Genomic DNA, 215,452 nt, shown 5'->3' on the forward strand with positions numbered 1-215,452 from the left:
ATTGGGGCGGTTACTCCCAGAAGGCGCGGGTCAAGGCTGACTGGCTGGTGCCGCTGCCGGAGGGGCTTGATACGCGGCAGGCGATGGCGGTGGGAACGGCGGGCTTTACCGCGATGCTGGCGGTGATGGCGCTCGAAGACCATGGGATCAAACAGGGGCCGGTTCTGGTGACGGGCGCTGCGGGCGGGGTCGGCTCGGTGGCGACGGCGATCTTGGCCAAGCTGGGCTATGAGGTCGCGGCGGTGACGGGGCGGCCTGAAACAGAGGGCTATCTTAAGGACTTAGGCGCCAGCCGGATCGTGGCGCGCGAAGAGATCAACGAGACGGTCAAACGCCCGCTGGAGGGCGAGACGTGGGGCGGCTGCGTGGACGCTGTGGGCGGCGCGATGCTGGCGCGGGTTCTGGGGCAGATGGAATATGGCGCAAGTGTTGCGGCTGTGGGTCTTGCGGGCGGTGCAGCGCTGCCAGCGACGGTTATTCCCTTCCTGCTGCGCGGCGTGAACCTATTGGGGATCGACTCGGTCATGCAGCCCTATGACAACCGCCTGCGCGCTTGGGAGCGCGTGGCCAAAGACCTGCCGATGGACAAGCTGGAGGCGATGGTCCAGCCCGCGACGCTGAGCGATCTGCCGAAACTGGGGGCCGATATCCTCAACGGGCAGGTCAAGGGCCGTGTGGTTGTTGACGTAAACGCCTGATATTGCAGAACGGGCGGGCGGTGTGGTTAATAGGCCCGCCGCCCGCAGCGCCTAAAGGAGAGCATGATGGCCACCTATGACGACAGCAATATCTTCGCCAAAATCCTGCGGGAAGAGATCCCGAGCTTTAAGGTCTATGAAGACGACGAGACCTTTTGTTTTATGGACATCATGCCGCGGGCCGAGGGGCATTGTCTTGTGATCCCCAAAACCCCTTGCCGCAATATGCTGGACGCAAGCCCGTCGCAGCTCGCCGCCTGTATGGCGACGGTGCAGAAGGTGTCGAACGCCTGTCTGCGGGCCTTTGGCGCGGATGGGATAACGCTGCAGCAGTTCAGTGAAGCGGCGGGCGGGCAGGAGGTCTTTCACCTGCATTTCCACATCCTGCCGCGCAAAGAGGGCGACAAGCTGCGCCCGCCCGGTGTGCAGGGCGACATGGACCGAATCCGTGAACAAGCCGATGCGATCAAAGCGGCCCTTGGCACGGATTGACCCCATCAGGCGCCTCTCGGCAAAGCTGAATTTCTAAGTTTCTACTGAGACTTGGCAGCAAAAGCTTGCCCATTAGACTGAAGCCTCTATCCTGTTGCCCACTGATCACAAGAACGGATGCCATGCAGCCGCGTGGCGATCCGTCATCATAGAGGGAACAGAAAATGAGCGATGCGGGTACGCAGGGCATCCCCGAGCCGGAAGGCAAAGCGGATGTCATTGATACCGATTACGAGATCGGTCAGGACAATATCGAACGGCAGATCGGCCCCTTTGGGCTGGACATTCACAACCCGGTTTTTGTGATTTCCGGGATCGCTGTGATGATCTTCGTCTTCTACACAATTGCGCTGCCAGAGCAGGCTGCCGGGATCTTCTCGGCCATGTTCAACTTCACCACCAAGAACTTTGACTGGTTCTTGATCGGCGCGGCTGATTTGGTGGTGATCTTCTCGCTGCTGCTGATCGTGACGCCTTATGGCAAGGTCCGTCTGGGCGGCAACGAGGCGGTGCCGGATTACACTTACATGGGCTGGTTCGCGATGCTGTTCGCGGCTGGCATGGGCATCGGGCTGATGTTCTATGGCGTGTCTGAGCCACTGACCCATTTCTCGACGTCCTTGGGCGAGACATCGGTAGAAAACGGCCTTCGGACCGATTGGGCACCTTTGGGGGCCGCAACAGGCAACGAGGCGGAATCGCTGCGGCTTGGCATGGCGGCGACGATCTATCACTGGGGTCTGCACCCATGGGCGATCTATGCCGTCGTCGCGCTGGCGCTGGCGCTGTTTACCTATAACAAAGGTCTGCCGCTGACGATCCGTTCGGCGTTCTACCCTGTGTTGGGGGAGCGCGTCTGGGGTTGGCCCGGTCATATCATCGACATCATCGCGGTTTTTGCCACGCTCTTTGGTCTGGCGACATCGCTGGGTCTGGGTGCGACGCAGGCGAACGCGGGCTTGAATGAGCTATTTGGTGTGCCGATGGGGCAGACGTCTGAGATCGTGCTGATTTCGCTGATCACCGCTGTGGCGCTGGTCTCGGTCCTGCGCGGCCTTGATGGCGGCGTGAAGGTGCTGAGTGAGATCAACATGGGGCTGGCGGCATTGCTGGCGCTGTTCACGCTGATCGTAGGGCCGACCGTGTTCCTGCTGACGTTCTTTTGGGACTCGTTGGTGGCCTACGTCGAATATCTGCCCGCGCTGGCCAATCCCTTTGGCCGTGAGGACGTGAACTTTAGCCAAGGCTGGACGGCGTTCTACTGGGCGTGGTGGATCAGCTGGTCACCTTTCGTGGGCATGTTTATCGCCCGCGTGAGCCGGGGCCGGACGGTGCGTGAGTTCATCATCTGCGTGTTGCTGATCCCGTCGATGGTCTGTGTGCTGTGGATGTCGATCTTTGGCGGCACCGCGATCCATCAGGTGCTGAACGATGGCTACACCGGTGCCCAAGATGCCGGTCTGCCATTGCAGCTCTTCAAGATGCTGGATCAACTGCCGCTGGCCTCGATCACCTCCTTCATCGGCATCGTGCTGGTGGTGGTGTTCTTCGTCACCTCGTCGGACTCCGGCAGCCTCGTGATTGACACGATCACCGCAGGCGGCAAGGTCGACGCACCGGTGCCGCAGCGGGTGTTCTGGTGCATCTTTGAAGGAGCCGTGGCGATTGCGCTGTTGATCGGCGGGGGCCTAGCGGCCTTGCAGTCGATGGTGATCTCCACCGGGTTGCTGTTTACGTTACTGCTGCTCTTCATGTGCTACTGCATTTTCCGCGGGCTACAGGACGAGCGTAACATTCGCTAACGGCGGTTAGTTTGACACAGGAACCGGCGGCTCTTCGGGGCCGCCGTTTTCGTTTCATCACTTGACCTTAGCGGCGCGGCGTCGGACCTTCGCGCCTATGAATATTGATTCCGAATGGGTCCGCGCCCAGTTTCCCGCCTTCGCCGAGCCGAGCCTTCAGGGGCAGGCTTTTTTCGAGAACGCCGGTGGTTCTTACACCTGCCAGCAGGTCATCGACCGGTTGGGGCGGTTTTACCGGGAGCGCAAGGTGCAGCCCTATGGCGCCTATGCGGCGAGCCAAGCGGGCGGGGCCGAGATGGACGAGGCGCGCAGCCGGATGGCGGCGATCCTTGGGGTGGAAAGCGATGAGCTAAGCTTTGGCCCGTCGACCACGCAAAACACCTATGTGCTGGCGCAGGCCTTTGGCCAGATGATGCAGCCGGGCGAGGCGATTGTCGTGACCAATCAGGACCATGAGGCAAACTCTGGCCCGTGGCGGCGCTTGGCGGACCGGGGGATTGAGATCCGCGAGTGGCAGGTTGATCCGGAGACGGGGCATTTGGATCCGGCTGACCTTGAGAATTTACTGGACGAACAGGTGCGCCTGGTCTGCTTCCCGCATTGCTCAAACGTGGTGGGCGAGATCAATCCGGTGACCGAGATTACCGCATTGGCCCATGCGGCCGGGGCGTTCGTCTGTGTCGACGGCGTGTCCTACGCGCCGCATGGCTTTGCCGATGTGGGGGCCTTGGGGCCGGATATTTACCTGTTCTCGGCCTATAAGACCTTTGGTCCGCACCAAGGGTTGATGGTGATTCGCCGCGCTTTGGGCGAGCTGTTGCCCAATCAGGCGCATCACTTCAACGGCGATGTCCTCTATAAGCGTTTCACCCCGGCGGGGCCGGACCACGCGCAGGTCGCGGCCAGTGCGGGCATGGCCGATTACATTGATGCTTTCCACGCTCATCACATCGGCGGAGAGGCGGATGGATTGGCGCGGGGCGTGGCGGTGCATGACGCGATGCGGGCGCATGAGACCAAGCTTTTGCAGCCGCTGCTTGACGCCATGGCGGCGCGCAATTCGGTGCGTGTGATCGGGCCGGCGGATGCGACAGAGCGCGCGCCGACGGTGGCGCTGGCGCTGGACCGACCGGGGGCCGAGATGGCGCAGGCCTTGGCCGAGCGCGGCATCATGGCGGCGGGGGGTGACTTCTATGCCGGGCGGGCGCTGGAGGCGATGAAAGTGCCAAAGGACAAGGGCGTGCTACGCCTAAGTTTCACCCATTACACCACGCAAGCGGAGATGGATAAGCTGTTGAACGCACTTGACGATCTGCTCTGAGCCTTGACCCGGGCGCGGGGGCGCTATGTTTCGGGATCAGCACAGGAGCCTGACCCGACCGTGAGCGAGACTTCCCCGATTATCATCTGGCTCCGCCGCGATTTGCGGCTGAGCGACCACCCGGCTTTGACAGCGGCGTGCCAGTCCGGGCGTCCTGTCATTCCGTTGTTTATACATGACGAGCAATCCGAGGCCTTGGGCGCTGCGCCGAAGTTCCGGCTGGGGCTGGCGCTTGAGTGTTTGAGCGAGACGCTGGAGGACAAGGGCAGCCGGTTGATCCTGCGGCGCGAGGGTGATGCGCTAAAAGTGCTGCGCGATGTGATTGAGGAAACCGGGGCAGGGGCCGTTTACTGGAGCCGCCTGTATGATCCGGCGGCGAAGGATCGCGACAGCCGTATCAAGGAAGCCTTGAAGGACGACGGCATCGACGCCTGTAGTTATTCGGGGCATCTGATGTTCGGGCCTTGGACGGTCGAGACCAAGACGGGCGGCTACTACAAAGTGTTCACCCCCTATTGGAAGTCAGTGCGGGGCCGCGATGTGGCCGAGCCGCTCTCGACGCCGAGTAACATTTCTACGCCAAAGTCTTGGCCCAAAAGCGACAGCCTCGACGATTGGGCAATGGATGCCGAGATGCAGCGCGGGCGCGATGTGGTGCGGCCCTTCGCGCGGGTGGGCGCTGCGGCGGCGCAGTCGCGGCTGGGGGCGTTCATGGCCAATATCGTCGAGGACTATGACGACAGTCGTGACCGGCCCGGCGAAGACGGCACCTCGGCCATGTCAGAGCATCTGACCTATGGCGAGATCACCCCCATGCAGTGCTGGCACGCGGGTCAACGTGCGATGCAGGAGGGCAAGCGTGGGGCCGAGACTTTTCTCAAGGAATTGGCGTGGCGCGAGTTTGCCTATCACCTGATGCACCACAGCCCACGGATCGTGGACAAGAACTGGCGCGAGGAATGGGACGCTTTTCCGTGGAACGAGGACGAGCGCCGTGCCGAGGTGCTGGCTTGGAAACAGGGGCGCACCGGGGTGCCTTTTGTCGATGCCGCGATGCGGGAGTTGCAGGTCACCGGACGGATGCACAACCGGGGCCGGATGATCGTGGCGAGCTACCTGACCAAACACCTGATGTGCCATTGGCGGATTGGGCAGAAGTGGTTTGAAGAACATCTGATCGACTGGGACCCGGCCAATAACGCGATGGGTTGGCAATGGGCGGCGGGGTCCGGCCCGGATGCTTCGCCGTTTTTTCGCGTTTTTAACCCTGAAACCCAGCTGGATCGCTTTGACAAGGACGGCGACTACACGCGCCGTTGGATCGCTGAGGGGCGCACCAATCCAAGCGAGGATGCACTGGCCTATTTTGAGGCGATTCCGCAAAGCTGGAAGATGTCACCGGATGACGACTATCCCGATCCGATCGTCGACCTGTCCGAAGGGCGGGAACGCGCGCTCGACGCCTATCGGAATCGTGAATTTTAAATATTTGTTAATTCTTGCGCGGGGGTTAGACTCCTTTTGCACGATAATTAAAGCTGGGCTTGGGCATGTATCTCACCACCACCGACGGGCAGCATCACCTGCCGCGCTATTTCACCCATGTCTTTGCCATGGCCCAGCAGATGCAAAACGGGCGGGTGGATTTTATCCTGCCCGACGGGCGCCGCTTTCGTGCAGACGGCGCCAAGCCCGGACCGGTGGCCGAGGTGCGCATCCACAACCCCGATCTCTTTGCCCGTCTGATCCGCGAGGGCGATTTGGGTTTTTGTGATGCCTATCTGGATGAATGGTGGTCGACACCCGATCTGCAGGCGTTCATGGATCTTGTGCATTCGGGCAATGAGATGGTCTATGACGGCTTTCCGGGGCAGGGGCTGCTACGGCATTATGAGAAATTCCGCTTCTGGCTGCAGCGCAATAACCGCAAGCAGGCCAAACGCAACATCAGCAAACATTATGATCTGGGCAATGAGTTCTACAAACTCTGGCTCGATGAGACGATGACCTATTCCTCGGCGCTTTTTGAGGATGGCGCGCAAATGTCGCTGGAGGCGGCGCAGCGGGCCAAATACAAATCGATGGTCGATCAGATGGGGGTCGAGCCCGGCGACCATGTGCTAGAGATCGGCTGCGGCTGGGGCGGCTTCGCGGAATACGCGGCGCGCGAACGTGGGCTGAAGGTGACGGCACTGACGATCAGCCGGGCGCAGTTCCACTATGCCCGTGAACGGATTGAAAAGGCAGGACTTTCTGACAAAGTGAAGTTCAAGCTACAAGACTATCGTGACGAGGTTGGCAGCTATGACGGTATCGCCAGTATCGAGATGTTCGAAGCCGTGGGTGAACAATATTGGCCGGTTTATTTCGACACGCTGCACAAGCGGCTGAAGCCGGGCCGGGCCGCGACATTGCAGATCATCACCGTCGATGACAGTCGCTGGGAGGTCTATAAACGCGGCGTGGATTTCATCCAGAAATACATCTTTCCGGGCGGCATGTTGCCCAGTCCTTCGGCGTTGCGTGCGCAGGTGGAACGGGCTGGGCTGGTCATCGACCGCTCGGTTGAGTTCGGCAAGAGCTATGACATCACGCTGCGCCGCTGGCATGAGACCTTTAACCGCCGCTGGGGCCGGATCACCGAATTGGGCTTTGACGAACGCTTTCGACGCATGTGGAATTTTTACCTCACTTCCTGCGCAGCGACATTTGACAGTGGAAATTGCGACGTGACGCAGATTACGGTACGGCGACCCGCCTAGACGCCGCGGGCCGACCGCTAGGAGCCGGAAAATGCCGAGTGCCGCACGACTTATGGGAGCCGTCTGTATGGCGGTGCTGGCCTTTGTCCTGTCGGGCATGGTCATGCCCTTGATGCCGGAGAGCACGGATTTCGGCTATTTCGTTCCGCTCAACATCCTGCTGGGTCTGGTTATTGGCTGGACAGTGATGGGGTCGCGCGTGGGCGGTGACACCACGGCGGCGTCGATCAACAACGGGATGGCCGGGGCCTTTGTGCTATTGCTATGGGGCATCGGCCTGCAAGCCTGCTACGAGATGTTCCGTCTGGCCATGCGCAACCGCTATGACGATCCGTTTGAGGCTTTGGTAGCCGTGTTTCAGATCGCAGCGGAATACGGGCTAATGATCGCCACGGTTCCGATTGCCATTGCGATTGTCGTGGGCGCTGTTATCTCGGGGCTGCTCACTGAATTTGCTCATAGGCGTTGGCCCTGATCCATGCGAAAGCTGTTTATCTACGGAAGCTTGCGGCATCTGCCGCTGCTTGAGATTGTGCTCGGACGCGAAGCGTCTCAGATCGAACTGAGCCCTGCCGTGCTGCCCGGCTACCGGGTGTCGGCGGCGGCAGAAGGCCCGTTCCCGACCATCGCGGCAGAGAACGGTGCGCAGGCCGGGGGCCTGTTGATCCGAGGCTTGAGCGACGCCGACATCGCGCGGTTAGATTTTTACGAGGGTGCCTTCGACTATGACCTTGTTCCGCTCACATTGGCGGATGGGCAAGGGGCCGAGGTCTATTTGCCCCAGCCCGGTCGGTGGCAGGCCGATGGGCCTTGGTCGCTCGCCCAGTGGGAGGCCGATTGGGCCGCGCTTTCCTGTCATGCAGCCCGCGAGGTGATGGGCTATATGGGGCGTAAGCCTCGGGCCGAGGTGGATGCCATGTTCCCGATGATCCGCCGGCGGGCACATCAGCGGGTGCTTGCAGCACAGGGGCAGCATGATCCGGAGACATTGAGCGGCAAAATCGAGATTGCCCGCCGCGAACGCGTTTACGCGAATTTCTTTGCGCTGGATGAGTTCAAACTGCGCCATGAGACCTTTGCTGGTGGCATGTCCGAGCCCATGGAACGCGCCGTTTTTGTCAGCGCGGATGCGGCGCTGGTGCTGCCCTATGATCCGATCCGTGACCGCGTGTTGCTGGTGGAGCAGATGCGCATGGGGCCGCTGGCGCGAGGGGATAACACCTGCTGGCAGCTGGAGCCGATCGCGGGCCATATTGATGTGGGCGAGAGCGCGGAGCAGGCTGCCCGGCGCGAGGCGCATGAGGAGGCGGGGATTGCGCTTGGTCGGTTGGAACCGGTCAGCAATGTTTATGCCTCGCCCGGCAATGCGACCGAGTTTTTTCACATCTTCGTGGGGCTGGCCGATCTGCCGGACGCGGTGACAGGCACCGGCGGGCTGGCGTCTGAGCATGAAGATATCCGCTCGCACCTCATGTCCTTTGACGATCTGATGGCGCTGGCAGATGCGCAGGCGCTTGCCAATGCGCCGCTGGTGGCAAGCGCCTATTGGCTGGCGCGCCACCGCGAACGCTTGAGGTCCGAAGTGGCGGAGGCTACACCAGAAGCAACTTGATATTGGGGGCTATTATGCTTGTTGCATCTGATCTGGCCGAGGCCATTGGAAACACGCCGTTGATCCGGCTGCGCCGGGCGAGCGAGGAAACCGGCTGCGAGATACTGGGCAAGGCGGAGTTCATGAACCCTGGCCAGTCGGTCAAGGACCGCGCCGCGCTGTTCATCATCCGCGATGCCATTGCACGCGGCGAGTTGAAGCCGGGCGGCACGATTGTCGAAGGCACCGCTGGTAACACCGGCATTGGCCTCGCGCTGGTTGGCGCCTCGATGGGGTTTAAAACCGTCATTGTTATCCCAGAGACGCAGTCTCAGGAGAAAAAGGATATGCTGCGGCTTGCAGGCGCAGAGCTCGTGCAAGTGCCCGCAGCGCCTTACAAAAACCCCAATAACTTCGTGCGCTATTCCGAACGGCTGGCCAAGGAACTGGCAAAGACCACGCCGGAGGGGGTCATCTGGGCCAACCAGTTTGACAACACCGCCAACCGTCAGGCGCATGTTGAAACCACAGGACCGGAAATCTGGGACCAGACCGGCGGCAAAGTGGATGGGTTCTGTTGTGCCGTAGGCTCTGGCGGAACGCTGGCCGGGGTGGCGATGGCGTTGCAGCCCAAGGGTGTGAAGATCGCGCTGGCGGACCCCGACGGGGCGGCGCTGCACAGCTATTACACCGAAGGCGAGTTAAAATCCGACGGCAGTTCCATCGCTGAAGGCATCGGGCAGGGGCGGATCACCGCGAACCTCGAAGGCTTCACGCCAGACTTCAGCTATAACGTCTCGGACGAAGAAGCCCTGCCGGTGGTTTTTGACCTGCTGGAACATGAGGGGCTCTGCCTTGGCGCGTCCTCGGGCGTTAACGTGGCCGGTGCAATCCGCATGGCGCGCGACATGGGGCCGGGGCATACCATCGTGACGGTGCTCTGCGACTTTGGCACACGCTATCAGTCCAAACTCTTTAACCCCGAGTTCCTGCGCGAAAAGGGCCTGCCCACACCGGATTGGCTCGATGGCGCGCCACAATCCATCCCCGGCGTTTTCGAGGATACATGATCTTAATGATGCGACGTCTATTCGGCCTTGCCGCGCTGTTGGTCTGGCTGACCGGCGCGGTATTTGCCCAAGAACCTCAAACGCTCGATTTTACCGAGTGGGACACAGTGGCCACCACCGCCGAAGAGGCGGTGGATGCGGAAGACACCACCGAAGACATGCTCGAGGTGCTGCGCGCCCGGCTGGTGGACTACCGCGAGAAGTTCGACGCGGCGCGCGGGGCAAACGCCACGCGCATTGCGACCCTGCGCGAGCAGTTGGCGGCCTTGGGCACACCGCCCGAGGGTGAAGGCGCCGAGCCTGAGGCGCCGGAAGTGGCGGCCAATCGGGCTGAGCTGACACAGCAGTTGAACACGCTGCTTGCCCCGGTGCAGCGCGCCGAAGCGGCCTTCTTGCGTGCCGATGCGTTGATTGGCCAGATCGACACGACATTGCGGGACCGCCAGACCGAGCAATTGCTTGAAGTCGTCGGCACACCCCTGAACCCGGCCCACTGGCGCACGGCGTTTGCTGACCTGACAAACGCCGCGTCAGAAATCGCGGCCGAAGCGCCGAGGACGGCCGATGCCGCCCGCAAAAGCCTGCGGGGCTCTTTGCCTGCCGTGCTTTTGCTCACATTGCTCGGCTTGGTGCTGATTTTCAAAGGCCATCACTGGTCGACAATGATCGTCAGTCGCTTACAGCAATTCGGCGCACGCGGTTTCGGCATCTGGCGTTTCGTGGTGTCGCTGCTGCGGATTATTCTACCCACCGTCGGTCTCGTGCTGCTGGCGATGGCGGTGCAGGCGACGGGGCTGCTCGGCCCGCGCGGCAATGGGCTGGTGCGTCTCATCCCGGCGATTGGTGGGGCCATGCTCGGCGTCCGCTGGGTGGCCGAGCGGGTTTTCTCGCGCGATGAGGATGAAGCGCTCATCCTCCTGCCACCGGAGCAGCGCAGGGCGATCCGCTTCTACGTCAGTATCATCACCGTCACCATCATCCTCGGCGCGCTGATCGCTGCGGTCTTTGAGGGCAATGACCCGGAAGAGACCACCGAGGCCGTGCTGCGTCTGCCAGTCATGTTGCTAAGCGCTTTTGCCCTCTATGGGATCGGGCGCATTCTGCGCAGCTATGCAGATCCGCAAACCGACACGCCCGAGAGCGAAGACATGCGGACCTCGACCTTTGGTCGCGTCGTGCGCGGGCTGGGGCTCGGCGCAGTGATTGTTGCTGTGGTGGCCCCGCTGCTGCTGGTCACCGGCTATTACAACGCGGCGGTCTCGCTGCTGCCGCCCTATGTGACCACGCTGGTCTTACTGGGCTTGGTGATGACGCTGCAACGTTTCCTTGCGGATGTGTATGGCGCGGTGACCGGGCAGGGGGTGCAGGCGCGCGAGGCGCTGATGCCGGTGCTTTTTGGTCTGGTGCTGCTGCTTCTGTCACTCCCGCTTATGGCGCTGGCTTGGGGCGCGCGGGTTACGGACCTCACGGAGCTTTGGGCGCTGTTCAGCCGTGGCTTTGCAATCGGTGAGAACCAAATCCGCCCGACTGACTTCCTGTCCTTCGCGATCATTTTTGTGATCGGCTATGGGATCACGCGGGCCGTGCAGGGCGCGATGCGCAACAACGTCCTGCCTAAGACGCGCATGGACATCGGCGGACAGAACGCCATTGTCTCGGGGCTGGGCTATGTCGGTATCTTCCTCGCCGCGCTCTTGGCAATCACCGGGGCGGGGATTGACCTCTCGGCTCTTGCCTATGTGGCTGGTGCTCTGTCCGTTGGGATCGGTTTCGGTCTGCAAAACGTGGTGTCGAACTTTGTGTCGGGCATCATCTTGTTGATCGAACGGCCCATTTCGGAAGGCGACTGGATTGAGGTGGGCGGCCAGATGGGCTATGTGCGCGATATCTCTGTGCGCTCCACCCGGATCGAGACCTTCGACCGTACCGATGTGATCGTGCCCAACGCGGACCTGATCAGTGGCACGGTGACCAACTTCACGCGAGGCAATACCGTGGGCCGTCTGATCGTGCCTGTGGGCGTGGCTTATGGCACCGACACCAAGCGGGTCGAGGGTATCTTGCAGGAGATCGCCGAGGCGCAGCCGATCGTGTTGGCCAATCCGGCGCCTGCGATCCTGTTCCTCAACTTCGGCGCCGATGCGCTGGAGTTCGAAGTGCGCTGCTATCTGCGCGATGTGAACTGGATGATGAAGGTTAAGAACGACATCAACCACGCCATTGCCGAACGCTTCAAGGCCGAAGGGATCGAGATTCCCTTTGCCCAGCGTGACCTTTGGCTGCGCAACCCCGAAGTTCTTAAGACACAACAGTCGGAGCCGCAGGAATGACCCGTGAACTCTACCGCGAAGACGCCTATCAGCGTGATGCCAAAGCCCGCGTGGCGGAGCTTACCCCCGAGGGCGGTATCATTCTCGACAGCAGCCTGTTCTACCCTACGGGCGGCGGGCAGCCGGGCGATAGCGGCTGGCTGAGCTGGGACAATCAACAGCTCAGCATTGCGACCACAGTGCGGGACCGTGATACCGGCGGCATCGTTCTGGTGCCAGCCGAGCCCCGCGCTTTGCCCCCCGTCGGGGCGCATGTGACGCAAGAACTGGATTGGGACCGCCGCCACAAGCATATGCGTGTGCATACGGCGCTGCATCTGCTCTCGGTGGTAATCCCAGAGCCGGTAACAGGCGGCCAGATTTCGGCGACCCACGGCCGGTTGGATTTCAATATGCCTGATGCACCGCAAGACCGGGCGGCGCTGGAGGAGGCGCTGAACCACTATGTTTCGCTCGATGCGAAGGTCAGCGAGGACTGGATCACCGAAGAAGAACTGGATGAGGCGCCAGAACTGGTCAAGACAATGTCCGTGGCCCCGCCGCGGGGCCGGGGGGACATTCGTCTGGTGCGGATTGGCGAGGCCGATGCGCCAATCGATCTGCAGCCCTGCGGCGGCACCCATGTGGCCCGCACCGGGGAAATCGGCGCGTTGCGTTTGGGCAAAATCGAGAAAAAAGGCAGGCTCAACCGTCGGGTCTATGCCCATCTCGACGCTTGAGGAAAATTATCCGGGTCAGGCGGGGATTTCGCTCTTGCAACTCCCGCCCGCCCCAAGCTAAACCCCGCATCAACGGAGCGGTGGCCGAGTGGTCGAAGGCGCACGCCTGGAAAGTGTGTAGGCGGGAGACCGTCTCCAGGGTTCGAATCCCTGTCGCTCCGCCATAGACCCCATTTTATCATATATCGATCTGTATGGGTGGTCCTTGGCCGTCGCAGAGGCCCGGCCATCAGCCGAGCCTCTTCAGTGTTACCGCGCTTTGATTAGCGGCTGTCGTTATGCGGACCAAATCCACCATAGGCGAAACCTTCGCCAAGGCTGCTCGCCGCGCTGCGGGAGGAGAGGTTGGGGGTCGGTCGGCCGTCTTGGTCAAAGGTTTCAAGCCAAAGATCCGCAGGGCGGCTGTCGGGGCGGGTGGCACCGGCGTCCTGTGCATAAATGATGCCGGTCAGCGAGGTATCGAGACGGAGATCGTGGTAGCGATCTGACTGTCCTGCGAAAGCTGTGGTGGCGAACAGGGTGGCGGCTGCAATGGCGATGAGGCGTGTCATGGTGTTTCCTTTCGGGGTTCTATGAAGCGGGGCCGGTCGACCTTGGTAGAGGACTGTAAGCGCCGGGAGGACCGGGGATACCGCGTTGGATAGCTTCATATTACCGAGGGAAAGGGTGCTGAGACAAAGCAACTCGGCTCACCGCTCTGTGTCGGAGTGAGACCGGTTGTGTAGTGACGGTAACAATCCGGATTTTGCCGTAGGAATAGTTGGTTACCGCAGTTCTTTAGCCGCGCAAGCGATGCTCTTCTGAACACCAGAAATCGAAAAGATGGGGGTCGCGCGAAGGTGAACGGGCCGTGTCCGGGGCTGGCTACCCGACCCGTGACCGATTGTTTCAATCGTTGGACGAAAAAAGGCCCGGAACGGATCATCTCCGTTCCGGGCCATCGTATTCGGCAGATCGTCAAATCAGGTCAGCGGTTCGTAAAGTACCACTCGGGTGTCCATCGGAACCTTTTCGTAAAGCTCGGCCATCTGGTCGTTCACCAGACGTGCGCAGCCGTTCGACACCCGTTTGCCCAATGTGCTCGGATCGTCAGTGCCGTGAATGCGCAGGAACGTGTCGCCCTTTTCGGGGGTAAAGAGGTACAAGGCCCGCGAACCGAGCGGGTTATCTAGGCCGCCGGGCATCCCGTCACGGTATTTGCCGTATTTCTCCGGTTCGCGTTCCAACATGCCGGGTGTGGGCGTCCAGCTTGGCCATTCCTTCTTTGCACCGATATAGAACTCGCCCGCCTCATAAAGACCCGGACGGCCGACGCCAACGGTATAGCGCATGGCCATATCGTCCGGCAGCGTCCAGTAGAGCGCGAAGTTGTCGGGATCGACGTGGATCTCATAGGGTGTGGCGCCCTTTGCGATAGGTACCATCTGCGGCATCATGTCTTCAGGCACGTCGTAGCTCGGCATTTCCTTTGGCGGATGCGCAAGCGCAGCTGTTGCCATGCCGCTCGTCAAAGCGGCGCCGCTGGCTGCTACGCCGGTCATGAAATGTCTTCTCTTCATGGTGTTTCCCCATTTTTCAAACTCTGTATTGATGAAGAAACCCCTTGGTGGCGGGTCCGTTCCATTGAGGTCGGGGGATCACAATCTGTTGTAGATTTCACACGCTGCCGTCGGCGCCGAAGAGATCACTCTGCCGCGCGGCTCAACACGCCCTCAACCCAACGATCTGCGGAGCGGCCAAAGCAGTCATGCAAGGAATCCACCGCCGTCACGCTGCCGAGCGCAAGCCGACCAAGCAGACACAGCCCGGAAACAAGATGCCCTTCTTCATTGTATAGACTTCCGTCGGGGGCGGTCGCGGCGGCAAGTCCTGAAGCGACATGGGTAAGGTCACCTGCAGCGATAAGGGCAGGCAGGGGCGGTTCTGATAGAGCCCCGAGGTCCGGTTGCGGTAGGACGGCATCTATCATGACGGCAACCTCAGCTTCTGCCGTTCCAGTTGTGAGAGCCCAGCCGCCGGGGATTGTCGTAATTTGTGGGTCGCTCGCACAATCGAGGTCAACCAGTCCGGCATCCACCAGCGCCAACAACTCACGCGCTGAAGACAGGGGCGGGCCGTATGAGTAGCGTTTGAGCCCTTCATCAAAACCAATCAGTCGTTTTGCTGTCTCGGGCCGCGTCTGCCGTGGGTTAAACGCAGCCCGCCAATCGTCTTGCCATTTGCGCCAGACCTGTCCCACCGCATAACCGATGCTGGGCGGGAGGTGCCCTCGCGCCATGTCGATCCCGTTTGTAAGCGTCTCCAGTGGGGGCGCAGCATCCTGCGTTCCGGGCTCCGACCATTCTTGCTCTAGCCAATTAGCAATCGCGGACTGCGTTATCCCATGCTCCGCGAGGATACGAGCGACTGGCGGGATTAATGCAGCGGAGATCAATTGTTCGGCAGTTTGCGCGTAGGCGTTGGAAGCCAATGCGGCTTTCTCCGAAAAACCTGCGGTCTCTGCATCCGTTGGGGTGAACATAGCGTCCAGAAAGTCGGTTTCCGCCTTTGGATATGGCGGCTGGCCGTTGAGGGAGAAAGGCAGGATACGCGCGGGCTCGGCGCCCGAGGGGCGGTAGCGGGAGCCTTCAAAAACCCCACCCTGCGCGACCGTCAGCCCGCGCAGCACATCGAATGTCGACAGGCCGAGCCCCCGAATGGCGACGCTTTTCCCCCGCCACTGCGTTGCAGCCTCCGCGAAATGCCGCGCCGGGTAGGCTGGGACGAGGTCTGCCTCGGTTGCCGCCGCATGGTTCTGCCACTCTGCGAGTTGGTCGTCTGGATGAACAGATGGCTGTCCGAGGGTTAACAGAACCTCCGCATAGGGGCCGTAAACCTCTCCACCGGCCCGCACCTTCCAGCCTTCCGCTCGGCGCGAGATTTCGGTGGCGGAGGCTGAAATCAACTGAACCGAACTGTCCGATCCTTCAAAACCCCGAGCAAACAGATCGACCCGGCGCGCTTCTAGGTAACGTCCAAGGTCTGCGCGGGTCGGGAAAGTATCGGGGTCTATCTCTCCACGCTGCCATTCCGCAAAGGGCCCCACGTTAGACCACTCCGGCGGGCGAATAGCGATATCACGGTGCGGAATGTTCAAAAGGCAGAACGCAGGTTCGGCAGGGTCGAAGTTCGGGCCTGCACCGGGGCAGGGGGAGGAGTCAAAGACGTCGACCTGAAATGCCAATCGTTCACCAGAACAACGGTCGGCCAAGGCTTCCAGCGCCCCCAGCCCACGTGGGCCGAAGCCGATCACGGCGATCCGCGTCACTGCCTGCGTTGTCATCATCGTCCTGCCTCGTGGTCTCGACGCCACCCTATGCGGGGTGTTTGCGCGCGAAAACCCCATCTGGTGAACAAATCACGCGCTGAACCGTTTGTTTTCAAAGTTCGATTGAAGGGGAAAGCGATGACCGAAAGCAAACCAGTGGTCGTAATTACGGGGGCGGCAGGCAATATCGGCACTGCTCTGCGCAAGGCACTCTCTCGCAGCTACCGCGTCATTGGCCTGGACCGGCCCCATAATGCCGATGGGCAAGACGACATGATCGCCTTTGATCTGACTGATAGCGCGTCGGTGGAACAGGCGATTGAAGAGTTGAAGGACACCACCGGGGGGCGCATTGCCTCGGTCATCCACCTCGCGGCCTATTTTGATTTCAGTGGCGAGGAGCGGCCTCAATACGAAGCGGTGAATGAGGAGGGCACGCGCAACCTGCTGCGCGCTTTGAAAAAGGTCGACGTGGCGCAATTCGTCTATTCCGGCACGATGCTGGTTCATGCCGCCGGGCGCCCCGGGACGCGGATCACCGAAGAAACCCCGCTCGCGCCCTCTTGGGCCTATCCCCAGTCCAAGGCCCGCACCGAAGACATCATCGCAGAAGAGGCCAGCGACATGGCGACTGTCTTTCTGCGTCTGGCAGGGCTTTATGACGATGAGACGGCTGTGCCTACGCTCAGTCACCAGATTGCCCGTATCTATGAACGTGACCTCAAAGGTCATGTCTTTGCCGGGAATACCGATGCCGGTCAGGCCTTTATCCATCTCGACGATATGGTGCGTCTGTTCAAACGCACGGTCGACCGGCGCGCCGATGTTCCCTCTGGCGAAGTGATCCTCGCGGGCGAGCCGGATACGATGAGCTATGGCGCGTTGCAGGACCGTATTGGCACGTTGATACATGGGGAAGAGACATGGGAGACTTTGGTCGTCCCCGGTCCTGTGGCCAAACTCGGCGCGGCACTGGAGACGAAATCGGAGCCTGTTGTCCCTGATGCGCTTGATCAGGGAGAGAAGCCCTTTATCCGGCCCTTTATGATCGACATGGCCTCGGATCACTTTGCCCTCAATATCTCTAAAGCGCGTGACCTGCTGGGCTGGTCTCCGCAAGAGCGTATCAATGACAAGCTGCCGGTCTTGGTCTCTGCGCTCAAACGCGACCCCTTAGGCTGGTATCGCGCGAATGGAATCACGCCACCGCCGTGGCTCGAAGCGGCAGACGACCGGGTGAGCGATCCCGAAGCGCTGCGCGCTGCGCATGAGAAAGAGTATCGCGCCCAGCATCGGGCGCATCTTTGGACGGGCTGGGCGAATGCGGGGCTGGGGCTATGGTTGCTCGCTGCGCCGCCTTTGTTGGGACATTCGGGCACCTGGCTGGGCTGGTCGAACATCGTGGCAGGGGTCTTGCTGACCCTGCTGGGGTTGCTGTCGCTCTCGTGGCGACTTCCCTGGGCGCGCTTTGCCACGGCGGGCTTGGGGTGCTGGATACTCTTTGCCCCGCTGGCCTTTTGGACGGCTAGCGGCGCCGCTTACCTGAACAATACCGCAGTCGGGATGCTGGCCGTGGGTTTTGCCCTCTGCTTTCCCCCCGTACCCGGCGTCTCTCCAGTGGCCACGCAGACGGGGCCGACCATACCCAAAGGCTGGGACTATTCGCCCTCCGACTGGTTCCAACGCTTGCCGGTGATCATGCTCGCAGTCGTGGGGCTGCTGATCTCGCGCTATCTGACGGGGTATCAACTGGAAAGCATCGACCACGTCTGGGAACCCTTCTTTGACGGCAGTACGGCCGAAAAGAATGGCACCGAAGAGATCATTACATCTTCCGTTTCAAAAGCTTGGCCAGTCCCAGATGCCGGGATCGGAGCCTTGACCTATGCGCTGGAGATCCTTGTGGGGGCCATCGGCTCTGCGCGGCGCTGGCGGACCATGCCATGGCTCGTGGTGCTGTTCGGCGTGATGATTGTGCCGCTCGGTGCGGTGTCGATCTTCTTTATCGTGATCCAGCCCATCGTGATCGGCACCTATTCAACGTTGGCGCTGATCGCGGCGGCGGCGATGGTCTGGCAGATTCCCTATTCGCTGGACGAGCTTGTCGCGACCTATCAATTCCTGCGCCGCAGGCACCGCGCGGGGCAGCCTTGGCTGCGGGTTTTCTTTACGGGCGATACGGATGAAGGGCCGGATGAGAAGCGGATCGACGATTTCGAGCGCAGCCCGCGCGAGATTATTGGGGAGATGGTATCAGGCGGGATGACCTTTCCGTGGAACCTGCTGGCTTCGATGGCGGTGGGGCTACTGCTCATGCTCTCACCGCTGCTGATTCCATGGGGAAGCGGTGCGGCTGCGACCAACCATATTGTTGGGGCGCTGGTCATTACCTTTTCCGTCGCAGCACTGGCGCCGGTGGCGCGTTTGGCGCGGTTCTTGAACGCGCTGCTAGGCGTTGTGTTGCTGTTTGCACCCTTCGTCGCCGGGATCGGTTGGGGCACGACTGCGTTTTCAGTGCTCTCGGGCTTCGCGCTGATCGGCCTCAGCATACCGCTGGGGTCCGTCACAAGCAGCTATGGCACGTGGGATCGGTTCATCCGCTGAACGCCGCGCAACAAAAAAGGCACCCGAAGGTGCCTTGATCAAATCATGCCGTCCCGCATGGGCTGAGGCCTTACCGGCCCCAAGCGCGAACGTTTCCGCAATCCATATGGGTGAAGTTGGAGCCCGAGTAGCGACCAACACCGCCGCCGCCACAGGCCATAGCCGCTTTGGCAACCTGCGTGACCGAACGCGACGCGAGACGAAGATCTGCGGCCTGACCTTTGAGGTGCAGGGAGTTCTTGGCCACACCGCTGGAGCGCGAGCGCAACATGGCGTTGGTCTTGGGGCTGCGGTAACCCGACAGGAGCATATAGGGCTCGTTCACGTCCAACAGGTTGTGCGACGCGGCCATGATGTCCACCGTTCGCAGGTCCATGTTGATCACCTCATCCGTGCGCCAATCGCGCATGAAGTGGTTGATTTCCTTGAAGGCGTCTTTGATGTATTGGCCTTCAATCCAATAGATCATATCAAGCCGTTCACCGGTGCGGCCCGAATACATCCGAATGCGGCGAATGTCGCCGGCGCCGCGCAGGAAACCTGCTGCGTTCGCGAATGTCGGTGCTGCTGTTACGGTGGTAGCTGCGAATGCGCCCAGGAGGGCGCGTCGGGTCATCCCCGATTGGCGAGTGCCTGTCATATGTCTGTCCCGTCTTCTGCCTGTTTGCCCAAGATGTTACCTGGACCATTCATCTCTTCCCCAGATGCAACATTGTTATTGCATAGCCCCAAAAGCTGACCAAGTGCTGAATCGAAAAGGTTCCATGCATAAGCAAATTTAGGCGATTTTTTGCGCAACCCGCCTAAAATATCCAATGTTTTCAAGGAAAGTTGGTGCCTGAGCTGCACAGATTAAAATTCAATTTGGCCGCGAACGGAAAATTGAATGGACTTGTCCACGCAGATATTGGCAAACGGGACAGGTACTCTAGCTCTCTATTCGACTAACATTAATTCATGGGGAAAGAAATGGCATTCAGCGCGCGACTCTCACGGCACCTGCCCAATCTGATCGCGGGGTTTGCCCTGATGATCGCGGTACTGGTGGAAACCGGCCCGGCATCGGCGCAGGTCACGGCCTTTAAACAAGCGGTGGCCGAGGCTGCGGCGCAGGATGAAGACATCGCCGCTTTTTACCGTGAGAACGACTATAAAGCGCTTTGGACCGGAGCGGACGAAGAGCACCGTGCCCGTCGGTCGGAACTGTTCCGCGCCATCAGCGGGGCCGAAGCGCATGGGCTGCCAGTCTCGCGCTACAATCCGGATGCGGTTCTTGCCATGCTCCGCGATGTGCGCAGCCCGCGCGACCGTGGGACCGCTGAGGTCGAGTTGAGCAAGGTCTTTCTGAAATACGCCCGCGACATCCAGACCGGAATGTTGATCCCCAAGCGCATTATTAGCCAGATCGTGCGTGAGATTCCCTATCGCGACCGCAAGACCTATCTTCAGGACCTGACCAAATCCTCGCCCACCGCCTTCTTCCGCGCTCTGCCACCGCGCAGCCTTGAGTATAATGCGCTGCTGAAAGAGAAGATCGAGATGGAGCAGCTTCTGTCTCAGGGCGGTTGGGGTCCGACCGTGCCGGCGGGCAAGCTTGAGCCGGGTGACCGCGGCAACGACGTGATCGCCCTGCGCAACCGTCTTATCGCGATGGGCTACCTTGAGCGGTCCAATGCCGTTGACTATGACGCCGCGCTGACCGAGGCCGTTCGCCAGTTTCAGGTGGCCCATGGGCTGAACTCCGACGGGGTCGCAGGCCCTGCGACCATGAAGCAGGTAAACATCGGCGTCGAAAAGCGTTTGCAGTCGGTGATTGTGGCGATGGAGCGGGAACGTTGGTTCAACACCGACCGGGGCAAGCGCCATGTGCTCGTTAACATTCCTGATTTCTCGGCCAAGATCATCGACGATGGCAAAGTAACCTTCCAGACCCGCTCCGTCGTAGGGGCCGCACGCGAAGACCGTCCGACGCCAGAGTTCTCGGACGTCATGGAACATATGGTGGTGAACCCAAGCTGGTATGTGCCACGCTCCATCGTGACCAAGGAATATCTGCCGCAGCTCAAGCGAAACCCCTATGCGGTGAACCACATTGAGATCACCGACAGCCGGGGCCGCAAGGTCAACCGCGGCTCGGTGAACTTTAGCCGCTACACGGCGCGCAGTTTCCCGTTTTCGATGCGCCAGCCGCCCAGCCGCTCGAACGCTTTGGGTCTGGTGAAGTTCATGTTCCCAAACAAATACAACATCTACCTGCATGACACGCCGGCCAAGAGCCTGTTTGACCGCGACGTGCGCGCCTTCAGCCACGGTTGTGTGCGTCTGTCCGAACCCTTTGAGTTCGCCTATGCGCTGCTCGCGCCTCAGTCGGCCGACCCGGAAGGCGAGTTTCAAGCCGTGCTGCGCAGCGGGCGTGAGACCAAGGTCGTCTTGAAAGAGCCGGTGCCGGTGCATCTGATCTACCGCACAGCTGTTACCAATGCCCGGGGCCACACCGAATACCGTGACGACGTTTACGGCCGGGATGCGCGCATCTGGAACGCGCTGTCCAAGGCGGGGGTGGCTTTGCGCGGCGTTCAGGGGTAACCCTCAGGGCGCAACAAGCAAGAGGCCGGGATGACCCATAGTGTTCAGCAGATCGCCAAGGCCGTCGGCGCCGAGGCCGAGGGTGACACCGATATCGAAGTAAGCGGTGTCGCCGAACCTGCCAGCGCCAAACGCGGCGAAATGGCCCTCGCGATGGACCCGCGCTATGCCGAGAGCATTGCCGAAGGCTCCGCCGAGGTGGCCATGCTCTGGCAGGGTGCAGACTGGCGCGCTTTGGGGCTCAAGGCTGCGATCCTGCCGAACCGTCCGCGCTATGCGCTGTCCGGCCTGACACGCATGCTGGACAAGGGGCAGGGCTTTGCCCCCGGCATTCACCCCACAGCCGTCATCGATCCGGACGCGGTCTTGGCTGATGACGTTTCTGTCGGGCCATTGGCGGTGATCTCAGCCGGGGCACGGATCGGGGCGGGCTGCGTCATTGGGCCGCTGTGTTTCGTCGGTGTCGACGCGCAGATCGGTGAGGGCAGCTTTCTCCGCGAACATGTCAGCATCGGCGCGCGGGTCACCATCGGGCCGCGTTTTATCGCTCAGTCGGGTGTCCGTCTGGGCGGCGATGGGTTCTCTTTCGTCACGGCGGAACTGTCTACCGTTGAAAAAGCGCGTGAGACCTTGGGCGACCAAGGCGATGCCGCGCCGCAGCCTTGGACGCGTATTCATTCCCTTGGATCGGTCAGCATCGGCGCAGATGTAGAGATGGGGATGGGCTCGACCATCGACAATGGCACCATCCGGGACACACAGGTGGGCGACGGCACCAAAATCGACAACCTCGTGCACATTGGCCACAACGCCGTGGTAGGCCGCAATTGCCTGCTCTGCGGGCAAGCTGGCGTCGGCGGCTCGACCCGCGTTGGCGACAATGTGGTACTGGGCGGGCAGGTGGGTCTGGCCGACAACATTACCATCGGAGACCGTGTAATTGCAGGAGGCGGAACCATCGTGCTGTCCAATGTCCCAGAGGGCCGCACTATGCTCGGCTACCCCGCTACGCAGATGTCGAAACAAACCGAGATTTACAAAGCGCTGCGTCGCCTGCCTAAGCTGCTGCGCGATGTCGCAGCGCTGCAAAAGACGGTTTCAAAAGCCGAGAAGGGTGACTAAATCTGCCTCAACCATGGGGGCGCAACGCATATGAGCATTCAGGATCAGGTCATCGCAATTTTGGCCGAGCAGGCCATGATCGAGCCGCAGGACGTGACGTTCGACAGCACACTAGAAGATATCGGCATCGATAGCATGGGAGTCGTCGAGAGCATCTTCGCGATTGAGGAAACCTTCGACATCACAGTGCCTTTCAATGCCAATACCCCTGCTGAGAGCGACTTTGACATTTCCACCGTGCGCAGCATCGTGGCCGGGGTCGAGCGGCTGAAGGCCGAGCAAGGCTGACCGCATGAAACGCGTGGTCATCACCGGCGCTGGCACGATAAACGCCCTTGGTCTATCGGTACCCGCGACACTCGCCGCCATGCGCGCAGGTAAATGCGGGATTGGCCCGCTGGAGTTCCGTGACGTCGAACGCCTTTCGATCCGCATCGGCGCGCAGGTGCATGGGTTTGAATCCGAGGCCCGCTATAACCGCCAGCAGATCGCCCTCTATGACCGGTTTACCCAATTCACCCTCGCCGCCGCGCGTGAGGCGATCGAGCAATCCGGCCTGACCTTCTCAGGCGATTTGGCCGATCGCACTGGTGTCGTGCTGGGCACCGCAGGCGGCGGGGTCTCGACATGGGACGACAACTACCGCGCAGTCTATGAAGAGGGCAAAAACAGGGTTCACCCTTTTGTCGTGCCCAAGCTCATGAACAACGCCGCAGCCAGCCACGTGAGCATGGAATGGAAACTGCGCGGCCCGTCCTTTACCGTCTCCACCGCCTGCGCATCCTCGAACCACGCGATGGCACAGGCTTTTGCCATGGTCCGTTCCGGCATGGCGCCCGCGATGATTACTGGCGGCTCGGAATCGATGCTCTGCTTTGGCGGGGTCAAGGCTTGGGAAGGGCTGCGCGTGATGAGCCGCGACGCCTGCCGTCCATTCTCGGCTAACCGCAGCGGTATGGTGCAGGGCGAAGGGGCGGGGATCTTCGTCTTCGAAGACTACGACCACGCCCGCGCACGTGGGGCGGAGATCCTTTGCGAAGTCGCGGGGTTCGCCATGACCTCGGACGCCAGCGACATCGTCATGCCCTCCAAAGCCGGCGCTGCTCGGGCAATGCAGGGCGCGCTAAAGGACGCCGGGATCAACCGCGAAGAGGTCGGCTATATCAACGCCCATGGGACCGGCACCGCTGCGAACGACAAAACCGAATGCGCCGCCGTGGCGGACGTCTTCGGCGCCCATGCGGACCAGCTGATGATCTCGTCGACCAAATCCATGCACGGCCATGTCATCGGCGGCACCGGTGCGGTCGAACTTTTGGCCTGCATCATGGCCCTGCGCGACGGCTTCGTGGCCCCGACGATCGGCTATGAAGAACCAGACCCGGAATGTGCGCTCGACGTCGTGCCGAATGAGGCGCGCGATGCAAGTGTCGACGTGGCGCTGAGCAATGCCTTCGCCTTTGGCGGCATGAACGCGGTTCTGGCATTGCGTAGAGTCTAGCCAACGAAAAATGCCGCCCCCCGAAGGGTGCGGCATGGATCCGGTAGCGCGATAGCAGGTCTTACTGCTCGATCACCGACACTTCGTCATAGCTGGCTGTAAACCCGTCAAGCGACAGCGCGAGGTTGACCTTCTGATCAGGCGCCAGCGCGGGAACGATGGTGATCACCGCTTCCTTACCACGCTTAAAGGCCGCAATATCAGCATCGGTCAGACCCATGCGCACATAACAGCCCACCGGGTTGCAGAAGGCGTAGGGATAGCGACGGGCTTTGCCCCCATCGACCGAGAGGGTCATCTGCGCGGGCAGGGCGGTTTCGAGCGGCACGACAACGGTCGCGCCAGCCTTAGCCTTGCCACCTTCGGGCAGACGGAAGAGCGAGACTTCGGCCACGGGTGCACCTTCGCCATCGGCGAGCAGTTGGTACATCTGGCAGGGGTCGACCTCTTCCTCGGTCTTGATGCAGCGCATCTCCCAAGATCCGATTTCTTTCTTGGTATAGGGTTTGCCCATAGCGGCTTCGCCCTCGGCATCCTCACCAAGGCTCAACTGCTCTTCGATCTCGGAGGCATTGCCGCTGGTGCCAGGCTGCGGCTTGATTTCTTCAGCCTGATCGGTGCTTTCTTCCGCCGCCGTCTCAGGCGTCGCGGTCTGGGCAAAGGCCATCATCGGTGCCGTCAGTGCAAGCGCTGCACAAAGCGGCAGGGCGGTCAAATACTTGCTCATGTCATATCCACGTTTGTTGCGTTAGCGCCCCTTAGCACGACACGCAGGGATTGTCAGTGGCTCTGGCCGCATTTTGGCCGAACTACGCGCGAATTCATGCCGACGCTGTGGGCCAACAAGAATAGGAATGTCAGGGGGTTAGGGGCCGCAAATGCAAAAGGGGACGCTTGGCGCCCCCTTCCGTGTTCACTCTCCCCGTCGGACTGGGCCGACTTATTGATGCCACGTTAGGCAAGGCTGCATGCCCGGTCAACTAGAAATATGAATCGATTGTAAAAACTCTCTTCAGACCTAAACCGGAGAGAAAAAGGGCCGCACCCGAAGGCGCGGCCAGTCTGACAGGGAGGAAGTCGTCCCGCCACCGAAGGACATGTTGGGCAGGACAGGATCACTATGGCGCGCAAAGGTTAAGTTTGTATGCTTAAGTGGAACGGACGAATGACTAAAATTGACAGGAAGGCCTTGGCGTGAGCACAGACATCTTTATCGGCGGCGGCGGGCCGGACTATGGCACAAAGCAATTTTTGGACCTTGGATATGCCAACCGGCATGGGCTGATTGCAGGGGCCACGGGCACCGGCAAGACAGTCACGCTTCAGATCCTCGCCGAAGGTTTTGCAAGCGCAGGCGTCCCGGTGTTTCTGTCAGACGTCAAAGGCGACCTCTCGGGGCTCGCAGTGGCGGGCAGCACCGAAGCCAAATTGCACGGTCCCTTCACCGAACGCGCAACCAAGATCGGCTTTGACGACTACGCCTATCAATCCTTTCCGGTGACATTCTGGGATCTTTTTGGCGAACAGGGCCACCCCGTGCGCACCACCGTGTCCGAGATGGGGCCGCTGCTGATCTCGCAACTTCTAAGCCTCTCTGAAGCGCAGGAGGGCATTTTGAACATCGCCTTTCGCGTGGCTGACGAGGAGGGGATGCCGCTGCTCGACCTGAAAGACCTACAAGCACTTCTGGTCTGGGTCGGCGAAAACGCCAAGGATTTGGCGCTGCGCTATGGCAATGTCTCAACCGCTTCGGTCGGCACGATCCAGCGCCGCCTGTTGGTGCTTGAAAATCAAGGCGGCGCGCAGCTATTTGGCGAACCTGCGCTGGCGCTATCAGACCTGATGCGCTGCGACGCCGAGGGGCGGGGGCGGATCAACATTCTGGCGGCCGACAAGCTCATGGCCGCCCCGAAACTCTATGCGACCTTCCTGCTCTGGCTCATGTCCGAGCTTTTCGAGGAACTGCCCGAAGTCGGCGACCCGGACAAACCTAAGCTGGTGTTCTTCTTCGACGAAGCCCACCTGCTCTTTGACGACGCGCCCAAGGCATTGGTCGACAAGGTCGAACAGGTCGCACGCCTCATTCGCTCGAAAGGCGTCGGCGTCTATTTCGTGACCCAGAACCCCGCTGATGTGCCCGACGACATTCTTGGCCAACTTGGCAACCGCATCCAACACGCGCTGCGCGCCTTCACCGCACGGGACCGCAAGGAGTTGCGCCAAGCCGCTCAGACCTACCGTGAGAACCCCCGTTTCGATACCGAAGAGGCGATCCGCGAGGTCGGTGTTGGCGAAGCGGTGACCTCAATGCTGCAACGCAAGGGCATCCCGGGCGTCGTGGAACGCACGCTAATCCGCCCCCCGTCGTCTCAGCTCGGCCCCATCTCCATAGGGCAGCGCGCAGCTGTGCTGGCAGAGTCGGACCTCGCTGGGAAATACGACACGCTAAAAGACCGTGAGTCGGCTTATGAAATGCTCAAAGCCCGCGCCGAGGCGGCAGCAAAAGAAGCAGAACAGGCTGAAGCAAAAGCCGAGGCCGAAGACGAAGCCGCGCGCGAGTTCCAAAAAGCCCGACGCTACGGGGGCGCACGCAGCAGCAGCCGCAAAACCACAAAGGCCAAGTCAGACGGTTTCGGCGATGCGATTGCCAGCGCGGTAATCAAAGAGCTCAGAGGCACCACCGGTCGCCGCATCGTACGCGGCATCTTGGGTGGCCTGTTCAAAGGCCGCTAACGACCTGTGCAACAAACAAAAAGGGGCGCGGTAAAACCGCCGCGCCCCTCTCTTTTTGGCCATAAATACTTAAAAGCTCCCGCGCCATTTGCGCACGGTCAGCGCCTTACCGCTCCGGGATCAACCCGCGCGGGCTAAAGCGCAGCACCAGCAGCAGCACCATCCCCATCGTCAGCAAACGCATATGCGCGGCACTCTCGATGAGATGCTGCTTCAGCGCGGATGTATCTGCCATGCCTGCGGTGATGAGGTTCATCAGCCACAGACCCATAGGCTCAACCTGCACCCAAAGGAACCAGATCAGGAAGCCGCCCAAGATCGCGCCAAAGTTATTGCCCGACCCGCCGACGATCACCATCACCCAGATCAAAAAGGTAAAGCGCAGCGGCTGATAGGTGCCGGGGGTCAACTGGCTGTCCATCGTTGTCATCATCGCACCGGCGATGCCGCAGATCGCAGAGCCGAGGATGAAGACCTGCAAATGCCGCGCGGTGACGTCCTTGCCCATCGCTTCGGCCGCGACTTCGTTGTCACGGATCGCCCGCAGCATCCGGCCCCATGGCGAATGGAGCGCACGCTGACTCATCCACAGCAAGATGATCAGCACGGTGGCAAAGAGCGCGATATACAGCAGTTTCACCCAGAGCGTCGACGCCTCGACCGGGTCAAAGCCAAACCCGGCGGCACGTTCGACAAAGCTCGGGTCGTTCTGCAGGTCGATCTCATAAGGCACAGGGCGGGGCAGGCCGATGACGTTCTTCACGCCGCGGCTGAGCCAATCCTCGTTCTTGAGCACCGCGATGATGATCTCGGCAATGCCCAGCGTCGCAATTGCCAGATAATCCGAGCGCAAACCGAGGGCCGTCTTCCCGATCAACCAAGCCGCCCCGGCGGCAAATAGACCGCCCACAGGCCAGGAGATCAGGACCGGCAGGCCAAGGCCACCAAGGTAGCCTGTCTTCGCGGGACTAATCGCCTCCACCGCTTCGACTGCAGGGTCGAGAACGGCGCGGAAGACGAAGAAGCCGATGACCAGCACCGCGATCACCGCAAGGGTGCGCGCCATGCCCGGAGCCATGCGTTTCATCAGCATGACCGCCGCAACCACCGTGGCGGCGCCCAGCAAGAGGGCTCCGACGATGGCGAAACCGCCCGTGGTCCAAGCGCCCTCGGTGGGTTTCATCGAGACCAGCACCGCCGCCAGACCACCAAGGGCCACAAAGCCCATGATGCCGACGTTAAAGAGCCCGGCAAAACCCCACTGCAGGTTCACCCCAAGCGCCATGATCGACGAGATCAGGCCCATGGCGATGATCAGCAGGGCGGAGTTCCAGCTTTGCTCAAAGCCGGTGTAGATGATCATCAAGGCGATGATCGCGAAAAGGATCGTGTTTTTCACAGTCTGGGTCATACCGATTTCCCCTTGAACAGCCCGGTGGGCTTGATCAGCAGAACGATCAGAAGAATGACGAAGCTGACCGCAAATTTGTAATCCGTGCTCATAAGCTGCACGAGCCCGTCAGGCTCCAGCCCCTCGGGCATGACGTAGCCCAGCACCTTTTTCCACGCATAGGTGATCGTGACCTCGCTGAACGCGATGACAAAACCGCCCGCGATGGCCCCGACCGGAGAGCCAAGCCCGCCGACAATAGCCGCCGCAAAGATCGGCAGCAAAAGCTGGAAGTAAGTGAAGGGTTTGAACGACTTATCAAGACCGTAAAGCGTGCCTGCGATGGTCGCCAGAGCGGCCACGATCATCCAAGTGATCATCACCACACGCTCGGGGTTGATGCCCGACAACAGTGCCAGATCCTCGTTGTCCGAATAGGCGCGCATGGATTTGCCCGCGCGGGTCTTGTTGAGGAACCAAAACAGCAGCACCACGACGATGATCGCGGTGACGATGGTGATGCCTTGGGTGGTCTTGAAGGCCAGACCTTCCTTGAGGCCCGTAATCTCTTTGAAATCCCGCGCCGACATGATGAAGCGCTGACCGTCAAGGAAGTTCTGATCATCCGCGCCAATGATGAAGCGGGTGATGCCGTTGTAGATAAAGGTCACGCCAAGGCTGACGATTACGAGGATCACCGGCTTGGCCTTTTGCTCGCGATAGAACTTATAGACGACCTTATCTGTGCCCAAAAGCAGCAGGATCGCAAAAGCGATGCCAAAGGGCAGGGCCAAAAGCGCCGTGGGCAGGAAGCCGAGGCTCAGCCCCATGGACTGGAACAGCCATGTCACAAGGATCGTGGCCATGGTGCCCATGGCCATCGTGTCGCCATGCGCAAAGTTGGAGAACCGCAGGATGCCGTAAACCAGCGTCACCCCAAGCGCGCCAAGCGCCAGTTGCGAGCCGTAAGCGATGCCCGGGATCAGGACATAGTTCGAAAGTGCAATAAATGCGTTGAGCAGATCCATGTTCAGCCCCCCAGAAACGATTTGCGGACTTCAGGATCGGCCAAAAGCTCTTTGCCCGTGCCGGTAAAGGCGTTGCGCCCCTGCACGAGCACATAGCCCTTGTCCGCGATCTCGAGCGCCTGACGGGCGTTTTGTTCAACCATCAGGATCGGGATGCCCGTGCGGGCCACCTCGATGATCCGGTCGAACAGCTCGTCCATGACGATGGGCGACACACCCGCGGTCGGCTCGTCGAGCATCAAGACCTTGGGCTGGGTCATCAGTGCCCGGCCCACGGCGACCTGCTGGCGCTGACCGCCCGACAACTCGCCCGCGGCCTGCAGCCGCTTTTCCTTGAGGATCGGAAACAGGTCGTAGACCTGCGCCATCGTGTCTTTGTAATCATCGCGCCGGATGAAAGCGCCCATTTCAAGGTTCTCTTCCACCGTCATTGACGTAAAGATATTCGAGGTCTGGGGCACAAAGCCCATGCCCTTGGCCACGCGGTCTTGGGGGCTGAGGCCGGTGATGTCCTCACCGTCCAGCCGCACATGGCCCTTGCGCATGTCGAGCATGCCAAAGACCGCCTTCATGCCGGTAGATTTGCCCGCGCCATTGGGGCCGACGATCACAGCGATCTCGCCGCGGTCCACTGCGATGGTGCAGTCGTGCAGAATGTCAGGGCCAGCGCCGTAGCCGGCTGTCATGCTGTCGCCGATCAGGAAGGGGCCGCCGGGGGCGGGGTGGGTTTTGCCGCTGGCCTTGGGCATGATGCTGCCTTGGCCTTTTGCGTTGCCGACCGACCAATCTTTGTTGCCGCGGTCGCCGTAGGGATCATTGCTCATGCGCCTACCTTGTCCTTGTTTTTCAGGCCGGTGCCGAGATAGGCCTCGATCACCTGCTCGTTCGCCTTGATCTCATCGAGCGTGCCTTCGGCCAGCACGCGGCCCTCGGCCATGCAGATCACCGGGTCGCAAAGGCGGCCGATAAAATCCATGTCATGCTCGATGACGACGAATGTGTAATTGCGCTCTTGGTTCAGCCGGATGATGGCGTCGCCGATGGTGTTGAGCAGCGTGCGGTTCACGCCCGCGCCGACCTCATCAAGAAAGACGATCTTGGCATCCACCATCATGGTGCGGCCCAGTTCCAGCAGCTTTTTCTGACCGCCCGAAATCTGGCCTGCCTTTTGCTCTGCCAGATGTTCGATGGTCAGGAATTCCAAGACCTCATCGGCCTTGGCACGCAGGGCGCGTTCTTCGTTGGCGATGCGTTTGGTGCCGAACCATGTGTTCCACAGCGTCTCGCCCGATTGGTCGCCGGGGACCATCATCAGGTTTTCGCGGCACGACATCGACGAAAACTCATGCGCGATCTGAAAGGTGCGCAGCAGGCCCTTGTGGAAAAGCTCATGCGGCGGCAGGCCGGTGATGTCTTCACCGTCCATCGTGACCCGGCCCGAAGTGGGTTTGAGCACGCCAGCAATGACGTTGAACAGCGTGGTCTTGCCCGCGCCATTGGGACCGATCAAACCGGTGATCGATCCTTTCTCGATAGACAGGCTGGCCCCGTCCACGGCGTGAAACCCGCCGAAATGTTTGTGTAAGTCGTCTACGACGATCATATGTCCATCCCCGTGTCCGCCACCTTGTGGCTGGTTTTTATTGGTCGTAATGCGGCAAACAGCCCGATTGTCGGACTGCGCACATGATTACAGCGTGTTGCGACTTTTGGAAGCGACCGTTTCGGTCATATGACAATGAATGAGCGCCCGCGTCCCATTGGGGGCGGTCGTCCTAACGCGGGTCTTGGCCTTTGCGCCTCCCGCGCAAAAAGCCATGGCCTTGGCGGCCACCACATAGTTCTTCATCTGTCTCTCCCTAACGGGACGTGTTTCCCACATCCTCGCGGGGCGCCTTTTAGATGCAGTGTCCCCGAAAGAAAAGCCGATTTCCCAAAGCAAAGGCCCGATCGCTGTGCGACCGGGCCCTGCATGGTTCGATAGATCAAAGATCAGCGGTAGCCGACCGTTGTCATCTTGCCGTCTTTCATCTCGATCTCGCGGTAGTTGCCCGCGCTTTCGCCCGGTCCGATCAGCTCAACAGCCGAGGCACCGACATAGTCGACATCGCCGCCATCTTTGAGGATCTGCAGCGCTTTGCCCAGCTCACCCGGCAGGATTTTCTCGCCCGGTGCGTTGGCCACTTCCATGACCTTTTCCTTATAGGCAGCCGGATCGTTGGACCCTGCGGCCTGCATCGCCAGCAGCATCAGAGCCGCCGCGTCATAGGATTCGGGCGAGAAGGCGTTGGTCGGCTCGAAACCGGCTTCTTTGCCCAGCTTCTTGTAGTTGTCCGGGCCTTCGCCAGCTGCACTTGGGTGCTGACCAAAGGAGCCGTCCGCAATCTCGGCGAACTTCTCTTCCAGCGTGTCGGAAACCATGCCGTCGGGGAACATGAAGGTGTCGAACGCGCCTGCGTCCAGCGCACCATTCACGATGCCCGCACCACCTTGGTCAACGTAGCCTGCCACGATCAGCACTTCACCACCGGCAGAGGCCAGCGCGCCGACTTCGGCGGAGTAGTCCGCTTTGCCGTCTTCATGCGACGTGTTGATCGTGACCGTGCCGCCGGATTCTTTGAACGCGGTCTCGAAGCTGTCGGCCAGACCTTTACCATAGTCGTTATTGGTATAGGTGACGGCGACTTCTTTGATGCCACGGTCGTTCAGGATGTCGGCCATAACCTGACCCTGACGCGCGTCCGATGGCGATGTGCGGAAGAACAAGCCGTTGTCTTCGACGGTCGAGAGAGCAGGCGATGTCGCGGAAGGCGAAATCATCACGATGCCGTTCGGAATGGCGACGTTCTGCAGCGAAGCAGTGGTCTCACCCGAGCACATGCCGCCAACGATGCCGCTGACGCGGTCGGACGTGATCAGACGCTCGGCAGAAGCCACGGCCAGACCGGCGTCGATGCAGCCGGTGTCGCCACGCTCGGACGACACGGTTGCGCCGTCGAGGAAGTTGCCGGATTCGTTGACTTCAGCAATCGCCAGTTCAGCGCCAGCCGCCATGTCATTGGCCAGCGATTCCAGCGGGCCGGTGAAGCCCAGAAGAATGCCGATTTTCGTGTCTTCAGCATGCGCGCCAGTGGCGAGCAGAGCAACAGCCGTTGTGGCCATCAGTATTTTTTTCATTTGGTTCTCTCCCTTAGTTGAACTTTCGTTCTGCAGGGACGTTAGGTCGTGGTTTCGGAAAAGAAAAGGCGATTTATCGCGCAGTTGTGCGTGCTCATTATCGCGCAGTTATGCGGGCGGCTTGTTGCTTGGTTTTGCGGGCGGCGGTGGACAGGGCGCGGGCCGTGGCTACATCCTGTGCTACAGCGTCCAATCCCAAAGGAGCCGTCATGTCTATCTCCCGCACCCTCGCCGCGATCAGCCTTTCCGCCCTGAGCGCCCTAGGTTTGGCAACAAGCGCGGCCGCTCTGACCATAGAGCCGGTGGCCGAAGGGCTGGAAGGGCCATGGGGCGTAGCACCCTTGCCGACAGGCGGTCTGTTGGTGACGGAAAAGGCCGGGCGGCTGATTTATCAAAAAGACGGTGCGCGCCATAGCGTGGACGGGCTGCCAGAGGTCGCGGTCGTGGGGCAGGGTGGCTTGCTCGACATCACCCTCGCGCGGGATTTTGAGCAGAGCCGGATGCTCTATCTGACCTATGCCAAGCGGCAGGAGGGCGGCGGGGCTGGCACGGCCTTGGCCAGCGCGCGTCTGTCGGAAGATGCCAAACAGCTTGAGGATGTTACCGAGCTCTTCGCCATGAAACCCGGCAGCAGCGGCGGTCAGCATTTCGGCTCACGCGTGGTCGAGGCCCCCGATGGAACACTCCTGATGACCATAGGTGAGCGCGGCGATCGGCCTGCTGCCCAAGACCGCAGCACCCACAATGGCAGCATCATCCGCGTGAACCGCGATGGCAGCGTGCCGGACGACAACCCTTTTGTGGACGAGCCTGACGTACTGCCCGAAATCTGGTCATACGGTCACCGCAACCCGCAAGGCGCAGGACTGGACCTTGAGGGGCGGCTTTGGGTGTCGGAACACGGCGCCAAGGGCGGCGATGAGGTCAATAGAATCAGCAAAGGTGCAAACTACGGCTGGCCGGTGATCTCTTTCGGCGAGCATTACTCGGGCGAGAAGATCGGCGAGGGCACGGCCAAAGAGGGGATGGAGCAGCCCGCACTCTACTGGGATCCGTCCATCGCGCCTGCGGGGCTGATGGTCTATTCCGGTGCGCAGTTTCCGGAATGGGAGGGCAACATCTTCGTCGGCTCGCTCAAGTTCGACTACATCGCGCGGCTCTCTGGCGATCCGCTGGAAGAAGTGCAGCAGATTAAAACCGCCGAAACAGCCCGTGTGCGCGATGTGGTCGAAGGGCCGGATGGGGCGATCTGGTTCATCTCTGAGATCAACGGCACGGTCTACCGCATCACACCCTAGCCTGGCGCGCGGGTCGCATGGCTGCCACGCTCGCGGTAGGGCGTGGTCTCATAATGTACCCGGTAGCATTTGGAGAAATGCGAGGGCGAGGCAAAGCCGCAGGCCAAGGCCACGTTGATCACGCTCATATCCGTCTGCATCAACAGGTTCCGCGCCTTTTGCAGACGCAGTTCCATGTAATAGCGTTTGGGCGAACGGTTCAGATAGCGCCGAAACAACCGCTCCAATTGCCGCGTCGACATGCCCACATCGCGGGCAAGGATCGACGGGCTGATCGGCTCTTCGATATTACCCTCCATCTGCCGGATGACTTGGCTGAGTTTGGGATGGCGCACGCCGATTCGTGTGGGCACAGACAGGCGTTGCGTATCCTGATCGGTGCGGATGGAGGAATAGATCAACTGGTCGGCCACCGCATTGGCAACATCCTCGCCGTGGTCATCCGCAATCAGCTTCAGCATTAGATCCAGCGATGACGTGCCGCCTGCAGTGGTCAGCCGGTTGCCGTCCGCGACAAAGACCGATTTGGTCAGCGAGACCTCCTCGAAATCTTCGGCAAAGCTGTCTTGGTTCTCCCAATGGATCGTGGCGCGTTTGCCATCAAGCAGACCCGCCTTGGCCAGCGTATGCGCGGCGGTGCAGAGACCACCGACCACCAAACCCTTGCGGGCTTCCCGGCGCAGCCATGCCAGCAGCTTTTTCGTCGTCGCAGCCTGCACGTCGATCCCGCCGCAGATCATCACCGTGTCATCGCGGTTTAGTTCTTCCAAGCCGCCGTCCAGCGCAAAAACAGCGCCCGACGAACTGGTGCAGGTGCCGCCATCCTCGCCGACGACCTTCCACGCATAGGCGTCGCGCCCCATCATCCGGTTGGCAATCCGCAGACATTCGACGGCAGAGGCAAAGCTCAGCAATGTGAAATTCTCAAGCAGCACAAAGACAAAGCAGCGTGGCTTGTCGGTATCAAGGGGGATGCGGGTGGCCGGGCGTGGTTGGGACATCGCGGCGTCTTTCAAATCAGATCGTAACTGACGGCAGTGCCACGGCCATCAGACTTGCCGCGAACTTTGCTCACGGCCCTCACGCCACGTCAAGAGCCGGTATTTCGCTTCTGGCCACTTTGCCCTCGCTTTTGTATAGGTGAGGCTGACCGAAGCGCTGAGCTTCGGTACAGTTGAGCGGAGTAACGACGATGACAGACTGGAGCACCTCAAGCTGGCGCAGCAAACCGCGCGTCCAGATGCCCGATTATCCTGACCAAGCTGCCCTACAGGCGGTTGAGGCGCAGTTGGCACGCTATCCAGTCCTCGTCTTTGCTGGCGAAGCGCGGCGACTGAAAAGACATCTAGCCTCTGCAGGCCGGGGCGAGGCGTTTTTGCTCCAAGGGGGCGATTGCGCAGAGAGCTTTGAGCAGTTCAGTTCCGACGCCATTCGCGACACGTTCAAAGTGATGCTGCAAATGGCCATCGTGTTGACCCACGGTGCCAAGGTGCCGGTGATCAAGCTAGGCCGTATGGCCGGCCAATTCGCCAAGCCGCGCTCGGCCCCGACCGAGACTGTCGATGGCGTGGAACTGCCGAGCTACCGCGGCGACATCATCAACGACCTGAGCTTCACCGCCGAGTCCCGCATCCCGGACCCTCAGAAGATGCTGCGCGCCTATACCCAAGCCGCCGCCACGCTGAACCTGCTGCGCGCTTTCTCGACCGGGGGCTATGCCGATGTGCATCAGGTGCATGGCTGGACCTTGGGTTTCACCGATGACGAAAAGGCCGAGAAATACCGCGAGATCGCCAACCGCATTTCCGACACGCTGGACTTCATGGCCGCCGCTGGCGTGACCTCGGAAACCGCGCATACGTTGCAATCGGTGGAGTTCTACACCAGCCACGAAGCACTGCTGCTGGAATACGAAGAAGCGCTCTGCCGTCGTGACAGCCAGACCGGTAAATGGCTGGCAGGCTCGGGCCATATGATCTGGATCGGCGACCGCACGCGGCAGCCGGACGGTGCGCATGTGGAATTTGCCAGCGGTGTGCAAAACCCGATTGGCCTCAAATGCGGCCCCTCGATGACCAGCGATGACCTCAAGCAATTGATGGCCAAGCTGAACCCCGAGAACGAAGAAGGCCGTCTGACGCTGATCTCGCGCTTTGGTGCGGGGCAGGTGGGCGATCACCTGCCGCGTCTGGTCAAAGCGGTGCAGGAAGAGGGCGCGAATGTGGTCTGGACCTGTGACGCGATGCACGGCAACACGATTAAATCTTCGACTGGCTACAAGACCCGGCCCTTTGATTCCGTGCTGCGCGAAGTGCATGAATTCTTTGCCGTGCATAACGCCGAAGGCACTGTCCCCGGTGGTGTGCATTTCGAAATGACGGGCCAAGACGTGACTGAATGCACCGGCGGCGTCCGTGCAGTGAGCGATGAGGACCTGTCCGACCGCTACCACACGGCCTGTGATCCGCGCCTCAACGCCAGCCAGTCGCTGGAACTGGCGTTCTTGGTGGCCGAGGAACTGTCAAACCGCCGGTCGTCACAATCCACCCGCGCGGCAGGGTAAGTAAAATACAACGGGCGCCGCCGGCTTTCTGCACGGTGGCGTCTAAGACTGTTGGGCATGTCGGCCCTCGGTCAAACTTAATTGTTCATTCCTTGTCCGTTTTCACCACACGCAGATAGGGCGGCAAGCGCTTGGCTGCGGGCGGGTCGAACAAAGCCGCGCTTTCGGCAAAGCCACGTTCTGCGGCGGGGGCAGGGTCGCGCACAAAGGACGTGGCCGGGCTCACCAGATTGCCGCTCCGGTCCTGATGTGTCAGATCAAAACGCCGCGGTGCCTTGCCCAGATCGCCCACCGCCATCAAACACCCAAGCGCCCGGCTGACATCGCCCAGATCGCTCTTTAGCGGCAAAAGCAACATCCGCGCCTCTAGCGCAGGCTTTCCATAGGTCGCAGCTGAGGTCAGGTGCAATGTCGTTTGCCCCGGCAGTTGAAATACGTCTTCCAGCGCCTCGGCGACCAAAGGACGCGCGGCATTGGTGAAGAAGGACGTGATCGGCATGCCGCGCACCTCCATCCCCATCAATTCGCGCAAATGGGTGCCCGCAATCCGCAGCCGCGCCACACCTGGTGCCACACGTTCGAGAATAAAGGCATAGGGCAGGGCTTCTTCGATCCCGCGCGGATCAATATCCGAACGACAGGGCATCAGGCGGTTGCCGCGCAACGCTTCCCAATAGGCTTCGACCTGCGCCAGCGGGCCGTAGCCAGCATATGTCCGGTGATCTGACATGAGGATCACATTCTGCGCATTCTGACCTGCGTTGTCCATCTTACTCACCCCTTCCGAACTGATCTCGCCACCCGAACCGCCACCTGAGGGGCGGGAGGGCAAAATCATTACCAAATCCTTAATAGTCCATTGCGCCCGCTGTTTCCTGCGGTTTCGGCGCAATTGGTTAACGGCCTTTGGCGTGCTGTAAAGGCTGCCAAAAACCCCGAAGGGCTTGCCCCGCAAGCCGGTTTCACCGTAAGGCAGGGCATGTCCGCCATGAGGGGAAACATACCAATGATCAGGTCCATGACAGGTTTCGCCGCCCAATCCGGCGCCTATGAAAGCTGGAGCTGGTCGTGGGAACTTCGGGCTGTGAACGGCAAGGGGCTGGACCTGCGGCTGCGTGTGCCGGACTGGATCGAAGGACTGGAAGTCGCGCTGCGCAAGCAACTTACAGCCGCGACGGCGCGGGGCAATATCACCTGCAACCTGCGGATTTCGCGTGGCGAAAGCGATGGCGCTTTGCAGGTCAACACCGCGCAGGTCGACGCTCTGCTGACTGCATTACATGATATCGAAGCCCGTGCGATGGACGCAGGCGTGTCGCTCGCTCCGTCGCGGGCGAGCGATCTGCTGACCATGCGCGGCGTGCTTGAACAGGCAGAAGAAGCGCAGGATACAGATGGCCTGCGCGCGGCGCTATTGGCAGAGTTTCCCAGCCTGCTGGCGGACTTCAACGCCATGCGCGAGTCCGAGGGCGCCGCCCTCTCGCAAGTGCTACAGGACCAATTGGCTGAGGTCGAAACCCTGTCCGCCCAAGCCGCTGCTTTGGCCGAGGCGCGCAAAGACGAGATGGCCGCGACCCTGCAACGCAACCTTGCGCGGGTGCTCGACAACAGCGAAGGCGCGGACGCTGACCGCGTGGCGCAGGAACTCGCGTTAATCGCGGTCAAAGCCGATGTGACGGAAGAGATCGACCGCCTCGCCGCCCATGTCGCCGCCGCCCGCGACCTCATCGGGCAGGGCGGCCCGGTCGGGCGCAAGCTCGACTTCCTGATGCAAGAATTCAACCGCGAAGCCAACACGCTCTGTTCCAAGGCGCAGAGCACCGAATTGACGACCGTCGGACTGGCCCTCAAGGCCGTGATCGACCAAATGCGCGAACAAGTACAGAATGTGGAGTAAGACGTGAGCAAACAAAGCCGACGCGGCCTATTGATCATCCTCAGCTCGCCCTCGGGCGCGGGCAAATCGACCATGGCGCGCGCGCTGCGAGACTGGGACCCGACGATCAACTTCTCGGTTTCCGCCACCACCCGTGCCCCGCGTCCGGGCGAAGAAGACGGCAAGGATTACCGCTTTGTCGCCGAGAATGATTTTCGCCAAGCTGTGGCTGAGGGCGAAATGTTGGAACACGCCCACGTCTTTGGCAATTTCTACGGCTCGCCCAAAGCGCCGGTGCAAGATGCGATCGATCAGGGGCAAGATATCCTCTTTGATATTGACTGGCAGGGCGCGCAGCAAATCCGCAACTCGGACCTTAACACCCACACGCTGTCGATCTTCCTGCTGCCTCCGTCGATTATTGAGCTGAAACGGAGGCTTGAAAGTCGGGGGCAGGACGATGCGGAAACCATCGCCAAACGGATGGGCAAAAGCTGGGACGAGATCAGCCATTGGGACGGCTATGACTTTGTGCTGATCAACGATGACCTTGATCAAACCGAAGCACGGCTGAAATCTATCATCACCGCCGCCCGTTTGCGGCTAAGCCAGCAGCCTGCGATTAAAGACCACGTCCGCCGTCTGCAATCTGAATTTGAGGAATTAAAATGACCCTTTACGCACTTGCCGATGCCCGCCCGAATGTCTCGCCCGAAGCATGGGTCGCGCCCGATGCTAATGTGATCGGCAAGATCACTCTCGCGGCGGAGAGCTCAGTTTGGTTCGGCAGCACACTGCGCGGCGACAATGAGATGATCACCGTGGGGCGCGGCAGCAACGTGCAGGAGAACTGCGTCTTTCACACCGATATGGGCTACCCGCTGACCGTGGGCGAGGATTGCACCATTGGCCATAAGGTCATGCTGCATGGCTGTACCATCGGGGACAATTCGCTGATCGGCATGGGGGCGACGGTGCTTAATGGCGCGAAGATCGGCAAGAATTGCCTTATCGGGGCCGGGGCGCTGATTACCGAAAACAAGGTCATTCCCGATGGCTCGCTGGTCATGGGTGTGCCGGGTAAAGTGGTGCGGGAACTGGACGAGGCCGCGATCCAAGCGCTGACCGCCAGCGCCAAACACTATGCCGAAAACGCCACCCGCTTCCGGCGCGACCTCGAACCGCTCTGACATGGGCGACACGCCTGTCACCTTGACCGAACTCGTCGCGGCGCTTCCGCTGCCGAGCCTCACCATCAACGCGGATGAAAGGATCACCGCGCTGAACGCCGAGGCCGAAGACCTGCTCGGGCAAGGCTTGGCGGGGCGGCATTACATCACCGCGCTGCGCCAGCCGGGGTTGGTCGCGGCGGTGGAAAAATGCTTCGCCGGGCAGGGGCCGCAGCAAGCGCGCTATGCCACCGGCGCGGGGGACAGCGGGGCCAATTACGACGTCAGCCTGCGGCCTTTGGGCCGGGATGGCGTCGTTTTGCTCAGCTTCAACGATGTGACCGAAATGGCCCAAGCAGGCCAGATGCGGCGGGATTTTGTCGCCAATGTCAGCCATGAACTGCGCACGCCCCTGACTGCGCTTATGGGGTTCATTGAAACCCTGCAAGGCCCGGCGCGCGAAGATACAGCGGCGCGAGAGCGGTTTTTAGAGATCATGGCCAAAGAGGCCGAACGCATGAACCGGCTGGTGGGCGAGTTGTTGTCGCTCAGCCGGGTCGAAGCCGAAGAGCGTGTGCGGCCCGACGCGCGGATCGACCTGCGCGATGTCCTTGGCGCGACCCTGCGCAACCTTGCACCCTTGGCCGCTGATAGTGGCGTCACGCTGGCGCCTGACTTGGGCGACACCCCGGCCACCGTCTTGGGCGATGCGGATCAACTCATGCAAGTGTTCACCAACCTCATTGAGAATGCGATCAAATACGGCGGGCGCGACAAAAGCGTCGAGGTCACGGCCCAGATCGTCGCCCAAGACACCGCCATGCGCGGCCCGGCGGTGCATGTCAGCGTCAGGGACCACGGCCCCGGCATTGATGCGCTCCACATCCCGCGCCTGACCGAGCGATTCTACCGTGTCGACAGCCACCGCAGCCGCAGTCTGGGGGGCACCGGGCTGGGGCTGGCGATCGTTAAACACATCCTGAACCGTCATCGCGGGCGGATGAAGGTCACGAGCACGCCCGGCGAAGGCGCTGAATTCAAAGTGATTTTGCCGCTCGAGGACAGTTCGACCTAGATTCTTCAAAAATTATCCGGGGCCGCGGCCCCTTGTCATGAAACTGTAACAGACCTGTCACATAAGCGCAGCACGCCCTTCATAGACCGGGGGCCAGATCACCATGGGGTGGTCGCCAATTCGCATCTGACAGGAGACCTCATGTCCCTCGCAAAACTCACAACCTCCGCTCTGGCAATCGCCGCCGTATCCGCCACCGCTGCTGCCGCACGCGACCAAGTACAGGTCGCCGGCTCTTCGACCGTGCTGCCCTATGCCTCCATCGTCGCCGAAGCCTTTGGCGAGAACTTTGACTTCCCGACACCGGTCGTGGAATCGGGCGGCTCTTCGGCGGGCCTCAAGCGTTTCTGCGAAGGCGTGGGCGAGAACACCATCGACGTGGCGAACGCCTCGCGCCAGATCAAAGAGGCCGAAGTGGCCGCCTGTGCCGAGAATGGCGTGACCGACATCATCGAAGTGCGCATCGGCTATGATGGCATCGTCTTCGCCTCCGACATCAACGGCAACAGTTTTGAGTTCACGCCGACCGATTGGTACAAGGCGCTTTCTGCCAAGGTCGTCGTCGATGGCGAGGTGGCAGAGAACCCCTATACCACATGGGACCAAGTGAACCCCGACTTCCCCGCCCAGCCGATCCAAGCCTTTATTCCCGGCACCAAACACGGCACCCGCGAAGTGTTCGAAGAGAAGGTGATCTTGGCCGGTTGCGAAGCCACCGGTGATTTCGAGACGTTCCTTGAAGCGGCTGAAGGCGACAAGAAAGCCGCCGAGAAAGAATGCATCAGCTTGCGCAGCGATGGCAAATCTGTCGACATTGACGGCGACTACACCGAGACGCTGGCGCGCATTGAAAGCAACCAAGACGGCATCGGCGTCTTCGGTCTGGCCTTCTACGAGAACAACACCGACAAGCTTCAGGTTGCCACCATGGGCGGCGTCGAGCCGACCACCGAGAGCATTGCCTCGGGTGACTACCCCGTGTCGCGCCCGCTGTTCTTCTACGTTAAGAAAGCCCACATCGGCGTGATCCCCGGCCTGAAGGAATACGCTGAGTTCTTCGTCGCTGACGAAGTCGCTGGCCCCGATGGCCCGCTGGCCGAATACGGTTTGGTCTCCGACCCTGAACTGGCCGAGACCCAGTCGGTCGTGACCGATGAGACCGTGATGGGCGGCGGTTCCTGAACCTAAGCGAATGACACCGGGGGCGGGCGACTGCCCCCGGTTGCTGCTTTTGATCCACTGGGGGACATGTGGGACAAATACTGACAACAGGCGCGGTGCTGCCGCTGGTGACCCTCATCGCGGTGCTGGCACTGGGCGGATATTTTCTTGCCCGCCGCCGAGCGATGATCTCTGCCGGAGGTGACAGCCGCAAGCTGCATTCACTGCCCAGCTATTACGGCTACAACGCCGTAATCAGCGTGGCGGTGCCTGCGCTTTTGGCACTGGGCATCTGGCTGCTTGTGCAACCGATGCTGGTACAATCCTCGGTGGTGGAAATGATCCCGGCCCAAGCGGTGCCTGAAGGGTCTTCGGTGAACCTGATCATGAGCGACGTGCGCCGTCTGGCCGAAGGGCTGGATGCTGCTGTAGGCGCGGGTGCGATCTCCGACGCCGAGGCGACCGATCTGACCGTCGCCGATAATCTGCGTGCTTGGCTGGCCGAGCGCGGTGTCGCCATCGGTGCCGAGGTCAGCCCGGAAGTTTTGCAGGCCGCGCAAGCCTACCGCGAGATGAATGCTTTGGGCCATGTCGGGCGCAACGTCTTCGTGCTGCTGCTGGCGCTTGCTGGGCTGCTGCTGGCGTACCGTGAAAGCCACGCCGACTTCCGCGCCCGCAATCGCGTCGAAAACGCCATCAAAGCGCTGCTGATCCTCGCGGCCTCTCTGGCGATCTTGACCACCGTCGGCATCGTCCTGTCGATGCTGTTCGAGACGATTAACTTTTTCAGCCTGCATCCGTGGACAGACTTCTTCTTTGGCGCCTCTTGGGCACCGAACTTTCGCGGGGACAGCGACCTGTCGATCCTGCCGCTGCTCTGGGGCACGCTTTATATCTCGATCATCGCGCTGGCCGTGGCCGTGCCCATCGGGCTTTTCGCGGCGATCTACCTTAGCGAATATGCCGGACCCAAGGTCCGTGCCACCGCCAAGCCACTGCTCGAAATCCTCGCCGGTATTCCGACCATCGTCTACGGCCTTTTCGCGCTGCTGACCGTCGGCCCGGCGCTGGTCAAGATCTTCGGACGCGGCGAAGACGGGCTCTTGGGCGTCGACTGGATGTCAGGAGCGACCTCGGTGCTGACGGCAGGGCTCGTCATGGGCATCATGCTGATCCCCTTCGTCTCTTCGCTGTCGGACGATATTATCAACGCCGTGCCGCAATCCCTGCGCGATGGCTCCTTCGGGCTGGGCGCGACCCAGTCCGAGACCATCCGCCAAGTCGTCATCCCCGCAGCCCTTCCGGGCATCGTCGGCGCCGTGCTGCTCGCCGCCAGCCGCGCCATCGGCGAGACCATGATCGTGGTGCTAGGGGCAGGGGCCATTGCCCGGATCTCCGGCAATCCGCTCGAAGCAATGACGACCATCACCACCCGCATCGTCAGCCAATTGACCGGCGACAGCGACTTCGCCAGCCCTGAGACGCTGGTGGCCTTCGCGCTCGGTCTCACCCTCTTCGTCCTGACACTAGGCCTGAACGTGCTGGCCCTCTACATCGTGCGCAAATATCGGGAGCAATACGAATGAGCGATATCCCCAACCCCGCAGCGCCCATCGCGGACCCGCGCGGCGCCTCCTTGCTGGTGCAGGACGGGCGCACGAAACGCCGCAACGCTTCTGAGGGCCGATTCAAGCTTTACGGCATCGTGGCGATTGCCATCGGCCTGCTGATGCTGCTGACGTTGCTCTTCACCATCATCTCACGCGGCACGGGCGCGTTTCAGCAGACTTATGTCACCCTCTCTGTGCCGCTGCTGGAAGAGAAGCTCGACAAAAACGGCAACCGCGACCTTGCTGAGATCAAAAAGGTCTCGACCTTTGGTTACGCGCCGCTCACCAAGGCTGCGTTTGAGGCCAAAATTGCGGAATCCGGGATCGAGACGTCACTAAAGCCCAAAGCGATGGCGGACCTGCTGTCCAAAGACGCCGCCGCTCAGTTGCGCGATTATGTGGTGGCCAACCCCGATCTGATCGGCAGCACGGTGGAGTTCGAATTCCTGACCAACAGCCGTGTCGACGGGTACCTCAAGGGCCGCGTGAGCCGTGAGAGCATCGCCAATGACAAAAACATTAACGCCGCACAGCTTGACCTGGTCGATGCGCTGATCGCTGACGGCAGCCTGCAAAAGCGCCTTAACCTCAACTTCATCACCGGCGCCGATGCCTCTGACGCGCGGCCCGAAGCGGCGGGCATGGGGGTGGCGATGCTCGGCTCCTTTGCCATGATGCTGGTGGTGCTGGTGCTGGCGCTGCCCATCGGGGTCGCGGCCTCGATTTACTTAGAGGAATTCGCGCCAAAGAACTGGATCACCGACATCATTGAGGTGAACATCAGCAACCTCGCGGCGGTGCCGTCGATTGTCTTTGGTATCTTGGGCCTTGCGGTGTTCATTAATTACATGCACCTGCCGAACTCCGCGCCCTTGGTCGGTGGTCTGGTGCTGACGCTGATGACCTTGCCGACGATCATCATCTCAACCCGCGCCTCACTGAAATCCGTACCGCCGTCGATCCGCGATGCAGCGCTTGGGGTAGGGGCGTCGAAGATGCAATCAGTCTTCCACCACGTGCTGCCCCTCGCAGCACCCGGCATCCTGACGGGCACCATCATCGGCCTTGCCCAAGCGCTTGGCGAAACAGCCCCGCTGCTGCTGATCGGCATGGTCGGCTTCATCGCCTCCAACCCGCCCGAGAGCATCGCCGAAGGGCTGATGGCCCCGAATTCGGCCATGCCAGCGCAGATCTACGAATGGGCCAAACGCGCCGACCCGGCGTTCTACGAACGCGCTTGGGGCGGCATCATCATCTTGCTGGTGTTCCTGATCTCGATGAACGCCATCGCAGTGCTGCTGCGCCGCCGGTTCGAGCGGCGCTGGTAAAAAGGGACGGGACAATGAAAGATACAGAAATGCTGGAGCAGAACGTGACAAACCACCCCGTCAAAATCGCGGCCCGCAATGTGCAGGTCTACTATGGTGACAGCCAAGCCATCCGCGATGTGGACATCGATATCAACGACAAGACCGTGACCGCGTTCATCGGCCCATCAGGCTGCGGGAAGTCAACTTTTCTACGTTGTATCAATAGGATGAACGACACAATTGATGCGGCACGCGTCACGGGCGATATCCGGATCGATGGCGAAGACATCTATGACAAACGCGTCGACCCAGTACAACTGCGCGCCAAGGTCGGCATGGTGTTTCAAAAGCCGAACCCGTTTCCGAAATCGATCTATGATAACGTGGCCTATGGCCCGCGCATCCACGGGTTGGCGCAGAACAAGGCGGACCTCGACGGGATCGTCGAACAGGCGCTGCGGCGCGGGGCGATCTGGGACGAAGTGAAGGACCGGTTGCATGCGCCCGGAACCGGCCTTTCTGGCGGCCAACAACAACGTCTCTGCATCGCTCGCGCTGTAGCCACGGAACCTGAGGTGCTCTTGATGGACGAGCCTTGCTCCGCTCTCGACCCCATCGCCACGGCGCAGGTCGAAGAACTGATCGACGAGCTGCGCCAGAACTATTCGGTGGTCATTGTCACGCACTCCATGCAGCAAGCTGCCCGAGTCAGCCAAAAGACAGCCTTTTTCCACCTTGGCAACCTCGTGGAGTTTGGCGATACCGATGACATCTTCACCAGACCTCAAGACCCGCGCACCGAAAGCTACATCACCGGCCGGATTGGATAAAACCATGTCAGAACAACACATTGCATCAGCCTTTGACCGTGATCTTGAGGCCGTTCAGGCGCAAATCCTGAAAATGGGCGGACTGGTTGAGGCCGCCATTCTGCGCGGTGCGCAGTCGTTGGAAACCCGCGACGAAGAACTGGCGCAGGAGGTCAGGGCAGGGGACAAGGCCATCGACGCGCTCGAAGAACAGATCAACGAAAACGCGGCCCGCGTGATCGCTCTGCGCGCGCCCACAGCGATTGATCTGCGCTTGATCCTGAGCGTGATTAAGATTAGCGCCAACCTCGAACGTATTGGCGACTATGCAAAAAACATGGCCAAGCGCAGCACGGTGCTGAACCAAATGCCGCCCATAAGCGACAGCACCGGTGCGATCCGGCGCATGGCCGGTACGGTTGAGGCGATGCTGAAAGACGCGCTCGACGCCTATATCCAGCGCGACGCCGATCTGGCCCGCGATGTGATCGCCAGAGACGAAGACGTCGACCAGATGTACAACGCGCTGTTCCGCGAATTCCTGACTTTCATGATGGAAGAGCCACGCAACATCACCGCCTGTATGCACCTGCATTTCATCGCGAAAAACGTTGAGCGCATGGGCGATCATGTGACCGCGATTGCCGAACAGGTCGTCTATCTCGTGACCGGTGAGATGCCAGAGGAAGATCGCCCAAAGGCCGACAGCACATCTGTCGCGGCAAAGGTCTGACCCGATGGATGTCACACAGCCCCAGGTGCTCTTGGTCGAAGACGAGCCTGCGCAACGCGAAGTGTTAGCGTATAATCTGGAGGCCGAGGGCTTTGCGGTGCGTCGCGCTGAGAACGGCGAAGAAGCGATGTTGCTGATCGCCGAGGCCGCGCCGGATCTTATCATTCTCGACTGGATGATGCCGCTGATGAGTGGCATCGAAGTCTGCCGTCAACTTAAGACGCGGACCGAGACGCGCGAGATTCCGATTATCATGCTTTCGGCACGGTCCGAGGAAGTCGATACCGTCCGAGGCTTGGACACCGGCGCCGACGACTATGTGATTAAACCCTACAACATACGCGAGCTGATGGCTCGGGTACGCACGCAGTTGCGCCGCGCGCGTCCTGCGGCTGTGGGCGCGGTGCTGAGCTATGAGGACATCGCACTCGATCCTGAGCGCCACCGGGTCAGCCGTGCGGGAGCCGAGCTGAAACTTGGTCCGACCGAGTACCGGTTGCTGCTGACGCTGCTGGAAAGACCGGGCCGAGTGTTCAGCCGCGACCAGTTGCTCGATCATGTCTGGGGGCGCGACATCTATGTCGATACACGCACGGTGGACGTCCATATTGCGCGGCTTCGTAAAGCGCTAACCTCAGGGGGCACCACGGACCCAATTCGCACAGTTCGGGGCGCAGGATACGCTCTGGGTTAATCTATACGACGTAGCACGCAGTTAATTTACATAAGACTGATTATACGACTAAAGGATGTAGCCGCAAAGCGATAATGTCACCCTTAAGCAAAGCAGAAGTGTCACTCTGTCCTCGGTTTGAGATGAGGATGCGTGGACATGGGATGGGTGATGATGAGCGAGCGCGAGTTGAACCGCGTGGAAGTTTTGGCGCAGGTCGATGATGACCGGCTGACCGTCGACAATGCGGCTAACATGCTGGATCTGACGCGGCGGCAAATCTTCAGATTGTTGAAGCGGTATCGCAAGGATGGTGCGTCGGCGATCCGTCACGGGTCTCGCGGGCGCGCGCCGAACAACTTAATCCATCAAGCCAAACGGGATTATGCGCTAAGCCTGATCAAAGAGAGCTACGCGGATTTTGGCCCGACATTGGCCGCTGAGATGTTAGCTGAACATCACGGCTTCAAGGTGTCCCGCGAGACGTTGCGCAAGTGGATGCAAGAAGACGGTATTTGGCTGTCGCGCAAGCAACGGCGTACATTCCACCAACCCAGATTGCGTCGGGAATGTTACGGCGAACTGATCCAGATTGATGGCTCTGATCACCGTTGGTTTGAGGATCGCGGCCCACCATGCACCCTGCTCGTGTTTATCGACGATGCGACAAGCACGTTGATGGAACTGCGGTTTGTGCAGTCGGAAAGCACGTTCAGCTATTTCGAGGCACTGGAGAGTTATCTGCGCCAACATGGCCGTCCCGTCGCCTTTTATTCCGATAAACACACGGTGTTTCGCGTGGCGAAGCAAGACGCCAAGGGCGGCGCGCGCATGACCCAGTTTGGACGTGCCCTGAACGAGTTGAACGTGGAAATCCTCTGCGCGAACAGTTCTCAAGCCAAAGGCCGCGTCGAACGCGCGAACCGGACACTTCAGGATCGCCTGGTGAAGGAACTGCGTCTCGCAGGCATCTCGGACATGGAAGCAGGAAACGCTTACCTGCAAGGGTTCAAAGACCGTTACAACGCCCAGTTTGCCAAGGTTCCCACAAAGTCCGACAACTTGCACCGCGCGCTCAATATGGAGCCGGATCGGCTGGATGAAGTGCTGTGCTGGCGCGAAAACCGCTATGTCGGCAAACAGCTCACGTTTTCCTACGACCGCAAGCGGATCATGCTGAAGGAAAGCGATGTGACACGCGGGCTGGTCGGCAAATACGTCGACACCTATGCCTTCGTGGACGGGCGGTTCGAAGTGCGCTCGAAAGGCCGCTCCCTGCCCTACAAAATCTTCGATATGGATCAACGTGTGACGCATGCGGCCATCACAGAGAACAAGCGACTGGGAGCGGTGCTGGAACACATCAAGGACATGCAAGATAAGGCACCGCCAAAACCCAAGGTGCGGACAAATTCAGAGAAGATGGGCTACAAGCCGAACGGCAGACGGCAAGGACGACATTCCGGATCGCGTGCCAAGAAGACAATTGTGCAAGCCGCGGAATAGGCTCAAAGTACTGGCATGGATACTGAAGACGACCCCGAGATTATCTTCTCCGAATACACCCAAGCTATTGTCATCCAGGGGCATCATTTCGATGTCGAGATCTACAAGACCACGCTGCACCCAGGCTGGATTCTCTCGGTCGAGAATGAGTTTGGAACTCTGACCATTTCCGACGACCCGCCCTACCTTGCAGACGGTCTCGCTTGGCGTGCCTTTCAGGCGCTGGTCAGCGATGAAGGCATCAAAGCTTTCTTCAACAAGAATGAGCAACGCAAACTGCGGCTCTAAACTACACCCGCACAGCCAGCCAGGGCTCCGATATCTGAGGTCTACACCCTGTCAGGCTGTGCTACCGTAAGCGCCCATGGTGACATTTCTGGTTTGCGCAACAGGTGACATTTCTGAATGGTGTTTACAAAGGACGCGGTTTTACGGGAGGACTTCTGCGCTCTTCCCGCCACAGGTGAATTCCAAAGATAGCCCTTGCTGGACAGCGCGGCTTTCGCTCAACTATCACTGGTAAAACGATTTGAGCGAGCCGCCATGCCTTCTGTCCTGATCCTGAATGGTCCAAACCTCAACCTGCTTGGCACACGCCAGCCTGAGGTCTATGGCTCGACAACCTTAGCAGATATCGAAAAGCTCTGCACTGCTGAGGCTGCGCGCCTTGAGCTAGAAATCGCCTTTGAACAATCCAACCACGAAGGCGCGTTGATTGATCTGATCCACGCCGCCCGCGGCACCCATGCTGGGATCATTTTGAACGCCGGCGCCTATACGCATACCTCAATCGCATTGATGGACGCCATCGCCTCCGTCGAGTTGCCATTGGTCGAAGTGCATCTGAGCAATATCCACGCCCGTGAAAGCTTCCGCCATACGTCCTACATTGCGCCAGTCGCTTTAGGGCAAATCTGCGGCTTCGGGGCGCAAGGCTATGTCTTGGCGCTTCAGGCACTTAAAGGACATCTTGTAACCTGATGGAAATGCGCGACTATTTTCATCGTATCGCGCGTAGCACGACAATCGATACCCTATGGCAAGCCCATGTTACGCAGATGCGCAACTTCGGCTTTGACCGGCTGATCTATGGCTTTACCCGTTACATGAGCCCGAGTTCTATGGGTGATCCGGCCGATTTTGTCATCCTGAGCAACCATGACCGCGCCTATCTCGACAAGTTCTTTACCGGCGGGCTCTATCAATATGCACCGATGGTTCGCTGGGCGCTCTCCAACGAAGGCGCTTGTAGCTGGAGCACCGTGTATCAGACCCCTCCGCAGAACGAGGCCGAGAAACGGGTGATGGAGTTCAATCTCGATATGGGCGTCACGGCGGGTTATACGCTGAGTTTTAAGACCACGTCAGCGCGTTCGAAGGGGGCCATTGCCCTGACTGCCAAACGAGGCACCTCGCAGGAGGACGTAGACGCGCTTTGGGCGCTGCACGGGGCTGACATCCAATTGATGAACGAGATGGCGCATCTCAAGATCATGTCCCTGCCCCATCATAACCCAGCCCGGAGCCTTACGCGGCGACAGCGCGAAGCGCTGGAATGGGTCGGCGACGGTAAGACAACGCGAGATATTGCGCTTCTGATGGGCCTTACCCCGGCGACGGTGGAAAAACACCTGCGTTTGGCGCGCGAAGCGTTGTCTGTGGAGACCACCGCACAGGCTGTTTTGAAAGCTGCGTTTTCCAATCAGATCTTCATGGTGGAAACATGACAACCTGAGGTATGGAATACCCTACTCGATACCCGCTTTGCGATAATACATGATCATTTCAGCCCCGCTGGTTGTAAGCCAGTAGGCAACGGCTCTTGACCCCTTGCAATACCAAGGCTCTCTTCGGGTCGCCGGTCTCAGCCAGGTTTATTCTTCACCTGGCTGACCGGGTCTCGGGCTCCGGCTCATTCCCTCCAAGGAACGAAAAAAGGCGGCGCACCCCGGTGCACCGCCTTCTTCCAATACTACGCAGCTTGGCTTAGCCTTTAGCGGCTTTGGCCACTTCAGCTGCGAAGTCTTCTTTGACAACTTCGATGCCTTCGCCAACTTCGAGGCGCACGAAGCCAGTGATGGTCGCACCTGCTTCTTCGGCAGCTTTGCCGACGGTCAGGTCAGGGTTCACTACGAAGGATTGATTCAGCAGTGTCACTTCGGACATGTACTTCTGCATCCGGCCGGTGATCATCTTTTCGATCACGGCTTCGGGCTTGCCGCTCTCACGGGCGATGTCCATCTGGACCTGCTTTTCTTTTTCGACAACCGCCGGGTCCAGATCTGCTTCAGAGAGCGACGCTGGGTTCACAGCTGCGATGTGCATTGCAACCTGCTTGCCAAAGGCTTCGTCGCCGCCGTTCATGGCAACCAGAACGCCGATCTTGCCCATGCCGGGTGCGGCCGCGTTGTGCACGTAGGAGACTACGGTCTCGCCATCAATGCTCTTCATGCGACGCAGGGACATGTTTTCGCCGATCTTGGCGATGGCATCGGTGATGGTGGTCTCAACGGTCTTGCCGTTGATCTCAGCCGCTTTCAGCGCTTCGACATCGTCTGTCTTCAGAGCTGCGTCGGCGATGTTGCTGACCATCGACTGGAATTCAGCGTTTTTGCCAACGAAGTCGGTTTCGGAGTTCACTTCGACCGCGACACCGTGACCGTCTTCGACCTTAACGGCCACAAGACCTTCGGCTGCTGTACGGCCGGATTTCTTGGCCGCTTTGGCCAGACCCTTGGTGCGCAGCCAGTCAACGGCGGCTTCCATGTCGCCGTCTGTTTCTGTCAGTGCCTTCTTGGCGTCCATCATGCCCGCGCCGGTGCTGTCGCGCAGTTCCTTGACCATGGATGCTGTGATTGCCATCTCTTGGTTCTCCTTTGGAAATCGGGGGCAGGCCCAAGGCCCGCAACTAGTGGAAATCGGGGCAGGCTACCCTGCCCCGTGTTTCAGATCCGTGACGCTCAGCCTTCGGCTTTTGCGACGGTCTCTTTCTTGGATTCGATGTCCAGCGGCGCGTCTTTGCCCATGGCATCGTCGTGCACAGTCTCTTCGGAAGCATTGCCGATTTCGACGCCGGTGCTCTCTTCGCTTACGGCTTCTTCTTCCGGAGCTTCTTCCATCGCGCCAAGGTCAACGCCTGCCGCACCCAACTGGGCAGACATGCCGTCGAGCGCTGCGCGAGCGGCCAGATCGCAGTAAAGAGCGATGGCACGTGCGGCGTCGTCGTTGCCTGGGATGATGTAGTCAATGCCGTCGGGCGAGCAGTTGGTGTCAACCACAGCAACAACCGGGATGCCCAGCTTGTTCGCTTCGGCAACGGCCAGCGCTTCTTTTTTCACGTCGATGACGAAGAGGAGGTCAGGACGACCGCCCATTTCGCGGATGCCGCCCAAGGACGCTTCCAGTTTGAACTGGTCACGCTCCATGCCAAGACGCTCTTTCTTGGTCAGACCTTCAAAGCCGCGCTCGGACTGCTCGTCGATGTTTTTCAGACGGTTGATCGACTGCGAAACGGTCTGCCAGTTGGTCAGCGTGCCGCCGAGCCAACGGTGGTTCATGTAATACTGTGCGCATTTCTCTGCGGCTTCGGCGATCGGCTGGGCAGCCTGACGCTTGGTGCCAACGAAGAGAACGCTGCCGCCTTTGGCGACGGTGTCACGGATAACTTTCAGCGCATCGTCCAGCATGGGGACGGTCTGCGTGAGGTCCATGATGTGGATGCCGTTGCGTGCGCCGTAGATGTACGGTCCCATGCGGGGGTTCCAGCGCTGTGTCTGGTGACCAAAGTGTACGCCTGCTTCAAGCAGTTGGCGCATGGAGAACTCAGGAAGAGCCATGTCTTTATACCTTTCCGGTTTAGCCTCATCGGGGGTATGACAGCGACATGCTGCCAACCGGCGGACGTTTTGGGATTTCTCCCCAAAAGGCCCAACCCCGACTGCGGGTTCAAGTGGGGCGCATATATGCCAGCCCGCGCCGCAGCGCAAGGGCTTATTGCGGTTTGAGAGGCGCGCCGCTATGCCCTGCCCGCACCTGCGCTTCACAGGCCCGCGCGAGGTCTTTACGTCCGGCGAAGTCGGCCACCGGCAACGGCGCGTGATAAATCACCTCCACCGCGCCCTGACGCGGAGCGGCCAAGGTGGTCAACAGATGTGAGCCAAAGGACATATCGCCCCACCAGCCATAGAAGCGTGGATCAGCACCTGCCGGCGGATGGTAGATAACACTAACCGGTTGCACCGCGATCTGGTCGCGCAGCGCAGGATCAAAGAATGCCTCAAAAAGCGTTGTTTTAAACGTAAGAACTTGCAGCCCGTCGGTGCTGGTGCCTTCGGGGAAGAACAACAGCTTATGCCCCGCCATGAGGCGCGTGCGGAAGATATCCGTCTGATTGCGCGCTTCGGCCCGGTCGCGGCGGATAAAGACGGTGCCCGTGGCCCGCGCGAGCCAGCCAATGCCCGGCCAACCGGCTACCTCGGACTTCGAGACAAAGTAGATGCGTTTGGCCGCGTTCAGCGCAAAGATATCGAGCCAAGACGTATGGTTGGCCACAACCGCCCCGCGCCCCTCCATCGGAGCGCCGCGCTGGATAAAGCGCATCCCAAGCAGGCGAAAGGCCGTTCGGCAGACAAACTGCGTAATAAAGGGTGTGACAGGCCGCTGCACGCCGTAGAGCGGTTGCTCTATAAGTCGCAGCAACAACAGGATCAGCAAGCCGCCGAACACCAAAACTGCCAGCGCAAGCCCGCGCAGCAGCAGGAGCAACAGCCCTAGCGGCGTCAGCCGAAATCGCGGCGGGGGTTGGTCGCTGTCCCAAGTCGTGGTCACAGAGCCCCCCCGCCATAAATGCGCACGCCGCGCGGGCTCATCTGCTGGGTATCAAGGATCAGGCAAACGTCGGTGGTGTTAAAGGCGTGATCCACAAAAGCCCCCTCGCCCACGCTGCCGCCGAGCCGCAGATAGGCCTTGATCAGGCTCGGCATCGCCAACATCGCCGCGCGGCGGTCAAGATCAGCCTCGGGGATCAGGTCCATTGACTGGAAAGCCTTGGCCCGCACCCGCAACTCAGGCGCCGCCAGATGCCGGTGGTGCAAGAGCGATAAGGGCTGAGCCAGGCTCGCGGGATCGGTCCCACGAAAGCTTGCCACGCCAAATAGCACTTCGATCTCATGCTCCGCCACATATTGCGCGAGCGCGCCCCACAGATGGTGCATTGCAGCCCCCCCGCGATAGGCGGGGTCGAGGCAGGAGCGGCCCAACTCCAGCAAGCGACGGCCCGAATTGAGCAACGGCGAGAGGTCGTATTCCTCAGCCGAATAGAACCCCCCTGCCCGCGCCGCCATATCGCTTCGCATAACCCGGTAGACGCCGGCAAGCTTCCCGTTGCGCTGGTCCATCAACAGCAAATGGTCGAAGTAGGGATCAAAGCGGTCTTGCTCCAGCCGCGCCGCATGATCGACCATCGCGCCGCTGCCGCCCAGTTCTTCCACAAAAACCTCATAGCGCAGCCGCTGCGCCGCCTGCACATCGGCCTCGGTCTGGGCCAGTCTGACCTGAAAATCTGCTGCAACGCCGCGCGGCATCGGCCAATCCTGTGCCTATGGAGTGTTCCCCGCCTGATAGGCAATCGGCCCGGTCAGCGCAACACTTGCCAAATGCGGCGCCGTTAGGTTACTCTCTTATAGGTTGTGTTAAGAAAAACCTTTTCCATCGTTAAGGATTTGAAAAGGATCATTCGTCATCAAAGACCGGCATTAACGCCAAACGAAAGCTGTCTATGACCACTTTACCATGGTCGCGAAAGTTGACCGTCACCTTACCGCCGATATTGCTCTGCACCTGCCCGGTGCCCCAATCGGGCCGTTCAGGATGCTCCACCAGCATGCCGGGGGTCAGCAGCGCGTTCAGATCTTCCATAGTCATTCCTGTCACATCGAGGGGCCATCATGGGCAAACATAACATCGATCTGCCTGCTCTCATCGGCAGCCGCATCTGCCATGACCTGATATCCCCGATTGGGGCCATCAACAACGGGCTGGAACTGCTGAATATGTCCGGCAGCGGGGCCGCGCCGGGGCCGGAGCTTGAACTGATCGGCCAAAGCGTTGAGAGCGCCTCGGCTCGGGTGCGTTTCTTCCGCATCGCCTTTGGTGCCGCGGGCGAGCAGACCATGGGACAGGTCGAAATCTCCGCCATCCTGCGTGACCTTTTTGCCGGAACACGGTTCGACATCGAATGGAACATCGAAGCGCCACAGACCCGCAATTGCGTGCGCATGGTCTTCCTCGCGCTGCTATGTATCGAGACCGCTTTGCATCATGGCGGTCACATCATCATTACCGAACAAGGGAACACCTTCCGCCTGCAGGCCACCGCAGACAAGATTGCCATCGACCCAGCCCTTTGGGACCTGATGAGCGATCCCGATCACGAGACGATGCTTCAGCCCGCGCAGGTGCAATTTGCACTGCTGCCACTGATCGCAGCCGAAAGCGGGCGGCGCGTGACAATGGAAACGTCGGACACCGAATTGACGGTCCGGTTCTAACGCTTAACCGCGCACCGTCCCGTCACCGCGCACGATATATTTGAAGCTCGTTAACTGCGCCGCCCCCACCGGGCCGCGGGCGTGCAGCTTACCCGTAGCAATGCCAATCTCCGCGCCCATGCCAAACTCACCACCATCTGCAAATTGAGTGGACGCGTTGTGCATCAGGATCGCCGAATCCAACCCATTCAAAAATTGCGCAGCGGTCTGAGGGTTCTCGGTCAGAATACAGTCCGTATGACCCGAACCATATTGCCGGATATGATCCATTGCGGCTTCCACACCGCTCACACTGCGCGCGGCGACGATCATGTCGAGGTATTCGCGACCCCAATCGTCTTCTTGCGCAGCCTGTGTTCCCGGGATCGCCTGAAGCGTCTTGTCGGCCCGCACCTCAACGCCCGCGTCAATCAGAGCGCGGATCACCCCTTGGCCGATGGTTGCTGCAGCTTTCTCGTGGATCAGGAGGCATTCCGCAGCGCCGCAGATACCTGTGCGGCGGGTCTTGGCGTTCAGCACGACCTTCAGCGCCTTCTCCGGGTCAGCCTCAGCGTCAATATAGATATGAACAATACCTTCGAGATGGGCAAAGACCGGGACCCGCGCCTCTTTCTGCACCAGCCCGACCAACCCTTTGCCGCCCCGCGGCACGATGACGTCGATGGTATCGGTCATGGTTAGCATTTCGCGCACCGCCGCCCGGTCCCGCGTCGGCACCAGTTGCACCGCATCTTCGGGCAGCCCCGCATCGCGCAGCCCTTTCTGCAAACAGACGTGAATCGCGCGGGATGAATGAAATCCCTCGGACCCGCCCCGCAGGATCACTGCATTGCCCGCCTTCAAACAAAGCGCACCTGCGTCCGCTGTCACGTTGGGGCGCGATTCATAGATCACGCCGATAACGCCGAGGGGCGTCCGCACGCGTTGAATGTTCAGTCCGGACGGCTGGTCCCAATCCGCAATGACCTCGCCCACCGGATCGGCCTGCTCGGCCACAGACCGCAGCCCGTCGACCATGCCTCGGATACGGTCTTCGTCTAGCATGAGACGGTCCATCATCGAGTCCGACAGGCCTTTCTCGCGGCCAAATTCCATGTCTTTGGCATTCGCCTCAATAATCGCACTGCGGTTTTTCCAAACCGCTTCAGCTGCGCTGATGAGAGCTGCGTGTTTGCGTTCGGCGCTGGCATTCGCCAGTTCCACCGCGGCTGCCCGCGCGCGAGCGCCAATATCGGCCATTAGCTCGGGAATGTTTTCGTTATCATTCATCAGCTTACAGTCCTATTCTAAAGTATCGGCTTAAAGCGCCATGTCGTCACGGTGAATGAGCGCCGCGCGTCCCGGATAGCCAAGCACTGCCTCGATCTCGGCGCTCTTGCGGCCCTTGATCTCGGCCACCTCGCCTGCGGAGTAGCGGCTCAGCCCATAGCCCACCACATGGCCGGCCAAATCTTGCATTGCAATGCTGTCACCGCGTTCAAAGCCGCCACCTACAGCCGTAATCCCCGCCGGAAGCAGCGACTTCCCGCGTTGCAGCGCTGCCACCGCGCCGGCGTCCAAGGTAACAGTGCCGCGCGGCTTCATGGCTGCGATCCAGCGTTTGCGCGCAGTTTGCGGATCGCTCTGGGCCGTGAACCAAGTGGCATTTGCCCCGTTTTCAAGCGCCGTCAATGGGCGCAGGACAAAGCCATCGGTGATCGCCATGGCACAGCCCGCCGCGGTCGCCGTGCGCGCGGCCATGAGTTTGGTTTTCATCCCGCCTTTTGACAGGCCTGACCCGGCGTCCCCAGCCATGGCTTCGATCTCAGGTGTGATCACATCAATCTGATCATAGCGCTTTGCAGTAGGGTCCTGCGCGGGGTTCGCGCTGTAGAACCCGTCAACGTCCGAGAGCAGGATTAACTGATCGGCACCCACCGTCACGGCGATCTGCGCCGCCAGACGGTCATTGTCACCGAAGCGGATCTCGTCCGTGGCGACGGTGTCGTTCTCATTCACAATCGGCACCACGCCGAGCGACAAAAGCTGTTCCAAGGTCGCACGGCTGTTCAGGTAGCGGCGGCGGTTGGCGCTGTCTTCGAGCGTCACCAGCACCTGCGCTGTAGTGATGTCATGGGGGGCCAGCACTTCTTCATAGGCGCGTGCGAGGCGGATTTGCCCAACGGCAGCAGCGGCCTGTGCCTGTTCCAGCGCCAGTACGGTTGTGGGCAGCCCCAAGACGCCACGGCCCAGAGCGATGGAGCCGGAAGACACCAGCACGGCATCGCAGCCCTGCCCCTTTAGCCATGCGACATCCTGCGCCAACCCGTCCAGCCAGTCGCGCCGCAATGCGCCGCTATTTCGGTCCACCAGAAGGGCAGAACCGATCTTGATGACGACGCGGCGGGCGGTGCTTAGGGCTGCCAAGGCTCTTCTTCCTCGGTGCTGCGGAACCGCAGGCGGTCATCGTCGATGTTTTGACGCAGGGTACGGAGGACTTCGGTAACGCCTTCACCGGCCACGCCGGACATCATCATGACAGGCCCACCACAGGCTTTTTCCAAGTCTTCCAAACGGCTTGCGCGTTCTTCGTCATCCAATGCATCAACTTTGTTGAGCACCGTCACACGCGGCTTCTCAGCCAGGTCGCCGCCATAGGCCTCCAACTCGGTGATGATCGTGCGGTAGTCCTCGGCGACCGTTTCGGAGGTGCCGTCGATCAGATGCAACAGCACCGCGCAGCGCTCCACGTGACCGAGGAAGAGATCCCCCAAGCCGCGCCCTTCGGAAGCGCCTTCGATAAGGCCGGGAATGTCGGCCACAACAAATTCAGTGTTATCCACGCCCACGACGCCAAGGTTCGGGTGCAAGGTGGTAAATGGATAGTCTGCGACCTTTGGCCGGGCGTTTGAGGTCGCCGCCAAGAAGGTGGATTTACCCGCATTTGGCAGGCCTAACAGCCCCACATCCGCGATCAGCTTCAACCGCAGCCAGAGCGTGCGTTCGACGCCCTCTTGCCCCGGATTGGAGCGGCGTGGCGCTTGGTTGGTGGAGGATTTGAAATGCAGGTTGCCCCAGCCGCCATTGCCGCCGCGGGCCAATTGGACGCGCTGGCCGAGTTCAGTCAGATCGGCAATTACCGTTTCCTGATCTTCGTCTAAAATCTCGGTGCCGACAGGCACGCGCAGAATGATGTCGTCGCCGTCCTTACCGGTGCGCTGTTTGCCCATGCCGGGCTGGCCGTTCTTGGCGAAAAAGTGCTGTTGATAGCGAAAGTCGATCAGCGTGTTCAGCCCGTCAACCGCCTCGGCCCAGACAGAACCACCGGTGCCGCCGTCGCCGCCGTCAGGCCCGCCATATTCGATGTATTTCTCGCGGCGGAACGACACGCAGCCGCCACCCCCGGCGCCGGAGCGGATATAGACTTTGCACAGGTCGAGAAACTTCATGGTCTTGCCTTTCAGGCGCGGGGTGCGGTCCTACAGCTTGCGGCTATAGGTCCATGTGGGTACGGCAGCATCGCGGGCCAAGCAATAGGTTTCCGCGTCACCGAGATAGACAAAACCCGCATTGGTCAGCACTTTGGCCGAGGCCGGGTTGTCGTGGAATACAGAGGCAAAGAGCGCGTCATTGCCCAGAGGGTTAGCATCGACCAGCGCTTGAACGGCGTCTGAGGCCAGATGGGTGTTCCAGAAGGCAGGTGCGACCCAATAGCCGACCTCTGACTGGTTGCGATCAAGCCGGGTTAGGGAAATGACCCCCATGACTTCGGAACTATCCGCGCGGGTGCCGTCCATAACCCAGACGTCCTCTTCACGGTCGTCCGACATCGCACGACTGATATAGGCCTCGACACTGCCGGGGGGCAGCGGGTGCGGGATCGACGAGGTCGCTTTGGCAACGCGCGGGTCGCTCGCGTACATCTCAATCAGACCAAGGTCAGACCGGCGCACTGGGCGCAAATCAAAACGCTCGGTCTCGATCACGGGTTGGTTCACGATGGGTTCCATCTGCATCGTCATGTTCCTCCTCCGAACAGACCGAATGAGGGGCCGGCAGCCATAATGGCCACCCCTGCCCCGATCAGGCGAACACGCCGCACAACTGCAGCATGACATTCGGCATAAACCTCCCTGCCGAACGTAACGAATTCGCAAAATCCAAGCGGCAAAAGACCGATACGGTCAAAGTCGCTGGTGGGCCAAAATGGCCCGTTACTTGATGTTAAATACATGGGAATGTTCCCGGAAAAAGAAAAGGGACCGGCGGTATCGCCGATCCCTGAATTTTTTCAAACCATCTAGGGTACGGCTTATTCAGCGGCCTCCGCGCGTGGCAGAACCGAAATAAACGTGCGGTTTTTCAGACCCTTGTGGAAGGTCACAGCGCCGTCAACGGTTGCAAAGATCGTGTGATCCTTGCCCATGCCAACGCCTGCGGCTGGCCAAAACTTGGTGCCGCGCTGACGCACGATGATGTTGCCAGGAATAACGGCTTCGCCGCCATATTTCTTAACGCCAAGGCGACGACCAGCTGAGTCGCGCCCGTTACGGGATGAACCGCCTGCTTTTTTATGTGCCATCTCGGTCTCTCCTTAGCCTTTGGTCTTTTCTTTGGCCTGATCGACCCAGCCTTCACGCTGGATACGGCCTTTGAAAGACAGTTTCTCGTCAACTTCAGCGATATCCGCTTCGGTCCATGCTGCGATCTGGGCAAAGGAGGTGATCCCCGCTTCGTGCAGCTTCTTCTCAAGGGCCGGGCCTACGCCGCTCAGCGCCTTCAGATCGTCCGCGCCGGCTTCCGACATTTTGTCGGCTTTTTCGGCTTTCGGCGCAGCCTTGGTGGCTTTTGCCTTTTTGGCTTTCTTGATCTGCGCGGCGTCATCGGTCTTGCCGGTGATCGCGGCCACAGCGGCGGCGCTCACGGAACCGGTGCCAACAGCAGCAGACACGCCCGACTTCTCTGCGCCGGAGGCGAGGATGTCGGTGATCTTGACCAGCGTCAGTTTCTGACGGTGACCCTTGGTACGCTTGGAAGAGTGCTTCCGGCGACGCTTGACGAAGTTGATAACCTTTTCGCCTTTGATCTGGTCAACGACTTCGGCCTGAACGCCTGCATCTTTAACCATAGGCGCGCCGAGAACGGGCTTGTCGCCGCCCAGCATCAGCACTTCGTTGAACTGGACTGTTTCGCCAGCATTGGCCGCAATACGTTCAACCCGCAGCATATCGCCGGATTGGACTTTGTATTGCTTGCCGCCTGTCTTGATGACCGCAAACATGCGTCTTCCTTTTCTGTCATCCGCGTTCTGTGGCCCCCGCTTGGGAGTTTGTGGATGGGCTTTCCGGCCGATCCGCCTCGAACAGCGCGCCCATATGGGCGTCATTAAAAACATTCCCGAAAACGGATAGACCGCCGGGATGCGGGCTTATGTGCGGATTACAGGCTCAAGTCAAGCAGGTTTTCGACGCAGCACGCACCTCTTTGCCTAGAGCTCTTCAGCGGTCATGTTCAACGCCACGGCACGCCCCAAAGCGTAGGAGATATCCTCGTAAGCGCGGCCAAATCCGTCAAAGAGCGCTTGGTTCAACGCCCGTCCCGCCTCGGTTTCGGCGAAATCGGCGTAGCGCGCAAGCTCCGCTTCCTCCAGCGGATGGTAGGCCAGCAGCATATAGGCATAGACCCACGCCGTCGTATCCTCTGTCACCGCGTCAACGTCAGTGCCGACGTCAGCCAACAGGTCTTCCTCACTATCACTCAGCGCACCGCCGTCCAGCAGTCCCCGCAGGAACTGGAAGTTGCTGTTCAACGCCGTTGTTACATTCCGGTCAATCATGTCAGCAGCGTCAACCAAACGGGTGATCTGGGCCAGACGCGGATCGTCGCTGCCTTCGATCTCCGCGAACCGGGCACGCGCCGCATCTTCGACTTCGGCATCTGAGATCGCAGCGCGTGCAGCGTTCTCAAGCTCAATCACCCGGCCCCCAAGGTCTGACGAATAAAACCCAATCGCAGCCTCAAGATCGGCGCTCTCCAACCGCTCCTCCATCGCCTGTCGGACCATCTCCACCATACGTTCGCTGTCATAGATCGTGTCGACCTGCATCTGCCAGCCCGGGCCGCCCTGCCCGCCCAGCATGTCCTGATTCAACGTGCCAGCATGTATCTGCCCCTCATCCCGCAGGATCGCGGCAGCTTCACGCAGTTCCATCAGATCAACGAGCACGGTCATCCGTGCGTCAGCCCAAGCGGGCAAAGCCAGCAACCAGAGCAGCGGGGCGATGAGAACCGCGCGCATCATAGATCTTGGCTCGGCTGCATGGCCGAAAGACGTGTTGCCACCGTCTCAAACCGGTTGGCCATAATCTCATATTGAACGGCGTTCATCAGCGTATAGACCTCCTGCATCGTCGGGTGTTCGAGTGCCTCGGCATAGGCTTCAAGCTCCGCATCCGAAAAGGCCTGATAGGTATAGGCCGCGGTCGCGAGCGCATTGGCTGCGATCTGCTCGCCCAACTGCTCAGCCTGTGCGGCCATCGCGGCACGCAGGTCGGGCTCTTCCATTTGCAGCTCAATCACCCCCGCGGCGGAAGCAGCCAGCAGGAAACGGATTTGCACCTCCTGGATCGCCCGAACCGAGATACCTTCTACATCGCTGGCGACGTTCAGACGTTGCAGCGTGTCAACGCGGGACGGGTTAATACGCTGCAATCCCGCGATGATCTCGGCCCCGCTTTCGGACTTCAGACCATCATCCTCAACCATATGCGCCTTATTCTCCACAGCGACCAACCGCTGCCCCAGATCAGACGCATAAAAGCCAGCCGCATGGTCCAACTGATCGTCGCTCAGGGTCTCGCCCAAGATGTCCAGCGCCATGTCATGCATGAGATCGGTGTCAAAAACTTCGCCCACCAAGCGCGACCACTCCGAGCCGAAGTCATCAGCCTCAAGCCCAAGCATCTCTGGCGCAGAATCGGCAGATAGCTGAATGCTCTCAAGCGCGACGTCAAAACCCGTAACCTCCAAAAACCGCTCCAATGCCCCCCGTTCGGCAGCTTGAGCAGTCGCTGTGAAGGTCAGCAGAAGAGCAATCATCAGCGTCAAAGACGTGGCAAAGGGGAGTTTTCTAAGGCGCATGACCTGTCCTTTCGGGATAATCTGCCTATGAACTTAGGCGTTCACCGCAGCGGCGCAATGAAAATTCCGAAAGTTCAGGCAACCGGCAAAACGGCTCTTGCCACTCTGCGGAAAGCCGACTAAACGGGCCACCCAGACCCCCGCGGAGAGGTGCCGGAGTGGTCGAACGGGGCGGTCTCGAAAACCGTTGAGCCTTCACGGGTTCCCAGGGTTCGAATCCCTGTCTCTCCGCCACTATCCCCCTGATAATATTGCTGTGCTTTCATATCTGCCCTTTAGGATTGGTTTAGCGAAGTCTGACCAATCTCGGCGTAGTTTGACGACTTGTTGCTCACCGCTCCGTCGGCTATCTCGGCTTGGCGCCGAGTTATAGCCATTAAGAACAAACACGATTGGCCAAAATCAGAAAGCCCTCCCAAATCCGGCCGGGCTTATGATGACCTCAGTCACTTTGTATTCGTGGCAGAGGTATATAGCGACCAACGTTTCCCTTAGCTGCCTGTTGCAGGAACGAGATACCGGACTACCCTTTGGCGCCCACCTTCGGTTACTAAGGGAGCGCTTGATGGATCTTTCGAACCTCTTGGGAGACACTTCGACAGATCTCACCGCCCTGCAACTCGCTTTGCGCGCTGTCGTGGTTTTTTGCTTTGCAATTGGCCTCTTTCGCCTACTGCCGCGAAAATCATTAGCAAACACCTCGGTAATCGATGTGGTCCTCACGGTGTTGATCGGTTCGAGTTTAAGCCGCGCTTTGACGGGTAATGCCCCCCTGGGGCGGTCATTGTCGGCTGTCTTACGCTTGGTGGCCTTTGGGTAGCTATGGGCTGGCTTGCCATTCACAACGACCTGTTTTCGCGCGTTGTGAAAGGACGCCCGCTAGAGATCATTCGAGGTGGCAAAATCGACGAAGCAGCCTTGCACCGTGCGCAAATGGGGCACCGCGATCTTGAACAAAAGCTCAGAGGACAGGGTTACGCACGGATTGAGGATGTCCCTCGCGCCTATATCGAGCGGAATGGCTCGGTTTCGGTCGTGTCGGAAGACTGAGTACGGGGGTCAATTCGGGCTTCAATAGCCCTATCCCAAAGGCCCCCTTTAGATGCGATAACAATGCGGTTCTGAGGTGGCCGGTTTTGATTGCGCAAGCCCTGTACTCAGGCCAGCCCCCCTACGGCTTCGGCCCTGCTCCGCGGTTTTGTAGCCACGGGGAGCTTAATCAGGAACTGCGCGCCGCCCGCCTGGCTCCGGCCCCATGTGACATCGGCACTAAGCCGTTTGGCCATCGATTGGAAAATGGCCATCCCCAACCCTCGGCTTGCATTCGGATCGAACCCATCCGGCAGACCTGTCCCGTCGTCGTTAATGCTAAGAACAAGCCGGGTGCCCTTTTTCTCGCCAATAAGATCGATCCGTTTGGCGCCATTCTTAACGGCGTTCAAGACAAGCTCGGTAACGAGATGGCCGATTGAGACCAACTTTTCCCGTGCGAGGAGGATAGAGGGACAGGTCACCTCGATAATCCCGCCCTGCGGACAGAGAGGAAAGAGTTCGTGGCTCAATACATTAAGAAACAGGGACAAATCGCCATCTTCGGCGAGACTGGGCAGGCTTTGCTGTATGTGGCGGTTGGCTTGGGCGATGGCCCCGATGCGGGCAGCGATGTCTTTCAACTCTGTCGCCGTTTGCCCTTCATGTTGGTTGGCTTTGCGGCGCGCGATTGACGAGATGAGCTGCAGGCTATTCATCACACGATGCTCGACCTCTTCTGCCAAAAGCGCCTTTTCATACATTTCTCGCCGTAGGGCCTCATTTGAATCGATAGCATCCCGCCGGAGCTCCAACTCATCCATGACCACCGCGGCAAGGTCTTGCAGGATCGAGGTCTCTTCTGGCGTGAAATCCCGCGGCTCCTTGTCGATCACACAGAGCGTCCCCAGCCCGTGCCCATCATGGGTTGTGAGCGGAATGCCTGCATAGAACCGCAATCCGAATTCCCCGGCCACGAGCGGATTAGCGAGCGTCACCGGCTCGACCGAGGCATCGGGGATCACCCATGGATCCTTCTGCAAGATGGCCGAAGCACAAAGTCCGGGCTCACGAGGGATTTCATCAATCCCCTCAAGCCCTGCCCGGCTCTTGAACCAGATTCGGTCTTCATCAACGATCGAGATAATTGCTATTGGTGTCTTGAGCAGCTTTGACGCCAATCGGGCGATCCGGTCAAAAGCCCCGTCCGGGGGTGTGTCCAGTACCGAATACCGACGCACTGCCTTCAGGCGTGCAGCTTCGGCTTCGCGTGATAGGTCCTGATGTTCCATCCAGAGCTACATCACCCTCCCAAGTGGCTTCAGCATGACGCGCCCCTGCCCGCCTGGCAAATGAAATGTTCCCGCGCGCGTGTTAACAAATGTTTCGGCGGCATTCCGCACGCCTCGCCACAGCAAGCGTTAATAGCCGGTGCAAAAATAACCGCCGCGGTAGCTGAACATCAGCCATGGCCATGATTTTACTCTCTGTGGACAAAAGCTTAAACATGAGAAACCGTCCGGCGAGTGACGCCCTCCGAACCTCAGCAAAGGCGCCCAATGCCCAATAAACCAAAGCTGCACCCCCGAAACCAACACTCAGAAGGTTACGATTTCGAGCGTTTGGTGGCGCAGACACCTGAGCTTGAGGCCTTCATGATCAAAAGCCCCGTCGGCCAGCCCACGGTCGATTTTGGAGACCCGAGTGCTGTTCGGATGCTTAATCAGGCGTTGCTAAGGGCACATTATGACATCGAATTTTGGGATATTCCCACCGGTTATCTCTGCCCGCCAATACCCGGTCGCGTCGACTACATCCATTATCTCGCGGACTTGCTTGCACAGAGCAGCAGTGACCGGGATATCCCGCGGGGTCGCCATATTAAAGCATTGGACATCGGCACCGGTGCGAGCTTGGTGTACCCCCTCACAGGACAGAGCGAATATGGGTGGCATTTCACAGGCGTCGATGTTGACGCGGGCGCGGTCAGGTCTGCTCGGAAAATATGTGAAGACAATGCGTTAGACATTCGCATCAGGCTGCAGAAAAACCCGCAGAACATCTTTCGCGGTGTGATCCAGCCCGGAGATGCTTTCCACGTCACCATGTGCAATCCACCGTTCCACGGTTCCAAAGAGCAAGCAACCAAGGGCACCCAACGCAAGTGGGCGAGCCTTGGCAAAGGGCGTTCGACAAAGCTTAACTTTGGGGGCCGCGCGTCTGAGCTTTGGTATCCGGGTGGCGAAATCAAGTTCATAGCCCGCATGGTGAACGAGAGTACGGAGTTCGCAAAACAATGCCTCTGGTTTACCACTCTCGTGTCCAAGAAAGACAACCTCCAGCCGCTGCATCGCATTCTTGGTAAGGCCGAGGTTGCAGACTACAAGATCATTGAGATGGCACAGGGTCAAAAGACCAGTCGGTTTATCGCCTGGACCTACATGAACAAAAAGCAACGACGCTTGTTTGCTGCGTCATCTGGCGGATAACCGTCCGGTCTCGGGGCCTGGTGGTGCGGGTGAGGTCAGCTTGAAGAGAAACTGCGCTTTGGCACCACTCACGCAAGCGGCATGAGCCGTTCTGCCATTTGCACGAACCAGCTGCAGCCTGCGGGTATGATCTCATCGTTGAATTCATAGGACGGATTATGAAGGTCCGTGCTATCGCCGTTGCCGATGAAAAGATACGCACCGGGGCGCTCTAACAACATCTCCGAGAAATCCTCACCGGCCATGATCGGGTCTAGATCGCGGTGCGCCACGCCCGAGACTGTCTGGGCGACCTCGGCTGCCATATCTGCTTCGCGCGCGTGATTGAGGAGCGGGGGTGGCCCTGAAATGTGAACCACGTCTGCGACTGCGCCATACCCGAGCGCCGTGGCCGTCGCCAGCGCGTCGATACGCTCACGGACCTCTTGTTGAACTTTCGGATCGAACGTCCGCACTGTGCCAAGCAGCTTTGCGGAGTCGGGAATCACATTGTAGGTGGCGGTATCGGTGCGAAATCCGCAGACCGAAACCACCACCTTGTCCATGGGGTCTATGTTGCGCGAAACAATGGACTGCAGCGCGACGACGATCTGGGCGGCAACCAAGGTCGTATCGACCCCCTTGTGGGGCATCGCACCATGGCCCCCGGTGCCGCGTACGGTGATCTCGAATTTGTCCGGCGAAGCCATCTGCGGCCCCGTCCGAACCGCAAAGTCCGCCGGCGCGATCCCCGGCATGTTGTGCATCCCGTAGACTTCCTCAATGGCCCAGCGGTCCATCAGACCTGCCTCAATCATCGCGCGTGCGCCGCCACCGCCTTCTTCGGCAGGCTGGAAGGCCAACACGACCCTGCCGTCAAAATTGCGTGTCTCGGCCAAATATTTCGCGGCCCCCAGTAGCATCGACGTGTGGCCATCATGGCCGCAGGCATGCATCTTGCCGGGAATGGTCGAGGCATGCGGCAGGCCAGTTGCCTCTTGGATCGGGAGCGCATCCATGTCTGCACGAAAGCCTATGGTCTTGCCCGTGGAGCCGGTTTTGCCGTTTATGACACCGACAACGCCGGTGCCCCCGAAGCCAGTTATGATCTCATCACAACCGAATTCTTCCAGTTTTGCTGCGACGAATGCTGCCGTGCGATGTTCTTCGAAACGCAATTCAGGATGCGCGTGAATATCGCGTCTCCATGCGGAAATCTCGGGCAGCATTTCGGCGAAGCGGTTTAGTACGGGCATCAGGTCCCTCCAGACAGGTCTCTGCGCAGCCTGCGCCGAGATTGCAGAACTGACAAGGGACCTTAGGCGTCATGAAAATTCCAAAGATGCCCTCCGTGTGGCTCTTCAATCGGCCTGTCCAAGAGTTCGATCACTGTGTTCCCGTCGCCTACTTCGGAGAAGCATCGCCAAGTGCCGGGTTGGGCTTTTCTAGAGGCCGCATAACAAGGGCATCCTTGCGCAGACAAATTGAGGCATCAACTACGAAAGCTCGCGCAAAGAATGCGGCTTTCGAAAAGCCTCAGGGCAACGTTTTACGCATTCGCCCTGCGGTAAGCGCGCTTCAATGATGGTATGTGCTGAGGTGTCGGCTCGAGAGAAAGCGCGACGACGTCCTTTCAACCGTGCTGATGAAAGCGGCCGACGCGCATCCACTTAGGCTACTGTCGGGTTTTGTGGGTTACCGGCCTGCTCATGCTTTAGCCGGGCTTCGCGCAGCCGAGCGGTCTTTTCCTGCCGCTTGCTGGTTTCCTTATCGATGATTTCCGTTGCCGCAGCGCTGGTGCGTTCGGCAATCGACTCGCGCTTCGATGGTTCTTGAAGGGATTTTTGAGCTGTCATCTGGGTCTTTCTCCTTTGGCGCCATAAGCGCCCTGCGCTGCCCCAAACTTAGGGCGCGCTCTTAAGATTATTTAGCCCGTAGGGCGCAAAAGGAAACGAAACTGATCGTCAAAACAGTATTGAACCGCAGGCTTTACCGTAGAAATTGTGCCTCGCACCCGAGGGCACAGCATTTCCGTTGTTCGGTAGGCTCCGCCGCGATTGCGAGTTCCTAGAGATGAGTTAAAAAGCAGTTGCAGGAAGACTTCTGGGCTCAATAAGGTGGCCGCCAACCATGCAGTTGACGTGCATATCGAATTACGAGCATGACCACGGATTGATACCAAGCGAGGCTGGTGCAAAAATGTTTGGGACCGTTTGCCGCCAGTGGTCACATGATGGACCTTGAGCGTATAGCCACGGCGATTGTCGACCTCGCAACAAAGCGGGGGGCGGACAAGACCATTTGCCCCTCTGAAGTTGCCAGACATCTCGGTGGGCAGGATGAAGCGGCGTGGCGGCCTCTTATGGACCCCATTCGTGAACAGGCAGTTCGGCTGGTCGGTGAGGGAACAATCGTGATCAAGCAAGGCGGGGAGCGCGCCGATCCGAAGGCATTCAGCGGGATCTACCGCATCGCCATCGCCAAAAAGACGGATTAGTCCTGCGCCAAGCCGCGCCACCAATCGGCGTAGGGCGTATTCTTTGGATGGTGGCGGTTCACGTCCGGCGCGCCGTCGTTCCACCAGACCGGCCCACGTTCGCCCAACGCCACCTTGGCCGCATGAACTTTTCCTCGGGCAGTTTTCACGTCCTCATCCGTCTTTGCATTCTTCACCGCCGAGCGCGCCTGCATAAGTTCTTTTACAAGCGCCGCCCGTTCCGCTTCGGGGAGGGCAGGATTGGTGCGACGCCAAAGACGGTTCTTTACCAGAAAATACCGTCCGTCCGGCGTGACGGGATAGGCACCACCTGCCATCAGACTATTGACTCGTTCGAGGGGCCAGAAAATGACGCATCATAGGCCGTCGCTATTACGTTCATTCTGCTGCGCATCCTTGCCTGCTGCTGTGCATCCTCGTCTGATTTCAAGTCGAAATTTAGGGCGCTTGGGTAAAGAGTAAACGGAAAGCCAAAGGGTACACAGCCACAGTTGTCGCCTGTGAGGACTTGCAACTTGGCGTCTAGGCATCCATATACCATCCACAGGGATGGAGAATTGGCGATGAGCAATGTTCGGCAACTGCGAGAGAAAACACCTGACAGCGAGAAGATCACGATCAACCTCGGTTATGTTGATTTGGGGCGGATCGACCTGTTGGTGCAGGAAGGTTTTTATTCAAACCGTAGTGACTTGATCCGCACGGCCATCCGCAACCAGCTTGAGAGCCATGTTGAGGTGGTGAGCAAATCGCTTGAACGCCACACGATGGAGCTTGGCTTGCGCGACTATTCAGTGGCCGATCTCGAAGCGCTGAAAGCCGCCGGAGAGGTGCTGCATGTCAAGGTCGTTGGACTGGCGCGGATCGCTTCGGATGTGACCCCGCAACTGGCGCTCGACACCATCGGATCCATCACCGTGCTGGGCGCCCTCCAGGCCAGCGCGGATGTCAAAAAGGCACTCGCCGACCGCATCAAATAAGATGCGTACCCCCTAACGAGGATACATAAGATGAAACTTTTTAACGCCGGTGCCATGCGCCGGGCGACCCCTGATGCACGTCTGACGGCGGCCAACGATCTGGTGCAACGCACGCTGGCACAGCACGGCCTTGCTGCACAGTCTGGGCCTATGGGCGCGTCAGAATTGCCTGCCATGCCGTCAATCAACGATTTTCTGTCAAAGCTGGGGGCCGCGCCCTCATCCCCCGCCGGACCGGCAGCAGACATCCCCGCTGGTGCCCGCTTTCTCAACGATACATTCACCTGCCCGGCAGGCAGTCGAAGCTTTCGCACCTATGTCCCTGCATCCGCGGCGGCGGGTGCAAGTGGCGTGGTTGTCATGCTGCACGGCTGCACACAAACGCCTGAGGATTTCGCCGCGGGCACCGGCATGAACCGTCTGGCCGAAGAGCACGGCTTCATCGTGGTCTACCCCGCCCAATCGCGGCGCGACAACACGCAGTCCTGCTGGAATTGGTTCAGCCGGGGCGATCAACGCCGCGACATGGGTGAGCCTGCGATCCTTGCTGGCATGGTGCAGCAGGTCTGCGCAACGCATGGTATCGCTAAGGACCGGACCTTTGTCGCGGGCCTGTCGGCGGGGGCGGCCATGGCGGTTATTTTAGGAGAGACCTATCCCGACGTCTTTGCCGCTGTCGGTGTGCATTCAGGGCTGGCCTTCGGATCGGCGAAAGACGTGGCCTCTGCCTTTGCAGCCATGGCAGGGCCGACGGCGGCGCCCTTGCAGAAAAAAACGCATATTCCGACGATCGTCTTTCACGGCACTGCAGACGCGACCGTGCATCTGTCGAACGGCGACGCGGTGATAAAACAGGCGCAAGACGCCGGGCCGGGCCAGACGCTTGAGACGCTCGAGAACGGCAGCCACGGCGGGCGGTCCTATTCCGTTTTGCGCTGCGCCTCTGCAAGCGGGCAATCGACGCTTGAGCATTGGACAGTGTCTGGCCTCGGCCACGCGTGGTCCGGCGGTCAAAAAGAGGGGTCTTACACAGATCCCAAAGGCCCGGATGCCAGTGCGGAAATGATCCGCTTTTTCTTTGAAATCCCCACACAGGGCGCGTGATATGACCCAGATGACACTAACCTTCGATGCTGTTTCCGAAGCCACCCCCGGCCCAAAATGGGCGGCGCGCTGGCAGCGGTCGTGGCCTGCCTATGAAGCGTGGTTCATGGCCCGCGGAGGCGACCATGGTCCATCCAGAGAGGACTGCCGCGCCGCCATCGAGCGCCATATGCCAGAACTCCTCTCCACCTATGACCGGTTGGTGCTGATCGCCGGTGGTTCAGACCGTGCAGCGCGGTTCCTGGCCACTTGGTGCCCGCCAACATATCTGGGGGGCTGTTCGCTCGCCGCCGTTGCCGATGCAGATGACGTCCGGCTGGTGCGCAACTATGACCTGTCGCCAGAGCTAAACGAAGGTCTGCTGCTGCGAACCGAATGGTCTGGCCGCGCCGTCATGGGGATGGTCGAGTTTCTCTGGGGCCTGTCTGACGGCATCAACGACGCGGGGCTCACCGTGGCGCTGGCCTATGGCGGACGGTCTGAGACTGGACCCGGCTTTGGGGTGACCACGATCTTGCGCTATATCCTGGAAACTTGCGACAGCGTGCCAGAGGCGCTGAAGGTTTTGCACCGTGTGCCGTCGCATATGGCTTACAATCTGGTGCTTGCGGATGCCTCGGGGTGCACCGCGAGCGTCGAGCTCTCTCCCGGCGGGGGCGCCACGGTCATGCCGAAGGCCATAGCCACCAACCACCAATCGGCCCCAACCCGCGCCGACCGGCCGAGCTTTACCCGCAGTTTTGAACGCCGCGCCCATCTGGACCGGCTGCGCGTCGCACCACGTAGGCTCAACCGAGAGTTCCTGCGCGCGCCGCTCTTGCAGGACCGCTATGGGGAAGGCTTCGGCACTCTGTTCACTGCTGAATATAGTCCGATGACCCGGACCTTGGGGCTGACCCTAAGCGGAGAAAGATGGGATCAATATCTCGACGCCTTTGAGGAGGGACAGCGGATTGTGGTGTACGGTAACTCTGGACCATTCAACGCTGCCAGCAATGCTATGCCAGACAAGGGTGCCAGTGTAGACTGGGCCAAAGCGGCCCGGATTGACTGGTCCCAAGTAGCGCAGGACTACGCGGCAGGCAGAGGGAAAGAGATAGCTGCCTATCTTCCCGCATCCTGACATGGGACCAAACGACTTACTGGCGTTTTCTAATGACGTTTTGCACAGGCAAGCAGAAAACACCGAATATCGCAGCCGGACTTCCCCTCAAACCGAGGTGAAAGTCCGGATTGCACCGAAGCCGGCAGCTTGGGGGGGCGCCGCGCATCTGTCCGAAATAAGACCCATAGACTAGAAGCCTTTTGCACTGCAGTTGATGTCCGAACCAGAGCGCTAAGTCATGCCACCTGCCCGCCCCCAACATAGGCTTGGTCTGTCTAATCGGCTGCGGCTAAGGCTTGCTCATAATCCTGCCCTGGAATCGCGTCGAGTAGGCTGCGTGTGTATTCCGTATCTGGATCATGCAGCACTTTACTGACCGGTCCGGCCTCAACGATCCGGCCTTTCTGCATGACGATAATCCGGTCACAGATCCGCGCCGCGACACGAAGGTCATGGGTGATAAAGAGCATCGACAGATGCAGCCTGCTTTTTAACTCGGCCAGCAGGTCAAGCACCTGCGCCTGAATGGATACGTCCAGCGCCGAGACCGCCTCATCCGCGATGATAATTGATGGCTCCAATGCCAGTGCACGGGCGATGCCAATCCGCTGACGCTGCCCGCCCGAGAACTCATGCGGGAAACGTTTCATCGCGCTCTCATCCAGCCCGACCAGTTCGAGCAGTTCACGCGCACGGGCCTTCGCCCCTTTGTCAGGCGTGCCATAGGCGATCAGCCCTTCGGTAAGGATACGCGACACGCGGGCGCGGGGGTTGAGCGAGGAAAACGGGTCTTGGAAGATCATCTGCAACTTGCGCCGCTGCGCGCGCAGGTCGGCGCCGGACATATGGGCGATGTCGACGTCACCCATCAGCACCCTGCCCCCATCAGGATCGAGCAGCCGCACCAGACAGCGCCCGACGGTGGACTTGCCAGAGCCCGACTCTCCAACGATGCCGATGGTCTCTCCTGCGTAAAGCTCAAAGCTCACGTCTTGCACGGCCTTCACGACCCGGCGCTTGCCAAAAAGTGTGCCAGAGCCGGTCGAAAAGGTCTTTTGCAACCCTTCGACCCTCAAGAGCGGCGTGCGCTCAACCTGCTCGGGTGCATCGGTCTGGGCCAGCCGGGGGATCGCGTCGATCAGGGCGCGGGTGTAGGGGTGCTGGGGTTTTAGCAGCACCTCCTGCGCGGGGCCAGCCTCGACAATCTCGCCCTTTTTCATGACGATCACCCGGTCGGCGATATCGGCCACCACGCCAAAGTCATGAGTGATGAAAATCACCGCCATGCCGCGCTTGCGCCGCAGGTCTTCGATCAGCGTAAGGATCTGCGCTTGGGTGGTCACGTCGAGCGCGGTGGTCGGCTCATCCGCGATGAGGATGTCAGGCTCCAGCGCCAAGGCCATCGCGATCATCACCCGTTGCCGCTGCCCGCCAGAGAGCTGGAACGGATAAGCCCGGATCGCGGCTTCGGGATCCGGGATGCCGACCTCGTCCAACAGCTACCACGATGCCAGACCCCCTCGGGCACGTCATGTTTACCTGCACCGGTTCCGAGGCCAATGACATCGCCCTGCGCATTGCGCGCAGCTATACGCGGCGCGAAGGCGTAATCGTCACGCGTCTTGCCTATCATGGATTGACGGAAGCCGTAGCTGAGCTTTCCCCCTCGCTGGGCGCTTTTACCCCACGCGGCCCCCGTGTCCGCCTGATCGACGCACCCGATGGGCTGCGCATCCCTGCTGCTGAGCAGGGCGCGAAACTCGCAGCCGATCTTGAGCAGGCGATTGCGGAAATGCGCGCCGATGGGATTGAACCCGCGGCTTTCATCGTCGACACGATCTTCTCCAGCGATGGGTTGCACCCTGATCCGGAAGGCTTCTTGAAACCTGCTGCCGATCTCATCCGCGCCGAAGGCGGTCTCTTTATCGCAGACGAAGTGCAGCCCGGCTTTGCCCGCACCGGAGACACATTTTGGGGGTTCCAGCGCCATGGGCTGGTGCCCGATATGGTGACGATGGGCAAGCCAATGGGCAACGGCTTTCCTCTATCTGCCGCAGCGATGCGCCCCGAGCTTGTTGCTGAATTTGGCGAAAAGGCACGCTACTTTAATACCTTCGGAGGCAACCCTGTCGCGGCGGCAGCCGGGATGGCTGTACTTGATGTGATTGCGGAAGAAGGCTTGCAGGCGAATGTCGCCAAAATTGGCGCCTTTTTGAAAGCGGGGCTACTAAAGATTGCAACGCGGTATCCCAAAATTGCACAGGTCCGAGGTGCCGGACTGTTTTTGGCAGTAGAATGCGTGACGTCGCGCAAAACGAACGCCCCGGATGCCGCGCGTGCGGGGTTTGTGGTCAACCATCTGCGTGAGAATGGCGTTCTGATCAGCGCCACCGGCCCGGGCGCTAATATCCTGAAAATCCGCCCCCCCTTGGTTTTGCAGGAGCCGGAAGCGCAGCTATTCCTCGACGCGGTCGATGCCGCCTTTGCCGCCTCTAGCTAAGGATAAGAGCCTCGTACCCCGTTTGCATGTATAGTGATCTCTTAAACCATCGCTCTCCAAGCAGATCCACCCCTCCTAAGTAGTAAGGCAGCGTAGCCATGAATACCCCAGATCCGCAGCCCGCCTACCGCTGGGTGGTTGTCACCGCGGGGGCCTTGATCCTCGCGATTTCCATGGGGGCGATCGTCAATGGAATGTCCGCCTTTATCGTTCCGATGCAGGCGCAGTTTGGCTGGAGCAGAGGGGACACGACACTTATCAATTTCGCAGGAATCCTGGGGCTCGCCTTTGGAGGTCTCGTAATGGGGCCGCAGGCAGATCGCCGCGGTACGCGCCCGGTCGTCTTGTTCGGCGTGATTGTCTTGGGGGCGAGCTATGTCACGGCCTCATATCTCACAGCACTCTGGCAGTTCTATCTGCTGTTCTTCATCGCAGGTTTTTTCGGTGCTGGTGCGATCTTCCCACCGATCATGGCCGCTGTTGGCAATTGGTTCTTGATGGGTGCGGGCGTGGCGATCGGCATAGCCTCCGCCGGGCAAGCTCTGGGTCAGGGCGGCGTTCCTTTCGTTTCCTCCCTACTGATCGAATGGGTTGGGGTCAGCAAAGCCTTCGCCGTCATTGGGGCATTCATGCTGATGACGCTGGTTCCGCTTAGCCTGCTCTTGCGGCAACCGCCCGCACCATCAGGGGCAAATGATCCGGCGCAGCAGGACGCGCCATGGACCGGATTGCCGACCTCTGTCGTGATCACATACCTCAGCGCAGCCATCATTCTGTGCTGTACCTGTATGGCCGTGCCTTTGATGCATTTGGTGCCCCTCATCCAAGACCGCGGTTTCGCACCTGAGCAAGCAGGCAGCGTCATTTTTGTGATGCTGATGGTAGCCATCCTAGGCCGATTGGCCTTTGGCAAACTGGCCGATATGATCGGAGCCCTGCCCGCCTATATAACGGCAACCGCATGGATGACGGTGATGGTGTATGGGTTCGTATATATTGAAGACCTGAACACCTTTTACGTTTACGCGATGATTTACGGGTTTGGATATGCGGGTGTGATGACAGGCGTGCTCGTCTCGATCAGAGTGCTCGTGACACCCGCGCGGCGGGCGTCGGCCTTTGCCATCGTCACCATGTTCGGATGGTTCGGCCATGCCATTGGTGGATACCAAGGCGGCTTACTCTACGATCTGACGGGTGACTATGCTGTGCCTTACTCCGTCGCGGCACTGGCTGGAATTCTCAATCTGGTTATCGTCAGCACCCTGTTCCGCAAGCAGAAGTCATTTCTGTTGCGACCGAGCCTGTCGTAGCCAGAGCGTCGACTTCGCTTTCTACTTAGTTATCTCCATCGGGCCAGCCCCCCTCAGGGCAGCCTTCCGAGCGACGTGTCCCAGCCAGACAGAAAATCCTGCCGCTTTAGGTCATCCAGAAAGGTCAGCAATGCAGGGGTCAGTTTGATCGGGAGGAAGGTGCCGCGGTTTTCTTCAATCAGGCGTTCGATTTCTGTCTGGGCCGGGCCGCTGGGCCGGATTGGAATGAGCGGCGTCTTCTCAGCGATCGCGCGCTGGCCCCTGTCGGACAGCAAAAAGGTAACAAAACGTGCCGCAAGTTCGGGGTTCCGCGCCCCTTGCGGCACAAAGGCCGTGCGCGTCATCACCAGATTGTAATCTTCAAAGAAATGCAGGCCGAGGTGCGGGATATCCTGCACAAGACTGCTGGCGTAAGAGCCAATCGTATTGACGGCGAAAGCCAGTTCCCCTTTCGCCGCCGCTTCAACCATCTGGGATGTGCAGCAATAGACCTTCAGCCCCGCGCGCCCTAAGACTTCGATCAGGCGTTGGGCTTGCGGCCCCTGTAGACTGCCTTGCGAGGCATAGAGATAGCCCACGCCCGACTGGCGCAGATCGTAGCTGCCAATGCGGCCCTGCAGAGCGGCTTCGTTGGTGCGGACAAATGAGGCTAGGTCACGGTGATTTGCTGGAAGATCAGCGTCTGAAATGGCCCGCCGGTCATAGACCAAGGCAGCGGGCTCAAAGGTGAAGCCAAAGAGTTCGGAACGCCAAGTCGCCCAGCCCGGCGGGCTGGCGTCCACCGGCAAAGAAACCCGCTGCGCGAGGCCGCGGTTCACCAGATCGACTTGCAGGTCCATCGCCGAAGAGATCACCACGTCCGGCATCGCGTCGGGGTCGCTGTCGCGGATCTTTTGGTAAAGGCCAATGGTCTGGAATTCGACATACTCGACCTCGGTGCCCGGAGCCGTGGCGAGGAAGGCTTCGATCAGCGGCTGCATGGCCGGGGTGTCGGTCGCGCTATAGACCCGCAGCGTCTGCGCCTGCCCCTCTGATGCCCCAAGCCCCAAGCCAACGACCAGCAGGAGCGCCGCCGCGATACGTTTGAAGACCATGGTGACGTTCAGGCCGCCCAGTGTTGATCGGCTGAGGCGCATCTCTGCGTCGTGCCCCTCGGCGACAGCTTTGACGATGGACAGGCCCAACCCCGAGCCTTTCGTTCTGTCAGACAGGGAGGTGAACCGCTCAGTGGCCTGCGCCATATCCTCCTCCGCGATGCCCGGCCCTGCATCATCAACGCTCAGGCGCAAGTTGTCACCGGCCTCATCCAAGGTGATCGTGACGGTATTGTCGGCGGGACCATGGCGGACGGCATTCTCAATCAAGTTGCGCAGGGCCTCGCGGATCGACAGGGCGTCGCCATGGATCACGTCGCGACCGGGGGCGATGCCTTCGTCCTCAAGAGAAAGCGCAATCTGACGCATGCGGCTGTCCTTAAGACTTTCGGCAAGGGTGTCCCGCACGAGCGGCTTCAGCGCCACCGGGTGCATGCTGGCTTGATCAGAGCGGTGAATCACCATCGCATTCGCCAACAGCTGGTTGGTCAGCCGCACCGTGCGATCGGCCTGACTGTCGGCCTTCTCGACCCGGGCGCGCATCGCGTCGAATTCTTCTGCATCATTTGCCAGTGCCAGATGGCCCTGCAGCGCTGACAGAGAGGTCCGGGTTTGGTGAGCGACGTCGGCGATAAACGTCTCAGTCAGCCTGCGGCTTTGATCGAGCCGGGTGATGAAACCGTTGATGGCATCGAAAAGCCCACGGATTTCCCTCGGGGGTGCGCCGTTCACGGGGGACAGGTCATTCGGAGCGCGCAGCCGCAAGTCCCCCGCAATCTGCCGCAGGGGCGACAGGGAGGTGCGGATAGCGACCCATACAAAACCCAGCCCGATCAAAGACAACGCCCCTAGTCCGATCAGGCCGCTAAGGAAGAATGACCACTGTTGCGCGGCGCGCTCTTCAACCGTTTGCCCAACCTGCACGGCGACCCATTCAGCCCCCGTTGGCGCATTCAACCGCCTGCCCTGAAGGACAAAGCGGAAAGCGGCCCCACGGTAGTCTGAATCGTAGAACGCAGGGTCAGCGGACAACTCACCATTGGCTGGAAAGGGCAGGTCCTCGCTTCCGGTGATTTCCGCCTTTCCGGGGACGAACACACGGTATTGCACCCGGTCGACCGGGTTCAGCGACAGGATTTCCAACGCCGAATAGGGCATATCGACCGTCGCCCCGTCAGACCCTACCGACACCCGCTCCAAGATCGACAGCGCGGCCCCTGCGAGCAGCAGATCGTGGGTCCGGTTCGCGGCCGTGCGGGCATAGGTCCACAGCAGGATCGAGATGAGGATCAGCAGGACCGCGAAGCCCGCGGCCATGCTGAACAGCAAGCGCCGTTGCAGCGAATGGCCGGGCCGTTCAGTCATCGTCGGACACATAGGCCATGTAGCCAAGACCCCGCGCAGTTTTGATCACCAAATGGGTGCCCTCCAGTTTCTTGCGCAAACGTGTTACAAGCTGCTCCACCGCATTCATGCTGGGGGTCTCTTCAAAGGTATAGAGCCGGTCGGCGACCTCTTCCTTGGTCAGCATGCGCCCAAGATTGTCGATCATGATTTCCAGCAGTTGCACTTCGCGCGCGCGCAGCTGGGCATCTTGACCGTGGATCGTTGCACGTTTCGCGGCGCGGTCAAAGCTCAGCGGCCCAACGGTAAAAAGGTTACTCGCACTGCCCGAACGCCGCCGTGCCAGAACGCGACAACGGGCGGAGAGCTCGCGAAAGTCGACCGGCTTGATCATGTAGTCATCCGCGCCGGAATCTAGCCCTAAGACGCGGTCGTCAATCTGGCTGCGCGCCGTCAGGATGATCACGGGGGTCTGGTCGGACCGCGCCCGGAGTGAGCGCAGCACATCATAGCCGCTGCGTCCGGGCAAGTTCACGTCCAGCAGCACGATGTCGAAGTTGATGTGCCGCAAAAGCTCGTTCGCTTCGTTGCCATCCGCTTCGCGGTCCACTGAATGCCCCTCTGCCCGAAGCCGATCGACGATCGTTTCGGCAAGCTCGTCATTATCTTCCACCAGCAGAATGCGCATGGCCAAGGGATAGCAGAGCCGCCATGAGCCGGGAAGATGGAGAAACGGCACCGGCCCCCAAGTCAGCGTCCTGTCAGTTTGGCGTCAGGGTTGGATCAGGAAGCCCCCTTATAGATGTCGGACCCCGGGGGAACCCGGAGACATTGTTCAGGGAGGAACACCAATGAAATTTACTCGCTTTGGCGCGGCCGTTATCGTAGCCGCTGGTTTTGCAGCATCCGCATCCGCACAGGTTCAGATCGATGACCCCGAATGCGTGGCCCCGGCGAACCCCGGTGGCGGCTTTGACCTGACCTGCCGGGTCGCGCAAACCGGTCTCGACCCTCATATCGACGCGCCTGTTCAGGTTACTTTTATGCCCGGTGGCATTGGCGCTGTGGCCTATAACCTGTTCAACTCGACCCGCACCGATGACGCTTCGTCCATCGTCGCCTTCTCGACTGGGTCGCTGCTGAATATCGTCACCGGCAAATACGGTGCCTTCACCGAAAAGGACGTCCGCTGGGTCGGCACAGCCGGTGCAGACTTTGGCGCCGTGGTGGTGCGGGCCGACAGTGACTACAGCGAGTTATCGCAGCTTATGGATGACTTTTCGGCCGATCCTTCGTCGGTCGTGGTCGGCGCTGGCGGGTCAGTCGGTTCGCAAGACTGGATGAAAGGCGCGCTCTTGCTGCGCGAAGCCGGGGCCAAGCCGATGGACATGCGCTATGTCGCCTTTGACGGCGGCGGCGATGCGATTGCGGCGCTGCTCGGCGGTTCGATCGAAGTCTATATGGGCGATGTGGGTGAAATGGTGCCGCATATCGAATCCGGTCAGATGCGCCTGCTCGCGGTGATGTCGCCCGAACGGCTCGAGGCCCCTTTCGCCGAGATCCCAACTGCGATGGAACAGGGGTTTGACGTCGAATGGACCATCCTGCGCGGCTTCTACATGGGCGGCGACGTGTCTGACGAAGACTACCAGAAGTGGGTCGATGCCTTCGAGGCCGCCTATGCGACCGAAGAATTCGCCGCTGTCCAGAAAGAGCGCGGCCTGTTGCCGCTGAACCTCGCTGGCGACGCCCTTCAGACCTCCATCGAAGAGCGGGTCGAAAGCCTTCGGGCCATCGCGAAAGAGGCCGGGCTGATCAACTGATCGCCGCTTCCTCATTGGGCCCGCACCGGCTGACGGTGCGGGCCTACTTACATGCACACCCCAGACGTTGAGGAGACCACTATGGTCGACCGAATTTTTGCCGGGGTCCTGATGGTCGTAACGCTCGCCTATGCGGTTATCGCGTTCACCGCCATCAGCGCGCCCTTCCAGTATGATCCGCTTGGCCCCGAAAGCTGGCCGCGCATCCTGTCTCTTGTCGCGATCACCTGCCTGCTGGTGATCTTGTGGAAACCAGACGCCACCGAAATGGGCGTGGCCCGCCAGACATGGTTCCGCCTTGGGGCCACCGTGATCCTGCTGATCGCCTATTCCGAGCTTTACGAGCCCTTGGGCTTCATCCTCGCCACGATCCTCTTTGGCACCGCGCTTTGCGCGATGTTAGGCGCAGGCATCTGGCGCTCGATCCTCTTTGGCGTCGCCACCGGGGTCTTGGGCTACCTGCTCTGCGCCACGCTGCTCGATCTCAATCTGCCTGAGGGCGAGCTTTACGAGGCGATTGCCGAAACCTTTGAAAAGGAAAGTTCCTGATGGAAACCGTTCTGACCGGCCTTGCCACAGGCTTTGGCGTGGCGCTTGACCCGTTTAACCTCTTTCTCGTCCTTGCGGGCTGCTTTGCTGGCACCCTGATCGGCGCCCTTCCCGGACTTGGGCCGATCAATGGCGTGGCCATTTTGCTGCCCATCGCCTACGGGCTGGGCTTTGGCCCTGAATCGGCGCTGATCCTGCTCGCAGGCATCTACTACGGCGCGGAATACGGCGGGCGGATTTCTTCGATCCTGCTGAATGTGCCGGGTGACGCAGGCGCGGTGATGACCACGCTCGATGGCAACCCAATGGCCCGCGCCGGGCTGGCGGGGCGCGCCCTGTCGCTCTCGGCCATTGCCTCCTTCATCGGCGGCACCTTTGCGGTTATCCTGATGTCGATGTTTGCGCCGACTCTGGCCTCCTTCGCGGTAACATTTTCGCCCGCGGACTATGTGGCGCTGATGGTCTTTGCCTTCGCATCATTGGCCTCACTGGTGGGCAAGAGCACGGTCAAGACCATGCTCGGCGCGACCATTGGCCTGATGCTGGCGACCATCGGCATCGACGCCAACACCGGGGTGCCGCGCTATACCTTCGGGCTGCCGGATATTCTGGCGGGCATCGACTTTCTGATTGTGGTCGTGGGGCTCTTTGGCATGGCCGAACTGCTGACCCTCGTCGAACACCAGATCTCGGGCAAGCTCAAAGCCCTGCCGGTGGACAAGAGCTTTGTGCGCATGGCCGATCTGGCGAAATGCAAATGGACCATCGTCCGGGCCTCCGTCATCGGCTTTTTCATCGGCATCCTTCCCGGCACCGGTGCCTCTGTGGCCTCTGCCGTCGCCTATGGGACCGAGAAACGGCTGTCGGATAAGGACAAGACCTTTGGCACCGGCGATGTACGCGGCTTGGCGGCGCCCGAAGCGGCCAACAACGCGGCTGCTGGTGGTGCGATGGTGCCCATGTTGACGCTTGGCATCCCGGGATCCGGCACCACGGCGATCCTGTTGGGCGCTTTGTTGATGTTCAACATCCAGCCCGGCCCGATGATGTTTGTGCAGCGTCCCGAAGTGGCATGGGGGCTGATCGCCTCGATGTATATCGGCAATGTGGCGCTGCTGGTCATCAACCTGCCGCTGGTCGGGCTGTTTGCCCGGATGTTGACGATCCCGCAGCACTACCTGACGCCGCTGATCGCGATCCTTGCCTTCATTGGGATCTACACCATCGTCGGCAACCCCTTCGACCTGCTGCTGATCACCGGGCTGGGCGTGTTCGGATGGTTCCTGCGCAAGCTCGATTTCTCACTGGCGCCGGTGATCCTTGGCTTCGTGCTCGGCAGCTTGTTCGAGAACAACCTGCGCCGTGCGCTATCGATCTCTGGCGGGGATTGGTCGATCCTGATCGCGGATTACAAGAGCATCACGCTCTATGCCCTCGCACTTCTGGTCGTGATTGCGCCCATCTGGCTCGCCCGCCGGGCACGCCGAATGGAAGGCGACGCGACTTCGGAAACCGCCTGACGTCATGTTGCGCGATCTGAGGACATACCTGCCGACGATTATGGCAGGTCTTGCAGGGGCGGCTTTGGCCGCCCTTCTGGGCATTCCGGCGGCGGCGCTGATCGGCAGCACACTTGCCGTGGTCGGGGTTTCCGCTCTTGGTTTAAAAGTCGGGCTGCCCAACGCGTTACGCGACCTTGCTTTTGCGACGATTGGCGTGTCGCTCGGCTCCGGCGTTACTGAGGAGGTGTTTGGCCAGATCGGCACATGGGGCATCAGCCTCGCCTTCCTTATCCTGTCATTGACCGCCACGGTCTTCATTGGACGGCTGCTTTTGACCCGCTTCTTCGGGCTGGATGCTCAGACGGCGACACTCGCCAGTTCGCCCGGCACCATGTCAAACGCGGTCGCCATTGCCGCGGAAGGCACTGGGGACGCGACCGCGGTAATGTTCTTGCAACTCATGCGCCTTCTGGCGCTGGTGATCCTCGTTCCTCCATTGGCCGTGGCTTTGGAAAGATCGGAGGCCGCACCAGCCCTGCTGCAGACCCAAATGAGCATCTTCGCTCTTATTGCCCTGCTGGTCACCGCCCTGCTGCTGGGCATGGTCGGGGGGCGGCTGGGCATTCCTGCGGCCAGCCTCCTGTCGGGCATGATCATCAGCTCCGCCGCACATGCGGGCGGAATCGTGCATGGGGCCACGCCGGCTTGGGTCATCTTCGCGGCTTTCACCCTCACCGGAGCGGTGCTGGGATCAAGGATGAGCCGCGTGACCCTTGGACAAATCCGCCGCTACGCCTTCGCAGGCCTGTCCACCGTGGCGACAGCGCTGGTCGTCTCGCTCATATTTGCAATGATCGCGGTTGAACTCACGACGCTTCCCTTTGGCCAAATCTGGATCGCTTACGCGCCCGGCGGGGTCGAAGCCATGGCGGCGATAGGCCTCTCGCTGGGGTTGGACCCGGCCTATGTGGCGGTCCACCACTTCGCCCGGATCTTTGCATTGGTCTTTATCGTGCCAATCGCGCTGAAGCTGTAAGACGGTTGGCATCTCACGTCCTTCCCACTAACTGTCTGCCCAAAGCCCTCCACCCTGCGCGCGCTCAAACCCGTGCCGGTAAAGCGCGTTCATATAGGGTGACGAGAACCGATCCGACGGATCGTAGATAATCTGCGCTGCCGGATCGATTGAGGTGACCGAAAACTGCATCCCCCTCTCCCGTACAAATAGCTGGGTTGCATTGACCTGTAGCAAGGCGTTGGCCCGCCCGGTCGTCGTCGCAATGTGGGCTGTATTTATCGCGGCGTCCCTTGCGGTCATGCGCAGACGCATCGGTCTGCGCATCTGGCGGGTCGGGCATAGCATAGCCGTAACCGTGGTAATCATCGGGACCGTAGTCCACGCTTGGATGGTCGAAGGGGCTATGGAGGATGTCTCGAAAGGCATGCTTTGCGCGATTGTACTTGGCGTCGGTCTTTGGGCCCTATCGCAGCGTCGCGCATGGCGCATGTTGCGCTGAACCTACAGTGCTCAGAGCAGGCTAGACCACGCGTATTCCATTCGCCGACACCTTCATTCTTCAATTCCCCCTTGTGCCGCTCCCTCTCGCGCATGATGATATTCACGAATCGGAATAAGTGAGGGGGAACTGCAATGAATTTGAACAGACGGACCGTGCTGGCGGGGCTTGGCGGTGTCGCAGTTGCGCAGACACCTCTGCGCGCCTTTGCCACTTCCACAGCCCAGATCGGGGACTACGAATTCATCAGCGTCAGCGATGGTAACCTTGTCTTGCCCCGCGCCTTCTTTTTCGACGGCCTGCCGCAGGATGAGCTGGTGCAGGTGCTGGAGGGCTATGACCTCCCTGACGATCAACTCACTCCGCCCTGCAACGTGACCCTGCTGCGCCATGCTGACCGTGTGGTGCTCTTTGATGCAGGCGCTGGCCCGGCATTTATGCCCAGTGCTGGCATGCTGCTCGACAGTCTAGATGCTGCAGGCGTTGCCCCCGAAGACGTGACCCATGTGGTCTTTACCCATGCCCATCCGGACCACCTTTGGGGCGTGTTGGACGACTTCGACGATCTGGTTTTCCCAAATGCTGCCTATCTCATGGGGAGCGCGGAGTGGAACTACTGGCGCGATCCGGCAACGGTGGACACGATCGGCGAAGCACGCGCCGCATTCGCAGTTGGTGCTGCGCGGCGGCTTGAGGCGATTGAAGAGCGGATGGAAGAGATCAAGGACGGGCAAGAAGTCCTGCCGGGCATCATGACCCACGCAAGCTTTGGCCATACACCGGGTCATATGTCCTTTGAACTGCGCCAAGGCAGCGACGCGCTGATGATCGGCGGCGATGCCATCGGCAATCACCATGTCGCCTTTGCCCGACCCGAATGGCCAAGTGGCGCGGATCAGGATGCTGACCTGGGCGCTGAGACCCGCAAACGCCTGCTCGACCAACTGGCCACAGATCAAACCCTACTGATGGGCTTTCACCTGCCCGATGGTGGCCTTGGACGGGTCGAGCGCGACGGCGAGGCTTATCGCTTCGTGGGGGCCGATCAATGAAAAAGCTTCTGCTCACCACCGCCCTGCTCTCGGCATCATCCGCCTTTGCCAGCGAAGACATCGCGGACAAATACCCCGGCTCGATGCTCTATGACAAACCGGTCGAATTCATCCCCGGCGTCTTTACCGCCACCGGCGCCACCGCCCCGCCGACCTATGAAAACGCGGGCCATAACAACAACCTAAGCTTTATCGTCACCGGCGAAGGCGTTGTCGTGATCAACGGCGGCGCGGCCTACGGTTTGGCGAAGGCTTTGCATGATGAGATCAAGCAGATCACCGACCAACCGGTGAAGCTGGTGTTTAATGAGAACGGTCAGGGCCATGCGGTTTTGGGCAACAGCTACTGGGCCGAGCAGGGCGTGCCGATCGTGGCGCATGAGGACGCGGCCCATGAGATCGAGGAATACGGCGGCAGCATTCTGGAGGGCATGAAACGCTACAACCGCGATCAGGCGGAAGGCACCGAGATCCAGCTGCCGACCGAAACCTTTGCAGATGAATACATCGTCGAGATGGGCGATTTCCGCATCGAAGCGCGCTATCTCGGCCCCGCGCACAGCCCTGGTGACATCGTGGTCTGGCTACCCAAGCAAAGCCTCGTGATTGCAGGCGACATGGCCTTTCACGAACGCATGCTGCCGATCTTTGCGCATACGATGACCGCCGATTGGATCGAGACTTGGGAAACTGCCTTTGAGCCACTGGCGGCTACCTATGTCATCCCCGGCCATGGGCATCCGACCAACATGGATCAGGTGCGGCGCTATACGCGGGACTACCTTGTCTATCTGCGCGACCAAATCGGCGCGCATCTGGAGGCGGGCGGAGACTTGGCCGAGGCTTATTATGTGGACCAGTCTCCCTATAAGTCCCTCGACACCTTCGAGGAACTTGCCACGAAGAACGCGGGCCGGGTGTATGAGCAGATGGAATTTGAGTGAGACGAACGAGAAACGGCGGCCTAAGGGCCGCCGTTTCTCCTGTCAATAGTGCCAAAGCTAACCGGGCTTATTTCCCCGCCAGACTAAACGGCAGCTCGGCCGCGCCGGCACGATACCACTGCATAATCTTGCGGCGCTCTTCCGCTTCCATGAAAGACACATTCGCGGGCGGCATGGCGTTGGTCACGCCCGCCTGAATGTAAATCTCCCGCGCCGCACGGGCGATGTCGGACGGTGTCTCCAGCAACAACCCTTTGGGCGCGCGGTGGATGCCGTCATAGAAAGGCTCGCGCGCGTGGCACATAGCGCAGCGGCCCGGCACGATGCTGGTGACGTCGTCAAAGCCCGCGGCGCTGGCAAAAACCTGTTCGGTGTCGGTCAGTGCCCGTGCCTCGGCGGCCTCAACGTTATCTTGCATCAGCGGCGCGGTCGACAGCCACATGATCCCGACAAACAAGAGCGCGGTCACCCCCCAAGTCCAATGCGGCCCCTTACCCGTGGCATGCATCGTGTTGAAGTAATGTCGGATCGTCACCCCCATCAGAAACACCAGCGCCGCGATCAGCCAGTTGTATTCGGTCGCAAAGGCCAGCGGATAGTGGTTGCTCAGCATCAAGAAGATCACCGGCAGCGTCAGGTAGTTGTTATGGGTCGAGCGCAGCTTGGCGATCTTGCCGTATTTGGCGTCCGGCGTGCGGCCCTCTTGCAGGTCTTTCACCACGATGCGTTGGTTCGGCATGATGATGAAAAAGACATTCGCCGTCATGATGGTCGCGGTGAAGGCACCCAGATGCAGCAACGCGGCGCGGCCTGTGAAGACTTGATTGTAGCCCCAAGCCATGGCGACCAGCAGCACAAAGAGCAGCACCATCAAGGTCGTAGGACGGTTGCCAAGTTTGGATTTGCACAGGAAATCATAGATCAACCAGCCGAGCGTCAGCGACCCGGCGGAGATCAAAATGCCTTGGAAGGTCGAAAGGTCCGCTTTCGATGGGTCGATCAGGTAGAGTTCCGCCCCGGCCCAATAAACCACCATCAACAGCGCCGCGCCCGAGAGCCATGTCGAGTAGCTTTGCCATTTGTGCCAGATCAGGTGCTCGGGCATGTTTTCGGGCGCCACGAGGTACTTCTGAATGTGGTAGAACCCGCCCCCATGCACCTGCCATTCCTCACCAAAAGCGCCAGCAGGCAGATGCGGCACTTTGCGCAGGCCGAGATCAAGCGCGATGAAGTAAAACGACGCACCGATCCAAGCCATGGCGGTGATGACATGCACCCAACGGACGGCAAAGCCGATCCAATCCCACATGATGGCGATGTCTTGCATAATCTTCTCTTTCTCTGATTCACCGGGCAGACTATTCAATCCCGCATTTTACCGCTAGATTTGGCATTCCCTAAACTCTATCAAAAGTTCCCGATAAATGTCCTATTTCGACAACATCCGTACCTTCGTGCGCGTCTATGAGCTTGGCAGCATGTCAGCGGCGGCGCGGGATCAGCGCGTCTCGCCGGCCGTGGCCTCGGCACGGATCACGCAGTTGGAGGGGCATCTGGGCGTGCGCCTGTTCCAGCGCACCACGCGCAGCCTGTCGCCGACGGAGCAAGGGCGGATATTTTATGACGGGGCCTGCAAGATCCTGAGTTCCGTGGCCGAGGCCGAGGCGGGCATCGAAGACGTCACCGATAACCCGCGCGGCACCCTACATATCGCCGCCCCCTTGGGTGTCGGGCGCAGGCTCATTGCGCCACATGTGCCCGTTTTTGCAGAGGCTTACCCGCTGGTCGACGTCCGCCTGCGCCTCAGCGACCGCAAGCTGGACCTGACCGCCGAGGGGCTGGATGTCGCTTTCTTCCTTGGGCGGCCCGAAGATTCCACCCTACGCATCCGCAAAGTGGCCGATTGCGAACGCGTGCTCTGCGCCAGCCCGGCCTATGTCGCCACCCACGGCCACCCGCGCAAGGGATCAGAGATCGACCGGGGCCAGCACAATTGCCTGAACCTCCGCTTCCCCGGCGCGACGGAGTTTCAGTGGCAGTTGCAAGGGCCTGAAGGCGCTGTGAAATACGACGTGCGAGGACGGTTTGAAAGTGACGATGGCGATGTGCTGACCGACTGGGCACTCGCGGGCGCCGGGATCGCCCTAAAGCCGATCTTTGAAATCGCCGATCACCTGCGCAGCGGTGCCTTGGTGCGGGTGGTCGAAGACACGCCGCCCCTGCCCGTGCAGATGGCCTGCCTTTATACCCACCGCCGCCACCAAGACCCAAAAACGCGCCTTTTCATGGACTTTATGATCGCCCGCATGGAAGACGCGCTTAAGGTCGGTTAGCTGCCGCGGTAGGTCGAATAGCCAAAGGGCGAAAGCAGCAGCGGCACGTGGTAATGCGCGGCTTCCGACATGCCAAAGCGCAGCGGCACCACATCGAGGAAACGCGGCTCCTCTGGGGGCGTGCCATTGGCGTCGAGGTAGTCGCCGCAGTGAAACAGCAGCTCATAGGTGCCGGTCTGGAATTCTGCGGCGGGCAGGATTTGCTCGTCGGTGCGGCCATCGGCATTGGTGGTCAGGCTGCGCAGATGGGTCCGGGTCTCGCCCTCTAGGCGGAAAAGCTCGATCTTCAGCCCCGCAGCCGGGCAACCGCGGGCCGTGTCCAATACATGTGTTGTCAGATAGCCTGTCATTATAACCTCCGTGCCTATCCCTTGATCGCCCGGTAGCCGTGCGGGCGAAAGAGCCCTTTTCACGATAGTCTTTCTCGAATTAATTGAAAGCATTGCGTGACCTTCCGGTTTAGACAGAGAACGACAGAAGGAGAGATACATGACTCGCTACCCCCGCGACATGCAGGGTTACGGCCCCACCCCCCCAAACGCTCAATGGCCCGGCGGTGCAAAAATCGCCGTTCAATTGGTGCTGAACTACGAAGAAGGCGGGGAGAATAACATCCTGCATGGGGATGCGGCCACGGAAGCCTTCCTGTCCGAGATCGTAGGAGCTGCGCAATGGCCGGGGCAGCGTCATGCCAATATGGAATCGATCTATGAATACGGCGCACGGGCCGGGTTCTGGCGGCTTCACCGTCTGCTGAAAGACCTGCCGATCACCGTTTACGGTGTGGCGACGGCACTGGCCCGCTCCCCCGTGCAGGTCGCCGCGATGATGGATGCCGGCTGGGAGATGGCGACCCACGGGTTGAAGTGGATCGAACATAAAGACATGGCCGAGGACGAAGAACGCGCGGCGATTGCCGAAGCGATCCGCTTGCACCGGGAAGTCACCGGCCAAGCCCCACGCGGTTTCTACTGCGGGCGGTCGTCTGAGAATACTATCCGTCTGGCCGCCGAGACTGGGCAGTTCGCCTATGTCGCTGACGCCTATGCAGATGATCTGCCCTATTGGGTCGAGGTCGACAAGCGCGACCAGTTGATTGTGCCCTATACGCTCGATTGCAACGACATGCGTTTCGCCACGCCGCAGGGGTTCAACGCAGGCGCGCAGTTCTTTGACTATCTCAAGGCCAGTTTTGACGCGCTTTACCGCGAAGGGGCCGAAGGCGCGCCCAAGATGCTGTCCGTCGGGTTGCATTGTCGTCTCATTGGTCGTCCCGGACGGGTCGAAGCCCTGCGCCAGTTTATCGACTACGCGCAGAGCCACGAAGGCGTCTGGTTCGCCACCCGCGAACAGATTGCTGACCACTGGGCCCAAACCCATCCGCACCAACGCCGCGAGCGCCCCAGCCAGATGGACCGCGAGACTTTCGTCTCCAACTACGGCAGCATTTTCGAGCATTCCCCATGGATCGCCGAAGGCGCCCATGCGCTGGAACTCGGCGCGGGGCATGACACCGCCGTGGGGCTGCACAACGCGCTGGCGCGAATTTTCCGCTCGGCGTCGGATGACCAACGTCTCGGCGTCTTGCAAGCGCACCCCGACCTCGCGGGCAAACTGGCGCAGGCCAAGCGGCTGACGGCAGAGAGTACCTCAGAGCAAGCGGCGGCGGGGTTGGATGCGCTGACGGATGATGAACGCGAGACCTTCACCCAGCTCAACAACAGCTATGTCGAGAAACATGGCTTCCCCTTCATCATCGCCGTGCGGGACCACGACAAGGCCAGCATCCTCGCCGCCTTTAACCGCCGCGTGAACAATGACCGCGACACCGAATTTGCCGAGGCCTGTCGTCAGGTCGAACGCATCGCGGAACTGCGGTTGAAGGACATGTTGCCATGAGCCGGGAGTTGATCCTGCAACCGCTGACTGCCGAGGCGTTCGCGCCTTTCGGTGAGGTGCTTGAAGTGCGCGGCGCGCCCGACAAAATTATCAACCAAGAGCTTTGCGGACGGCATCACGATCTGGCCGACCTCGACTTCGGCACAGGCCGTGCGGGCATTAGCATCTTCAACGCCACGCCCCGCACCCTGCCCTTCACCCTCGACATGGTCGAGCGCCACCCCGAAGGCGCGCAGGCCTTCATCCCCATGCATCAAAACCCCTATCTGGTCGTCGTCGCCCCCGATGACGCGGGTAAGCCCGGCGCCTTGCAGGCCTTTCTCGCAGGCCCCGGCCAAGGCGTGAATTACCGCCGCAACACATGGCATGCGGTCTGCTGCCCGCTCAGCGCGCCGGGCCTCTTCGCCGTGGTCGACCGGATCGGGGATGGCGACAATCTGGAGGAACATTGGTTCGACACGCCTTGGGAGGTGGTCGACGCCGCAACATAAGCGCCATGCCCTCATCAGAAGCGGCAGGCGAGATCGGTCACAAGGGAGAATGACATGACTGACGCTTCACTGGGCACGCCCGCGCAATTGCGTGACCCGAATTACACCCCCGCGCTGTCCAAGGCGGTGCCTCTGGGCATTCAGCATGTGCTGGCGATGTTCGTCTCGAACGTGACGCCTGCGATCATCGTGGCGGGGGCTGCGGGGTTTGGCTTTGGCTCGGACGCCGGGGCGCAGGGTTTCCCGGACATGACCTATCTGATTCAGATGTCGATGCTCTTCGCCGGGATCGCCACGCTGTTTCAGACCATAGGGATGGGCCCGGTTGGTGCGCGGCTGCCAATTGTTCAAGGCACCAGCTTTGCCTTTCTCCCCATTATGATTCCGCTGGTTGCGGGCAAAGGGGTCGACGCCCTTCCCGCGCTGTTTGGCGGTGTGCTGGTCGGCGGTCTCTTTCATATGACCCTCGGCACATTCATCGGCCGCATTCGCTTTGCGCTACCGCCGCTGGTGACCGGGCTTGTGGTCACGATGATCGGCCTCGCGCTGGTCAAAGTGGGCATCCAATACGCCGCCGGGGGTGTTCCGGCGATGGACAAGCCGGAATACGGCAGCCTGCTGAACTGGTCCGCGGCGCTGGTGGTGATCGTCACGACGCTTGGGCTTAAGTTTTTCACCCGCGGGATGCTCTCGGTCTCCGCCGTCGTGATCGGCATTGCTTTGGGCTATGTCTATGCGTTGGCGATGGGCATGGTCACGGTTGAGGGTATCGCGACGAGCTGGAACCGCGCAGCAACCGTCGCCCTGCCGATCCCCTTTGCCTATGGGTTCGAGTTCAGCTTCGCCGCCATCGTGGGGTTCTGCCTCATGGCCTTCGTCTCCGCTGTCGAGACCGTGGGCGATGTCTCGGGCATCACCAAGGGCGGCGCGGGGCGCGAGGCGACGGATGCCGAAATCACCGGGGCGACCTATGCTGACGGTCTGGGCAGCGCGATTGCTGGGGTCTTTGGCGGATTTCCGAACACGTCCTTTAGCCAGAACGTCGGGCTGATCGCCATGACGGGGGTGATGAGCCGTCACGTCGTGACCATCGGCGCGCTGTTTTTGATCCTCTGCGGGCTGGTGCCAAAGGTCGGCGCGGTGATCCGCACCATTCCGATCGAAGTCTTGGGTGGCGGGGTGATCGTGATGTTCGGCATGGTTGTGGCGGCGGGCATTTCGATGCTGTCGGACGTGAACTGGAACCGGCGCAACATGGTGATCTTTGCGATTTCTCTGTCGATTGGTCTGGGCCTGCAGTTGGAGCCGAATGCGGTGCAATACCTGCCCGATACGCTGCGGATCTTGATGACCAGTGGTTTGTTGCCTGCCGCGCTGATCGCCATCGTGCTGAACTTGTTGCTGCCAGAGCAACTGTCGGATGAGTCGACCGAGGAAGTGTCTGGCGGATTGTCGGGCTATGGCAAAGGCTCGCTGGAAAAGCGGACCTAACGCAAAGAGGGGGCACCAGTTTGGCGCCCCCTCTTGTTTGACCACCCCAGCCCGGAAACAAGCCGCAGGCGCCGGGCCATCGCCTGCCCGTCCGTCACGCCAGAGGCGTGCCGTATTATGATGGGCGCACCTCCGGTGCGACCGGGTAGGCGATTTGGTGATGCTGGGTGCGACTTAGATAACGCACATCATGGCTGAACCATTAAGTGGCATGAATGACCGTTGGGATCGCCCACCCACGGGCAGGCGCTGGCCCGCAGCGCATCAGCGCAGCTTCATATGCCGGTTCACATCTTTATACAGCAAATACCGAAACGGCCCCGGCCCGCCCGCATAGCACGCCTGCGGGCAGAAGGCGCGCAGCCACATGAAATCGCCCGCCTCCACCTCAACCCAATCCTGATTGAGCCGGTAAACTGCCTTACCCTCAAGCACATAAAGCCCATGCTCCATCACATGGGTCTCGCAAAAGGGGATCACCCCGCCCGGCTGGAGCGTGACGATGGTCACATGCATGTCATGGCGCAGATCGTTGGGATCGACAAAGCGCGTGGTGGCCCAAACCCCATTCGTATCAGGCATCACATTCGGCGCGATGTCCTGCTCATTTAGAACCAGTGGGTCGGGATGATCCAGCCCTTCGACCGCCTCGTAGGCCTTCCGAATCCAGTGAAACCGCGTCACCTCGCCGCTGTCGTTCTTCAAGGTCCAAGTCGCGCCCGCTGGAATATAGGCATAGCTGCCTTCGCGCATCGCGTGGCTCTCTCCGTCAATGGTCAGGGTAAAGCCACCCTCAACCACGAAGAGCACACCCTGCGCTTGGCTGTCCAACTCGGGCCGCTCAGAGCCGCCACCCGGCTGCACTTCCATAATGTACTGAGAGAACGTCTCGGCAAATCCGCTCAACGGGCGAGCAATCACCCAGAGCCGCGTGCCTTCCCAGAAAGGCAGGAAGGACGTTACGATATCGCGCATCGTCCCGCGGGGCAGCACCGCGTAAGCTTCGGTGAAGACAGCGCGATCTGACAACAAAGTTTTCTGATCGGGGTGGCCGCCAGTTGGCGCGAAGTAGCTTGGGGGGGTCATCGTCTTTCTCCATCAGGGGCTTGATTGAGAATTACGGCAAGCCGCGCTGAGGCCAAGGGTTTAATTAAATAAGGATTATTCGGCTAAATTTGATAGTATTGGGTAAGGAAGCTTTAATGCCGTCCAAATTATTTTCGCACTACCGTCACGTTTTACCCCTGTCCCGGCCCAAATTTCCTGCCAGAAAGCGCGCCATGGAAAAAGACACCGCCCCAATACCCAACACTGCGAAACCCACGGCAGTGACCCGCCGCCAGCGTATCTTTGATATTTTGTGCCATACCGGACGCGCCGAGGATACGGCAGCGCGGGTTGCCAAACCCCGCCACCACTTGCTGGATGCCGAGACAGCACGGCTTTTGCAGCAGCGTGCATTGGCATCGTTGAAGAGCCCGAAGCACAAGCGCTCGCGCTCTGACGGCTGGCCGCACGGCATACGCGCAGCGCTGCGCCCTCGTTAAAAGAATGCTGCGGCCTCAAGCCCGACGGTGATTGCGCCAATCGGCACGCCGGTGGTTGGATCTATGATAGCGACCGATACTTGCCCCTGATAGGTTTGGGTGCTGTCGTCGAAATCTACTTCCTCAACATAGATCTCACCCGGACCACCAAAATAGCTATTGATAAACTTGGCCTCGTCGCCCTGCCAATAATCAGAGGTGGCGGAACTCGCGGCAACCGTCAGCCCGTGGGCGTCCATCAAGAACACCTCCGTGATACGCCCACCAGAACGAGCGACTTGTTTGCGCAGGAAGTCTGATACGGGGGCAGATAGGACCGAATCTACAAGCGGGCGGCGTGTGCTGTGCACTTGCGCCAGCCAATCCTTATTACGGGCAATGATTTCCGGTGGGGTCATGCCGCTATGCCGTTGGTTTTGCGCCTTTATTGCCTCGACGATCTGCGCATCGTTAATCCAGCTCAGCAGATCACGGTCGATATAGGTTGTCAGCGCCCAAGGCGCTTCCGCGGCAGCGGGTCTGTCGGTGGGGGTAAAAGTCGTAGCAGACGTCAAAGCTATGACCGCTAAAAGCGGCAGAGCTAACAGGTAGTTGGGCATCACAGGGTCCTTGGCAGAGCCGCGGTCTTTGGACCACGCGAGCTCTATCTAGGACAGTCGCATTTACACGATGTTAATGCGGCCTGTTTATGCCGCCGCGCCTTTGAACCCGGTGGCCACAACAAATTTCTCAGAGGAATCCGCACGGCTCGCCGGGGGTTTGATGTTTGCGACCTTCGTAAAGCGCATCTTCAAAAGCTTTTGCAGCTCCCCCTCCGCCCCGCCTGCCAGCACTTTGGCGACAAAGGTACCACCGTCCTCAAGTACATCAAAGGCAAAATAGGCCGCCGCTTCGCAAAGTGCTATGATCCGCAAGTGGTCGGTCTGCTTGTGGCCTGATGCCGAGGCCGCCATGTCCGACATGACCACGTCGGCCTTGCCGCCGAGCCATTCCTTCACCTTCAAATCCGCATCGTCTTCCATGAAATCAAGCTGATGCAACTCGCAGCCCGCAATCGGCTCCATTTCCTGCAGGTCGATGCCGAGGATCGTGCCCTGCGCCTTGCTCTTCTTTTCGCCCAGTACATTGCAGCGTTTCACCGCCACCTGACACCAGCCGCCCGGTGCCGCGCCCAGATCGACGATCCGCGCGCCGGGGACAAGGAAGCGGTACTTATCGTCCAATTCCATAATCTTATAGGCCGCGCGCCCGCGATAGCCTTCGGCCTGCGCGCGTTTGACATAGGGGTCATTGAGCTGCCGCTGCAACCAACGGGTCGAACTGAGCTTGCGCCCGCGCGCCGATTTCACCTTAACCTTAAGGTCGCGCTGCCCGCGTCCTGAGGTGTTCTTGCCGTCCGGTGTCTTGGTCATCAAAAGACCCCTTCTTCTAATACGCCATCGGCGCTCATCTGTGCATATAGCAGGCCCTCGCGCAGACCGCGATCCGCAACTGACAGACGATCCGTCGGCCAGCAACGCATCAGCGCTTGCAGGATCGCCGCGCCCGACATGATTAAGGCTGCCCGGTCCTGACCGATGCGCGGATCAGCCCGGCGGCCACCCGGCCCCATGGCGATATAAGAGTGAATGACCTTGTCAATCTGCGCGCTGGTCATGCTGAGGCCATCGACCTTGGTCCGGTCATAACGTTTCAGGTTCAAATGGCTCGCCGCGACGGTGGTCACCGTGCCGGAGGTGCCCACGATCTGGAACCGTTTTTGCGACTGGATTGATTGATAAGGCGTAAAATCCGTCAAGTTCTCTTCAAAGAACCACGACATCAGCGCAAAGCGCGCCGCGTCGTCTTCAACGTCCGAGAACTGATCGCGCAGCGTCGCCACGCCCAAAGGCACGCTGATCCAGTCGACCACGCGCGCTGAGGGCACATCGGACTTGGCCTGATTGAACCCATCTTGCAGCCGCATGATTGAGCGCGCCCGGTCGGCTTTCGGGACCTTGGAAATGTCGATCCAGACAAGTTCTGTTGAGCCGCCGCCGATGTCGACAACCAACAAGTTTTCCGTCTTGCGGCTGACCAGCGGCGCGCAGGAGATCACGGCCAGCTGGGCTTCTTCCTCGGGGCGGATGATGTCGAGCTTGAGGCCGGTCTCGCGCTGGATACGGCGCATGAATTCCGCACCGTTATGGGCCCGGCGGCAGGCTTCGGTCGCGACCAACCGCATGTTGCGGACCTTGTTGCGGCGCAGTTTTTGCTGACAGATGCGCAGTGCCTGTATGGTGCGCGCCATCGATCCGCGCGACAACCGCCCGGTTTTTTCCAATCCGGCACCCAATTGCACCGATTTCGAAAAACTGTCCACCACATGGAAACCGCTGCCGCGAGGCTGGGCGATCAACATGCGGCAGCTATTTGTGCCCAGATCGAGAGCCGCATAGAGTTCGTTTGATCTGGGCGGAACTGGCGCGGGGCTCAGAGCCGGTATGTCCTTGTCGAGCGCGCCCGCACCTCTGGGACGCTGTGGCGCCATGGGTTTGCGCCTTTCATATCGAGTTGTCCCAAGGGTATGCGCTGCGCGGCACCTGTGCAAGTGGTCGCAACGCCTGCCGCGACGTTCAGCGGCGTTTCTCCGCCCGCGCTCACAATGATCTTGAGAATAATGAGCCCGCCCGGCCCTCGTTCGCCCAGCCTCGATACGCTATGACCGGGGTCAAGTCGCGGATGGGTCGTGTTTTGTCGAAAAACGGCCCTGTCCTGACCGCGGCGGAAGCTAGACAGAATGAAATCGGACCAAAGGAATCAGCCCATGCCCGCAGTCACCATCGTATATTGGCGCGATATTCCAGCGCAGGTGATCGTCGGCAAAGGCCGCCGCGGTTCCAAACGCCAATTGCCGGAGCGGTTTGAGCAGGCGATCGACCGCGCCGCGATGAAAACCGGCGCGGCGGGGACGGATGAATACCTCGCCGAGTGGCGCAAGGCCGCGCCGGTGGAGGTCGAGGGCGACCCTGATTCCGTCGCAGATGCCGAAGTGGCCCGGATTGACGCGGAATACGACCGCGACCGTATCAAGCAACTGATTGATAACAATGGCTGGGCATAGCCTGCCACTCTGTCTGCAACGCATATGATCAAGGACACGCTCATGGCTTTGTTGAACTTCCGCAAGAAAGACTTGCCCGCCCCCGCGGCCCCTTCAGCCGAGGTCGAAGCCTTGCTCAAAGACTATTCCATCGAGGTCATGCCGCGCACGGCTGAAAAGGTCGAAAACTTCCGCGCCCTGCTGCCCGGAGGCACCCGCGTTTATATCGCGCATATCGACGGCACACCCATTGAGGACATGGTTGCCACGGCGGCTCGGCTGAATGCCGACGGCTTCAACGTCATGCCGCATTTCCCCGCCCGCATCATCAAAGACCGTGCCACGCTGGCCGATTGGATCGCCCGCTATCAGGGCGAGGCCGATGTGCGCCAAGCGCTGCTGCTGGCGGGTGGTGTCACGACACCTGCGGGCGAGTTCAGCGACAGCATGCAGTTGATGGAGACTGGGTTTTTTGATCAAGCGGGCTTTACCCGCATACACGTCGCGGGCCACCCCGAAGGTAACCGCGACATTGACGTCGAAGGCGGGCGGCTCAAGGTCGATGCCGCGCTGAAATGGAAAAACGACTTCCAAACCCGCACCGATGCGGAAATGGCTATTGCCACGCAGTTTGCCTTTGAAGCGCAGCCGATCATCGAATGGGCCGACAGCCTTCAGGCCGCAGGCATCACCCTGCCCGTTCACATCGGCGTCGCGGGCCCGGCGAAACTGCAAACCCTAATCAAATTCGCCATCGCCTGTGGCGTCGGCCCCTCCCTCAAAGTGCTGCAAAAGCGCGCGATGGACGTGACCAAGCTGCTGTTGCCATATGAGCCCGCAGATGTGATCAACGACTTGGCCGCGCACAAAGCGGCGCACCCGGATTTCAACATCACCCATGTGCATGTCTTCCCGCTGGGCGGGATCAAGACCAGTGCCACATGGGTTCAAGAGAATGGCGGCGCCTCTGGGGTGCCAGCCGACGCAGCCTGAAGGACCAGACCACATGACCAGAACCGTCATCGAATCCAAGACCAAGACCGCCGTGATCGGCTTTGAAGAGCCCTTCTGCGTCATTGGTGAGCGGATCAACCCCACGGGGCGCAAGATCCTCAGCCAAGAGTTGGAGCAGGGTGATTTCTCGCGCGTGGAGGCCGATGCCATCGCGCAGGTTGCTGCCGGAGCCACAGTGCTGGACGTGAACTCGGGTGCAGTCTTCTCCAACAAAATGGCTGAAGACCCGCGCTATGCGGACAACAACTTTGTCGAGCCGATGCTGATGCCGGAACTCATCAAGATCGTGCAAAACGCCGTCGACGTACCGATCTGCATCGACAGTTCGGTCCCCGGCGCGCTTGAGGCGGGCCTGCAGGCTTGCGAAGGCCGCCCGCTGTTGAACTCGGTCACTGGCGAAGAAGAGCGGCTGGAACTCGTCCTGCCCTTGGTCAAAAAGTACAATGTGCCAGTCGTAGCGATCTCCAACGATGACACCGGCATTTCCGAAGACCCGGATGTGCGCTTTGCCGTGGCGAAAAAGATCGTCGAGCGCGCAGCCGACTTTGGCATCCCTGCGCATGACATCGTGGTCGACCCGCTGGTCATGCCAATCGGCGCCATGGCAACCGCAGGCCATCAGGTCTTTACCCTCGTGCGCCGTCTGCGCGAGGAATTGGGCGTGAACACCACCTGCGGGGCGTCCAACATCTCTTTCGGTCTGCCCAACCGCCATGGCATCAACAACGCCTTCCTGCCCATGGCCATGGGCGCGGGCATGACCAGCGCGATCATGAACCCGGTGGCGCTGCCGGTGGGTCAGGCCAAGATCGACGAGAAGAAAGCCCAATTGGCGGCACTCGGTCTGGTGCTGCCCGAAGACATGGACGACGAAACCTTCGTGCAGCTTTTCGGCATGGGCTCGACCAAGCCGCGTCCGGGCAAGGAGATGGAAGCGATCCGCGCGGCCAACTTCCTGTTTGACCGTGACCCGCATGGCACCGAATGGATCAAGTTCAACAAGGTCGCGCCCAAAGCTGGCCAAGAAGGCCGGGGCCGCGCGGGCCGCACCGGCGGGCGGCGGCGCCGCTAAGGCAAGCAGCAACACGCTAACAAATATAGACCCCGCAGCCCCGGCTTGCGGGGTCTTTTCGTATGATCTGTCGGTTTTCACGATCCAAGCTAACGGCAGTAACGTGGTCTTAACGCACCGCTCGCTAGAACAGGCCAGACCTGATCCAGACCGGAGCGCGCCTTATGATACTGCAAGCTTTGCCCGAGGCGCCTCAGCAATGAGCGCAGAGAGCGACAGCAACGGTGATGCCAAGCCCAAATCCGGGCAGAGCGGGATCATAGCGCCCGAGGGCAAATTGGACCTCTCGACCGTTGGCGCGCTGCATAAGGCGCTGTCCGACGCGCAGGGCGATAGGGTCGCGCTTGATCTGTCCCGCGTCACGCATTTCGGCGCACTTGCACTGCAAACGGTCCACGCAGCAGCCTTGGCCACCCAAGCGCGCGGCGCCAGCTTTGGCATACTCAACGCATCCGACCGCGTGCTGGCGCAGATGTCGGCCATGGGCATGACCCCAGAAACCATCACGGAGCCGCCACAATGAGCCTCAACATCCTCGCTGTGGATGACAGCCGCACCATGCGCGACATGATCCGCCTTGCACTCCAGCCTGCGGGCTTCACCGTTCATACTGCCGATGACGGTCTGCATGGGATCGACGTATTGGATGGGATCGAACCGGATGCAATCATTACCGACATTAACATGCCCCGTATGGATGGCTTCGGCTTTATCGACGCCGTGCGCGGGCAAGAACAACACCGCGCCACGCCGATCCTCGTGCTGACCACCGAAGCAGCACCCGAGCTAAAAGCCCGCGCGCGGGAGGCGGGCGCAACCGGTTGGATCGTCAAACCCTTCGACCCGGCCAAATTGGTCAAAGCCCTGCAAATGGTCGCCGGATAGGAGCCGCCTGCCCATGTCCACTGAAAACGACCCGATGGCCGAGATCCGCGCCTCCTTCTTTATAGAATGCGAGGAACTGCTCGAAGCGCTGCAAGACAGCCTACAGATCATGGACGATGGCGCAGAGGACGGCGAGACGATCAATGTCGTCTTTCGCGCGGTGCATTCGATCAAGGGCGGTGCCGGGGCCTTTGGTCTCGACGCTCTGGTCCGCTTTGCGCATCGCTATGAAACGGTCATGGACGAAGTGCGCACGGGCCGGATGGAGGCAGATGTCGCGGCGCTTAAGGTGTTCTTTCAATGTGCCGATCATCTCTCAGACCTCGTCCGCCACAGCCGTGATGGGGGTGCCGATCCTGCTGAGCAGAGCGCGGCGCTGCTAACTCGGCTTGACGCCCTCCTTGGCGAGGAAGGCGGCTCTGCTGAGCCTGAGCCAGAACCGGAGATTGAGTTTCAGCCTACGGGCCTTACCCTCGATCTCGCCGCGCTTGATGATGCGCCAATGGGCGACCTCTCTGATCTTCCTGACCTGCCGCCGCTGGACAGACTTCCCGACCTGCCCGCGCTGAGCGGGGTCAAGACCTACACCCTGCACTTCGCCCCCGAGCCGGAGTTGTTCGAGACCGGCAACGAGCCCTTCATGCTCCTGCGCGCCCTGCAAGAACTCGGCACTGCGCATGTCACCTGCGACACGTCGCGGCTGCCAGCGCAGAAGGATCTGATACCGGAACAACCCTACCTTAGCTGGACAATTGAGCTGGAAACCGAAGCGGAAGAGTCTGAAATCCTGTCCGTTTTCGAGTTTGTCGAAGGGCTCTGTAGCCTGAAACTAACTGGTGCGGGTGAGGACGCGGGCTCAAGTGAACTCCCTGACCTTTCCCCCGAGATACTGCCCGCGGCCTCTCCAACTCCCGAGCCCCTCAAACAGGCAGAGCCTGAACCGGTATCGCCGGCGCCCCCTCCAGCGCCAACAACACCAGCCATCGCGCCCAAGGCACCGCCCGCGAAAGCAGCCGCCGCCAATACCCCTGCCGCCGTCAAAAGTGTCGTGCGGGTCGACCTCGACCGGATCGAACGGCTGGTAAATCTGGTGGGTGAGTTGGTGATCAACCAAGCGATGCTGAGCCAAAGCCTCGAAGATGCGAACCTGCCGCCCCATGGGGATGCGATAAGCGGGTTGGAAGAGTTCCAGCGTTTGACTCGCGACATTCAGGACTCGGTGATGATGATCCGCGCACAGCCGGTCAAATCCCTGTTTCAACGCATGTCCCGTATCATCCGCGAAGCCTCTGCCGCCGTAGACAAAGATGTGCGCCTGCATACGGAGGGCGAGGCCACCGAAGTCGACAAGACCGTGATCGAGAGGCTGGCCGACCCGCTTACCCATATGATCCGCAATGCCGTGGACCACGGGCTTGAAACACCGGCGGACCGTATCGCCGCGGGGAAACCCAGCGAGGGTCAGGTCAAGCTCACCGCAGCCCATCGCTCCGGGCGGGTGATCATCGAAGTCTCGGACGACGGTGCCGGCATTAACCGCCCGCGGGTGCTGCAAATTGCCATCGACAAAGGGCTGATCCCTGCCGACTCGCAACTCAGCGACAGTGAGATTGACAACCTGTTGTTCTTGCCGGGGTTTTCCACAGCCAGCACCGTGTCGGACCTTTCGGGCCGCGGCGTGGGCATGGACGTAGTGCGCACCGCCATCCAAGCGCTCGGCGGGCGGATCGCGATCACCTCAACCCCCGGCAAAGGCACAATATTCTCCATCTCCCTGCCCCTGACTCTCGCGGTTCTCGACGGCATGGTGATCGACACTGCCGGAGAAACGCTGGTCGTCCCGCTGAACCTGGTCGTTGAAACGCTCACCTTCTGCGCCGAAGACGTGTCGATGATCCGTCCGGGCCAGCATGTGGTGCGGGTACGGGGCGCGTTCGTGCCGGTTGTCGATTTGGGGGCCGAGCTTGGCTATCGCCCGCCGCTCAGCAATTTCGAAGGCGCAGTCGCCCTGCTCATCGCACATGAGAACGGCAGCCGAGCAGCGCTATTGATCGACAATATTCTCGACCAGCGACAGGTGGTGATCAAAGGTCTGGACGACGGTTTCTTCCGCGCCCCGGGCATCGCCGCAGCGACGATCCTCGGCGACGGGCAAATCGCCCTGATCCTCGACCCGTCCGACATCATCAACAACGCGGCGCAGCCGCCCCAAGAGCGCCTTGTAGGAGCCTCGGCATGAGTGACCAAGACAGCCCCACGACAATCGAACTTCTGACATTCCAACTGGCAGGTCAAGAATATTCGCTCGACATCATGTCGGTGCGCGAGATCCGCAGTTGGACACGTGCCACACCCCTGCCCCATGCGCCCGCTTGCATGCGCGGGGTCATCAATCTGCGCGGCACCGTGCTGCCGGTTATGGATCTCGGCGAGCGGCTCGGCCTGCCGCCCCGGGCGCAGAGTGACCGGGCGGTAATTATCGTTGTCACCCACGGGGAAAGCATGACCGGGCTTTTGGTCGATGCTGTCTCGGACATCATCGCGCTCACCCGCGACGACCTGCAACCACCGCCTGACATGGCCAATGGGGCGACGACCGGTATGGTCAGTGCCTTAACGCTGATCGACGAACGCATGGTCCGTGTTCTTGACCTTGCCGCGACCGTTTCCTTAGAAGAAGGACTGGCGGCATGAGTGCAGGCGTTTGCGATCTTACTCTTGATCCTAAAAGCTTTCGTACCATCGCGGATCTGGCCTACCGCGAAAGCGGGCTGACCCTGGTCGAAGAAAAAGCCTCAATGATCCAATCCCGTCTGCGGCCCCGCCTGCGGATGTTAGGCCTGCGTGATTTCGCGCAATATAGCGCCTTTGTCGGCTCTGACGCCGGGACGGATGAACGCAAACAGCTGATTTCGGCGTTGACCACCAATGTGACCCACTTCTTTCGCGAGAACCATCATTTCAAGACGCTAGAGAAAGTCATCGATGCCCGCCTGCCCGAGTTGCGCGCGGGCAAGCGGATGCGCATATGGTCGGCGGGCTGTTCGAATGGTCAGGAAGCCTATTCTGCTGCCATGACCCTCCTTGAGCGTTGTCCCAAAGCAGCAGAATATGACCTTCGCATCCTAGCCACGGATATCGACCCACAAGTCGTCAGCTTTGCCCGACGCGGCAGCTATGCTGCGCGGTTAATGGATGGCGTCTCTGAAACTTTGCGGAAGACCTATTTCGATAGGGGTACTGGCGGGCAGGAGCCGATGTTCACCGCAAAACCCGAACTGAAGAACCTGATCCACTTCAACGAGCTCAATCTGCTTGCACCCTGGCCGATGCGGGGAAGCTTTGATGTTATCTTCTGTCGGAACGTGGTGATCTATTTCGATCTCGCGACGCAAACCGGTCTCTGGCCGCGCTTTCTCAAAGCACTCCGCCCTGACGGACATCTTTTTCTCGGCCACTCCGAACGCATTGCTGCCCCGGAATCCCTCGGGTTCTGTACCGACGGGCCGACGAGCTACCGACCTCTCACTTCCTGACACGCACTCGCGTGCTCACTATTGACTGCACAAGGAAACAGAAATGGCATTGCGCGACCAAATTCGGATCATGGTGGTTGATGATATGTCCACCAGTCGCGGCTTGATCACACAGGCGCTCGATAGCTTCGGGGTGCGCGACGTCGCCGTGGCCGAGAACGGGAAGGAAGCACTTCATGCACTCGCCAAACGGCCGGTGCATCTGGTGATCTCGGACTACAATATGCCTGAGATCGACGGTTTGAAACTGCTGCATTACCTGCGCGCTGGCGCCAGTACCAAAGGTGTCGGTTTCGTTTTGGTCACGGGACGCGCAGAGCAAGAGATCATCGACCACGGCAAAAAGCTCGGCATGAACAATTACTTAAAGAAGCCATTCCAGCCCGAAGACCTACGCAACTGCATCGAAGCTGTGGTTGGGCGTCTGTAATGACCGTCCCGCCGCCGGCCGCTCTCACGGCCGAAGCTTTGCTCTCTCGTCTGTCGGACCATCTTGATGGCCTAGCAGCCGATGTGCACCGGGTGGAACAGGTGGTGGGCGGGCACGCCACGACCACGCGCCCTACAGACAGCGCGATCGTTCAATTGCAGAGCCTCGACCATCTGCGGCAATCGCTCGAAGATCTCTCTTTGCTCACATTATTCCTAGCGCGCCCGGGCAGCGACGGGCGGTCGGGGTTGTCAAACCCCGCATGCATTAGGGACCGCCTGCGTCTTGGCTGTACGCGGGCGCTGTTTGACGCTCCCCTGCCGGTGGCCGAACAGCCGTCTCTGGCCCAGTCGGGTGATATCGATTTGTTCTAAGTCTGTCGCGGACACGGTCTGCGATGACCCTTCACCGAAGTGCTGGTTAGAGCAACTCCAACCCATTGCCTTCTATGGTATTGGCGGGCGGCGTGACAGTCTCCCGCAAGGGCGCGCTGCGCGTCATTTTTTGCCGTACGACCCCGATGACCGGCCAGAACATCACCTGCCGTGCTGCCGTTCCACCGACGGACTGGGCGGTGCAGGTGATGTTTTCACGCTCCAAAAAGCCCAGGGTAAACGAGATATTCTTTGCCCCGATCTCGGACAGGCCGTCGACCATCCGCGCACCGCCAAAGACTTTGGCCTGCAATCGGTCCCGACGCGCGCCGAGTTTCAGCAACTCGTTGATCAACAATTCCATCGCATTCACACCGGCCATGTCACATGGCAGGTTGTTGTGCTGCCGCTGAGCGAGCAGCATGTGGTTCATGCCGCCCAACTGGCTCACATGGTCCCATAAACAGCAAGCCACGCAAGACCCGAGGACCGTTGAGATAACGGTATTCGGATCCGCCGAGACAGCATGTTGCCCTTGGGTGATGACAATCGTTTCACTCATCTTGCAAAGCTCCGACGACGATGATGGGCTGCAACGGCGCTGTTGATCGCCTCACCAATATTCTCAATAGGTAACTGCTCCACGATGGCGCCGGCCTCCCATGCGGCCTTGGGCATGCCATAGACAACACTGCTGTCTGCGTCCTGCCCGATGGTATGTGCGCCCGAGCGGTGCAGTAGACGCATGCCTTCGGTCCCGTCGCGGCCCAGCCCCGTTAGGATCGCTGCAATAACATCATGACCGTAGGGGGCCGCTGAGCAAAACAGGGCGTCCACGGAAGGACAATGCGCGCCCCGCTCTGCGTCATCGCGCAAATGCCCTTGCCACAATCCGTTCCGCCTAACGAGCTCGGTCTGCCGGCCCACTTCGGGTGCAAGACGAACCTGCCCCCGGCGCAGGGGCACGCGGTCATCAACAAGCCCCACATCATGCGGCAGTTTGCGGTCCAGCAGCTTGGCGAAGCTAATTAGGAAGGTCGCCGGCATATGCTGGACGATGACCGTGGGCGGCCCATCAGTTGCCATGGTCGCAAGCACCGTTTCAAGCGCCGTGACCCCGCCCGTTGACGCACCGATCAGGACAATCGCACCATCTTTTTCTTCGGCCTCTAACGGGGCGACGGGCTGCAATGCGCTCCTTTTCAGCAATGGCTGATATTGGCTGCAAGCCGCGGAATAGACCCGGCGCGCAATGTCCTTTGCAGACAGTTTGGAGACGCTCTGCCCCGGCTTTACGATACAATCAACAGCCCCTAAAGACAGCGCTTGGATCGCCGTGTCTGATCCGCTGCTTGTCGATGCGGACACCATGACGACGGGCATCGGATGCAGCGTCATAAGCCGTTCGAGGAAAACCAAGCCCGACATGCCCGGCATCTGCACGTCGAGCGTGAGCACATCAGGCTGCGTCTCTTTAATAACTTTTCGCGCGGTCTCTGCGTCGCCAGCTTCACCGACGACCTCAAGGCGTTTGTCTTGTTGAAGCACATGACGGAGCCAGGACCGGATAGACCGGGAATCGTCTACAATGGCGACCCGTTTCGCTGGCCTTCTCATAGCCGGTTGCGGCTCGGTCGGGTCCAGCAGCATCAGCCACATCTCCGGGCGCAGAGCGGATCATGTCCTAAGAACGGTACCAAATGAAATCGCAAACAATGCATCGCGCATTGGCCCTCTACCCCAACCACATGAGAGGACTTAACCGCAGAGCGATAAAAAGCAGGTTAAGATTGAACCGGTTCGAGTGACGCCTGACTACAAAGGCCAACCGGGCCTATGTTTGAAACCCGGCAGCGGCAAAAGCGATCAGATGCTCCATTTGGGAACTAGGCTTTGCGGGCACCGCGCCCAGCGTATCAAAACGGTGCTGAGAGGTCAGAACCGCAAGCGTGGCTGAGACGGTAAAGACAAAGGCCTCGGCCACCTGATCTTTTGTCTTCTGAGGCAACCTCTCGCAAATGGCCTGAACAAACACCTGCGCCACCGGGTCGAAACAGGTTTCAGATATCTTTGCCCAGCGGGGATCGGCGGACACGAATGCCACAAGCCGCGCGTAGTGCTGCCAGCGCGGGTCGTCGCGCGCGAGATCGAAGAAGGGGCGCACAAAGGCGCTGAGTATCTCTTCAAGCCGATGATCTGCCTGTGAGGTGACTGCCTCCAACGTGGTAAGCCGCAGTCGAGCCAAAGTCTCGGCGCGGCGAGCGACGACCCGGTGGAACAAAGCCTCTTTCCCGCCGCCGTGATGATGGATCGTGCCGACCGGCTCTCCCGCTTCGGCGGCGATATCGCGAATGGTTGCGCCGTCAAAGCCGCGTTCGGCAAAGACTTTCTCTGCCGCGTCGAACACCCGCGTCTTCGTTGCCAGCGCCCGCTTTGACGGGGCGCGTTTGCGCGGGGGGGCGGGCATGGGCTGCGGCGTTTTCATAAATTTATCTTGCCTAACTTCGAACACCTGTTCAAGTTAAGATCAAGCGATGGAGGGCGCGATGGGAGAGACACAAGACAAGTTCGCCTTGATCGGGGCGGGACCAATGGGGCTGGCCGCAGCAAAGCTGCTGGCGGAACAGGGGATCGCCTTTCAAGGGTTTGAACTTAACTCAGGCGTCGGCGGCCTATGGGATATTGAGGCCCCCCGCTCCACGATGTATGATACCGCCCATCTGATTTCTTCAGCGCGGATGACGGAATTTACCGATTTCCCGATGCGGAGCGGCGTGCCGGAATACCCCTCTCACCATGAAATGAAGCGCTATTTTCAGGAGTTTTCCAATCATTTCGATTTGGCGAAACACTATCACTTTAGCGCCGAGGTTACCCGGTGTACCCCCTTAGGCGCAGCGGGCGCGGGTTGGGAAGTCACCTGGCACGATGCCGACGGTGAGCACGTTGAGGTTTTCGCCGGAGTGTTGATTGCCAATGGCACATTAAGCACCCCGAATAAGCCCACGTTCAAAGGCAGCTTCGACGGTGAGTTGATCCACTCTGCCGACTACCGCAACCCGCGTCAGTTCGCAGACAAGCGGGTGCTGGTTGTCGGGGCGGGCAACTCGGGCTGCGACATTGCAGTAGATGCGATCCACCATGCACGCTCGACCGATCTGTCAATGCGTCGGGGGTATTACTTTGTCCCGAAATACATTTTTGGCAAACCCGCCGACACGATGGGGGGCGCGGTCAAACTGCCTATGGCCCTCAAACGGATCGTGGACGGCGCCATTCTGAAATGGTTCGTCGGTGATCCCCAAAAATACGGATTTCCCAAGCCAAATTACCGGCTGTACGAAAGTCATCCAATTGTGAACTCGCTGGTGCTCTACCATGCCGGTCACGGCGATATTGCCATTAGGCCCGATATTGAGCGCCTCGACGGCAAAACCGTCCATTTCAAAGATGGTTCTGCGGCTGACTATGACATGATCCTGACCGCCACGGGCTACAAGCTGGACTACCCCTTCATCGACGCGGAACATCTGAACTGGCAGGGCGACGCCCCGCATCTTTACCTGAACTGCATGCATCCGGAACGGGACGACCTCTTTGTTCTGGGTATGGTCGAGGCATCGGGTCTGGGCTGGCAGGGGCGACATGAACAGGCGGAAATGGTCGTCCGCTATATCACCGGATTGCGAGACGGCAGTGCAGAGGCGCAATCGCTAAAGGAAACCAAGGCACAGGGATTTGACCGCGCCACGGGGGGGATGGATTACATCGAACTGCCGCGCATGGCCTATTACGTCGACAAGGCAACCTATCGAAAGGCCGTCACCGGCTGGGTTCGCCGCCTCGGAGGGTCGGCGCAATGATTGATGACGCCGTTCTGGACTTTTCATCTGGCTCGCTCTTTGTGCTGAATGCGATCCTTGCTGTGGTGATGTTTTCCATCGCCATAGACCTCAAACCGCGCGACTTCCAAGCACTGTCGCGTGCGCCAAAGCCGCTTATTGTAGGGCTTTTCTCGCAATTTGTGGTCCTGCCGGTTCTCACCTTTTTACTGGTGCTCGCGACTCAACCGCAGGCGTCAATTGCGCTTGGGTTGATCCTCGTTGCCGCTTGTCCGGGGGGGAATATTTCGAATTTCATCACCCATCGCGCCGGGGGCAATGCAGCGCTTTCAGTTTCAATGACAGCTTTCGCCACGGTCGCCGCGATCCTACTCACGCCGTTGAACATTGCGCTTTGGGGGAGCCTTTATGCCCCTTCAGCAGAAATTCTGCGCAGCACCAAACTGGATCCAGTGAGCATCGCGATTACCGTGGGGCTGATGCTTGTGCTTCCGCTGATGCTCGGGGTGATGTTGAACGCAAAACGGCCAGATTTAACGGCGCGTTTGCGGCGGCCCTTGCAATGGCTGTCGATGGGTATCTTCCTTGCCTTTATTGCCGTGGCTCTGGCTGCAAACTGGGGTCTGTTTCTGGCTTTTGCAGGCGGGATCGCCGGGTTGGTCATTGCGCATAGCGCGCTTGGACTGGCCGGCGGCTATACCACCGCAACGCTTGCGGGTCTTTCCCCCTTTGATCGACGCGCAGTAACCATCGAGACGGGCATCCAAAATTCCGGTCTTGGCCTCGTATTGATCTTTGGCTTCTTTGGCGGGCTCGGCGGGATGGCGATCGTTGCGGCTTTCTGGGGCGTCTGGCATGCGATCTCTGGCCTTGCTCTGGCGGCGATGATGTCGCGGAAAGAGGCCGCCCGATGACCTCGATCCTGATTACTGGTGCCGCCGGGATGGTTGGCCACGCCGTGGCCGAGGCGCTGCCTGCGCCCGAGACGATCGTCACGGACCTGACCCCCGGCACCCTGCCCCCGCATCTGCATTTCGTACCGCTGGATGTGACCGGGGATGACCCCGATGTTGTGATCGGTAAATACCGCCCCGAAGTCGTTGTGCATTTGGCCTCGATTGTCACACCGCCGCCCGGGATGGAACGGAAAGCAGCCTATGAAGTAGACGTGATTGGCACACGCCGGGTGTTGGAAGCCTGCGTCAAACACGGGGTAAGGCGCCTTGTAGTGACCAGCTCTGGTGCGGCTTATGGCTACCACGCTGACAATCCCGTGCCGTTAACCGAAGATGCGCCTTGTCGGGGCAACCCGGAATTCCCCTACGCCGACCACAAGCGGCAGGTTGAAGAAATGTTGGCCGAGGCCCGCGCGCGGCATTCCGGACTGGAACAAGTTGTACTGCGGGTTGGCACTGTGCTGGGCGCCGGAACGGACAACCAGATCACCGCTCTGTTCCGCCGCAAACGTCTTTTGGCGGTGCGCGGCAGTGATAGCCCCTTTGTCTTTATCTGGACCAAAGACCTCGCCCTTATTGTCGAACGCGCCGCGACCGTAGGCCCTCCGGGGATTTTCAACGTCGCAGGAGATGGTTGGCTGACGGTTGACCAATTGGCAGAGGCGATGGGCAAGCCCGTCTTGCGCCTGCCGCCGAGCTTGCTCAAGGTGGCATTGGCTTTGGGCAAACCTCTGGGCCTCACCCGTTATGGGCCAGAACAACTGCGGTTTTTGCAGTACCGCCCCGTTCTGGACAATCACCGGCTGAAAACCGTCTTCCGCTATGTGCCGCGTCTCACCTCCGCCGAAGTTTTCGATCTCTGGTGGCGCGAGGTGCAGGCATGAAGACGGCAGTCATATCCGGCGGGTCTGGCGGTTTGGGCCGCGCCTTGGCCTCCCAACTCGAAACGCAGGGCTGGTATTGCGTCTCGCTGGACGTCAACATCGCGGGATTAGAAGAAACCGCCCACCGCTGGCCCATCGCCGTCGACCTTACGGATTCCCCCGCGCTGACAAAGGCCGCCCAGCAAATCATCGCGAAACGCCCCTCCATCGACATGGTTATTTACAACGCAGGTGTTTCGCAAATCGTCCCCTTTGCCGAGGCTGATGCCCAAAGCCATCGCCGGGTGTTCGAGATCAACTATTTCTCCGCCGTCGAACTTGCGCGCCACTTCCTGTTGCCTCTACGGCAAAGCAAGGGAACGCATCTGGCGATCTCTTCGGTGGCAGGTTTTGCGCCGCTGCACGGTCGTACGGCCTATGCCGCCTCCAAACACGCGCTGCAGGGGTTCTTCGCCTCTCTGCGCGGAGAGGAGGCCCCCTTTGGCGTGCGATGCCATGTCGCGGCTCCGAGCTTTATCGCAACGAATATTGGAAATGCGGACCGCAAGGAAGACGGTATTCTGCGGCCCGGTGCGGCACAGGACGGCATCGACTATATGGCGCCGGACGCGGCAGCCGCCATCATCTTGCACGGCGTAGAAAAACACCGAGATTTCATACCCGTGGGTCGGGTCGCACGCTTAGCCTCATGGCTCATGCGGCTGTCACCTGCGCAATATGAACGGGCCATGCTCCGCAGCATTCGGAAGAAGGCTTCCGCTCAAGGGCACATTCCGTCGGTTGATTAATAAGTAAACCTTACTATATGGGAGGCTTGGTAATTCCGGAGCCCCCATGCAGCAGCCTATCGACAGCGACAACTTTTCCTTTCTCCTGCTTGATGTGGCTCGGCTGTCTCGCGCCGAGTTTGAGCGCCGTGTGACGGCTGCGGAGTTGGGGATCACGCCGGGCGAAGCGCGCACCCTGGCGAATGTCGCCTGCTACGGCCCGATGCGCCAGCACGACCTCGCGGGGCTCACCGGCCTTGGCCCGATGAGCGTGACCGGCATGATTGACAACCTAGAGAAAGCCGGTCTGGTGCAACGCAGCACTGATCCAGAGGACCGTCGCGCGAAGCAGGTGCAGGTGACCGATAAAGCCGAAGGCCTTTTGACCGCCTTGCACCACATCGGCGAAGAGGTCCGCGCCATCTCTCGCGGGAATCTGACAGCCGACGAATGGGATCTGTTCCGCCGGATGCTTAAGACCGCCCGAGACAACCACCTCTCCGCCCGCCGCAACAGATGTACCGCCGGAAAGGGCAAAGCATGAGCCTGTCAGAGACCGCCCCGATCGCTCAAAGCGTCACAGCACCCAAGATGTCCATTCGTCGGGTCAGCCTGCTGGGCGCCTTGTTCATCGCCACCGGCCCAATTGCCATGGCGCTTTACACCCCTGCGATGGCCGAAGTGGTTGCGGCTTACGGCACGACGAACTCTTTAGTGAAGATGACGCTGACCCTCTATTTCGCCGGGTTCGCCACGGCGCAGTTGATCGCGGGGCCGGTGTCAGACGCATTGGGCCGCAAGCCCGTGATCATCAGCTTTATGTTGCTCTTTGTCGCGGCAAGTCTACTGGCGCTCATCGCGCCGACAATCGAGACCCTAATCGCCGCGCGGTTCATGCAAGGTGTGGGGGCGAGCGCCGGCGTGGCAATATCGCGCGCTCTTGTCCGCGATTTGTTTGAGGGGGACGAATCCTCGCGCATCATGAACCTCATGGGCATCATCCTCGCCGTCGCACCGGCCATGGCCCCTGCCCTCGGCGGCATGGCTGTCACTCATGCGGGGTGGAGGTCGGTCTTTGCGCTGATGATGCTATTCGGTCTCGTGGTCGTCAGCTTTTCGATCTGGAGCCTGCGGGAAACCATTGTGCCAGACCGCAGCCGCTTGAACCTGCGCGCCTTGGGCCGATCTTACCTTACGCTCGCCGGGAACCGTCACTTCATGACCTCTTCCCTGACCATTGCAGGCTCCATTGGTGCGATTTATGCGCTGGCCACGGTCCTACCTTTCATACTGATGCAAAAGCTGGGGCTTAGCCCCACTGCTTTCGGACTATGGATGCTGTCACAATCGGGTAGCTTCTTTCTCGGCTCCCTGCTGGTGCGGCAATTAATGAAACGCTATAGCGCCTATGACCTTGTCGCGCCGGGCTTGGGGGTGATCCTCCTTGGCAGCGCACTGATCTTCTCGCTGCTCTTTGGTGCGCCATCGGTCCTTCGGGTGATGCTGCCGGTCGCCGTCTATACCTTCGGCATCGCCTTCGTCATGCCCGCCATGTCCACCGCCGCACTGGCCCCCTTTCCCCGCATCGCCGGAGCAGCCTCCTCGCTGATGGGGTTCCTCCAGATGGGCGCGGGGCTTCTCGTGGGCTCTATCGCGGCGCTCTTCGATAACCCAGTTGTCGCGCTCGCCATCTTGATCCCGACGATGGGCGTTGTGGCCAGCCTGTCCTATGCGCTCTATCGCAGCGCGCCCCATCTGGCCGAGCCAGAGCCACGCAAGGACGTGATCAGCGGACCGCCTGCTGGGCGTAGTTGGGTGCCGTCGGACAAGGATTAAGGCCGCGTCCTAACGACGGACTCGGGCGGTTGCTTCGACAACTATTTAGGTGAAAATGGCGGACCCTAGAGGATTCGAACCTCTGGCCTCTGCCTTCGGAGGCGCTATTGACACCTTTCCTAATTGCGCGATAGAGCGCGACGGAGCACGATAAGATACTGAATATATTTGTATTTCCGTTTCGCTGTTCCGAAGCTTCTATCCAGAAACAGGTCGCAGCTTTCGCCCGTGTGCTTACGTAGTGCTTACGTGAGAAGGCTGCCGGCCGATCGGAAAGGTCTGAATTCGGATGGCAAAACTTACGAAACGTTTCGTCGATGCGGTCGAGATACGCGACAAAGACTATGTCGTATGGGATGATGAGTTGCCTGGCTTCGGGCTGCGCGTATTCGCCTCAGGAAAACGCAGCTACGTGATACAGTATCGTGCAGCCGGTCGCTCGCGGCGCTACGCGATCGGCCTTCATGGAGTCTGGACGCCCGAGACCGCCCGAAGGGAAGCGATGGCGCAGCTCGGCCAGGTCGCCCGCGGTGAGAACCCTGCCGAGAACCGGCAGCTCGACCGCAAAGCGATGACCGTAAAGGAACTGGCCGAGCAATACGTCAAAGCCATGGAAGCCGGGCTAATCATGGGCAAAGGCGGACGCCCAAAGCGACCGTCCACGATTTATACGAACATCGGTGCTTTGAACGGACACATCATCCCCCTGATCGGCCAACGCCGCGTGCGTGACCTCACCAAGGCCGACGTGACGAAGATGATGAACGACGTGATTGCCGGGAAAACGCGTGCTGTCAAAAAGACTGGCAAGAAGCGAGGTGTTTCTATTCTGCGCGGCGGTCGTGGAACGGCGAGCAAATGCGTCGGCCTGACAGGCTCGATGCTTACTTATGCAATTAACATCGGGATCATCGAACACAACGTCGCCCATGGTATTCGAAAGCCAAAAGATCAGGTGCGAGATCGGCGCTTAAGCGATGACGAATACCGCGAGCTTGGCAAGATGCTTCGCGAGGCTGGCGAGGACCATGAACTCGCTCCTACAATCGCTATCACACGGCTTCTCGCGCTCACCGGCTGTCGACGCGGCGAGATACTTGGCCTGAAATGGAGCGAAGTCGATTTTGAGAACAGCTGCCTGCGACTTGCGGACTCAAAGGAAGGTGCATCGACAAGACCGATCGGACTACCTGTCATCGAATTGCTCGAAGACCGCCGAAAGACGGTTTCTGGCGACTACGTTTTTCCTGGGACACGAGCGTCACAGACCTTTGGAAGTTTTCCAAACCATTGGAACAGGATATTTGGCGGACGCAGGATTCCCGACTTCACCGCCCACATTCTTCGGCATAGCTTCGCCAGCACGGCGAATGATCTTGGCTTCACAGAAAGCACAATTGCTGCCCTCGTCGGCCATTCGACGGGATCGATTACGAGCAAGTACATCCACTCGGTTGACAGCGTCCTCATCATTGCTGCGGATACAATTGCAGGCTATATCCAAGGCCTCCTTGACGGCGTCGAGTTCAGACACACCGCCTACGCTCTGGATCGAGCTGCACGACGCGAGGCCCTGTCGCGGTTCATAGCGCAATCAAGCGCTTAGAACGGTTTCTATGCTCACCCAGACAAAGATAGCTTCCAGACTGGCCGAGCTGACTGTGGAGGAGAAGTCAGAGCGAGAATTTCGACGCGTGTGCTATCCGTCGCGTTGAGGTCTCTGGATTCTCAACGATGGCGTAAAAAAAGAGCAAGAGTTCGGCGGCTTTCGCGTGACGGGTTTGGAGGTCGAGAGAGAGGCTTTCGGCCGCCCGTCGCGGGAGAAAACCCATGAATACCGAGATTATCGATGCCGGGCGTGACATCAGCGGCGGCTACAAGGTGGATGTGTCGCGCGGCACAAATGTGGACCGGGTGTCGTCCGAGTGGTTCTCGCGGCCGGATGACGAGCGGTATCTGTCGCTCGACGATCTCTTCGCATCCGTCAAGGGCCGGGCGGAGCGGAGCCGGACGCGCACGGTGGAGAGTGCGGCGATCCGGGTCGAGGCGCATCGCGACAATCCGGAGAGGCTGGGGCTGGTCTTGCCCGGCGGGGATGAACCCATCGCGCCGACCCATTGGTCCTTCGGCCAGCTCTCGAGCCTCGTTGGCGCGCCCGCGGCCTATCTGCGCCAACTGCCCGCCCCTCTGGCGGGGATCAACCTGCAATACGGCCTGACCAACCACTGGGCCGAGCAGATCAAGACCATGGAGGTCACGGATGGCCGCACGGAGCTGCGCGCCGTGACCGGCCCCGACTATGGCCGGATCTACGACCACGAACTGGTCTCCGCCGTTCAGCGCATCGCGGGTAACGGCACCGGCGATACGCGCTGGAAGGTGCCGGGCGTGCTCGACTGGTCCACCGGCATCTACAACCCGCGCGTGGACGTGACGAAGGAGACGACGACGCTCTACGCCTCGGACCGTGATGTGTTCCTGTTCCTCGTCGACGACCTCAACCCCATCGAGGCGGGGCTGCTCCCCGACGGCTCGCCCGACCTCTACTTTCGGGGGTTCTATTGTTGGAACTCGGAGGTAGGCGCCAAGACGCTCGGCATCGCCAGCTTCTACCTTCGGGCGGTTTGCCAGAACCGCAACCTCTGGGGCGTTGAGGACTTCCAGGAGATCACGATCCGGCACTCGAAATACGCCGCCTCGCGCTTCGCGCATGAGGCCGCCCCGGCGCTGAGCCGTTTTGCCGAGTCCTCGCCCGCGCCCTTTATCGACGGCATCCGCGCAGCGCGCGAGAAGATCGTCGCGCGGTCGGACGACGACCGGCAGGATTTCCTGCGCAAGCGCGGGTTCTCGAAGGCGGAGACGGGGCGGATCGTCGAGACGGTTCTGGCCGAGGAAGGCCGCCCGCCCGAGAGCGTGTTCGACTTCGTTCAGGGGATCACGGCGGTGGCCCGGTCCAAGCCGCAGCAGGATGCGCGGCTGGTGATGGAGGGGAAAGCGAAAGGGCTATTGGAGTCGGCAATGTAGGCTGGATAAGTCCGAGGTGGTCGCTACTGCGGCCACCTCCGTTGCACCTAACCGTTATGTTTGTTCGCTTCGAGCTCATTCTTACCCCCGCCGCGACCCATGGATTTGTTCCGCGCGTTCCGCCCGGCCGGTTGCGCCTCAGTGATCTCGCGGGCAAGGGCCGCGCGTTCAGCTCGTCGACTGTCCGCTTCCCTTCCTAACGCCTCCTGCCAATTGCAACTTCGAGGCTGCGAGCGCGAACGAGGCCGCGAAGGCGATGGAGGAAGATCCGCATGCGCGACAGAAACGCCCGGAACGAATGCTCAAGCTATTGCGAATATTTGGGAACTCTGGAGCGGATACTTTCGGCCGTACATCCGCACTCTGATCGGGGCGGCAGATTCACGAACGAGAGTTCGTTGGTCAGGAAGTTGAATTCACCCCGGCGGTTCCACATGGCTGGACGGAGCCTGTCAGACCTGACTGCAAGACGTAGGACTTCCGATGCCGCCAAAGACGAAGTTATCCCAGTGAGCGGGGAAAGACTTCCCAGGTTCCGCTTCGGACGCCACAGTCTCCGCACACCTTGCAGAGACTCGTCTTCGAGTTCATCCAAAGTGATGCGCGAACAGTTGAAGCATGCAGATTCGCCGGGAGTGACCGTCATCCCAATCAGGCTCAGGTGCAGATTGTACCCGCCAGCGATGACATATGGGATGCCTTGATGCTGGCAATACTCGTTGATCCATGCGCTTGTGATGTCCACCGACGGCTCATCGGCGCAGTTTACGATCACGTCTGGTCTTGCCTCGGAAAGCAAAGCGCGGAGTCTGTCTGCATCGCAGACATTTTCTTTGACCATCCGAACCCGAACGCCTTGTGATATCCGATGGAGGGAGGATGCGATGGCCTCGACCTTTGGGGCACCAATGTCCTCGTGAAGGAAGATCGAACGGTTAAGGTTGGATTCCTCCACATGATCGCCGTCAATCACGATGAAGTTTTCGAGGCCGGAATGAGCAAGCTGCACTGCAGTCCAGCTACCGACGGCCCCACAGCCAAGAATGGCAACCCTTGTTGAGCGGAGCCTTTCGAAGGCAGCAAACAGTTCTGCGGCAGGGAAGTAGTCTCCGAGAAAATTCAGGACGCGGTAGTGCTCGGTGGCGTCAATAGCGTCTCGAACGACCTTCGGTTCAACAGCGCACCGCTCGTGCAAGACTTCCATGAAACGCGAAATTTGCGTCACCGTAGCCCCATGCGCCTGACAGACCTCCTCAAGGCATCGGCTGCCATCAAGACTTCTGACGACATTGGCGATTTCTGATCGTAGCCGAAATCGCATGGATCGTCGCGTAGAAGATTGAAAGAAATCAAAGATTCCGTCTCCTGCTGGGATCATGGAGATGGACGGTCGTATCAGCCAACGCGAAGTGGGTGTGAATTCAATCTGCATGTGCCTGCAGCTTTCCTAGGTCGCCGCAGGTCGGGCACTCCGGATTTCTTCCCACCTTGAAACTGTCGATATTATATTGGTCGAAAAGGAATTCACCTCGACCTTGCTCGACATCTCCGCCTTTTTCCGAAAGGAGCCGTACGATCTTCAGGACCGCGGCCGAGGCAGCAAATGCCGACAACGACGGCAGACCCCCGAAACCGCGTCGGCGATCAACGATAGGATGGGAGATTGGTTTCCAACCGCGCAATGTCTCTTCAAAGTGTATTGCATAGCAGTCGGAGCAAGGTGTTTGGCCGGGAACAATCATCTCGCTGAGACTTGCGAGGTGAGCGTCAAAACCACCTGCAACCAGCAGGGGCAGACCCTTCTCCACACAGTATCTCGATAGCTTTATGCTTGTCGCGCCTATGTATGGCTCGTCCGCAGTGTTTATGATCAGGTCTGTATCCGCTCCGATGAGTTCTTCGACGTTCGTATCTATGTCGAGGGGGGATTGTATGGCGCGTGTTTCTGGCTCGAGCGCTTGGCTATGAACGAATTTCTCGGCAACCAAAGCCTTTGGTTCGCCGATCAGTCGGTAATCGAAAATAGCATTTCGTGTGCGATCGGCGGGCTCCAATGTCTTTGGATCAACAAGGATGAAGCGCTGGAAGCCGATCTGAACAAGCTCTCTGAGAATCCAACTGCCGACCGCGCCAATGCCAATCAGTGCGATCCTGCAGTCCATTATTCTCTTTAGGAGAGCCGTGGCCGCAGCTTCGGACTCTTCAATGTCGAGAAAGAAATTCAGCTGTCGAGAATAGCGCTCAACTTGTTCGGGGCAGAACGCATGGTGCATCCAATCCTTCCGGACAAGGATGCCCTTGCCATAAAGATATTGAATGAAGTCAACAAATGACGAAGAGTGCTTGCTGTCCAAGCTGGATGCCCGTGCTTCATACCGTGCATCCAGCTCCATGACTGACGCGGAGCCGTCTAGCCACTCGAGGCATTCAATCAAAAGCGGCGTCACCTTGAGGCGTAGCCGCTTCCTCGTGGACAGAAAGACGAAGTGAACGACGGCGTCGGGGGAAACATAAACATCCACCCCGTCCCTGAGCCAGAGACGAAGCGATCCGAATTGGTCGTCATCACCGCGGATCAATACTGGATCTGACCGCCCCGTACGTCGAGGAACTTGGCCCAGTCTTCATCGCTCGCAACGAAGGTCGCGTCCGCGCTGCAGGTGCGCGTGCAGCAGTCAGAGCGCCCGCCAGAACACTCCTTCGTGTACGCGGCTGCGTTCGTCATCCCCTCGGACGCTTCGATCTCCTCAAAGCCATGCTGTTCAAAGGTGTACTTGCTCGTCATGAAAAGCGCTCCAGACCCGTTTCCCAATTCTTTCATAATGTTACGTTTGACAGATGTTTCGGTCAACTTGAAACGGGGGTGAGATCAGAGATGATGCGAAGAAAAGCGCAAAACAAGGTCTGGCTTGTCCCGCACAGCGGACGCTCGCGCGACAAGCGTACGGTGATAGCACCTCTAGAGTGAGAGGGGTGCCGGGTTTTCCGTGACGGGTTTGGAGGTCGGGAGAGCGGCTCCCGGCCGGCCTGTCGCGGAGATATCCCGATGACCAAGCAACAGAAAATCACCCTCAGCGCCTCGCGCGACATTCCTTTCAACAAGCTGATGCTCAGCCAGTCGAACGTGCGCCACGTCAAGGCCGGCGTGTCGATCGAGGAGCTGGCCGAGGACATCGCGCGGCGGACGCTGCTCAGCTCCATCACCGTGCGGCCCGTGCTGGACGACAGCGGCGCCGAGACCGGCATGTACACGATCCCCGCCGGCGGGCGGCGGTTTCGTGCGCTGGAACTGCTCGTGAAGCAGAAGCGCATGAACAAGACCGCGCTGGTCCCCTGCATCGTGCGCACCGATGGGCTCGCCGAGGAGGACAGCCTGGCCGAGAACGTCCAGCGCGCGCCGCTGCACCCGCTCGACCAGTTCCGCGCCTTCCAGGCGATGCGCGAGAAGGGCCGGACCGAGGAGGAGATCGCCGCGGCCTTCTTCGTCTCGGCCAGCGTGGTCAAACAGCGGCTGAAGCTCGCCGCCGTGGCACCATCGCTGCATGATGCCTATGCCGAGGAGGAAATGACGCTCGACCAGCTCATGGCCTTTACGGTCAATCCCGATCACGCACGGCAGGAGCAGGTCTGGGAGGCGCTGCAGCGGCACTATTCGCGGCAGCCCTACGAGATCCGCCGCATGCTGACCGAGGGTGCGGTGCGGGCCTCGGACAAGCGGGCGCAGTTCGTCGGGCTCGACGATTACGTCGAGGCCGGGGGTGAAATCCTGCGCGACCTGTTCCAGCAGGATGACGGCGGCTGGCTGCAGGATGCCGCCCTTCTCGACGTCATGGTGCGCGAGAAGCTGGCCGAGCAAGCCGAAGTCATCCGCGCCGAGGGCTGGAAATGGGTCGAGGTCGATACCGAATTCCCCTATGGCCATACCTTCGGCATGCGCCGGATCCATGGCGAAGCGGTGCCGATGAGCGACGAGGAGGCTGCCAGCTACCAGGCGCTGAAGGCCGAATACGACGCGCTCGAGGCCGAGCACGTAGACGCCGACGAGTTGCCCGACGACATCGATGCCCGGCTGGGCGAGATCGAGGAGGCGATGGAGGCACTCGAAGCGCGCCCGATCCGGTTCGAGGCCGAGGATCTGGCGCTGGCCGGGGCCTTCGTCAGCATCGACAGCTCCGGGCGGCTGCGGGTCGAGCGGGGCTATGTGCGAGCGGAGGATGAACCGGTCGAGGAAGTGGAAGATGTGGGCGAGGTCGCATCCGATCCGGTACCGGTCGCGGATATCGACGAGACCGCCACGTCCGCCCCTGACGACGAAGAAGAAGACGACGGCCTCAAGCCGCTCTCCGACCGCCTCGTCATGGAACTCACGGCCCATCGGACCCTGGCATTGCGCAATGCGCTGGCCCAGGACCCGCAGGTCGCCTTCCTCGCGGCGCTGCACGCGATGGTCCTGCGGCTCTTCTACCGCTACGCCGTCGACAGCTGCGTCGAGATCGAACCACGTAACGCTGCCTTCGGATCGCAGGTGCCGGGTCTCGGCGACACGGCCTATGCGCAGGCCATCGACCAGCGCCACGAGACCTGGGCGCGCAACCTGCCGAAAGCGCCCGAGGATCTCTGGGATGCGCTGACCGAGTTCGACAGCTGCAGCCGCGAGGCGCTCTTCGCCCATTGCGTGGCAATGAGCGTGAACGCCGTCCACGACCCCTACCAGCGCCGCCCGCGCGCCATTGCGCATGCGGATGTGCTAGCCGGGACCGTCGGACTCGACATGGCCAAGGCGGGCTGGACGGCAACAGGCGACAGCTACCTCGGCCGCGTGACCAAGGCCCGCATCCTCGAGGCCGTGCGCGAAGCGAAGGGCGAGGACGCCGCTGACTGGATCGCTGGCCTGAAGAAGGCAGAGATGGTGACCGCCGCCGAGGACCTGCTCGTCGGTACCGGCTGGCTGCCGGACCCGCTGCGCACGCCGCCGCTGCCGGAAGAGGACGCACCGGAGATCGAACTGGTCGACCATGCGGACACCGCGGATGAAGCGTCTTCGAACGACGATCCTGACAGCGGCGAAGCGCAATCGGCGGAAGACGGCGGCGAACCGGCTATCGGGGAATCCGATGTGCCGCGCGAAGATGATCCCGTCGCCGGTGACGCCTTCGCCCGGACTGCCGCCGAGTGACCTTCGAGCAGGTCGGAGCTTCTTCCCCCCGAGTTCCGGCAACCGGGGTCCGCCAGAAATGGCGGGCCCCTTTTTCTATCCGCGACAGGAGGCACAAAGCATGCACAGCCCCGCCGCCGACATCGCCCGCCGCCTTGCCGAGGATGCCGAGGCCGTCTGCCGTCACTACCTCACGAACGGGCGCAAACAGGGCCGCTACTGGATCGTTGGCGATGTGCAGAACACACCGGGCCGCAGCCTCTACGTTCGGCTGACCGGTCCGAACTCCGGCCTTGGTGCGGCTGGCAAGTGGACCGATTCCGCAACCGGGCAGCATGGGGACCTTCTGGACCTGATCGCCCTGAACATGGGGATCACCACGCTGAGGGACACGCTGGACGAAGCGCGCCGGTTCCTCAGCCTGCCGCAGACGGACAGGCACCGCGCCGCCAATCCGCCAGCCTCTCGCGGCTCACCCGAGGCCGCGCGGCGGCTCTGGGCCATGGGCCAGCCGATGTCGGGCACCTTGGCGGAACGCTATCTCGCGGGGCGCGGCCTCACTGGGCTGGGCCATCTCGATAGTCTCCGGTTTCACCAGAACTGCTTCTACTGGCGCGAGGATCACGCACTGAACGATCCGCCCGAGACTTGGCCCGCCCTGCTCGCCAAGGTGACGGACCTCGATGGACGGCTCACCGGCCTGCACCGCACCTGGCTTGACCCCGCCACTGCTGACAAGGCCCCGGTCATTCCACCGCGCAAGGCGATGGGCAATCTCCTCGGCCATGGTGTTCGCATCGGCAAACCGGTCAGCGTGCTGGCCGCAGGCGAAGGGCTGGAGACCATGCTCTCCCTGCATCTAGTCCTGCCGAAGCTTCCTGTCGTGGCGGCTTTGTCCGCCAACCATCTCGCAGCCCTGCAACTGCCCGCCGATCTTCGCCGCCTCTACATCGCCGTCGATGCCGATCCGGCAGGCCTGTCCGCCGCAGACCAACTGGCGCATCGGGCCATGGGGGCCGGGATCGACGCGATCCACCTCTCCCCCCGTCTCGGCGATTTCAATGACGATCTGCGGGCCAATGGCCGCGAAGCGTTGCGCGCGCATCTGCGTCCGCAACTGGTGCCCGAGGATGCCGTGACCTTCCTCGACCACGCCATCGATTGATCGGAGTCGGCGCAGCCGGCCAGCGCCTCCGCGATCAGAGCCACGCCTTCCGGCCTTCCGAGAGCGGGCCAAACGGAGCAGAGCCCGGACGGGCCCGCAACGGCCAGGGCCGTCCTCCGCTGCGCTTCGGTTCCACCCCATCGCGCGAGCGCGACGGGGACCCCTGAGAATGCAGACCCGTCCGGCCCCCGCTTTTCCGTTGCCCGGGAAGGCCGCGAGAGGCGCGGGCTTCGACAACCGGAGACGACATCATGACCGACACACATCTTCAAACCCGATCTTCCACCGCCGTTGTGCTCGAGGAACTGCAGCTCTACGGCTGGCGCCCCTTCACGGACGACCCCGATCCCCGCCCCTTGCCGGAACCCGACGCCATTCGCACCGCCGTCGCCGACATTTTCGACGCGCTCGTCTCGACGCTGTCCGACACGCGGTTGGAGCCCGACCTCGAAGATCTGCTCTGGTCCACCACGAACCTGTTTCACCGCATGGCGACACGGACAGGCCGGGATCTCGACAGCAACGAACAGGCGCAGAAACGGGCGCAGCGCGAACAGGACGGCTCCGAGGTCCGCTCGGTCGAACTGGAAACCCTGATCGCGGAGGGCATCACGCTCATCGAACGGCGCAATGCCTTTGAGGCCATGCGCGATCTCGCCGCCGAGGGCTTCGAGGCGCATCTCGGCCAGACTTGGCACCCGCGCACGGGCAGCCACGTGAACCGGCGTACCTTAACTGCGTCCCTGATCGACAGCCGCGATCATCTCACTGCGAAGCGCCGGGCCGATCTGGAACCGCTCCTGCCCCAAGGCACCAAGATCGCCTTCACCGGCGGGCTGGACTGCAACGATCACGCGGCCATCTGGGCAGCGCTCGACCGCGTCCACGCAAAACACGCCGACATGGTCCTGTTGCACGGCGGCGCACCGCGCGGGGCCGAACGGATCGCCATCGCCTGGGCCGACAACCGCGCCGTGACGCAGATCGTCTTCAAACCCGACTGGACGCGGCACGGCAAATCGGCCCCCTTCAAGCGCAACGACCAGTTACTCGACACCCTGCCCATCGGGCTCATCGTCTTCCCGGGCTCGGGTATCACCGAAAATCTCGCCGACAAGGCCCGTGCGATGGGCATTCCCCTCTTCGACTTCCGGCCGAAAGCCGCCCCACCGGCATGACCGGTTTTCCGCCGACGCCCGCCCCGGACTCTCCCGGGGCGGGCCGTTTTCTGCTATGATCTGCCCGTGCCAATGGAGGAGGTGGCGGCGCGATCCTTGTTCTCGAAAGGACTGCCTCATGTTTTTCTCCACCCTCTTCACGCTGTTCGGCCTTGGTGCCCTCTGCTGGATCTTGTTCAACCTGGCCGTCTACGCCCTGCCCTTCGCGATCGGGCTGACGTCCGGCATGTATCTGTATGAAACGGGTCAAGGCGTCTTCCTGTCGATCATTGCGGGCCTCTTCATCGGCGGCTTCGTCGCCGTTCTCGGAGAATTCGCCTTTGACCGCATCCGTTGGGCCCCGCTCAAACTCGCCATCGGTCTGATCTACGCGGTCCCCGCCGGGATCGCCGGGTTTCATGCAGCAAAGGGTCTTGCCGAATTCGGCAGCGCGGGCGCTGCGACCATCACCCTCCTGTCTTGGCTGGGCGCGCTGGTCGTGGGCGGGACCGCTTGGGCGCGGGTATCGGGCTGGTCCGAGGTCAACGCCTTGTCCGACCCGCATCCGCACAGGTCTTTCGACGAACACTGAACGCCCTGTGAAGCTTGCGCCGGTGCGTGCCGTCCGCGACGTCGTCAGCTTGCGCCGCAACCGATTGCTGCAAAAGGTCTCGATCCTCGCCGTCACCGCAGCATTGCAGTTGGGCAGGACTGGCTGAGCAAAGCCAGATCGCAGAAACCCATGTTGTGGCGCATGGCCCCGGTCGCGCACGCACCCGGATCGCCGGCAGACCGAACATCGCGGCAGGCAAACACAGACACGGCGAGAGGGGGCAATCCCGGAGTAGCGTGGCACATCCGGGACATACACCGCTCCGCCTGCACGCCAAAACCTGTCTTTGCACGACGCATGCTGCCGGGGTCTTGCGCGGTCCAGAGGTAGCCTGTCATCCCCTCTTCCATGGCATGACGCCACGCGTCCCTTGCGGGCCTCTCAGCGGCTGATCTGACCGGGATCGGCTGACGCCTCGACCGCCTTGGCCGCAACGGCAGGTCCGGACTTTCTTCCCCTGGCGCCCCCGAAAAATATCGGGTCCGCCATTCCTCGCGCGGCAAGAAAGACCGGCCTTGCCGTCCTCCGCTGGCGCTGCGGGCCACAGGGGCTGCGTCGGCGGATCGCCCCGGTCCTGACGATCGCCATCGAGGCCGCGAAGGGCGCGGGCTCGGACAAGCCAAAAGGAGATATGACATGGCCACCATCGGAACCTTCAAGAAGACCGGCAGCGAATACGTCGGCGAAATCGTCACCCTGAGCGTTCAGGCGAAAGCCGTCCGCATCGTCCCCGAGGACAGCACCCCGAACGAGAATGCCCCCTCCCACCGCGTCTTCGTCGGCCGTGCCGAGATCGGCGCCGCCTGGTCCAAGCGCTCGACCGAGGGCCGCGACTACCTGAGCCTCAAGCTCGACGACCCGAGCTTCACGCAGCCGATCTACGCCAACCTCTTCGACGATACGGTGATCGAAGGCGGCGAAGAGACCTTCAGCCTCATCTGGTCGCGCCCCAACACCCGCCGCAACGGCGACTGACAACAGACCGCCCCGCCCAGGATCACTGGGCGGGGTCCACTTTCCTTTTCGTTGGTTTGGCAACAAGCGGTTCGGAGCCATGCTTGAAGCCAACACGTTCAGCCCTGATATGTACTTGGCGCTTCTAGGACTTTTGCTGCGCAGAATAGCGCAAAGAAGGCATTGGTTTCTGAAAGCGCCGTTCGTTCACGGGTGACAAGCCCTGCACGAACTGCGATGCTCAAAAGGCTGTTTGAGGAACGTACATGCCGACAATGACCGAGAACCTACCCAACAGGGTTAGGAAGCTGACTAAGCCAAGAAATTATGCGCAAGCGATGCAGCCATTCTTGGAAGCTGTCAGCAATTCAATCATGGCAATTGATGACCGAGTGGCAGTATTCGGAGGTCGTTCGGATGGAGTAGTCAATATTGTCGTCTCAGATCTCGGGGCAGACGACATCAGCATTGAGATATCGGACAATGGCATTGGCCTTGACAAAGAGCGGTATGATGCGTTCTGCGAGATTGACACCGACTTCAAAAGGGAGCGCGGCGGCAAAGGAGTCGGCCGTCTTTACTGGCTAGACGCATTCAAGAAGATAGAGGTAGTCTCTAATTATAAAACAGACACTGGCATGTCACAGCGAGCTTTTGAGTTTCGCTTGGCGCAAGAAAATCAAGTATTTGAAAATACTGACTTGGATCATGATCTAGCGCAAGGCGTTACTGGAACGACAGTTCGCTTTAGAGGATTACGACAGGGGCCTTACTTGGAGCTGTTTCCGAAACGGGCCGCAACGATCAAAGACTATTTGGCAGCTGAGTTTATTTCAAATTTCTTGAGCAAGGTCGGTCCAGTAGTCCACTTAACCGCCACGACCAAAGGCGGAACCGTACAAACAGCAACTTACCCAAAAGATGTTTCGGAATTGGTTGCGCGAGGGCCTGAAAAAATCAGCGATATTATTCTAGATGACGCTTCAAAACTTGAAGTTCGCTGTTTTCTTTGTGACAAAAAGGCGAGTTCTGGGCTTACCGGCCGCCATCAAGTTCATTTGCTCGGAAATAACCGCACTGTTGAGAGTCGAAATGTAGACGATCTAGTTGCGATTGGCCCTCTAAGAACCGAAGAGCTCGATGACTTGGCACTTCATATTCTGGTGAGCGGTGAACTCCTTGACAACAGTGTTGCCGAAAGCCGCACATCCTTTACTCTTCCGGAAGGCGAGGTTTCCGAGATCGTTAAAAGCGCGGTCAAAACTGCACGATCAGAATTCATTGCAGACCAGCTGAACGAGTTTGATCGAGCCCGTAGGGAGCAATTTGATAAATTCTTGGAACATCAACCAATTTTTGGTTTTGCCAATAGGGATGAGATTTTTGCTTCGCTGCCTGCAAATGCAAAAAGCCCAGAAGATTTCGTAAGCAAATTGGCGCTTCCTAGGTTTCGCGCTGAGCAAAAGAGAGAAGAAGCCCTTTCATCTTTGGTGGACAAAGTCGTATCGGGCGATGAAGTTCCCGAAAATTTTGGCGAGGTTGTACGCCGTGCTGCCGAAGGGGTGCAGGACAATGAAAGGGCAGCGTTGGGCCACCACGCCGCAAGAAGAAGAGTTGTCTTGGACCTGATGGATCGTTTGATCCGACGTCTTCGAAATAGCCCAGACAAAGACAAGAACCACGTAGAAAACACCTTACATACTTTGCTTGTACCGATGAGGGTCAATTCATCTAATCCAGACGAAGAGGAGCGTGCGGCTCACGACCTTTGGCTATTGGACGAGCGCTTGGCTTTTGCGTCCGGTTTCTCTTCTGACAAACGTTTAGCTGCCGTTCTTGAAGACAGTGATAGTGAGCTAAGGCCCGATGTGCTCTTGTGGGACGTGCTCTATGCATTGGGTCCAGTGGGTCACCAAGGAGGTGCCGAAGATGTCGAGGACACAGAACCTCTTTCTACGGTGTTCATTGTTGAGCTGAAACACCCTGGTCGCGAAAACTACAAGGCGGAGGAACGAATCGAGGATCAGGTTCGAAGATATGTCACTGAGATAAAGGGTGGCAAAATCGAGAGTTTTGGCCGTAGAAAAATCCGCGTTTCAGACGACTGCCAGTTCCATTGTCTCGTTGTCGCCGATTTTCATGGACGGCTAGCAGATGAAGTGTCAGGTTGGGACTATGTCCATAATCGCCGAGGTCGTGAGCGACGTCTTGGCGGGGATCATTCGAGCGTAATCATCCAGGCCGTTGAATGGGATTATGTCCTCTCAACATCACGCCAAGCGAACAGAGCCCTACTTGACGCGGCCGGTCTTGATCGTGCGCGAACGACAGATTTCACCAAACAACGTTCGATACAGGATGACAGTCAGGAGGGTACAAAGGCAGCTGAATAGGTGTCTGCTTTCTCGCTTGGTAATCCTTGCCTTGCTTATGCAGCAATTTTCCAGAATCCGCCCTGCCCTAAGAGATTGCGAATCTTCAAACCTTCGCGTATATGACTAAGTCATACCTCGGAGGCAAACATGACCGTCAAGACAACCCTCAGCTTCACCGACCGCCACCATCGGTTCCTGACCGACAAGGTGGGCCAAGGCGTCTTCGCCTCGCAAAGCGCGGCTGTGGCGGCGGCGCTGGAGCAGATGATGCGCGATGAAGAGGAGCGCGAGCTGGCCCTTGGCGCGATGGCTGAGGAAATCCGGGCGCGGCTCGACACACCGCGCGCCGATTATGTCTCGGCCGAGGACGCGTTTGCCACCGCGCGCTCCCGGCTGCAGGCTGCGCGCGAGGCGTGAGCTATCGCATCCGGTTCCATCCGGCGGTCACGGATGATCTCGACGCGATCACACACTGGCTGATCGACTATGCCGGCCCGCAATCCGCCGCGCGCAGGCTGGACGAGATCGAGGCCACCATCGCCAGCCTCGCTGACCTGCCGCACAGGGGCAGCCGCCGGGACGAGATTGCCCCCGGGCTGCGCGCCATTCCAGCAGGCCGCAAGGCCGTGATCGCCTTCACCGTCGACGATGATGCGCGCGAGGTTCATATACACGCCGTGACTTATGCCGGGGCCGACTGGATCACGCGCAGTAAAGTGCGCAGGCGATAGCAGGATGGCGCGCAAACCCGTCCACAAATGGGCCTTCAAACCTGGCATGCGCGCAAGCGCTTTCGGATGGCGCGGCTCCGCCAAGGCGATCGAGCGGTTGAAATCGGCCAGCGCGGAAATCCGGGCCGTCAATCGTGCGGATCCTGTCACGGCGGCGGACGGCGTGGTCGCATTGGCCGCGCGGATCTGGCCCGCGTTTGAGCATATCGACACCTCCTCGGGCGCGCTTGGCACCGCCGTGCGCCACACACTTGACGACCTTGTGCCAATCCTGATCGCCGCCCCTGCCGATGAAAAGACACGCGCAAAATGGCTGGAACAGCTGCGCGCGGCGATCGAGGACGATGGCGTCGACTACCTCGCCCCGATCTCGGAGCGGTTCGGCGAGATTGCGGCGTATCCCGCGCTCATGACCTTACATGCCGACAGGGATCTCGCCCTGATCCATCGCGCCTGGTCGGATTGGGAGCGGTATTCCCATGTCGGCACCGCGACCCTCACGCTGTCCTGCCTGCTCGAGGCCGCGCGGTATGACGAATTGCTGGCGATCCTCGCGGTCAAGAAGACCCGACTGTGGTTCGATGACAAGTTCGGAGCCGAAGCCTTGCTTCGACAGGGCCGCGAGGATGACGCATTGGCCTTTGCCGAGGCGCTGCTACAGGGGGACCGCCAGACATGGGGCCATCACGACATCTGCCGGTTCTGCGAGGCGATCCTGGTGCGGCAAGGCAAGGCAGACGAGGCCTATCGCCGGTTCGGCCTGCCCACAGCCAGCGGGAACACCTGGCTGGCGATATGGCGCGATCTGGTCAAGCGCTACCCTGACCGGGATGCCCGTGCATTGCTGGAAGACCTGATCGCACTCCACGGGCGCAAGGGCAAATGGTTTGCCGCAGCCAAGACCGCGACGTATTTCGACATCGCCCTAGACTGCGCGACCGATCACGAGGCGGCCCCGGCGACGCTCATCCGGGCCGCCCGAGATTTCGCAATCAAGGAACCGGCCTTCGCCGCCGAAGTCGCTCTGCACGCCATCAGGCATCTTCTGGCCGGCCGTGGCTATGAACCCAGCCCCTTCGAAATCGACGAAGCGGTCGATCACCTGATGACCGCCAGCACACGCATCGACCGGCGGGGCTGGGCCATCGCGGCGCTTCAGCGACTGATGGAGACCACGCCCGGCGATGATCTGATGCAACGGCGCCTTGGCCAGAAGCTGACCGAACTCAGTGCTGAATAGCAGATTGATCGCTATAGAAGACCATCCTGCCCGGCGCACTGGGTTCGACCAATGCCCTGCCCTGAGCTTGCACGTTTCGAGCCAAAAGCTGACTGCCCGGGCGAACGATCACGATCATTGGGAACGCACATCGCCTTCGGCGCGTTCTTCGATCAACTGTGCTGGTGTTACATCCAGATGCGCCGCGACCCGCTGTAGAGTCTGCAACGTGACATTCTGCTGGCCGCGTTCCATGGCGCTGACATGGGCACGGTCGACATCCATCGCCGCCGCCAATGCGGCCTGCGTCAGCCCGCGTGCTTGGCGGTAGTGCTTGAGATTACTTGCAAAAACAACGCGGATATCCATCCGCAGCTAAAAAGCCTATCGCGTATTTTGGTGCGACGTATTATAATGCTCATCTGCAACCTGACTGACCGCGATCCGTTCTTGCACAGCCAATCTGATGTGCTTTTATGGACCTTAACGCCAAACGGCGAGGGGGAATCATGTCTGCCACCGGCACCACGCCGATCTCTGATCTCGCACCACAAGGCGATGATCTGACCGACTACGACCACGCACATATGACGCTTTACCTGCGCCTGTTCGACGCTGCTGAAAGCGGTGCAAGCCTGCAGGAAGTCAGCCAGATCCTGTTCGGCATCGATGCTGACAAGGAACCGGAGCGTGCCCGAAAAATCTATGACAGCCACCTCGCCCGTGCGCGCTGGATGACCGAACACGGCTATCGCAAACTTCTTGAGGGCGGTAACGGCTGAACTTTGCGCAATTCGGCCCAGATCGGCGAACACTCGCGCAGGTTGCGCAAGTTGACCGTTCGCGTCGTCGTTTTCTTGCACCTCCCGGCTATACTCTTTCCCCATCGAAACCTCTGACGCGGAGCTTCGCCATGACCAGGAATTGGCAAGACGAAGAGGCGTATGGACATTTCGACAGCCTCGACCTGTCCGGGCTGGCCTGGGAATGCCTGCGCCGCAATTCAGACTATCGCGCAACCTATCCCCAGATGCGGGATGGATTGAGATCACCGGCTGCATGGGGGTTACGATTTCCCGGTTGATCCGGACATCGACGCACCCAAAGCACCCGTGTTCTGGACGCCTTCAATCGCCCCGGCAGCGGTCGGGTATGCTGTGCCGGTCCCCGGCGGCGACACCGCCGCGCCGCACATCGATGCAGATGATCTGACCGTCATCGGAACGCGGGACGGCTTGATGTATGTGCGCCTCGCAACAGGCGCGTTGCTCGTGCTGGATGCAAAGAACCTGCACCGGCCCCTCGGCATCCTGGTGCCGCTGGACGAGCATTGGACGGCACGGATCAATTCCCTCGAGTCGCTCCGCGCGCAACTGCTTCATCACAAACGATCCCCTCCGCCCCTGACGTCGCAGCAGCGACGGCGCATTCAGCTTGCACTGCGCACGCTCGACGCGCGCCGGGATCGTGCCAGCTACCAGACGATCGCGCAGCATTTGTTCGGCCCTGAGGCTGTGTCGCGCGAGCATTGGAAGACCAGCTCCCTCAAGGCCCAGATCACCCGACTGACAGCCCATGGCACGCATCTGACCACCAAAGGCTATCGCTTTCTCCTTCTCGGCAAAGGACCCACGGGGCGCTCCAAGCCGCGAAAGTGATCACCCCGCGATCTCCGAAAATCGAACCCTCATCAGTCCCTGCTCCTGTTGGCCTATGGGGGTGACGTTTTCGCGCCGCGATCTTCGTCATCCCTCCCCACGGCGCTCTTCCGTTTTGATGACCTCCGACAGCCCGCGACGCGCCGTCGCGCGGCCTAGCCACCGGAGATGCTCAAATGCCCGACCCAAACGAAGGACTCCCGCCCCGCTACCTCAGAACCCCGGAAGCCGCCCGATTTCTCGGCCTGTCTGGCCGTACGCTGGAAAAACACCGGACCTACGGGACCGGCCCGCGCTATTCGAAAATCGGAGGGCGTGTCGTCTATGCGGTCGACGATCTGCAGGCCTGGGTCACGAGGGGCGAGAAGACCTCGACCTCGGACGAGACCGAAGACCGCGTTCTACCCGCCAAACGCCATGCCGCCGTTTCGCCGGCCTATCTGCGGCGTGGGCGTTGAGCCGATGCAGACACTTGTCCACCTCACCTGGATCGAAGGGCGTATCGAGCGCTGGATCCGTTTCGGTCGGATGGCCGGGGAAACCATCCTGACGCGCACGGAAAAGCGCGTGGGCTTCGCTCCCGGCGCGATCTTCGCGCTCGTCCGCTGGTCGTCGAACGACCACGGCACCGTTGAAAGCCGGATCGACATTCTGCGCGCCGTCGGCGCTGGCGAGCCCTGCTCCACGGTGCCCTGTGTCACGCCAGGCGGAGAGCTTTTGCTGCGCCTCTCCGGCTGGCCCAAGGTCGAGGCGGCGCTGCGGTCCGTCGACATCGTGGAAAGCTATGGCATCGCACCGGAAGATGTCTGCCCCGATCATTGGCGGCACGTCCACAACCGCCTGACCACTGCATTGGAGCCCCGTCCCTACACCCCTGCCCGGCATGCGGCCTGGCTCAAGCGTCGCATGGTGACGACATGAGCGCGGCGGTCCCTCCCCTCCTCGCGGCCGGTTTGTCCCTAGGTTTGCTCGCGGTCGCACAGATCGACCGCGCACCGCGTCTGATCTGGAATGCCTCAGCAAGCGTGCCCGTCGGTCTTTACCTTGTTCAAGCGTCAAACCCGCCATCGCTGGGCGATCTCGTTGCCGTGCGCCTGCCGGAAGACCTGTCATCTTGGGTGGTTGAGCGCGGCTATGTCGGTGCGGATACCTTGCTGTTGAAACGCATCGTAGCCGTCTCCGGCATGACCGTCTGTCGCGATGGTCTCGATATCGCCATCGGCGGCACCGTTGTTGCCCAGGCAGCATCGGATGACCGGCACGGTCGCCCACTTCCCCGTTGGACGGGATGTGTCACGCTCGGCTCGGACGAGGTTTTCCTGCTCGTCGCCGGTGTCGCCAACAGCCTCGATGGACGCTATTTCGGGCCCTTGTCAGCGGACACGATCCTCGGACGCGCCATCCCTCTTTGGACATATGAAGGGGCGGCAGATGCGCAGTCTTGAACGCGGTAACAGCCGTCGGCACGCGGGCGTCACGACCGCGCTTGTACTGATCCTCTGCACGCCGATCACCGTGGCACCGACCGTCGTGATCGCTCAGGACCGCAGTGTTTCTGCATCTGAGCAGCAACCCATCGACATCCATATCGCAGAAGCCGCGCGCAGGTTCGGCATCCCGCAGCCCTGGATCCGTGCCGTCATGGAAGTCGAGAGCGCGGGCAATCCGCGCGCGGTGAGCCACGCGGGCGCCATGGGGCTTATGCAGATCATGCCCGGCACCTGGGCCGAATTGCGCGCAGCCCACCGGCTTGGCGATGACCCCTTCGATCCACGCGACAACATTCTGGCCGGCGCCGCCTATCTGCGGCAGATGTACGACCGGTTCGGGTCACCCGGCTTTCTCGCGGCCTACAATGCCGGGCCTGCACGGTACCAGAACCACCTTGATACCGGACGCGCCCTGCCGCTTGAAACCCGCAATTACCTCGCCATCCTCGCGCCCTTCATCGCCGATGGAACCGACGTCGCGCGGGCAGTCAGCCGCCCGCAGAGGACGCAGGACTGGCGCGACGCCCCGCTGTTCGCGGCAACGGCTGAGACGGGTCAGACCCCCGGCGATGACGCCCAACGGATTGCGTCTGACGCGTCTCAAAACGGCATCTTCGTGCCTCTCAGCCGGGGGCAAACGCCATGATCCGCGGAATCGCACCATTGCGAGGTCTGGAAAGCCCGGTCGCAGGAATGTGCCGGGGCGGGTCGACGCGCAGGGTCTCAACAGAAAGAGCGCGAGATAAAAGAGGTGCCGCAGGCGGACCTCAAGCTGTTGTTTCTCTGAGAAGATTTGCGCGGCATGTCCAAGCTGCATGCCGCAGGACTTCACCTAGAGGTCTGATTTTTTGGCATTTTTCAAGCGGCAGCATGTTCTGCGAGCGAGTGCGGCCATGACCGGGCGCGACAATGACCTGCGCATCCGCCCCGGGCGTATCGGCGACGGCGGCCGGACCTCGAAGCGACCGACACGCTTCGTCAACGAGGTGATGCGAGCTGCGCGGAAATCCGGACATACCGGCTACCGTATCGGCGCGGGCAGCACGCGCTCCGGCAACGCCGCTTTCGGGCGTGGACGGTTTGCCCGAACCGCGAAAGGTCTGACCCGCACGTCCCGACGCGTCGTCGTGAAGGCCCGCGTCGTGCGCCACCAGGGCAAGCGCTTTCGCTCAGCGCCCATGGCCAAGCATCTCGGATACTTGCAGCGCGATGGCGTCGGTCAGGACGGGCGCGACGCCGACTTGTTCGGGTCTGACCGCGATGATCTCGACCGAGGCGGCTTTGCGGTGCGCTGCGAAGACGACCGGCATCACTTCCGGTTCATCGTCTCGCCGGAGGACGCGGGCGACTTGGAGGACCTGCGCGCCTTCACCCGGGATCTGATGGCCCGAGCCGAACGGGATCTCTGCACCACGCTCGACTGGGTCGCCGTCGATCACTGGAACACCGAAAATCCGCATGTCCACATCCTGGTGCGCGGCAAAGACAACGATGGGCGGGACCTTGTCATATCGCGTGACTATATCAGCCGCGGGTTTCGAGCACGCGCGGAAGACCTCGTACAACTGGAACTGGGACCCCGCAGCGAGCGGGAGATTTCCCAAGCCTTGGAAACGCAGGTCACGGCGGAGCGCTGGACCGATCTCGACCGCGGCCTGCGCTCGCTGACGGACGATCATGCCGGAATCGCCGACCTGCGGCCCGGCACGCCGGAGCCCCGCGATCCGGAGCTGCGCCGCTTGATGATCGGGCGTGCCCAGACACTGGAGAGGCTCGGGCTGGCCGAACAAATCGCCCCTGCCGTCTGGGAGTTGAAACCGACTGCCGAAGACACTCTGCGCGAGCTCGGGATGCGCGGCGACATCATCAAACGGATGCACCGGGCCATGGGCGCCGACCGGGAGCGCGCAGCGGATGATTTCGCCATCGAAGGCACGCCCACCGCGCCAATCCTCGGGCGGCTGGTGGAACGCGGCTTTCATGATGACCACGCCGGTAGTGGCTACGCGATCATCGACGGAGTTGACGGTCGCGTACATCACCTACGCTTCCGGGATCTCGATGCGACCGGCGACACGCCGCAAGGTGGCATTGTCGAAACCCGACTCTGGACAGGGAAGACGGACGAGACACTGCAACTGTCCCTTGTCGGTCGTTCCGATCTGTCGCTGGCCGCCCAGATCGAGGCGGATGGCGCCACCTGGCTCGACCGCCTACATCTTGCCCGAGACCGCGCACCGCTGAGCGGTGCTGGATTTGGCGCAGAGGTTCGCCGTGCATTGGAACGCCGCTCGGATCACCTTATCGCAGAAGGCCTCGCCCGACGACAAGGTCAGCGGATCACCTTTGCCCGCGATCTTCTGGCCACCCTGCGCAACCGCGAACTGGACGCCATCGCTCAAGACCTCAGCACACAAACCGGCCTCCCCCGTTACAAGCCGACCGAGGGCGAACCCGTTATAGGGACATTCCGCCAACGCCTCGATCTCGCCTCGGGCCGCTTCGCCATGATCGACGATGGTCTCGGCTTCTCGCTCGTCCCCTGGACCCCGCAACTCGAACGCCATCTCGGCCAGACCGTCACGGGCACGATGACGCCCGGCGGAGGGATCGATTGGAGCCTCGGGCGCAAGCGCGGGCTGAGCCTCTGAGCAGAAAGGACATCACCATGAGCCGTCAGGACACGTCATCGGCCACCAAGATCCTCTGGGGCCAGATCATCATCGTCAGCATCGTGGCGCTGCTCTTTGTCTGGGCAGCCACGCAATGGGTCGCGTTTCGTCTCGGGTTCCAACCCCAGCTTGGCGCGCCTCTGACCACCCTGTTCGGCCTGCCAATCTACCGCCCGTGGCAGGTCTTCACCTGGTGGTACTGGTACGACGCCTACGCGCCGCGCGTCTTCATGGAAGGGGCCGCGATCGCCGGCGCAGGCGGGATCGGCGCCATTGCCGTCGCGATCTTGCTGTCGGTCCTGCGGGCGCGCGAGGCGAGCGACGTGACAACCTATGGCTCGGCCAGATGGGCAAGCCCCAAGGATATCACCGCCGCCGAGCTGTTCGCAGACGACGGGGTCGTGCTGGGCCGTCTCGAAAAGCGCTACCTCCGGCATGACGGACCGGAACATGTGTTGTGCTTCGCGCCCACCCGCTCCGGCAAGGGCGTCGGCCTGGTGATCCCAAGCCTGCTGACCTGGCCCGGCTCCGCCATCGTCCATGACATCAAGGGCGAGAACTGGCAGCTGACGTCCGGATGGCGGGCGCGGTTCGGGCGTGTCCTGCTCTTCGATCCGACCAATGCCGCCAGCGCCGCCTACAATCCGCTGCTCGAGGTTCGCCGCGGGGAGCGCGAGGTGCGGGACGTGCAAAACATCGCGGATATCCTCGTCGATCCCGAAGGCCAGCTCGAGCGGCGCAATCATTGGGAGAAGACCAGCCATTCCCTTCTGGTCGGCGCGATCCTGCATGTTCTCTATGCCGAGAAGGACAAAACACTGGCAGGCGTCGCCGCCTTCCTGTCAGATCCTCGGCGTCCCATCGCCGCCACACTAAATGCAATGATGCGGACTGCCCATCTCGGAGATCGCCCGCATCCTGTTGTTGCCCAAGCCGCGCGCGAGCTGCTGAACAAGTCCGAGAACGAACGCTCCGGCGTCCTGTCCACCGCCATGTCCTTTCTCAGTCTCTATCGCGACCCCGTGATCGCCGCCGTGACCCGGCGCTGCGACTGGCGGATCGACGATCTGGTCTCAGATGCGCGGCCGCTCACCCTCTACCTCGTGGTGCCCCCGTCGGACATTTCCCGCACGAAACCGCTGGTCCGGCTGGTCCTGAACCAGATCGGCCGCCGCCTGACGGAAGAATTGCACAACACCAACCGCAAGCACCGCTTGCTGTTCATGCTCGACGAATTCCCCGCCCTCGGACGTCTCGACTTCTTTGAAAGCCAACTGGCCTTCATGGCGGGCTACGGTCTCAAGGCGTTTCTGATCGCCCAATCGCTGAACCAGATCGAAAAGGCCTATGGCCAGAACAACGCCATCCTGGACAACTGCCATGTCCGCGTCGCATTCGCGACCAATGACGAGCGCACGGCGAAGCGCCTGTCAGACGCCCTCGGTACCACAACCGAACTGCGCGCGATGAAAAACTATGCCGGGCACCGCCTGTCACCCTGGCTCGGGCATCTGATGGTCTCGCGCCAGGAAACTGCCCGTGCCTTGCTGACCCCCGGTGAGATCATGCAGCTACCGTCCGACGACGAAATCATCCTCGTATCGGGCGCAGCCCCGATCCGGGCGCAGAAAGTCCGGTACTTCCGCGACGCGCAACTAACGGCGAGAATCCATAATCCGCCTATCGTTGGAGGATCTGCACCCGTCAGCTCTGTGGAAACCGACGATTGGAGCAATCTTCAACCGATCGCACCGCCTCATGAAACTGAAACAAGCAAGCCCGCTGACGATGCGGATGACGGCATCCGAAGAGAGCCTGAGATTCCTGAGCATGAAGATGTGGCGCCTGAGTTGCCGTTCCCGCGCGAGGAATTCGCCGCCCTCGAAGACGAACCCGACGACGAGGCCCAACGCGCCCGCGCCATGCAGACCCGCTTCCGCACCGTGGCGCGTCAAGCGGCCGTCGATCCGGACGACGGGATCGAACTGTGAGGTGACGCCATGAAGAAAGCCAAGATCACCGCCTATGTCGACGCAGCCCTCTTCGATGAAATCGACGCACTGGCGGCGCGGCGGCGCGTCCCCAAAACCCAGATCATCGAGGCGGCATTGGCGTCGTTCCTCTCACCCGACAGCGCCGAACAGAGCGAGGCCGCGATCGTCCGGAGGCTCGACCGCCTGACGAGGTCGCTGGAGCGTTTGGAACGCGACCAAGAAATCACGACGGAGGCGCTGGCACTGTTCGTCCGTTTCTGGCTGACCACGACGCCGCCGCTGCCCGATGACACATACTTGGCGGCCAAGGCGAAAGGGAAAGAGCGGTATGGAGGCTTCGTTGAGACACTGGCGCGACGGTTGGGTAAAGGCACCACACTGATGAAGGAGCTGCCGCTTGACCTGCCGGGCTCTACGGATCCCCGATAGCCAATGAGGGAGCGATAGTACAAACTCCATCGACGAGACGCACCAACTTCAGCTAAGAAGGAAGAAAAGAACGACAACGAGGGGTCCAACAGGCAAACATGACGTCAAATCCTAAACCTCAAGAAATTACTCGGTCAGCTATTTCCGTCGACAAGCGTTCTGGGCAAGATGTCCTCAAAGGCTTGCGAACCAATGAAGTGTTCGTGGCCATCGTAGGCCCGGCCGGTTCCGGATCTGGGACTGCGGCAAAGATCCTAAAGGCATTTCTTGAGGAGACTGACTTTGAGGTCGAAATTGTAAAGGCTAGCGCTCTAATTCGAGCTGCTGCCGAACGCGCAGGGCGTCCCGTGCCACCAACTGATGCACGTAAATCCATTGAGAATGTCGAAATGATGCAGGATCGCGGTGACGAGCTTCGGAAGGGAAAGCTGTACGCTCGTCCAGAGGATCATTCTGCAATCGCGCGTCTCGCTTTAAAGCAAATCGCCGAACTACGAGCGTCGCTTCAAGGGCAAACTTTCTCGGGTGTCCCAGTAGAGCCCGACGGGAAGCACAGAGCCTACATAATTGATTCACTTCGACACCCTGCTGAAGTCGCTATACTGCGTGAGGTTTACCAAGATGCCTTTACGTTACTTGGTATTGTCTGTGATCCAGTCAAACGAGAAAAGCGAATCCGTGAAAACTTCTTCGACCGATCCCAATGGGGTGAGCCGAAAGTAAGAGAGCAGGTTCGGGAGTTCTTGACACGAGATGAAGATGCACCCGAGAAGCATGGGCAGCATGTTTCTGATACATTTCACGAAGCTGACTTTTTTGTCGACAACTCTATCGACGCTGGCGACGATCTTGCTTTTACAGGCATGAATGATCAGCTTCGCCGCTTCGTAAATCTAATCACGCAGTCCAAGATTGTCCGCCCCACCATATCCGAAACAGCCATGCATCATGCACGCTCCGCCCAGATGAGAAGTGCTTGCTTGTCGCGACAGGTTGGCGCTGCGCTCGTGGATGCCAACGGCAATATTGTTGCAACCGGTACAAATGACGTGCCGCAAGCCGGAGGTGGCTTGTACGGAGAGGGATTCACAATACAGCTCGAAGGGGATCAAAGATGCGCTTTCCGTGACTCAGTGTTCTGTAGCAGCAACCGTGAGCAAAATAAGATCATCGAGGAGCTGCTTGAAGAATTTCCCGAACTGATGGAGGGCAAAGATAAGTTTGAAGTGCTCAAGCGCATTCGCGGGACAAGAATTGGTGGCTTGATTGAATTCAGCCGCGCTGTTCATGCGGAAATGGACGCAATATTGTCCGCGTCAATTTCTGGCACGTCTCCTTGCGGCTGCCGAATGTACGTGACCACTTATCCTTGCCATTACTGCGCACGCCACATCGTGGCTTCAGGAATCGATGAGGTGCAGTTCATCGAGCCGTATCCCAAGAGCAAAGCCACTGAACTACACAGTGACTCGATAACGACCGAATCCAACGATTGGACACCTCCATCGCAGGGAGGCACTCATGTCTTGTTTCGACCTTTTGTTGGTGTTGCGCCCCAGCTTTATCGAAGGGTCTTTTTGAAAGATAGAAGTTACAAGGATAAAATAACGGGCGAATTTGTATTTGGCACCCCGGATTGGGGTCGACCGACGGAAGTCTATAAGGTTTCGTATTCGGCCATGGAGGCTGAGCTAGCCTTGGAGGTCGACCGTGCGTGATCGCAAGCTCCATTTAGTATACAGCTCAACACCGTCAGAGGTGGCCAACACGCAAAGAGACGAGTGGGGGTTTCAAAACGCACGTCAGCTGCAATTGTTCGACAGCTTTGATAAAATTCGCATTGTTCTGGTGCCTATTGCTGAGATTTCTGCTCACTCATTCAGGAAGGCTATCCAGGAGAAGAACCCGTTACTTATAATTGATACGAGGACTTTTCCGGACTTTTTCTCAATATTTTCATCGACCGATGAAGCATTTTCGGATTTTCGAGCAAGAGGAATCGAATACAAGCGTATCCCATTGGAGCCTAGAGGACCTGATGGAGATGGCTGGGCGAATCTAGACACGCTAAGACGCCTCATTGGTGTGTATCTCGAACGCAAGGCGGGCGCGCCAGTGCTACTTCTTACAAGTACGTCAAAGAAATCAGCACAGCTAGCGGCGAAGGTCCCTGGGTACCTATCTCAGGAAGTCGCCGAGACGTACCTTGAAGAATTTCCGACATGAACGAAGCCGACACCTGCAGGAAGTTTGTCGTCCCGAAGTTGCAGGAAGCAGGCTGGGATGATCGCCCGCACGCGATAAACGAGCAGAGAACTTTTACTGACGGCCGAGTTGTATTTGTCGGCGGCAAGGCTCGCCGTGGCAAGCAGAAGCGCTCAGACTATCTTCTCCGATATAATCCGGATTTCCCGATCGCCGTCGTTGAGGCCAAATCCCGCTACCGGCACGCCGCGGAGGGCCTCCAACAAGCCAAGGAATATGCTGAAATCCTTGGACTTCGGTTCGCGTATTCGACCAACGGGATCGAGATTGTTGAGTTCGACTGTAACCGGCCGATTGTTACCGCGGTGGTTTTGCCTTGATGCGAGCGACGAGTTCTTCGTCATCGACAAAATCATCGAGGAATTGGTGCCAGCTGTCTGTGGTGCTTCGGGCATCCCTAAGCATGGCGGTTAGTTCCTCGACGCCGTCATCGGTCAGTGCGGTGATTGTTTCTTCCGGACCAGTATAGACGCTGATGATCGAGCCGTAGGTCAGGTTGTCGTCATTCCAGACAATGGCTTCGAGAAGCTCCGGATCTTCGTCCATCATCTTGGCGACGTAGTCGAGGGTGCAGATGTGGGTGATGGCAGCCATCAGGCGGCCTCGGCGTTTGGGGCGGCGAGTGGCGACCAGTTCCATGGCAGCAATTCGTCGAGGCGATTGATCTTGTGGTCGTGGATGCGGTTGAGGATGTCAGTGAGATACGCTTGGGGATCGAGGCCGTTCAGCTTCGCGGTTTCGATCACCGTCATTGCCCGCGCGAGTGTTTCGGCCCCGGTATCCGCACCGGCGAATAGCCAATTTTTTCTTCCGATTCCAATTGGTCTGAGCGCGCGTTCTGCAGGATTGTTGTCGATGGCCACCCGGCCATCTTCAAGGAACAGGCTGAATGCGGCGCGGCGGCTCAGCCCATAGCGGAAGGCCTTGGCCAGATCGCCCTTGCCGGGGATCAGAGCAAGCTGGTTCTCTGACCATGCGAAGAAGGCGTCGACCTTCGGTTCACTGTATTTCTGGCGGACAGCACGGCGGATGTCAGCAGAACGACCGGAGATCTCTCGCTCGATGTCGTAGAGCGCGCCGATGCGGTCCAGCGCCTCGCGGGCGATGGCAGATTTGGTCTTGCTCCATTCGTCATGGAAGTCGCGGCGCAGATGCGCCCAGCATGCCGCTTCGCGCAGGCGAGGTGTGCCGTCAGGTTCCGGTTCATAGAGCTTGGCATAACCCTTGTAGCCGTCGGCTTGCAGGATGCCGCGGGTATTGACCAGATGGCGCTGGACGTGTTCTTCCTTCCAATCCGGCGCGAAGGTGTAGACCGCGCCAGGGGGAGAAGCGCTTGCCCAAGGCCGCTGATCGCGCACATAGGCCCAGCGTGATCCGATCACCCTTCGCCAAGATGTAGTCGGCGATCTTGTGCCCGAGGGGATGGGGCCCCGCCCACAGCATGTAGTAGATTGGGACACCTCGCGTGTTCCTGACGACACTCGGTGTGGCGGCGTGGCCGAACAAGGTCTTCAGGCGGCCGACGTAGTGGTCAAGAAGCCGCTTGGCTGCATCGTCAACCTTGTGGCGGGTCGTATCCCCGAAGAGGTCGGTGCGCTCTGCGTAGACGAGGCTCTCCCAGTCCGCACCGCCGAAGCAGCCGTTCAGCCCTGCGCGCCAAGTTTCGGGAATGTCACCCGAGCGCGTGATCAATCTGTTGATGGCCATTCCAAGCGGGAAGTTTATGATCACCTCAAACTTCTTGGTTGATCCCAGAGCTGCGACGGTTCGCCAGTCCAGGTGGGGGCCATAAGGATCGAGGAAAGCAACACCCCTCATGTTCCGCCCCGCAATCCGCGGGACCAGCTTCTGGATCAATTCGTTCGCATCGCCAACCTGAACGCTGATCTTTCGAGCCGGGTACTCGGCCCTCAAGCCCTCGAGAAGGGTTGCGCGCCCTGCATCTGCGTCAAAGAAATGATATTGGGTGAAAGGGTGTTCGAGAGCGAGGGCTCGGTGCGGGGAGCCTTCGATGAACTGCTCCTCGGACCGAACGAACTCGTCATCAAGATGACCTGAGCCCCGTATCTTCCTCCAGTTTTGGGTAAAGTCCGCTCCAAAGAGGAGACGGACGATGAAGCGATCAAGGTTCAACGAGGAACAGATCATCGGCATCCTGAAGGAGCAGGAAGCCGGCATGGCGACGGCTGACGTGTGCCGCAAGCACGGCGTGAGCACGGCGACGTTCTACAAGTGGAAGTCCCGGTATGGTGGCCTCGAAGTGTCCGAGGCCCGACGGCTGAAGGCGCTTGAGGATGAGAACGCGAAGCTGAAGAAGCTCCTCGCCGAAGCCATGCTCGACAACGCGATCCTGAAGGATGTCGCGTCAAAAAAATGGTAGCGCCCGGTGTGAAGCGGGAGGCGGTAGCGCGCGTCGTGGAGACCCACGGGGTGAGCCAGCGCCGGGCGTGTCAGGTGCTGTCGATAGATCGGTCGAGCGCGCGCTATCGCAGCGTGCGACCCGACGATGCCGAGGCGAGGGCCGCGATGAAGGCGGTCGCGGCCGAGCGACGGCGCTTCGGATACCGGCGCATCCATATCATGCTCGAGAGGCAGGGGATCGCGATGAACCTCAAGAAGCTCCGGCGGCTCTACCGCGAGGAGAAGCTCCAGGTGCGCCGCAGGGGCGGCCGGAAGCGGGCTCTCGGGACACGAAGGCCAATGCTTGTGCCGGATTCCCCAAACGTCCGCTGGAGCCTCGATTTCGTCAGCGACGCCCTTACCGATGGGCGTCGGTTCCGGGTTCTCGCAGTGGTCGACGATTACAGCCGGGAATGCCTGGCCTTGGTGGCAGACACATCGCTGTCCGGCCTACGGGTCGTTCGAGAGCTGGAGGCGTTGATTGGGCGCCGAGGTCGGCCAGCGATGGTGGTCTCGGACAATGGCACCGAGCTGACATCCATGGCCGTGCTGTCCTGGTCTCAGCGCACCGGGGTCGACTGGCACTATATCGCACCGGGCAAGCCCATGCAGAACGGGTTCGTCGAGAGTTTCAACGGGCGGCTGCGAGACGAACTCCTGAACGAGACGCTGTTCTCGTCGCTCGGCGAGGCCCGGCACGAAATCGCGCTCTGGCAGCACGACTACAATCATCACCGCCCCCATTCCGGCATCGGGAATATCCCGCCAGCGGAGTTCGTGGCGCAGAAGGGACTGGCAATGCACGCCGCGTAGCCCCAAACATAAACCCGCGGACTCTCCTAATGGCTGGAGGAGAGTCGGGGCTCAGGTCAAAGAAGCTGAAGGTCTTCGTCATCAGCACCGGCCCAGGCGTCGCGGATTCTTGACCGTCCCGCGCCGGCGAATGGGTAGTGTCCCCGGAAATGGTGTAGGAACTGGCGTTCACCTGCTTCTTCATAGCTGGTGTCGCTCGTTCACTGGGCGGCGATCATCGTCGCCGCGTCGGGATCGTTGCACATGGCCGTCAGCTTTTCCACCGGCATGTAGCGGCGGGAGACGGCCCACTCATCGTTCTGTTCCAGCATCAGTGCGCCGACGATGCGGATGACGGCTTCGCGGTTCGGGAAGATCCCGACGACGTTGGTGCGCCGCTTGATCTCGTTGTTGACGCGCTCGAGCGGGTTCGTGCTGTGGAGCTTGCTGCGCAGGCTCTCGTCGAAGGCCATGTAGGCGAGGACATCGTGCTCGGCCTCATCCATCAGCTCGGCGACATCGCGGAACCGGTCGCGCAGGTTGTCGGCGACCTCGCGCCAGCGGGCATGGGCCTGATCGCGGTCGGTCTCGGCGAAGACGGTCTTCACCACGGCGCTGACCACCGGCTTGTTGGCCTTGCCCACGCGGGCCAGCAGGTTGCGTTGGAAATGCACGCGACAGCGCTGCCACCCGGCGCCCAGAACCTTGCGTGCGGCCGCTTTCAGGCCCTCATGGGCATCGCTGATGACCAGCTGCACGCCGCGCAGCCCGCGGCGCGTAAGCGACCTCAGAAAGTCAGCCCAGAACGTCTCGGCCTCGGACGGCATGACCGTGATGCCGAGGATCTCGCGCCGCCCATCCGTGTTGACCGCCACGGCCACTATCACCGCCATCGAGACGATCCGCCCGCCCTCGCGCAGCTTCACGTAGGTCGCGTCGAGCCACAGAAACGGCCAGTCGCCCTCCAGTGGCCGGTTCAGGAACGTCTGCACACGTTCATCGATCTCCTCGCAAAGCCGCGAGACCTGGCTCTTGGAGGTGCCCGTCAGCCCCATCGCACGCACCAGGTCGTCGACGGCGCGGGTGGAGACGCCGTGGATGTAGGCTTCCTGGATCACGGCCATCAGCGCCTTCTCGGCCGTCCTGCGCGGCTCCAGGAACGTGGGAAAATAGCTGCCCTTGCGCAGCTTCGGGATGTTCAGGCCGATCGTGCCCGCGCGGGTATCCCACTGGCGCGGCCGGTAGCCGTTACGCTGGTTCTCCCGCTCCGAGCTGCGTTCGCCATGCCCTGCACCGCACACGGCGGCCACCTCGATGTCCATCAGCCGCTGCGCGGCATCCTGGATCAGCTCGCGCAAAAAGTCCGCGTCATCGCTCTTGGCGATCGCCTCGGGAAGATCGATCATGGTCTCGGTCATCGTGCTCTCCTTCGTTGTCGTCGGTCGTTGAACAACCTCAGACTACGAAGAAGCGCGGTGGCCGCCAGCCCGGCCGCGCGCTGCGCTACGCCAAAGGCTCCGCGCGCGGCCTCCTACACCACCAGGTGGGGCACTACCCTTTCGGAGGGCGGGACGGGCGAACTCTGAATATCACAGAGTCTGACAGCGGCACGATCTTGCGGGCTGAACTGCCCGCGCATCTGGATATTCGCGGTGCAAGGTTGTTTTCCCACACTTGAAATGTGTCAGCGGCACGTTGCCCGCCACGCGTTGTTCCGCCGGGAGCAGTTCGTTGCTGTTGCGATCGGGGTGAGGCCTGATCGGGCAGGTCGACGACTCTGGGGAACTGTCCTCATGGAGGTGCGATAGGTGCTCCCGAGCCGTCGCTCCATTATCCTGCGACGAAATCGCTAAGCAGAATGACTACCCATTCGGCAGACGTGAAGCCGCCGAGCAGGCGCGTATGTTGCACTGTGCACGCTCGGCCGCGCTCCGGTGTCGTGCGCTGCACCTCGGCCGCTTGCGGCGCGCGTGCACCCTCCAGGGCTGCGAGCACGGTCCGCCGAAAGATCTCCGCCGGAAGACTGCCGCCGGTGACGCGGTCCATTGGCGAGTTGTCGTCATTTCCCACCCAGACGCCGACGACGAGCCCGCGACCGCGCGCAAGGCCGATGAACCAAGCATCGCGGCTGTCCTGGCTCGTCCCCGTCTTGCCCAGGATATCGACTCCCTCGATGGCGGCGGCACGTCCCGTGCCTTCCTCAACGACCGCGCGCAACAGCGCCAGCATGGGTGCGTGCGCCCGGCTGAGGCTCACCTGCTCGCGCTCATTGACCGCGGTGATACTAAGTGCGTCGCTGCCCTCGCTCAGGCGCAGCGTTTCGATGCCGGTGGCCCGGACCGGAACCCGCCCACGGAGCAACCCGGCAAACGCTTCCGTCATGTCGAGCAAAGAGACCTCGGCGGTGCCGAGTGCCAAAGCGGGTGTCGGCAGGAGCTCGGCCTCGATGCCGAACAGCCGCGCCGCTTCGATGACCTTCCCGATGCCCACCTCCTGAGCCAGGCGAACAGTCGCAAGGTTGTAGGAATGGGCGAAAGCCTGGCGCAAGGTGACGGTGCCATGGCTTCTTCGGTCGAAGTTCTCGGGCGTCCAGTCGCCGATGGCGATCGCGCCGTCCGAGATCCGGGTATCCGGTTGAGCACCCATGGCCAACGCCGCCATGTAGACGAACAGCTTGAAGGTGGAGCCTGGCTGACGCTTCGCGTCGGCTGCGCGGTTGAACTGGCTGGTCTTGTAGTCGAGCCCCCCGACCATGGCGCGCACCCGCCCGTCCGGGGTCATGACCACAAGGGCTGCCTGTGTGGCCCCCGCCGCGGCGCCGTGTTCAGCCATGACCTCACGAACGATCCGCTCCGCGCTGGCCTGGAGCTTGGGGTTGAGGCTCGCGGTGGCGGACAGGCCTCCGCCGGACTGTCCCTTGAGCGTCTCCAGTTCCTTGAGCACCCAGTCCGCGAAATAGCTGCCCGCACGGCTAGGCAGCGGCTTGGGGTCAATTCCCGCCGGACCCTTCCGCGCCTGGTCAAGCGTGGCCCGGTCGATACGCCCCTGTTCCGCCATGAGTCTCAGGACCAGGGTTGCCCGCTCTCGTGCCGCGTCGAGGTTAGAAAGCGGGTTGACCTGCGAGGGCAACTGGATGGAGGCGGCGAGCAGGGCCGCCTCGGGCAGGTTCAACTCGCCGACGTCCTTGTCGAAATAGGTGTGAGCCGCTGCCGGCATCCCATGAGCACCGGCACCGAGATAGATCGCGTTCAGGTAAAGCTCGAGGATGCGCTCCTTGCCCAGCTGCCGCTCAAGCATCGCTGCCAGCACGGCCTCCTGAAACTTGCGGGCAAAGGTGCGCTCCGGCTTGAGGTAAAGGATCTTCACCAGCTGCTGGGAAATCGTGCTGCCGCCCTGCACGATGCCGCCTGCCTGGGTGTTGCGCACCAAGGCGCGCGCGGCGGCGCGCAGATCCACGCCGGTGTGCTCGAGGAAACGCCTGTCCTCGATGGCGACCACGGCCTCGCCGAGATGGGGCGGCATCTCGGCCAGAGCAACATAGGGGGCGCGATAGGCGCCTCGCGAACTCAGGGTCTCTCCGTTCGCAAGCTGCACGGCAATCGTCGGCTCGGGCAGGGGCGGCAGGATATCGGCCAAGGGCAGATCCCGCATTGTCACCCACATCGCGAGAGCTGCAGCCGCCCCTCCTGCCAGGAGGAGAACGAGCGACCAGAGGGTGAGCCGCCAACCAAGACGGATCACTCGCACGCCATTCGCCCCCGCGGTCCGAAGGCGGGCCCATCTGGCGTGGAGCGGTGAGGCGGAGAGCGCAGCCCTTCTATTGGCCGGGAACATCGATGTGGCGGCGGAGACCGCGCGATGAGCCATGCTGCGCACGTGCTTTGTGACACGCGATCCCCTGCCTGCAAGATGCGTTCTTGCCTGCTGGGCAACCCACATCCAGGTGCGTCTTGCCTTCACCTCACCTTCGCGTCGGACAGCCAGCCCGAGGGCCCGCAGAGCATCGCGCACCGAGCCTTCTGACCGTTCATCGTTCGGGTCGGGTTGCGGCAACGCTTCACTTCGGGTCGCCCCCGGAATATCTGACGTGGTCCCAGGACCGACCTCCGGAAGCCGTGACCTCGCAGGCTGCGGAGCACCTGAGGCGCGCGTCTCGAATTCTGGGGGACGTTCGGACAGGTTGCAGGCCTTGGAATGCAGATCGACGGTTGATGGATCGCCCTTATACTTCGGGCAAGCTCCCGAAAATCTGTATGACGAGGCGGTAAGCGCATGTCACGGACAAGAAGGGAAGGATGCGTTCTACGCGTAGAAAATCAGTGTTCGAGATTCTGGGCGCAGGCGCATTACTCTTGGCGCACGCGCAATGCGGCTGCAGCAGGCATCGGCTGAACAATGACCAGCCGTCATCGGCAGCCCTGCAGCGGGCGGCGTCGGTTTCATCGTGTGGCCACAAGCGCCGCTGTGCCTTTGCCGTGAGATGGTGCGTGAGACGAGGTGGAGGAAAGTGCCGCCCCGAGATGCCGGGCACGGAAGGCACCCCCTTCAACCTGCCCCGAAACCCCTAGGACTTCACATCATCAGATCCCTACTTGGCGCACGGCAGCAGTGCCCTTCATGACCAGAATCCTCCCCCACCTCGCTATGACTGATCTCCATGGCGTCCGTGGGTCCCTGAAGACCTAGCCATTCCTATCAGGGGGATTACCGGTCGTTTCGTGCATCAGACTGCACGTTCCAGCCCTATTCCGGTCCCCGCCGGCTGTGCACCCGCTGATGGCAGACGAGTCTGGCCTGCCCCCTGAAAAGTGGTCCTCCCTGAAGTAGGCTTTCGAGCCAGATGGAGGACGAAGGAATGCCCCAGAAGAAGCACAAGCCCGAAGAGATCGTTGCGAAGCTGCGTCAGGTCGACGTGTTGGTGTCGCAAGGCCAGCCAGTGGCTGAGGCGGTGCGCACGATCGGCGTAACCCAGTTCACCTACTATCGGTGGCGCAAGGAGTATGGTGGCCTGAAGACGAACCAGGTGAAGCGGCTTAAGGAGCTGGAGAAGGAGAACGAACGGCTTCGGAAGGCCGTGTCGGACCTCACGCTGGAGAAGCTGATCCTGAAGGAGGCTGCCTCGGGAAATGTATGGTCTGCCCCGGGCGTGCAAGTGTGATTGTTGGTCTGCGCTGAACTCTTGCGTCAATGTATCCGGCCTCTCTGCGGAGCGCCTGGCTCCGGGCCTTGATGGGTATCCGCATGCCGATTGAGGCTTTCTACTAGCTCGGCTTCGAAGAGCCTGTTTCCCTCGCCAGCCTTCAATCGATGCGGATCGTTGCAGCGCCATCCCTCAGATCACCACGCACGCCGTTCGTGTGGGAGTGCCTGCGCCCGTTCAGCTGGCAGCAGACAGTCCTTCGTACTCTCGTCCTCCGGCGAGGACGGACCAGGCAATCCGGGCAAGCTTGTTGGCCAGCGCGACGGTCGCACGATCCGGTGACGCGACCGATCTCCGTTCAGCCGGAAGCTCCGCGCGCCGTGGATGAACAGACGCCGGAGGTAGGTGTTCCCGCGCTTCGTGATGCCACCGAGCCGGGTCTTGCCTCCCGTCGACATCTGTCGTGGCACGAGGCCCAGCCAAGCGGCAAAATCCCTGCCACGGCCGAACGCCGAACCATCGGCCACCGCGGCGATCATGGCGGTCGCAACGAGTGGGCCGATGCCCGGAACGGTCATTAGCCGTCGGCAGGCGGCATCCTCTCGGGCGAGACGTTCGAGTTCGCGCGTCAGCGTCTTCACGGCACAATCGGTCGCGAGCCATTCCTCCCAAAGACCGCTGATCAGACTGTGCATGGCCGGGGACAAAGGCCCATCTTCCAAGAGCAGGGTCGGCACGAAGCCGCGGAACCCGCCCCGGCCCTTCCGCATCGTGATCCCGTGTTCGACGAGAAGGCCACGGATCTGGTTGCTAACGGCGGTCCGCCGCGACACCAGCCGATCACGCACCCTGTGCATTGCTTGGAGTTCCAGCTGTTCCCGGGTCTTGATCGGGACAGTTCTCAGCCTCGGGCGCTGAACGGCTTCGGCGATCGCCTCGGCATCGAGGAAATCGTTCTTCTGCGTGCCGAGATACGGTTTGACGAACTGGGCCGGCATCAGGCGAGCATCGTGACCCAACTCGACCAGCGTGCGGGCGATGTAGTGCGCCGAGGCGCAGGCCTCCATGCCGACGAGCACCGGCTGGAGCTTCTTGAAGAATGCGAAGAGCTGCGGTCGTGTGCACTTGCGCCGCTTCACGATCTCGCCGGCCTCGTCCATGCAGACGAGATGGAAGACGTTCTTGCCGAGGTCGATCCCGACTGTCCGAATGTCATTCATGGTAGTCCTCCCTAGATTGCTCCTCCAGCTTGCCTCAGCTTCTCCCGTGGCAGGAGGGGCGGACCATCCCACTACTTCTGAGCCCCGCCCGCCGTCGCCGTTGTGTCGATCACGTCATGCAGAAGTTCCACATCTCGGAGCGCCTTGCCTGCCGTGTGCTCGGTCAGCATCGATCGACCCAGCGGAAGGTGCCGCGCGGGCGCCCCGACGAAGAGGCGCTCACCGCGGACATCATTGCGCTCGCATCCCAGTATGGCCGCTACGGCTACCGGCGCATCACGTCCATGCTGCGCGAGGCGGGCTGGGCCGTGAACGTCAAGCGGGTCGAGCGGATATGGCGACGGGAGGGGCTGAAGGTCCCGCAGAAGCAACCGAAGAAGAGCCGGCTCTGGCTCAATGATGGGTCGTGCATCCGCCTGCGGCCCGAGCGTCCGAACCACGTCTGGTCATACGACTTCGTCGAGGCCCGGACCCACGATGGAAGGAAGTTCCGCATGCTGAACCTCATCGACGAGTTCACCCGTGAATGCCTGGCGATCCGGATCGACAGGCGGTTGAGATCGACCGACGTGATCGACGTCCTGTCTGATCTGTTCATCCTGCGCGGCGTGCCCGATCACATCAGGTCTGACAACGGCCCAGAGTTCGTGGCCACGTCGGTTCGGGAATGGATCGCGGCAGTCGGTGCCCGAACAGCCTACATCGAACCGGGCAGTCCATTGGAGAATGGCTACTGCGAGAGCTTCAACGCGAAGCTGAGGGACGAGCTGCTCAACGGCGAGATCTTCTACAGCCTAGCCGAGGCGAGGATCGTCATCGAGAGCTGGCGCCACCACTACAATACGAAACGCCCGCACTCATCACTGGGCTATCGCCCGCCAGCGCCGGAGGTGGTGCAGTGGCCGGCTCCGCCATCCGGAGCCGCTTCGCCGGCCACGCAGACCGTAGCGCCAAGACCCGCCATGCACTAAGACTGAAACCGGACCACCCGATGGGGGCAGGCCATGGCTACGCAAGGAACGCAAGCGGATTGAAGGCATCTACACCTTTCAGATTGATAATTTTGGCCGTGTGATCCTGCGTGAAGATCGCAAGGACTTTGATGCGGCAGTCCAGGCCTTCCTGACGGTCGTCGGGCGATATCATGACAAAGTCCGCGCTGCGCTGGACTCTCATCGTACCGCTTTTCAACAGAGTTTCGTTGCTGAGTTCCTTCCAAGATGGACGGAGGCTCCGCCCGAATACATGACGCGGTGGGGGAACCAGCCTGACGAAGACAGCCTAAAACTGGAACTAGCGAACCGGGCCAATGAGGTGTTCGAGACGATGCTCGCGTTTGAGCCACCCTCTGTCCGTCTTGTTGAGAAGAACGTCTCCCCGTCGAACGTCGAGGACCCTCGATTTCTCAGTCGGTTGCGCTCCATCATGGAGCGTCGCCGCGTACCAAAAGCTATCATTGACTCGCTGTTCTCGTCAGGAGAAGCCGCGCCCGAGCAGGGAGAACTGCTGCCAAATCGGTGAGAACAACCCCGAAGTGAAGTTCGATCTCTGTTCCTTCCGGGGATGCGCCCCTGAAATCGAAGTGTTCAGCGGGGCACCTGATAAACCGCAGTTTTATCAGGTGCTTGTCAAAACTTCACTGAATTGGCGCAGGCAACAGGTCCGGAGAATATCGACCCCGAGAGACCACTTCCGGGCCGCTTGGCGCCGCCGCCGGTTAACAGCCCCTCCCGCATAACCCTCCAAAACAACGGAAAAATCCGGCCGCCGCCGGATCGGGAGAACGCTTTCGCGAGGGCAAGTGGCGGAGGGAGCGGGACCGGGGTCGAACGTTCTCTGGCCCATAAGTCATTGGTATAATTGTCTTGTCTCAGGGTTCCAGAGGTGGTTCCGGAAATCTGAACAGCCGGGATAGGTGGATTTTCCGCGCAAGGGCAGCATGATGCTGCGAGCGAGGAGAAGACCATGGCAAGACGACCGCGCCGGAACCACAGCCCGGCATTCAAGGCGAAAGTCGCGGTGGCCGCGATCAAGGGCGAGAAGACCCTGATCGAACTGGCGCAGGATTTCGACGTCCATCCGAACCAGATCAAGCAATGGCGCGACCTGCTGCTTGAGGGCGCGACTGGGGTGTTCGGTGATGGTTCGAAGGCTGAACCGGAACCGGTGATTGATGTGAAGACCCTGCATGCGAAGATCGGGGAGCTGACGCTGGAGAACGATTTTTTGTCCGGCGCGCTCGGCAAGGCGGGTCTGCTGCCGAGCGCAAAAAGATGATCGACCGCACAGCGAAGCTAAGTGTCGGCCGTCAGGCCAAGGTTCTGGGGATCAGCCGGGGCAGCGTCTACTACAAGCCGCGCCCGGTGCCGGACACCGATCTGAAGCTGATGCACCGGATCGACAAGCTGCACATGGAGTACCCCTTCGCGGGCAGCCGGATGCTGCGGGGCCTGCTGGTTCAGGAAGGCTTCAAGGTCGGGCGGTTGCACGTCGCCACGCTGATGAAGCGCATGGGCATCGAGGCGCTGTATCGAAAGCCGAACACCTCAAAACCGGCACCGGGGCACAAGATCTACCCCTATCTGCTGCGGCAGCTGCCCATCACGCGGCCCAACCAGGTCTGGGCGATCACTGCCCGATAGGTGATTGCGAGCAATCACCGTAAGGGGACATCACCTACATCCCCATGGCGCGGGGCTTCATCTATCTCGCCGCGGTCGTGGACTGGTTCACCCGCCGGGTCCTGGCATGGCGGGTATCGATCACGCTGGAGGCCGACTTTTGCATAGAAGCTTTGGAAGAGGCGCTGGCGCTACACGGCGCGCCCGAAATCTTCAATACGGATCAAGGCAGCCAGTTCACATCGACCGACTTCATCAAGGTGCTGGCCGCCCGTGAGATCAGGATCAGCATGGATGGCAAAGGGGCGTGGCGCGACAACGTCTTCGTGGAGCGCCTCTGGAGAACCATCAAATACGAAGAGGTCTACCTGCGGGCCTACGCCAGCGTCTCGGAAGCCCGCGCCGGGATCGGCCGCTATCTCGGCTTCTACAACAGCCGCCGCCCACATTCATCGCTTGACGGCAAAACACCCGATCAGGCCTACTTCAACCAGCCGATGCCGGAAGCGGCGGCGGCATAACCGAGGCGGAAATCCACTTAGAAAACGCCCGGGACCTGTTCAGATCAACCGAGCCACCTCTTCCAACGGTCATTCGGCTCAGTTGCCGCTGGCAGCGAAACGGAGTTCGAACCGCTCCAAAAGAGCGTGACAGCCTATTTCGAAACAGGACGCAACAATCCGCCGCCGCGACATCCACCATAAACACTTTGATATCGAGATCGACGCCAATGAGGACGACCTATCCCATCGATGACCTCTCCCTAAGCGTGTGCGTTGACACGTCATGCTTGGCAAATTGGGATGCCGTCAGGGGAGACCGACATCCCCCCGATCTCCGCAGAATGACGCCAAACACCGCGTCTCGCGCTTCAACGGATGATGAACGCCAACTTGGCAGACCATCACCGCTCTTTTGGTAAGAACGAAAAATCTGGAAAGATTTCCGTCGGCCAATCAGGATCAAAGGTCAAAGATTCTTCAAAGCGTGATCCAACAGGATCCACGATCAAAGCAAAGTTATGCGCAGTGCTTTCGATGAATTTCTCGAAATCGTTTCTAAGGGCCTGAACTTCATCACTCAAACTTTCACTTCTTTCTGTCAGGGGCTTCAAATCGCCGATTCTCAAATTAACGGCCCGAATAAGGTCTGCCAGTTCCTCGTTTTTTTGCATTTCGCAAATGAGGAGTTGACCATTGATTTCCCTGACAAACACTGAGGGGACGGCAATGGAAGGTGAAAAACTCTTTTTCATCCCTTTTCTGAAACAGGCTCTATGCACAGTGTATTCAAAATTGAATTCCGAAGTCTCTATGGTGAGGTCAAGATGTTCCAAAACCCTCCTTAAAGTTCGCACGAGATCTTTGCGGCTTTCTGTGGCCGTCGATTTTTCGGCAATCAATTCAATATTGCCCCATGCAATCTTTCTGAGCATTGCATCGCTCCATTTCCAATGGTGGTCATTCTCTGATAGATATGCAGCAGTTCCCACGGTCACATCCAAAAGCAAACAGCTGGCGGCATTTTTCACCCCTTCTCATGTTTTTTCCGGTTGTGTCAGTCTCTTGCGGTGCAGTGCCAGCGTGGCTCGGCCTCACAGCCGACGTCACATCTATTGCAGCGTGCTTCATGGTTGTTCGGTGGCCGATCTGACCAATCGGCATTAAGCAAGCGAACAACGTTCCCGTTGGCGCCATCGCAGAATATGCCCTGCGCGTTGCCGGGCGCCCTTGCCTCTCCCTGTGTTTCCTTCAGAATCGAGGCGTCTCCTTTCGCATCGATCCATGTCTTTTGATTTGTATCAACTTTCAAAACTGCAAAAGCACTGCCTCCCGCAGTTCTAAGCTCGTATGTAACGATCGCCACTGTTGTGCTCCCTCGTTTGAATTCTGTTGCTACAAGATCAGCCAAAGCTTGTTTCATTACATGATTTGTGAAAGCGGCCTCCCTCAGGCAACCACTGCGAAACTAGGCATCGACGACCTTGACAGTTATGTTCATGCCATCGCTTGGTGTGATTTCATTCCACATCACCATCATTCTCTCCCGATCCAATACTATACAGCCATCAGACCAACTTGAATCTTTGCCTTCATGAATGAAGATGGAGTGATTGTCCGTTCCAGGAACCACAGCATCGGGCAGGTATATTCCTGGGCGCAAGTCACCCGTGACCGAGTCTTTCTTCGACTTCATTCGGGTCTTCGAGCATTTGACGTATGTTCCAGACGCAATCTTGACGTCCGGGTCCCAGTAGCAAGTCTCGTTTAAAGAGATTGAGCCAGAAGAAAATTCAAGCTTCCCAGAGTCCTTCCCAGTCCGAGTTATTGACACCGTGTACGCGCTTCGTACATCAAGTCCACTAACCTTTTCTGACTTTTCGATAGATTGAAATCTTGAACCCAGAGTGCCGATTCCACCCCGAAGAAGCTCTGCGACTTCATGGAACAAGACCGACCCACCAGCCATCAAACCAGCTGACACAACGATATCCGTTCCAAACCAGATCCAAGACGTAATCCAGTGATCTGAAGCAGGCTCCCCCAAAGTCGCCATCAAACGAACTCCCGCCACAGCCACGAGTATGCTCAAAGCGATTGCTGCGATGTTCGCAGAGCGGGTCGCGTCCTTTCCAGATTTCTTATATGCGGGTGCAAACCGATCATCACCGTTGAGTTGACTGGCATTGAGATACACTTCGACAGATCGCTCAATCAGAACCGAGAATACGAACATGTACTGAAACCGCGACCAGAAGGATTCTTCCCATCCTTCGGCGGGCACGATCTCTGCGCCCACCCAGCTGCCCAGCCACCCCAATCCCAGGCAGCCGGCAACGACTGCCAGTCCTTGTCCAATCTTGTCCCAATGCATAGCGTTCCCCTCTGTATACAGATCTAAGCGTCTGCCACTAAATGTTGATCATCAACTTATCTTTGGTGTGCCGCACCCATTCGTTGCGCATCAAACCCGCTACCCGCCCGCCCTGCTGGTGGCAGAAATAAAGCATCATCTGATGCTGGATGCGAGCAATTTTCTTGCCGTTTGATCCTTCCCAGTTAGCCTTGGAGAGGTGCGTGCAAGGGGACTATCGTCTGGGCAAGACATCCATTCAAGAACATCGCAGCAATCAATAACGCGAAGAAATTTTTGGGAAAGAAGGGACGTTAGGCTCCAGAATCATTGATGGTCAAAGCCAGAAGATCACGGTGGCGGCGAAGGCGATCGCGGAGAGGAAGACCTACGGGCAAGCGGTATCAGCAAACCGTGTTTGTTCGCACTTTGCTCTTCACGAGTAAACGGATAGGGTCGAAGGCCCCTCAGCCTGCTGGAGACCTGCCATGCTCCGTTTCGATCCGACCGATTTCGGCCGCCTGCTCGTCCGCCTGACACCTCATGAACTGAGCCGGGCCGAGGGTATGGTTGTGGAGGCGCGAGAACGGGCCGAAGCCGTCCGGAGATCGACGCCAGCGCCGAGGCTGACGGTCCGACGGCATCGTGCCCGCACTGCGGCGGCGACTGTCGTGTCCGGTGGGGTCGGACGCGCACTGGTGCCCAGCGATGGCGCTGCTCCGAGCGCCGGGCGACATGGTCAGGGCGAGCGGCACGCCGCTCGCCCGGATGCATCCGGGTATGTCAATCGGTCAGGATCTCCACCTGTTCCAAAGCCTCATGCAGGGTGTGGCCATCTTATTCACTGACTACCTATCGAAAGTCCGTTGACGCGATGGCGGAGACCGCCGTGGAGCTACTGACCGAGGACACGGCGGACCCACTCCGGCTCCATTCCCCGCCAAGCGCGCTGGTGTTCCGCACCTCTATTTTGCACCCCGCGCCTGACAGCCGGGCGCGCCCGACAAGCCGCCGCCCGCGAACGTTAGGCCGCATCGGTGCGCACCGGCCGGATGACGGAATGCCCGACCACCCGCGCCTGCGCCTCGGGCAGCCTGTTTAGCACCTTCGCTGAAAGCGCCTCGGTTAGATCGGTCCCGCTCTCGACCTGTCCAAGGATCCAGTCGAAATCAAACGGCTCGACCTCCTGCCCCTGCGTGCGGTCCACGCGGCTGTGAAGCATCGACACGTCCAGCCAAGTCTCGGGATGCATCGCCGTCCCGTGCACCGCCAAGTGGAACCCTTCCAGCGTCGGGTCGAAGATCCCGCCCAGCTCCTCGGCCGCCTGATCCATCAGCGACCCACCCGGCATCCGGTACGCCCAGCGCGTCCCAGGCTGCTCGCCCCCGCTGGTCTGGTACAGCGTCACGTCCAGCGCCCAGGTCTCTTCGGCCCCGGCCCCGTCGAATGCCAGCCCCTCCACCACCTTATCGCCCAGGGTAAACTGCAGCGTGACGCCCGCCAGCTTCAGTGGCACGTTGGCCGCCCGCAGATGCAACCGGACCTGGCGCATCGGCGCGGCCCCGCGCGACCCTTTCAGATCGAAATACCCCGACGCGTACCGCTCCAGCATGGATATCCCGTCCTGCACCCGCAGGATCTCGGCGCGCATCTCGATCTCCATCAGGCTGACCTGCGCATCGGCCTGCGGCGCAACCAGCGCGCGGCCCTCGGCATCCGCTAGATAGGCCGCATGGTACAGGTCGATCCGGTGGCCGATCTGTGGTGACGGGCGGCGCAGGATCGGCACGAACCGCCGGTGCACATGCAGGGGATAGCGCCGCAGCGACACCGGGCTGGAAATCGCGAAAGGCTGACCGCCCGCATCGCGGAATTCCAACAGCCCGTTCGCAGCGCCCAGCACCGGCACCAGCGCATCCAGAGACTGCACCTCGTCGGCCGCCTCTTCGCCGCCGCGTCGGCGCACCAGGTCCATGTCACGCGCGGTTCGGGTCCAGTCGGCAAACGTCACCTCCGATTGCCGTGTGATCCTCGCGGCCCCCGCCCCTTCCATGGTCAGCGGCGTTACCACCGTGAAATCCACGAGCGCCACAAGCTGCGGCAATTCCATGCGCCCCTGTTTCTCCAGTTCGGCATCGGCGATCTTTTTCGGACGGCGCAGCACGCTCAGCGTATGCCGCCCGTCGCCGCGCGGCTGCAACAGCAGGACCACGCGCGCGTCTTCGGGCAGATCGCACAGCTTCGCCAGCCCGTCGCCGCCCTGCGCGTACAGCACCGCGCGGGCGATTTTCACGCGTAGCATTCCGCCCTCAGCCCGAACCGTAATCAGCGCGGAGTCCGTGTCCGCGCCCAGCGCCCGTCCCTGCAGCGCAATGTCACCCGTCACGTCGATCCAGGTGGCGTGGAACCCGTCGATGGCAGCCCCATCCCCGCCGCCGTCCGCGGGCGGCGCGACAAAGCTCCAGGCCGGATCTGCGAACCGGGTCATGCCGATGCCCAGAAAGCTCTCTTCCAGCTCTGCCGGCAGGACGCCGTCGTCGGGCATGTCCGGCACTTCCAGGTGCAACATGTACTGGCTGTTCACTAGCGCCGGATCGGGCGATTCCCGGCCCTCGAAATGCAGGCCCACCGGCCCCTCGACCCGAACCGTGGCCTGGCGCGACGGATCGTCCGGCAGCGCGAAATAGCTCAGCCGCGGGTCCGGGCCAAGTTCCTTGCGCAGCCTGTCGACATGCAATTCACCTTCGGTGGAATAGGTGTTGATCGTCTTCAGATCGGCGCAGACCCGGTCGGCCAGTCCGAACTGCGCGAACGGCGGTTCCGCCAGAACGCAGGCCACGGGCAGCGTCGGTTCGCCAATGGCCGCGTCGTCCTTGGGACGACGCAACAACGGGAAGAGCGTGCGCAACTGCGGGCGCGTGACATCGCCCTGCAACGGATCGGCCAGCATCGCCACCCGCACCGGCCAGGGATCGCCGCTTTGGGCGTCGCGCATCTCGTAGACCTGCGAGTCGGTCTGGCGGTGCAACGCGGCGTACCGGCTGAAGAACCGCACCTTGAATCGGAAATAGGTGGCCGATCGATAGGGCCAGTCCTGCGTCACAAGCCGCGTTTCCGAAGGCGGCGGCGCGATCACGATCGGTTTGCGCGGATCGCCCCGTGTCGCGTCGAAACCGAAGAACGCGTCTTCCTCGAAGGCCGCCAGCACGCCCGACCTGACCTGTCCCGGCTTGTCCGGTACCGTCATCGGATCCTCTGCTTCAAGCGCCTGGCCCGCCTTGGCCACCGCCTGCGGCTGCAGCCCCGGCAGAATCGTCAGTTGTACGGCCGGATGGGTGGCCACGCTTTTGGCGGGCACCGGCTCGATCCAGCGATAGATCGGCCGCCCGGTGGGCTGCCATTGCTGTACCTCGATCTGGGCGCGGCCGAAGATGCGGTTCGTCTCGTCCGGCAGGTATTCGACCGTGAAAGCGCGCAGGCGTTCCTGCGGTTCGGCGCGGACGGACGTGTGCGCGGGCCAGTCGGCCTCTTCGATGGCGCGTACCGTTTCCAGATGCAGCCGCGGCCCGTCGAACAGCACGAATCCGTCGTACTCTCCTACTACGAGTTGCCGCATCCCGGGATGGAACACACCGCCCTTATCGGCATCCGCAAGATGCGCCATCTCCACGCCCGGATGCACCGCCAACCGCGTCACCCAGCCGGCCGGCACCTTCAGCTCGTTCCCCCCGAAGGCCAGCTTGTCGCCATAGGTAACCGTGATCGTCCGCTGCGCCTCCGCGATGATCTTCGCGATCAGCTTGTACAGCGCCACGACCTGCGCCGCGGCCTTCCGCTCCTCGTCATCGACCGTATCGTCCTCGGTCGGCATGTTGGCCGTGATGTCGTCCAGCAGACCCTCCAGCCGCGCGGGGTCATAGGGCTGGATCTCCAGCGGCGCGACCAGGCTTTCGGCGCCGCCCCTTTGGCCGCGGATCTCGTCCGCCCCGGCGGCAAAAACCGCCAGCCGCCGCACCGCCAGATCGGGCAGCCGGTTCAGCAGATCCACGTTGTCCTGCCCCGCCACGGCGGAAACGCCCGCCTCTGCCAGCATCCGACGCAGCACGTCGGTGCCCAGCTCTGTCAGGAACACTTGCGCCAGCCCGATCGCCTCCAGCAGCTCGCTGCCTCGCGCATGGCCCCCGGTCGCATCGGCCCACAGCGCCGAATTCCGGGACCAGCAGTCGAAATCGGCGAACGACACGCCGGGTGCCGCGATCCGGATGTCGCGCGACGGGCCCACGCGCCAGTCTTTCGTGTCCTTCGCCAGCAGGATGACCTTGCCGTCCCGCTCCTGGTTGTCCGGTGCCTCGGCCAGCCGCGGCACGTCGAAGCTCAGGCACCCGCCCGGCGCCGCGTCCTCCGCCCAGGCCAGCCGCAGCCAGACCGCACCGAACGTGGCCAGTTCGCCCAGCGGGACCGTCAGGCAGCCGGTTCCCGCGTCATGCTCCAGGTCGGTCAGCACGGTCTCGGTCCCGTCCTCGCGCAGCGCGCAGACCCACAGGTCGTCCACCGTCAGCCCGCCAGAGAACGACACCCCCAGCAGCCGCACCAGGTCGGTCCCCTCGGTCAGCCCCCCGGCCCCGTCGGGCCGCCGGAACAGATCCAACGGCCGCCGCCCGCCGCCCACGCATTCCAAGACCAGCCGCGGATCCTGTTGCGCCAGCGGCTGCACCTCGTCCGGCACCGTGTCGCCGCCCAGGACGCTCACCTCGGCTTGGCTGATCGCGGTCCGCCGCAGATAAGGCACCAGCGCATCGTCCTGCGGCAACAGGCCTGTATCTACCAGATCGGCCAGCTTGCCCGGCACGAACGGCCCGGCATCGCCGCGCAACGTCGCAGGAAGTGCGCCCGACCCCGGCACCCAGAAAGTCGAGATGCCATAGCTGTAGCCATAGGCCAGCGCCGGCAGGTCCGGCGCGTCGGGACAATCCTCGACCACATAGGCCCGGATCGATTCCAGCGCCTGCTTCTGCGCGAATTGCACCGGGTCCAGCTCTGCCCCGCCCTGCCCCGGCTCTGGCCGGTTCGGCGACGCCAGCGGCATGCCCGCGTAATCCACGTAAAGACCCGCCCGCCCCGGGTTCAGCACCGGCAGCGTCGGCATCACGGCCCGGGACGCGAACCAGTCGTCGTCTTCGCCCACGTTTCCGGTGACCGGATCGAACGCCACGGCCTTTTTCGCCAGCCCCACCAGGCTCGCATGTCCCACGGGGCCGCCGCTTTCCTCGGTCGCCCGCCGCGCCCGCACGATATAGCCGAACCCCGAAATCGCGGCCGAGATCGCGTCGAGCCGTTCGGCCAGCGCTCCCGGCGCGCTCCCAAGCGTGATCGGAATGCGGATCGGCAGCGGCTGCGGCCCGGCATCGGGCAGGAACCGCGCGGCGATGGCCGGGGCCTCGCCCGTCATCTCCAGGACCCGCCGCCCAAAGGCGCCGGTCAGATGCCTTGCCGTCGCCTGCTTGGCCTCGGGCGTCGGCAAGTCGAACCCCACCGGGAAACAGGGGCCGATCAGCCGGTCCAACAGACCATCGGGCCCGGCAAGCCCAAGGAACCGCCGCTTGAACCAGTCCGCCCCGCCCAGCGCCGCCCGGATCGTGTCCGGCTCGCCCAGATCGGCCCCCGCCGCCAGCGCATCCACCACCAGCGCCCCGAAATCGCGGCGCAGCGCCTCGCTGCCGTCAAACGCGCCCAGGATGTCCTGTTCAAAGCCTTCGAACAGCCGCGTCAGGTCTTCCTCCAGCGTCCCGACGGCCGGCAAGGCCGACGCGACCGGCGCGGTGTTGAACCGCCCCTCGGTCAGGAACGCCCGCCGGAACTGCTCCAGAACCCAGGCCTCGGCCCCGGTTTCGCTTTCCAGCTGGACCGAAACCGCCGCCAGCTGTTCCTGGAACGCCCGGAACTCGGTCTGCCAGACATCCCATGTCACCGTGCCCCCGGGCGGCGTCCCGAATGCCGCGCTGACCTCTTTCAGATCGACGAACCCCGGCACGATCTTCTTCAGATCCTCGTTCAGGTGCACCAGCGGGCTGTCTGCCAGCGCGGTCTTCAACTCCTCCAGCAGCAGACGATACAACTTCGTCTCGTCCACGTCGTGACCGCCCTGTTGCGGCAGTTCGTAGTACCCTGCGATCCGACGGGTCAGCCGTTGCAGGATCGCGCCCTTGGGCCGGGCGGCTACAGCCTTGTCCATCGCCGGTTCGACGAAATGCAGCGCCGCACAGGGCACGTCGAACAGGCTCAGCACGCTGGCCCGCTTGAACCAGTGCAGCACATCCGCCGGCATCGCCGCACCGGGGTCAGGCTTGGCGGGCGCGATCCCAAGCAGATCTCCCGCGAAATTCGGGCTCAGCGCGATGTCGTCCAGCTGGGTGGCCGCCGTCAGCAGCGACGGCGCCCGCTCTTCGATCCGCGTCAACAGGCGCGAAGCCACGGCGCTGGTCTGCGTCGTGGTGCCACCGTCGGCTTGCAAGAACGGATCGGCGGCCGTGTAGGGATCGAAGATGCCCGATCGCGCCTCGAATGCCGGTTCCGGATCGGCGAGATCGGTTTTGAACGCCACCGTGGCCAGGTCGGCGTCGATCTGCGGCGCAGCGAAGTGCAACGACGCCAGATCCAGCCCTTCGGGCAGGAAGACCACAAAAAACCTGGAGCTCTCTTGCAGCGGCTGCTCTGTCTTCAGCGGCACGGTCAGGCCCGCGTCCTGCGCCAGCGGCGCGGGCCATTTCGCCGTCGCGCGCAGCAGGTCGACCGCCCGCGCCTGCGCGATCAGCCGGTCGCCCTCCGCCGGTACCTTGTAGAATTCAAAGCTTTCCGACACGTCCACGATGTCCGTGTCGAACGCCAGCCCGGCGTCCAGCCGGTAATACGCCTGTTTCGACCGCCGCAGCCACGCGCGGACCTGCGTCCAGCCGAACGACGGATCGGCGGGCACCGGGTACAAGCGCGTCAGTTCCTCGACCGGAGCGGCCGCGCTGCCGTCGACCTTGAACAGGTGGAACGTGCCGTGGGCGATCCGGCTCAACGCCTCTTCGATCTCGGCCTGCGCGCCGCCCTCGCTGTCCGACGTGCTTTGCAGCGCCAGGTGCACGCCGATCACCGAAACGTCGTCGATCTCGCCGTGCAGCTCTCTCGGTTCGGCCTCTGCCGCAACATGATAGATCAGGGTCATAGCGCCGCCCTCGTCTTCTTCAACGCTTCGAATTTCTTCATGGCGTCCAGGTACTTGCCGCCGGTCTCGGTCTTGGATTCCACCTGCGTGGTGGTCTGGCCGTCCCGCAGCTTGTATTTGACCTGGGACGAAAACCGCAGCTTGAACCAGCGCGAGATCCGGACCTCGACAGAGAGCTGTCCCAGCCCGTCGATCTTGCCGCTGTCGTGGTAGGAAATCGACAGCATCAGCCCCAGATAGACCGTCACCATGCCCCAAAGGGTCACGGACCCGGCGATCAGCAGAACCAGCGACACCGACAGCCCGTCCTCGCCGTTAGGCGCGCTGCCGATTGTCTTCTGGTACCGCAGCACCACGCTGATTGAGATGAATACGCCGCCCGACACCGGCCCCAGCGAAAAGCCCAGCGCCGCCGAACCGCCCAGCCCGGCCTCGACCACCACCATCAGCTGCTTGTCGAATGGGCGGTATTCGGTATCTACTTGGATATAACCCGCACCACCGATGATGAAGATCGTGAACAGGAACGGTAGCTCGCGCCGCGACAGGTTGAACCGGTTCGCGATGATGAAATCCGGATAGGCCCGCAGCGCGAACCGGTTGGAAATCTGCAGGTTGCTGACGCCCGACGTGCCATACATCAGCGACAGCGGCGGGATCGCAAACTTGTGCTCAACGCCCACCGGGATGCCGTTCTCCTTGATGAACACCAGACCGCCCAGCTCGTCGCCGAAGATCGACCCCAGCGTGTCTTGGATAAACCGCATCGTCTGATGAATGCGGATTTTGGTGGGATCGAGCGTGAAGTTCAGCTTGTCCTCGCTGCTGTAGGTGATCATCACGTCCTGCAGCGTCACCATCACCTGTCCGCCGACCACCGCCTCGATCGTCGTCAGCATCAGCGCCCTGTCGGTGACCGCGACCTCCTCGCTGTCCTTGCTGGCCTCGGCGCGCAGAAAGGCGGTCAGCCGCGAGTCCCGCAGGAACAGCGTGAACGGCCCGATAGAGAACATCGGCTGGCGCCCCGGCAACGGCACATCCAGATCCGCCTGCACCCAAGCACGGCCAGTTTTGGCGTCCAAGTCATGAGACAGACGCACCACCTCGCGCAGTCCCTCGGGCAGCTTCGCGCTTGGCAGCATGTCGCGAAGGTTGATCCCGCCCAGGTCCGGCAGTAGCCGATTCAGCAGCTGGTCCTCCTCGAACTCCGGCACAAACCGATCCCCAAAGGTCTTGAAGTCGAACTCCAGCCCAAGCGCCTTCAGCGCGTCGCCCAGACGGTCCAGCCCTGCGCGGATCGCTGGCGTTTCCAAGACATCCTTCGCTTCGTCCAAAAGCACGCGGATGCGCTCAGCGTTGACCTTGAGCGCAGCGATCTCGGGGGCCTGTGTCGCCGCGCTGATGAACTGCAGCGCCACGCCCGGCATCGCCCCGGGCTTGGCGTCGCCCGCACGCGCCAGGATATCCAGCCCACGGTCCAGATAGGCGCGGACGTTGTCGCCCGAATCGGCGATCTGGTTACCGATCTCGTTGACCGTGCCCAACAGCTTGTCGGCGCCGTTCAGGACATCCTCGCGATACTCGTTCCACTTCGTGATATCCGCAATCGCATCGTCCAGATCGCCACTGAATTCTTCCAGCGCCTTCTGCAACTCTTCAACTGCGGCTTTTTTGACGCTTTCTGCTCCGTACAGCAGTTTGGCCCTGACGCCGACTAGTGTGTCGCAGGCCTTCTTGGCCTTATCGATCCCGGACAGCGGCAGCGACGCCAGCTCGTCCAGACGGTCCGAGACCTGCTCGGCGAATTGCTCGGACAGCTCCAGTGCCAGTGCACGGGCTTCCTCCACCTTGTCCGATGGTGGCCAGGGCACCGTCTCGAACAGCCCGTCGACCAGAGGCAGCACGACCTGCCGCGAAAACTCGTCCCGCACCCGAGCATTCACGACCTGCGCCGCCGACGCGATGCGGGCCTCGAAATCCGACAGCCAGGCCTCCGCCGCGCCCAGCCCGACTTCAGCCGCCCGGTCGGCCAGCCGGGTGTTCGCCTCGATCCAGCCCCGCGCATCCGCGACCGCCTCGTCGAACGCGGCCAGCTCGTTTTCCCAGGTCTTCAGGAACCGGTGCAGTTCGGCCTTCGTGGCATCCAGCACAGCCTGCGCCAGGTCGCCGATGCCGGAAAGCTGGGTGACGACCTCGTCAAAGACGGCGTCGTTCAGGTCGGCCACCGCCTGATGCGCCTGTTCCGAAAATGTCCCTAGTTTCTCGAGCTCGCCGACAGTCAGCGCCAGAACCTCCCGGTTCAGCTCGCGGATCTCTCCGATGCCCTGTTTCGCCGCAGCGCCCGATTGATCGACAAGGGCCCTCGACCGCGTCTTCAGATCGTTGATCTCCAGCGCGTCGGCTGCCTCCCGCACTTTTTCGAGCGCCACCTGCGCCTTGGCCTTTTGCCCGGCGTCCTTGATCTTGTCGACCTTCGCCTGGGCCTGCTTCAACCGCTCTTCGATATCCGCCTGTGTCGGCACCTTGGCGATCGCGCCCTTCGCGCGTTCCACTCCCTTGGTGACCGACGCCTCGACACTGTCGAACGTATGAAACGCCTGCGCGCCCAGCCCCATCGCCTGCCGGATTGCCTTGGCGACGCGCGCGCCAACAGCATTAGCCGACACGCCGATTTCCGTCGCCGCGCGGCTGCGCAATTCGTCCAGCGCCTGTTCCGCTTCCTTCTCCAGATTTTCCAGTTCCGCGGACAGCTCTGCAAAAGCCGCGTCGATCCGGTTGCGCGACCAAGGCATGTTCCGGTCATAGCTGCGGGCAAAGGCATCCAGCCGCGCGCGGGCGTTGTCCATTGCCACATGCACATCCGCGCGCCAGTCGGCAGTGATCGCCCGCACCGTCGCCACGCCGGACCGCAGCTCTCCCAAGTTGCGCGCAGTCTCGTCAAAGAACGCGTCGCTTTCCGCCGTGATCGCCTCGATCAGCCAGTCGCGCGCAGTTTCGCGGGTCAGAACATTCGCGGCCATGACCTGGCGGGAGAACTCTTTGCGCGCCTCGTTCACCAGCGCCACGTACATCAGCCGTCGCCGTCGGATCGCACCTGCGGCTTTATCGGCCAACGCGTTGCAATCGTCTTCGTCGAATTTGCGGGCCTGTTCGAAAACCTCTTTCAGGTCCTCGTTGTTTTTTAGCAGATCGACCGCATCGCCCAGCACGGTGCCCTTCTTGGCAAGCTTCGCGTCGATTTCGGTGACAAGATCCTCTTTGGTCAGGGGCAAGAGGGCCGTCTTCAGCTTTTCCAGATCCGCCTTGGTCGGGCTCGCCAGGTCCTCGATGGCCCGAATCGCATCCTGCGCCGTGTCATAGGCGGGAACGTCTATGGGATTGTCCTTGCCCAGCGGCAGCGCGACACCGGGCTTCACGAGGTCCTTCAGAGCGTCCGCGGCGCCCAGCGCCCCGACGGCTTTCTTGATCTTCTCGAGATTGACACCAATCTCGCCATCCTTCGCCAAGTCGGCCGGATTGCGCATGATGGTGATCGATGCCAGACCCGAAAAGATCGGCTTATCGCCGCGCTCGGCGTTGATCCGCGATTTCACGTCCGACGGCGCCAGCCGCAGCGTGAACCGCCGTAGACCCGGCAGAACGCGCCCGGCGGCGGTGCGCCGCCCATCGGCGGCGGGCGCATTGACGCCGATCAGTTCGCGCAGGAATTTCGGCTGCCCGTCGGTCGAGGGATCTACGCCACCGACTGCCGAGGTATCCACGCCATGTCGCGCCGGCCAACGGTCCGTGCGCACCTCGGTCTTCGCGGCCTCGGGGTCGGTGTAGAAATACAGGTTTGCCACATCCAGGCATTCCTGCAAAGTTTGCGGGCGGTCGCCGCTGCCCTCTCCGGTGGTGACGACCGCCACGTCGGGATAGGGATAGATCTGCGGCCGCAGCTCCGCCTCGCCTCGGTTCCACAGCGGCACTTCCCAGCCATAGCGCCCCACGTCGCGGCCCCAGGCGCCGTTGACGTGGATCACGGTGGAGTTGAACCGCACCTCCTCCAGGCAGCCCCGGCTGCGCAAGGACACGTTGTCCATGTCGGGGAACCGGCGCACCGGCTGCAGGATCTCGACGAATTCCTCGACCTTGCGCAGCGCGGGCCGGCGGGTGCGCCTCGGCTGGTCCGGGGACGGCGCGAATTGCGGGGACGGCGCGGTGGTACGCTCATAGATCACCACATGTTTCGCCGGATGCCACAGCCCGGCAATGCGGCCCATGATTTCGACCCGTTGCTTCTGCAGGAACCCGTCGCGGGTCTCAGTGATGATCGTGGCGTAGTTGTTTAGGAACCGCGCGGTCTGGTTGCCGCTGTTCCCCATCGGGCTCAGCACTAGCCCGTCGACTTCGGCGCTGGTGGCGACCGGCGCTTGGCGCAGCACGCGGGTGATATTCGCCGATTCCAGCGGCCACAGCACGCCGCCCGACAGCCCTTTCTCATGCAGCCGTGGCGCACCGAACCCCTCGGGCGGAAGCCCGCCCTGCTGATCGCCCTCGGCGACCGGCGGCGCCAGAAGCGCCGTCGCACGCATCGCCGCCTGCACGCCGCTGTCGAACCGCGCGGGCACGAAGGGATCGTTGCGCCGGGTGTCCAGCGTCCAGATTTCCAGCCGCTCGGGCCGCTGCCGCAACGACTCGCGCAACGCGGTCCAGCGGGTGCGGATCGGCACCTCGCGCTCGTTCGCGCCATATTGCACCATCGCGCCGGTCAGCGTCTCCAGCTCGGCCACCCGCGGCCCCGGCCCCGGGTCCAGTCCCTTCGGCGGCTGGATCGAATGCGCCAGCCCGTACAAGAGCTCTCCCCGCAGCGCGGTGAACCCCACACCCAGCCCGAAATCCCCCCGCTGCCGGAACAATTCCCGCGCCGCGTATTCCGGCAGGTTGAAGTTGCGCTCCAGATCCGACGGGTCGATCCACAGATCCGTCGGCGGCGAGAACCTTGTGTCCACCGCATACCGCCGCGCCACCCCGTCCGGCCCGTCTGGCCGGGCGGGCGCCACCGCCTCAGCCCGGCTTGGCGCGTCGTGCAGTTCCAGCCGCCCCGGCTTGTCCGCATCCTCGCCGACCGCCCCCGCCGGCCGGGTGAACCGATAGGTTTCAGTTTGCTCGGGCGTGCGGAATGTCCATTCCCGCGCGTCGCTGTCATAGGCAGCAACGGAAATCAGCCCGTCGCTGACCGACAGCGGCCGGCGCGAAAAGCGGTAAAGCGAGAATGGCGCCTCGGTCAGCACCGTGAACGTGTCGCGCGCCGCGGTGTCATCCGCGTCTGACCGTTCGTCCAGCGCCGCCACCAGGTGCCGGTCTGCCGCGTCGGTCAGCGTCTCGGTCAGCGTCAGGACAAAGCCCGCCTCCGCCGCATCGCCCTGCGCCTCGCGGATCAGCAGGTCGGTCGGCCGTTCGTCGCGCCGCCCGTGCGGAATGTCGGTCGTCACCGGCGACGCCCGGTCCACCGACAGCGCCAGCCGCCACTCCAGCTTCAGCGTCGCCGCCGGTCCCGCCGCGGGCCGCGTGTCGACCTCGGGCCGATGCCGCCGGAACAGCCGCAGACGCCCGCCGTGCCGCGTGGCATCCTGCGCGCCGGCCTGCAAGAGCGTCCCCCGCCGCGCGAATTCCAGCGACCCCAGCCGCGCCTCAAGCCCGTCGAAATGCTCAGGCGCGCCATGATGGGGGCCGTCCCCCAAAGGCGCGTTTCCCAGGGCAAAGGAAACCATGTCCGTCGCCTTGCCGGTGCCCACGTCGACCTCGGCGTCATAGCCCAGCAGAACATGATGATGCAGCCCCCCTCCGGCCGCCCCCGTCTGGCGGTCGTCAAACGCCGGCAGCCGCATCCGGAACGGCACCGGCGGCGCAGGCTCGGGCGGCAGCCGCCACGACAGCGCCGCTGCATCCGGCGCGGTCCAGTCCTTGGCGTTCGGGATCGTCTCCAGATGCCGCCGCGTCAGGTTTCGCCCCGGCCCATCGCCCGCGTCCAGATAACCGGTATCCGGCGTGAACCCGATCTGCACGGGCCCGTCCGGCAACGCCAACTTCGGCAAACTCCCGGGCCAGAACGTCATCGCCGGATTGGTGGGATAGGCGATCACCGGCAAGGCCACCGGCGACCCGGTCAGCGTCTCCAGTTCCGGCAGCCCGGATTGCGGCTGCCGGTCCGTCGCGATCAGCGCCGCGCGCGCCGCGTTGCTCTGCCGCGCCGCCTCGACCAGACCCGCCCCGGCCAGCGTCAGCGGCTCACCGACCACCGGGCCGGAATCGCCAACGATGCCTTTCGGCACCTCGGTGTCGAACCGCAGCGACACAAAGAACCCGCCCGCCTGCGCGGCCCCGTCCGATCCGGCCAGCGCCCGAAACAGCAACGCGTCGGTCATTAGCACCGTCCAGTGACATTCCGCCACCAGCGTCCGGTCCTTCAGTTTCAGCCGCCCGCCCAGTTGCCGGTTCAGATCCAGCAGCGCCTTGTTCGACTCCACGGCGACGCCCGCGTCGGCCTGCAACGTCTGCGCCCGGCGACAACAGACGGCATAGACATGACCGTCCTTCGACCCTGCGGAAAGGAATTCCACCGTGTGGCCGGTGCCCTTTTCGACCGATTGCGCGCCGAAGCCCAGCGATTGCAGCACGCCCTCGAACTTCGGTGAGGTAAGGGCCTTTTTTCCACGTAGCGCCTTGATGCCGCTCTTCGGCGTACCGATCGCGAATTCCCCGTAGGTCCAGTCGACGTCGCCCTTGACGTCCGACTCCTTATCCAGGCCCGGCGGGGCATAAATAAAGGTGTTCGGACGCAGCAGAGCTCTGGGATCGTTTTCCAGATCTTTTACCTGCTCGGTCAGAACTAGCGTCGTGAACCCCAGCACACCGCCCTTGTTCGGCGAAAACGGGAACAAGTTGCCCAACGCCACCGGCATCGGAAACAATAGCGCAATCCGGATATCCCACGCCGACCCGCTGCCGAAACAGACACTCGACGCGCTGTCCTTTTTCGCGGTCCGGATCTCCGGCAGCAGCGGAAAGCGCTCGCTGGGCACTTCGCTCTTACCGGCCTGAAACTGATCCAGCCAGAGCGGGCCGAAGAAATACAATCGCTGCCCGCCCGAGCCGCCCTTCTTAGGCTCATGAATCCAGAAGCTTACGGTTCCCGGCTTTTCTAACAGCGTCTCGATCTCCGCGCGCCCATCCTTCAAAAAGACGTTGCGCTCGGGCGGCACCTTTTCCACGGCGGTGGCGGTGATCCGGCGCGGCAGCTTGCCGGCGTCGCCAACCCGGCTGACCCGCGCTAAAGAAAAATGAGTGATCGTGCCCGAAGGATTCTCGACGGGAACGTGAAATATCTCCAGGCAATCGCCGGGAATGTCTTTAGCCGCGTCCGGATCATCCGTTCGGCCAATGCTGAAATGACCGAATACACGAAAGGAACGCTCAATCCGCACCATGACCGCCTCCACTACCCTCAAAAGGGGTTACGTTGGCGGCCTATTTTCGGAAATACTTACAGATTTAAGAATCCAAGAAGCCTAGGAGGTGCTCAGAAAACCCAATCTAAAAGCCTATAATCTCCTGAGAGTGTATGTCAGCACATACACAACAAACCGCATGCCTTCTCGCTATACCAAACTGCCCCAGAATCACGATTCAATCAAACATTAAGAGCTCCCTCAGACGAGAAAACCGGCTCAGGCCTTCGCCACAGGGTTTCGCACTGCGTCAGGCATTCAGCCCGTCGCTCTCTTCAAGCTTGTTCTCGGTCCCGTCGGGCATGCTCGCTAAGCTCTCGGATCGGGGTCGTGGTGTCATTGGGATCCTCCTTCCACCGCTCAGCCGACCTTCGCCCCCCAGAAAGACGTCCGGTCGGCGGCGAAATAGCCATCCGCGGCGCGGAAGTTGCCTTGCAACTCCACGGTGTCATCGGCGGTGAGCGACACCATCGTCTGAAGCCAGAGCGCCGTCGCCTCAGAGACATGCGCGCCGCTGATCTCGCCCCGCGATCCTCGGATTTCGGTGGTGCCGTTCAACACGAGCCGCCCGCGCATGCGCGCCGTGGCGCTGGCGTTGATCTTGTAGAGCAGTGTTGCGCCGAAGAGGTAGGTGCCGTCCACGGGCGCCACGAAATGGTTGTTCGCAGCGTCGAACGCCCCCTGGTCGTTGTAGTCGATGTTGTTGAGGCCGATCTTCGTCCAGCTGCCGACGCCCACGTAGTTGTCGTAGTTCGTGTAAGCCTTGAACCGGGGCAGCTGCGGCTGGTCGACGATCCCGGTGGCGTTGTCGACGATCAGATCGTCGAAGCAGGTGCTGCCGCCTGCCGGGTCCGGTTCGGTCAGGCTGGAACGAACGTCAGGCTGACGCCGTTTATGCAGTGGCGCTTGCCGGTCGGCGGGGGGCCGTCGTTGAAGACATGGCCCAAGTGGCTTCCGCACCGCCTGCAGTGGACCTCGGTGCGCATGATGAGGAACTTTCGGTCTGGCTGCGTGGCCACCGCGCCTGGCAGGCTTTCGTAGAAGCTCGGCCAGCCGGTACCGCTGTCGAACTTGGTCGCCGAGGCATAGAGCGGCAGGTCACAGCCCTTGCAGTGAAAGGTACCGGTGCGGTTCTCGTCGTTGAGCGGGCTGGTGAAGGCCCGCTCAGTCGCTTCTTTGCGCATCACCCGGAATTCGGCATCGCTGAGCATGGTACGCCATTCTGCCTCGGTCCGGCTCACCTCGAACCCGCTGTCGTTGGCGTGAAGACTACGACCGGCGAGGCTTGCCCCGAGCGCGAAGATCAGGAATTTTCTGCGGTTCATGGCAGGTCTCCAATCGGTTTCCAGTTTGTTGGACAGTATGGCACTGTGTGGGGCTGGAGGGAGTGATGGTTCGGCCTGTTCGCAGGGATGTGACTTGGCGTGTTCGCGACGAAAGCCAGCCGGCGCGGAGTTCTCGCGCAATGGATTACAGGGCGGATCAGAGGCGGAGTTCTGGTCATGCCTCACTCAGATCTGCAAGCCTTTCCTGCAGGTTCCGGACGGTCGAGACATGCCAACATCTGCCCCGCCGCGTCCTGATGCCCTGTCGGTTCAGTTCCTCTGCGATGGCGCGCAGGGTGGTGTGGCCTTCGGCTCGTATCGCCTCGACCACCGGGGCGAGGTCGGCGGCAAATGCGTCGGCATTGGCAGCGACGGCAGCACGCAGCGCTTCACCGCCCTTCCCTGCCCGTCTGAGCGCCGCGGCACCGTTGGGGTTTCCCAGCCTGACGCCGCGGGCCTTGGCGGCCGCCAGCGCCTCTTTCGTGCGCCGGGAGATCGCCTCGCGTTCCTGCTGGGCCACCAGGGCCATGATGCCGACGGTGAGATCGTTGGCCTCGGGCATGTCGCAGGCAAGGAAGGCAACACCGCTGTCGCGAAGGGTCAGCAGGAAGGCAGCGTTGCGCGACAGCCGGTCGAGCTTGGCGATGACCAGCGTGGCCCCGGTGAGGCGGGCGCGTTGCAAGGCCTTCTCAAGTTCGGGGCGGTCGTTCCTGCGGCCGCTTTCGACTTCGGTGAACCGGTCGATCACCGCAGCGTTGCGCACCGCCATGAAGTCATCGATCGCCTTTCGCTGTGCCGCAAGCCCCAGACCGGACCGACCCTGGCGCGCCGTGGAGACGCGTTCATAGGCAACGAACTTCCGGGCAACCTCGACCATGTACAGACCTGCGCAACCAACGTCAGGCAGGTCTGTACGATGCGTTCGCGACATAGTGTAGTCAGATCGCCCTCAGAGGCGGCCATCGACCACGATCTCTGCGTCTTCGAGCGGGGTGCTGTCCTGCCCGTCGTCCTCCCGGCCATAGACGACACGGATACTCATGGGCGTGTGCGCGCTGTTCGCAGGGTCAAGTCCGAGCCGCGTGCGCGCGACAGGAGTCAGACCCAGCTCGGACATGTAGCGACCCATGATCTCGAGCTGCTTGTTGGCGATGTTGAGCCAGGGCGACTGCTGGGCATAGCCCGAGGGTGTCCGGATCAGCATCGGCGTCTCCCGCAACCGCTCCTCCGCCTCGACCCAGCGCGCCCAGGCCTGGCAATAGGCCGCCAGCGCCGAGCGGTCCGCCAGCGAAAGCAAACCGGCGTCATGCAGGGGCGTGGCCAGCCGGCGCCATTCCTTCCGCGCCACCGGCGACAGATGGGCCGGGCAGCGCGGCAAGGCTCCGAGCCGGGTCCGCGCCAGCGTGTTCGTCGTCGTGGCCGGCTTGCGGCCCCTCATGGTGCCGGGTCCCGGGTGTCGGTTCCGAGACGCTCGGCCGTCTGCTCGATCATCGCCCGCAGCCTCTCTGCGGGGCTGACGATTTCGCGAACCACTTTCGTTACCTGGCCCTGATGCTCGATCATGTTGGTCTCGCGCCAGCCGGCCTGGGTCTTCAGGTAGAAGATCGCCGAGGTCGTGTCGCCGCTGCGCGCCTTCTGCAGCAGCCCGTTGGCAACATGGGCGATGGCCTTCGCCCTGCCCCTTTTATAGCGCGCGGCAACCGCCTCGTCGCGTTCGTAGATCGCCTGGAAGGTGCGCCGCGAGATCCCGAGATAATCGGCGATCTGCTGCTGGTTCAGCAGCGCCGCCAGGGTCTCGACCTCGCGGACCTGATCCGGTGTCAGGGTGATCGTCGGGCGCGCCATCGGTTCATCCATCTTCCGGCCCGCACGGCGATCCCCGGCCGATCAGACCGGCAAGGGATCCGCGTCCGCCGCCAAGGCGCGCAAACACGCGGCGCACCATGTAGCCACGCAAAACCGACAGCGCCGTGAAGCCGATCGCCAGCGACAGATTTTGCGAGATCGTCGCCTGCAATCCGACCGCCGGAAACAGCAGCGCCTGCATCGCCAGCGAGAGCATGAACCCGATGGTCACGCTGGTCGACACCTCGACGAGGGACATGGACCGGGACTGGCTCATGCCGCGTCCTTCCGGTGCCGGGCACAGGCCGCGAAGGCCTCCGCGTCGCCGGCCAGCACCGCGTCCTGCCCGGTGAAGGCCTGCCAGCGCTGCACCGCCACGTCGACATAGGCCGGGTCGAGTTCCATGGCGAGGCAAACCCGTCCGGTCGTCTCGGCGGCGATCAGCGTCGTGCCCGATCCGCAGAAGGGCTCGAAGACCGCCTGACCGGGGCTGGAATTGTTCAGCATCGGCCGGCGCATGCACTCGACCGGCTTCTGGGTGCCATGCACGGTGTCCGCATCCTGGTCGCGGCTCGGGATCGACCAGAGCGTGGACTGCTTGCGATCGCCCGACCAGTGGCCCTTGCCGCGCACCGCGTACCAGGCCGGCTCGTGCTGCCAGTGATAATGCCCCCGGCTCAGAACCAGCCGCTCCTTGGCCCAGATGATCTGGGAGCGGATCTCGAAGCCTGTCGCGCTCAGGCTTTCGGCCACGGTGGTGGCGTGCAGCGCGCCGTGCCAGACATAGGCGACCTCGCCGGGAAACAGCGCCCAGGCCGCGCGCCAGTCGGCCCGGTCGTCATTCAGGACCTTGCCGGTGCGTTTCGTCTGCGCCGCCCCGGCCCGGTTGCGCCAGTCCGGATCGTAGTCCACGCCATAGGGCGGATCGGTGACCATCAGATGCGGCGTCACCCCGTCCAGCAGGCGCGCCACCGCGCCCCTGTCCGTGGCGTCACCGCAGAGCAGCCGATGCGGCCCCAGCTGCCACAGATCGCCACGGCGCGAGACAGGATCGGCGGGAGGTTCGGGCGTTGCCTCCTCCCTCGGGTCGGCCGCGCCGTGACCCAGCAGGTCGTCGAGATCGCGGCCGTCAAAGCCCAGATCTTCCAGGTCGATGCCCAGTTCGCCGAGATCGCCGAGCTCCAGCGCCAGCAGCTCCCGGTCCCAACCGGCCTGCTCCGCCAGCTTGTTGTCGGCCAGGATATAGGCCCGCTTCTGCGCGTCCGTGAGATGCGCCAGCTCGATCACCGGCACCTCCGTCAGCCCCAGCTGCCGCGCCGCCAGCACCCGCCCGTGTCCCGCGATGATGCCGTTCGCGCCATCCACCAGCACCGGGTTGTTGAACCCGAACGCCCGGATCGAGCCGGCAATCAACGCCACCTGTGCCTCGGAATGCGTGCGCGCGTTGTTCACGTAAGGCACCAGCTCCGACACCGCCCGCCGCCGGATCTCCGTCGCCCCCTCCAATCCTTTCGCCGATCTGCCCATCACACCCCCGGTCGGTATTTCCGCGCCTCACACGAGGCCGCACCTGAAGCATAACACACCCCGTAAGCCACTGTAAGATAGACAATAAATGACATCTGGCGACACATGGCGATACCTCTCGAGAGCTTGATGGGAAACGGTAGCCGCAGGCATTGCCCGATAGCGCTTGATTTTGCGCCCAATCGCAGCGGGCGCAACAGATGCAACAGATGAAATCAATATGTTCTTCGCGTGGGTGCGCGTGAGCAATAAACGAATTCATCTGTTGCATCTGTTGCAGAGCGGCGCCTTTCCCTCGTTTCGGAACTGTTGACAGGCTTCTCAGGCATGGCGTGTATTTGAAGTTACGCGAGGGAGACGCATTTTCATGGGACATACCACGCTCGGTGTTCTACCGAAGACGCGGCGCTGGATTGAGGTTGCCACACTTCTTTCCGGGCCTGCCGATACACAAACGGTCATGGCCGCAAGCGCCTTTGCAGCGGAACGCGATCTTCTTCAGGCAAGCAATGACCCGGTATTCATCGAAGCGGTAAGATTGCTGCTGGCCATTCCGGCAGCGGCGCGGCGGAGTGATTTCGGTGATGCGCTGCGATCTCTGGATCTGGATATCCACCAGCAACCCGAACTTCTCGACTTGCTGGCTGCCGTGAGCACTCGACTGGAACACGTGCGTTCCCGCTCCCGGTCGGGAAACGATCTGGGCGAATTGGCTGCCCGGGCGATGACCTCCGTCCTGTCGACCACGATCGCAGATGCACTGCCTGGCCTCTTTACCGCGACGCCCGAAGATGTGCGTCTCGCGGCACGCAATCTGTCCTGGAACAAGCCCGTGGCGGCCTATTCCCGGCAGTTCTTTGCGTCCCTGGTCGCCGATACACTGTCATACTGGCTTGACCGGCATCTCGATACGGAAATCGGTCACGATAAACGCTTCGATGGGGTCGGCGCCCGCCAGGCGTTTGATCGGGAGGTGCGGGAATTTGCGTGGGAATCCTCGCGGATCATCAAGGAGTTCTCTGGTGGTTGGTACGGGAAAACGCTGCACCGGGATGGGGGATTCAGCCCCGAGGCGGCGGCGAGCTTCGGGTATGTGGCGCTGAAGAAGATCGTGAGCGACCTCAGTACCAGACGGGGCTTCGATGTCTGAGGCGCGGATCGATGTTGCAGGGCGAAAAGACCCGTTGATTGTCCGGATCAACGGGGCAGATCCCAACTTCCATCTGCGAACCGATACCATCCGTGCGATGGCACGTTGCGAGATTGCACCGGTACACAGCGATCTTCTTGAAATCGCGTCGGCTGTCTTCTTTGCCGATGGGGCAATCCGGCGCGGAGGTCCAACCCGTCCGCAAATGGGCGAGGATTGGCGTCGGAGCTTTTCCTTCACGATCCCCGTCCTTGATCCGGAATTCTGGAGCAGATCGGATGTGCGCGAGGCACTTGTCGATGCCGTGAATTTCATGACCGGAGATCATGTTGCGTTCCAGTTCGTTGCCAGGAAGCAGGAACCGGCCCGGGAACCCTTCCTGACTTTTCACCCTGACAGCGAGGGCTTTGCGGCCGACGAGGTCATTTTGTTCTCAGGAGGGCTGGACTCTTTCGCGGGAGCGCTGGAAAGGCTGTCGAGTTCCGCCGACAAGGTCATTCTGCTGACCCATCGTTCGGCTCAGAAGACCATTCCCCGTCAGGTCGAACTGGGGAAATATCTTGCCGACAAGTTCCTGAACCGCGTTCTGCCGATCCATGTGCTGGCACGCCGCAAGAAAGAGGAAGCAAGCGACTCGTCCCAGCGCTCTCGATCTCTTCTCTTCGCCGCGCTAGGCAAGGTCGTTGCGACCACTTTCGGGGCGAAGCGGATCAGCTTCTACGAAAACGGCGTCATCAGCCATAACCTGCCAATCAGCAGCCAGGTCGTTGGAACCATGGCCACGCGTACAACCCATCCGCTTACCCTTCACAAGCTGGACCGGCTGTTAAGCCTCGTGGACCCGGAACGACCTGTTCCGATCGACAACCGATACCGTTGGCTGACCAAGCGCGATGTTGTCGAACGCATCGCGCAGCATGGCGGCCAAGGCAAAATTGCGAAGACCGTCAGTTGCACGAGCATTCGCGAACAGACCACGCGCCATACACATTGCGGTACCTGTTCACAGTGCCTGGATCGCAGGTTCGCGATTCTTGCCGCAGGTCTGGAGGAATTCGACTTTGAAGACGATTACGGCACCAACGTCCTGTTCGGCCCGCGCGAGAAGGCGCTTTCCGCAACCATGGCGATCGAATGGACCCGCCACGCCCTTGGCTTGACAGAGCTTGATGACTTGGGCTTCGTCAGGAGTTTCGGTCTGGAGCTTGCTCGCATTACCCAGGGACATCCGGAACTGCCCCGGCAAACCGTGTTGGAGAAGGCGCGCGCGATGCATCTGCGCCACGGTAGCAACGTCCAGCGAGTCCTTGAGGAGGTATTGGCGACGCGATCAGCGGACATCCTCCACGGCCGATTGCCTTCAACATCGCTCGTGTCGGCATTTCTGACGCAGCAAGGTAGCGTCAACCCCGATGGCCCCGCACTTGATGCAGACCGGGGGCTGTTCCGCCCGCCCGATATTCCTGCAGGAAAGGAAGAGGATCTGGTTCCCGACCCAGACGCCCCGCTACAGGTTAGGTTCGAGGGTTCTCCGGAAAAACCGATCGTCAGCATCGTCGGGCTATGCAATCTGTCTGGAAGCCTTGCCTCGGTGCCCCTTGCGCTGAAGGACGACCTGCTCGACGACAGAAGCTCGGGGCGCCCTCGGTGCGATCACCGGTTCATTGCCTCCGGTGAACTTGCACGACGGCTGACCAGCAACAAAAAGACCATCCGGCAACGCGTCAAGCGATGCCGCGACAAGGTGGCCGCAGGGTTCCGCGATATCCATAGCATGGATCCCAACCGAGATCTGCTGATCCAGGGGAAAACCAATAGGGGATATCGTCTCGACCCGGAGATCGAACTGCAAAGCGAAGGCGATTCGGCGGGAGAACTCGGGGAGATCTGATCCGATCCCCTGCCATGTCACGCCATGACCAATAATGTCACGCCAAACCAGATTGACATGAAAAATCCATGCTTCCGGACAAGCATCATGTCACGACCGGGTATCAGCGTGTCACGTCGCAGCACCCATAACTCACCGAAAATGCTGATAAATTGGCCTCGAAACTTTTCGAGGTCAGAACAATGCAGCGCAAACCCGGAAACCAGATACAGATACGCCCGCCCGGCAGCTTCATCAGCGAAGCCACGCTTTCGGAACACTGGGATATCTCCAAACGTACACTGCAACGCTGGAGAAAATCCGGTGAAGGCCCGCCTTATGTTCTGATCGGCGGTTCTGTTCGCTATCGTGTCGAGGACGTTCGCTCTTATGAAAACCGAATGCGTCGCAACGCGGAGTCGAGCCAATGACTCCGTGCTCGGATACTGTCGTTCACTCCGCCGTCGATCCCATTGCAATCTCCACATTCTGCGATGTTCTTTTCGATTATCTCGAAGGATTTGTTCCGATACGGTTCCTGGGCGAGACAGGCACCCCTGAAAAAACCCCACATGTGCAGTTTCCCGACGTTGGCGATGTTGCCCGCCTGCTCCGGCAAGCCGCCCCCCGCGCAGCCAAGGAACAGCGTGCCGTCTACGTCGTGCCCGGTACTGTCGCCAGAACAGGGTCTGCACGGGCGGCCGACATCATCGCGACCGGGGTCATTCTCATTGACATTGATCAAGGGGATATCGTCGCCAAGCGGGACCATGCTGCCCGCCATCTTGGCGACCCGACGCTCGAGATTGCATCGGGCGGCGTAACCGGCGACGGACAGATCAAGCGACACCTCTATTGGCGGCTCACCGAAGCCGCTGCCGGTGACGATCTGCAGCGGGTCGCGAAGTTGCGCGCGACCCTTGCCACGAAACTCGGCGGCGATGGCGCCTTTGGCAGCCTGCATCAGCCCATCCGGGTGGCTGGCACCATTCACGGCAAGAACGGCGTCAGAACACCCGTTGCGATCATCACGCAATCCACCATCGAACACGACCTGGCAGAGTTCGAGGCCCTTGCAGACCAGATGCCCGCACTCAGCCTGAAAACCCCGAAAATCGATACAGGGAGACATCAGCGTGCGGGTCCTAGCGCCCGGGAGCTGGCGAGCATGTCTGTCCGCAGTGGGGGACAGGACGGGGTCACCCGTTTCGAGGCGCTCTCACGAATGATCGGACACTGGATTCGTAATGTACGCAGCCGGAAATACACGATGGACGAAGCTTGGCACGAGGTCCGTCTCTACAATTCCGCCCGGATCGATCCGCCTTGGGAAGAGCCGCGACTCCACCGCGAATTCCAGGCCCTGCTCCGCAAGGATATCGAAAAGCATGGAGATATGCCCGAGCGCGACGCCGAGATGGATGCAGGACCTCCCGAATGCAGCGAAGACGCGCTCGCTGACCGATTTGCCGATGAGCATGCGTCACAATGGCGGTATCTGCCTGCGAAGGCGAATTGGTTCCACTGGACCGGGCAGGTCTGGAAGCAGGACGAAACCCGAGAGGTGCGCGAACTGGCGCGGCAGGCCTGCCGTGCCGTGGCCAGCAAATGCGAAAAGCCCGGGGAAGCCCGACGCATCGCGAGCGACAAGACAATATCCGCCTGTCTGCGTATCGCCACAAGCGATCCCCGCCTGGCGACGCGAGTCTCCGATTGGGACGCACACCCGATGCTGCTGAATACGCCCTCGGGCATCATCGATCTGCAAACCGGCGAGGTTCTCGCCCACGATCAAAATTTCATGCTGTCTCAGATGGCCGGGGCCTCACCAGATCAAGGGTGCCCACGCTGGTTTGAGTTCCTCGATGAGATCACGGACGGCGACCGCGAGCTGCAATCCTATCTTTCCCGCCTTGCCGGGTATTGCCTGACCGGCTCGACGCAGGAGCAGATGTTCGCCTTCCTGCATGGTGACGGAGCCAACGGCAAATCCGTTTTTCTCTCCACCATCGCGCATGTGCTGGGCGACTATGCAGTGACGGCGACACTCGACACCTTCATGGCATCCAGCAACCAACGGCATCTGACAGAACTGGCGGGCCTTCAGGCCGCACGCCTTGTCCAGGTGCCGGAAACCGAACAGGGTAACAGCTGGGCCGAAGCCAAGATCAAGTCGGTCACCGGTGGCGAGCGCCTCCGCGCCAACTTCATGCGGCAGGATCATTTCGAGTTCACTCCCCAGTTCAAGTTGCTCATCGCTGGCAATCACCGACCCCGCATCGCCAGCAACGGCGAGGCCATGCGACGGCGTCTGCACATCGTGCCGTTCGACGTCACCATTCCAGCAGACCGGCGCGATCCGAAGCTGCTCGAAGCCCTGCGCATGGAAGCAGACGGTATTCTGGGCTGGATGCTTGAGGGCTGCAATGAGTGGCAACGGATCGGTCTCGCCCCGCCTCAGCGCCTCCTCGATACTGCAAACTCCTACTTCCAGGATGAGGATCTGGTCGGACAATGGATCTCCGAATGCTGCAGAATGGAGCCTGGCATGAAAGCGCCATCCAAAGTGCTCTTTGGATCCTGGAAGGCCTGGGCCGAGGCAGCCGGTGTCCCCTCGGGTTCCATCAAGACATTCGGTGAGGCGATGCGATCACGGGGGTGCCGGCCGATCAGCGTGAAACGCGCGCGGGGCTGGGAGGGGATTGCCCTGGCACTTGCGGTTCCGTGTGCAGGTGGTGATCCATGAAACGCCCCAACGCCCTCCACCCCCGGCACATGCGTCCCCTCGAACGCCGTGCCGAGCTCTGTCGGCTCCTGGCCCTTGGCCTGGTCCGGCTGCGCCTGCGCCTGCGCGAATGCGACCAAAGGTCGTCCGGGAACGGAGACATTCCGCTACACAATCCGCCCGACCAAAGCGGTCATGCAACTCCAACTCACCGGAGAAACGCATGACCAAACAATATCCTATCCCAGCCCGCCTGGCCGCACTCAAGACCACCCCGACGCCCGAGTTGAAGACCCAATGGCGCGATCTGTTCGACAGCGAGCCGCCGCCGTTCAATCGGCGCTACCTCGAGAGCCGACTGGCCTACCGCATCCAGGAGCTGGCCTATGGCGGCCTGAAGCGGGAAACGGTGAAACGTTTGGAAGCGCTTGGCGAGCAACTCGATGGCGGTGATCGCAAGAAGAGCCGCATCCGCGCCGATCTGACGCCCATCGTCGGGACGAGAATGATCCGGGAATGGCAAGGTGTCGAGCACGTCGTCACCGTTACCGCCGACGGTTTCGACTGGCAGGGTCGGCCCTACAAGTCGCTCTCGGCGGTTGCCCGCGGCATTACTGGCACGCGTTGGAACGGCTGGGTGTTCTTCGGCCTGAAAAACCATCGGAGGGGCACATGACCAGTATCCGTCCGGTTGAGGCGCGGTTTCAGGCGATTTCGGCCTGCCAATTCCATGGCATGAGTTCGTCGATGCGATTGATCTTGTGATCAGGTAGACGCTGGAGCACCCATGTAAGCCAGGCTTGGGGATCGACGTTGTTCAGCTTGCAGGTTTCCATGAGTGTGTAGGCGATCGCAGCCGCGTTTCCGCCACCGACGGAGCCCATGAACAGATAGTTTTTTCTGCCTAATGCAACCGGGCGCATTGTCCGCTCACAAGTGTTGTTGTCCAGCTCGAGGCGCCCGTCGCTGAGATAGCCACGGGCCTTTGGCATACGGTTCAGCGCATAGCGGATCGCTTCGGCGAGTTTTGTTTTTCCCGATATTTTGCGCAGCTGCGCCTGCAGCCAAAGCTCTAATTCGTCGAAGACGGGCTTAGCCTTCGCCTGCCGCAGGGCCATGCGCTCTTCCGGGGGTTTTCCCCGTGCCTCCGTCTCGACAGCGTAAAGCTGCGCGATCTGTTTGATCGCATGCTGTGCAATGGGAGAGCCGGTGCGCTCGACCTCGTCGACAAATTTGCGGCGCACATGGACCATGCAGGCCTGTTCGTCAGCCTTGCCTTCGCCAAACAGGCCATTGAAGCCGGCAAAGCCATCGGCATGGACGGTGCCGGTATAGCCCGAAAGATGATTGGCGGGGTGCTCCCCCTTCCGGTCGACGCTGAACTGATACCAGGCGCAGGGGGGTGCCACCCCGCACCACGGGCGTTCGTCCCGGACATAACTCCAGAACCGGGCAGTTTTGGTCTTCGTGGTGTTGGCGCGCACCTGCAGTTTGACAGGGGTGTCGTCTGCAAACAAGGCTGGCCCCGCCCGAACCAGTTTGCCGATGTGCTCGGCCAGAGGTGCCAGCAGGGCCGTCGTGCGCCCGACCCAGTCGCTCAGCGTGGAGCGATGCAAATCGACCCCTTCGCGGGCGTAGATTTTGGATTGCCGTTCAAGTGGCAGGTGGTCGCAATATTTGCCGACTAGCATGTGCGACACGAGGCCGGGACCGGGCCGGCCGCGTTCGATTAGGCGGGAGGGCAGCGGAGCTTGGGTGAAGGCTTCGCAGCAAGTGCAGGCCATGCGGGGGCGGATGAACCGCCGCACCACGAAGTGACCGGGGATGTAATCCAGTTCTTCGGTCACGTCCTCACCCACCTGGCGCAGGGTGCCGCCGCATCCAGCGCATGCATCACCAGGTGACAGGACCTCATCTTCCCGATCAAGGTGATCTGGCAGCGGCTTGCGGCTGTGCTGGCGCTTGTTGGCTGGGACCTCTTCATCGCCGGGCGACTGCTTGGTGTGTTGATCTTCTGCAGCCTGCGCGATCTCGCCGTCTTCCGGCAGGTCGAGAGCAAGTTGATCCATGCCCTCTGCCTTCGAACCGAAGCGCGCCTTACGATGGCCGTGAAGTTCGGCCTTCAACTTCTCGATTTGGTAAGCTTGTGACTGGATATGTTGGAGCATTTGCGCGCTGACAGAGCGCAGCTCGTCAGGGTCTTCGGGTAGGGATTTGGTCTTGTCCCGCTCACGTTCCGGTCTCTCAACTCATTTAGGCAGCCTTTCGCTCGAAGGCCAAGGGGCTTTTGCCACCTAACGATGAGTGGCGGCGGCGCGGATTATAGAACCCGTTGATATACTGGAAGATCGCGGCTTCGGCTTGTCGTCTGGTTTCCCAGCGGTTGCGCCAGATCAACTCAGCCTTGATGGATTTGAAGAATGTTTCCACCATGGAATTGTCGTAGCAATTTCCTTTTCCGCTCATTGATACTTTGAAACCATGCTTTGACAGGCGCTTCTGATAGTCATGTGAGCAGTATTGCGATCCACGATCCGTGTGGTGAATGCAACCCTCCGGCGGCTGCCGCAAAGCTACTGCCATATCCAGCGTCCGGATCGCCAGGTCCCTCTTCATACGGTTGCTGACGGCCCAGCCGATGACCCGGCGTGAATAGAGATCGATAATCACAGCCAGATAGAGCCAGCCTTCACTCGTCCAGATATAGGATATGTCACCCGCCCATTTCTGGTTGGGGCCATCAGCCGAGAAGTCCTGATCCAGCAAGTTGGGCGCGATGTTGAACGCATGGTTGCTGTCCGTGGTCACCTTGTATTTCTGGGTTCTGACGATCTTGATGTCGTTCTCACGCATCAAACGACCTATGCGCCGGTGCCCGACCTTCAGTCCCAGCTCCTGCAACTCCTCGGTCATGCGTGGTCGACCGTAGCTTTGTAGGCTAAGACGATGTTGCTCTCGGATATGCGCCAAAACCACCATATCATCGCGCTGCCGTCGGCTCATCGGGCGGACCCGCCACGCACGATACCCACGTGACGTGACTTGCATAACGCGGCACAGAAACTCGACCGGCCATTCTTCTCTCCAGGCGTCAATGAAGGCGAACCTCACCGACTTTGGCCTGCAAAGAAGATCGCCGCTTTTTTTAACACTTCCCTCTCCTCGCGCAGCAAGCGAACTTCTTTGCGGAGGCGCTCGTTCTCTTTTTCAACGTCCTCGTGCGGTCCTGACATCAAATCGTCATGCTGATGTTTTTGGACCCACTTGTTCAGCGTCGAAAGCCCAACCCCCAAATCAGAGGCCGCCTGTGGTCGTGTCAGTCCGCTGGTCGTTGCGATGCGCACTGCATCACGGCGGAACTCGTCGGTGTATCTCGTTGCCATTCACAATCTCCTTCATAGAAAACATTGCTCGAAAGAGACCGGAACTAAACCGCGACAAGACCAGTGGAAGGCCGCCCGTGCGTACGCCGAAGAAATCACCGAAGCCGAGGCCCGCACGGCCCTGCAGCAACTTGACCCGCTGTGGGATGAACTCTTCCCTGCCGAGCAGGCCCGCATCGTAGCGCTGCTTGTCGAGCGCGTGGACATCGTCACGGAGGGGCTGAACGTGCGGCTGCGCGTCGACGGCTTGGGTGGCCTTGCGCGCGAAATGCTCGCAGGCGGCATCGAGGCGGCAGCATGACCAGCGGGACCCCGATACCAGACACAGTGACGCTGCATGTGCCATTCCGCGTCGTGAAGCGCGGTGGGCGAAAGGAGATGCAGCTGCCCGAGGGCGCCTTACAACCGCGCCGGACAGACAGCACCTTGGTCAAGGCGCTTTCCCGCGCATTTCGCTGGAAACGAATGTTGGATTCAGGTGAGTTTGCCACAATCGCAGAACTAGCGGAACGCGAGGGGATCGCACCCTCCTACATGACACGTGTCCTGCGCCTAACGCTGCTAGCCCCCGACATCGTCGAGTCGGTCCTGGACGGGAAGCAGAGGCCGGAGGTGACACTGGCGCGCGTGCTGGATCCCTTTCCTTCAATCTGGATGCGGCAGATGGACCACTTCGACTGACGCGTCGCAACCCCAAAGGACCTTTGCTCGTCGAAGCTGACGTTGTGTTTGCGGCCGGTCAAAGCGGAGCCCGGTTACCGCCAATCTAATTTATGGAGACCAACTTTCCGCAGTTTGAATGCGCGCCATGTCATGAAGACGGGTTTCACCCATGGACTAAGAAGGGAGCGCATCGCTGCTACTCTTGCTTTGGAACCATCCCGCCTACCAAGCGGCGTTATCGCGCCCTCACTGAAATGCCCTATGCTGAGCTCTCAGCGGCAGCACCCAGTCCGGACCATTCTTTGAGTTTGCGATAGAGCTTGGACTCACCCGAACCAGCCGCAGGAAATGCGTCAAAGTTCAGTGGCGAACCCGCATCGTTTCCACTTGCGTTCTTTATGCGCTGCATGAGTCCTTGGAAATAGTCAAAGCTGAGATCACCTTTAGCTGCACCGTCTTTGTAAGCATCCACCAGCAACGACATCAAGGCGCCATAACCAATGGTTTTGGACAGCGGGTTGTCCTGCTGTGCCCAGAGGTCGGGAAAGGCATCCGAAACAGCCCGAAAATAACTCTTGAGAATTTTCAGGATCGCCCAGTCTTTATCCTCTGCAAAGAACCGGCGAAACACGAGACCCTTCTCGGCTTCATTGCCTGCGAGCTTTATCTCCTGGCCCCGCTTGTAGATGTCCCGGTCACCCATTGGATCACTCGAAATCAGATCAGCTATGCGGCTCGCAACGGCTCCTTGGCTAAGCGGAGCACGGTAGAGAACTTCATCCTCAAATTTCGGCGCAATGCCAAGAAGCTTAATGCGCCGATACAACGGTGAATCCTCATCGGTATTCAGCGCCTTTGTAATGAGGTGAGCCGTTCGTTGCGGGCTTCTTGTTTCAGATACATCAAACAAGTCATACACAAGGGATTTATTTACCTTCTGCTGTGTCACATTGATGGTGGAAAACAGATAAGCCTGATCCTCTATCGGCAAATCGATAAAGAATGCCACAATCAAGTCAAAGGTCTCGACATCAGCCTTTTCAAAGCCTGAAAGACGATGTTGTCCATCAATGATCTTGAAAGCTTCGTCATCCATAGCAATGTCGAAACAATAAATTGAGCTGCCATCATCGCAACCGCTATCGATAGGCTTCGGTGCATTGTTTAGGTACGCCGTATTCAAATTCAGGATGAATGCGTTCGGGAAAGACGAATCCACAGTCTCTATATATTTCGCGATATCAGCGACGCGCTTGTCACTGAGCCCCCTCTGGATACCAGACATTTTCTCGACATCACGACTTGTGATCCTGCGAATGTCAGACTTAGCCAGCTTTGAAAGCTGTTTTGAGGCTATCCGAGCTACAAAAAGCTCACCGATAGGCTGGGTAACCTTAATAGCAGAGACTCGGATGGATTCAGTGTTCATATCTTGATCCCATCAACTTCGTTATTGGCTGCTGCGTTCTGGCTCATTTCCCTTTGGCGCTCATCAAGTGCCTGCTCAAAGCTCTCACTAGCCGCCACAACCCGAATCAGGAAAGCCATGAACGAAACAATCAAAGCAAATGCAAATACCAAAAGAGCACTATAATTAAGAATATTGAGGTCAATGTTCAGAGAGCCAGGGGAAATACTTGCACTATACAGAACATTCAGGGCCGCAACCAATGCACCAAATATAATCAAGATCAGAGAAACATTCTTTAGCCACTTCCATTTTGTTTGCTGTCTTTGTGGTATGGGAATGTCATCGATGAGCTGTGTTCCGCATAAACTGAGTGCGAGGACGGTCGCACCGACACGCAGATCATTGTCTAAATCTGGTGAAAATCCCACCGCAAGTGCGATAAAAAAAGTTACACCCAGCGGGATGAACCCCCAAAACACACTGTTCCAGCCCCATGAAAGCGCAAGCTCGAACCATCCCCAAGCAGTATCTGGCTTCGGCTGCGGATATGCTAAGCTCATATTAAAATCTCACAATAATGTCAGGCATCACCACGCCTTGACTTTTTTTGCCTGATCGCCCCGTCGCTTAACAAAGCACTCCCCAGTCTTCAGCGCGCCAAGATTAGCTCCTTTGCCAAGGATGCGCGCAGCATTGCGCGGCGGCGCATTCGTCGAGAACGCCGCAACCAGACCCATCTCGGAGAGGAACTCATCATCTTCACCCGAGAAATCGTCCGGCGATTGCGAGATCAGCATGATCGCTCCGCCCTTGGAGCGGCTCATCCGGATGAGGTTCGACAAGGAAGGAAGCTTGGAGCCCAGGATCTGGTGAGCTTCATCGACCATGCACAGAATGCGCAAACCCCTTGACCCATCAGCGCTACTATCAGCATCTACCAGGCTGTTCAGGTACTGATCAAGCGCATCAAGCACCAGATTCACAACCATAGTGCGACTGTCCTCAGCAACATTCGGCGGAAGTTTGATGATCCAGCTTTGCCCAAAAAACTCCGCCGGACTAAAGCTTGGCTTGAAGAGTGGAAAACGGCAAATCTCCTGCATGGTGGAGATGGCTCCGTCTTCCTTCATCTCGTGTTCGGCATAGTAGTTCGTCAAGGCATCGCGGATGTGTGGCAACTCGCAGGGGCTTTCATGAGCAAGCGCCATGCTGGCTGCTTCGTGCAACGCCGTGCGCTGACGGTCGCCAAGACGGCTCCCCTTCAGCCGGGCGAAGGATTCCCGAAATCGCGATGCGGCTTCCGCAATATCGATCTCACCGTTTGATGACAGGGAAAGAACATCGAGCGGGATCGGGGCCCGAGGGGGCTCCAATATCTGTGCACCAAAGAGCTCATCGATATGATACCCGCCGCCAGATGCGTCAGTCCCAAGATCGCCCTTGAAATCAAAAGCGAGCAACGGCACCGAGGCCTGCTCCCTGATCGAGCGCAGCATGGCAACGGCGGTTCTCGTTTTTCCTGAGCCGACGCCGCCCATGATCGCGCTATGTGGCGAGCCGCCCTTGCCATTCAGGCTCCAGACTATCTTTTCCTTTGTGGCAACATCTTCACCGATCTCGCCAATCGGCACATCAATCTGACCGCTTGAAAATGTTGCGCCAATTCCTGTGCCGCCAATGCTGCGGAGAGCGCCGCCCGATGTCGGAAGCTCAGCCACCTCGACCAGACGTTTGACGAATTTTGCCACGTCCTGACCGGCTTGATCCCAATCTTTTTCCAGATGCACAAGGCCACGCTGCCAATGCGCGCCAACCAGACCAATAAGTCTGCGGACATCGAATTCCGGATCACCGGCGCGCTGTGTAATCAGAGATATCCAGACAGATAGCGCCGTTCCCGTCCCAAAAAGCGTATCTCCCTTGATTGCCTTTCCGGGCTCCAGCTCATCACTAAGAGGCTCGGGCGGCGCGCTGATCGCCAGCGAACGGGATATGGCTAAGCGTGCCGGAAGGTACCGCTTTCGCATCCCGAGTCGCCCCATAAAAGCGGTGTTCAAGGCATCGCTTTTCTCATCGGTGCGAAAATTTGCACCTGCAACTTCTACCAGAGATAAGCTCATGCAACGCCCTCCGGCTCTTCAAAGTAACCTGGGCGCGCGGAAGACTGGCCGATATCGCCCACCCGCTCGAAATTCACCAGGTACTTCTTTTGCACATGCGGCGCGATCTCGCGCAGATACTCACCAACAACTTCTGTGTTTGTGGAGAGCAGGATCACCTGATGCTCCCGCTGGACGAGATGGTTCAAAACGCCCTTGCGGTGTTCGATGTCCAAACGCCCAAGAGGCGTGTCCACGACCATTGGGAACCCCCGGCCAGAGACAGAAGATACCGCTGAGATCAAGGCTTGGGTAAATATCTGCTTTTCACCAGCGGACAGATCATACCCGCGCAAATCCATGCCGTCAGTGTTGAGCAGCTTCACATCGCAGTTTTCATCAATGGCAATGCGTTCTACGAGATCTTTTTTATGCGCCATAGAGCGATGGGCTTCCGTCATCGCAGCGGCGATAGCATCGATCTGGCTAGGCACAGCCTTGGCGACGATATCATCTACCATCGAGGCAACCTTGAGCGCCCGCATTGCCCGGCGCACAGAAGGCTTGGCTTGATCCCATTGTCCGGCCAGTTTGGTTAGATCGGTGTTTTTTTGATTGATCTGGCTTTCCAGTGCGCTCATTTCGCGCTTGAGCGCTCCGATTTCCTGATCAAGCTGCTGAATCTCACCATTGAGCTGCGTAAGGCGCTCGCGCTTCTTATCAACATGAGGTGCCACCGCTTCCGTGCGTGTGACTTCATCCTGCAAGCGTTTGAGGGCCTCTTCGTTTGTAGCAATAACGTTTAAAAGCTCAACAATGGCAGGTGCGCCTAACTCATCAAGCTCATTCAGCCGGTCGATCACCTTCGAACGTTCAAGTTCATTCAGATAGGGATGAAGATAGTCCTCGGCACAATTGTCAGGCGGCGGATACCAGAGTTTCTCCCACGCAGCGCGTGCGCTATCCAGGACACCGCCGCGCTGAGATTCGCTAAGAGCTGGATCGATTGCTTCCATGCCAGAATCAACCGCGCCAATAAAACGTTCCAGATTGCTATCGCCCTGTTTTCTACCACTTTCCCAGCGCTCTCGCACGGTCTCGCTGGCAAGGCGCTCTTTCACGCTCTCCCTCAGGCCCAGACCGGATAAGGCAAGGGCGATGTCCTTCATCATCAGCTCTTCCAGCTGGCTGCGGCCCTGTTCTATGGAGCGCTCATAGTTCTTGATCTGCTCGAACTGCTCTTGAAGCAAGGCTTGCGATCCCGCTCCAAAACTGGCCAGCTCGCGTGTCAAGTGTTCTCGTTCTTCCTTGAGCTCGGTCAGCGTTGGTTCAATCTCGGCGAAGCGCTCGGCTTTCTTGTCATGCTCGAATGTCAGCTGGTGGCGGTCCAGTTCCAGCTTTTCAATGGTCTTGTCAGAGACGTTCGGCGAGTCCTTGCGCCGGACTTCCGCATAGGCCCGCAAATCCTTTGCCAGCGTCTTGAGGACAGGAATGCCGAGCAGTCCTTCGATGCCAGAGCGGACCTGCGCTGACATCTCGCGCTCGGCCAGAACACTGACTTGTTCGCCGTCGAACATGAAGAAATGCGCAAGTGTAAACGGCAGCAGGTTTTCTGCGATAAATTCACGGAACCAGTCCGCACGCTCATTGCCCTGCAAGGCTCCAGCGCCAACAGCTTTGCGCGTAGTTCCCTGAAAGATATGGATTTCTTCATCTTGCGGGCGGTAAATGCCGGCATCATTGAAATGCCAGATTCGCTGGATTTCGAGCGGCTCGTCGTCATCATCGATAAAGGTCAGCTTGACCGAGCAAGAGTTACGGCCCGCTTGTGTTGCACCTCTATGCAGCGCTTTTTCGAGAAAGGCTTTATAGGAAGTAGCAAGCCTTTCCTTGTCGCCCCCTGAAAAAGGAGAGCGCGCTATAAGCGGCAATCCATCGCGGCCAAACATGCCAAGAACGATGGCTTCAAAAAGACTTGTTTTGCCATAGCCGTTTGGCGCTCCAATCAGAATGATATTCTTATCGGATGATGGAGCAGGGAATTCGAAATTCGCCGTTGTATAGGCTTTCCAATCCCGGAGGGTAATTTGAGAAATGTACATGTGCGCTTATTCGTCCACCTGAATTCGGTCCAGAATATCGTCAAAGGAATCCCATAGACCGGCTCGGCGCTGCTTGCCAGTTTGCTCGACTTCTGACTGCACCAATTCCTCGAATTCAGCAAACATCAGCCCATTTTCTTTACAGGCCCTCTTGATCATGGAGCGTCCATCTTTGTTATCGAGTAGTACAACGACATTGCGCGGCATCTATTTGTCCTTTTTGATCTCACGAACGCTCATCGGCCTTGCGTTTGCATAAGTGCCGATCTCTGCTGACCAGATTTCGTGGATCAAATCAATTTCCTCTTGTGTGATCAAGACTTGTCCGGTCTCCTTCTCAAGGTCGCGCAGACGCTCAAGAACTTCAGACCGGGTCTGAAGGGTGAAGGGACCAGGCACAAAGGTTCCGCCATCGGTGATTGTGATGCGACCGTCGCGCCGCCGTGCCTGCCTGCGTTCCTTGTCGTTTCGAATAGAAACAAGCCAATCACGAAAATCCAGCAATGGACCGAACTCGGTGTAGCCATACTCGACGAAGCCCTCAAGGCTGCGGTCCTTTTCGACAACTGTGCATGTCCAGCAGCCAAAGCGCGAGGACGTGCTTCCGCAGGACGGCGCATCATCCTTTGAGGTGACAACAGGGCACTCGCCGCCACTTGCTTCGCGGTACAGGCGGATCAGCTTCAGGTGTGAACCACCCCATGGCGGCTCATTCAGAGCAAGGAATTCCCAGACATCATCCGTATCAAGCTCAACAATGGGCCGAAATACCATGCAGCCTTGCAGATCATTATGCTTATTCAGCCGCTCGCCATTATCGTAGCGGCCAACAGAGGCCGCGCGCGTAGCACTCTCTGAGCGCCGAACACCAAGAAGCAGAATAACTTGTCCTGCGGTATCGGCCAAACTCTTGATATAACGGCTAGTTGGCAAGATTTTCATCCGGTCGGTACACCACCGGAATGATCTATTTGGCGACGGATACCCACGGCCTATCAGATTTACCCAAAAAGACTGCTCCGGCGAAGGCCGTGTAATCTTCGTTATAACCGGCAATCCAAATGCCTCGGCGGCGTTTTGGATTTCATTTGTACTATCGATAATATGCTGAACGACCAATGGGCTTTCGACAAGTGTGTCATTCGCAACAATATGTACTGGCCGCCTTCTTTCGCTGGGTGGCAATCTCATCAGCATTTCAAATGCAAGATGAGTCACGAGCGTGCTGTCTTTTCCGCCAGAATATCCGATAATCCATGGATACGTGTGATCCTGACGGTATTCATCGAGCAAGTCAGCCTGAATCTTTTCAAAGGCCGAGATGCTGTCCGCGTCCACCAATACCGCGTCTGCGCTGTCTAGCCCCATCGTTTGCCCCATGATTCTGATTTTCCTGCTGTATCTTGTGTAGCAGCCGAGCCTGCCTACTGTAAATTGCGGATCGTCCCCTTGATGCGCGGCGTGAGCGGCTCTTGCCATATGCCCATGCCTTGCGGATCGGCAGTGGCTTCTGCCAAGCAAGCTCATAAGGAACCACTCCCCGGACTTAGCCGGTCTCAAGCTTGGTTTGCAGGAGTTTGCGCGCACAATCGATTCCATACGGTCTGCATTGGCTTGATGCGGCCTTGCGGCGTCGCTGGAAAAACGCTCTCCTACAGCTTTCATTGAATATCGGCTGTCAAGTTAGTGGAATGATCGGCTAGCACATATGCCGAACTTCTGCTTTCCCCCGTCGCGCCGGGTGCTGCATCGCGGCGACCCATTTCGGCAGAGCCATTGCTATCGCACCCCAATTTTTGATCCGGGTCGCATCTGAGCCGGACCCGACTGCAATCCAACTCAGGTTCTAGTGGAAAAATATATCAATACGGTCTGAGACTTACAAGCTGAACACCAAATCCGTACAGTCATGAGGTCCGGAGAATATCAGCCCTGAGAGACCGCTTCCGGACCTCTGGGCGCTGCGCACAGTGCTCAGCCCTTTCCGCATAACCCTCGAATACAACGAGAAAATCCGGCCGCAGCCGGATCGGGAGAACGCTTTCGCGAGGGTAAGTGGCGGAGGGGATGGGATTCGGACGATTAGGACGCTCAACAGCAAACGGCGGCCAATGGACGGCCGTTGAGCACCACAGCAAGCAAATTCATCAACGCCTCTCAATTCGCTACTGGCATTTCAACATCGCAGTCGACCTGTCTTGGTGCTCCACGCCCCTACTACGCCTTCACAGCTGTTGCCCGTAGGCCAATAGCGGTCTTCTTGATCGGTCTCGTGATCCATCGCGAGGCCAATCATGAGCGTTACCCCTTTCAAAACCGAGACGTCGTCCCGCGGCGCACGCATGTTGCGCACGGCCCTTGGGCCTGGCATCGCCGCCTGGCTCGAGGATGCTGGCGTCGTCGAGGTGATGCTGAACCCTGACGGGCGGCTCTGGGTTGACCGGCTGGCCGATGGGCTGAGCGATACAGGCGCGGTGCTGTCTCCCGCCGATGGCGAGCGCATCATCCGGCTTGTCGCCCATCATGTCGGGGCGGAGGTCCATCCCGCGGCCCCGCGTGTATCGGCTGAATTGCCGGACACGGGCGAGCGCTTCGAAGGTTTGCTGCCCCCAGTGGTTTCTGCACCCACATTTGCCATTCGCAAGCCCGCCGTCGCGGTATTCACGCTTGAGGATTATGTTTCCGGCGGGATTCTCACGGCCGATGCCGCTCGTCACCTGCGCGACGCGGTCACCAGCCGGGCCAATATTCTTGTCGCGGGCGGGACCTCCACCGGCAAGACGACCCTGACCAATGCGCTGTTGGCGGAGATCGCCAAGACCTCGGACCGCGTGGTCTTGATCGAGGACACGCGTGAGCTGCAATGCCTAACCCCCAACCTCGTGGCCCTGCGCACCAAGGACGGGGTCGCGACCTTGTCCGATCTGGTCCGCGCTTCGCTCCGCCTGCGCCCCGATCGCATCCCCATTGGCGAGGTGCGCGGACCGGAAGCGCTCGACCTCCTGAAAGCCTGGGGCACCGGCCATCCGGGCGGGATCGGCACGATCCACGCCGGGTCCGCCATTGGCGCACTGCGACGGCTCGAACAGCTGATCCAAGAGGCGGTGGTGACAGTTCCGCGCGCGCTGATCGCAGAAACCATCGACCTGATCGCCGTTCTGTCCGGACGGGGCGCCGAACGTCGCCTGTCCGAATTGGCGCGTGTCACCGGCCTGACCGCCTCGGGCGATTACGCCCTCACCCCCCTTTTCCCATCAATACAAGGAAGCCATCCATGACCCTTCTGCCATCATTTCGCACAGCCCTTGGCGCAACCGCGCTCGGCCTGATCGCTTTTGCCCTGCCCGAACCGGCGCTCGCCGCCGGGTCCGGCATGCCGTGGGAAGCCCCCTTGCAATCCGTCCTCGAGTCGATCGAAGGCCCGGTCGCCAAGATCGTCGCGGTGATCATCATCATCGTCACAGGGCTGACGCTGGCCTTTGGCGACAGTTCGGGCGGGTTCCGGCGGTTGGTGCAGATCGTTTTCGGCCTATCCATCGCCTTTGCGGCCTCGAGTTTCTTTCTGTCCTTCTTCTCCTTTGGCGGCGGGGCGCTGATCTGATGGAGAACCCCACCGACATTCCCGGCTATTTCGCGCCGGTGCACCGCGCCCTGATCGATCCGATCCTGCTGGCCGGTGCTCCCCGCACCATCGCCATTGCCAATGGCACCCTGGCGGCCGCCATCGGGCTAGGCTTACGGCTCTGGCTCGTAGGCCTCGCATTTTGGCTGGTCGGCCACCTCCTCGCAGTATGGACCGCGAAGCGGGACGCACAGATCGCCGAAGTGGCGCGGCGACATCTCCGTTACCCGTCCTGGTTCGGGGTCTGAGCCGATGATGCGTCTGGCCGAATACCGCTCAAAATCCGCCCTACTGGCCGATTTTTTGCCCTGGGCTGCATTGATCGCGCCCGGCGTCATCCTGAACAAGGACGGCAGCCTGCAACGCACGGCGCGGTTTCGGGGGCCTGATCTGGATTCCGCCACGCCCGCCGAACTGGTCGCCACATCGGCCCGGCTGAACAGCGCGCTACGTCGGCTCGGTTCCGGCTGGGCCGTATTTATTGAGGCGCAGCGGATCCCGGCGCAGGACTATCCTGCCTCCGAGTTTCCCGATCCGGTCTCGGCCCTTGTCGATGCCGAACGCCGCGCGCAATTCGAAGAAGCAGGAGCGCATTTCGAGAGCGCGTATTTTTTGACGCTGGTCTGGATGCCGCCCGCTGACGACGCGAGCCGCGCCGAAGGCTGGCTGCTCGAAAACGCCCCGGATCGCAGCACGAAGCCCCAGGACTTGGTCTCCGGCTTTGTCAGCCGGGCCGACCGACTGACCGATCTGCTCGACGGGTTCATGCCGGAAATCGCCTGGCTTTCCGATACCGAGACCCTGACCTATCTGCATTCGACCGTGTCAACCCGGCGCCAACGCCTCCGCGTGCCAGAGGTGCCAATGCATCTGGACGCGGTGCTGGCCGATGATCCGTTGGTGGGTGGACTGACACCTCGGCTCGGGGCCGCGCATCTCAAGACCCTGAGCATCATCGGCCTGCCAAGCGCCACCTGGCCCGGACTGCTCGACGAGTTGAACGCGCAAGGCTTCGAGTATCGCTGGTGTACCCGCGCGATCTGCCTCGACAAGACGGAAGCTGCCCGGGTGTTCACCCGCATTCGCCGACAGTGGTTCGCCAAGCGCAAATCGGTGGCTGCGATCCTCAAGGAGGTGATGACCAACGAAGCCTCGACCTTGCTCGACAGCGACGCGGCCAACAAGGCGGCGGATGCCGACGAGGCGCTGCAGGAACTCGGCGCCGATGTGGCGGGCGCGGCTTACGTCACCGCCACGATTACCGTTTGGGACGAGGACGCAGCAGCCGCTGAGGCCAAGCTGAAGGCCGCCGAGAAGATCGTGCAGGGGCGGGATTTCACCTGCATCCCGGAAACCCTGAACGCGCTCGAGGCCTGGCACGGGTCCCTGCCCGGCCATCTCTATGCCAATGTCCGTCAGCCACCCATCTCGACGCTGAACCTCGCCCATATGATCCCGATCTCGGCCGTCTGGGCCGGGCCGGACCGGAACGACCATCTGGACGGCCCGCCACTGTTCCACGCCGAAACCGACGGCACGACCCCGTTCCGCTTCTCCACCCATGTGGGCGATGTCGGCCATACCTTGATCGTCGGCCCAACCGGGGCGGGCAAGTCGGTGCTGCTCGCGTTGATGGCGCTGCAGTTCCGCCGCTACCCGGGTGCGCAGGTCTTCGCCTTCGATTTCGGCGGTTCGATCCGCTGCGCCACGCTCGCCATGGGTGGCGATTGGGAAAACCTGGGCGATGCGCTGGCCGACGAGGCACCGGCGATTCAACTGCAGCCACTGGCGCGGATCGAAGACGCGTCCGAACGCGCCTGGGCGCAGGACTGGCTCGCCGGCATCCTGGGACGGGAAGGCGCGACGATCGACCCAAGCGCGCGGGACCATCTCTGGTCGGCGCTGACCTCGCTCGCTTCGGCCCCGATGGAGGAACGCACGCTGACCGGCCTCTCGGTCCTGCTGCAATCAACCGAATTGAAGCGCGCGCTGAAGCCCTTCTGCCTCGGCGGGCCTTTCGGTCGGCTTCTCGATGCTGAGGCCGAGGACCTGGGCAGCGCCGAGGTGCTGGCGTTTGAGACCGAAGGGTTGATCGGATCAGCGGCCGCCCCCGCTGTGCTCGCCTATCTCTTCCACCGGATCGAGGCCCGGCTCGACGGGCGGCCCACCATGATCCTGATCGACGAGGGCTGGCTTGCGCTCGATGACGCCAATTTCGGCGGGCAGCTGCGCGAATGGCTGAAGACGCTGAGAAAGAAGAACGCTTCGGTGATCTTCGCCACCCAATCGCTGGCCGATATCGACGGGTCCCTCATTGCGCCTGCCATCGTCGAGAGCTGCCCCACGCGGATCTTCCTTCCCAACGAGCGCGCCTTCGAACCCCAGATCGCCCGGATCTACCAGAACTTCGGGCTGAACGACCGCCAGATCGACATTGTCGCCCGCGCGGTGCCTAAGCGGGACTACTACTGCCAGTCGCGCCGCGGCAACCGGCTCTTCTCGCTCGGCCTCGGCGAGGTGGCGCTGGCCTTCACCGCCGCCTCCTCCAAGGGCGATCAGGCCGCAATCAGCGAGTTGCTCGCCACCCATGGCCGGGATGGTTTTGCCGCCGGCTGGCTGCGCCATCGCCGTCTTGATTGGGCCATCGACCTGCTCGGGCCCGACATCGCACCAGCCGATCCGGCACCCCCTCACCCTGACCAAAAGGAGACAGAACATGACCCACAATCCTGAGCGCCCTGCCCGGCCCCGCAAACTCGCCGCCGCATTGATAGCGAGCGCCCTCGTCCTGACACCGGTCCTGACGACACCGGCCCAGGCCTTCTTCTTCGGGGCCGGTGGCCGGATCGTCTACGACCCGCGGAACCACGCCGAAAACATCCTCTCGGCCGCCCGCGCGCTGGAGCAGATCAACAACCAGATCGCGCAGATCCAGAACCAGGCGCAGATGCTGATGAACGACGCGCTGAACCTTGCGAACCTGCCGCATTCCTCGCTGGCGCAACTGCAGGACGCCATCGGCGAAACCCAGCGACTCCTGGCCGATGCCCAGAGCCTCGCCTTCGACGTCGCCACCATCGAACAGGCCTTTGCGCAGGATTACGGCGCTGCAGCAGCCCAGGGTGATTTCGATGCGATGATCGCCGGCGCGCGCGAACGGTGGGAGACCTCGGTCGCGGGCCTCGAGGACAGCTTGCGCGTGCAGGCGGGGGTCGTCGGCAATATCGACGGTGCGCGCAGCCAGATGGACGCGCTCATCCGCGAAAGCCAAGGAGCCGTTGGGGCCCTGCAGGTCGCACAGGCTGGCAACCAGCTGCTCGCATTGCAATCGACACAGATCGCCGATCTGACCGCCGCCCTTGCGGCGCAGAACCGCGCCGAAGCGCTGGAAGCCGCCCGGATCGCCTCGGCCGAGGCGCAGGGCCGCGAGAATCTTGCCCGGTTCCTCGATTACGGCGGCGGCTACTCCCCCGGCACAGTACGGCTGTTCGGGGAGTAAGCGCATGGCCCTCGACACCCCGCGAACTCTGCGCCTGATCGCCTTCGGTATCGGCGGCCTTGCCGCCCTCGCCGCCGCTGTGGAACTCACCCAGACGATCCTGCCCACCGACACCGGGCATGTGGTCAGGGATGACGCCTTGCGCGGCACCCTCGCGCGTTGCCGTGACCTGACGCCCGAAGACTACGCCACCGACACAGAATGCCGCGCCGCCTGGGAGGCGGCCCGGCAGCGCTTCTTCGATCTGGCTCCAGAGCCGGCCGGGACGGAGTGAGGCGATGGGCGGCGTCAGTGTCATCGACCGGTTTCTCGAGGTCTTCGCCTCCTACATCGATTCCGGCTTCGGCCTTCTCGGCGGCGACGTCGCCTTTCTCGCCACCACGCTGATCGTCATCGACATCACGCTGGCTGCCCTCTTCTGGGCCTGGGGTACGGATGACGACATCATTGCCCGGCTGGTGAAGAAGACTCTCTTTGTCGGGATCTTCGCCTATATCATCGGCAACTGGAACACACTGGCCCGGATCGTTTTCGACAGTTTCGCGGGCCTTGGCCTGGTCGCCACCGGCGGCACCATTTCCGCCAGCGAATTGCTGCAGCCCGGGCGCATCGCGCAGGTGGGGCTCGAGGCCGGTCAGCCGATTCTCGCCTCCATCGCCGACCTCTCCGGGTTCGTCGCCGTCTTCGAGAACTTCATTCAGATCGGGATCCTGTTTTTCGCCTGGCTCGTTGTCCTGCTCTCGTTCTTCATCCTCGCGATCCAGCTTTTCGTCACCCTGATCGAATTCAAGCTGGCCACGCTGGCAGGCTTCATCCTCGTGCCCTTCGGCCTGTTCAACAAGACCGCCTTCATGGCCGAACGCGTGCTGGGCCTCGTCATTTCCTCCGGCGTCAAGGTGCTGGTGCTGGCCGTGATCGTCGGCATCGGCTCCACCATCTTCAGCGAATTCACCGCCGGGTTCGCGGGTGAACCCACGATCAACGACGCCATGTCGGTGGTCCTCGGCGCACTGGCGCTCCTCGCTCTTGGCATCTTCGGACCGGGCATCGCCAATGGCATCGTCTCGGGCGGTCCGCAGCTCGGTGCAGGCGCCGCAGTCGGCACCGGTATCGCCGTGGGCGGGGCTGCCGTCGCTGGTGTGGCCGGGACCCGGATGGCCCTGGGCACTGGCGGTGCCGCCCTGCGCGGTGCCAGCGCTGTCGGCAGCGGAACCGCCACTGCATACCAGCTCGGCGCGGCCTCGCGCAGCACAGGCCTCGGAAAAACCGTCGGTGGCGTGGCCGCGGTCGGCAAAACCGGTGCCGTCGCCGCGTTCAGCCCGCTTCGACGCGCAATCTCGGAAGGCGCGCAGTCCGGTGCCCGCGCAGCCTATGCCGCAACCGGGGGACGGATGGCGGGTGGCGCCCTGCCCGCCCCGGCCAATGACGGCCCGCCCGACTGGGCGCGCCGGATGAAGCGCCAGCAATCCCTCCAGCACGGCCTCTCAACCGCCGCCCATGCACTCCGCTCCGGCGATCATGGCGGCGGCGGCACGGTCGTCAGCCTCTCCGAAAGGTCCTCCTGATGTTCCGACGTCCCAGTGTCCGCTACGGCACCACGCCCGAGCCCGTCACCCCCTACCAGAAGGCCGCCCAGGTCTGGGACGAGCGCATCGGCTCGGCCCGTGTGCAGGCCCGCAACTGGCGCCTCATGGCGATGGGCTGCCTCGCCCTCTCCGCCGGGCTTAGCGCGGCGCTCGCCTGGCAAACGACGCGCAGCAGCGTCGTCCCCTACGTGGTCGAGGTCGACAATCTTGGTGCGGCACAGGCCGTCGCCCCGGCGCTCGCCGAGTATCGCCCGACCGATCCGCAGATCGCCTGGCACCTCGCCCGCTTCGTCGAGCATGTCCGGCAGGTCCCGGCCGATCCGATCGTGCTGCGCCAGAACTGGCTTCGTGCCTACGATTTCGCCACGGATCGCGGCGGGATTGCGCTGAACGACTATGCCCGGGTGAACGATCCCTTCGCCAGCGTTGGTGACACACAAGTATCCGTCGAGGTCTCCAGCGTCATCCGTGCATCAGAGTCGAGCTTCCGTGTCGCCTGGATCGAGCGCCGCTACGAGAACGGTCAGCTCGCCGCCACCGAACGCTGGACCGCCATCCTGACCGTCGTGATCCAGCCGCCGCGCGATGCGGAGCGCCTGCGGGCAAACCCGCTTGGCGTCTATGTCCATGCCATCAACTGGTCGAGGGAGAATGCCCAATGACCCGACTTCGCCCCATCCCCGTTCTTCTCCTCGCGGCCACCGCGCTGACCGCCTGCACGGGGCAACGTCCGCCCGAAATCGCCTATGACGACCACGTTCCGGCCCTCGCTCCGCCGCCGGCACCACCCCCGGCCGAGGGGCCGCCCCGCCCGGTTCATACGCCCCCCGCCTGGACGCCCTCCCGCGGCGGCGATCCGGAAGCGAACACACCGGAAGCCCGCATCATCGCCGCCAATGCCGCCGCCCGCGTCGAGCCCCGCCAGCAGGGCTATTACAACGCCATGCAGGTTTTCCCATGGAGCGAAGGCGCGCTCTACCAGATCTATGCAGCACCCGGCCAGATCACGAATATCGCGCTCGAACCCGGCGAACGCCTGACCGGCCCCGGCCCGATCGCAGCAGGCGACACCGCGCGCTGGATCATTGGCGACACCACGAGCGGCGCAGGCCGCACCGAGCGCGTCCATATCCTCGTGAAACCCACCCGCCCCGACATCACCAGCAATCTCGTCGTGAACACGGACCGGCGCACCTATCACATCGAATTGCACGCCGACGAGGAAACCTGGATGCCCAGCGTCGCATGGGCCTATCCGGAGGTACGATCCAAGCCCCGCACCCCGACAATTCGCCGTCCGGCGATCCCGCCTGAGGGCGAGCGGCACTACCGTTACGGCTTGCAGGGCGATGCCCCGCCCTGGCGGCCGGTCTCGGTCTTCGACGACGGGCGCCGTGTCTATGTCGTCTTCCCGCCCGGCATCGCCCAGGGCCAAATGCCCCCGCTCTTCGTGATCGGCGCGGATGGACGCGGCCAGATCGTCAACACCCGCGTGCATGGCAACGTGCTGATCGTGGACCGGCTCTTCGGGGCCGCAGAACTGCGTCTCGGCGAAAGACAACAGCAGGTCGTGCGGATCGTACGGACGGATGGCGACCAGCGCCCGCCGCGCGCGCCCCAGCCAGAGGTGGAGCGATGACACAAACCCCTGATATGCAAGAGCCGCCACGGACCGAGGAAGACATCGCCCAGGAGCTCCGTCTCCGGCCCGATCCGCCCCGTGTCATGCGCCTGTCCCGCCGGGCCATCGCCCTTGCCACCGCAATCGGCGGTCTGGGTCTGAGCGCGATCCTGATCGTGGCGCTGCAGAACAACCGGCAGGAGGGCACCCAGACCGAGCTCTTTTCGACCGAACGAATTCAGGCGGCTGAGGGGCTGTCCACATTGCCTCGGGATTACGCCGATGTCCCGCGTCTCGGCCCACCCTTACCCGGTGAACTGGGCCGCGCCATCCTTGGAGCGCAAGATCGCGGCCAGCCGGTCCCGGCACCGCCCCTTTCCGGTCCTTTGGCCCCCACAGTCGATCCGGAGGAACAACGCCGCCTTCAGGAACTCGACGCCGCCCGGCTGAGCGCCCTTTTCGCCGAGGCGCAAACCGTGCCGCGCGGCGGAGCACAGGCCACACCAACGGCCGCCGCAACCGGCGCGCTGTTCCCCTCCACTTTGGGCAGCCCGACGGCAAGCGATCCGATTTCGGGCCGAGAGACCTTCCTCACCCGTCCCGGAGACACGGACACCGTCAGTGCGCATCGCATGACGCCGCCACCCAGCCCCTACATCCTGCAGGCCGGAACGGTGATCCCGGCCGCCCTGATCACCGGCCTGCGCTCCGATCTACCCGGCCAGATCTCGGCCCAGGTGACTTCGAATGTTTATGACAGCCCCTCCGGGCGGTTCCTGCTGATCCCGCAAGGCGCTCGGCTTCTGGGCGAATATGACAGCCGCATCGCATCCGGACAAAGCCGCCTGCTTCTGGTCTGGACCCGCCTCATCCTTCCGGATGGTCGCTCCATTGTGCTGGAACGCGCGCCCGGCACTGACGGAACAGGCGCGTCCGGCCTCCAGGACCGGGTGAACTACCATTGGGGTCGCGTCTTCCTGGCCGCTGGCCTCGCCACGATCCTGAACCTCGGCCTGGAAAGCGGAGCCGACAGCGAGGATGACGTCGCCCGTGCCATCCGCGAGGCCGCTCAAGACACCATCGGACGGACCGGGGACGAGATCGTCCGGCAGCAGCTCGCCGTCCCGCCGACACTGACCATCCGCCCGGGCTTCCCCGTCCGCGTCATGGTCACGCGCGACCTGATCCTCGAGCCCTTGGGAGAAGTCCGATGACGAAGCTGAAGCTTGGTCCGATCCATGACGACAAACCGGTCAAGCTGACCGTGGAGCTTCCCGCCGACGTGCACCGTGACCTTTGCGACTACGCGGCTGTCCTCGGCCAACAGACCGGCCAGGACCTTGAGCCCGCCCGCCTCGTCGCACCCATGCTCGACCGCTTTATGTCGACTGACCGCGGGTTCGCCGCAGCGCGCAAAACAGGATCGAGGGCGAACCGCAAGAAACCAGACCCATCGAAGCCTCTGGATACCGATCACGGCTAAGTATCTGTGAAATCGCAAGTCTCTTGGCAGATCGCATTGCACACGGATCGCACAACGGTGCGCCCTACCCGCCTCAGGTTGCTAGGGAGTCGGTCCGGTCCTCCATCATATTTGCTCGCGCCAACGTAACCGACCGGCGTTACGAAGTTCTTTGGATATGCAACTGATACCGCAAAATGTCGCCGTCCGGTTCGTGCTGACGCATCTGAGAGACGGTGTTCCCGGATCGTTTGTAGAGCTGCTGCCGGCAAGTGACTTGCACAGCAAAGAGCATCCCGTCCGGAAGGCAACGCGGGTCAGAATCGAACAACGCGCGATGATCGACCATCGGCGTATGTCAACCTGCTTTGACCCCATGCCTCAACAACTGTTGACGTGTGCATGGGATAGATCGGTTGTTGCTTTCGCCCGAAACTTGCGTCCAATTACACCATGGACCATGTTCGAAAAATTCTCCGTCCTCCCCCGCCTCGGGTACTTTGATGAGCAACGCAGCGCCGGACCTTAACAACGCCGCTCACTTGTGGATAGTTGCAGGCAACGAACCACCCGATCCCGATACGGCGTCGCGGTTCTTAGGTCTGCTGGATGCAGGTGAGTGCGCCAGACTCGATCAGTTTCTTTTCTTAGAAGACCGCATGCTGTTCCTGCTTTCTCACGCCTTGTTGCGCATTACCTTGTCTCAATATCGCGACGTATCGCCAGACGCCTGGTGCTTTGCGCCCGGCCAAAACGGTCGACCTGAAATCGCCGGTCCAGTGGGAGCGACCTCGGGCCTCAGGTTCAATCTAACGCACACCAAAGGATTGGTCGCTTGCGTCGTGACGCATGACATGGATTGTGGTGTCGATGCCGAATTTCGAAAGGCAATGCCAGACTTACAGGATCTCGCCGCGACGGCACTGCATCCTCGGGAACTCCGGGACTTTAGCGAGTTATGCAAAACTAAGCAGCTTGACCATTTCCTCGCGTTATGGACGGCGAAAGAAGCCTGCATGAAAGCCTGCGGCCGCGGCTTTTCGATGGCACCGGACACCGTCGCCCTGCAGATCGACAGTTCCGGCGCATCGGCACATGTTCTTTCTGCGCCGGAGAACCTGAACTGGCACATCAGGCTCTATCGGCCCACGCCAAACCATCATCTAGCCCTTGCGCTAGATCCATCCTGCCCCACTGAGATCGCGGTGCGGCGCTTGAAATCTGATCTCGTCTCGCTGGCCTGAGGCGTCAGCGTTGTCCTGTGCGACCGGCCGAATAACACGTAGTGGCCATTGTCGGTTTCTGCTAGAGTCAAATTACTATGAATTATCAAGTTCGAGGATAGAGGTCGGCGATGTAGAAACTGGCTAAAGAGGGACAAGTCGACGTATCTCGCTGCAATCATTTTTAAGCACAGAGACGGGTCTTGTACTGACAGAGAACCGTCTGGACGAAAGACAAACTCGACGAAGTCAGTGATGGTGAGTGAATGTCGATACAGGCCGAATTAAAAGCGCATGAGACCAGCGCAGAAAGCCTTGCCCGAGGCGTGAGTTTGGACCAACTGGACATAGGCGATATCCGCCGTTTTTCCGAGGGCTCGCATATACCCCTATTTGCACGTCTAAGAAGGGAGCATCCGGTTCACTTCTGCGCGGATAGCCCATTCGGTCCTTACTGGTCCATTACACGAGCAACGGATATTAAAGCAATCAATGCGGATCATCGCCGGTTTTCGTCGCGCCACAACGTAATCATCGGCGACATCCCGGAGAGCTTCCGGTTTCCGGCATTCATGGTCTCGGACCCACCGGATCACGGGAAATGGCGAAGAGTCGTCGCACCTGGCTTCTCAAAGGCGGCTCTTTCAGAGTTGGAGCAATCTTGCCGACGACACATTGGATCACTCCTTGCTGGATTGCCTTTGGGCAAACCCGTTGATTGGGTACAGGACGTCTCGGCAAAGCTAACGTCATGGATGATCGGTGCGCTCTTTGATCTGGACGAACAACAGGTTGCAGCGTTAATCGAATGGTCGAACCTACTCATCGACTTCGAAGCAGAGAACCCCACCCACTCACGCTATCAGAGCCGCCAAGATCAACTCGCCAATTTCGATGCCTTCTTGCGCCGTGTCTCGCTGGAACGACGTGATGACCCGACCGCGCGCGACCTCCTGTCCCTGCTGAGCCAACGACCCTACGGGAACGAACTGCTTGACGACATTGACCATTTCATGGGCACAGTCAGTCTGATCGTGGGCGCGGGTGAAACCACTCGCAGCGCCGCGTCTGCGATTGTCGTGGCGATCAACCGGTATCCGGAAGCCTGGGAGCGGCTGCGTGAAGAGCCGGGGCTCGTGCCAAACGCGGTGCAGGAAGTGATCCGATGGCAGACGCCATTGGCACATATGCGGCGAACGGCAACGGAAGATGTCGAATTTCACGGAGCGCACATCAGACGGGGAGACCGAGTGGTGCTTTGGTATTGTTCCGGCAACCGCGATGAATCACTTTTTCGCAACGGTGATGACTTCGACGTCATACGCGTCAACGCCCGTAACCACATTTCATACGGACACGGCATACATCGCTGTATCGGACGCCATGCGGCGGAGATGCAGTTGCGTGTTTTGCTTGAGGCGATGTTGAAACGCTTTGAACATGTTAACCTTTTGTCACTGCCCAAAAGGACGATGTCAAACTACTTTGCCGGGTATAGCACCATATCGGTAGGGTTACTTTAGCCCTCGGACAAATCAATCGGGGGCTGGGATTTGATCTTCATTGGCCGCTGAACGTGTTTCACAAGATAGAGGCCTTCGTCAACGATCGCATTCCGCTTGGATTCAATGATGCTCTTTCGATCGGCAATCCGAAAAACTTCTAGGCCCTCTTCCCGCATTTCAGCCTCGACCTTCTCGACCGAAAACTGCATCGACCTGGCGAAATCCTCCAGCAACAAACAAAGCCGCGTCGCATCCCATAGCAGACTATGAATATTCACTGCAAAGTACTTTTTCCATATAGTATCTCTATCCGACAGTTCTTTGACACTTTTTATTACACGGAATTCTTGACCCAAAAAATCTATTTGGGCCGCCTCAAAAGAGTCAGCGGAAATTTTCGACAATGAGGGCGGCTCAGCAAAATCGTCGTCCTGAGGGGCGAAGAAGTCGAGAGAATCGATGAAGCCCTCGTCGTACTGGCGTAGGTAATTGAGCGTTTGTCGTAACTGAGATACGCCAAATGAGATTTCGGAAAGTTTCTTAACCTTTTCATGGTCCAGCGTCCCGCTGAACAGCGACAATTGCTCGTTGAAGTGGATGGAACTCATGTAAGCCCAGCCAAGATTGACATGATAACGATCATTAAGAACCGGGGCATCGACAATGCAGCAGCCGTCCTCGCCTATCAATCGTTCTTCTTCTGAAAAGGAAACCATTCTGTCGCAACAGGTTGTAATGAAGAGCGTTTCGCGAACCAAACGTTCAAAAAGGACTTGTCTCGTAGGTTCCTTTAGTTGATCGAAATGCTCATTCAGGTATTTTTGAAACCTTCGCTCAAACAAGAAATAGGCTGCGAAAAGAACGATTAGGCTGGCGAGCACACCAGAAAAAACCGAAACGAAAAAATCTATAGCCAACATGTTTGAAAGAACTTCCAAGGCCTGCCTCCAAATCGAAGTCCAAGCGTCAATATACAGCGCTTTATCCTGACGGGAACAGAAGATGATACCGAACTACCGTCTCCTATCGCAGCGCGTGTATTGACCACTCAAATGACACCGTTCCTGTCTCTACATCCTCTAATGATTACTTCTTAAGCGTTCTCTCTGCCGCGTCCTTCTCCATTTGCCGGACAAGGCTAAGCGGACGCATGTCGGTCCAATTCTCCTCGATGTAGGACAAGCACTCGGCGCGAGGCCCAATCGGCCCGACTTGGCTCCATCCCGGCGGTACGTCCATGGCATGTGGCCAAAGGGAATACTGGCCTTCATCATTAATAAGCACAAGAAATGTGCCTTCCTCGTTGTCAAATGGGTTCATGTCCGTTCCTCGCCTTCAAAGGCTTGATGGGCTTACGCCCGAGCGCAACCACTGCATGCCTCTTGAACCTGTTGTGCCATGCTTTCTCCAGTAGCAAAAAAATGCAACAAGGATATGCTCACCCCGCCCCCGAGCCTCTTGAACGAGCACACGCCATCAAGATTGCAAGTAGTGCTCTTGTGGCTAGGTGCCTGCCCCGGCAACAATCGTCTGTACAAGAATCATGGGAAACGCCGACTTGGGTATCGCCGCGCCAGATAAGTGCTTGAGAACCGTTGATCTTGGTCGGCGGGCACTCTTGCTTGCAACGCCAGCCCTGTTGGCTCGACCAGTATGGTCGGCCCCAGCGGAGCCGCGCGTCGCGGCACTTGATTGGGCCCTGACCGAAACGATGATTGTTCTCGGGCATGATCCGATTGCCGTGGTTGCCGCGGCCGACTGGCCGCGATTTGTCGTCGAACCGGCTTTGCCCGCCACAACCGCTGACCTTGGTCTTCAGCAAGAAATAAACTTCGAGCTTCTGGCGTATCTCTCACCTGATCTGGTTCTGATCTCCCCGTTCTTGCAACGCCTTGCCCCGCAGATCGAACTGATCGCAGAGACAGTCAACCTGTCAATCTATGAAGACACCGGTTCTCCGCTGGCGCTCCGCGAGACCGTTACTCGGGATTTAGGAGTCCGCCTTGGCCGAGATGCCGAGGCGAGCCGTTTTCTTTCCGAGACAGCGGCTGACTTCGATGCCTTGGCGGCGCGTGCCGCCTCCCTGCAGCACCGACCGATCTTAGTGGTCACCTTTGTCGATTCCCGACACGTTCGGGTCTATGGTCCCGCCAGCCTTTTTCACAATGTTTTGTCCCGCCTAGGGATGCAAAACGCCTGGACCCGCGAAGTCGGCTATTTCGGCTTCGACATGGTCGGCATTGAAGAACTCGCCACGATCGGCGACGCGCATCTTGTAACATTCGATCCGGTACCAGCCGGTGTCTTGCCAAGGTTGGCTGAAAGTCCAATTTGGTCCCAACTCGATTTTGCCCGTTTCGATCGGATCAGTATTCTTCCACCTGTCCTTATGTTCGGGGCGCTTCCGTCCGCGCTGAGGTTTGGCCGTCTGTTGATCGACGAGCTTGAAAGCCGGTCAACATGAACATGGGATCGCGAGAACTTCGACCCTGGCATCTTGCTTTGCCCTTGCTGCTTATGAATCTGGCACTGTGCGCGGTCCTTGTCAGCCGCGCATTCGGTGGCGACTGCCTATCGGCGCCGATAGATTATGATGTCGGCAAGATGGTACTTTTTCATGCTGTTCTGCCGCGTCTTGCGATGGCAATCCTGTGTGGCTTTGCATTAGCGTTTTCGGGGGCGATCCTGCAGCAGGTCTTGCGTAACCCACTCGCTTCGCCCACAACCCTCGGCGTCGATGCCGGGGCGCGGCTTTCACTCGCAATTACTGGGGCCTTTATTCCAGCCAGTTTAGGTATCGGGCGTGATCTGGTGGCTATCCTAGGCAGCCTTTCGGCCCTGGGTCTCGTCGTTTTTCTGAGCCGCGGCCGCAACTTCTCCTCGATTAACCTCGTTCTAGCGGGGCTGGTCGTGAGCCTTTTTGCAGGTGCGGTTTCAGTGATCATCACCCTTGCGAATGACCGATACCTGGTTGGGCTATTCGTCTGGGGCAGCGGATCGCTCAGCCAGATCAGTTGGGTACCGTTTCTCGAACTCGTGCCACGCATAGCGTTGAGCCTTCTGCCACTGATTTTCTTGTGGCGCGCGCTTGAGGTGCTGGAGATCGGGGACGAAAGCAGTAGCTCCGTAGGCGTGCGCGTTGCCAGGTTGAGGTTCTTTGCTGTTGCCGTTGCCGTTCTCTTGTCGGCTTTCGTGACTGCCTCAGTCGGCGTAATTGGGTTCATTGGGCTATGTGCCCCGATGATCGCACGCCTCGCCGGCGCGCGGCGTTTTCGGGACCGGTTGGTCTGGTCTGGGGTGCTGGGTGCGATGCTCTTGTGGCTAACCGACGCCGCGTTGCAAGTCTTCGGCGGGCAATCCTCTGCATTCCTTCCCACGGGCGCGGTGACTGCGTTGCTGGGTGCCCCGCTTCTGCTGTTCATGTTGCCGCGCCTGCGGTTTTTCGCACCGCCTCAAGCCTTGGCGGTCGGCATGGCCGGCAAACCTGTCTTGCCGCCGCGTCTGGTAAGTTTGGTGTTGATCGCGATTGTACTTCTGCTGGGGCTCACCCTGTTGGTCGGGCGCGGGCCGTTTGGCGCGTGGCAACTTCTAGGTCCTTCCGGTCTAGAGGCGGTCTGGCTCTGGCGCGTTCCCAGATGGAGCGCGGCCTGTGCGGCGGGTGCCATGCTGGGGGTCGCCGGCCTGATCTTGCAGCGGCTGACCGGCAACGCCATGGCCAGCCCCGAGATATTGGGCATCAGCGCCGGCGTGATCTTGGCCGTGGCCGGGGCGCTGTTCTTTTTCGGCGCATTCGGCGCCTCAGTTCAATACTTGGTTGGAACCCTTGGCGGTTTGTCGGTTCTCGTGTTGATCCTTGCATTGGCTCGAAGATCAGGATTCGCACCTGAGCGGGTTTTGCTAGCTGGAATCGCCATGACCGCGCTCATTGATGCCGTCGTTGGTGTGTTGTCTGCGACAGGCGATCCAAATGCTATCTTGCTACTTGGATGGCTGGCAGGTTCGACCAGCGGAGTCGGCGTGGCAGAGGCACAATTTGCCCTCGTAGCCGCCGCGGTTCTCATTCTCCCAGTTTTGCTAATGGCCCGCTGGCTTACTATCCTCCCCCTCGGGGCTCCGACCGCCCAATCCGTCGGGGTCCCAACCAAGAAGGCAAGGTTAACCCTATTGGTCATTGCCGCGCTCTTGACCGTCACCGCAACTCCGATTGTCGGACCACTGACGTTCGTCGGACTTATGGCCCCGATTATCGTGGTCTACTTGGGTCTTGCCAATACTACGCTGGCTATCGGCGCAAGCGCCCTGACAGGCGCGCTCTTGATGGCTCTAGCGGATGCGGCCGCACGCACTATTGCCTTTCCGATTCTTCTACCGACCGGCGTTACCGCGGCAATCGTCTCCTGCCCTGTCCTACTTATTTTGCTTCAACGTCGTTGGAGGTTTGCATGACCGAAAGTGCTCCATCCGTACTGGCCAAGAATGTTGAATTCGATGTCGAAGGACGTACGATACTCGCCGATGTATGCTGCACCTTTCCTGGCTCAGTCGTGACCGGACTAGTCGGACAAAATGGTTCCGGGAAGTCGACGCTGATGCGCATACTCGCCCGGCAGGTTCCTGCAACCCGCGGCCAAGTGAGCTACGGTGACGAGGCGTTGGCGTCGCTATCGACTCGCTCCGTTTCACGGAAGATAGCGTACATGCCCCAAAATGTGCCTGCGGCACCCGGTATGACGGTGCGCGAACTTGTATCGATTGGGCGCTATCCATGGCATGGTGCACTTGGCCGCTTTACTGATCGGGACGCCGAAGCCGTCGACCGCGCCCTTCGGATAACTAAAACGGACACCTTTGCCGACCGAATCCTCGACAATCTCTCGGGCGGAGAACGGCAAAGATGCTGGCTCGCTATGTTGATCGCACAGCAAGCAAAAATGCTTATGCTTGACGAACCGACATCCGCCCTAGACCTCGGACATCAACACGCAATCCTGAGTCTTCTGAAACAATTGAGCCGCGACACAAAAATTGGCGCGATTGTGATACTCCATGACATCAACCTCGCCGCCCAGTACTGCGACCGGATTATTGCTTTGAGCGCCGGCCGCGTCGTTGCCGAAGGCACACCCGCAGAGATAATGACCCCCGAGCAACTCTCCGGCATCTTCGGCATTCCCATGCTCGTTGCGCCGCATCCCGGGACCAAAAAGCCCTACTGCTATGCAGCTCTAGATGAATTCGCGCCTACAGTAGGTGTGTTGGGTTGAGACATTCCTCCAAACTGATAAAAATTGTTTCAACAGTTTCAGGCCTTTCTTGAAACCACGACTCGACCCGTATTGACTATTGCCAGATTGGAAGTGCCCGGATGTCCGATCATAATTTAAGCAGTGAAGACAACCGAAGTAATGGTCCCGGGCATTCGGATCGGCATCGATACATTGTCACCTTAGAACACACCATCCCGGATCTGTTCGAACAGCAGGCGCGGCTCCTCTCAGACAATGTCGCACTTTGCCAGAACGACAAAGAGCTCTCCTATAACGAACTTGATGCGGCCGCGAACCGTATCGCCTGGACCTTGATTGCCCGCGGTATCGGTCCCGAAGACGTCGTGGCCTTGAAGCTGCCACGCGGCTTTGACTTGATCGCGGCGATGCTGGGTGTGCTTAAGGCAGGCGCTTGTTATGTGCCGCTCGACCCCTCGCTCCCGAAGGAGCGGGTGGAGTTCATCCTTGCAGACGCCACGCCACGTACTGCGATCTCGCTGACCGCCGATTCGGGAGGGCTCCCATCTGGTACTATCCTCCTAGACGATCCGATAGTGCAACGCGATCTGGCTGCGCGACCGGCCATTGCCCCCACTGACAAGGAAAGAACCGTACGGCTCACCCCAGGAAACGCCGCGTATGTCATCTACACCTCCGGGTCTACAGGTCAGCCCAAGGGCGTGGTCATCGAACACCGGCAGGTCGTACGGCTGTTTGCCGCGGCGCAGCGCGATTATGACTTCGGACCTGACGACTGCTGGACGCTGTTCCATTCCTACGGCTTTGATTTCTCGGTCTGGGAGATTTGGGGAGCTCTTTTTTACGGTGGTCGTCTGGTAATCGTGTCACAGGACGAGGCACGTTCAATTCCTGACTTCATCAGACTACTTCACGATCAGGCCGTCACTATCCTGAACCTCACGCCGACTGTCTTTTTTGCCCTTGACCAGGACATCGCCGAGAGACACCAGTCTTTGCCCGGATCTCTCCACACAGTTATTCTGGGCGGTGAGGACCTGGACAGCCGTCGTCTGGAAGGCTGGTATCAACGGCACGGCACCGACGGCCCCTCAATCGTGAATATGTATGGCATCACGGAAACCTGCGTTCACGTCACTCATTGTTCACTCGATTCAACCACCGCCCGCGATGGTCCCTCCAAACAGATCGGCGAAGCGTTGCTTGATCTCGACGTCTATGTGTTAGACGACATGTTGCAACCCTGCGATGAGTCGCAGATCGGGGCTCTCTATGTGGCGGGGCCTGGCCTAGCGCGGGGATATCTCGGCCGAGCACCTCTTACCGCGTCGCGGTTCATCGCCAATCCTTTAGGCAAACCTGGCGAACGGATTTACCGAACCGGCGATCTCTGCGCGTGGACGGATGGCGGCCTCGTGTACCACGGACGAGAAGACGATCAGGTGAAGTTGCGCGGCCATCGCGTCGAACTTGGCGAAATCAGCATGCGCTTGCGCGCCCACCCGGATATTCGGGACGCCACGGCTCTGATCCGTCCAGAGCCTCATGGGGGCCGATCGATATGTGCGTTCGTGACAGCCACGACGTCTGGCACGTCTTTATCGGACGAGGCTCTTGAGTCGTATTGTGGTCTGTTTTTGCCGTCTTATATGATCCCGTCCCGGGTTTTCGTTCTGGAGTCCTTTCCGTTGACGCCGAACGGGAAGCTGGATCGCGAGGCGTTGCTGAGGATTGCTGAGGACCTGGGGGGCAGGTCGGGATCCCTTTCGGATCCTGGGTCTGTCCTGGGTGGATCCGATGCGCTTCTGGGTCTGGTTGCCGAGGTACTGGGTCTTCCGACTGTCGGCTTTGAGGATCATTTTTTTCGCTTGGGGGGGCATTCGCTCCTTGCGACGCGTCTGGTGTCTCTGATCCGGTCCCGTCTGGGGCGGGATCTGCCGATCCGGGCGGTGTTTGAGCATCCGGTTCTGGCGGATCTGGCAGAGGTCTTGCGCGCAGCGCCGCGCGCCGGGCGTCCGCTGGTTGCGCAGGCGCGTCCGGCGCGGCTGCCGGCCACGCCGGCACAGGCGCGGCTCTGGTTTGAAGATGGCGCGGGAACGGGCGCGGGATCAGCCTATGTCATCGGGGTTTCGGCCGATCTCTCGGGGGCGCTGGACATCCCGGCGCTTTCGGCGGCCCTGGGCGATCTTGTCGACCGCCACGAGGCGCTGCGGACGCTGATCGAGGCTGAGGAGGGCGTGCCCTACCAGCGCATTCTCGCGCCGGGTGCGGCCGGGACGTTGCTGGAGGAAGAGACGGTAGCGGCTGCGGCTCTGGCCGACCGGATGGCCGGGTTTTTCGGGACGGGTTTCGATCTGGGTCGCGATCTGCCGATCCGGGCGCGGCTGTTCGGGCTTGACCCGGCGCGCCACGTTCTGGCGCTGGCGGTGCACCACCATGCCGCCGACGGTTGGTCGATGCGGCCGCTGCTGGCCGATCTTTCGCTCGCCTACGAGGCGCGGCGCGAGGGAGACACGGCAGCGCAGGTTCAGGCCCGGATGGCGGCCCGATCCCCTCTCGACGTGCAACCGGCCGACCATATGCTGTGGCGCGACGCGGCGCTCGGCCGGGCCGGAGAGGCCGACAGCGTCCTCGGCCGCCAGCTTGCGCATTGGCGCGAGGTCCTCGCGGGGCTGCCCGAGGAGTTGCCCCTGCCGCGGGATCGGGCACGCCCGGGCCGCGACGGCCCCGCCCCGGCGGGCCAGGTCGCGATCGACGTGCCCGCGCCCCTGGTGTCAGAGCTTGCCGGGCTGGCTGCGCGCCTGGGGGGCAGCCTCTACATGGTGCTTCTGGCCGGGCTAGCGGGGCTTTGTCGCCGCCTGGGCGCGGGCGATGATATCCCTGTCGGCGTGCCGCTTGCCGGGCGGACGGAGGCCGCGCTCGACCCGCTTGTCGGGCTCTTCGTCAATACCGCCGTCCTTCGGGTGGACGCCTCGGGCACCCCCGGCCTTGCCAAATTGGTGCGGCGCGCCCGCCCGGTCTGCCTGGCCGCCCAGACCCATCAGGACCTGCCCTTCGAGCAGCTTGTAGAAGCGCTGGCCCCGCCGCGCCGCGCCGGACGGCATCCGCTGTTCCAGACCATGCTGGCGCTGCACAACCAGCCGCCGCCCGACCTCACGCTCAATGGGTTGACGGTCGCCCTCTCCGAGCCCGCCCCCCAGGCCGCGAAGTTCGACCTGGATTTCGCGTTCACGCCGGGACCCGGCGGCATCCTCCGGGCCCGGCTGGTCCATGACGCGCAGATGTTCGACGCCACCACCGCCGAGCAGATCCTGCAGCGCTATCTGAGGCTGCTCGAAGCCGGGGCCGCGGCGCCCGACCGCGCCATCGACGCCTTGGACCTGACCTTGCCGGGCGAGACCGAGAAGGCCCGGGCCCTGGCACGGGCCGACCCCGGGGAATGGCCCGATCCATCGGCCGTCGGTACCCCGGCCGATGCGGCGGCGACGCTCACCGAGATGATCGACGCGGCGGGGGCCGCCCATGCCGGGGCCGTTGCGCTCGATCCCGGACCCGACGCCGGCGTCCCCCTCAGCCACGGTGCGCTCCATGGCCGGGCGAACCGCCTTGCGCGACGGCTTCTGGCCGAAGGCATCGGCACCGAGGACATCATCGCCCTCGGCCTCGCCGATACCGCCCTGCTGCCAGAAGCGGCGCTCGCCGTCCTGAAGGCGGGTGCCGCTTTCCTGCCGCTGCCAATGGGCGCGCCCGAGGCTCGTATCGCGGCGCTTCTGGACGCCGCCCGCCCCGTCCGGGTCCTGGCCGACGCCGGCGGGGCCGCGCGGCTGCCGGGGGCGCTCCGGCCGCTTCTCATCGATGGCCCCGCCTCGGCCGCGGCCCGCACCGCCCTGGACGACGCCCCGCTCACACGCGCCGACCGGCCAGCGATCCATCCCGATCAGGCGGCCTATGTTCTGTTCACCTCGGGCTCCACCGGCGCACCGAAGGGCGTCACCATATCCCAGGGCGCGATCGCAGGATATGTTCGGACCTTGGCCGGGCTTCTCGGCCCCGACACGGCCAGGATGCCGCTTTTCACGGCCCCGAGCTTCGATCTGACCCTGACCAGCCTGCTGGTGCCGCTCGCCACCGGGGGGGCTGTCGAACCCCATGATCCGGATCATCCCGAAGACGCCCTTGCCGCCATATTCGGGGCCGCAAGCCAGGTCACCGCAGTCAAGATGACACCGGCGCATCTGGCGCTTCTCGACGCATTGCCCCATGCGGTGCCGCCTCCCGCGCTCCAACATGTCATCCTCGGGGGCGAAGCGCTCAGCGCCGCCCAACTCGACCGTCTCGCCGCCCGACTGCCCGGGATACGGGTCCTGAACGAGTATGGCCCGACCGAGGCCACCATTGGCGCCGTCGCGGGATGGGTCACCGCCGCCGATGGCACACGCACGCCGATCGGCCGGCCCTATCCCGGCGTCACCGCCCATGTGCTTGACGAGGCACTGCGCCCCTGCCCCCCGGGCCTGCCGGGTGCGCTCTATCTGGGGGGAGTGGGTGTTGCGCGGGGCTATTTCGGGCGCCCCGAGCTGACCGCCGAACGCTTCATCGCCGATCCCACGGGCCCCGCCGGCGCACGGCTCTACCGGACCGGCGATCGCGGGCTCTGGGGGGCCGACGGGCGCCTGCGCTTCCTCGGACGCGAAGACGACCAGGTCAAGATCCGCGGCCACCGGGTCGAGCCGGGCGAGATCGAAGCCGCCCTGTCCGCACTCGATGGCGTCGCCGAGGCCGTGGTCATCGCCGTGGACGGCCCCGATGGCACCCCCCGTCTCGCCGCCTGGTACCGCCCCGACGAACCGGACAGGGACGGTTCCGTCGTCCCGGATCCCGACACGCTCCGCGCCGCGCTGGCCCGCCACCTGCCCGAGGCCCTTCTGCCCGAGGCACTGGCGCCCCTCGACCGCTTGCCCCTCACCGCCCACGGCAAGCGCGACCGCGCCGCCCTGCCGACCCCGGTCTTTGGCCGCACCGCACCGGTCTTCGCCCCGCCCGAAACCCCCCAGGAGCGCCAGATCGCCGCCATTCTGCAGGAACTGACCGGCCAAAAGGCATTGGGACGCGACGACAATTTCTTCCACCTTGGCGGGCATTCCCTGATGGCCGCCCGCCTGGTCGCCCGGTTGCGCCAGGAGACCGGGCGCGCCCTGCCGATCCGCGCCGTCTTCGAGGCACCGCGCCTGCGCGACCTGGCCCGCCGTCTGGCCGGGATCGCGCCGGATGACAGCACCGAACCGCTCACCGCCGATCCCGACGCCGGCGGCGAACCCTTCCCGCTTTCCCCGGTGCAAGAGGCCTACTGGCTGGGGCGCCAGGACCTCGTAGCCCTGGGCCGCGTCGCCTGCCATGCCTATACCGAACTGACCTTCGACACCCTCGATCCCGCCCGCATGCAAGCCGCCTGGCGCACCCTCATCGCCCGCCACCCCATGCTGCGCGCCCGCGTGTCCGCCGACGGCACGCAGGAGATCCTGCCCGTCGAGGACACCGCCGCGACCTTTGTCCTGCCCGTCGCCGAAGGCCCGGCCGAGCCCCAACGCGCGGCAATGTCCCACCAGATCCTGCCCTTGGGCCGCTGGCCGATGTTCGATGTGCGCCTGACCCGCGTGACACGCGACGACTGGCGCATGCACCTGTCGATCGACGCGTTGATCCTTGATGGCGAGAGCACCGCGCTGATGCTGGACGACCTGTTCGCGCTCTATCGCGACCCCGCCTCCCGGGACGCCGCCGCACCCGCAGCCGACGCCCCCAGTTTCCGCGACTACCTGCTGAACCAGGCCCGCGATCCCGCCCGCGCCGCCGACCGCGCCGCCGACCGGGCTTGGTGGGAAGCCAGACTGGATCACCTGCCGCCGCCGCCCGCCCTGCCGCTCGCCTGCGATCCCGAAAGCCTCGACGATCCCCGCTTCGCGCGCCTCACCGACCGGATCGATCCCGCCGACTGGGCCGCCCTTGCCGCCCGCGCCGCCCGCGCCGGGCTGACCCCTTCGGCGGTTTTGCTCACCGCCTATGCCCAGACACTGGCGACCTGGACCCGCGAAGCCGACTTCAGCCTGAACCTCACCGTCGGTGACCGCCGCCACGATCTGGGCGCCGGGGTCGACACCATGCTCGGCGTCTTCACAAGCCTCGTGCCGCTCGGCATGAAGGCAGCCCGCAGCGCGGCCTTCGAGACCCGCGCCCGCCGCCTGCAACACGACCTCGCTCAGGCGCTGGACCACCGCGCCTTTTCCGGTGTCGAGGTCCAGCGGCTGCTGGCGCAGCGTGCGGGCGAAACGGCCGCCGGGCTGCTGCCCGTCGTCTTCACCAGCCTGCTCGGCGAGGCCGGCTTCGATCCGGCCGCCCACGGGGCCCGGGTCGTCCACGCCATCACCCAGACCCCGCAAACTTGGCTGGACAACAAGGTCTACGAGATCGCCACCGCCGACGGCCCCGCCCTGACGCTGGACTGGGATGCCCCCCCCGCCCTCTTCCCCGAGGGCTTGCTCGCGGCCATGTTCGATGTCTACACGCGCCTCATACGCCGCCTCGCCCGTGACGAGGCCGCGTGGCACACGCCCCCGGCCCCGCTGCTGCCCGAGGCCGAGACCCGGCTCATCGCCAGCGCAAACGACACAAAAGCCCCCCGCGCCGACGGGCTGCTGCACGATCCCGTCCTCGACGCGGCCGCCGCCCATCCCGAGCGCATCGCCCTCGTCCACGGCACCGCCAGCATCCGCTATCGCGAGTTGGCCGCCCGCATCCGCGCCACCGCCCACGCGCTGCATCGTACCCTCTGCGCCGACGACCGCCTCGTGGCCGTGGTCATGGAGAAAGGCCCCGAACAGATCGTCGCCGCCCTAGCCATCCTTGCCACCGGACGCGCCTTCCTGCCGATCTCCGCCGGTCAGCCCGATACCCGCATCGCCGCAATCCTCAAGGCCGCCGGTGTCCGCATCGCCCTCACCCAGCCCGCCATCGAACGCGGGCGCGGATGGCAGAGCGCCGTCCTCCTGATCGACGTGCCCGGTGGACCGCCCGACACCGAGCCTGACATCCTGCCGGTCAGTCCGCAGGCGGGCCCCGACGACCTGGCCTATGTCATCTATACCTCCGGATCCACCGGTGCCCCCAAGGGCGTCGCCATCTCGCACCGCGCCGCCCGCACGACGCTCGACGACGTGACCCGGCGCTTCCGTATCGATCGGACCGCCCGCGGGCTCTGGGCCTCGTCATTCGAATTCGACCTCTCCATCTTCGATATCTTCGGCCTTCTCGGCCAGGGCGGAAGCCTCGTCATCCCGCCCCCAGACGCCGCCCGCACACCGGAATGCTTCGCCCGTCTCGTCCAGGACCACCGCGTCACCGTCTGGAACTCCGTTCCCGCCATCGCCGAACTGATGCTCCAGGCCGCACCCGCAACCGCCGACCTGACCAGCCTGCGGCACATCCTGCTTTCGGGAGACTGGATCCCGCTGGGCCTGCCGGGCGCCCTCGCCAAAGCCGCTCCGGACGCCGCCTGCATCTCCCTCGGCGGCGCAACCGAAGCCGCCATCTGGTCCATCGCCCATCCCATCAACCGCATCGACCCCGACTGGACATCCATCCCCTACGGACGTCCCCTCGCAAACCAGCGCATCCACGTCCTCAACGACGACCTCGACCCTTGCCCGGTCCACACGACAGGACGACTCCACATCGCCGGCGACGGCCTCGCCATGGGCTACTGGAACGACCCGGACCTCTCCGCAAAAAGCTTCTTCCATCATCCCGGGACACAAGAACGCCTCTACGATACCGGCGACCTCGGAACGCGCCTGCCGAACGGCGAAATCAAATTCCTCGGACGCGAAGACCACCAGGTCAAACTCAGAGGCTTCCGTATCGAACTCGGCGAAATCGAAAAAACCCTCGCAAAACACCCCAAAATCAAAAACGCCGCCGCCATAATCACAAAAAATCCAAGCAAAATCATCGCATTCGTGACG

187 protein-coding genes, 2 tRNA genes and 10 pseudogenes (1 of these 199 only partly in view) are annotated in these 215,452 nt (G+C 61.0%); 126 read left to right on the forward strand and 73 right to left on the reverse strand.

Features of this window, described 5'->3' with window-relative positions; all coding sequences use genetic code 11:
* The 12 genes from acuI to BLS57_RS09430 all read left to right on the forward strand — a co-directional run.
* Positions 1 to 698: the 3' portion of an acryloyl-CoA reductase gene (acuI, locus tag BLS57_RS09375; protein WP_093741564.1), read on the forward strand. It extends 289 nt beyond the left edge of the window; 698 of the gene's 987 nt are visible here — the last part of the coding sequence; its start codon lies off the left edge, out of view; its stop codon occupies positions 696 to 698.
* 66 nt (positions 699 to 764) lie between these two features.
* Complete coding sequence (locus tag BLS57_RS09380; RefSeq protein ID WP_093741567.1) at positions 765 to 1,190, forward strand: HIT family protein; 426 nt, start codon at positions 765 to 767, stop codon at positions 1,188 to 1,190.
* Positions 1,191 to 1,354: 164 nt separating this feature from the next.
* Positions 1,355 to 2,992 (forward strand): BCCT family transporter, encoded by a 1,638-nt coding sequence (locus tag BLS57_RS09385; protein ID WP_093741569.1) that lies wholly within the window; start codon positions 1,355 to 1,357, stop codon positions 2,990 to 2,992.
* Between the two features lie 97 nt (positions 2,993 to 3,089).
* Positions 3,090 to 4,313: an aminotransferase class V-fold PLP-dependent enzyme gene (locus BLS57_RS09390; RefSeq protein WP_093741571.1), complete on the forward strand. Its 1,224-nt coding sequence runs from the start codon at positions 3,090 to 3,092 to the stop codon at positions 4,311 to 4,313.
* 60 nt (positions 4,314 to 4,373) lie between these two features.
* Positions 4,374 to 5,798, forward strand: coding sequence for a cryptochrome/photolyase family protein (locus BLS57_RS09395; RefSeq protein WP_093741573.1), 1,425 nt, complete (start codon positions 4,374 to 4,376; stop codon positions 5,796 to 5,798).
* Positions 5,799 to 5,863: 65 nt separating this feature from the next.
* The gene (locus BLS57_RS09400; RefSeq protein WP_093741575.1) at positions 5,864 to 7,075 is read left to right on the forward strand and encodes an SAM-dependent methyltransferase; all 1,212 of its coding nucleotides are present in this window, start codon (positions 5,864 to 5,866) and stop codon (positions 7,073 to 7,075) included.
* Positions 7,076 to 7,106: 31 nt separating this feature from the next.
* Complete coding sequence (locus BLS57_RS09405; RefSeq protein WP_093741577.1) at positions 7,107 to 7,550, forward strand: TrgA family protein; 444 nt, start codon at positions 7,107 to 7,109, stop codon at positions 7,548 to 7,550.
* A gap of 3 nt (positions 7,551 to 7,553) precedes the next feature.
* Complete coding sequence (locus tag BLS57_RS09410; RefSeq protein ID WP_093741579.1) at positions 7,554 to 8,687, forward strand: NUDIX domain-containing protein; 1,134 nt, start codon at positions 7,554 to 7,556, stop codon at positions 8,685 to 8,687.
* 14 nt (positions 8,688 to 8,701) lie between these two features.
* Positions 8,702 to 9,736 carry a cysteine synthase A gene (locus tag BLS57_RS09415; protein WP_093741581.1) on the forward strand — a complete coding sequence of 345 codons (1,035 nt, stop codon included), beginning with the start codon at positions 8,702 to 8,704 and terminating at the stop codon, positions 9,734 to 9,736.
* Positions 9,733 to 12,066: a DUF3772 domain-containing protein gene (locus tag BLS57_RS09420; RefSeq protein ID WP_093741583.1), complete on the forward strand. Its 2,334-nt coding sequence runs from the start codon at positions 9,733 to 9,735 to the stop codon at positions 12,064 to 12,066. Before BLS57_RS09415 ends, BLS57_RS09420 begins: the two co-directional genes overlap by 4 nt.
* Positions 12,063 to 12,785: an alanyl-tRNA editing protein gene (locus tag BLS57_RS09425; RefSeq protein WP_093741586.1), complete on the forward strand. Its 723-nt coding sequence runs from the start codon at positions 12,063 to 12,065 to the stop codon at positions 12,783 to 12,785. The genes BLS57_RS09420 and BLS57_RS09425 overlap by 4 nt, the downstream gene beginning before the upstream one ends.
* Before the next feature lie 74 nt (positions 12,786 to 12,859).
* Positions 12,860 to 12,949 (forward strand) — tRNA-Ser (locus BLS57_RS09430).
* 99 nt (positions 12,950 to 13,048) lie between these two features.
* On the opposite strand, the gene BLS57_RS09435 is transcribed toward BLS57_RS09430, so the two are convergent.
* From BLS57_RS09435 to BLS57_RS09445, 3 genes are all read right to left on the reverse strand, one after another.
* Complete coding sequence (locus BLS57_RS09435; RefSeq protein ID WP_093741588.1) at positions 13,049 to 13,336, reverse strand: hypothetical protein; 288 nt, start codon at positions 13,334 to 13,336, stop codon at positions 13,049 to 13,051.
* A gap of 411 nt (positions 13,337 to 13,747) precedes the next feature.
* Entirely contained in the window at positions 13,748 to 14,344 is a 597-nt protein-coding gene (locus BLS57_RS09440; RefSeq protein ID WP_167356397.1) for a L,D-transpeptidase, read from the reverse strand.
* Positions 14,345 to 14,469: 125 nt separating this feature from the next.
* Positions 14,470 to 16,110: an FAD/NAD(P)-binding protein gene (locus BLS57_RS09445; protein WP_167356398.1), complete on the reverse strand. Its 1,641-nt coding sequence runs from the start codon at positions 16,108 to 16,110 to the stop codon at positions 14,470 to 14,472.
* A 120-nt stretch (positions 16,111 to 16,230) separates the two neighbouring features.
* Here BLS57_RS09445 and BLS57_RS09450 point away from each other — a divergent pair, with 120 nt between their 5' ends.
* Positions 16,231 to 18,696, forward strand: a complete 2,466-nt coding sequence (locus tag BLS57_RS09450; protein ID WP_093741592.1) for an NAD-dependent epimerase/dehydratase family protein — start codon at positions 16,231 to 16,233, stop codon at positions 18,694 to 18,696.
* Positions 18,697 to 18,766: 70 nt separating this feature from the next.
* On the opposite strand, the gene mepK is transcribed toward BLS57_RS09450, so the two are convergent.
* Positions 18,767 to 19,312 carry a peptidoglycan L,D-endopeptidase MepK gene (gene mepK, locus BLS57_RS09455; protein ID WP_208597554.1) on the reverse strand — a complete coding sequence of 182 codons (546 nt, stop codon included), beginning with the start codon at positions 19,310 to 19,312 and terminating at the stop codon, positions 18,767 to 18,769.
* Positions 19,313 to 19,665: 353 nt separating this feature from the next.
* Between mepK and BLS57_RS09460 the strand changes: the two genes are divergently transcribed.
* From BLS57_RS09460 to BLS57_RS09475, 4 genes are read left to right on the forward strand one after another with little or no spacing between them, the layout of a single operon-like run.
* Positions 19,666 to 21,282, forward strand: a complete 1,617-nt coding sequence (locus tag BLS57_RS09460; RefSeq protein WP_093741596.1) for a L,D-transpeptidase family protein — start codon at positions 19,666 to 19,668, stop codon at positions 21,280 to 21,282.
* A gap of 30 nt (positions 21,283 to 21,312) precedes the next feature.
* Positions 21,313 to 22,404: a UDP-3-O-(3-hydroxymyristoyl)glucosamine N-acyltransferase gene (gene lpxD, locus BLS57_RS09465; RefSeq protein ID WP_093741598.1), complete on the forward strand. Its 1,092-nt coding sequence runs from the start codon at positions 21,313 to 21,315 to the stop codon at positions 22,402 to 22,404.
* A gap of 30 nt (positions 22,405 to 22,434) precedes the next feature.
* Positions 22,435 to 22,692 carry an acyl carrier protein gene (locus tag BLS57_RS09470; protein WP_093741601.1) on the forward strand — a complete coding sequence of 86 codons (258 nt, stop codon included), beginning with the start codon at positions 22,435 to 22,437 and terminating at the stop codon, positions 22,690 to 22,692.
* A gap of 4 nt (positions 22,693 to 22,696) precedes the next feature.
* Positions 22,697 to 23,905 carry a beta-ketoacyl-[acyl-carrier-protein] synthase family protein gene (locus BLS57_RS09475; protein WP_093741603.1) on the forward strand — a complete coding sequence of 403 codons (1,209 nt, stop codon included), beginning with the start codon at positions 22,697 to 22,699 and terminating at the stop codon, positions 23,903 to 23,905.
* A 61-nt stretch (positions 23,906 to 23,966) separates the two neighbouring features.
* On the opposite strand, the gene BLS57_RS09480 is transcribed toward BLS57_RS09475, so the two are convergent.
* Complete coding sequence (locus BLS57_RS09480) at positions 23,967 to 24,632, reverse strand: invasion associated locus B family protein (protein WP_093741605.1); 666 nt, start codon at positions 24,630 to 24,632, stop codon at positions 23,967 to 23,969.
* Between the two features lie 467 nt (positions 24,633 to 25,099).
* On the opposite strand from BLS57_RS09480, the gene BLS57_RS09485 reads away from it, so the two are divergent.
* Positions 25,100 to 26,638: a helicase HerA-like domain-containing protein gene (locus BLS57_RS09485; protein WP_093741607.1), complete on the forward strand. Its 1,539-nt coding sequence runs from the start codon at positions 25,100 to 25,102 to the stop codon at positions 26,636 to 26,638.
* Between the two features lie 106 nt (positions 26,639 to 26,744).
* Here BLS57_RS09485 and BLS57_RS09490 read toward each other — a convergent pair whose 3' ends face one another.
* The 5 genes from BLS57_RS09490 to BLS57_RS09510 form a co-directional block, all read right to left on the reverse strand.
* The gene (locus BLS57_RS09490; protein WP_093741609.1) at positions 26,745 to 28,049 is read right to left on the reverse strand and encodes a branched-chain amino acid ABC transporter permease; all 1,305 of its coding nucleotides are present in this window, start codon (positions 28,047 to 28,049) and stop codon (positions 26,745 to 26,747) included.
* Positions 28,046 to 29,056 (reverse strand): branched-chain amino acid ABC transporter permease, encoded by a 1,011-nt coding sequence (locus tag BLS57_RS09495; RefSeq protein WP_093741610.1) that lies wholly within the window; start codon positions 29,054 to 29,056, stop codon positions 28,046 to 28,048. Before BLS57_RS09495 ends, BLS57_RS09490 begins: the two co-directional genes overlap by 4 nt.
* A gap of 2 nt (positions 29,057 to 29,058) precedes the next feature.
* Positions 29,059 to 29,880, reverse strand: coding sequence for an ABC transporter ATP-binding protein (locus BLS57_RS09500; RefSeq protein WP_093741612.1), 822 nt, complete (start codon positions 29,878 to 29,880; stop codon positions 29,059 to 29,061).
* On the reverse strand, positions 29,877 to 30,659 hold the full coding sequence (locus BLS57_RS09505) for an ABC transporter ATP-binding protein (RefSeq protein ID WP_093741614.1): 783 nt from the start codon (positions 30,657 to 30,659) through the stop codon (positions 29,877 to 29,879). Before BLS57_RS09505 ends, BLS57_RS09500 begins: the two co-directional genes overlap by 4 nt.
* A gap of 389 nt (positions 30,660 to 31,048) precedes the next feature.
* On the reverse strand, positions 31,049 to 32,233 hold the full coding sequence (locus BLS57_RS09510) for an ABC transporter substrate-binding protein (RefSeq protein ID WP_093741616.1): 1,185 nt from the start codon (positions 32,231 to 32,233) through the stop codon (positions 31,049 to 31,051).
* Positions 32,234 to 32,442: 209 nt separating this feature from the next.
* Between BLS57_RS09510 and BLS57_RS09515 the strand changes: the two genes are divergently transcribed.
* Complete coding sequence (locus tag BLS57_RS09515) at positions 32,443 to 33,531, forward strand: PQQ-dependent sugar dehydrogenase (protein WP_093741618.1); 1,089 nt, start codon at positions 32,443 to 32,445, stop codon at positions 33,529 to 33,531.
* Here BLS57_RS09515 and BLS57_RS09520 read toward each other — a convergent pair.
* Entirely contained in the window at positions 33,528 to 34,532 is a 1,005-nt protein-coding gene (locus BLS57_RS09520; RefSeq protein ID WP_093741620.1) for a GlxA family transcriptional regulator, read from the reverse strand. The two genes, BLS57_RS09515 and BLS57_RS09520, sit on opposite strands and share 4 nt — an antisense overlap.
* Positions 34,533 to 34,723: 191 nt before the next feature.
* On the opposite strand from BLS57_RS09520, the gene BLS57_RS09525 reads away from it, so the two are divergent.
* On the forward strand, positions 34,724 to 36,094 hold the full coding sequence (locus tag BLS57_RS09525; protein WP_093741623.1) for a class II 3-deoxy-7-phosphoheptulonate synthase: 1,371 nt from the start codon (positions 34,724 to 34,726) through the stop codon (positions 36,092 to 36,094).
* An 85-nt stretch (positions 36,095 to 36,179) separates the two neighbouring features.
* Here BLS57_RS09525 and BLS57_RS09530 read toward each other — a convergent pair whose 3' ends face one another.
* Positions 36,180 to 36,932: a PAS domain-containing protein gene (locus BLS57_RS09530; RefSeq protein WP_244153641.1), complete on the reverse strand. Its 753-nt coding sequence runs from the start codon at positions 36,930 to 36,932 to the stop codon at positions 36,180 to 36,182.
* A 180-nt stretch (positions 36,933 to 37,112) separates the two neighbouring features.
* On the opposite strand from BLS57_RS09530, the gene BLS57_RS09535 reads away from it, so the two are divergent.
* From BLS57_RS09535 to BLS57_RS09600, 14 genes are all read left to right on the forward strand, one after another.
* The gene (locus BLS57_RS09535; protein WP_244153642.1) at positions 37,113 to 37,991 is read left to right on the forward strand and encodes a YicC/YloC family endoribonuclease; all 879 of its coding nucleotides are present in this window, start codon (positions 37,113 to 37,115) and stop codon (positions 37,989 to 37,991) included.
* A gap of 3 nt (positions 37,992 to 37,994) precedes the next feature.
* Complete coding sequence (gene gmk, locus BLS57_RS09540) at positions 37,995 to 38,642, forward strand: guanylate kinase (protein ID WP_093741627.1); 648 nt, start codon at positions 37,995 to 37,997, stop codon at positions 38,640 to 38,642.
* A complete protein-coding gene (locus BLS57_RS09545) occupies positions 38,639 to 39,160 on the forward strand; it encodes a gamma carbonic anhydrase family protein (protein ID WP_093741629.1) in 522 nt (173 codons plus the stop codon). Before gmk ends, BLS57_RS09545 begins: the two co-directional genes overlap by 4 nt.
* A gap of 1 nt (position 39,161) precedes the next feature.
* A complete protein-coding gene (locus tag BLS57_RS09550; protein ID WP_093741631.1) occupies positions 39,162 to 40,214 on the forward strand; it encodes a sensor histidine kinase in 1,053 nt (350 codons plus the stop codon).
* A gap of 141 nt (positions 40,215 to 40,355) precedes the next feature.
* Entirely contained in the window at positions 40,356 to 41,396 is a 1,041-nt protein-coding gene (locus BLS57_RS09555) for a substrate-binding domain-containing protein (RefSeq protein ID WP_093741633.1), read from the forward strand.
* A gap of 68 nt (positions 41,397 to 41,464) precedes the next feature.
* Positions 41,465 to 42,961 carry a phosphate ABC transporter permease subunit PstC gene (pstC, locus tag BLS57_RS09560; protein WP_425274338.1) on the forward strand — a complete coding sequence of 499 codons (1,497 nt, stop codon included), beginning with the start codon at positions 41,465 to 41,467 and terminating at the stop codon, positions 42,959 to 42,961.
* Positions 42,958 to 44,313: a phosphate ABC transporter permease PstA gene (gene pstA, locus BLS57_RS09565; protein WP_093741638.1), complete on the forward strand. Its 1,356-nt coding sequence runs from the start codon at positions 42,958 to 42,960 to the stop codon at positions 44,311 to 44,313. The genes pstC and pstA overlap by 4 nt, the downstream gene beginning before the upstream one ends.
* A 14-nt stretch (positions 44,314 to 44,327) precedes the next feature.
* On the forward strand, positions 44,328 to 45,125 hold the full coding sequence (gene pstB, locus BLS57_RS09570; RefSeq protein ID WP_093741640.1) for a phosphate ABC transporter ATP-binding protein PstB: 798 nt from the start codon (positions 44,328 to 44,330) through the stop codon (positions 45,123 to 45,125).
* 4 nt (positions 45,126 to 45,129) lie between these two features.
* Positions 45,130 to 45,837 carry a phosphate signaling complex protein PhoU gene (phoU, locus tag BLS57_RS09575; protein ID WP_093741642.1) on the forward strand — a complete coding sequence of 236 codons (708 nt, stop codon included), beginning with the start codon at positions 45,130 to 45,132 and terminating at the stop codon, positions 45,835 to 45,837.
* Positions 45,838 to 45,841: 4 nt separating this feature from the next.
* Positions 45,842 to 46,531 (forward strand): phosphate regulon transcriptional regulator PhoB, encoded by a 690-nt coding sequence (gene phoB, locus BLS57_RS09580; RefSeq protein WP_093741643.1) that lies wholly within the window; start codon positions 45,842 to 45,844, stop codon positions 46,529 to 46,531.
* Positions 46,532 to 46,669: 138 nt separating this feature from the next.
* Positions 46,670 to 48,016, forward strand: a complete 1,347-nt coding sequence (locus BLS57_RS09585) for an ISNCY family transposase (RefSeq protein ID WP_093741645.1) — start codon at positions 46,670 to 46,672, stop codon at positions 48,014 to 48,016.
* Positions 48,017 to 48,031: 15 nt separating this feature from the next.
* Positions 48,032 to 48,304 carry a hypothetical protein gene (locus BLS57_RS09590; protein ID WP_093741647.1) on the forward strand — a complete coding sequence of 91 codons (273 nt, stop codon included), beginning with the start codon at positions 48,032 to 48,034 and terminating at the stop codon, positions 48,302 to 48,304.
* Positions 48,305 to 48,559: 255 nt separating this feature from the next.
* On the forward strand, positions 48,560 to 48,997 hold the full coding sequence (gene aroQ / locus BLS57_RS09595) for a type II 3-dehydroquinate dehydratase (protein WP_093741650.1): 438 nt from the start codon (positions 48,560 to 48,562) through the stop codon (positions 48,995 to 48,997).
* A complete protein-coding gene (locus tag BLS57_RS09600) occupies positions 48,997 to 49,743 on the forward strand; it encodes a helix-turn-helix transcriptional regulator (protein WP_093741652.1) in 747 nt (248 codons plus the stop codon). Before aroQ ends, BLS57_RS09600 begins: the two co-directional genes overlap by 1 nt.
* Positions 49,744 to 50,002: 259 nt before the next feature.
* Here BLS57_RS09600 and tsf read toward each other — a convergent pair whose 3' ends face one another.
* The 5 genes from tsf to BLS57_RS09625 all read right to left on the reverse strand — a co-directional run bounded on the left by tsf (position 50,003) and on the right by BLS57_RS09625 (position 53,932).
* Entirely contained in the window at positions 50,003 to 50,878 is an 876-nt protein-coding gene (tsf, locus tag BLS57_RS09605; RefSeq protein ID WP_093741654.1) for a translation elongation factor Ts, read from the reverse strand.
* 98 nt (positions 50,879 to 50,976) lie between these two features.
* Positions 50,977 to 51,852, reverse strand: a complete 876-nt coding sequence (rpsB, locus tag BLS57_RS09610; protein WP_093741656.1) for a 30S ribosomal protein S2 — start codon at positions 51,850 to 51,852, stop codon at positions 50,977 to 50,979.
* 154 nt (positions 51,853 to 52,006) lie between these two features.
* Positions 52,007 to 52,843 (reverse strand): lyso-ornithine lipid O-acyltransferase, encoded by an 837-nt coding sequence (gene olsA / locus BLS57_RS09615; RefSeq protein WP_093741658.1) that lies wholly within the window; start codon positions 52,841 to 52,843, stop codon positions 52,007 to 52,009.
* A complete protein-coding gene (gene olsB, locus BLS57_RS09620; RefSeq protein WP_093741660.1) occupies positions 52,840 to 53,598 on the reverse strand; it encodes an L-ornithine N(alpha)-acyltransferase in 759 nt (252 codons plus the stop codon). Before olsB ends, olsA begins: the two co-directional genes overlap by 4 nt.
* 148 nt (positions 53,599 to 53,746) lie before the next feature.
* Positions 53,747 to 53,932, reverse strand: a complete 186-nt coding sequence (locus BLS57_RS09625; RefSeq protein WP_093741662.1) for a DUF3553 domain-containing protein — start codon at positions 53,930 to 53,932, stop codon at positions 53,747 to 53,749.
* A 29-nt stretch (positions 53,933 to 53,961) separates the two neighbouring features.
* Between BLS57_RS09625 and BLS57_RS09630 the strand changes: the two genes are divergently transcribed.
* Positions 53,962 to 54,564 carry a histidine phosphotransferase family protein gene (locus BLS57_RS09630; RefSeq protein ID WP_093741664.1) on the forward strand — a complete coding sequence of 201 codons (603 nt, stop codon included), beginning with the start codon at positions 53,962 to 53,964 and terminating at the stop codon, positions 54,562 to 54,564.
* Positions 54,565 to 54,567: 3 nt separating this feature from the next.
* Here BLS57_RS09630 and BLS57_RS09635 read toward each other — a convergent pair whose 3' ends face one another.
* The 8 genes from BLS57_RS09635 to BLS57_RS09670 form a co-directional block, all read right to left on the reverse strand.
* Positions 54,568 to 55,833 carry a glutamate-5-semialdehyde dehydrogenase gene (locus BLS57_RS09635; RefSeq protein ID WP_093741666.1) on the reverse strand — a complete coding sequence of 422 codons (1,266 nt, stop codon included), beginning with the start codon at positions 55,831 to 55,833 and terminating at the stop codon, positions 54,568 to 54,570.
* 30 nt (positions 55,834 to 55,863) lie between these two features.
* A complete protein-coding gene (proB, locus tag BLS57_RS09640; RefSeq protein ID WP_093741668.1) occupies positions 55,864 to 56,970 on the reverse strand; it encodes a glutamate 5-kinase in 1,107 nt (368 codons plus the stop codon).
* Positions 56,958 to 57,992 carry a GTPase ObgE gene (gene obgE / locus BLS57_RS09645; protein ID WP_093741670.1) on the reverse strand — a complete coding sequence of 345 codons (1,035 nt, stop codon included), beginning with the start codon at positions 57,990 to 57,992 and terminating at the stop codon, positions 56,958 to 56,960. Before obgE ends, proB begins: the two co-directional genes overlap by 13 nt.
* A 30-nt stretch (positions 57,993 to 58,022) precedes the next feature.
* Positions 58,023 to 58,559, reverse strand: a complete 537-nt coding sequence (locus BLS57_RS09650; protein WP_093741922.1) for a GNAT family N-acetyltransferase — start codon at positions 58,557 to 58,559, stop codon at positions 58,023 to 58,025.
* 296 nt (positions 58,560 to 58,855) lie between these two features.
* Positions 58,856 to 59,125, reverse strand: coding sequence for a 50S ribosomal protein L27 (rpmA, locus tag BLS57_RS09655; protein WP_067295692.1), 270 nt, complete (start codon positions 59,123 to 59,125; stop codon positions 58,856 to 58,858).
* 12 nt (positions 59,126 to 59,137) lie between these two features.
* Entirely contained in the window at positions 59,138 to 59,824 is a 687-nt protein-coding gene (locus BLS57_RS09660) for a 50S ribosomal protein L21 (protein ID WP_093741673.1), read from the reverse strand.
* 207 nt (positions 59,825 to 60,031) lie between these two features.
* Complete coding sequence (locus BLS57_RS09665; RefSeq protein ID WP_244153643.1) at positions 60,032 to 60,844, reverse strand: DUF2059 domain-containing protein; 813 nt, start codon at positions 60,842 to 60,844, stop codon at positions 60,032 to 60,034.
* Positions 60,841 to 61,683 (reverse strand): DUF2059 domain-containing protein, encoded by an 843-nt coding sequence (locus BLS57_RS09670; protein ID WP_167356399.1) that lies wholly within the window; start codon positions 61,681 to 61,683, stop codon positions 60,841 to 60,843. The genes BLS57_RS09665 and BLS57_RS09670 overlap by 4 nt, the downstream gene beginning before the upstream one ends.
* Positions 61,684 to 61,827: 144 nt before the next feature.
* Here BLS57_RS09670 and BLS57_RS09675 point away from each other — a divergent pair.
* Together BLS57_RS09675 and BLS57_RS19940 are read left to right on the forward strand one after the other, a co-directional pair.
* Positions 61,828 to 61,917 (forward strand) — tRNA-Ser (locus BLS57_RS09675).
* A 588-nt stretch (positions 61,918 to 62,505) separates the two neighbouring features.
* Positions 62,506 to 62,733, forward strand: a complete 228-nt coding sequence (locus BLS57_RS19940; protein WP_244153644.1) for a YetF domain-containing protein — start codon at positions 62,506 to 62,508, stop codon at positions 62,731 to 62,733.
* A 107-nt stretch (positions 62,734 to 62,840) separates the two neighbouring features.
* Here the strand turns inward: BLS57_RS19940 and BLS57_RS09685 are convergent, their stop codons facing one another.
* A complete protein-coding gene (locus BLS57_RS09685) occupies positions 62,841 to 64,004 on the reverse strand; it encodes a sensor histidine kinase (protein WP_093741678.1) in 1,164 nt (387 codons plus the stop codon).
* Positions 64,005 to 64,271: 267 nt separating this feature from the next.
* Between BLS57_RS09685 and rlmF the strand changes: the two genes are divergently transcribed.
* Positions 64,272 to 65,201 (forward strand): 23S rRNA (adenine(1618)-N(6))-methyltransferase RlmF, encoded by a 930-nt coding sequence (gene rlmF, locus BLS57_RS09690; protein ID WP_093741679.1) that lies wholly within the window; start codon positions 64,272 to 64,274, stop codon positions 65,199 to 65,201.
* Between the two features lie 68 nt (positions 65,202 to 65,269).
* Here the strand turns inward: rlmF and BLS57_RS09695 are convergent, their stop codons facing one another.
* A complete protein-coding gene (locus BLS57_RS09695) occupies positions 65,270 to 66,436 on the reverse strand; it encodes a M20 aminoacylase family protein (protein WP_093741681.1) in 1,167 nt (388 codons plus the stop codon).
* 414 nt (positions 66,437 to 66,850) lie between these two features.
* Positions 66,851 to 67,036, reverse strand: coding sequence for a hypothetical protein (locus BLS57_RS09700; RefSeq protein WP_093741683.1), 186 nt, complete (start codon positions 67,034 to 67,036; stop codon positions 66,851 to 66,853).
* Between the two features lie 374 nt (positions 67,037 to 67,410).
* On the opposite strand from BLS57_RS09700, the gene BLS57_RS09705 reads away from it, so the two are divergent.
* A complete protein-coding gene (locus BLS57_RS09705) occupies positions 67,411 to 67,677 on the forward strand; it encodes a DUF3253 domain-containing protein (protein WP_093741685.1) in 267 nt (88 codons plus the stop codon).
* On the opposite strand, the gene BLS57_RS09710 is transcribed toward BLS57_RS09705, so the two are convergent.
* Positions 67,674 to 67,994 (reverse strand): hypothetical protein, encoded by a 321-nt coding sequence (locus BLS57_RS09710; RefSeq protein WP_093741686.1) that lies wholly within the window; start codon positions 67,992 to 67,994, stop codon positions 67,674 to 67,676. The two genes, BLS57_RS09705 and BLS57_RS09710, sit on opposite strands and share 4 nt — an antisense overlap.
* 246 nt (positions 67,995 to 68,240) lie before the next feature.
* Here BLS57_RS09710 and BLS57_RS09715 point away from each other — a divergent pair, with 246 nt between their 5' ends.
* The 3 genes from BLS57_RS09715 to BLS57_RS09725 are packed head-to-tail and all read left to right on the forward strand — an operon-like array spanning position 68,241 to position 70,884.
* Positions 68,241 to 68,657, forward strand: coding sequence for a CopG family transcriptional regulator (locus BLS57_RS09715; RefSeq protein WP_093741688.1), 417 nt, complete (start codon positions 68,241 to 68,243; stop codon positions 68,655 to 68,657).
* A 30-nt stretch (positions 68,658 to 68,687) separates the two neighbouring features.
* Positions 68,688 to 69,761, forward strand: coding sequence for an extracellular catalytic domain type 1 short-chain-length polyhydroxyalkanoate depolymerase (locus tag BLS57_RS09720; protein ID WP_093741690.1), 1,074 nt, complete (start codon positions 68,688 to 68,690; stop codon positions 69,759 to 69,761).
* A gap of 1 nt (position 69,762) precedes the next feature.
* Entirely contained in the window at positions 69,763 to 70,884 is a 1,122-nt protein-coding gene (locus BLS57_RS09725) for a C45 family autoproteolytic acyltransferase/hydrolase (RefSeq protein ID WP_093741692.1), read from the forward strand.
* A gap of 257 nt (positions 70,885 to 71,141) precedes the next feature.
* Here the strand turns inward: BLS57_RS09725 and BLS57_RS20040 are convergent.
* Positions 71,142 to 72,365 (reverse strand): annotated as a pseudogene (locus BLS57_RS20040) (dipeptide ABC transporter ATP-binding protein); the annotation flags it as partial.
* Positions 72,366 to 72,373: 8 nt separating this feature from the next.
* On the opposite strand from BLS57_RS20040, the gene BLS57_RS09735 reads away from it, so the two are divergent.
* Together BLS57_RS09735 and BLS57_RS09740 are read left to right on the forward strand one after the other, a co-directional pair.
* A complete protein-coding gene (locus tag BLS57_RS09735) occupies positions 72,374 to 73,366 on the forward strand; it encodes an aspartate aminotransferase family protein (protein ID WP_244153645.1) in 993 nt (330 codons plus the stop codon).
* 98 nt (positions 73,367 to 73,464) lie between these two features.
* Positions 73,465 to 74,679: an MFS transporter gene (locus BLS57_RS09740; protein WP_093741694.1), complete on the forward strand. Its 1,215-nt coding sequence runs from the start codon at positions 73,465 to 73,467 to the stop codon at positions 74,677 to 74,679.
* 53 nt (positions 74,680 to 74,732) lie between these two features.
* Here the strand turns inward: BLS57_RS09740 and BLS57_RS09745 are convergent, their stop codons facing one another.
* The gene (locus BLS57_RS09745) at positions 74,733 to 77,138 is read right to left on the reverse strand and encodes a sensor histidine kinase (protein WP_244153646.1); all 2,406 of its coding nucleotides are present in this window, start codon (positions 77,136 to 77,138) and stop codon (positions 74,733 to 74,735) included.
* Positions 77,131 to 77,856: a response regulator transcription factor gene (locus tag BLS57_RS09750; protein WP_244153647.1), complete on the reverse strand. Its 726-nt coding sequence runs from the start codon at positions 77,854 to 77,856 to the stop codon at positions 77,131 to 77,133. Before BLS57_RS09750 ends, BLS57_RS09745 begins: the two co-directional genes overlap by 8 nt.
* Positions 77,857 to 77,968: 112 nt before the next feature.
* Here BLS57_RS09750 and BLS57_RS09755 point away from each other — a divergent pair, with 112 nt between their 5' ends.
* From BLS57_RS09755 to BLS57_RS09770, 4 genes are all read left to right on the forward strand, one after another.
* The gene (locus BLS57_RS09755) at positions 77,969 to 78,940 is read left to right on the forward strand and encodes a Bug family tripartite tricarboxylate transporter substrate binding protein (RefSeq protein ID WP_093741698.1); all 972 of its coding nucleotides are present in this window, start codon (positions 77,969 to 77,971) and stop codon (positions 78,938 to 78,940) included.
* Between the two features lie 81 nt (positions 78,941 to 79,021).
* Positions 79,022 to 79,489: a tripartite tricarboxylate transporter TctB family protein gene (locus tag BLS57_RS09760; RefSeq protein WP_093741700.1), complete on the forward strand. Its 468-nt coding sequence runs from the start codon at positions 79,022 to 79,024 to the stop codon at positions 79,487 to 79,489.
* Positions 79,489 to 81,009 (forward strand): tripartite tricarboxylate transporter permease, encoded by a 1,521-nt coding sequence (locus tag BLS57_RS09765; protein WP_093741702.1) that lies wholly within the window; start codon positions 79,489 to 79,491, stop codon positions 81,007 to 81,009. Before BLS57_RS09760 ends, BLS57_RS09765 begins: the two co-directional genes overlap by 1 nt.
* A 4-nt stretch (positions 81,010 to 81,013) precedes the next feature.
* The gene (locus tag BLS57_RS09770; protein WP_093741704.1) at positions 81,014 to 82,027 is read left to right on the forward strand and encodes an AbrB family transcriptional regulator; all 1,014 of its coding nucleotides are present in this window, start codon (positions 81,014 to 81,016) and stop codon (positions 82,025 to 82,027) included.
* A gap of 27 nt (positions 82,028 to 82,054) precedes the next feature.
* Here the strand turns inward: BLS57_RS09770 and BLS57_RS19745 are convergent, their stop codons facing one another.
* A complete protein-coding gene (locus BLS57_RS19745) occupies positions 82,055 to 82,198 on the reverse strand; it encodes a hypothetical protein (protein ID WP_167356400.1) in 144 nt (47 codons plus the stop codon).
* A gap of 444 nt (positions 82,199 to 82,642) precedes the next feature.
* Here BLS57_RS19745 and BLS57_RS09780 point away from each other — a divergent pair, with 444 nt between their 5' ends.
* Both BLS57_RS09780 and BLS57_RS09785 read left to right on the forward strand, forming a co-directional pair.
* On the forward strand, positions 82,643 to 83,560 hold the full coding sequence (locus tag BLS57_RS09780) for an MBL fold metallo-hydrolase (protein WP_093741708.1): 918 nt from the start codon (positions 82,643 to 82,645) through the stop codon (positions 83,558 to 83,560).
* Positions 83,557 to 84,504 (forward strand): MBL fold metallo-hydrolase, encoded by a 948-nt coding sequence (locus tag BLS57_RS09785; protein WP_093741710.1) that lies wholly within the window; start codon positions 83,557 to 83,559, stop codon positions 84,502 to 84,504. The genes BLS57_RS09780 and BLS57_RS09785 overlap by 4 nt, the downstream gene beginning before the upstream one ends.
* Positions 84,505 to 84,571: 67 nt before the next feature.
* Here BLS57_RS09785 and BLS57_RS09790 read toward each other — a convergent pair whose 3' ends face one another.
* Entirely contained in the window at positions 84,572 to 85,831 is a 1,260-nt protein-coding gene (locus tag BLS57_RS09790) for a urate hydroxylase PuuD (RefSeq protein WP_093741712.1), read from the reverse strand.
* A 97-nt stretch (positions 85,832 to 85,928) separates the two neighbouring features.
* Here BLS57_RS09790 and BLS57_RS09795 point away from each other — a divergent pair, with 97 nt between their 5' ends.
* Positions 85,929 to 86,837 (forward strand): LysR family transcriptional regulator, encoded by a 909-nt coding sequence (locus tag BLS57_RS09795; RefSeq protein ID WP_093741714.1) that lies wholly within the window; start codon positions 85,929 to 85,931, stop codon positions 86,835 to 86,837.
* On the opposite strand, the gene uraH is transcribed toward BLS57_RS09795, so the two are convergent.
* Positions 86,834 to 87,187 (reverse strand): hydroxyisourate hydrolase, encoded by a 354-nt coding sequence (uraH, locus tag BLS57_RS09800; RefSeq protein ID WP_093741716.1) that lies wholly within the window; start codon positions 87,185 to 87,187, stop codon positions 86,834 to 86,836. The two genes, BLS57_RS09795 and uraH, sit on opposite strands and share 4 nt — an antisense overlap.
* A 139-nt stretch (positions 87,188 to 87,326) precedes the next feature.
* Between uraH and puuE the strand changes: the two genes are divergently transcribed.
* The 3 genes from puuE to BLS57_RS09815 are packed head-to-tail and all read left to right on the forward strand — an operon-like array spanning position 87,327 to position 90,718.
* Positions 87,327 to 88,736, forward strand: a complete 1,410-nt coding sequence (puuE, locus tag BLS57_RS09805) for an allantoinase PuuE (protein WP_093741718.1) — start codon at positions 87,327 to 87,329, stop codon at positions 88,734 to 88,736.
* Positions 88,733 to 89,227: an ureidoglycolate lyase gene (locus BLS57_RS09810; RefSeq protein ID WP_093741720.1), complete on the forward strand. Its 495-nt coding sequence runs from the start codon at positions 88,733 to 88,735 to the stop codon at positions 89,225 to 89,227. Before puuE ends, BLS57_RS09810 begins: the two co-directional genes overlap by 4 nt.
* A gap of 54 nt (positions 89,228 to 89,281) precedes the next feature.
* Positions 89,282 to 90,718: a nucleobase:cation symporter-2 family protein gene (locus BLS57_RS09815; RefSeq protein ID WP_093741722.1), complete on the forward strand. Its 1,437-nt coding sequence runs from the start codon at positions 89,282 to 89,284 to the stop codon at positions 90,716 to 90,718.
* Between the two features lie 264 nt (positions 90,719 to 90,982).
* On the opposite strand, the gene BLS57_RS09820 is transcribed toward BLS57_RS09815, so the two are convergent.
* Entirely contained in the window at positions 90,983 to 91,804 is an 822-nt protein-coding gene (locus BLS57_RS09820; protein ID WP_093741724.1) for a bifunctional allantoicase/(S)-ureidoglycine aminohydrolase, read from the reverse strand.
* 194 nt (positions 91,805 to 91,998) lie between these two features.
* Between BLS57_RS09820 and BLS57_RS09825 the strand changes: the two genes are divergently transcribed.
* The gene (locus BLS57_RS09825) at positions 91,999 to 92,265 is read left to right on the forward strand and encodes a hypothetical protein (RefSeq protein WP_093741726.1); all 267 of its coding nucleotides are present in this window, start codon (positions 91,999 to 92,001) and stop codon (positions 92,263 to 92,265) included.
* On the opposite strand, the gene BLS57_RS09830 is transcribed toward BLS57_RS09825, so the two are convergent.
* The 3 genes from BLS57_RS09830 to BLS57_RS09840 all read right to left on the reverse strand — a co-directional run bounded on the left by BLS57_RS09830 (position 92,262) and on the right by BLS57_RS09840 (position 94,795).
* Positions 92,262 to 92,864 carry a hypothetical protein gene (locus BLS57_RS09830; RefSeq protein ID WP_244153648.1) on the reverse strand — a complete coding sequence of 201 codons (603 nt, stop codon included), beginning with the start codon at positions 92,862 to 92,864 and terminating at the stop codon, positions 92,262 to 92,264. The two genes, BLS57_RS09825 and BLS57_RS09830, sit on opposite strands and share 4 nt — an antisense overlap.
* Before the next feature lie 87 nt (positions 92,865 to 92,951).
* Positions 92,952 to 93,677, reverse strand: coding sequence for an RlmE family RNA methyltransferase (locus BLS57_RS09835; RefSeq protein WP_093741728.1), 726 nt, complete (start codon positions 93,675 to 93,677; stop codon positions 92,952 to 92,954).
* The gene (locus tag BLS57_RS09840; RefSeq protein WP_093741730.1) at positions 93,677 to 94,795 is read right to left on the reverse strand and encodes a Ppx/GppA phosphatase family protein; all 1,119 of its coding nucleotides are present in this window, start codon (positions 94,793 to 94,795) and stop codon (positions 93,677 to 93,679) included. Before BLS57_RS09840 ends, BLS57_RS09835 begins: the two co-directional genes overlap by 1 nt.
* A 276-nt stretch (positions 94,796 to 95,071) precedes the next feature.
* On the opposite strand from BLS57_RS09840, the gene BLS57_RS09845 reads away from it, so the two are divergent.
* The 10 genes from BLS57_RS09845 to BLS57_RS09890 all read left to right on the forward strand — a co-directional run bounded on the left by BLS57_RS09845 (position 95,072) and on the right by BLS57_RS09890 (position 102,658).
* Positions 95,072 to 95,368, forward strand: coding sequence for a virulence factor (locus BLS57_RS09845; protein ID WP_093741732.1), 297 nt, complete (start codon positions 95,072 to 95,074; stop codon positions 95,366 to 95,368).
* A gap of 42 nt (positions 95,369 to 95,410) precedes the next feature.
* Positions 95,411 to 96,340 carry a methylenetetrahydrofolate reductase gene (locus tag BLS57_RS09850; protein ID WP_093741735.1) on the forward strand — a complete coding sequence of 310 codons (930 nt, stop codon included), beginning with the start codon at positions 95,411 to 95,413 and terminating at the stop codon, positions 96,338 to 96,340.
* A 13-nt stretch (positions 96,341 to 96,353) separates the two neighbouring features.
* Positions 96,354 to 97,433: a methyltetrahydrofolate cobalamin methyltransferase gene (locus BLS57_RS09855; protein ID WP_093741737.1), complete on the forward strand. Its 1,080-nt coding sequence runs from the start codon at positions 96,354 to 96,356 to the stop codon at positions 97,431 to 97,433.
* A 199-nt stretch (positions 97,434 to 97,632) separates the two neighbouring features.
* Positions 97,633 to 97,956, forward strand: a complete 324-nt coding sequence (locus BLS57_RS19750) for an STAS domain-containing protein (RefSeq protein WP_167356401.1) — start codon at positions 97,633 to 97,635, stop codon at positions 97,954 to 97,956.
* Positions 97,953 to 98,318: a response regulator gene (locus tag BLS57_RS09865; protein WP_093741741.1), complete on the forward strand. Its 366-nt coding sequence runs from the start codon at positions 97,953 to 97,955 to the stop codon at positions 98,316 to 98,318. The genes BLS57_RS19750 and BLS57_RS09865 overlap by 4 nt, the downstream gene beginning before the upstream one ends.
* A gap of 13 nt (positions 98,319 to 98,331) precedes the next feature.
* On the forward strand, positions 98,332 to 100,557 hold the full coding sequence (locus BLS57_RS09870; protein WP_093741742.1) for a chemotaxis protein CheA: 2,226 nt from the start codon (positions 98,332 to 98,334) through the stop codon (positions 100,555 to 100,557).
* Positions 100,554 to 101,012, forward strand: a complete 459-nt coding sequence (locus tag BLS57_RS09875) for a chemotaxis protein CheW (protein ID WP_093741744.1) — start codon at positions 100,554 to 100,556, stop codon at positions 101,010 to 101,012. Before BLS57_RS09870 ends, BLS57_RS09875 begins: the two co-directional genes overlap by 4 nt.
* Positions 101,009 to 101,854 carry a CheR family methyltransferase gene (locus BLS57_RS09880; protein WP_093741745.1) on the forward strand — a complete coding sequence of 282 codons (846 nt, stop codon included), beginning with the start codon at positions 101,009 to 101,011 and terminating at the stop codon, positions 101,852 to 101,854. Before BLS57_RS09875 ends, BLS57_RS09880 begins: the two co-directional genes overlap by 4 nt.
* A gap of 43 nt (positions 101,855 to 101,897) precedes the next feature.
* Entirely contained in the window at positions 101,898 to 102,284 is a 387-nt protein-coding gene (locus BLS57_RS09885; protein ID WP_093741747.1) for a response regulator, read from the forward strand.
* On the forward strand, positions 102,284 to 102,658 hold the full coding sequence (locus tag BLS57_RS09890) for a hypothetical protein (protein WP_093741749.1): 375 nt from the start codon (positions 102,284 to 102,286) through the stop codon (positions 102,656 to 102,658). Before BLS57_RS09885 ends, BLS57_RS09890 begins: the two co-directional genes overlap by 1 nt.
* Positions 102,659 to 102,704: 46 nt before the next feature.
* Here the strand turns inward: BLS57_RS09890 and BLS57_RS09895 are convergent, their stop codons facing one another.
* The 3 genes from BLS57_RS09895 to BLS57_RS09905 form a co-directional block, all read right to left on the reverse strand.
* Positions 102,705 to 103,220, reverse strand: coding sequence for a chemotaxis protein CheD (locus tag BLS57_RS09895; protein WP_093741751.1), 516 nt, complete (start codon positions 103,218 to 103,220; stop codon positions 102,705 to 102,707).
* A complete protein-coding gene (cheB, locus tag BLS57_RS09900) occupies positions 103,217 to 104,317 on the reverse strand; it encodes a chemotaxis-specific protein-glutamate methyltransferase CheB (RefSeq protein ID WP_093741753.1) in 1,101 nt (366 codons plus the stop codon). The genes BLS57_RS09895 and cheB overlap by 4 nt, the downstream gene beginning before the upstream one ends.
* A 175-nt stretch (positions 104,318 to 104,492) precedes the next feature.
* Positions 104,493 to 105,143 (reverse strand): TetR/AcrR family transcriptional regulator, encoded by a 651-nt coding sequence (locus tag BLS57_RS09905; protein WP_244153650.1) that lies wholly within the window; start codon positions 105,141 to 105,143, stop codon positions 104,493 to 104,495.
* Between the two features lie 61 nt (positions 105,144 to 105,204).
* On the opposite strand from BLS57_RS09905, the gene BLS57_RS09910 reads away from it, so the two are divergent.
* The 8 genes from BLS57_RS09910 (at position 105,205) to BLS57_RS09945 (ending at position 113,967) form a co-directional block, all read left to right on the forward strand.
* The gene (locus BLS57_RS09910) at positions 105,205 to 106,521 is read left to right on the forward strand and encodes a flavin-containing monooxygenase (protein WP_093741932.1); all 1,317 of its coding nucleotides are present in this window, start codon (positions 105,205 to 105,207) and stop codon (positions 106,519 to 106,521) included.
* On the forward strand, positions 106,518 to 107,414 hold the full coding sequence (locus BLS57_RS09915) for a bile acid:sodium symporter family protein (RefSeq protein WP_093741756.1): 897 nt from the start codon (positions 106,518 to 106,520) through the stop codon (positions 107,412 to 107,414). Before BLS57_RS09910 ends, BLS57_RS09915 begins: the two co-directional genes overlap by 4 nt.
* Positions 107,411 to 108,340 carry an SDR family oxidoreductase gene (locus BLS57_RS09920; protein ID WP_093741758.1) on the forward strand — a complete coding sequence of 310 codons (930 nt, stop codon included), beginning with the start codon at positions 107,411 to 107,413 and terminating at the stop codon, positions 108,338 to 108,340. The genes BLS57_RS09915 and BLS57_RS09920 overlap by 4 nt, the downstream gene beginning before the upstream one ends.
* The gene (locus BLS57_RS09925) at positions 108,337 to 109,128 is read left to right on the forward strand and encodes an SDR family NAD(P)-dependent oxidoreductase (RefSeq protein ID WP_093741760.1); all 792 of its coding nucleotides are present in this window, start codon (positions 108,337 to 108,339) and stop codon (positions 109,126 to 109,128) included. Before BLS57_RS09920 ends, BLS57_RS09925 begins: the two co-directional genes overlap by 4 nt.
* Before the next feature lie 46 nt (positions 109,129 to 109,174).
* Entirely contained in the window at positions 109,175 to 109,651 is a 477-nt protein-coding gene (locus BLS57_RS09930) for a MarR family winged helix-turn-helix transcriptional regulator (RefSeq protein WP_093741762.1), read from the forward strand.
* Positions 109,648 to 110,943: a multidrug effflux MFS transporter gene (locus tag BLS57_RS09935; protein ID WP_244153651.1), complete on the forward strand. Its 1,296-nt coding sequence runs from the start codon at positions 109,648 to 109,650 to the stop codon at positions 110,941 to 110,943. The genes BLS57_RS09930 and BLS57_RS09935 overlap by 4 nt, the downstream gene beginning before the upstream one ends.
* A 289-nt stretch (positions 110,944 to 111,232) precedes the next feature.
* Positions 111,233 to 112,549, forward strand: a complete 1,317-nt coding sequence (locus tag BLS57_RS09940) for a tyrosine-type recombinase/integrase (protein WP_093741764.1) — start codon at positions 111,233 to 111,235, stop codon at positions 112,547 to 112,549.
* Positions 112,550 to 112,773: 224 nt separating this feature from the next.
* Complete coding sequence (locus tag BLS57_RS09945; protein WP_093741766.1) at positions 112,774 to 113,967, forward strand: DUF932 domain-containing protein; 1,194 nt, start codon at positions 112,774 to 112,776, stop codon at positions 113,965 to 113,967.
* A 307-nt stretch (positions 113,968 to 114,274) separates the two neighbouring features.
* Here BLS57_RS09945 and BLS57_RS09950 read toward each other — a convergent pair whose 3' ends face one another.
* The 3 genes from BLS57_RS09950 to BLS57_RS09960 are packed head-to-tail and all read right to left on the reverse strand — an operon-like array spanning position 114,275 to position 116,752.
* Complete coding sequence (locus BLS57_RS09950) at positions 114,275 to 115,399, reverse strand: HesA/MoeB/ThiF family protein (protein WP_093741768.1); 1,125 nt, start codon at positions 115,397 to 115,399, stop codon at positions 114,275 to 114,277.
* Complete coding sequence (locus tag BLS57_RS09955) at positions 115,389 to 116,546, reverse strand: ThiF family adenylyltransferase (protein WP_093741770.1); 1,158 nt, start codon at positions 116,544 to 116,546, stop codon at positions 115,389 to 115,391. The genes BLS57_RS09950 and BLS57_RS09955 overlap by 11 nt, the downstream gene beginning before the upstream one ends.
* Positions 116,543 to 116,752 (reverse strand): hypothetical protein, encoded by a 210-nt coding sequence (locus tag BLS57_RS09960; RefSeq protein WP_093741772.1) that lies wholly within the window; start codon positions 116,750 to 116,752, stop codon positions 116,543 to 116,545. The genes BLS57_RS09955 and BLS57_RS09960 overlap by 4 nt, the downstream gene beginning before the upstream one ends.
* A 261-nt stretch (positions 116,753 to 117,013) precedes the next feature.
* Here BLS57_RS09960 and BLS57_RS09965 point away from each other — a divergent pair, with 261 nt between their 5' ends.
* From BLS57_RS09965 to BLS57_RS10005, 9 genes are all read left to right on the forward strand, one after another.
* Positions 117,014 to 119,143 carry a ParB/RepB/Spo0J family partition protein gene (locus BLS57_RS09965; RefSeq protein ID WP_093741774.1) on the forward strand — a complete coding sequence of 710 codons (2,130 nt, stop codon included), beginning with the start codon at positions 117,014 to 117,016 and terminating at the stop codon, positions 119,141 to 119,143.
* Between the two features lie 100 nt (positions 119,144 to 119,243).
* Positions 119,244 to 120,287 (forward strand): DUF7146 domain-containing protein, encoded by a 1,044-nt coding sequence (locus tag BLS57_RS09970; protein ID WP_093741776.1) that lies wholly within the window; start codon positions 119,244 to 119,246, stop codon positions 120,285 to 120,287.
* 251 nt (positions 120,288 to 120,538) lie between these two features.
* Positions 120,539 to 121,465 (forward strand): DUF2493 domain-containing protein, encoded by a 927-nt coding sequence (locus tag BLS57_RS09975; RefSeq protein ID WP_093741778.1) that lies wholly within the window; start codon positions 120,539 to 120,541, stop codon positions 121,463 to 121,465.
* A 118-nt stretch (positions 121,466 to 121,583) separates the two neighbouring features.
* Entirely contained in the window at positions 121,584 to 122,036 is a 453-nt protein-coding gene (locus tag BLS57_RS09980) for a hypothetical protein (protein ID WP_208597548.1), read from the forward strand.
* 657 nt (positions 122,037 to 122,693) lie between these two features.
* Positions 122,694 to 123,032 (forward strand): DUF736 domain-containing protein, encoded by a 339-nt coding sequence (locus BLS57_RS09985; RefSeq protein WP_093741780.1) that lies wholly within the window; start codon positions 122,694 to 122,696, stop codon positions 123,030 to 123,032.
* 245 nt (positions 123,033 to 123,277) lie between these two features.
* The gene (locus BLS57_RS09990; RefSeq protein WP_093741782.1) at positions 123,278 to 125,404 is read left to right on the forward strand and encodes an ATP-binding protein; all 2,127 of its coding nucleotides are present in this window, start codon (positions 123,278 to 123,280) and stop codon (positions 125,402 to 125,404) included.
* Between the two features lie 129 nt (positions 125,405 to 125,533).
* Positions 125,534 to 125,803: a hypothetical protein gene (locus tag BLS57_RS09995; RefSeq protein ID WP_093741784.1), complete on the forward strand. Its 270-nt coding sequence runs from the start codon at positions 125,534 to 125,536 to the stop codon at positions 125,801 to 125,803.
* Complete coding sequence (locus BLS57_RS10000) at positions 125,800 to 126,117, forward strand: type II toxin-antitoxin system RelE/ParE family toxin (protein WP_093741786.1); 318 nt, start codon at positions 125,800 to 125,802, stop codon at positions 126,115 to 126,117. The genes BLS57_RS09995 and BLS57_RS10000 overlap by 4 nt, the downstream gene beginning before the upstream one ends.
* Positions 126,118 to 126,121: 4 nt before the next feature.
* Positions 126,122 to 127,357 (forward strand): hypothetical protein, encoded by a 1,236-nt coding sequence (locus BLS57_RS10005; protein ID WP_093741788.1) that lies wholly within the window; start codon positions 126,122 to 126,124, stop codon positions 127,355 to 127,357.
* Between the two features lie 114 nt (positions 127,358 to 127,471).
* Here the strand turns inward: BLS57_RS10005 and BLS57_RS10010 are convergent, their stop codons facing one another.
* Positions 127,472 to 127,705 carry a helix-turn-helix domain-containing protein gene (locus tag BLS57_RS10010; protein ID WP_093741790.1) on the reverse strand — a complete coding sequence of 78 codons (234 nt, stop codon included), beginning with the start codon at positions 127,703 to 127,705 and terminating at the stop codon, positions 127,472 to 127,474.
* Positions 127,706 to 127,845: 140 nt separating this feature from the next.
* Between BLS57_RS10010 and BLS57_RS10015 the strand changes: the two genes are divergently transcribed.
* The 13 genes and pseudogenes from BLS57_RS10015 to BLS57_RS10070 all read left to right on the forward strand — a co-directional run.
* On the forward strand, positions 127,846 to 128,118 hold the full coding sequence (locus BLS57_RS10015) for a DNA -binding domain-containing protein (RefSeq protein WP_093741792.1): 273 nt from the start codon (positions 127,846 to 127,848) through the stop codon (positions 128,116 to 128,118).
* A 131-nt stretch (positions 128,119 to 128,249) separates the two neighbouring features.
* A complete protein-coding gene (locus tag BLS57_RS20115; RefSeq protein ID WP_425274339.1) occupies positions 128,250 to 128,420 on the forward strand; it encodes a transcriptional regulator domain-containing protein in 171 nt (56 codons plus the stop codon).
* Positions 128,421 to 128,448: 28 nt separating this feature from the next.
* A complete protein-coding gene (locus BLS57_RS10020; RefSeq protein WP_093741794.1) occupies positions 128,449 to 128,994 on the forward strand; it encodes a DUF2285 domain-containing protein in 546 nt (181 codons plus the stop codon).
* A 176-nt stretch (positions 128,995 to 129,170) separates the two neighbouring features.
* A complete protein-coding gene (locus BLS57_RS10025; RefSeq protein ID WP_021100692.1) occupies positions 129,171 to 129,452 on the forward strand; it encodes a helix-turn-helix transcriptional regulator in 282 nt (93 codons plus the stop codon).
* Positions 129,453 to 129,456: 4 nt separating this feature from the next.
* Positions 129,457 to 129,915, forward strand: a complete 459-nt coding sequence (locus tag BLS57_RS10030; RefSeq protein ID WP_093741936.1) for a DUF2840 domain-containing protein — start codon at positions 129,457 to 129,459, stop codon at positions 129,913 to 129,915.
* Positions 129,912 to 130,439 carry a S26 family signal peptidase gene (locus BLS57_RS10035; RefSeq protein ID WP_093741796.1) on the forward strand — a complete coding sequence of 176 codons (528 nt, stop codon included), beginning with the start codon at positions 129,912 to 129,914 and terminating at the stop codon, positions 130,437 to 130,439. The genes BLS57_RS10030 and BLS57_RS10035 overlap by 4 nt, the downstream gene beginning before the upstream one ends.
* Entirely contained in the window at positions 130,426 to 131,130 is a 705-nt protein-coding gene (locus BLS57_RS10040; protein WP_093741798.1) for a lytic transglycosylase domain-containing protein, read from the forward strand. Before BLS57_RS10035 ends, BLS57_RS10040 begins: the two co-directional genes overlap by 14 nt.
* A 247-nt stretch (positions 131,131 to 131,377) precedes the next feature.
* The gene (locus BLS57_RS10045) at positions 131,378 to 133,135 is read left to right on the forward strand and encodes a relaxase/mobilization nuclease domain-containing protein (protein WP_093741800.1); all 1,758 of its coding nucleotides are present in this window, start codon (positions 131,378 to 131,380) and stop codon (positions 133,133 to 133,135) included.
* 17 nt (positions 133,136 to 133,152) lie between these two features.
* Positions 133,153 to 135,147 carry a conjugal transfer protein TraG gene (locus tag BLS57_RS10050; protein WP_093741802.1) on the forward strand — a complete coding sequence of 665 codons (1,995 nt, stop codon included), beginning with the start codon at positions 133,153 to 133,155 and terminating at the stop codon, positions 135,145 to 135,147.
* Positions 135,148 to 135,156: 9 nt separating this feature from the next.
* A complete protein-coding gene (locus tag BLS57_RS10055) occupies positions 135,157 to 135,579 on the forward strand; it encodes a ribbon-helix-helix protein, CopG family (RefSeq protein ID WP_093741804.1) in 423 nt (140 codons plus the stop codon).
* Between the two features lie 98 nt (positions 135,580 to 135,677).
* Positions 135,678 to 137,297, forward strand: coding sequence for an anti-phage dCTP deaminase (locus tag BLS57_RS10060; protein ID WP_093741806.1), 1,620 nt, complete (start codon positions 135,678 to 135,680; stop codon positions 137,295 to 137,297).
* Positions 137,290 to 137,805 (forward strand): hypothetical protein, encoded by a 516-nt coding sequence (locus BLS57_RS10065; RefSeq protein WP_139186622.1) that lies wholly within the window; start codon positions 137,290 to 137,292, stop codon positions 137,803 to 137,805. Before BLS57_RS10060 ends, BLS57_RS10065 begins: the two co-directional genes overlap by 8 nt.
* A pseudogene (locus tag BLS57_RS10070) lies at positions 137,802 to 138,125 on the forward strand (type I restriction endonuclease); the annotation flags it as partial. The gene BLS57_RS10065 and the pseudogene BLS57_RS10070, both read left to right, overlap by 4 nt.
* A gap of 16 nt (positions 138,126 to 138,141) precedes the next feature.
* Here BLS57_RS10070 and BLS57_RS10075 read toward each other — a convergent pair.
* The 3 genes and pseudogenes from BLS57_RS10075 to tcmP all read right to left on the reverse strand — a co-directional run.
* Complete coding sequence (locus tag BLS57_RS10075; protein ID WP_093741938.1) at positions 138,142 to 138,438, reverse strand: hypothetical protein; 297 nt, start codon at positions 138,436 to 138,438, stop codon at positions 138,142 to 138,144.
* Positions 138,438 to 139,220 (reverse strand): annotated as a pseudogene (gene tnpC / locus BLS57_RS10080) (IS66 family transposase); the annotation flags it as partial. The pseudogene tnpC (BLS57_RS10080) and the gene BLS57_RS10075, both read right to left, overlap by 1 nt.
* Before the next feature lie 64 nt (positions 139,221 to 139,284).
* A pseudogene (tcmP, locus tag BLS57_RS20120) lies at positions 139,285 to 140,022 on the reverse strand (three-Cys-motif partner protein TcmP); the annotation flags it as partial.
* On the opposite strand from tcmP, the gene BLS57_RS10090 reads away from it, so the two are divergent.
* Positions 139,958 to 141,057, forward strand: a protein-coding gene (locus BLS57_RS10090) for an IS3 family transposase (RefSeq protein WP_093741810.1) whose coding sequence is annotated in 2 segments (ribosomal slippage) — positions 139,958 to 140,210 and positions 140,210 to 141,057 — 1,101 coding nt in all. Because the reading frame shifts where the segments join, the coding sequence is not laid out codon by codon here. The pseudogene tcmP and the gene BLS57_RS10090 overlap by 65 nt on opposite strands.
* 200 nt (positions 141,058 to 141,257) lie before the next feature.
* On the opposite strand, the gene BLS57_RS10095 is transcribed toward BLS57_RS10090, so the two are convergent.
* Together BLS57_RS10095 and BLS57_RS10105 are read right to left on the reverse strand one after the other, a co-directional pair.
* Positions 141,258 to 142,454: an IS256 family transposase gene (locus BLS57_RS10095; protein ID WP_093741812.1), complete on the reverse strand. Its 1,197-nt coding sequence runs from the start codon at positions 142,452 to 142,454 to the stop codon at positions 141,258 to 141,260.
* Positions 142,455 to 142,866: 412 nt separating this feature from the next.
* A complete protein-coding gene (locus tag BLS57_RS10105) occupies positions 142,867 to 144,672 on the reverse strand; it encodes a transglycosylase domain-containing protein (RefSeq protein ID WP_167356403.1) in 1,806 nt (601 codons plus the stop codon).
* A 1,072-nt stretch (positions 144,673 to 145,744) separates the two neighbouring features.
* Between BLS57_RS10105 and BLS57_RS20125 the strand changes: the two are divergent.
* Positions 145,745 to 145,813, forward strand: a pseudogene (locus BLS57_RS20125) (BA14K family protein); the annotation flags it as partial.
* A 78-nt stretch (positions 145,814 to 145,891) separates the two neighbouring features.
* Positions 145,892 to 146,173: pseudogene (locus BLS57_RS10115) on the forward strand (transposase); the annotation flags it as partial.
* 240 nt (positions 146,174 to 146,413) lie between these two features.
* Here the strand turns inward: BLS57_RS10115 and BLS57_RS10120 are convergent.
* Positions 146,414 to 147,396: pseudogene (locus BLS57_RS10120) on the reverse strand (IS110 family RNA-guided transposase).
* Between the two features lie 74 nt (positions 147,397 to 147,470).
* Here BLS57_RS10120 and BLS57_RS10125 point away from each other — a divergent pair.
* From BLS57_RS10125 to BLS57_RS10135, 3 genes and pseudogenes are all read left to right on the forward strand, one after another.
* A pseudogene (locus BLS57_RS10125) lies at positions 147,471 to 148,367 on the forward strand (IS3 family transposase); the annotation flags it as partial.
* 100 nt (positions 148,368 to 148,467) lie between these two features.
* Positions 148,468 to 148,917, forward strand: a complete 450-nt coding sequence (locus BLS57_RS19600; protein ID WP_139186626.1) for a hypothetical protein — start codon at positions 148,468 to 148,470, stop codon at positions 148,915 to 148,917.
* 444 nt (positions 148,918 to 149,361) lie between these two features.
* Positions 149,362 to 150,538: pseudogene (locus BLS57_RS10135) on the forward strand (IS3 family transposase).
* A 383-nt stretch (positions 150,539 to 150,921) separates the two neighbouring features.
* Here BLS57_RS10135 and BLS57_RS10140 read toward each other — a convergent pair.
* Positions 150,922 to 151,548: a hypothetical protein gene (locus BLS57_RS10140; protein ID WP_093741820.1), complete on the reverse strand. Its 627-nt coding sequence runs from the start codon at positions 151,546 to 151,548 to the stop codon at positions 150,922 to 150,924.
* Positions 151,549 to 151,985: 437 nt separating this feature from the next.
* Positions 151,986 to 152,891 (reverse strand): hypothetical protein, encoded by a 906-nt coding sequence (locus BLS57_RS10145; RefSeq protein ID WP_093741822.1) that lies wholly within the window; start codon positions 152,889 to 152,891, stop codon positions 151,986 to 151,988.
* Between the two features lie 586 nt (positions 152,892 to 153,477).
* Here BLS57_RS10145 and BLS57_RS20130 point away from each other — a divergent pair.
* A complete protein-coding gene (locus tag BLS57_RS20130) occupies positions 153,478 to 153,972 on the forward strand; it encodes an IS1/IS1595 family N-terminal zinc-binding domain-containing protein (RefSeq protein ID WP_425274341.1) in 495 nt (164 codons plus the stop codon).
* Here the strand turns inward: BLS57_RS20130 and BLS57_RS10150 are convergent.
* From BLS57_RS10150 to BLS57_RS10190, 9 genes are all read right to left on the reverse strand, one after another.
* Positions 153,895 to 160,080, reverse strand: a complete 6,186-nt coding sequence (locus BLS57_RS10150) for a hypothetical protein (protein WP_093741824.1) — start codon at positions 160,078 to 160,080, stop codon at positions 153,895 to 153,897. The genes BLS57_RS20130 and BLS57_RS10150 overlap by 78 nt on opposite strands.
* Positions 160,077 to 167,549, reverse strand: a complete 7,473-nt coding sequence (locus BLS57_RS10155; RefSeq protein WP_093741826.1) for a coiled-coil domain-containing protein — start codon at positions 167,547 to 167,549, stop codon at positions 160,077 to 160,079. Before BLS57_RS10155 ends, BLS57_RS10150 begins: the two co-directional genes overlap by 4 nt.
* A 381-nt stretch (positions 167,550 to 167,930) precedes the next feature.
* A complete protein-coding gene (locus BLS57_RS19855) occupies positions 167,931 to 168,530 on the reverse strand; it encodes a hypothetical protein (RefSeq protein ID WP_244153652.1) in 600 nt (199 codons plus the stop codon).
* Positions 168,431 to 168,895, reverse strand: a complete 465-nt coding sequence (msrB, locus tag BLS57_RS10165) for a peptide-methionine (R)-S-oxide reductase MsrB (RefSeq protein WP_093741828.1) — start codon at positions 168,893 to 168,895, stop codon at positions 168,431 to 168,433. Before msrB ends, BLS57_RS19855 begins: the two co-directional genes overlap by 100 nt.
* 175 nt (positions 168,896 to 169,070) lie before the next feature.
* A complete protein-coding gene (locus tag BLS57_RS10170; RefSeq protein WP_093741830.1) occupies positions 169,071 to 169,772 on the reverse strand; it encodes a recombinase family protein in 702 nt (233 codons plus the stop codon).
* A gap of 72 nt (positions 169,773 to 169,844) precedes the next feature.
* Positions 169,845 to 170,333 carry a phage terminase small subunit P27 family gene (locus tag BLS57_RS10175; protein ID WP_093741832.1) on the reverse strand — a complete coding sequence of 163 codons (489 nt, stop codon included), beginning with the start codon at positions 170,331 to 170,333 and terminating at the stop codon, positions 169,845 to 169,847.
* Positions 170,330 to 170,752 (reverse strand): hypothetical protein, encoded by a 423-nt coding sequence (locus BLS57_RS10180; RefSeq protein ID WP_244153653.1) that lies wholly within the window; start codon positions 170,750 to 170,752, stop codon positions 170,330 to 170,332. Before BLS57_RS10180 ends, BLS57_RS10175 begins: the two co-directional genes overlap by 4 nt.
* Positions 170,745 to 171,017: a DUF7220 family protein gene (locus BLS57_RS10185; RefSeq protein WP_208597550.1), complete on the reverse strand. Its 273-nt coding sequence runs from the start codon at positions 171,015 to 171,017 to the stop codon at positions 170,745 to 170,747. Before BLS57_RS10185 ends, BLS57_RS10180 begins: the two co-directional genes overlap by 8 nt.
* Positions 171,014 to 172,267, reverse strand: coding sequence for a site-specific DNA-methyltransferase (locus BLS57_RS10190; RefSeq protein WP_093741836.1), 1,254 nt, complete (start codon positions 172,265 to 172,267; stop codon positions 171,014 to 171,016). The genes BLS57_RS10185 and BLS57_RS10190 overlap by 4 nt, the downstream gene beginning before the upstream one ends.
* 367 nt (positions 172,268 to 172,634) lie before the next feature.
* Here BLS57_RS10190 and BLS57_RS10195 point away from each other — a divergent pair, with 367 nt between their 5' ends.
* From BLS57_RS10195 to BLS57_RS10220, 5 genes are all read left to right on the forward strand, one after another.
* Positions 172,635 to 173,417: a hypothetical protein gene (locus tag BLS57_RS10195; RefSeq protein ID WP_093741840.1), complete on the forward strand. Its 783-nt coding sequence runs from the start codon at positions 172,635 to 172,637 to the stop codon at positions 173,415 to 173,417.
* Complete coding sequence (locus tag BLS57_RS10200; protein WP_093741842.1) at positions 173,410 to 175,308, forward strand: hypothetical protein; 1,899 nt, start codon at positions 173,410 to 173,412, stop codon at positions 175,306 to 175,308. The genes BLS57_RS10195 and BLS57_RS10200 overlap by 8 nt, the downstream gene beginning before the upstream one ends.
* 182 nt (positions 175,309 to 175,490) lie before the next feature.
* Positions 175,491 to 175,718 carry a helix-turn-helix domain-containing protein gene (locus BLS57_RS10205; protein ID WP_093741942.1) on the forward strand — a complete coding sequence of 76 codons (228 nt, stop codon included), beginning with the start codon at positions 175,491 to 175,493 and terminating at the stop codon, positions 175,716 to 175,718.
* Positions 175,715 to 178,033, forward strand: a complete 2,319-nt coding sequence (locus tag BLS57_RS10210; protein ID WP_093741844.1) for a phage/plasmid primase, P4 family — start codon at positions 175,715 to 175,717, stop codon at positions 178,031 to 178,033. The genes BLS57_RS10205 and BLS57_RS10210 overlap by 4 nt, the downstream gene beginning before the upstream one ends.
* A 202-nt stretch (positions 178,034 to 178,235) precedes the next feature.
* Positions 178,236 to 178,688 carry a DUF2924 domain-containing protein gene (locus BLS57_RS10220; protein WP_093741848.1) on the forward strand — a complete coding sequence of 151 codons (453 nt, stop codon included), beginning with the start codon at positions 178,236 to 178,238 and terminating at the stop codon, positions 178,686 to 178,688.
* A 28-nt stretch (positions 178,689 to 178,716) separates the two neighbouring features.
* Here BLS57_RS10220 and tnpC (BLS57_RS10225) read toward each other — a convergent pair whose 3' ends face one another.
* Both tnpC (BLS57_RS10225) and BLS57_RS10230 read right to left on the reverse strand, forming a co-directional pair.
* Complete coding sequence (tnpC, locus tag BLS57_RS10225; protein ID WP_425274340.1) at positions 178,717 to 180,180, reverse strand: IS66 family transposase; 1,464 nt, start codon at positions 180,178 to 180,180, stop codon at positions 178,717 to 178,719.
* A gap of 85 nt (positions 180,181 to 180,265) precedes the next feature.
* Positions 180,266 to 181,395, reverse strand: a protein-coding gene (locus tag BLS57_RS10230; RefSeq protein ID WP_093741852.1) for an IS3 family transposase whose coding sequence is annotated in 2 segments (ribosomal slippage) — positions 180,266 to 181,149 and positions 181,149 to 181,395 — 1,131 coding nt in all. Because the reading frame shifts where the segments join, the coding sequence is not laid out codon by codon here.
* A 64-nt stretch (positions 181,396 to 181,459) separates the two neighbouring features.
* Between BLS57_RS10230 and BLS57_RS10235 the strand changes: the two are divergent.
* Both BLS57_RS10235 and BLS57_RS10240 read left to right on the forward strand, forming a co-directional pair.
* Positions 181,460 to 181,696, forward strand: a pseudogene (locus tag BLS57_RS10235) (recombinase family protein); the annotation flags it as partial.
* Positions 181,693 to 182,076 (forward strand): hypothetical protein, encoded by a 384-nt coding sequence (locus BLS57_RS10240; RefSeq protein WP_093741854.1) that lies wholly within the window; start codon positions 181,693 to 181,695, stop codon positions 182,074 to 182,076. The pseudogene BLS57_RS10235 and the gene BLS57_RS10240, both read left to right, overlap by 4 nt.
* A 241-nt stretch (positions 182,077 to 182,317) precedes the next feature.
* Here the strand turns inward: BLS57_RS10240 and BLS57_RS10245 are convergent, their stop codons facing one another.
* From BLS57_RS10245 to dndC, 6 genes are read right to left on the reverse strand one after another with little or no spacing between them, the layout of a single operon-like run.
* Complete coding sequence (locus tag BLS57_RS10245; protein WP_093741856.1) at positions 182,318 to 183,487, reverse strand: DGQHR domain-containing protein; 1,170 nt, start codon at positions 183,485 to 183,487, stop codon at positions 182,318 to 182,320.
* Positions 183,484 to 184,029, reverse strand: a complete 546-nt coding sequence (locus BLS57_RS10250; RefSeq protein ID WP_093741858.1) for a hypothetical protein — start codon at positions 184,027 to 184,029, stop codon at positions 183,484 to 183,486. Before BLS57_RS10250 ends, BLS57_RS10245 begins: the two co-directional genes overlap by 4 nt.
* A 27-nt stretch (positions 184,030 to 184,056) precedes the next feature.
* On the reverse strand, positions 184,057 to 185,589 hold the full coding sequence (locus BLS57_RS10255) for an ATP-binding protein (RefSeq protein WP_093741860.1): 1,533 nt from the start codon (positions 185,587 to 185,589) through the stop codon (positions 184,057 to 184,059).
* Positions 185,586 to 187,670: a DNA sulfur modification protein DndD gene (gene dndD / locus BLS57_RS10260; RefSeq protein WP_093741862.1), complete on the reverse strand. Its 2,085-nt coding sequence runs from the start codon at positions 187,668 to 187,670 to the stop codon at positions 185,586 to 185,588. The genes BLS57_RS10255 and dndD overlap by 4 nt, the downstream gene beginning before the upstream one ends.
* 6 nt (positions 187,671 to 187,676) lie before the next feature.
* Complete coding sequence (locus tag BLS57_RS10265) at positions 187,677 to 187,877, reverse strand: hypothetical protein (protein ID WP_093741864.1); 201 nt, start codon at positions 187,875 to 187,877, stop codon at positions 187,677 to 187,679.
* Positions 187,878 to 189,149: a DNA phosphorothioation system sulfurtransferase DndC gene (gene dndC, locus BLS57_RS10270; protein WP_208597551.1), complete on the reverse strand. Its 1,272-nt coding sequence runs from the start codon at positions 189,147 to 189,149 to the stop codon at positions 187,878 to 187,880. It abuts the gene before it with no gap.
* Positions 189,150 to 190,012: 863 nt separating this feature from the next.
* Between dndC and trbB the strand changes: the two genes are divergently transcribed.
* The 13 genes from trbB to BLS57_RS10340 all read left to right on the forward strand — a co-directional run bounded on the left by trbB (position 190,013) and on the right by BLS57_RS10340 (position 202,206).
* The gene (gene trbB / locus BLS57_RS10275) at positions 190,013 to 190,948 is read left to right on the forward strand and encodes a P-type conjugative transfer ATPase TrbB (RefSeq protein ID WP_425274342.1); all 936 of its coding nucleotides are present in this window, start codon (positions 190,013 to 190,015) and stop codon (positions 190,946 to 190,948) included.
* Positions 190,945 to 191,271 (forward strand): TrbC/VirB2 family type IV secretion system protein, encoded by a 327-nt coding sequence (locus tag BLS57_RS10280; RefSeq protein ID WP_093741871.1) that lies wholly within the window; start codon positions 190,945 to 190,947, stop codon positions 191,269 to 191,271. Before trbB ends, BLS57_RS10280 begins: the two co-directional genes overlap by 4 nt.
* On the forward strand, positions 191,271 to 191,540 hold the full coding sequence (locus BLS57_RS10285) for a VirB3 family type IV secretion system protein (RefSeq protein WP_093741874.1): 270 nt from the start codon (positions 191,271 to 191,273) through the stop codon (positions 191,538 to 191,540). The genes BLS57_RS10280 and BLS57_RS10285 overlap by 1 nt, the downstream gene beginning before the upstream one ends.
* Before the next feature lie 4 nt (positions 191,541 to 191,544).
* Positions 191,545 to 194,025: a conjugal transfer protein TrbE gene (gene trbE / locus BLS57_RS10290; protein ID WP_093741876.1), complete on the forward strand. Its 2,481-nt coding sequence runs from the start codon at positions 191,545 to 191,547 to the stop codon at positions 194,023 to 194,025.
* A complete protein-coding gene (trbJ, locus tag BLS57_RS10295) occupies positions 194,009 to 194,791 on the forward strand; it encodes a P-type conjugative transfer protein TrbJ (RefSeq protein WP_093741878.1) in 783 nt (260 codons plus the stop codon). Before trbE ends, trbJ begins: the two co-directional genes overlap by 17 nt.
* 4 nt (positions 194,792 to 194,795) lie before the next feature.
* The gene (gene trbK-alt / locus BLS57_RS10300) at positions 194,796 to 195,065 is read left to right on the forward strand and encodes a putative entry exclusion protein TrbK-alt (RefSeq protein WP_092059614.1); all 270 of its coding nucleotides are present in this window, start codon (positions 194,796 to 194,798) and stop codon (positions 195,063 to 195,065) included.
* A 4-nt stretch (positions 195,066 to 195,069) separates the two neighbouring features.
* A complete protein-coding gene (gene trbL / locus BLS57_RS10305) occupies positions 195,070 to 196,356 on the forward strand; it encodes a P-type conjugative transfer protein TrbL (protein ID WP_093741881.1) in 1,287 nt (428 codons plus the stop codon).
* The gene (gene trbF / locus BLS57_RS10310; protein ID WP_093741883.1) at positions 196,356 to 197,039 is read left to right on the forward strand and encodes a conjugal transfer protein TrbF; all 684 of its coding nucleotides are present in this window, start codon (positions 196,356 to 196,358) and stop codon (positions 197,037 to 197,039) included. The genes trbL and trbF overlap by 1 nt, the downstream gene beginning before the upstream one ends.
* Positions 197,036 to 198,016, forward strand: coding sequence for a P-type conjugative transfer protein TrbG (gene trbG / locus BLS57_RS10315; RefSeq protein ID WP_093741885.1), 981 nt, complete (start codon positions 197,036 to 197,038; stop codon positions 198,014 to 198,016). The genes trbF and trbG overlap by 4 nt, the downstream gene beginning before the upstream one ends.
* A complete protein-coding gene (locus BLS57_RS10320; protein ID WP_244153656.1) occupies positions 198,013 to 199,212 on the forward strand; it encodes a TraB/TrbI/VirB10 family type IV secretion system protein in 1,200 nt (399 codons plus the stop codon). Before trbG ends, BLS57_RS10320 begins: the two co-directional genes overlap by 4 nt.
* Entirely contained in the window at positions 199,209 to 199,481 is a 273-nt protein-coding gene (locus tag BLS57_RS10325) for a DUF2274 domain-containing protein (RefSeq protein ID WP_093741887.1), read from the forward strand. The genes BLS57_RS10320 and BLS57_RS10325 overlap by 4 nt, the downstream gene beginning before the upstream one ends.
* A gap of 482 nt (positions 199,482 to 199,963) precedes the next feature.
* Positions 199,964 to 200,704, forward strand: a complete 741-nt coding sequence (locus BLS57_RS10335; RefSeq protein ID WP_093741891.1) for a 4'-phosphopantetheinyl transferase family protein — start codon at positions 199,964 to 199,966, stop codon at positions 200,702 to 200,704.
* A 245-nt stretch (positions 200,705 to 200,949) separates the two neighbouring features.
* Positions 200,950 to 202,206 carry a cytochrome P450 gene (locus tag BLS57_RS10340; RefSeq protein ID WP_093741893.1) on the forward strand — a complete coding sequence of 419 codons (1,257 nt, stop codon included), beginning with the start codon at positions 200,950 to 200,952 and terminating at the stop codon, positions 202,204 to 202,206.
* On the opposite strand, the gene BLS57_RS10345 is transcribed toward BLS57_RS10340, so the two are convergent.
* Both BLS57_RS10345 and BLS57_RS10350 read right to left on the reverse strand, forming a co-directional pair.
* Entirely contained in the window at positions 202,203 to 203,126 is a 924-nt protein-coding gene (locus tag BLS57_RS10345; RefSeq protein WP_139186627.1) for a hypothetical protein, read from the reverse strand. The genes BLS57_RS10340 and BLS57_RS10345 overlap by 4 nt on opposite strands.
* 148 nt (positions 203,127 to 203,274) lie before the next feature.
* Entirely contained in the window at positions 203,275 to 203,508 is a 234-nt protein-coding gene (locus BLS57_RS10350; RefSeq protein WP_093741896.1) for an MbtH family protein, read from the reverse strand.
* 223 nt (positions 203,509 to 203,731) lie between these two features.
* Between BLS57_RS10350 and BLS57_RS10355 the strand changes: the two genes are divergently transcribed.
* The 4 genes from BLS57_RS10355 to BLS57_RS10370 all read left to right on the forward strand — a co-directional run.
* Entirely contained in the window at positions 203,732 to 204,652 is a 921-nt protein-coding gene (locus BLS57_RS10355) for an ABC transporter substrate-binding protein (RefSeq protein ID WP_208597552.1), read from the forward strand.
* A complete protein-coding gene (fhuB, locus tag BLS57_RS10360) occupies positions 204,649 to 206,634 on the forward strand; it encodes a Fe(3+)-hydroxamate ABC transporter permease FhuB (RefSeq protein WP_093741898.1) in 1,986 nt (661 codons plus the stop codon). Before BLS57_RS10355 ends, fhuB begins: the two co-directional genes overlap by 4 nt.
* Positions 206,631 to 207,452, forward strand: coding sequence for an ABC transporter ATP-binding protein (locus BLS57_RS10365; protein ID WP_093741900.1), 822 nt, complete (start codon positions 206,631 to 206,633; stop codon positions 207,450 to 207,452). Before fhuB ends, BLS57_RS10365 begins: the two co-directional genes overlap by 4 nt.
* Positions 207,453 to 207,553: 101 nt before the next feature.
* Positions 207,554 to 215,452 (forward strand): non-ribosomal peptide synthetase (locus BLS57_RS10370; protein WP_093741902.1); only part of this gene is annotated, 7,899 nt, incomplete at its 3' end.

The organism is Sulfitobacter delicatus, assembly GCF_900102535.1.
Lineage (GTDB): Bacteria > Pseudomonadota > Alphaproteobacteria > Rhodobacterales > Rhodobacteraceae > Sulfitobacter > Sulfitobacter delicatus.

What these genes read in the sequence shown, in the direction of transcription:
- BLS57_RS09380 (WP_093741567.1), top strand. Translation starts at nt 765, where the DNA reads ATGGCCACCTATGACGACAGCAATATCTTCGCCAAAATCCTGCGGGAA.
- BLS57_RS09385 (WP_093741569.1), top strand. Translation starts at nt 1,355, where the DNA reads ATGAGCGATGCGGGTACGCAGGGCATCCCCGAGCCGGAAGGCAAAGCG.
- BLS57_RS09390 (WP_093741571.1), top strand. Translation starts at nt 3,090, where the DNA reads ATGAATATTGATTCCGAATGGGTCCGCGCCCAGTTTCCCGCCTTCGCC.
- BLS57_RS09400 (WP_093741575.1), top strand. Translation starts at nt 5,864, where the DNA reads ATGTATCTCACCACCACCGACGGGCAGCATCACCTGCCGCGCTATTTC.
- BLS57_RS09405 (WP_093741577.1), top strand. Translation starts at nt 7,107, where the DNA reads ATGCCGAGTGCCGCACGACTTATGGGAGCCGTCTGTATGGCGGTGCTG.
- BLS57_RS09410 (WP_093741579.1), top strand. Translation starts at nt 7,554, where the DNA reads ATGCGAAAGCTGTTTATCTACGGAAGCTTGCGGCATCTGCCGCTGCTT.
- BLS57_RS09415 (WP_093741581.1), top strand. Translation starts at nt 8,702, where the DNA reads ATGCTTGTTGCATCTGATCTGGCCGAGGCCATTGGAAACACGCCGTTG.
- BLS57_RS09420 (WP_093741583.1), top strand. Translation starts at nt 9,733, where the DNA reads ATGATCTTAATGATGCGACGTCTATTCGGCCTTGCCGCGCTGTTGGTC.
- BLS57_RS09425 (WP_093741586.1), top strand. Translation starts at nt 12,063, where the DNA reads ATGACCCGTGAACTCTACCGCGAAGACGCCTATCAGCGTGATGCCAAA.
- BLS57_RS09435 (WP_093741588.1), bottom strand. Translation starts at nt 13,336, where the DNA reads ATGACACGCCTCATCGCCATTGCAGCCGCCACCCTGTTCGCCACCACA.
- BLS57_RS09440 (WP_167356397.1), bottom strand. Translation starts at nt 14,344, where the DNA reads ATGAAGAGAAGACATTTCATGACCGGCGTAGCAGCCAGCGGCGCCGCT.
- BLS57_RS09445 (WP_167356398.1), bottom strand. Translation starts at nt 16,110, where the DNA reads ATGATGACAACGCAGGCAGTGACGCGGATCGCCGTGATCGGCTTCGGC.
- BLS57_RS09450 (WP_093741592.1), top strand. Translation starts at nt 16,231, where the DNA reads ATGACCGAAAGCAAACCAGTGGTCGTAATTACGGGGGCGGCAGGCAAT.
- mepK (WP_208597554.1), bottom strand. Translation starts at nt 19,312, where the DNA reads ATGACCCGACGCGCCCTCCTGGGCGCATTCGCAGCTACCACCGTAACA.
- BLS57_RS09460 (WP_093741596.1), top strand. Translation starts at nt 19,666, where the DNA reads ATGGCATTCAGCGCGCGACTCTCACGGCACCTGCCCAATCTGATCGCG.
- lpxD (WP_093741598.1), top strand. Translation starts at nt 21,313, where the DNA reads ATGACCCATAGTGTTCAGCAGATCGCCAAGGCCGTCGGCGCCGAGGCC.
- BLS57_RS09470 (WP_093741601.1), top strand. Translation starts at nt 22,435, where the DNA reads ATGAGCATTCAGGATCAGGTCATCGCAATTTTGGCCGAGCAGGCCATG.
- BLS57_RS09475 (WP_093741603.1), top strand. Translation starts at nt 22,697, where the DNA reads ATGAAACGCGTGGTCATCACCGGCGCTGGCACGATAAACGCCCTTGGT.
- BLS57_RS09480 (WP_093741605.1), bottom strand. Translation starts at nt 24,632, where the DNA reads ATGAGCAAGTATTTGACCGCCCTGCCGCTTTGTGCAGCGCTTGCACTG.
- BLS57_RS09490 (WP_093741609.1), bottom strand. Translation starts at nt 28,049, where the DNA reads ATGACCCAGACTGTGAAAAACACGATCCTTTTCGCGATCATCGCCTTG.
- BLS57_RS09495 (WP_093741610.1), bottom strand. Translation starts at nt 29,056, where the DNA reads ATGGATCTGCTCAACGCATTTATTGCACTTTCGAACTATGTCCTGATC.
- BLS57_RS09500 (WP_093741612.1), bottom strand. Translation starts at nt 29,880, where the DNA reads ATGAGCAATGATCCCTACGGCGACCGCGGCAACAAAGATTGGTCGGTC.
- BLS57_RS09505 (WP_093741614.1), bottom strand. Translation starts at nt 30,659, where the DNA reads ATGATCGTCGTAGACGACTTACACAAACATTTCGGCGGGTTTCACGCC.
- BLS57_RS09510 (WP_093741616.1), bottom strand. Translation starts at nt 32,233, where the DNA reads ATGAAAAAAATACTGATGGCCACAACGGCTGTTGCTCTGCTCGCCACT.
- BLS57_RS09515 (WP_093741618.1), top strand. Translation starts at nt 32,443, where the DNA reads ATGTCTATCTCCCGCACCCTCGCCGCGATCAGCCTTTCCGCCCTGAGC.
- BLS57_RS09520 (WP_093741620.1), bottom strand. Translation starts at nt 34,532, where the DNA reads ATGTCCCAACCACGCCCGGCCACCCGCATCCCCCTTGATACCGACAAG.
- BLS57_RS09525 (WP_093741623.1), top strand. Translation starts at nt 34,724, where the DNA reads ATGACAGACTGGAGCACCTCAAGCTGGCGCAGCAAACCGCGCGTCCAG.
- BLS57_RS09530 (WP_244153641.1), bottom strand. Translation starts at nt 36,932, where the DNA reads ATGATTTTGCCCTCCCGCCCCTCAGGTGGCGGTTCGGGTGGCGAGATC.
- BLS57_RS09535 (WP_244153642.1), top strand. Translation starts at nt 37,113, where the DNA reads ATGACAGGTTTCGCCGCCCAATCCGGCGCCTATGAAAGCTGGAGCTGG.
- BLS57_RS09545 (WP_093741629.1), top strand. Translation starts at nt 38,639, where the DNA reads ATGACCCTTTACGCACTTGCCGATGCCCGCCCGAATGTCTCGCCCGAA.
- BLS57_RS09550 (WP_093741631.1), top strand. Translation starts at nt 39,162, where the DNA reads ATGGGCGACACGCCTGTCACCTTGACCGAACTCGTCGCGGCGCTTCCG.
- BLS57_RS09555 (WP_093741633.1), top strand. Translation starts at nt 40,356, where the DNA reads ATGTCCCTCGCAAAACTCACAACCTCCGCTCTGGCAATCGCCGCCGTA.
- pstA (WP_093741638.1), top strand. Translation starts at nt 42,958, where the DNA reads ATGAGCGATATCCCCAACCCCGCAGCGCCCATCGCGGACCCGCGCGGC.
- pstB (WP_093741640.1), top strand. Translation starts at nt 44,328, where the DNA reads ATGAAAGATACAGAAATGCTGGAGCAGAACGTGACAAACCACCCCGTC.
- phoU (WP_093741642.1), top strand. Translation starts at nt 45,130, where the DNA reads ATGTCAGAACAACACATTGCATCAGCCTTTGACCGTGATCTTGAGGCC.
- phoB (WP_093741643.1), top strand. Translation starts at nt 45,842, where the DNA reads ATGGATGTCACACAGCCCCAGGTGCTCTTGGTCGAAGACGAGCCTGCG.
- BLS57_RS09585 (WP_093741645.1), top strand. Translation starts at nt 46,670, where the DNA reads ATGGGATGGGTGATGATGAGCGAGCGCGAGTTGAACCGCGTGGAAGTT.
- BLS57_RS09590 (WP_093741647.1), top strand. Translation starts at nt 48,032, where the DNA reads ATGGATACTGAAGACGACCCCGAGATTATCTTCTCCGAATACACCCAA.
- aroQ (WP_093741650.1), top strand. Translation starts at nt 48,560, where the DNA reads ATGCCTTCTGTCCTGATCCTGAATGGTCCAAACCTCAACCTGCTTGGC.
- BLS57_RS09600 (WP_093741652.1), top strand. Translation starts at nt 48,997, where the DNA reads ATGGAAATGCGCGACTATTTTCATCGTATCGCGCGTAGCACGACAATC.
- tsf (WP_093741654.1), bottom strand. Translation starts at nt 50,878, where the DNA reads ATGGCAATCACAGCATCCATGGTCAAGGAACTGCGCGACAGCACCGGC.
- rpsB (WP_093741656.1), bottom strand. Translation starts at nt 51,852, where the DNA reads ATGGCTCTTCCTGAGTTCTCCATGCGCCAACTGCTTGAAGCAGGCGTA.
- olsB (WP_093741660.1), bottom strand. Translation starts at nt 53,598, where the DNA reads ATGCCGCGCGGCGTTGCAGCAGATTTTCAGGTCAGACTGGCCCAGACC.
- BLS57_RS09625 (WP_093741662.1), bottom strand. Translation starts at nt 53,932, where the DNA reads ATGGAAGATCTGAACGCGCTGCTGACCCCCGGCATGCTGGTGGAGCAT.
- BLS57_RS09630 (WP_093741664.1), top strand. Translation starts at nt 53,962, where the DNA reads ATGGGCAAACATAACATCGATCTGCCTGCTCTCATCGGCAGCCGCATC.
- BLS57_RS09635 (WP_093741666.1), bottom strand. Translation starts at nt 55,833, where the DNA reads ATGAATGATAACGAAAACATTCCCGAGCTAATGGCCGATATTGGCGCT.
- obgE (WP_093741670.1), bottom strand. Translation starts at nt 57,992, where the DNA reads ATGAAGTTTCTCGACCTGTGCAAAGTCTATATCCGCTCCGGCGCCGGG.
- BLS57_RS09650 (WP_093741922.1), bottom strand. Translation starts at nt 58,559, where the DNA reads ATGCAGATGGAACCCATCGTGAACCAACCCGTGATCGAGACCGAGCGT.
- rpmA (WP_067295692.1), bottom strand. Translation starts at nt 59,125, where the DNA reads ATGGCACATAAAAAAGCAGGCGGTTCATCCCGTAACGGGCGCGACTCA.
- BLS57_RS09660 (WP_093741673.1), bottom strand. Translation starts at nt 59,824, where the DNA reads ATGTTTGCGGTCATCAAGACAGGCGGCAAGCAATACAAAGTCCAATCC.
- BLS57_RS09665 (WP_244153643.1), bottom strand. Translation starts at nt 60,844, where the DNA reads ATGATGCGCGCGGTTCTCATCGCCCCGCTGCTCTGGTTGCTGGCTTTG.
- BLS57_RS09670 (WP_167356399.1), bottom strand. Translation starts at nt 61,683, where the DNA reads ATGCGCCTTAGAAAACTCCCCTTTGCCACGTCTTTGACGCTGATGATT.
- BLS57_RS19940 (WP_244153644.1), top strand. Translation starts at nt 62,506, where the DNA reads ATGGGCTGGCTTGCCATTCACAACGACCTGTTTTCGCGCGTTGTGAAA.
- BLS57_RS09685 (WP_093741678.1), bottom strand. Translation starts at nt 64,004, where the DNA reads ATGGAACATCAGGACCTATCACGCGAAGCCGAAGCTGCACGCCTGAAG.
- rlmF (WP_093741679.1), top strand. Translation starts at nt 64,272, where the DNA reads ATGCCCAATAAACCAAAGCTGCACCCCCGAAACCAACACTCAGAAGGT.
- BLS57_RS09695 (WP_093741681.1), bottom strand. Translation starts at nt 66,436, where the DNA reads ATGCCCGTACTAAACCGCTTCGCCGAAATGCTGCCCGAGATTTCCGCA.
- BLS57_RS09700 (WP_093741683.1), bottom strand. Translation starts at nt 67,036, where the DNA reads ATGACAGCTCAAAAATCCCTTCAAGAACCATCGAAGCGCGAGTCGATT.
- BLS57_RS09705 (WP_093741685.1), top strand. Translation starts at nt 67,411, where the DNA reads ATGATGGACCTTGAGCGTATAGCCACGGCGATTGTCGACCTCGCAACA.
- BLS57_RS09710 (WP_093741686.1), bottom strand. Translation starts at nt 67,994, where the DNA reads ATGGCAGGTGGTGCCTATCCCGTCACGCCGGACGGACGGTATTTTCTG.
- BLS57_RS09715 (WP_093741688.1), top strand. Translation starts at nt 68,241, where the DNA reads ATGAGCAATGTTCGGCAACTGCGAGAGAAAACACCTGACAGCGAGAAG.
- BLS57_RS09720 (WP_093741690.1), top strand. Translation starts at nt 68,688, where the DNA reads ATGAAACTTTTTAACGCCGGTGCCATGCGCCGGGCGACCCCTGATGCA.
- BLS57_RS09725 (WP_093741692.1), top strand. Translation starts at nt 69,763, where the DNA reads ATGACCCAGATGACACTAACCTTCGATGCTGTTTCCGAAGCCACCCCC.
- BLS57_RS09735 (WP_244153645.1), top strand. Translation starts at nt 72,374, where the DNA reads ATGCCAGACCCCCTCGGGCACGTCATGTTTACCTGCACCGGTTCCGAG.
- BLS57_RS09740 (WP_093741694.1), top strand. Translation starts at nt 73,465, where the DNA reads ATGAATACCCCAGATCCGCAGCCCGCCTACCGCTGGGTGGTTGTCACC.
- BLS57_RS09745 (WP_244153646.1), bottom strand. Translation starts at nt 77,138, where the DNA reads ATGACTGAACGGCCCGGCCATTCGCTGCAACGGCGCTTGCTGTTCAGC.
- BLS57_RS09755 (WP_093741698.1), top strand. Translation starts at nt 77,969, where the DNA reads ATGAAATTTACTCGCTTTGGCGCGGCCGTTATCGTAGCCGCTGGTTTT.
- BLS57_RS09760 (WP_093741700.1), top strand. Translation starts at nt 79,022, where the DNA reads ATGGTCGACCGAATTTTTGCCGGGGTCCTGATGGTCGTAACGCTCGCC.
- BLS57_RS09765 (WP_093741702.1), top strand. Translation starts at nt 79,489, where the DNA reads ATGGAAACCGTTCTGACCGGCCTTGCCACAGGCTTTGGCGTGGCGCTT.
- BLS57_RS09770 (WP_093741704.1), top strand. Translation starts at nt 81,014, where the DNA reads ATGTTGCGCGATCTGAGGACATACCTGCCGACGATTATGGCAGGTCTT.
- BLS57_RS19745 (WP_167356400.1), bottom strand. Translation starts at nt 82,198, where the DNA reads ATGCAGTTTTCGGTCACCTCAATCGATCCGGCAGCGCAGATTATCTAC.
- BLS57_RS09780 (WP_093741708.1), top strand. Translation starts at nt 82,643, where the DNA reads ATGAATTTGAACAGACGGACCGTGCTGGCGGGGCTTGGCGGTGTCGCA.
- BLS57_RS09785 (WP_093741710.1), top strand. Translation starts at nt 83,557, where the DNA reads ATGAAAAAGCTTCTGCTCACCACCGCCCTGCTCTCGGCATCATCCGCC.
- BLS57_RS09790 (WP_093741712.1), bottom strand. Translation starts at nt 85,831, where the DNA reads ATGCAAGACATCGCCATCATGTGGGATTGGATCGGCTTTGCCGTCCGT.
- BLS57_RS09795 (WP_093741714.1), top strand. Translation starts at nt 85,929, where the DNA reads ATGTCCTATTTCGACAACATCCGTACCTTCGTGCGCGTCTATGAGCTT.
- uraH (WP_093741716.1), bottom strand. Translation starts at nt 87,187, where the DNA reads ATGACAGGCTATCTGACAACACATGTATTGGACACGGCCCGCGGTTGC.
- puuE (WP_093741718.1), top strand. Translation starts at nt 87,327, where the DNA reads ATGACTCGCTACCCCCGCGACATGCAGGGTTACGGCCCCACCCCCCCA.
- BLS57_RS09810 (WP_093741720.1), top strand. Translation starts at nt 88,733, where the DNA reads ATGAGCCGGGAGTTGATCCTGCAACCGCTGACTGCCGAGGCGTTCGCG.
- BLS57_RS09815 (WP_093741722.1), top strand. Translation starts at nt 89,282, where the DNA reads ATGACTGACGCTTCACTGGGCACGCCCGCGCAATTGCGTGACCCGAAT.
- BLS57_RS09820 (WP_093741724.1), bottom strand. Translation starts at nt 91,804, where the DNA reads ATGACCCCCCCAAGCTACTTCGCGCCAACTGGCGGCCACCCCGATCAG.
- BLS57_RS09825 (WP_093741726.1), top strand. Translation starts at nt 91,999, where the DNA reads ATGGAAAAAGACACCGCCCCAATACCCAACACTGCGAAACCCACGGCA.
- BLS57_RS09830 (WP_244153648.1), bottom strand. Translation starts at nt 92,864, where the DNA reads ATGCCCAACTACCTGTTAGCTCTGCCGCTTTTAGCGGTCATAGCTTTG.
- BLS57_RS09835 (WP_093741728.1), bottom strand. Translation starts at nt 93,677, where the DNA reads ATGACCAAGACACCGGACGGCAAGAACACCTCAGGACGCGGGCAGCGC.
- BLS57_RS09840 (WP_093741730.1), bottom strand. Translation starts at nt 94,795, where the DNA reads ATGGCGCCACAGCGTCCCAGAGGTGCGGGCGCGCTCGACAAGGACATA.
- BLS57_RS09845 (WP_093741732.1), top strand. Translation starts at nt 95,072, where the DNA reads ATGCCCGCAGTCACCATCGTATATTGGCGCGATATTCCAGCGCAGGTG.
- BLS57_RS09850 (WP_093741735.1), top strand. Translation starts at nt 95,411, where the DNA reads ATGGCTTTGTTGAACTTCCGCAAGAAAGACTTGCCCGCCCCCGCGGCC.
- BLS57_RS09855 (WP_093741737.1), top strand. Translation starts at nt 96,354, where the DNA reads ATGACCAGAACCGTCATCGAATCCAAGACCAAGACCGCCGTGATCGGC.
- BLS57_RS19750 (WP_167356401.1), top strand. Translation starts at nt 97,633, where the DNA reads ATGAGCGCAGAGAGCGACAGCAACGGTGATGCCAAGCCCAAATCCGGG.
- BLS57_RS09865 (WP_093741741.1), top strand. Translation starts at nt 97,953, where the DNA reads ATGAGCCTCAACATCCTCGCTGTGGATGACAGCCGCACCATGCGCGAC.
- BLS57_RS09870 (WP_093741742.1), top strand. Translation starts at nt 98,332, where the DNA reads ATGTCCACTGAAAACGACCCGATGGCCGAGATCCGCGCCTCCTTCTTT.
- BLS57_RS09875 (WP_093741744.1), top strand. Translation starts at nt 100,554, where the DNA reads ATGAGTGACCAAGACAGCCCCACGACAATCGAACTTCTGACATTCCAA.
- BLS57_RS09880 (WP_093741745.1), top strand. Translation starts at nt 101,009, where the DNA reads ATGAGTGCAGGCGTTTGCGATCTTACTCTTGATCCTAAAAGCTTTCGT.
- BLS57_RS09885 (WP_093741747.1), top strand. Translation starts at nt 101,898, where the DNA reads ATGGCATTGCGCGACCAAATTCGGATCATGGTGGTTGATGATATGTCC.
- BLS57_RS09890 (WP_093741749.1), top strand. Translation starts at nt 102,284, where the DNA reads ATGACCGTCCCGCCGCCGGCCGCTCTCACGGCCGAAGCTTTGCTCTCT.
- BLS57_RS09895 (WP_093741751.1), bottom strand. Translation starts at nt 103,220, where the DNA reads ATGAGTGAAACGATTGTCATCACCCAAGGGCAACATGCTGTCTCGGCG.
- cheB (WP_093741753.1), bottom strand. Translation starts at nt 104,317, where the DNA reads ATGTGGCTGATGCTGCTGGACCCGACCGAGCCGCAACCGGCTATGAGA.
- BLS57_RS09905 (WP_244153650.1), bottom strand. Translation starts at nt 105,143, where the DNA reads ATGAAAACGCCGCAGCCCATGCCCGCCCCCCCGCGCAAACGCGCCCCG.
- BLS57_RS09910 (WP_093741932.1), top strand. Translation starts at nt 105,205, where the DNA reads ATGGGAGAGACACAAGACAAGTTCGCCTTGATCGGGGCGGGACCAATG.
- BLS57_RS09915 (WP_093741756.1), top strand. Translation starts at nt 106,518, where the DNA reads ATGATTGATGACGCCGTTCTGGACTTTTCATCTGGCTCGCTCTTTGTG.
- BLS57_RS09920 (WP_093741758.1), top strand. Translation starts at nt 107,411, where the DNA reads ATGACCTCGATCCTGATTACTGGTGCCGCCGGGATGGTTGGCCACGCC.
- BLS57_RS09925 (WP_093741760.1), top strand. Translation starts at nt 108,337, where the DNA reads ATGAAGACGGCAGTCATATCCGGCGGGTCTGGCGGTTTGGGCCGCGCC.
- BLS57_RS09930 (WP_093741762.1), top strand. Translation starts at nt 109,175, where the DNA reads ATGCAGCAGCCTATCGACAGCGACAACTTTTCCTTTCTCCTGCTTGAT.
- BLS57_RS09935 (WP_244153651.1), top strand. Translation starts at nt 109,648, where the DNA reads ATGAGCCTGTCAGAGACCGCCCCGATCGCTCAAAGCGTCACAGCACCC.
- BLS57_RS09940 (WP_093741764.1), top strand. Translation starts at nt 111,233, where the DNA reads ATGGCAAAACTTACGAAACGTTTCGTCGATGCGGTCGAGATACGCGAC.
- BLS57_RS09945 (WP_093741766.1), top strand. Translation starts at nt 112,774, where the DNA reads ATGAATACCGAGATTATCGATGCCGGGCGTGACATCAGCGGCGGCTAC.
- BLS57_RS09950 (WP_093741768.1), bottom strand. Translation starts at nt 115,399, where the DNA reads ATGCAGATTGAATTCACACCCACTTCGCGTTGGCTGATACGACCGTCC.
- BLS57_RS09960 (WP_093741772.1), bottom strand. Translation starts at nt 116,752, where the DNA reads ATGACGAGCAAGTACACCTTTGAACAGCATGGCTTTGAGGAGATCGAA.
- BLS57_RS09965 (WP_093741774.1), top strand. Translation starts at nt 117,014, where the DNA reads ATGACCAAGCAACAGAAAATCACCCTCAGCGCCTCGCGCGACATTCCT.
- BLS57_RS09970 (WP_093741776.1), top strand. Translation starts at nt 119,244, where the DNA reads ATGCACAGCCCCGCCGCCGACATCGCCCGCCGCCTTGCCGAGGATGCC.
- BLS57_RS09975 (WP_093741778.1), top strand. Translation starts at nt 120,539, where the DNA reads ATGACCGACACACATCTTCAAACCCGATCTTCCACCGCCGTTGTGCTC.
- BLS57_RS09980 (WP_208597548.1), top strand. Translation starts at nt 121,584, where the DNA reads ATGTTTTTCTCCACCCTCTTCACGCTGTTCGGCCTTGGTGCCCTCTGC.
- BLS57_RS09985 (WP_093741780.1), top strand. Translation starts at nt 122,694, where the DNA reads ATGGCCACCATCGGAACCTTCAAGAAGACCGGCAGCGAATACGTCGGC.
- BLS57_RS09990 (WP_093741782.1), top strand. Translation starts at nt 123,278, where the DNA reads ATGCCGACAATGACCGAGAACCTACCCAACAGGGTTAGGAAGCTGACT.
- BLS57_RS09995 (WP_093741784.1), top strand. Translation starts at nt 125,534, where the DNA reads ATGACCGTCAAGACAACCCTCAGCTTCACCGACCGCCACCATCGGTTC.
- BLS57_RS10005 (WP_093741788.1), top strand. Translation starts at nt 126,122, where the DNA reads ATGGCGCGCAAACCCGTCCACAAATGGGCCTTCAAACCTGGCATGCGC.
- BLS57_RS10010 (WP_093741790.1), bottom strand. Translation starts at nt 127,705, where the DNA reads ATGGATATCCGCGTTGTTTTTGCAAGTAATCTCAAGCACTACCGCCAA.
- BLS57_RS10015 (WP_093741792.1), top strand. Translation starts at nt 127,846, where the DNA reads ATGTCTGCCACCGGCACCACGCCGATCTCTGATCTCGCACCACAAGGC.
- BLS57_RS20115 (WP_425274339.1), top strand. Translation starts at nt 128,250, where the DNA reads ATGACCAGGAATTGGCAAGACGAAGAGGCGTATGGACATTTCGACAGC.
- BLS57_RS10025 (WP_021100692.1), top strand. Translation starts at nt 129,171, where the DNA reads ATGCCCGACCCAAACGAAGGACTCCCGCCCCGCTACCTCAGAACCCCG.
- BLS57_RS10030 (WP_093741936.1), top strand. Translation starts at nt 129,457, where the DNA reads ATGCAGACACTTGTCCACCTCACCTGGATCGAAGGGCGTATCGAGCGC.
- BLS57_RS10035 (WP_093741796.1), top strand. Translation starts at nt 129,912, where the DNA reads ATGAGCGCGGCGGTCCCTCCCCTCCTCGCGGCCGGTTTGTCCCTAGGT.
- BLS57_RS10040 (WP_093741798.1), top strand. Translation starts at nt 130,426, where the DNA reads ATGCGCAGTCTTGAACGCGGTAACAGCCGTCGGCACGCGGGCGTCACG.
- BLS57_RS10045 (WP_093741800.1), top strand. Translation starts at nt 131,378, where the DNA reads ATGACCGGGCGCGACAATGACCTGCGCATCCGCCCCGGGCGTATCGGC.
- BLS57_RS10050 (WP_093741802.1), top strand. Translation starts at nt 133,153, where the DNA reads ATGAGCCGTCAGGACACGTCATCGGCCACCAAGATCCTCTGGGGCCAG.
- BLS57_RS10055 (WP_093741804.1), top strand. Translation starts at nt 135,157, where the DNA reads ATGAAGAAAGCCAAGATCACCGCCTATGTCGACGCAGCCCTCTTCGAT.
- BLS57_RS10060 (WP_093741806.1), top strand. Translation starts at nt 135,678, where the DNA reads ATGACGTCAAATCCTAAACCTCAAGAAATTACTCGGTCAGCTATTTCC.
- BLS57_RS10075 (WP_093741938.1), bottom strand. Translation starts at nt 138,438, where the DNA reads ATGGCTGCCATCACCCACATCTGCACCCTCGACTACGTCGCCAAGATG.
- BLS57_RS10095 (WP_093741812.1), bottom strand. Translation starts at nt 142,454, where the DNA reads ATGACCGAGACCATGATCGATCTTCCCGAGGCGATCGCCAAGAGCGAT.
- BLS57_RS10145 (WP_093741822.1), bottom strand. Translation starts at nt 152,891, where the DNA reads ATGCATTGGGACAAGATTGGACAAGGACTGGCAGTCGTTGCCGGCTGC.
- BLS57_RS10150 (WP_093741824.1), bottom strand. Translation starts at nt 160,080, where the DNA reads ATGACCCTGATCTATCATGTTGCGGCAGAGGCCGAACCGAGAGAGCTG.
- BLS57_RS10155 (WP_093741826.1), bottom strand. Translation starts at nt 167,549, where the DNA reads ATGGTGCGGATTGAGCGTTCCTTTCGTGTATTCGGTCATTTCAGCATT.
- msrB (WP_093741828.1), bottom strand. Translation starts at nt 168,895, where the DNA reads ATGAACCGCAGAAAATTCCTGATCTTCGCGCTCGGGGCAAGCCTCGCC.
- BLS57_RS10170 (WP_093741830.1), bottom strand. Translation starts at nt 169,772, where the DNA reads ATGGTCGAGGTTGCCCGGAAGTTCGTTGCCTATGAACGCGTCTCCACG.
- BLS57_RS10175 (WP_093741832.1), bottom strand. Translation starts at nt 170,333, where the DNA reads ATGAGGGGCCGCAAGCCGGCCACGACGACGAACACGCTGGCGCGGACC.
- BLS57_RS10180 (WP_244153653.1), bottom strand. Translation starts at nt 170,752, where the DNA reads ATGGATGAACCGATGGCGCGCCCGACGATCACCCTGACACCGGATCAG.
- BLS57_RS10185 (WP_208597550.1), bottom strand. Translation starts at nt 171,017, where the DNA reads ATGAGCCAGTCCCGGTCCATGTCCCTCGTCGAGGTGTCGACCAGCGTG.
- BLS57_RS10190 (WP_093741836.1), bottom strand. Translation starts at nt 172,267, where the DNA reads ATGGGCAGATCGGCGAAAGGATTGGAGGGGGCGACGGAGATCCGGCGG.
- BLS57_RS10195 (WP_093741840.1), top strand. Translation starts at nt 172,635, where the DNA reads ATGGGACATACCACGCTCGGTGTTCTACCGAAGACGCGGCGCTGGATT.
- BLS57_RS10200 (WP_093741842.1), top strand. Translation starts at nt 173,410, where the DNA reads ATGTCTGAGGCGCGGATCGATGTTGCAGGGCGAAAAGACCCGTTGATT.
- BLS57_RS10205 (WP_093741942.1), top strand. Translation starts at nt 175,491, where the DNA reads ATGCAGCGCAAACCCGGAAACCAGATACAGATACGCCCGCCCGGCAGC.
- BLS57_RS10210 (WP_093741844.1), top strand. Translation starts at nt 175,715, where the DNA reads ATGACTCCGTGCTCGGATACTGTCGTTCACTCCGCCGTCGATCCCATT.
- BLS57_RS10220 (WP_093741848.1), top strand. Translation starts at nt 178,236, where the DNA reads ATGACCAAACAATATCCTATCCCAGCCCGCCTGGCCGCACTCAAGACC.
- tnpC (WP_425274340.1), bottom strand. Translation starts at nt 180,180, where the DNA reads ATGCTCCAACATATCCAGTCACAAGCTTACCAAATCGAGAAGTTGAAG.
- BLS57_RS10240 (WP_093741854.1), top strand. Translation starts at nt 181,693, where the DNA reads ATGACCAGCGGGACCCCGATACCAGACACAGTGACGCTGCATGTGCCA.
- BLS57_RS10245 (WP_093741856.1), bottom strand. Translation starts at nt 183,487, where the DNA reads ATGAACACTGAATCCATCCGAGTCTCTGCTATTAAGGTTACCCAGCCT.
- BLS57_RS10250 (WP_093741858.1), bottom strand. Translation starts at nt 184,029, where the DNA reads ATGAGCTTAGCATATCCGCAGCCGAAGCCAGATACTGCTTGGGGATGG.
- BLS57_RS10255 (WP_093741860.1), bottom strand. Translation starts at nt 185,589, where the DNA reads ATGAGCTTATCTCTGGTAGAAGTTGCAGGTGCAAATTTTCGCACCGAT.
- dndD (WP_093741862.1), bottom strand. Translation starts at nt 187,670, where the DNA reads ATGTACATTTCTCAAATTACCCTCCGGGATTGGAAAGCCTATACAACG.
- BLS57_RS10265 (WP_093741864.1), bottom strand. Translation starts at nt 187,877, where the DNA reads ATGCCGCGCAATGTCGTTGTACTACTCGATAACAAAGATGGACGCTCC.
- dndC (WP_208597551.1), bottom strand. Translation starts at nt 189,149, where the DNA reads ATGGCAAGAGCCGCTCACGCCGCGCATCAAGGGGACGATCCGCAATTT.
- trbB (WP_425274342.1), top strand. Translation starts at nt 190,013, where the DNA reads ATGTTGCGCACGGCCCTTGGGCCTGGCATCGCCGCCTGGCTCGAGGAT.
- BLS57_RS10280 (WP_093741871.1), top strand. Translation starts at nt 190,945, where the DNA reads ATGACCCTTCTGCCATCATTTCGCACAGCCCTTGGCGCAACCGCGCTC.
- BLS57_RS10285 (WP_093741874.1), top strand. Translation starts at nt 191,271, where the DNA reads ATGGAGAACCCCACCGACATTCCCGGCTATTTCGCGCCGGTGCACCGC.
- trbE (WP_093741876.1), top strand. Translation starts at nt 191,545, where the DNA reads ATGATGCGTCTGGCCGAATACCGCTCAAAATCCGCCCTACTGGCCGAT.
- trbJ (WP_093741878.1), top strand. Translation starts at nt 194,009, where the DNA reads ATGACCCACAATCCTGAGCGCCCTGCCCGGCCCCGCAAACTCGCCGCC.
- trbK-alt (WP_092059614.1), top strand. Translation starts at nt 194,796, where the DNA reads ATGGCCCTCGACACCCCGCGAACTCTGCGCCTGATCGCCTTCGGTATC.
- trbL (WP_093741881.1), top strand. Translation starts at nt 195,070, where the DNA reads ATGGGCGGCGTCAGTGTCATCGACCGGTTTCTCGAGGTCTTCGCCTCC.
- trbF (WP_093741883.1), top strand. Translation starts at nt 196,356, where the DNA reads ATGTTCCGACGTCCCAGTGTCCGCTACGGCACCACGCCCGAGCCCGTC.
- trbG (WP_093741885.1), top strand. Translation starts at nt 197,036, where the DNA reads ATGACCCGACTTCGCCCCATCCCCGTTCTTCTCCTCGCGGCCACCGCG.
- BLS57_RS10320 (WP_244153656.1), top strand. Translation starts at nt 198,013, where the DNA reads ATGACACAAACCCCTGATATGCAAGAGCCGCCACGGACCGAGGAAGAC.
- BLS57_RS10325 (WP_093741887.1), top strand. Translation starts at nt 199,209, where the DNA reads ATGACGAAGCTGAAGCTTGGTCCGATCCATGACGACAAACCGGTCAAG.
- BLS57_RS10335 (WP_093741891.1), top strand. Translation starts at nt 199,964, where the DNA reads ATGAGCAACGCAGCGCCGGACCTTAACAACGCCGCTCACTTGTGGATA.
- BLS57_RS10340 (WP_093741893.1), top strand. Translation starts at nt 200,950, where the DNA reads ATGTCGATACAGGCCGAATTAAAAGCGCATGAGACCAGCGCAGAAAGC.
- BLS57_RS10350 (WP_093741896.1), bottom strand. Translation starts at nt 203,508, where the DNA reads ATGAACCCATTTGACAACGAGGAAGGCACATTTCTTGTGCTTATTAAT.
- BLS57_RS10355 (WP_208597552.1), top strand. Translation starts at nt 203,732, where the DNA reads ATGGGAAACGCCGACTTGGGTATCGCCGCGCCAGATAAGTGCTTGAGA.
- fhuB (WP_093741898.1), top strand. Translation starts at nt 204,649, where the DNA reads ATGAACATGGGATCGCGAGAACTTCGACCCTGGCATCTTGCTTTGCCC.
- BLS57_RS10365 (WP_093741900.1), top strand. Translation starts at nt 206,631, where the DNA reads ATGACCGAAAGTGCTCCATCCGTACTGGCCAAGAATGTTGAATTCGAT.